At 42.3% G+C, this 230,686-nt stretch carries 210 protein-coding genes, 5 tRNA genes and 2 other RNA genes (2 of these 217 only partly in view); 115 read left to right on the top strand and 102 right to left on the bottom strand.

The window, feature by feature from the left end:
• Positions 1-680, bottom strand: the 5' portion of a protein-coding gene (locus WC222_02640) for a citrate (Si)-synthase (GenBank protein MFA6915268.1). 496 nt of this gene lie to the left of the window's left edge; 680 of the gene's 1,176 nt are visible here — the first part of the coding sequence; the start codon lies at positions 678-680; the stop codon falls past the left edge of the window.
• 17 nt (positions 681-697) lie between these two features.
• Complete coding sequence (locus WC222_02635) at positions 698-1,693, bottom strand: malate dehydrogenase (protein ID MFA6915267.1); 996 nt, start codon at positions 1,691-1,693, stop codon at positions 698-700.
• A 141-nt stretch (positions 1,694-1,834) separates the two neighbouring features.
• On the opposite strand from WC222_02635, the gene WC222_02630 reads away from it, so the two are divergent.
• Together WC222_02630 and queC are read left to right on the top strand one after the other, a co-directional pair.
• A complete protein-coding gene (locus WC222_02630; GenBank protein ID MFA6915266.1) occupies positions 1,835-2,485 on the top strand; it encodes a radical SAM protein in 651 nt (216 codons plus the stop codon).
• Between the two features lie 3 nt (positions 2,486-2,488).
• Entirely contained in the window at positions 2,489-3,124 is a 636-nt protein-coding gene (queC, locus tag WC222_02625) for a 7-cyano-7-deazaguanine synthase QueC (GenBank protein ID MFA6915265.1), read from the top strand.
• Here queC and WC222_02620 read toward each other — a convergent pair.
• Entirely contained in the window at positions 3,114-4,388 is a 1,275-nt protein-coding gene (locus tag WC222_02620; protein MFA6915264.1) for a hypothetical protein, read from the bottom strand. The genes queC and WC222_02620 overlap by 11 nt on opposite strands.
• 193 nt (positions 4,389-4,581) lie before the next feature.
• Entirely contained in the window at positions 4,582-5,358 is a 777-nt protein-coding gene (locus WC222_02615; protein MFA6915263.1) for a caspase family protein, read from the bottom strand.
• 248 nt (positions 5,359-5,606) lie between these two features.
• Here WC222_02615 and WC222_02610 point away from each other — a divergent pair, with 248 nt between their 5' ends.
• Positions 5,607-7,271, top strand: coding sequence for a hypothetical protein (locus tag WC222_02610; protein MFA6915262.1), 1,665 nt, complete (start codon positions 5,607-5,609; stop codon positions 7,269-7,271).
• 10 nt (positions 7,272-7,281) lie between these two features.
• On the opposite strand, the gene WC222_02605 is transcribed toward WC222_02610, so the two are convergent.
• Entirely contained in the window at positions 7,282-8,628 is a 1,347-nt protein-coding gene (locus WC222_02605) for a hypothetical protein (protein MFA6915261.1), read from the bottom strand.
• A gap of 67 nt (positions 8,629-8,695) precedes the next feature.
• Here WC222_02605 and WC222_02600 point away from each other — a divergent pair, with 67 nt between their 5' ends.
• Positions 8,696-9,571 (top strand): hypothetical protein, encoded by an 876-nt coding sequence (locus WC222_02600; GenBank protein ID MFA6915260.1) that lies wholly within the window; start codon positions 8,696-8,698, stop codon positions 9,569-9,571.
• Between the two features lie 195 nt (positions 9,572-9,766).
• Here WC222_02600 and WC222_02595 read toward each other — a convergent pair whose 3' ends face one another.
• The 3 genes from WC222_02595 to WC222_02585 all read right to left on the bottom strand — a co-directional run bounded on the left by WC222_02595 (position 9,767) and on the right by WC222_02585 (position 12,206).
• The gene (locus WC222_02595) at positions 9,767-11,005 is read right to left on the bottom strand and encodes a hypothetical protein (GenBank protein MFA6915259.1); all 1,239 of its coding nucleotides are present in this window, start codon (positions 11,003-11,005) and stop codon (positions 9,767-9,769) included.
• A 125-nt stretch (positions 11,006-11,130) separates the two neighbouring features.
• Positions 11,131-11,874 carry an adenylate kinase gene (locus WC222_02590; protein ID MFA6915258.1) on the bottom strand — a complete coding sequence of 248 codons (744 nt, stop codon included), beginning with the start codon at positions 11,872-11,874 and terminating at the stop codon, positions 11,131-11,133.
• A gap of 47 nt (positions 11,875-11,921) precedes the next feature.
• Positions 11,922-12,206, bottom strand: coding sequence for a hypothetical protein (locus WC222_02585; protein MFA6915257.1), 285 nt, complete (start codon positions 12,204-12,206; stop codon positions 11,922-11,924).
• A 140-nt stretch (positions 12,207-12,346) separates the two neighbouring features.
• On the opposite strand from WC222_02585, the gene WC222_02580 reads away from it, so the two are divergent.
• The 15 genes from WC222_02580 to WC222_02510 all read left to right on the top strand — a co-directional run bounded on the left by WC222_02580 (position 12,347) and on the right by WC222_02510 (position 29,276).
• Positions 12,347-13,015 (top strand): hypothetical protein, encoded by a 669-nt coding sequence (locus WC222_02580; protein ID MFA6915256.1) that lies wholly within the window; start codon positions 12,347-12,349, stop codon positions 13,013-13,015.
• Positions 13,016-13,036: 21 nt separating this feature from the next.
• Positions 13,037-13,777 (top strand): hypothetical protein, encoded by a 741-nt coding sequence (locus WC222_02575; GenBank protein MFA6915255.1) that lies wholly within the window; start codon positions 13,037-13,039, stop codon positions 13,775-13,777.
• Positions 13,764-15,986, top strand: coding sequence for a primosomal protein N' (priA, locus tag WC222_02570; GenBank protein MFA6915254.1), 2,223 nt, complete (start codon positions 13,764-13,766; stop codon positions 15,984-15,986). The genes WC222_02575 and priA overlap by 14 nt, the downstream gene beginning before the upstream one ends.
• Positions 15,987-16,104: 118 nt before the next feature.
• Entirely contained in the window at positions 16,105-17,430 is a 1,326-nt protein-coding gene (locus tag WC222_02565; GenBank protein MFA6915253.1) for a hypothetical protein, read from the top strand.
• 75 nt (positions 17,431-17,505) lie between these two features.
• A complete protein-coding gene (gene rimO, locus WC222_02560; protein ID MFA6915252.1) occupies positions 17,506-18,924 on the top strand; it encodes a 30S ribosomal protein S12 methylthiotransferase RimO in 1,419 nt (472 codons plus the stop codon).
• 32 nt (positions 18,925-18,956) lie between these two features.
• Complete coding sequence (locus tag WC222_02555; protein ID MFA6915251.1) at positions 18,957-19,133, top strand: hypothetical protein; 177 nt, start codon at positions 18,957-18,959, stop codon at positions 19,131-19,133.
• 1 nt (position 19,134) lies between these two features.
• A complete protein-coding gene (gene lysS, locus WC222_02550) occupies positions 19,135-20,754 on the top strand; it encodes a lysine--tRNA ligase (protein ID MFA6915250.1) in 1,620 nt (539 codons plus the stop codon).
• Between the two features lie 4 nt (positions 20,755-20,758).
• Positions 20,759-22,108: an exodeoxyribonuclease VII large subunit gene (gene xseA / locus WC222_02545; protein ID MFA6915249.1), complete on the top strand. Its 1,350-nt coding sequence runs from the start codon at positions 20,759-20,761 to the stop codon at positions 22,106-22,108.
• A 169-nt stretch (positions 22,109-22,277) separates the two neighbouring features.
• The gene (locus WC222_02540) at positions 22,278-24,311 is read left to right on the top strand and encodes a hypothetical protein (GenBank protein ID MFA6915248.1); all 2,034 of its coding nucleotides are present in this window, start codon (positions 22,278-22,280) and stop codon (positions 24,309-24,311) included.
• A gap of 163 nt (positions 24,312-24,474) precedes the next feature.
• A complete protein-coding gene (locus tag WC222_02535) occupies positions 24,475-25,239 on the top strand; it encodes a hypothetical protein (protein ID MFA6915247.1) in 765 nt (254 codons plus the stop codon).
• 291 nt (positions 25,240-25,530) lie between these two features.
• Positions 25,531-25,806 carry an exodeoxyribonuclease VII small subunit gene (xseB, locus tag WC222_02530; GenBank protein ID MFA6915246.1) on the top strand — a complete coding sequence of 92 codons (276 nt, stop codon included), beginning with the start codon at positions 25,531-25,533 and terminating at the stop codon, positions 25,804-25,806.
• Positions 25,807-25,813: 7 nt separating this feature from the next.
• Positions 25,814-27,721 (top strand): 1-deoxy-D-xylulose-5-phosphate synthase, encoded by a 1,908-nt coding sequence (locus WC222_02525; GenBank protein MFA6915245.1) that lies wholly within the window; start codon positions 25,814-25,816, stop codon positions 27,719-27,721.
• Positions 27,718-28,560: an NAD(+)/NADH kinase gene (locus WC222_02520; GenBank protein MFA6915244.1), complete on the top strand. Its 843-nt coding sequence runs from the start codon at positions 27,718-27,720 to the stop codon at positions 28,558-28,560. Before WC222_02525 ends, WC222_02520 begins: the two co-directional genes overlap by 4 nt.
• Before the next feature lie 294 nt (positions 28,561-28,854).
• Positions 28,855-29,046: a hypothetical protein gene (locus WC222_02515; protein ID MFA6915243.1), complete on the top strand. Its 192-nt coding sequence runs from the start codon at positions 28,855-28,857 to the stop codon at positions 29,044-29,046.
• Positions 29,047-29,081: 35 nt separating this feature from the next.
• Positions 29,082-29,276 carry a hypothetical protein gene (locus tag WC222_02510; protein ID MFA6915242.1) on the top strand — a complete coding sequence of 65 codons (195 nt, stop codon included), beginning with the start codon at positions 29,082-29,084 and terminating at the stop codon, positions 29,274-29,276.
• A gap of 222 nt (positions 29,277-29,498) precedes the next feature.
• On the opposite strand, the gene WC222_02505 is transcribed toward WC222_02510, so the two are convergent.
• Positions 29,499-29,843, bottom strand: a complete 345-nt coding sequence (locus WC222_02505; GenBank protein MFA6915241.1) for a hypothetical protein — start codon at positions 29,841-29,843, stop codon at positions 29,499-29,501.
• A gap of 70 nt (positions 29,844-29,913) precedes the next feature.
• On the opposite strand from WC222_02505, the gene WC222_02500 reads away from it, so the two are divergent.
• On the top strand, positions 29,914-31,206 hold the full coding sequence (locus WC222_02500; GenBank protein ID MFA6915240.1) for a hypothetical protein: 1,293 nt from the start codon (positions 29,914-29,916) through the stop codon (positions 31,204-31,206).
• A gap of 274 nt (positions 31,207-31,480) precedes the next feature.
• The gene (locus WC222_02495) at positions 31,481-32,833 is read left to right on the top strand and encodes a hypothetical protein (GenBank protein MFA6915239.1); all 1,353 of its coding nucleotides are present in this window, start codon (positions 31,481-31,483) and stop codon (positions 32,831-32,833) included.
• Between the two features lie 38 nt (positions 32,834-32,871).
• Here WC222_02495 and WC222_02490 read toward each other — a convergent pair whose 3' ends face one another.
• Entirely contained in the window at positions 32,872-33,063 is a 192-nt protein-coding gene (locus WC222_02490; GenBank protein MFA6915238.1) for a DUF2892 domain-containing protein, read from the bottom strand.
• A gap of 76 nt (positions 33,064-33,139) precedes the next feature.
• On the opposite strand from WC222_02490, the gene WC222_02485 reads away from it, so the two are divergent.
• Both WC222_02485 and WC222_02480 read left to right on the top strand, forming a co-directional pair.
• Positions 33,140-33,673 carry a biotin transporter BioY gene (locus tag WC222_02485; GenBank protein ID MFA6915237.1) on the top strand — a complete coding sequence of 178 codons (534 nt, stop codon included), beginning with the start codon at positions 33,140-33,142 and terminating at the stop codon, positions 33,671-33,673.
• 9 nt (positions 33,674-33,682) lie between these two features.
• Positions 33,683-33,838: a hypothetical protein gene (locus WC222_02480; GenBank protein ID MFA6915236.1), complete on the top strand. Its 156-nt coding sequence runs from the start codon at positions 33,683-33,685 to the stop codon at positions 33,836-33,838.
• Between the two features lie 187 nt (positions 33,839-34,025).
• On the opposite strand, the gene WC222_02475 is transcribed toward WC222_02480, so the two are convergent.
• The 3 genes from WC222_02475 to WC222_02465 form a co-directional block, all read right to left on the bottom strand.
• Positions 34,026-35,243, bottom strand: coding sequence for an Lpg1974 family pore-forming outer membrane protein (locus tag WC222_02475; GenBank protein MFA6915235.1), 1,218 nt, complete (start codon positions 35,241-35,243; stop codon positions 34,026-34,028).
• Between the two features lie 376 nt (positions 35,244-35,619).
• Positions 35,620-36,606: a DMT family transporter gene (locus WC222_02470; GenBank protein MFA6915234.1), complete on the bottom strand. Its 987-nt coding sequence runs from the start codon at positions 36,604-36,606 to the stop codon at positions 35,620-35,622.
• A gap of 341 nt (positions 36,607-36,947) precedes the next feature.
• Positions 36,948-37,226, bottom strand: a complete 279-nt coding sequence (locus tag WC222_02465; GenBank protein ID MFA6915233.1) for a hypothetical protein — start codon at positions 37,224-37,226, stop codon at positions 36,948-36,950.
• A 147-nt stretch (positions 37,227-37,373) separates the two neighbouring features.
• Between WC222_02465 and hutH the strand changes: the two genes are divergently transcribed.
• From hutH to WC222_02440, 5 genes are all read left to right on the top strand, one after another.
• The gene (gene hutH, locus WC222_02460; protein ID MFA6915232.1) at positions 37,374-38,912 is read left to right on the top strand and encodes a histidine ammonia-lyase; all 1,539 of its coding nucleotides are present in this window, start codon (positions 37,374-37,376) and stop codon (positions 38,910-38,912) included.
• Positions 38,885-40,579: a urocanate hydratase gene (gene hutU, locus WC222_02455; GenBank protein ID MFA6915231.1), complete on the top strand. Its 1,695-nt coding sequence runs from the start codon at positions 38,885-38,887 to the stop codon at positions 40,577-40,579. The genes hutH and hutU overlap by 28 nt, the downstream gene beginning before the upstream one ends.
• Position 40,580: 1 nt before the next feature.
• Positions 40,581-41,792: an imidazolonepropionase gene (hutI, locus tag WC222_02450; GenBank protein MFA6915230.1), complete on the top strand. Its 1,212-nt coding sequence runs from the start codon at positions 40,581-40,583 to the stop codon at positions 41,790-41,792.
• Positions 41,786-42,748: a formimidoylglutamase gene (gene hutG / locus WC222_02445; GenBank protein ID MFA6915229.1), complete on the top strand. Its 963-nt coding sequence runs from the start codon at positions 41,786-41,788 to the stop codon at positions 42,746-42,748. The genes hutI and hutG overlap by 7 nt, the downstream gene beginning before the upstream one ends.
• Before the next feature lie 121 nt (positions 42,749-42,869).
• Positions 42,870-46,505 carry a hypothetical protein gene (locus WC222_02440; GenBank protein MFA6915228.1) on the top strand — a complete coding sequence of 1,212 codons (3,636 nt, stop codon included), beginning with the start codon at positions 42,870-42,872 and terminating at the stop codon, positions 46,503-46,505.
• 63 nt (positions 46,506-46,568) lie between these two features.
• Here the strand turns inward: WC222_02440 and WC222_02435 are convergent, their stop codons facing one another.
• Genes WC222_02435 through WC222_02425 form a run of 3 tightly spaced genes read right to left on the bottom strand, consistent with a single transcriptional unit; the run spans position 46,569 to position 50,594 of the window.
• Entirely contained in the window at positions 46,569-47,486 is a 918-nt protein-coding gene (locus tag WC222_02435; protein MFA6915227.1) for a class I SAM-dependent methyltransferase, read from the bottom strand.
• A 50-nt stretch (positions 47,487-47,536) separates the two neighbouring features.
• Positions 47,537-50,056, bottom strand: coding sequence for a hypothetical protein (locus WC222_02430; protein ID MFA6915226.1), 2,520 nt, complete (start codon positions 50,054-50,056; stop codon positions 47,537-47,539).
• Between the two features lies 1 nt (position 50,057).
• Positions 50,058-50,594 (bottom strand): DUF308 domain-containing protein, encoded by a 537-nt coding sequence (locus tag WC222_02425; GenBank protein MFA6915225.1) that lies wholly within the window; start codon positions 50,592-50,594, stop codon positions 50,058-50,060.
• 125 nt (positions 50,595-50,719) lie between these two features.
• Between WC222_02425 and WC222_02420 the strand changes: the two genes are divergently transcribed.
• Complete coding sequence (locus WC222_02420; protein MFA6915224.1) at positions 50,720-51,982, top strand: hypothetical protein; 1,263 nt, start codon at positions 50,720-50,722, stop codon at positions 51,980-51,982.
• Positions 51,983-52,170: 188 nt separating this feature from the next.
• Positions 52,171-53,730, top strand: coding sequence for a ribonuclease Y (gene rny / locus WC222_02415; GenBank protein ID MFA6915223.1), 1,560 nt, complete (start codon positions 52,171-52,173; stop codon positions 53,728-53,730).
• Here the strand turns inward: rny and WC222_02410 are convergent.
• Entirely contained in the window at positions 53,725-54,324 is a 600-nt protein-coding gene (locus WC222_02410) for a hypothetical protein (protein MFA6915222.1), read from the bottom strand. The two genes, rny and WC222_02410, sit on opposite strands and share 6 nt — an antisense overlap.
• Before the next feature lie 255 nt (positions 54,325-54,579).
• On the opposite strand from WC222_02410, the gene WC222_02405 reads away from it, so the two are divergent.
• Genes WC222_02405 through WC222_02395 form a run of 3 tightly spaced genes read left to right on the top strand, consistent with a single transcriptional unit; the run spans position 54,580 to position 59,527 of the window.
• Positions 54,580-56,589 (top strand): DUF3604 domain-containing protein, encoded by a 2,010-nt coding sequence (locus WC222_02405; protein ID MFA6915221.1) that lies wholly within the window; start codon positions 54,580-54,582, stop codon positions 56,587-56,589.
• A gap of 12 nt (positions 56,590-56,601) precedes the next feature.
• A complete protein-coding gene (locus tag WC222_02400; GenBank protein MFA6915220.1) occupies positions 56,602-58,518 on the top strand; it encodes an asparagine synthase-related protein in 1,917 nt (638 codons plus the stop codon).
• 19 nt (positions 58,519-58,537) lie between these two features.
• Positions 58,538-59,527 carry a class I SAM-dependent methyltransferase gene (locus WC222_02395; GenBank protein MFA6915219.1) on the top strand — a complete coding sequence of 330 codons (990 nt, stop codon included), beginning with the start codon at positions 58,538-58,540 and terminating at the stop codon, positions 59,525-59,527.
• A 3-nt stretch (positions 59,528-59,530) separates the two neighbouring features.
• Here WC222_02395 and ffs read toward each other — a convergent pair.
• An RNA gene (gene ffs / locus WC222_02390) (signal recognition particle sRNA small type) lies at positions 59,531-59,630 on the bottom strand.
• 115 nt (positions 59,631-59,745) lie between these two features.
• Here ffs and WC222_02385 point away from each other — a divergent pair.
• Entirely contained in the window at positions 59,746-60,222 is a 477-nt protein-coding gene (locus WC222_02385; protein ID MFA6915218.1) for an NUDIX domain-containing protein, read from the top strand.
• On the opposite strand, the gene waaC is transcribed toward WC222_02385, so the two are convergent.
• The 8 genes from waaC to ispH form a co-directional block, all read right to left on the bottom strand.
• Positions 60,161-61,264: a lipopolysaccharide heptosyltransferase I gene (gene waaC / locus WC222_02380; protein ID MFA6915217.1), complete on the bottom strand. Its 1,104-nt coding sequence runs from the start codon at positions 61,262-61,264 to the stop codon at positions 60,161-60,163. The genes WC222_02385 and waaC overlap by 62 nt on opposite strands.
• 210 nt (positions 61,265-61,474) lie before the next feature.
• The gene (locus WC222_02375) at positions 61,475-62,905 is read right to left on the bottom strand and encodes an FAD-binding oxidoreductase (GenBank protein MFA6915216.1); all 1,431 of its coding nucleotides are present in this window, start codon (positions 62,903-62,905) and stop codon (positions 61,475-61,477) included.
• A gap of 128 nt (positions 62,906-63,033) precedes the next feature.
• A complete protein-coding gene (locus WC222_02370) occupies positions 63,034-63,846 on the bottom strand; it encodes an RluA family pseudouridine synthase (GenBank protein ID MFA6915215.1) in 813 nt (270 codons plus the stop codon).
• A gap of 75 nt (positions 63,847-63,921) precedes the next feature.
• Positions 63,922-66,420, bottom strand: a complete 2,499-nt coding sequence (gene gyrA, locus WC222_02365) for a DNA topoisomerase (ATP-hydrolyzing) subunit A (GenBank protein MFA6915214.1) — start codon at positions 66,418-66,420, stop codon at positions 63,922-63,924.
• A 21-nt stretch (positions 66,421-66,441) separates the two neighbouring features.
• Positions 66,442-68,964 (bottom strand): DNA topoisomerase (ATP-hydrolyzing) subunit B, encoded by a 2,523-nt coding sequence (gyrB, locus tag WC222_02360; GenBank protein MFA6915213.1) that lies wholly within the window; start codon positions 68,962-68,964, stop codon positions 66,442-66,444.
• Between the two features lie 33 nt (positions 68,965-68,997).
• Positions 68,998-69,336, bottom strand: a complete 339-nt coding sequence (locus WC222_02355) for a DUF721 domain-containing protein (protein ID MFA6915212.1) — start codon at positions 69,334-69,336, stop codon at positions 68,998-69,000.
• Positions 69,337-69,562: 226 nt separating this feature from the next.
• Positions 69,563-70,534, bottom strand: a complete 972-nt coding sequence (locus WC222_02350; protein ID MFA6915211.1) for a hypothetical protein — start codon at positions 70,532-70,534, stop codon at positions 69,563-69,565.
• Positions 70,535-70,591: 57 nt separating this feature from the next.
• Positions 70,592-71,575, bottom strand: a complete 984-nt coding sequence (ispH, locus tag WC222_02345) for a 4-hydroxy-3-methylbut-2-enyl diphosphate reductase (protein MFA6915210.1) — start codon at positions 71,573-71,575, stop codon at positions 70,592-70,594.
• A gap of 73 nt (positions 71,576-71,648) precedes the next feature.
• Here ispH and WC222_02340 point away from each other — a divergent pair, with 73 nt between their 5' ends.
• A complete protein-coding gene (locus tag WC222_02340) occupies positions 71,649-73,484 on the top strand; it encodes a hypothetical protein (GenBank protein ID MFA6915209.1) in 1,836 nt (611 codons plus the stop codon).
• Between the two features lie 167 nt (positions 73,485-73,651).
• Here the strand turns inward: WC222_02340 and WC222_02335 are convergent, their stop codons facing one another.
• Both WC222_02335 and WC222_02330 read right to left on the bottom strand, forming a co-directional pair.
• The gene (locus WC222_02335; protein MFA6915208.1) at positions 73,652-74,536 is read right to left on the bottom strand and encodes a hypothetical protein; all 885 of its coding nucleotides are present in this window, start codon (positions 74,534-74,536) and stop codon (positions 73,652-73,654) included.
• A 473-nt stretch (positions 74,537-75,009) separates the two neighbouring features.
• Positions 75,010-76,059 carry a hypothetical protein gene (locus WC222_02330; protein MFA6915207.1) on the bottom strand — a complete coding sequence of 350 codons (1,050 nt, stop codon included), beginning with the start codon at positions 76,057-76,059 and terminating at the stop codon, positions 75,010-75,012.
• Positions 76,060-76,279: 220 nt separating this feature from the next.
• Here WC222_02330 and WC222_02325 point away from each other — a divergent pair.
• The 5 genes from WC222_02325 to WC222_02305 all read left to right on the top strand — a co-directional run bounded on the left by WC222_02325 (position 76,280) and on the right by WC222_02305 (position 79,201).
• Positions 76,280-76,352: transfer RNA gene (locus WC222_02325), tRNA-Val, on the top strand.
• Between the two features lie 4 nt (positions 76,353-76,356).
• Positions 76,357-76,430, top strand: a tRNA-Asp gene (locus WC222_02320).
• A gap of 66 nt (positions 76,431-76,496) precedes the next feature.
• The gene (locus tag WC222_02315; protein ID MFA6915206.1) at positions 76,497-77,441 is read left to right on the top strand and encodes a YitT family protein; all 945 of its coding nucleotides are present in this window, start codon (positions 76,497-76,499) and stop codon (positions 77,439-77,441) included.
• The gene (gene queG / locus WC222_02310; protein MFA6915205.1) at positions 77,438-78,358 is read left to right on the top strand and encodes a tRNA epoxyqueuosine(34) reductase QueG; all 921 of its coding nucleotides are present in this window, start codon (positions 77,438-77,440) and stop codon (positions 78,356-78,358) included. Before WC222_02315 ends, queG begins: the two co-directional genes overlap by 4 nt.
• 156 nt (positions 78,359-78,514) lie before the next feature.
• A complete protein-coding gene (locus WC222_02305) occupies positions 78,515-79,201 on the top strand; it encodes a TIGR00730 family Rossman fold protein (GenBank protein ID MFA6915204.1) in 687 nt (228 codons plus the stop codon).
• 50 nt (positions 79,202-79,251) lie between these two features.
• Here the strand turns inward: WC222_02305 and WC222_02300 are convergent, their stop codons facing one another.
• From WC222_02300 to WC222_02265, 8 genes are all read right to left on the bottom strand, one after another.
• Entirely contained in the window at positions 79,252-79,725 is a 474-nt protein-coding gene (locus tag WC222_02300; GenBank protein MFA6915203.1) for a hypothetical protein, read from the bottom strand.
• A gap of 158 nt (positions 79,726-79,883) precedes the next feature.
• Positions 79,884-80,324, bottom strand: coding sequence for a hypothetical protein (locus tag WC222_02295; protein MFA6915202.1), 441 nt, complete (start codon positions 80,322-80,324; stop codon positions 79,884-79,886).
• 42 nt (positions 80,325-80,366) lie between these two features.
• Positions 80,367-80,837: a hypothetical protein gene (locus tag WC222_02290; GenBank protein ID MFA6915201.1), complete on the bottom strand. Its 471-nt coding sequence runs from the start codon at positions 80,835-80,837 to the stop codon at positions 80,367-80,369.
• Positions 80,838-80,976: 139 nt separating this feature from the next.
• Positions 80,977-81,432 (bottom strand): hypothetical protein, encoded by a 456-nt coding sequence (locus WC222_02285; protein ID MFA6915200.1) that lies wholly within the window; start codon positions 81,430-81,432, stop codon positions 80,977-80,979.
• Between the two features lie 297 nt (positions 81,433-81,729).
• Complete coding sequence (locus WC222_02280; protein ID MFA6915199.1) at positions 81,730-82,188, bottom strand: hypothetical protein; 459 nt, start codon at positions 82,186-82,188, stop codon at positions 81,730-81,732.
• A gap of 144 nt (positions 82,189-82,332) precedes the next feature.
• Positions 82,333-82,797 carry a hypothetical protein gene (locus WC222_02275; GenBank protein ID MFA6915198.1) on the bottom strand — a complete coding sequence of 155 codons (465 nt, stop codon included), beginning with the start codon at positions 82,795-82,797 and terminating at the stop codon, positions 82,333-82,335.
• Between the two features lie 24 nt (positions 82,798-82,821).
• On the bottom strand, positions 82,822-83,634 hold the full coding sequence (gene rsmI / locus WC222_02270; GenBank protein MFA6915197.1) for a 16S rRNA (cytidine(1402)-2'-O)-methyltransferase: 813 nt from the start codon (positions 83,632-83,634) through the stop codon (positions 82,822-82,824).
• A gap of 18 nt (positions 83,635-83,652) precedes the next feature.
• Positions 83,653-83,724 (bottom strand) — tRNA-Cys (locus tag WC222_02265).
• Between the two features lie 157 nt (positions 83,725-83,881).
• On the opposite strand from WC222_02265, the gene rpe reads away from it, so the two are divergent.
• From rpe to WC222_02210, 11 genes are all read left to right on the top strand, one after another.
• Positions 83,882-84,628: a ribulose-phosphate 3-epimerase gene (rpe, locus tag WC222_02260; GenBank protein ID MFA6915196.1), complete on the top strand. Its 747-nt coding sequence runs from the start codon at positions 83,882-83,884 to the stop codon at positions 84,626-84,628.
• A gap of 20 nt (positions 84,629-84,648) precedes the next feature.
• Positions 84,649-85,212: an elongation factor P gene (locus WC222_02255; protein MFA6915195.1), complete on the top strand. Its 564-nt coding sequence runs from the start codon at positions 84,649-84,651 to the stop codon at positions 85,210-85,212.
• An 8-nt stretch (positions 85,213-85,220) separates the two neighbouring features.
• A complete protein-coding gene (gene accB / locus WC222_02250; GenBank protein MFA6915194.1) occupies positions 85,221-85,730 on the top strand; it encodes an acetyl-CoA carboxylase biotin carboxyl carrier protein in 510 nt (169 codons plus the stop codon).
• 11 nt (positions 85,731-85,741) lie between these two features.
• Positions 85,742-87,109: an acetyl-CoA carboxylase biotin carboxylase subunit gene (accC, locus tag WC222_02245; GenBank protein MFA6915193.1), complete on the top strand. Its 1,368-nt coding sequence runs from the start codon at positions 85,742-85,744 to the stop codon at positions 87,107-87,109.
• Between the two features lie 150 nt (positions 87,110-87,259).
• Positions 87,260-87,730 carry a hypothetical protein gene (locus WC222_02240; protein ID MFA6915192.1) on the top strand — a complete coding sequence of 157 codons (471 nt, stop codon included), beginning with the start codon at positions 87,260-87,262 and terminating at the stop codon, positions 87,728-87,730.
• 251 nt (positions 87,731-87,981) lie between these two features.
• Positions 87,982-89,271, top strand: coding sequence for an outer membrane protein transport protein (locus tag WC222_02235; GenBank protein MFA6915191.1), 1,290 nt, complete (start codon positions 87,982-87,984; stop codon positions 89,269-89,271).
• Positions 89,272-89,397: 126 nt separating this feature from the next.
• Positions 89,398-90,345: a carboxylating nicotinate-nucleotide diphosphorylase gene (gene nadC / locus WC222_02230; protein ID MFA6915190.1), complete on the top strand. Its 948-nt coding sequence runs from the start codon at positions 89,398-89,400 to the stop codon at positions 90,343-90,345.
• A gap of 12 nt (positions 90,346-90,357) precedes the next feature.
• On the top strand, positions 90,358-91,956 hold the full coding sequence (gene groL, locus WC222_02225; protein ID MFA6915189.1) for a chaperonin GroEL: 1,599 nt from the start codon (positions 90,358-90,360) through the stop codon (positions 91,954-91,956).
• A gap of 63 nt (positions 91,957-92,019) precedes the next feature.
• A complete protein-coding gene (locus tag WC222_02220) occupies positions 92,020-93,294 on the top strand; it encodes an ABC transporter substrate-binding protein (GenBank protein MFA6915188.1) in 1,275 nt (424 codons plus the stop codon).
• Positions 93,249-94,256: an iron ABC transporter permease gene (locus WC222_02215; protein MFA6915187.1), complete on the top strand. Its 1,008-nt coding sequence runs from the start codon at positions 93,249-93,251 to the stop codon at positions 94,254-94,256. Before WC222_02220 ends, WC222_02215 begins: the two co-directional genes overlap by 46 nt.
• Before the next feature lie 7 nt (positions 94,257-94,263).
• Positions 94,264-95,028 (top strand): ABC transporter ATP-binding protein, encoded by a 765-nt coding sequence (locus WC222_02210; protein ID MFA6915186.1) that lies wholly within the window; start codon positions 94,264-94,266, stop codon positions 95,026-95,028.
• Here WC222_02210 and WC222_02205 read toward each other — a convergent pair.
• Complete coding sequence (locus WC222_02205; protein ID MFA6915185.1) at positions 94,996-95,217, bottom strand: hypothetical protein; 222 nt, start codon at positions 95,215-95,217, stop codon at positions 94,996-94,998. The two genes, WC222_02210 and WC222_02205, sit on opposite strands and share 33 nt — an antisense overlap.
• Positions 95,218-95,406: 189 nt before the next feature.
• Here WC222_02205 and WC222_02200 point away from each other — a divergent pair, with 189 nt between their 5' ends.
• From WC222_02200 to WC222_02190, 3 genes are read left to right on the top strand one after another with little or no spacing between them, the layout of a single operon-like run.
• Positions 95,407-95,544: a hypothetical protein gene (locus tag WC222_02200; protein MFA6915184.1), complete on the top strand. Its 138-nt coding sequence runs from the start codon at positions 95,407-95,409 to the stop codon at positions 95,542-95,544.
• The gene (locus WC222_02195) at positions 95,537-96,010 is read left to right on the top strand and encodes a YkgJ family cysteine cluster protein (GenBank protein MFA6915183.1); all 474 of its coding nucleotides are present in this window, start codon (positions 95,537-95,539) and stop codon (positions 96,008-96,010) included. The genes WC222_02200 and WC222_02195 overlap by 8 nt, the downstream gene beginning before the upstream one ends.
• A 6-nt stretch (positions 96,011-96,016) precedes the next feature.
• Positions 96,017-97,771: a phospho-sugar mutase gene (locus tag WC222_02190; protein ID MFA6915182.1), complete on the top strand. Its 1,755-nt coding sequence runs from the start codon at positions 96,017-96,019 to the stop codon at positions 97,769-97,771.
• A gap of 36 nt (positions 97,772-97,807) precedes the next feature.
• Here the strand turns inward: WC222_02190 and WC222_02185 are convergent, their stop codons facing one another.
• The 3 genes from WC222_02185 to WC222_02175 are packed head-to-tail and all read right to left on the bottom strand — an operon-like array spanning position 97,808 to position 101,968.
• On the bottom strand, positions 97,808-99,025 hold the full coding sequence (locus WC222_02185) for a DEAD/DEAH box helicase (GenBank protein ID MFA6915181.1): 1,218 nt from the start codon (positions 99,023-99,025) through the stop codon (positions 97,808-97,810).
• Positions 99,022-99,816 carry an SDR family NAD(P)-dependent oxidoreductase gene (locus WC222_02180; protein MFA6915180.1) on the bottom strand — a complete coding sequence of 265 codons (795 nt, stop codon included), beginning with the start codon at positions 99,814-99,816 and terminating at the stop codon, positions 99,022-99,024. Before WC222_02180 ends, WC222_02185 begins: the two co-directional genes overlap by 4 nt.
• Entirely contained in the window at positions 99,809-101,968 is a 2,160-nt protein-coding gene (locus WC222_02175; GenBank protein ID MFA6915179.1) for an HDIG domain-containing metalloprotein, read from the bottom strand. Before WC222_02175 ends, WC222_02180 begins: the two co-directional genes overlap by 8 nt.
• An 88-nt stretch (positions 101,969-102,056) precedes the next feature.
• On the opposite strand from WC222_02175, the gene galE reads away from it, so the two are divergent.
• From galE to WC222_02160, 3 genes are all read left to right on the top strand, one after another.
• On the top strand, positions 102,057-103,031 hold the full coding sequence (gene galE, locus WC222_02170; protein MFA6915178.1) for a UDP-glucose 4-epimerase GalE: 975 nt from the start codon (positions 102,057-102,059) through the stop codon (positions 103,029-103,031).
• 109 nt (positions 103,032-103,140) lie between these two features.
• Complete coding sequence (dnaX, locus tag WC222_02165) at positions 103,141-104,568, top strand: DNA polymerase III subunit gamma/tau (GenBank protein ID MFA6915177.1); 1,428 nt, start codon at positions 103,141-103,143, stop codon at positions 104,566-104,568.
• Positions 104,569-104,584: 16 nt separating this feature from the next.
• The gene (locus WC222_02160) at positions 104,585-104,932 is read left to right on the top strand and encodes a YbaB/EbfC family nucleoid-associated protein (GenBank protein MFA6915176.1); all 348 of its coding nucleotides are present in this window, start codon (positions 104,585-104,587) and stop codon (positions 104,930-104,932) included.
• A gap of 96 nt (positions 104,933-105,028) precedes the next feature.
• Here WC222_02160 and WC222_02155 read toward each other — a convergent pair whose 3' ends face one another.
• The 7 genes from WC222_02155 to WC222_02125 all read right to left on the bottom strand — a co-directional run bounded on the left by WC222_02155 (position 105,029) and on the right by WC222_02125 (position 113,812).
• The gene (locus WC222_02155; GenBank protein MFA6915175.1) at positions 105,029-106,516 is read right to left on the bottom strand and encodes a hypothetical protein; all 1,488 of its coding nucleotides are present in this window, start codon (positions 106,514-106,516) and stop codon (positions 105,029-105,031) included.
• Positions 106,517-106,604: 88 nt separating this feature from the next.
• Positions 106,605-108,017 carry a RhoGEF domain-containing protein gene (locus tag WC222_02150; GenBank protein ID MFA6915174.1) on the bottom strand — a complete coding sequence of 471 codons (1,413 nt, stop codon included), beginning with the start codon at positions 108,015-108,017 and terminating at the stop codon, positions 106,605-106,607.
• A gap of 97 nt (positions 108,018-108,114) precedes the next feature.
• Complete coding sequence (locus WC222_02145) at positions 108,115-109,521, bottom strand: hypothetical protein (protein MFA6915173.1); 1,407 nt, start codon at positions 109,519-109,521, stop codon at positions 108,115-108,117.
• Between the two features lie 178 nt (positions 109,522-109,699).
• Entirely contained in the window at positions 109,700-111,478 is a 1,779-nt protein-coding gene (gene ptsP / locus WC222_02140; GenBank protein ID MFA6915172.1) for a phosphoenolpyruvate--protein phosphotransferase, read from the bottom strand.
• A complete protein-coding gene (locus WC222_02135) occupies positions 111,479-111,745 on the bottom strand; it encodes an HPr family phosphocarrier protein (protein ID MFA6915171.1) in 267 nt (88 codons plus the stop codon).
• A gap of 62 nt (positions 111,746-111,807) precedes the next feature.
• The gene (hprK, locus tag WC222_02130; GenBank protein ID MFA6915170.1) at positions 111,808-112,791 is read right to left on the bottom strand and encodes an HPr(Ser) kinase/phosphatase; all 984 of its coding nucleotides are present in this window, start codon (positions 112,789-112,791) and stop codon (positions 111,808-111,810) included.
• A gap of 211 nt (positions 112,792-113,002) precedes the next feature.
• Complete coding sequence (locus WC222_02125) at positions 113,003-113,812, bottom strand: SMI1/KNR4 family protein (GenBank protein ID MFA6915169.1); 810 nt, start codon at positions 113,810-113,812, stop codon at positions 113,003-113,005.
• Positions 113,813-113,953: 141 nt separating this feature from the next.
• Here WC222_02125 and WC222_02120 point away from each other — a divergent pair, with 141 nt between their 5' ends.
• Entirely contained in the window at positions 113,954-114,544 is a 591-nt protein-coding gene (locus tag WC222_02120) for a hypothetical protein (protein MFA6915168.1), read from the top strand.
• Positions 114,545-114,568: 24 nt separating this feature from the next.
• On the opposite strand, the gene WC222_02115 is transcribed toward WC222_02120, so the two are convergent.
• A complete protein-coding gene (locus WC222_02115; GenBank protein MFA6915167.1) occupies positions 114,569-115,747 on the bottom strand; it encodes a hypothetical protein in 1,179 nt (392 codons plus the stop codon).
• Between the two features lie 121 nt (positions 115,748-115,868).
• Between WC222_02115 and WC222_02110 the strand changes: the two genes are divergently transcribed.
• The 4 genes from WC222_02110 to WC222_02095 all read left to right on the top strand — a co-directional run bounded on the left by WC222_02110 (position 115,869) and on the right by WC222_02095 (position 120,761).
• Positions 115,869-117,410 (top strand): ComEC/Rec2 family competence protein, encoded by a 1,542-nt coding sequence (locus WC222_02110; GenBank protein MFA6915166.1) that lies wholly within the window; start codon positions 115,869-115,871, stop codon positions 117,408-117,410.
• A gap of 62 nt (positions 117,411-117,472) precedes the next feature.
• Positions 117,473-117,545 (top strand) — tRNA-His (locus WC222_02105).
• Between the two features lie 27 nt (positions 117,546-117,572).
• On the top strand, positions 117,573-118,352 hold the full coding sequence (locus WC222_02100) for an undecaprenyl-diphosphate phosphatase (GenBank protein MFA6915165.1): 780 nt from the start codon (positions 117,573-117,575) through the stop codon (positions 118,350-118,352).
• 27 nt (positions 118,353-118,379) lie between these two features.
• A complete protein-coding gene (locus tag WC222_02095) occupies positions 118,380-120,761 on the top strand; it encodes a DNA translocase FtsK (protein ID MFA6915164.1) in 2,382 nt (793 codons plus the stop codon).
• Positions 120,762-120,763: 2 nt separating this feature from the next.
• On the opposite strand, the gene WC222_02090 is transcribed toward WC222_02095, so the two are convergent.
• Complete coding sequence (locus WC222_02090) at positions 120,764-121,054, bottom strand: hypothetical protein (protein ID MFA6915163.1); 291 nt, start codon at positions 121,052-121,054, stop codon at positions 120,764-120,766.
• A gap of 123 nt (positions 121,055-121,177) precedes the next feature.
• Between WC222_02090 and WC222_02085 the strand changes: the two genes are divergently transcribed.
• Positions 121,178-121,948, top strand: a complete 771-nt coding sequence (locus WC222_02085; protein ID MFA6915162.1) for an MBL fold metallo-hydrolase — start codon at positions 121,178-121,180, stop codon at positions 121,946-121,948.
• Positions 121,949-122,096: 148 nt separating this feature from the next.
• Here the strand turns inward: WC222_02085 and dnaJ are convergent, their stop codons facing one another.
• The 5 genes from dnaJ to WC222_02060 all read right to left on the bottom strand — a co-directional run bounded on the left by dnaJ (position 122,097) and on the right by WC222_02060 (position 127,898).
• On the bottom strand, positions 122,097-123,263 hold the full coding sequence (gene dnaJ / locus WC222_02080; GenBank protein MFA6915161.1) for a molecular chaperone DnaJ: 1,167 nt from the start codon (positions 123,261-123,263) through the stop codon (positions 122,097-122,099).
• A 128-nt stretch (positions 123,264-123,391) separates the two neighbouring features.
• Positions 123,392-123,571 carry a 30S ribosomal protein S21 gene (rpsU, locus tag WC222_02075; protein MFA6915160.1) on the bottom strand — a complete coding sequence of 60 codons (180 nt, stop codon included), beginning with the start codon at positions 123,569-123,571 and terminating at the stop codon, positions 123,392-123,394.
• A gap of 106 nt (positions 123,572-123,677) precedes the next feature.
• On the bottom strand, positions 123,678-124,349 hold the full coding sequence (tsaB, locus tag WC222_02070) for a tRNA (adenosine(37)-N6)-threonylcarbamoyltransferase complex dimerization subunit type 1 TsaB (protein ID MFA6915159.1): 672 nt from the start codon (positions 124,347-124,349) through the stop codon (positions 123,678-123,680).
• Entirely contained in the window at positions 124,340-125,476 is a 1,137-nt protein-coding gene (locus WC222_02065) for an HD domain-containing protein (protein ID MFA6915158.1), read from the bottom strand. The genes tsaB and WC222_02065 overlap by 10 nt, the downstream gene beginning before the upstream one ends.
• A 154-nt stretch (positions 125,477-125,630) precedes the next feature.
• The gene (locus WC222_02060) at positions 125,631-127,898 is read right to left on the bottom strand and encodes a hypothetical protein (protein MFA6915157.1); all 2,268 of its coding nucleotides are present in this window, start codon (positions 127,896-127,898) and stop codon (positions 125,631-125,633) included.
• Between the two features lie 328 nt (positions 127,899-128,226).
• On the opposite strand from WC222_02060, the gene lon reads away from it, so the two are divergent.
• The 9 genes from lon (at position 128,227) to WC222_02015 (ending at position 138,538) form a co-directional block, all read left to right on the top strand.
• On the top strand, positions 128,227-130,650 hold the full coding sequence (gene lon, locus WC222_02055) for an endopeptidase La (GenBank protein ID MFA6915156.1): 2,424 nt from the start codon (positions 128,227-128,229) through the stop codon (positions 130,648-130,650).
• A gap of 5 nt (positions 130,651-130,655) precedes the next feature.
• Entirely contained in the window at positions 130,656-131,180 is a 525-nt protein-coding gene (locus tag WC222_02050) for an adenylyltransferase/cytidyltransferase family protein (GenBank protein MFA6915155.1), read from the top strand.
• A gap of 3 nt (positions 131,181-131,183) precedes the next feature.
• Positions 131,184-132,326, top strand: coding sequence for a rhomboid family intramembrane serine protease (locus WC222_02045; protein ID MFA6915154.1), 1,143 nt, complete (start codon positions 131,184-131,186; stop codon positions 132,324-132,326).
• A gap of 15 nt (positions 132,327-132,341) precedes the next feature.
• The gene (locus WC222_02040; protein MFA6915153.1) at positions 132,342-133,253 is read left to right on the top strand and encodes a ribonuclease Z; all 912 of its coding nucleotides are present in this window, start codon (positions 132,342-132,344) and stop codon (positions 133,251-133,253) included.
• Positions 133,254-133,260: 7 nt separating this feature from the next.
• Complete coding sequence (locus WC222_02035; protein MFA6915152.1) at positions 133,261-134,235, top strand: tyrosine recombinase XerC; 975 nt, start codon at positions 133,261-133,263, stop codon at positions 134,233-134,235.
• A 120-nt stretch (positions 134,236-134,355) separates the two neighbouring features.
• The gene (locus WC222_02030) at positions 134,356-135,951 is read left to right on the top strand and encodes an ABC-F family ATP-binding cassette domain-containing protein (GenBank protein MFA6915151.1); all 1,596 of its coding nucleotides are present in this window, start codon (positions 134,356-134,358) and stop codon (positions 135,949-135,951) included.
• A 2-nt stretch (positions 135,952-135,953) separates the two neighbouring features.
• Positions 135,954-136,697, top strand: a complete 744-nt coding sequence (locus tag WC222_02025) for a TrmH family RNA methyltransferase (protein MFA6915150.1) — start codon at positions 135,954-135,956, stop codon at positions 136,695-136,697.
• A 6-nt stretch (positions 136,698-136,703) separates the two neighbouring features.
• Complete coding sequence (gene folE, locus WC222_02020) at positions 136,704-137,414, top strand: GTP cyclohydrolase I FolE (protein MFA6915149.1); 711 nt, start codon at positions 136,704-136,706, stop codon at positions 137,412-137,414.
• 44 nt (positions 137,415-137,458) lie between these two features.
• A complete protein-coding gene (locus WC222_02015; protein MFA6915148.1) occupies positions 137,459-138,538 on the top strand; it encodes a hypothetical protein in 1,080 nt (359 codons plus the stop codon).
• Between the two features lie 37 nt (positions 138,539-138,575).
• Here the strand turns inward: WC222_02015 and WC222_02010 are convergent, their stop codons facing one another.
• Positions 138,576-140,105, bottom strand: coding sequence for a hypothetical protein (locus tag WC222_02010; protein MFA6915147.1), 1,530 nt, complete (start codon positions 140,103-140,105; stop codon positions 138,576-138,578).
• 93 nt (positions 140,106-140,198) lie between these two features.
• Here WC222_02010 and WC222_02005 point away from each other — a divergent pair, with 93 nt between their 5' ends.
• Positions 140,199-140,708: a hypothetical protein gene (locus WC222_02005; GenBank protein ID MFA6915146.1), complete on the top strand. Its 510-nt coding sequence runs from the start codon at positions 140,199-140,201 to the stop codon at positions 140,706-140,708.
• 79 nt (positions 140,709-140,787) lie between these two features.
• On the opposite strand, the gene rnpB is transcribed toward WC222_02005, so the two are convergent.
• Together rnpB and WC222_01995 are read right to left on the bottom strand one after the other, a co-directional pair.
• Positions 140,788-141,147: RNase P RNA component class A (gene rnpB / locus WC222_02000), an RNA gene on the bottom strand.
• An 11-nt stretch (positions 141,148-141,158) separates the two neighbouring features.
• A complete protein-coding gene (locus WC222_01995) occupies positions 141,159-141,926 on the bottom strand; it encodes a C4-type zinc ribbon domain-containing protein (GenBank protein ID MFA6915145.1) in 768 nt (255 codons plus the stop codon).
• A gap of 193 nt (positions 141,927-142,119) precedes the next feature.
• Between WC222_01995 and WC222_01990 the strand changes: the two genes are divergently transcribed.
• The 5 genes from WC222_01990 (at position 142,120) to WC222_01970 (ending at position 146,876) form a co-directional block, all read left to right on the top strand.
• Positions 142,120-142,521 carry a hypothetical protein gene (locus tag WC222_01990; GenBank protein MFA6915144.1) on the top strand — a complete coding sequence of 134 codons (402 nt, stop codon included), beginning with the start codon at positions 142,120-142,122 and terminating at the stop codon, positions 142,519-142,521.
• Between the two features lie 77 nt (positions 142,522-142,598).
• A complete protein-coding gene (locus WC222_01985; GenBank protein ID MFA6915143.1) occupies positions 142,599-144,083 on the top strand; it encodes a glycine hydroxymethyltransferase in 1,485 nt (494 codons plus the stop codon).
• Positions 144,084-144,127: 44 nt separating this feature from the next.
• On the top strand, positions 144,128-144,724 hold the full coding sequence (locus WC222_01980; GenBank protein MFA6915142.1) for an ATP-dependent Clp protease proteolytic subunit: 597 nt from the start codon (positions 144,128-144,130) through the stop codon (positions 144,722-144,724).
• 22 nt (positions 144,725-144,746) lie between these two features.
• The gene (dapF, locus tag WC222_01975; GenBank protein MFA6915141.1) at positions 144,747-145,637 is read left to right on the top strand and encodes a diaminopimelate epimerase; all 891 of its coding nucleotides are present in this window, start codon (positions 144,747-144,749) and stop codon (positions 145,635-145,637) included.
• Positions 145,638-145,658: 21 nt separating this feature from the next.
• Positions 145,659-146,876, top strand: coding sequence for a UPF0158 family protein (locus WC222_01970; protein MFA6915140.1), 1,218 nt, complete (start codon positions 145,659-145,661; stop codon positions 146,874-146,876).
• A gap of 157 nt (positions 146,877-147,033) precedes the next feature.
• Here the strand turns inward: WC222_01970 and WC222_01965 are convergent, their stop codons facing one another.
• The 3 genes from WC222_01965 to dapA form a co-directional block, all read right to left on the bottom strand.
• The gene (locus tag WC222_01965; GenBank protein MFA6915139.1) at positions 147,034-148,008 is read right to left on the bottom strand and encodes an alpha/beta hydrolase; all 975 of its coding nucleotides are present in this window, start codon (positions 148,006-148,008) and stop codon (positions 147,034-147,036) included.
• 40 nt (positions 148,009-148,048) lie between these two features.
• Positions 148,049-148,486, bottom strand: coding sequence for an ester cyclase (locus WC222_01960; protein MFA6915138.1), 438 nt, complete (start codon positions 148,484-148,486; stop codon positions 148,049-148,051).
• Between the two features lie 69 nt (positions 148,487-148,555).
• Positions 148,556-149,455: a 4-hydroxy-tetrahydrodipicolinate synthase gene (dapA, locus tag WC222_01955; GenBank protein ID MFA6915137.1), complete on the bottom strand. Its 900-nt coding sequence runs from the start codon at positions 149,453-149,455 to the stop codon at positions 148,556-148,558.
• An 81-nt stretch (positions 149,456-149,536) separates the two neighbouring features.
• Here dapA and WC222_01950 point away from each other — a divergent pair, with 81 nt between their 5' ends.
• The 3 genes from WC222_01950 to WC222_01940 all read left to right on the top strand — a co-directional run bounded on the left by WC222_01950 (position 149,537) and on the right by WC222_01940 (position 151,324).
• Positions 149,537-150,082, top strand: coding sequence for a hypothetical protein (locus WC222_01950; protein ID MFA6915136.1), 546 nt, complete (start codon positions 149,537-149,539; stop codon positions 150,080-150,082).
• Between the two features lie 128 nt (positions 150,083-150,210).
• Positions 150,211-150,969: an F-box protein gene (locus WC222_01945; protein ID MFA6915135.1), complete on the top strand. Its 759-nt coding sequence runs from the start codon at positions 150,211-150,213 to the stop codon at positions 150,967-150,969.
• Entirely contained in the window at positions 150,932-151,324 is a 393-nt protein-coding gene (locus WC222_01940) for a Rid family detoxifying hydrolase (protein MFA6915134.1), read from the top strand. Before WC222_01945 ends, WC222_01940 begins: the two co-directional genes overlap by 38 nt.
• A gap of 47 nt (positions 151,325-151,371) precedes the next feature.
• On the opposite strand, the gene WC222_01935 is transcribed toward WC222_01940, so the two are convergent.
• A complete protein-coding gene (locus tag WC222_01935) occupies positions 151,372-151,851 on the bottom strand; it encodes a hypothetical protein (GenBank protein ID MFA6915133.1) in 480 nt (159 codons plus the stop codon).
• Between the two features lie 251 nt (positions 151,852-152,102).
• Positions 152,103-152,612, bottom strand: coding sequence for a hypothetical protein (locus tag WC222_01930; protein ID MFA6915132.1), 510 nt, complete (start codon positions 152,610-152,612; stop codon positions 152,103-152,105).
• A 145-nt stretch (positions 152,613-152,757) separates the two neighbouring features.
• On the opposite strand from WC222_01930, the gene WC222_01925 reads away from it, so the two are divergent.
• The 4 genes from WC222_01925 (at position 152,758) to WC222_01910 (ending at position 155,905) form a co-directional block, all read left to right on the top strand.
• Positions 152,758-152,913 carry a hypothetical protein gene (locus tag WC222_01925; protein MFA6915131.1) on the top strand — a complete coding sequence of 52 codons (156 nt, stop codon included), beginning with the start codon at positions 152,758-152,760 and terminating at the stop codon, positions 152,911-152,913.
• Positions 152,914-152,990: 77 nt separating this feature from the next.
• The gene (locus tag WC222_01920) at positions 152,991-154,196 is read left to right on the top strand and encodes a PP2C family protein-serine/threonine phosphatase (GenBank protein MFA6915130.1); all 1,206 of its coding nucleotides are present in this window, start codon (positions 152,991-152,993) and stop codon (positions 154,194-154,196) included.
• 199 nt (positions 154,197-154,395) lie between these two features.
• The gene (locus tag WC222_01915; protein ID MFA6915129.1) at positions 154,396-154,860 is read left to right on the top strand and encodes a hypothetical protein; all 465 of its coding nucleotides are present in this window, start codon (positions 154,396-154,398) and stop codon (positions 154,858-154,860) included.
• Between the two features lie 91 nt (positions 154,861-154,951).
• Positions 154,952-155,905: a hypothetical protein gene (locus WC222_01910; GenBank protein MFA6915128.1), complete on the top strand. Its 954-nt coding sequence runs from the start codon at positions 154,952-154,954 to the stop codon at positions 155,903-155,905.
• On the opposite strand, the gene WC222_01905 is transcribed toward WC222_01910, so the two are convergent.
• The 7 genes from WC222_01905 to WC222_01875 form a co-directional block, all read right to left on the bottom strand.
• Positions 155,902-156,693, bottom strand: a complete 792-nt coding sequence (locus WC222_01905) for an ABC-2 family transporter protein (GenBank protein MFA6915127.1) — start codon at positions 156,691-156,693, stop codon at positions 155,902-155,904. The two genes, WC222_01910 and WC222_01905, sit on opposite strands and share 4 nt — an antisense overlap.
• A 1-nt stretch (position 156,694) precedes the next feature.
• Positions 156,695-157,486, bottom strand: coding sequence for a hypothetical protein (locus WC222_01900; GenBank protein MFA6915126.1), 792 nt, complete (start codon positions 157,484-157,486; stop codon positions 156,695-156,697).
• Positions 157,483-158,466: an ATP-binding cassette domain-containing protein gene (locus tag WC222_01895; protein ID MFA6915125.1), complete on the bottom strand. Its 984-nt coding sequence runs from the start codon at positions 158,464-158,466 to the stop codon at positions 157,483-157,485. The genes WC222_01900 and WC222_01895 overlap by 4 nt, the downstream gene beginning before the upstream one ends.
• 115 nt (positions 158,467-158,581) lie before the next feature.
• Positions 158,582-158,809, bottom strand: a complete 228-nt coding sequence (locus WC222_01890) for a CsbD family protein (GenBank protein ID MFA6915124.1) — start codon at positions 158,807-158,809, stop codon at positions 158,582-158,584.
• 11 nt (positions 158,810-158,820) lie between these two features.
• Positions 158,821-159,330, bottom strand: a complete 510-nt coding sequence (locus WC222_01885) for a ferritin-like domain-containing protein (protein MFA6915123.1) — start codon at positions 159,328-159,330, stop codon at positions 158,821-158,823.
• 14 nt (positions 159,331-159,344) lie between these two features.
• Positions 159,345-159,488 (bottom strand): BON domain-containing protein, encoded by a 144-nt coding sequence (locus WC222_01880; GenBank protein MFA6915122.1) that lies wholly within the window; start codon positions 159,486-159,488, stop codon positions 159,345-159,347.
• A gap of 236 nt (positions 159,489-159,724) precedes the next feature.
• Positions 159,725-161,545, bottom strand: a complete 1,821-nt coding sequence (locus WC222_01875; protein ID MFA6915121.1) for an MASE1 domain-containing protein — start codon at positions 161,543-161,545, stop codon at positions 159,725-159,727.
• A gap of 112 nt (positions 161,546-161,657) precedes the next feature.
• Here WC222_01875 and WC222_01870 point away from each other — a divergent pair, with 112 nt between their 5' ends.
• The 4 genes from WC222_01870 (at position 161,658) to WC222_01855 (ending at position 165,461) form a co-directional block, all read left to right on the top strand.
• Positions 161,658-162,584: a hypothetical protein gene (locus WC222_01870; GenBank protein ID MFA6915120.1), complete on the top strand. Its 927-nt coding sequence runs from the start codon at positions 161,658-161,660 to the stop codon at positions 162,582-162,584.
• Between the two features lie 97 nt (positions 162,585-162,681).
• Complete coding sequence (locus tag WC222_01865; protein ID MFA6915119.1) at positions 162,682-163,293, top strand: HAD family phosphatase; 612 nt, start codon at positions 162,682-162,684, stop codon at positions 163,291-163,293.
• Between the two features lie 204 nt (positions 163,294-163,497).
• The gene (locus WC222_01860; GenBank protein MFA6915118.1) at positions 163,498-165,138 is read left to right on the top strand and encodes a hypothetical protein; all 1,641 of its coding nucleotides are present in this window, start codon (positions 163,498-163,500) and stop codon (positions 165,136-165,138) included.
• A 44-nt stretch (positions 165,139-165,182) separates the two neighbouring features.
• Positions 165,183-165,461 carry a DUF1653 domain-containing protein gene (locus tag WC222_01855; GenBank protein MFA6915117.1) on the top strand — a complete coding sequence of 93 codons (279 nt, stop codon included), beginning with the start codon at positions 165,183-165,185 and terminating at the stop codon, positions 165,459-165,461.
• Positions 165,462-165,609: 148 nt separating this feature from the next.
• Here the strand turns inward: WC222_01855 and WC222_01850 are convergent, their stop codons facing one another.
• Genes WC222_01850 through WC222_01835 form a run of 4 tightly spaced genes read right to left on the bottom strand, consistent with a single transcriptional unit; the run spans position 165,610 to position 168,558 of the window.
• Positions 165,610-166,476, bottom strand: coding sequence for a hypothetical protein (locus tag WC222_01850; GenBank protein MFA6915116.1), 867 nt, complete (start codon positions 166,474-166,476; stop codon positions 165,610-165,612).
• Positions 166,451-167,257, bottom strand: coding sequence for a hypothetical protein (locus WC222_01845; protein MFA6915115.1), 807 nt, complete (start codon positions 167,255-167,257; stop codon positions 166,451-166,453). The genes WC222_01850 and WC222_01845 overlap by 26 nt, the downstream gene beginning before the upstream one ends.
• A 43-nt stretch (positions 167,258-167,300) precedes the next feature.
• Positions 167,301-167,987, bottom strand: a complete 687-nt coding sequence (locus tag WC222_01840; protein MFA6915114.1) for a hypothetical protein — start codon at positions 167,985-167,987, stop codon at positions 167,301-167,303.
• Between the two features lie 19 nt (positions 167,988-168,006).
• Positions 168,007-168,558 carry an alpha/beta hydrolase gene (locus WC222_01835; GenBank protein MFA6915113.1) on the bottom strand — a complete coding sequence of 184 codons (552 nt, stop codon included), beginning with the start codon at positions 168,556-168,558 and terminating at the stop codon, positions 168,007-168,009.
• Between the two features lie 75 nt (positions 168,559-168,633).
• Between WC222_01835 and WC222_01830 the strand changes: the two genes are divergently transcribed.
• Positions 168,634-169,440, top strand: a complete 807-nt coding sequence (locus tag WC222_01830; GenBank protein ID MFA6915112.1) for a methyltransferase domain-containing protein — start codon at positions 168,634-168,636, stop codon at positions 169,438-169,440.
• On the top strand, positions 169,440-170,330 hold the full coding sequence (locus tag WC222_01825) for an FkbM family methyltransferase (GenBank protein MFA6915111.1): 891 nt from the start codon (positions 169,440-169,442) through the stop codon (positions 170,328-170,330). Before WC222_01830 ends, WC222_01825 begins: the two co-directional genes overlap by 1 nt.
• On the opposite strand, the gene WC222_01820 is transcribed toward WC222_01825, so the two are convergent.
• Positions 170,317-170,781: a hypothetical protein gene (locus tag WC222_01820; GenBank protein MFA6915110.1), complete on the bottom strand. Its 465-nt coding sequence runs from the start codon at positions 170,779-170,781 to the stop codon at positions 170,317-170,319. The two genes, WC222_01825 and WC222_01820, sit on opposite strands and share 14 nt — an antisense overlap.
• A gap of 88 nt (positions 170,782-170,869) precedes the next feature.
• The gene (locus WC222_01815; protein ID MFA6915109.1) at positions 170,870-171,517 is read right to left on the bottom strand and encodes a hypothetical protein; all 648 of its coding nucleotides are present in this window, start codon (positions 171,515-171,517) and stop codon (positions 170,870-170,872) included.
• Positions 171,518-171,643: 126 nt separating this feature from the next.
• On the opposite strand from WC222_01815, the gene WC222_01810 reads away from it, so the two are divergent.
• A complete protein-coding gene (locus tag WC222_01810) occupies positions 171,644-172,276 on the top strand; it encodes a hypothetical protein (GenBank protein ID MFA6915108.1) in 633 nt (210 codons plus the stop codon).
• 32 nt (positions 172,277-172,308) lie between these two features.
• Here WC222_01810 and pelG read toward each other — a convergent pair whose 3' ends face one another.
• The 9 genes from pelG to WC222_01765 all read right to left on the bottom strand — a co-directional run bounded on the left by pelG (position 172,309) and on the right by WC222_01765 (position 186,111).
• Positions 172,309-173,688: an exopolysaccharide Pel transporter PelG gene (pelG, locus tag WC222_01805; GenBank protein ID MFA6915107.1), complete on the bottom strand. Its 1,380-nt coding sequence runs from the start codon at positions 173,686-173,688 to the stop codon at positions 172,309-172,311.
• 11 nt (positions 173,689-173,699) lie between these two features.
• On the bottom strand, positions 173,700-175,199 hold the full coding sequence (gene pelF / locus WC222_01800) for a GT4 family glycosyltransferase PelF (protein ID MFA6915106.1): 1,500 nt from the start codon (positions 175,197-175,199) through the stop codon (positions 173,700-173,702).
• The gene (locus WC222_01795) at positions 175,189-176,247 is read right to left on the bottom strand and encodes a hypothetical protein (protein ID MFA6915105.1); all 1,059 of its coding nucleotides are present in this window, start codon (positions 176,245-176,247) and stop codon (positions 175,189-175,191) included. Before WC222_01795 ends, pelF begins: the two co-directional genes overlap by 11 nt.
• Entirely contained in the window at positions 176,226-177,575 is a 1,350-nt protein-coding gene (locus WC222_01790; protein ID MFA6915104.1) for a hypothetical protein, read from the bottom strand. The genes WC222_01795 and WC222_01790 overlap by 22 nt, the downstream gene beginning before the upstream one ends.
• Before the next feature lie 8 nt (positions 177,576-177,583).
• Positions 177,584-181,915 carry a hypothetical protein gene (locus tag WC222_01785; protein ID MFA6915103.1) on the bottom strand — a complete coding sequence of 1,444 codons (4,332 nt, stop codon included), beginning with the start codon at positions 181,913-181,915 and terminating at the stop codon, positions 177,584-177,586.
• Positions 181,905-184,220, bottom strand: a complete 2,316-nt coding sequence (locus WC222_01780) for a hypothetical protein (GenBank protein ID MFA6915102.1) — start codon at positions 184,218-184,220, stop codon at positions 181,905-181,907. The genes WC222_01785 and WC222_01780 overlap by 11 nt, the downstream gene beginning before the upstream one ends.
• A complete protein-coding gene (locus tag WC222_01775) occupies positions 184,177-184,902 on the bottom strand; it encodes an endo alpha-1,4 polygalactosaminidase (protein MFA6915101.1) in 726 nt (241 codons plus the stop codon). The genes WC222_01780 and WC222_01775 overlap by 44 nt, the downstream gene beginning before the upstream one ends.
• A gap of 113 nt (positions 184,903-185,015) precedes the next feature.
• Positions 185,016-185,426, bottom strand: a complete 411-nt coding sequence (locus WC222_01770) for a response regulator (GenBank protein ID MFA6915100.1) — start codon at positions 185,424-185,426, stop codon at positions 185,016-185,018.
• 7 nt (positions 185,427-185,433) lie between these two features.
• Positions 185,434-186,111 (bottom strand): HAMP domain-containing sensor histidine kinase, encoded by a 678-nt coding sequence (locus WC222_01765; protein MFA6915099.1) that lies wholly within the window; start codon positions 186,109-186,111, stop codon positions 185,434-185,436.
• 85 nt (positions 186,112-186,196) lie between these two features.
• On the opposite strand from WC222_01765, the gene WC222_01760 reads away from it, so the two are divergent.
• The 10 genes from WC222_01760 to thrC all read left to right on the top strand — a co-directional run bounded on the left by WC222_01760 (position 186,197) and on the right by thrC (position 199,307).
• The gene (locus WC222_01760; GenBank protein MFA6915098.1) at positions 186,197-187,870 is read left to right on the top strand and encodes a hypothetical protein; all 1,674 of its coding nucleotides are present in this window, start codon (positions 186,197-186,199) and stop codon (positions 187,868-187,870) included.
• A gap of 81 nt (positions 187,871-187,951) precedes the next feature.
• Positions 187,952-189,238, top strand: coding sequence for a 3-phosphoshikimate 1-carboxyvinyltransferase (gene aroA / locus WC222_01755; protein ID MFA6915097.1), 1,287 nt, complete (start codon positions 187,952-187,954; stop codon positions 189,236-189,238).
• Entirely contained in the window at positions 189,235-189,759 is a 525-nt protein-coding gene (locus WC222_01750) for a shikimate kinase (protein ID MFA6915096.1), read from the top strand. Before aroA ends, WC222_01750 begins: the two co-directional genes overlap by 4 nt.
• Complete coding sequence (gene aroC / locus WC222_01745; GenBank protein ID MFA6915095.1) at positions 189,752-190,843, top strand: chorismate synthase; 1,092 nt, start codon at positions 189,752-189,754, stop codon at positions 190,841-190,843. Before WC222_01750 ends, aroC begins: the two co-directional genes overlap by 8 nt.
• The gene (gene aroB / locus WC222_01740; protein ID MFA6915094.1) at positions 190,840-191,982 is read left to right on the top strand and encodes a 3-dehydroquinate synthase; all 1,143 of its coding nucleotides are present in this window, start codon (positions 190,840-190,842) and stop codon (positions 191,980-191,982) included. The genes aroC and aroB overlap by 4 nt, the downstream gene beginning before the upstream one ends.
• Entirely contained in the window at positions 191,948-193,420 is a 1,473-nt protein-coding gene (gene aroE, locus WC222_01735; protein ID MFA6915093.1) for a shikimate dehydrogenase, read from the top strand. The genes aroB and aroE overlap by 35 nt, the downstream gene beginning before the upstream one ends.
• Positions 193,421-193,555: 135 nt before the next feature.
• Positions 193,556-196,015, top strand: coding sequence for a bifunctional aspartate kinase/homoserine dehydrogenase I (thrA, locus tag WC222_01730; protein ID MFA6915092.1), 2,460 nt, complete (start codon positions 193,556-193,558; stop codon positions 196,013-196,015).
• Positions 196,016-196,027: 12 nt separating this feature from the next.
• Positions 196,028-197,074 (top strand): aspartate-semialdehyde dehydrogenase, encoded by a 1,047-nt coding sequence (gene asd, locus WC222_01725; protein MFA6915091.1) that lies wholly within the window; start codon positions 196,028-196,030, stop codon positions 197,072-197,074.
• On the top strand, positions 197,064-197,993 hold the full coding sequence (locus WC222_01720) for a homoserine kinase (GenBank protein ID MFA6915090.1): 930 nt from the start codon (positions 197,064-197,066) through the stop codon (positions 197,991-197,993). Before asd ends, WC222_01720 begins: the two co-directional genes overlap by 11 nt.
• Before the next feature lie 6 nt (positions 197,994-197,999).
• Positions 198,000-199,307: a threonine synthase gene (gene thrC, locus WC222_01715; protein ID MFA6915089.1), complete on the top strand. Its 1,308-nt coding sequence runs from the start codon at positions 198,000-198,002 to the stop codon at positions 199,305-199,307.
• A gap of 48 nt (positions 199,308-199,355) precedes the next feature.
• Here thrC and WC222_01710 read toward each other — a convergent pair whose 3' ends face one another.
• The gene (locus WC222_01710) at positions 199,356-199,496 is read right to left on the bottom strand and encodes a hypothetical protein (protein MFA6915088.1); all 141 of its coding nucleotides are present in this window, start codon (positions 199,494-199,496) and stop codon (positions 199,356-199,358) included.
• A gap of 157 nt (positions 199,497-199,653) precedes the next feature.
• Between WC222_01710 and WC222_01705 the strand changes: the two genes are divergently transcribed.
• Positions 199,654-200,526, top strand: a complete 873-nt coding sequence (locus tag WC222_01705; protein MFA6915087.1) for a hypothetical protein — start codon at positions 199,654-199,656, stop codon at positions 200,524-200,526.
• A 1-nt stretch (position 200,527) separates the two neighbouring features.
• Here the strand turns inward: WC222_01705 and WC222_01700 are convergent, their stop codons facing one another.
• Complete coding sequence (locus WC222_01700) at positions 200,528-201,229, bottom strand: dienelactone hydrolase family protein (GenBank protein ID MFA6915086.1); 702 nt, start codon at positions 201,227-201,229, stop codon at positions 200,528-200,530.
• A gap of 88 nt (positions 201,230-201,317) precedes the next feature.
• Between WC222_01700 and WC222_01695 the strand changes: the two genes are divergently transcribed.
• Positions 201,318-202,688 carry a hypothetical protein gene (locus tag WC222_01695; protein MFA6915085.1) on the top strand — a complete coding sequence of 457 codons (1,371 nt, stop codon included), beginning with the start codon at positions 201,318-201,320 and terminating at the stop codon, positions 202,686-202,688.
• Positions 202,689-202,948: 260 nt separating this feature from the next.
• Here WC222_01695 and WC222_01690 read toward each other — a convergent pair whose 3' ends face one another.
• The 5 genes from WC222_01690 to WC222_01670 form a co-directional block, all read right to left on the bottom strand.
• The gene (locus WC222_01690; GenBank protein MFA6915084.1) at positions 202,949-203,815 is read right to left on the bottom strand and encodes a GNAT family N-acetyltransferase; all 867 of its coding nucleotides are present in this window, start codon (positions 203,813-203,815) and stop codon (positions 202,949-202,951) included.
• A gap of 91 nt (positions 203,816-203,906) precedes the next feature.
• Positions 203,907-205,169 (bottom strand): extracellular solute-binding protein, encoded by a 1,263-nt coding sequence (locus tag WC222_01685; protein MFA6915083.1) that lies wholly within the window; start codon positions 205,167-205,169, stop codon positions 203,907-203,909.
• 6 nt (positions 205,170-205,175) lie between these two features.
• Positions 205,176-205,580 carry a hypothetical protein gene (locus WC222_01680; GenBank protein ID MFA6915082.1) on the bottom strand — a complete coding sequence of 135 codons (405 nt, stop codon included), beginning with the start codon at positions 205,578-205,580 and terminating at the stop codon, positions 205,176-205,178.
• Positions 205,581-205,650: 70 nt separating this feature from the next.
• Positions 205,651-207,078 (bottom strand): RtcB family protein, encoded by a 1,428-nt coding sequence (locus tag WC222_01675; protein MFA6915081.1) that lies wholly within the window; start codon positions 207,076-207,078, stop codon positions 205,651-205,653.
• Complete coding sequence (locus tag WC222_01670; GenBank protein MFA6915080.1) at positions 207,071-207,865, bottom strand: hypothetical protein; 795 nt, start codon at positions 207,863-207,865, stop codon at positions 207,071-207,073. The genes WC222_01675 and WC222_01670 overlap by 8 nt, the downstream gene beginning before the upstream one ends.
• Before the next feature lie 142 nt (positions 207,866-208,007).
• Between WC222_01670 and corA the strand changes: the two genes are divergently transcribed.
• Entirely contained in the window at positions 208,008-209,078 is a 1,071-nt protein-coding gene (gene corA, locus WC222_01665; GenBank protein ID MFA6915079.1) for a magnesium/cobalt transporter CorA, read from the top strand.
• On the top strand, positions 209,069-210,322 hold the full coding sequence (pepT, locus tag WC222_01660; GenBank protein MFA6915078.1) for a peptidase T: 1,254 nt from the start codon (positions 209,069-209,071) through the stop codon (positions 210,320-210,322). The genes corA and pepT overlap by 10 nt, the downstream gene beginning before the upstream one ends.
• Before the next feature lie 18 nt (positions 210,323-210,340).
• Here the strand turns inward: pepT and WC222_01655 are convergent, their stop codons facing one another.
• Positions 210,341-210,742 (bottom strand): DUF202 domain-containing protein, encoded by a 402-nt coding sequence (locus WC222_01655; protein ID MFA6915077.1) that lies wholly within the window; start codon positions 210,740-210,742, stop codon positions 210,341-210,343.
• Between the two features lie 172 nt (positions 210,743-210,914).
• Between WC222_01655 and WC222_01650 the strand changes: the two genes are divergently transcribed.
• The 3 genes from WC222_01650 (at position 210,915) to WC222_01640 (ending at position 215,424) form a co-directional block, all read left to right on the top strand.
• The gene (locus WC222_01650) at positions 210,915-213,056 is read left to right on the top strand and encodes a hypothetical protein (GenBank protein ID MFA6915076.1); all 2,142 of its coding nucleotides are present in this window, start codon (positions 210,915-210,917) and stop codon (positions 213,054-213,056) included.
• Positions 213,057-213,308: 252 nt separating this feature from the next.
• Positions 213,309-215,036 carry an ankyrin repeat domain-containing protein gene (locus WC222_01645; GenBank protein MFA6915075.1) on the top strand — a complete coding sequence of 576 codons (1,728 nt, stop codon included), beginning with the start codon at positions 213,309-213,311 and terminating at the stop codon, positions 215,034-215,036.
• 22 nt (positions 215,037-215,058) lie between these two features.
• The gene (locus WC222_01640; GenBank protein ID MFA6915074.1) at positions 215,059-215,424 is read left to right on the top strand and encodes a hypothetical protein; all 366 of its coding nucleotides are present in this window, start codon (positions 215,059-215,061) and stop codon (positions 215,422-215,424) included.
• A gap of 81 nt (positions 215,425-215,505) precedes the next feature.
• On the opposite strand, the gene WC222_01635 is transcribed toward WC222_01640, so the two are convergent.
• Positions 215,506-215,982, bottom strand: coding sequence for a hypothetical protein (locus WC222_01635; GenBank protein ID MFA6915073.1), 477 nt, complete (start codon positions 215,980-215,982; stop codon positions 215,506-215,508).
• A 101-nt stretch (positions 215,983-216,083) separates the two neighbouring features.
• Between WC222_01635 and WC222_01630 the strand changes: the two genes are divergently transcribed.
• Positions 216,084-217,031: a hypothetical protein gene (locus tag WC222_01630; GenBank protein MFA6915072.1), complete on the top strand. Its 948-nt coding sequence runs from the start codon at positions 216,084-216,086 to the stop codon at positions 217,029-217,031.
• A gap of 11 nt (positions 217,032-217,042) precedes the next feature.
• Here WC222_01630 and WC222_01625 read toward each other — a convergent pair whose 3' ends face one another.
• Together WC222_01625 and WC222_01620 are read right to left on the bottom strand one after the other, a co-directional pair.
• Positions 217,043-218,359, bottom strand: coding sequence for a hypothetical protein (locus tag WC222_01625; GenBank protein MFA6915071.1), 1,317 nt, complete (start codon positions 218,357-218,359; stop codon positions 217,043-217,045).
• A gap of 276 nt (positions 218,360-218,635) precedes the next feature.
• Entirely contained in the window at positions 218,636-220,333 is a 1,698-nt protein-coding gene (locus WC222_01620; protein MFA6915070.1) for a protein-tyrosine phosphatase family protein, read from the bottom strand.
• Between the two features lie 248 nt (positions 220,334-220,581).
• Between WC222_01620 and WC222_01615 the strand changes: the two genes are divergently transcribed.
• Positions 220,582-222,186: an FAD-dependent monooxygenase gene (locus WC222_01615; GenBank protein MFA6915069.1), complete on the top strand. Its 1,605-nt coding sequence runs from the start codon at positions 220,582-220,584 to the stop codon at positions 222,184-222,186.
• A gap of 82 nt (positions 222,187-222,268) precedes the next feature.
• Here the strand turns inward: WC222_01615 and WC222_01610 are convergent, their stop codons facing one another.
• The 4 genes from WC222_01610 to WC222_01595 form a co-directional block, all read right to left on the bottom strand.
• Positions 222,269-223,015, bottom strand: a complete 747-nt coding sequence (locus WC222_01610) for a zeta toxin family protein (GenBank protein ID MFA6915068.1) — start codon at positions 223,013-223,015, stop codon at positions 222,269-222,271.
• Positions 223,012-223,236, bottom strand: coding sequence for a hypothetical protein (locus WC222_01605; protein ID MFA6915067.1), 225 nt, complete (start codon positions 223,234-223,236; stop codon positions 223,012-223,014). The genes WC222_01610 and WC222_01605 overlap by 4 nt, the downstream gene beginning before the upstream one ends.
• A gap of 596 nt (positions 223,237-223,832) precedes the next feature.
• A complete protein-coding gene (locus WC222_01600) occupies positions 223,833-224,054 on the bottom strand; it encodes a hypothetical protein (protein ID MFA6915066.1) in 222 nt (73 codons plus the stop codon).
• A 254-nt stretch (positions 224,055-224,308) separates the two neighbouring features.
• Positions 224,309-224,638, bottom strand: a complete 330-nt coding sequence (locus WC222_01595; protein ID MFA6915065.1) for a DUF6176 family protein — start codon at positions 224,636-224,638, stop codon at positions 224,309-224,311.
• A 441-nt stretch (positions 224,639-225,079) separates the two neighbouring features.
• Between WC222_01595 and WC222_01590 the strand changes: the two genes are divergently transcribed.
• Positions 225,080-225,376, top strand: a complete 297-nt coding sequence (locus WC222_01590; protein MFA6915064.1) for a nucleotidyltransferase family protein — start codon at positions 225,080-225,082, stop codon at positions 225,374-225,376.
• Entirely contained in the window at positions 225,354-225,704 is a 351-nt protein-coding gene (locus WC222_01585; protein MFA6915063.1) for a DUF86 domain-containing protein, read from the top strand. Before WC222_01590 ends, WC222_01585 begins: the two co-directional genes overlap by 23 nt.
• A gap of 19 nt (positions 225,705-225,723) precedes the next feature.
• Here the strand turns inward: WC222_01585 and WC222_01580 are convergent, their stop codons facing one another.
• Together WC222_01580 and WC222_01575 are read right to left on the bottom strand one after the other, a co-directional pair.
• On the bottom strand, positions 225,724-226,095 hold the full coding sequence (locus WC222_01580; GenBank protein ID MFA6915062.1) for a hypothetical protein: 372 nt from the start codon (positions 226,093-226,095) through the stop codon (positions 225,724-225,726).
• A gap of 435 nt (positions 226,096-226,530) precedes the next feature.
• Positions 226,531-228,339: a protein-tyrosine phosphatase family protein gene (locus tag WC222_01575; protein ID MFA6915061.1), complete on the bottom strand. Its 1,809-nt coding sequence runs from the start codon at positions 228,337-228,339 to the stop codon at positions 226,531-226,533.
• Positions 228,340-228,917: 578 nt separating this feature from the next.
• On the opposite strand from WC222_01575, the gene WC222_01570 reads away from it, so the two are divergent.
• Positions 228,918-229,322, top strand: a complete 405-nt coding sequence (locus tag WC222_01570; GenBank protein ID MFA6915060.1) for a hypothetical protein — start codon at positions 228,918-228,920, stop codon at positions 229,320-229,322.
• Positions 229,323-229,599: 277 nt separating this feature from the next.
• Here the strand turns inward: WC222_01570 and WC222_01565 are convergent.
• Positions 229,600-229,682, bottom strand: a tRNA-Leu gene (locus tag WC222_01565).
• Positions 229,683-230,157: 475 nt separating this feature from the next.
• On the opposite strand from WC222_01565, the gene WC222_01560 reads away from it, so the two are divergent.
• A protein-coding gene (locus tag WC222_01560; protein ID MFA6915059.1) for a hypothetical protein crosses the window boundary here: on the top strand, positions 230,158-230,686 show its 5' portion. 194 nt of this gene lie beyond the right edge of the window; 529 of the gene's 723 nt are visible here — the first part of the coding sequence; the start codon lies at positions 230,158-230,160; its stop codon lies beyond the right edge, outside the window.

The raw sequence follows: 230,686 nt of genomic DNA, 5'->3' as shown, positions 1-230,686 counted from the left end.
GGGCCGGCTAGAGCGCACATAGCAGCAGTTAGCGAGCCGTACATATCTTCCAGTCCGGACGAGACTGCTTTTCCGGTGAAGGCGGAGAGATTGCCGCCGCCGTGGTCGAAGTGGAGGACGTTGAAAAGTTTGAAGGCGTGTGTAAGGGCTTTAGGGTCAGCGTTGGGGGTATTGAGCATATGGGTAAAGTTCTCCATATAACCCAGTTCAGGTTGAGGAGGTTTGGTGCCGCCCCAGCTGCCGTGAAAATTTATGACGGTGGCAGTGAGTTGGGGTAGTTTAGCTATGAGGTTTAGGGCATCTTCGCGGTAGTCATTTTTCCCTTCGAGGGAACCTAGAATGAGGAGGGCCATGCAGAAAATTTTCATGGGGTGCACATGGCGTGGGAGGGCGTGGATGTGTTTGATAACTTCGGGGGAGATATGTGAGCGTTTGATGAGATCTTCTTTAAAAGTTTTAATTTCAGCATCGGAGCCTTCGCGTCCATTAAACAGGAGGAAGATAACATTTTCCGGGTTCCAGAATGCCATATCTGCGAGGGATTTCCCTACATAGAAGAGGCCTTTTTGGGGATCTACCGAAGAGGTTGTGCAGTAGCCCACGGGGTAGCCGCGGAGGCCTGTTTCCAAGTTTTCTTTTGTGATGGTTAGGAGCACATCGTCCTTAGTCATTTCAGCCATGATATATCTCCGGTGAGTTAGCGTACTGCAAGGCGGTCGACCATAGATCGCTCTTCGATGAGCTCTTGCATGGTGGCCTTAAGTTTAGCTTTAACATTTGGGGTGAGTTCAATATTAGGGACGATTTCAAATCTGCCATCACCGAGAGATTTGCAGGGGAAAGAGAAGATGAGGTCTTCATCGATACCGTAGGGGTTGGAGGCAGAGTAGACGCCCATTGAGAACCAGTTGCCGTGGGGGGTAGGTTGGTAGAGGGCTTTGACGTGGTCGATGATGGCATTGGCGGCGGAGGCTGCGGAGGATTTCCCGCGGGCGGCTATGATGGCGGCGCCTCGTTTCTGCACTTGGCTGTAGAAGTCATTTTCTAGCCATTCAGGATCTTTGATGACTTCGTTTGCGGGGGTGTTATGGATGCGGGCGTTATAGGGGTCGGGAACTTGGGTAGCGGAGTGGTTGCCCCAGATGATAACGTTGGAAACATCGGAGAGGGGGACGTTGGCTTTTTTTGCCAGCATACTGACGGCGCGGTTTTGGTCGAGGCGAGTCATGGCGTGAAAGTGGCTGGGGGGGATTTTCTTACATTGCTTAAGTGCGATGAGGCAGTTGGTGTTGCAGGGGTTGCCGACGACGACGACTTGGACTTCGGGTTTAGCGAAGGCTTCTAGAGCTTTGCCTTGTTCGACGAAAATTTTGGCATTTTCTGCAAGAAGTTCGCCTCTTTCCATGCCGGGTCCGCGCGGTTTGGAGCCAATGAGGAGTGCGAGGTCGATATCGCGGAAAGCTACTTTAGGGTCGCTTGTGACGATAATTTCTTGCAAAAGAGGGAAGGCGCAGTCTTCGAGTTCCATGCGGACGCCTTCTAGGGCAGGTAGGGCTTCGGGAAGTTCCAGTAGTTGGAGGGCAACGGGTTGATCTTTGCCGAGCATTTCGCCGCTGGCAATGCGAAAAAGTAGGTTGTAGGCAATTTGGCCTGCGCTTCCGGTAACTGCGATGCGTTTGAGTGGTTTGGCCATGGGAGATATCCTTCTGTTTTTAGCGCATCATAGAATTCGACAAGTTATTCTGCAAATTTTGGAGTGAAAAAACATGAAGAAACATCTGGCCAAGAGGAAGATATATATGATATATTCTCTTGCACTATGAGTATAAATATTGTGAATTCTAAATTAAATCTTATTGAAATATTCCGTAGCGTGCAGGGTGAAACCTCTTATACCGGCTTACCTACAACATTTATAAGATTGGCGGCTTGTAATTTACGTTGCACTTGGTGTGATACCACCTATTCTTTTGGAAGAGGAGAGCCTTGGGAAGTCGAAGTTATTATCGACAAAGTCAAAGAGTTCGGATGTAAATACGTGTGCGTCACCGGCGGCGAGCCTTTGCTACAAAAAGACGTTCATACTCTTATGAACCGATTGTGTGAAGCGGGGTATAAACTTAGCTTGGAGACCGGTGGATCTTTACCTATTGCGCATGTGCATCCGGACGTTAAAATTATCTTAGACCTGAAATGTCCCGGCAGTGGTATGAGCGCTAAAAATTACTGGGGAAATATTCCTATTCTCAAGGGAAGTGATGAGGTCAAATTTGTCCTGTTAGATCGAGTTGACTATGAGTGGGCGCGCGATGTGTGCCATAAACATGGTCTAACCCATCTAGTGGAAGAAGTGCTCCTTTCTCCTGTACATGGAAAATTAGATCCTAAAGACCTTATTCAATGGATGCTTGAAGACGCATTAGACGTCAGATTGAATTTGCAGGTTCACAAGTTCATTTGGGATCCGGAAACAAAAGGTGTTTGATAAATGAAAGCTATCATTTTATTAAGCGGCGGAGTGGACTCTGCTGTAGCCTTGGCCTATGCACTGAGTGAAGGGCGAGAGTGCATTGCTCTCAGCTTTGACTATGGACAAAGACACAGAACGGAATTAGACAGTGCCGCCAAAATCTCGCAATTCTACAATATTCCGCATATCGTCCTGCAGCTTCCGAGCTGGGGTGCTGAAGCCGTATCGCTCTTATTGTCCAATCAACCAGTACCAACAAATAGAACGAAAGAAGAAATAGAACAAAGCGGTGTCGCCCCCACTTATGTTCCTGCCCGCAATACTATTTTCCTCTCCTATGGAATCGCCGTCGCTGAAGTCCACGGAGCCTATGAGATCTATATAGGTTCTAATGCAGATGACCATTTCCCCTATCCGGACTGTCGCCCTGCCTACTTTGAGGCCTTTCAACAGGTAGCTAACCTTGCGACAAAACAAGGTATTGAAGGCCGTCCTTCAAAAATTATCGCTCCTTTCGTCGGATTAAAAAAACATGAAGTGATAGCTTTGGGAAAGCGGTTAGGATCGCCTTTGGAATTAACATTCAGTTGCTATGCTCCTACGGCTGAAAATGCTCCGTGCGGAGTCTGTGATGCATGCCGTCTTAGGCGCTGAAATTAAGCTTATAGAATAAGCCTGAGGTTGTTCTGTAGGAAGACAAGGTTGAGGTATAGGACAATAACTTAGCAATCCCCTCTTGTGAGCACTCTACCCATTCCTTGGCAAGCTCGCGTGTCAGCCATGAAGACAGCTCATTGCACTTATAGGCACATTCAGAGGAATAGAAATACGATCTGCAAAGTTCCAATAAGCGAGCGATGAAAATTCCTTTTTCAGGATTTACAGCAAAAAGATTCTCTTCCACTTGCACTAGGTCATTAGCAAAGGCGGAGGTGTCCCCGGTCAGTTCGGAAAGTAATTTTAATACTTTTCCCACATGCTCAGGCTCATTGGATATGCATTCCAATCTTTCCATTAAATCTTCTACCGAAGCAAAACCTTCTCGATAATACATCCAAGGTATTACCAAAGCTTGAAGAATATAGCTCCAACGCGCTTTCACATCTCCAAGCTTGGAGTTTCTTAATGCCTCTAAAGACTGGTTGAAAAGGGTGTTTTTTTCTTCTTTTGAAGCACGGCGTAATTCCATAGCGATATGTGCCGGCACTGCAATACTTGTACCTAAACCAAAATGATCTAAAAATACTTTAGCTTCTTTTATAGACAGTTGCGACGTCATACTTCTAAGCCATGCAGGCCAATCTACACTTCTGCTCTTATGGCAGGGACGCCCTGCAATATATTTACGCAGTTTAGTTTCTAGTTCGTCGATGTGCCCTTGTCCAAAGCCTTTGATATGGACAAGTGACGAAAGGTCTACGCTGATAAGGTCATCCACAGTTTGTTTGTTTAATCCGAGCAAAAGCTTTTCTGTTTGGCTGGAGAGTCCAAGAACATGCAAAGGCTCTAATAGAAAACAAGGGGTAATCCAATGCCTATACGCAGGACCAAAATCAAACTCTACTTGTGCTTCTAGTTCAGTTAGCGGACATAATGTTTTAGAAGGAACTTGAGCTTTCTCTGCCCCGCTACCCATCACACGGATGGACTTCGGATCGACGGATTCAAGCGAATAGATTTTTTCAAGTCCATGCGAGTATGCTGTGCGACCTGTAGAGGGCTCGCGTGCGCCCTTAACTTTATTGATAACAGTCTTATGAGCGGCTGTGGGATAAGTAAAGGTGGTGGAAGAAGCAGGGGTCACAGTTCCAGAGGGTGAGACATACGCTTGCCTTCTTACAGCCCCGCCTTGAGCTGCTTCGATAGGCAGATCGATGATCGCCGTAAGCTGTTTTTTAAACTGGTCCCAAAAAGTCATAGTGGTCGCATGGAGATTTTGTCATTTGCGCCTCATCATGAGCAATCTACGAAAAAAATCCTAGAGAATTATGCGATAAAAAAAACAAAAATCAATAAAAGGCGCAAAAAACCTTGCATTTATTTTTGAAAAAAGAGGTGTAGCAGCTTTAAAAGTGTGAAAACCTAATATTTGAGGATAAAGATTTTGGCTGTTACTGCTCAAAATGAAAATCCGGGATAGGCTTATTTGCTTGGATCATCTTTTCACGTACATGCAGCATCACATTCGTCCAATTTAAGGCTTCTGCCTCCAATACTTTTTGACGAATAACAGAGAGTAAAGTCTCCGTATATAAACCGCCTTCATCTGTCGCTTCTGCATATCCCCCTTCCGTTACAGCCGTTCCAATCAAAAGGCCTTTGGATTGAAGGAAAAGTTTTTTGTAACCGTTCAGTTTCCTTAGAGTTGTCACAGGGTTCACCAGTAAGGATTTGTGAAACACTATATTTCCTAGGAGTTCATTATCCAGATAGTTATTGCAGCTATCGGCAAAGACTATGGCTAAACGTGGTTTTTTTGCGGTGATCTCATCTAAAACTTCCTGCAAAGGAACCATTTTACCTACTAGACTAAAATACAGATAAGGCCAACGACTACCCTGCTTATCTTCGGGATGGTACCCATGCCCGCTAAAATAAAACACAAAGGTGTCTTTGGATTTGACATCGATTTTCTTAAGGGTCTGGAATAACTTACGTGGAGTAGCCTCTTTTCCGGTCAATTTGACAATATTAGTCTTCATTCCTGAAAAGTGAGCAGCTCTTTCCAGTTCAGCATTCATCTTTTCACAGTCGCGTTGGGCTGAAATTCCTGCTAAATACTCGGTGGTATCACACACGAGCAAAGCGTGAATAGTTTTAGCTTCTGCAGCGCCGAGGGGTAAGATGTGCAAACTTAAAAGAATTACACAAAGAAATAATCGTTGCATTAGTGATATTAAGTTAATAATTTGTAGTATCCACACTATAACTATAATATTGACTTTATATCAATAAAAATTTTAGAATATTACATCTATCTATTTCATTAGAGTCCTTTGACTGCCCAACTTAAGACTGCTTGTAGGAAACTGCCGGGTGAAAAGGGAATGTTGCTTAATTGTTGCACTGATTAGAGATACCTATAATGCTAAGAAGCAAGAATTAAATAATAAATAAAAATAGACTATGGCTCAAGATGTCAACAATTAATCAATATTCAGGACTATTAGATTTAGAACCTTTTAAAAGGGATACCTATTGGAGTGGATTATTTAAATGTGAAGATAAATTCTACCAAAAAGAATTGTTCTTCAAGTCTGTTTCCACGTCCCTATTAGCTACCGGGCTAGCAGCAGTAGCCTGGGGCGGGTTTTACTTATCTGCAGTCCCCCTTACCGCAGGCGCTATTGCAATTACTGCAGGTTATTATTTTGCCCGAAAAATGGAATTTCCTGAGGACTCTACATTTCAGATCAATAAAGCTAAAACTGAGATTTCTTCCCGCTTTGATGCAGAAGTTTATAAGAAGCATAAAAATGAAGAAGCCGCTCTTAGCCTTTTTAATTTCCACTTTCAGCGTAATTCCAATTCATTGGAAAATCTGATCACTTTTTTTCAGGATTGTTTTGAAATTTTCTCTCAAGATGCCCAAACCATGCTTAAAACCCATCTTAAGGATCTTGCCTCTTTATCCTCTACCTCCTTTGATGGAAAACAAGAAAAGATTTTCCAAGTGAAGTTCAAATTTACTGAATGCGAAATGACAGATATTTGGAGTGCCCGTTTTAGTGCCCACACATTTTCCGAAATGGTACAGAATTGTCGTACTTTAATACCTTCCACCGCTCTTAAAGGAGCGTTATGTTTGAAATTAGAAAATAATTATTCCTTAATCCATTGTTCGATAGCAATTTTTGAATCAGACATTCCTCTAAAGTCTATTGCAGAAATTTTTAACAATCTGAAAAATTTCAACCATGTTGTCGATTTCCTAAATAGCAATAATACAGACCGTACTATAAACACTGTTGTTGAAAATATTAATCTAGATGTTTTTTCAGGGCCGCTTGTAGAGATATTAAGAGATATTGATAGACAAACGCCTGAAGGCATTGCAAATTTCAAACAAAAAATAGCTGACTACTGTGCATGGCAGATGCAGCTTGATGCAGGAAAAAAACAAGCTTCAAAAATCGAAAGGGAAATGGATGCTATTAAGGACTCACACCGAACGAAAGCAACAGAGATGTATATGTCAGATTCGACGCGAACGCAGCATCCAGTGTCTTGGCTCGATGAACTTAATAGATTGAAAAATGCTGAAGAACAACACTCTGCTTATAGGGCCTCCGGAAGAGAGCTTAAATCAATAGCTAATAAAAAAAGTTTAGTCAATGAGGCTTTAACAGCTGTGCAAAGTAAAAATTTAGTAGTTATTAAGGATCTTTGCATTAAAGTTAACCGTAGTTGCAGTACCGAGCTGAATATAGCTAGTAAACAAGGTCTGTTTGTATCGAGTTATATGTGGGATACTTCACCGAAATGGGATGATCTCGAAAAGATACTAAATACAATCCTAGCATCGATTGAAGAAGAAGAAGCTGCGGAAAAAAGTCAGTTTGCCGGTCTAGAAGAGGAATATTTAAAAGATGAAAAACCTTATAGGGATGCTGCTGCTTCGTACCAGGCCCAATTTAGAAAATACAAAAAAGATTTAAGTAATTTTATTGAAGAAACTCTGAATGATAACCTTCCTAAAAACCTCGCCTATACTGAAAAGTTGATTCAATTAGAAGCTGCAAAAACTATAGTTACGAGATTGGAAGCGTCCTTCGGCCAACCTATTGTGTTTGAATCCTGAGGATACCGGCTTAAGAGGTAACTATCATAGCAGTCAGTTGTGACGGAAATTCCGCGGGATGTGCATTCCCTCTTTCGTCTACTGTGAATGCAGGTAAGAGATGGGCCATACTAGCCGGAAGGTCGGTATGTACCCTTGCATTATTATGTTGCATGCCAATAAATTTATGTGAGAGTTCTTCCAAAGTTGAGTAGAAGGCTTCCTGCAAATACACTAGTCCCACTATTCCCTTGGAAAGATCGCCTTGAGGATGGTCTTTTATTTTCTGAATCCAGGTGGAGGCATCGTTGATTCCCCTATGTTCTATGATATCATTCCAATGCTGCTTCAATTCATTCCATTGAAGGATCATGTGGTAATGTGCACTGCCGCTGATCTGTTCTTTCGTAGTACCCGAGGCAGTGAAAAATCCAAACAGAACATCAGCCAGACCGGGCTGATCAGTCCCTAGTACGATAGGTATAAACTTTAAGCGCATGGAAACAGACTGCCATAGCAGAGCTTTTGCGTCCCATTCTAAAGGAATATCCTCTTTAGGACGTGTCGCAGAACTATTTATCTCTTCTAACATAAGTTTTGCTAGCAAATAACCGGTATGGGCAATGGATTTTAGGACCTTATCCTCTATATTCAATCGATATATCGCGTCGATGATACCACCTAAGGATAGCAGCTGATTAATAAGCCCACTTCTAAGTTCATTCCACGCAGGATTTGTTAAAATTCCCTGTATAGTCTGTGACGCCTCTAAGGGACTAGCCCAGAATGTATCTATGGTTTTTAATGATTCCTCTGTCAATAAGGAATAGACCTCACGCGTGAATGTTTCTACAGCCGCAGTTAAATGATAAGCATCCGGTTCTGTATAGCGCACATCGGATAAAATTTTACGACAAAGAAACGAGTATTGCTGAGTATAGAAAGAAAGTGCCATAAAGTTAAATTTTGCGAGGGCTTGCCGCTGGGAGATAGGATCAATGATTTGAGAAGATTTGCCTATCGCTGCAGGATCTTTCCAAGGAAAGGCCAAAGCGACAGTAATACATCGATTTTCTTTGTGCGATTTGCTGCATCTGCGATAAGAATTGAATAAAATCTGTGTAGGAGTTGAAGTGCCTAGCGGAATAAATAACGGGTGTATCCCTTTAAGGTTACTGATCCATTCATTGACAAGGCGCTCTTCACCCGATGTTGTGGGCATGGAAATACGGAGTATTAAAGGGCCGTATTTTTTCAAACGTGCATAGAAAGCATTGGAAGGAGCCCATAGCTCTTCGTTTCCCGTCAGAGTTGAAGCTGAAACGATAGAAATGTCATTAGCAGCAGGACTAATGCCGGAGCTTTGTTTAAAAATCACGACTAACCTTTGTTCCTATTTCATATTTACGGTATATACAATGTTAAACAATTTTTGAGACATGATAATGGGATTGGACATTCACGGCTACACTTTGGAACAAATTCAAGCCTTATTAGCGCTGCAAGAAGAGACTGTTTCCAAAGAATTAGAGAAACTAGGGAACCTGTTAAGTCTAGAAAACGTCATACAGGTGTTGGAACGTCAAAAGAAAGTTTCATCGCGTAACTTGTCAGCGTTTCTTCTAGGAATGACAGAAGAAACATTCAGTGGGTTACTGATAAATCTTACAGATCCCATTCTATTGCTATTATATCAATCCATCCATGAAGAACCCTTGCTGCATCAGTTAACGGTTTTTGGCCACTCAGCCGAGAAATCATTGTCTGAATTATCAGTAAAAACAGAGCGCTGCTTAATAGAAATAAGTACTTTAAATGATACTGCATCAGGGATTGAGCCTCTTTATCAGAATATTTCCTCATTGGAAAACGAAATGGCAAACCTTACGACAGCCTTACAGAACGCCTTGAAGTTAGCGTGGCAAAGCGATAGACAACAGCTGGTAGCATTATTAAGTCCCATCAAAGAGGCGGCTGAAAGACTACGGCTGCAAAGCCTGGGAAAAAAGAAGAATGATCTCACTCAGGCTACCGGCCTTCATTTGAAGATTGAAGAACGCTTAGGGGCTATCTATGATCGATTATTAATGGATTCTGACCCTTCCATCGAAGCATTGGCTGTCTTGGGTATAGTCTATCTAGAGGATTTCCAAGCCTTAGGTTTGGCGGAACCCGATCGGAAAAATACTTTGCAAGATGTCCAACATATATTGAATACCTTAGGGTTGCGTACCGTAGCAGATGTAAAAGCCAACCGCATCTATTCACGTGGAGCCTTGCAGGATTACGTTAAGCATGCGTATAAATTCATGCGTCTTTGATGTAAAAGTGTATCCTATATTAGGACAAGGTCTCGCTGATGCTTCAGGATTTTACGAAGCGAGCTTTTCCTAGTAGAGGGCCCTTAGTCTTTTAAAAAACATTGTGTAAAGATGCCCTCGACAAGTCAAAGGCTGGGAAAGCGGCGACAAGTCTCGCCGCACTCCCATCCCATACTAGGACAAGGTTGCTGAGGATTAATATCCGCCTACATCCTCTTGGCTGTTAATGATAGTGCCTTTTCCCTTACGGATTTGTTTGACAATACGTGCGTCCACCCGATCCCTTACAGGAAGAGTAGCGCCGGCGTTAGCCAAAACCACATTCGGAACTTGCGTTGCTGGGATAGGATTTACTGAAGAAGTAAATAAAGGCGCAGCGGCATAAATATTATTTTCTTCTTCTGTAGTGATATCAGAAGCTACTAGTTTCCATTCATCATCTGTAATGTTTTGCCGAATCGGACTTAAGTTATCGTGTAGGTAAAGTTTTGGATTGAAAATAGTATTAGCATCTTCCGGGTTTGCATACAACAAATGGATGGCTTTTGAATTTTGTTTAAATGTATTGGGTTGTTGGAAATAGTTACCAATCAATTGCAGATAGGTTGTCGTATTTTGAAGAGTAAATCTCATCCCGGAGCTTTCATAAGCAAATACATAGTTATTAACGGCCTCCTTAAAGCTGTTATCATAATTGCTGCTTAATTGGGGACCGCGGATGCGAAAATACGCAATTAAATTTTTATGATAGGAGACATTTTTCGCACTGACAAGAGCGCAGTAGGGGTGGGATATTTGTATTCCATTCTCAATATGCAGCTTAGGATTAGCCAATGGCTCAGTAATAAAGCACCATTGCACAGTGACATTCTCACTTAATCCCACAACGGAAACAACTTCGTCAGAGCCCCAAGAAGCGGAGCAATGGTCGATGATCACATAGGTAGAATTGTTTACGGTAATGGCATCTTCAGGAAAGTTCTTACGTTTTTTCTTTTTCCAAGGCCCCTTACCTAAGGCTGCCTGGTCACCGGGTCGTACACGCAGATAACGGATAATCACATCTTGCGTGTCATTAACGATCAACGATCCATCTTTCAGGGTAACGCCTTCCCCCGGCGCGGTGGATCCGTCAATTGTTAAGAACGGGTTTTTAATAACCAAGTTATCCTTTAGGACGATGATCCCTTCTACTTTGAATTGAATTATGCGGGGGTAGTCTTGCGATACTGCCCAGCGCAAACTGCCTTTTTTATCTGTGTCCTCAAGAGTCGTTACATCTAGAATTTTGCCTCCTTTGCCGCCTTGAGTGTATTCGCCAAAACCCTCTGCTTCAGCAAATGCTTTTTCAGTTCGCGGGACGGATATGAATGCTTGGAGGTTCAAGGCGAAGCACGAAAGTAATATCGCCATATAAAGGATTGATTTTCTCATAGAATTCCTCATTGAAGTTTTTAGAACATTTATTGAAGAGGTGCGCCGGGTACAACAGGTCTAAGGACGGCCTGATTTGTACAGATACGTCGAAGATAATGACGTATCTGTACTACTTGACTGCGTCAAGGTCTTATATTTGCATGCTTATTAGAAATAGCATCCAAAAGATTTTTGTAAACGATGTCAGGAGATTGATTTCCGTTCAAAGTTATTAACAGGCCTTTTTTCTTATAGTAGTCCAGAACGGGCGAGGTTTGCGTATGATATACTTTAAGACGCTCTGCAACAATCTCAGGACGGTCATCGTTCCGCTGTGTTAGGGCTTCGCCGTCGATATCGCATTTACCCGGTTCTTTAGGTGGGTTAAAGTAGATGTTATAGACGTGTCCATTTTTACATTGGACTCTTCCGGAAACTCTTTTCACGATAATTTCATCAGGGACATCAAGATTTACTACGGTGACATTTGCTTTACCTGCGAGCTTATTCTCTAAAGATTCCGCCTGTGCAAGAGTGCGCGGAAAGCCGTCTAATAAGTAGCCTTTTTTAGCATCGGGCTGGGCTATGCGGTCGAACAACATATCATATATCAGCTCATCGGGAACATATTTCCCCGCTTCCATATATTGTTTGGCTTGTTTTCCCAGCTCTGTATTGTTGCGTGTGTTTTCACGCAAAATATCTCCCGTAGAAATTTGGGGAATACCTAGTTCTTTACTTAGTTGTATCGCCTGTGTTCCTTTGCCGGATCCAGGCGGTCCCATCAAAATGATGACTTGGGGTTGATTATTTGTCTCTAGTGCTGTCACAGCTGCTCCGCCGAATGTTGTTGCGAAAAGACACATGCTAAATAGTAAATTTTTCATGAATACTTTCCTTTAGGATTGAAGTACTTACATCCTACAGAGTCTATTTATTTTTGCCCAGAGAGAGACGTTAATTGTTTCATTATTTCAGTCATAATTTTTAATTGATGAACGCTCGCTTCTTTAAATTCTTCGTTATCTTCTTCTAGTTTTGACACACGATCGTCTACGTTATCCAACCTGCTTTCGCAATGGGGGCAAAACTCGGGAATCCTGTTTTCCAGCCTTTTAATTCTTTCATCCAGTGCAATACAAAGTTTCCACATCCGGGGGACTGCATCTATAGGCATGGAGACTGTTCCTCCATAAGGGGGCACCATTGGATTAGCCATACTTCCTCCTTTGTGTTTTTTTTTGTATTCAATTTCAAAACTAATTAATTTTCAAGGAGTTCCCTACTAGAGACTCTAATTTTTTTCTTGCATTTTGAATTTATTTTGATAAATTGCAGACAAATCCCCGGACTCCCTAAATGACCCATTTATGTCAAAATACATTGCATCTCGGATACGATTTGCCTGCAGCGCCGCGAGGTTATTGTCTGCTGGGACAGATTATATTTAATGATATTTTGCGCATCCAAAACTGCATCCAATCTTTAGGGCAAACACCGCACGAGTTAAAGCAGGGCCTTTTAGAATTGCTCGATGAAGAGAAAGCTGCTCTCCCCTACCATTCATGGAGCAGTCAGGAAACAGTGCTTAGACGCTTGAAAAGATATCTTCAGCTTGCTTCGCTACAGCATTCATTTTCCGGCGACACTGCCCCCCTTACATCACTAAAACATTATGTCGAGAGTTTAGAAAGACAAATACGAGACATCTATTTCACCAGCCACGAAGAATGTTCAACTAAAGTATGCAAAGAAAAAACTCAAAGGCTGGCGACGACTTCTATTAATATAGCACGGCATTACTCTGCTTGGATTACTTCATTTAATGAAGACGAAAACATCGTTTTATTCCTGATTCAAAAGAAAGACGAAATCGTTCAATGCTTCTCACACGAATTTTTTGAGGAGATGGTCTATGGAGGATTCGGCACTCCCGGAGAAATAGGCGATATGCTCCTTCAGAAATTTAATGCACGCGGCTTTACCAATCTCTTGCCTTCTCTCCGCAATTTACTGGCATCGCTTTAGTTTCTTAAGTATACTGCATCCATGGAAAACTTATTGCAGCATGAGATTGGTCTATTAGCTAAAGACCTGCGTAAATATCTTCTGGAAAATTACCTTCCGGAAGATAAACTACATTTTTCGCCTGAAAATGGCGCATACCTGCGCACATCTTCCCAAGCCAAAGACTCCACCCCCCTCCCCGCACCCCCTGCTGCTGCTCAATCCGTCCCCGCACCTTCGCTGCCGAAAACAACAGCTCCACCTACATATACACCTACGGCTGTAACCCCCAAAAGGAAGCCGCTCCCCTTCACCCAAAATGAAGCTGCACCTGCTTCCCCCAAGGAGGAAAGGCGGGAAATCCGCCTTGCCGCAACACAAGAAAAAACTCATACGTCAGATCATAACGAGATGCTTCAAAACATCCGCACCCTTTTTCCTGATATGCGCGTTGTTGAACCGCCAAAACCCGATCTTGCCCCTATCATCGCCATTTTGAAGCAAGGCGAATCCGGAGCTGAACTGCGCTTCCTTTACCACATTGCAGAAGCAATACAAAGCTGTTTCAACATTCCTTGTAAAGTTATTGCCCGCACTAACAATGCATTTGATCCCGCTATTACCAAGCTGATGATAGCGGCAGAACATCGCCTATCCACCCCTCTGCCGAATATCCCTCTGTTGCCATTGCCTGATTTATCCCTGCATATGCAAAACCCTTCCCTTAAAGCTAGCTTATGGTCAACCATCTGTCAAAACGTCAGAAAATATGTCCATCGCTAGTGTTATCCTTGACAATGCCCTCGACAAGAGGCTCGACTACTCTATACCGGAAAATCTACAAGGAAAAATAACACCCGGCATGCGCATTGAAGTGTCTGTGCGTGGCAGAACTTGCTATGGCACAGTCAGCGAACTTAAAAATGAAAGCTCATTTGGTCATTTAAAACCCATTTTAAGTATTGTCGGCGAAGGCGACTCACTCCCCCCTGACCTTTTCGAGCTTGCCCAATGGATGTCCAACTATTACGCAGCTCCCTTGCGCAATGTCATCCGCTCCCTCCTGCCTGCCAGCGTGCGCAAAGACGCCGGACACCAAGAACAGCTTTTCGTCATGCGTGTTAAAACGCGTGAAGAGATTATAGAAGCCATCCCCGCAATCAGAACAAAAGCCCCTTCCCAAGCTAAAATCCTTGAAACTATCCTTCCCGCTGTTAAAGGAATGTTTCTGTCTGTCCTCTTAGAGAAAGCGGAATCTACCCGCTCTGCCGTGGACGCCCTCGTTAAAAAGGGGTTTCTAGAAATGCAGATGGTACGCATCGACCGCTCCCCTTTGGAAGACGAAGAATATTTCCTCACCCCCCCACGGAAACTCACTCCAGAACAGACGGTAGCGCTGCAAAATATCACCTCCAGCATCGACAAACAGTCTTTCCAAACTCACCTTTTATACGGTGTGACAGGCAGTGGAAAAACGGAAGTCTACCTGCAAGCCATCGAACATACTCTTGCAGTAGGAAAAAGCGCTATCATGATGGTTCCTGAGATTGCGTTGACAATACAGACCATTGAAAGGTTCCGCTGCCGCTTCAACGAAAAAATGGCTATTCTCCACTACCGGTTAAGCGATGGAGAACGGTATGATGCCTGGCAAGATATCCATAAAGGTAAAATCAGTATCGTCATCGGAGCCCGCTCTGTCGTTTTCAGTCCTCTGCCTAACCTTGGATTAATTATTGTCGACGAAGAGCACGAACAATCGTATAAACAGACCGACCAAATGCCCTGTTACAACGCCCGGGACATTGCCGTCATGCGCGGTAAGCTTAGCAATGCCACCGTTGTACTGGGGAGTGCGACACCCAGCTTAGAGACTTATCAAAATGCCATCAAAGGCAAATATGGGCTCTCCAAACTTACCATGCGCCCCGACAATGCTAAATTGCCTTCTGTAACTATTGTGGATATGAAAAGAGAATACGAAAAAGCGCAAGGACCCACTACCTTCTCAGAAAAACTGCTCGATGGCATCAGCCAACGCATGAAAAAAGGCGAGCAAACTATCCTATTCCTCAACCGCCGCGGCTACCATACCATGCAGATGTGCAAAGCGTGCGGTGGGACTATCAAATGCAATGACTGCGACACCTCCCTCACTTTCCACCGCGGCGACAACTGCCTAAGCTGCCATCTATGCGGGTTTACATTATCCCCGCCCCCACGCCAATGCCCTGCATGTAAAAGCGAGGACACCTTGAAATTCCGCGGCGTCGGCACCGAACTTGTAGAACGCTCGCTGCAGGCTATTTTCCCCGAGGTCCGCACCCTGCGTATCGACGCAGATACAACCAAACATAAAGGCAGCCATCAGAAACTCTTACGCGACTTCGGCACCGGCAAAGCCGATGTACTCGTAGGGACGCAGATGATTGCCAAAGGGCTCCATTTCCCTGAAGTCACCCTTGTAGGTGTCCTCAACTGTGATAGCAGCCTGAATATCCCTGACTTCCGGTCTTCCGAGCACACCTTCCAGCTCTTATCCCAAGTAGCAGGGCGTGCAGGCAGGGGCGTCGCCCTTGGTGAAGTGATCATCCAAACCTGCGTGCCTGAGAATTCCGTCATTCAACATGCCGCGCGGCAAGATTTCGAAAGTTTCTTTGCGGAAGAACTCTCCACGCGTGAGATCTTTGGCTATCCTCCTTTTACCCAGCTTGCAAAAATCGCTTTTAGCGGAAAAGATGCCCAGGCTGTAAGCCATATCGCAGAAGTGTTTAGGGCCGGCGTAGAACGAAAGCTCCCTCAAACTTATTTGGTGATGGCACTATTACCGGCAGGACATTCCAAAGTTAAAGGGAATTTTAAGTATCAATTCCTGATTCGCGGACCTGCTGTTTATCCTATGGTACAAGCTTATCTATCAGAAGAACAAAGGCACAAAAGCAAGAACGTTAAAATATCCATTGATGTGAATCCATACTCTACATTTTTCTAATTTTGTAATATTTCACAATTTCTAAATTCGATTAATAACTATCCATTATAAAAAATATTGAAAAAAATACAAAGCAACTGTTACTATTAGTAAAATTTTTTTATTACAGGATAATTTTATGCCTTCTATTTCTTGTCTACCACTCTCTACAATACAGTATATCCATGCGAAAACGTATTACCTTCAAGTAAATCTTTCTAAGCTTTTCCAATTTGTAAAAGACAAGTTCTTTAATTTTTTCTATTCTATCCACGGCAGCTATACAGCAGCCTTCCTTCTATGCAAAGAAATCAACTCGGAAACTCTTCAGTATACGGCTCGCATTATTGATTATGCTCCTTCTTTCTTACGGAATAAACTCAGCCTGCGTATTTTAGATAAGTTGAAGAACGCACAGGATTCTAGCGACTTTTACCAGACAAATAAAGTAGCTATAAATTCTATTTACCCTCACATCAAAGCGGCGGCCGCCCAAGACCCTTCAAGAGAAGAAGCATTGCAGAGGATAAATGCATTAGCATATGACGAACGGGTAACAAATCAGATTGCAGACTTACAAACAAAACCCGAGCTAAACCACCTGAATAACCACCTCACATTGGTACCTAGAGATATTATAGGCGCGGTATTAGAAAGCTTGCCTGATCAAGCTTTCCAACAGATCGAATTTTCAGACTACCAATTATCCCGTTTGCCAGCCCAAGCGCTGGCGGTTGCTTTCAGTAGAAAACTAAATACCTCGTTCTCTACAGATTTTATTTACAATAAAATTTCGCTCGCATTGACATCACTTATCGATTTTTCGGATTTCAAAACGACCTTAAACCCGTGCTTGGAAACTATTAAGGATGACACCTATAAAATGTGGGCCCTCTATCAATACCTATATCTGGAAGATGTATCCGAAGAACCCTCTGACTTTTACTCCAGCTCGGTCCGTGACTGCTTTAATGACTATTGTTCAGATAATGCATCCAAGAGCCCAGCGTGTCAGTTATTCGCTGAGCTCTTCAAATATGAAAACAGCGATAAAAATACTAAGGATGTTGAATCGCTTTTTCTGGAAACTTCGAACGCATTTAAAGATCATGAAATTCCCCTAAATTCTATCAAAATGTGGTCAGATATGGATATTTTGCTATGTCTAACAGAGGACCGATATACAAGCGCACTTCAGCACTGCCTCTTAGATGAGCAACACGACCTAGAAATAGATCTAGAAGAGGTAAAGAATAAACCTATAAACGATAAACAAAAGGTTTGGGATAAAAGCGACCTCCAAGACAATTATCAACTTTTGCTTTCCTTAAGAAAATTAGATAAACCCGTAAGAGATCGAGTACAAAATCATCTCCAATATATTGTTACACTTTATAACGCCTCAGCAGAGAAATACGGGCTTCCTCTAAAGAACACTTCAGTTATTCCTTTAGGAAGCCAATAGTATTTTGAAGCGTAAACCATTGAAAGTTTTTAGAGATCGGGGTATACTATCCCCATTAATTTATGGATAAGTAAAATGCTGCCAGTAATCAAAGAGAAAAATAATCTACCTCAACCTGAACAAGAAACTGCATTGCCGCCAGATGGCAAGCTAAAATGGATAGAGCCTGGAAATAAAATTCATTTTATCAGCTTAGGCTGCCCACGTAACCTTGTCGACAGTGAAGTTATGTTAGGCATCCTCTTGCGTGCTGGCTACGAAGCTACTGAAGTACTGGCTGAAGCCGACTATATCGTTATCAACACATGCGGTTTTCTTGAAGCTTCGCGTAACGAGTCTTCTCAAACAATCAAAATGACATTGGATGAGCGCAAAGAATCCGCAAAACTCATCGTTACCGGCTGCATGGTCCAAACTCACCATCCTGAATTGAAAGACCGCTTTCCTACTGTAGACTATTACCTTGGTTCCGGCGATGTGGAAAAAATTCTGGAAGCTGTACGCTCCACAGAAAAAGGCATGCAGATTACTTCCGCCCGCAGTTATATCGAAGCAGGTGAAGTTCCCCGCCAACTTTCCACACCTAAGCATTTTGCCTACCTTAAAATAGCCGAAGGCTGCCGCAAAAAATGCTCTTACTGCATCATCCCTAATATTAAGGGCCCTCTAAAGAGCAAGAGCAAAGAACAGATCAAAAAAGAATTTGAACTTTTACTCAATCAGGGCGTCCAAGAAATCATCCTCATTGCGCAAGATCTAGGCGACTACGGTAAAGACCACGGCTATAAACGCGCCGACGGTCTCGTTGACCTGCTTAAAGATCTACTAAAAAATGAAAATGACTACTGGATCAGACTTCTCTACCTCTATCCGGATGAAATCACCGACGAGCTTATCGAATTGATGAAGAACGACAAACGCATCTGCCGTTATGTTGACATCCCTATCCAGCACGTCAACGACCGCGTACTCAAAAAGATGCGTCGCACTACTTCACGTGAACAAATCCTATCTGTCATCGAGAAGCTGCGTAAAGAAATTCCTGACATTATCATCCGCACAAGCCTCATCGTCGGCTTCCCTGGCGAGTCCGAAGAAGAATTTAAAGAACTGGGCACCTTCCTAGAAAAATACCAGTTAGACAATGTCGGTATCTTCAAGTACTCCCGTGAAAAAGGCTCCCATGCCGACACACTGGAAGACCACCATCCCGAAAATGTGAAAAATCGCCGTTATCATGCGTTGATGAAAACACAGAAGAAGACTTTGAAAAAAGTCCTCGCTAAGATGGTAGGTAAAACAGTTCCTGTCGTCGTCGAAGGCTACCATCCTGAATCCAAAATGTTGATGGTTGGGCGCCACTACGGCCAATGTCCCGACATCGATGGCCAGGTTATCATCAACGACGGCAGAAAGGTCGATGCCTTCGGCAAAAGATATAAAGTTAAAATTACTGGACATACTGATTACGACCTAATTGGAAGTGTGGTATAAGAATTTTCGGAATACTTTCCGGAGATATCGACATGGCACAACAGAAACAATCCTTTTTTAGAGCGACCGGCCAAACCAAAGTTTTTGTCATTAATTGGGCGATTTATATGTTTTTAATCATCGCTACAACCATTTACGCTTATGCCAGGTTGGACTTTGTCCGCTCCGGACCTCCAACGGAACAAGCGTCCGCAACCCCTAAGGAATAGAATGTCTTCCCCTACACACACAACATCATCAAATACTCCTGAATATTTAACTCATGAAGAGTACCAAAACCGCAGCAGAAAACTCGCTGAACTGCGCAGCCTAGGGATCGAGCCCTACCCCAATCAATTCAATCCTACCCTCACGCTCGAAGAAGTCCGCAAGCAATACGAATCACAGCCGCTCGGGCACAGCGAAGAAGCTGCCGCCGGCACCACGCCTACAGTAAAGATCGCAGGAAGGTTGATCCTATTTCGCTCTATGGGGAAAAATGCCTTCGCCCATATCCAAGATGACCACACACGCATCCAGATCATGTTCAACAATGAACATACACATCTCGAAGGATATACACCCCAGACCGCACCTGACGGACAAAATGTCGTCTCCGCCTACAAAGTCATCGAGAAGAAAATTGACCTTGGCGATATCATCGGCATCGAAGGCAACCTCTTCTTCACCAATAAAGGCGAACTCACCCTCTACGCAAAAAAAGTCACCCTCCTCTGCAAAACCCTCCTTCCTCTTGCCGATAAACACTCCGGCTTGACCGATAAAGAGCTGCGCTACCGCAAACGCTGGTTAGACCTCATCACAAATCCTGAAATTCACCAAGTTTTCCGCGTTCGCAGCCAGATCCTTTCGCTTATCCGCCAATACATGTCGGACCAACGTTTCATGGAAGTGGAAACACCGGTGTTGCAAAGCACCTACGGCGGCGCGGAAGCTCGTCCTTTTACGACTAAGCTTAATGCCCTCAACCAAGAAATGTTCCTACGTATCTCCTTGGAAATCCCCCTAAAAAAACTCCTTATCGGCGGCATCGAACGTGTTTTCGAAATGGGTAAAGTTTTCCGTAATGAAGGCATAGACCGCAGCCACAACCCTGAATTCACCCTATTGGAAGCTTATGCAGCCTATTGGGATTACAATGACATGATGGCATTTGTTGAAAACCTTTATCAAATGCTCGCTTTGAAGCTTTTTGGTACAACAGAACTGCAAGTGCCCCTTCCCGGTAAAGACGAATTTGTGACTATTGATGTCAAAGCACCTTGGAAGAGAATGTCGATGAAGGAAAGCCTGCGCCATTATGCTCAACTGGATGTAGATTCCCTATCTGATGAAGCATTGCACCGCCTCCTTGCCGATAGCGGTGAAATTGATCCGAAGAAAATCAACAGCCTCTCACGCGGTCTGATGATTGCTGCTCTGTTTGAGATCCATGTCGAAAAACACCTCATCCAGCCTCACCACATCACCGATCACCCTATCGAGACAACGCCGCTCTGCAAACTTCACCGCGACCCTGAACAGCGTATGCAAGGTATCGTTGAGCGTTTCGAAAGCTTTATCCTCTGTGGAGAAGCCTGCAACTCCTACACCGAATTAAATGATCCGGAATTGCAGCGCAGCCTCTTCGACGAACAAACACGCAGACGTGATAAAGGCGATGAAGAAGCAGCTCCTTCTGACGAAGAGTTTCTAGAAGCTATCTGCCAAGGTATGCCGCCCGCCGGTGGTGTAGGAATTGGTATCGACCGCCTCGTCATGCTTTTCACACAAGCACACTCTATCCGTGATGTCCTCTTCTTCCCTTGGATGAAACCTCAAACGGAATAGTGGTATGGCTAATACCCTGGATGTATCCTCCGCATTGACTGTCTCGGCTTTATCGGCTGCGATAAAAAACAATTTGGAGGGTGCGTTTTCACAAGTTGTGCTCCAGGGAGAAGTTAGCAATTGCAAACTGCAGCAATCGGGCCATTGGTACCTTACATTAAAAGACTCCCAAGCCCAGATTGCTGCGGTCATGTTCCGCGGCGAGGCTTCGTCGCTTTCTTTCGAGCCAAAAAATGGTGACAAAGTTCTTATTGAAGGCTCCCTCAATGTGTATCCCGCCGGAGGACGCTACCAAATCGTCATTCGCAAAATGCAGAAAGAAGGTCTGGGGGATCTTTTACTTAAATTAGAAGCCCTCAAAAAGAAGGTCCACCAACTCGGCTGGTTTCGCAAAGAACATAAGAAAAAGCTCCCTTTCCTTCCCCATACCATCGGCATCATCACCAGTCCCACCGGCGCTGCGATCCAAGATATCCTCAATATCCTTAACCGGCGCGGGGCAAACTTCCACGTTATACTCAATCCAGTAAAAGTCCAGGGCGACGGCGCCGCAGAAGAAATTGCACGCGCTATCCGTTTTTTCAATGATAAACTTCCTGTCGATGTCATGATCGTCGGTCGCGGCGGAGGCAGTTTTGAAGACTTATGGTGCTTCAACGAAGAAATTGTGGCGGAAGCGATATTCCTCAGCCGTATTCCCATCATCTGTGCCGTCGGACATGAAACAGACCATACCATTGCAGAATATGTTGCCGATGTGCGCGCCCCCACACCCTCGGCATGTGCTGAAATAGTCATGGCTGAACAACTGGAACTGCAGAAACATCTAGATCAACTGAAACGCCAGTGCTGTCAGGCCTTGCTGCATCACCTGCGTAAACATAAACAAGAACTCAGCGGGATTCTGCGCCATCCCCTCTTCATGACTCCATATTACCTTTTAGGACGTTGGATGCAAAAAATTGACGATATCCGTCAACAAAGTGATCGGCTTCTGCCTACGAAAATGAACCAATGGAAAGTCAAACTTAGTCATGCAGCCAAGCTCCTGCAGTCACTAGACCCGCGCAAAAAACTGCAACAGCGCAGGCAACAACTCCTTAGCTGGCAGCAAGCCCTCGACCGCGCAGCACAAACTACTCTCACCCTCCAAGCACAAAAGTTGCAGGGGTTAAGCCAAACGTTACAGGCTTTAGATCCGCGTGTACTTTTAAGCAAGGGTTTCAGTGTGCTTTTCAATGAAAAGGACGGCTCTCTTATAACAGACGCTTCGCAAATGAAACCCGGAGATAAATTTAACGCTCGTCTTGCCAAAGGCACTCTTGAAGCTACCATCGATAAAATCACACCTTAATTTTCCACCTTCGGATCATACTACTACAAACGCAATCTAATCTCGATATTACTATTTACTTTATGCAATAAACAGTTATTTCATAATAACAATCAATACAAATCATTGACTAAAATTAAAATTAAGTGTACAATATATTTTATTAAATTTTTTTTATTTAGGAATACTGATGACATCACCTGGCATTTTAGCTTCCCACCCATTTAATACCAGTTCCTATTGGGAGGCGGAGAAATTCAAAAGTTCAGATAGATTCTTTGAAAGAGAAAGCTTCGTTAAACCCTTTGCCAAAGTCGTTTTAGCCACCAGTCTGACAGCCGCTGCCATCGGCGTATATTACGTTTCTGCTGTTCCTATTGCCGCTGCCTCCCTTACCTTTATATTTGGTGCTGCTCTTTACATGAAGGACGAGTTTCCGAATGACACACAACATAACGTAAAAATTGAAAAAGATAGTCTCTCCTCAAATATATTAAATCTTGACCTGATTACTAAACATGGTGAACCCTTAGTCCAATATCATTTAAATCTTTGCAATACTCTTATTTCTTTTGTGAAGTTTAATATATGTTTCCACGTCTTATCCGAAAAATCGCAGCAAGAGGTATCCGCTAAGTTTGTTTCAATGGCAAAGAACGCAGCTTACAATGACATCTCCACTACTATCGGAGAGCTAACTAACACATTGAGGATATCAAAAGAAGGTGTAGAAAGCATATTAGCAGAACAGTTAAAAAAATGTTCTGTCTATGAATATCAGCAGCTTTCCGCACGTTCCCGCGTTAAAGACTTAAACCATCCAACAAAAGAGATTGTAAAAAAACTCATTGCTGCAGATGTTTTGGAGATGAGAGATTATAAAGCAGCTCTTGAATGTAACCTCAGTGCAAAAAATATAGCTGATGTTTTCAACGCTCGCAAAGACTTTTCACAACTCAAACACTTTATGATTCATGGAAACCTTAATGATGACTTTAAAACAGAGTTATTAGAACACATTGATAAGGCAATAATGAAGGCATCCTTTCTAAAGGACGCTAAGAAATATATCGATAGAACCAATAGTCTTATTAAACCGGAATTCTATCGCGCAAACCATATAAATGATTCCTTGGACTATCTAATCACCTGGGGCTTGTTTACAGCAGATGAACCTTTGTTTAAGTTTTGGGTCGCAAGTGAAGCCAAATCGATAATGAAAACTCCTTCTCTTTCTCCCAAAAGCTTGGAAGCTCGTACTAATATCCAGAACAATCCTTGGTGGAATACCCATTTCAAAGAGTACGAATACTTGTTTACCTTTTCTCCTGTGGATAAAAGCTCAACAAACCCTGCCCTCAACGCTCTTATTGAAGCCAAACTTCGTGTTGATATGGAATACCAGGCACATTATGAAGAAGTAAGTAATAAAGTCTTCATTAACGCCAAAGCCCCCACGCAAGCTGAAAGAAACTCTGTAAGAATGTTAGAAAAACAAATTAAGGATAAAAAAGGATTACTTCATCTTTGCAATCAAGTAAAAGACAAGGTGGATAATGCTCTTCGCGCTCTTGGAGGGCCTTATATTCCAAAAATAGTTACCGAATTAAAATCTACACTATTTTACATTCAAGTTGCTATGGAAACACTTTTTGGTAAAAACGGTGTTCATCACAACCAATATCTAATTAATCAAAGTAAAGTATATGCACCTGTAATACCCACTTCATTTATCCACGATCAGAATGATTATTTTAAAGGCCTACATCTGGCGCTCATCTCAAAACTTGAGACTCTTAATAAAGAGATAAAGGTTTTAGAAGAGGAGCTTACACCAAAATCTAAGGCTGTTAAGGCACAACAATCTACCTATGATGAAGAGTTCAGAAAAGCTTCAATAGAACGAACAATTGAAGATGTACAGCTTCAAGATTTGGCAGTAAAGCTTAGAAACGCACGTGAGGCAGTTGAGAACTACGTTAGAGATGAAAAATCCAAGTTAGAAAAAGTTATCGAAGATATGATCAATGAGTTCTTTACATTAGAAAAAGTTATCGAAGATATGACCACTGCGGTCTTTGCAGAGTTCCAACATTCTACCATTTATGAAGAGTTGGAAGAGGTTTCAAAAGAAAAAAACGACACGCTTGACGAGGCGAAAAAAATGTCTAATCAGGTAAAGCAGTTGATAACTACGTTAAATCAGGAATTTCCAAGTAAGTAATAGTTATCGAAGATATGACCACTACCTTTACAAACGAGAGACAGGGCTAACACATTCCTTATCAAAGATAGGTCGTCAAAATCAACGATCTTTCTTCTTCCAAGTAGAATGTTTTAAAGATAATCAAATAAATGAATAAATATAATTTCAAAAGGTCTTTTTAATGAGTTATGCAGCTATTTTAAATCTTAAGCCTTTTAATGATCCGACTTATTGGACAAATAAAATATTAGAAAAAGAAAGTTTTATTAGACCTTTTGCAAAAGTTATTTTAGCCACCAGTTTTACAGCAGTAGCCATCAGCGTTTATTATGTTTCTGCTGTTCCGCTAACAGCTGCGACCCTCACATTTCTGTTCGGTGTAGCTCTCTATAATAAATCCCGTTCTAATGCGCTAAATCAAATTCAAATTGCCAAAGATGATCTTTCTCAAAATTTCTCCCTTTCATTGTATAAGCTTCATGGCCTCCCCTTCTTACAGTACCATTTAAAGAATGTTACATTAGACCAGCTCATTTCAAAATTTAACGGCATTGTTCAAGAGCTTACTGAGGCACAGAAAAATATAGTCACAGCCCAATACTATTTCCTATTAAGAACTCACACTTTTGACGACGCTAAAAGCTATCTAACCAGAAATCATTATGAAACTTTTTTAATGGACGATGATTCAAAGTTTGCTATTTTCAAACATTTCATCACTAAAGCAAGCACTGAACGATACGAAGAAATTGTAGGTCATTTTAATAGCAATAACCTATTTCCCTCCAACTTCTCTCAGGATATCATTGAAAAATTGAATGATAAAATGTACATGCTTGCCTGCTGTAATTATATGAAATCATCAAAAAATCTAGAGGATGTCCTTGAAAAATTGCCTCCAGTATTAAAGCAGTTAGATGAACTTAATATTTCTGGAAGGATATAGGCATTCAAGAAGAGAGTACTTAATACTACCGATTGATTATTGAAAAAACCAGCGTCCGAATGATTCTATTCTGCGATATTTAAAAAGAATTATTTTCGAGGGGCGTCATTTTTATGTAAAATTGATTGTTCCCGGATATACTCATCATAAAAATAGCAATTTTAACCATCAAATGGAATTTCGAAAGAAGTCTATTGCTCCCTCATTAAATTTTCATCGCTCTACAGTAGTCCAAAATTGCTTGAAATTGGCAAATCAGTTATAACAAATGCTAAATATCAAGGTCTAACTGTGAACACCTCTTCCAATGAAAGCACTGGACAGGAACAGCTTTCCTTTGAAGCAGCCTTTCACCGTCTGGAAGAACTGCTTGAAAAGTTGAATAATGCTGAGACTCCCCTCGAAGATGCTCTGAAATGCTATGAAGAAGCTGACAAACTCATCAGCCAATGCAATAAGCGCTTGAATACAGCAGAAAAAAAAATCGAGAAATTGATTAAAAACCGCAACGATGAAGTCCAAGTTGATGAACAAGGACGGCCAAAAACAGAACCATTTTCCACCTAGGCCGCCCATGTCAAAGCTACTGCCCACCATTAAAACTCCTGAAGATCTACAAAAATACGACTTTAATCAATTGAATGAGCTGGCTGCTGAGATTCGCCAGCGTATTATAGAAGTCATGTCTGTTAATGGGGGGCACCTGGCATCCAACCTTGGCACAGTTGAATTGACTCTTGCTTTGCATAAGGTCTTTCAATCCCCTAAAGACAAGTTTATTTGGGATGTCAGCCACCAAACGTACACCCACAAAATCCTCACCGGGCGCAACGATAGATTCCCTACGATCCGGCAGTACCAGGGACTTTCAGGCTTTGGCCACCCTAAAGAATCCCCTCACGACCATTTCCACGCAGGCCATGCGGGGACAGCCCTTTCTTTAGCTCTGGGTGTGGCCCAAACGCGCGATTTGATGGATGAAGACAACTATGTCATCCCTGTGATCGGAGATGCAACGTTGACCTGTGGTATGTCATTGGAAGCTTTAAATAACTTACCACGAGACTTGAAAAAGTTTATTATCATCTTAAATGATAATGCAATGTCGATATCCAAGAATGTGGGAGCCATCACCCGAATTCTTAGCCGCATACTAAGCAATCCCCTCACGCATAAGATCCATCAGGAACTTGATTCTCTCGTCTCAAAAATCCCAAGCTACGGACCTGCTCTTTCTCGCCAAGGCCATAAAATATCCAGCTCCTTAAAAAACCTGGTCAGTCCGGCATCTTTTTTCGAACATTACGGCGTCTCTTATATCGGCCCAGTCGATGGACATGATATTAAAGAGCTGACCTCTGTATTGGAAAAGCTCAAAAATTCCTCCTGGCCTGTGATCCTACACATCCTGACCAATAAGGGCCAAGGGATGGAAGCGGCCATTGCCAATCCTACCGGCTACCACGGCGCACGCCCCTTTCATCTTGATACAGGTAAATTCATTGTTGCTCCCTCACCCAAGCCCACTTTCCCTCAAGTTTTTGGAAAGCATATTTTGGAAATGGCTGATAATGACCCTATTTTACAAGTTGTTACCCCTGCCATGTCTTGCGGCTCCTGCTTAGATGCCTTCATGCAAAAATATCCGCAGCGCTGCCTAGACGCAGGCATTGCAGAATCGCATGCTATCACTTTCTGCGGCGGCCTGGCTTATGGCGGCAAAACTCATGTCGTTGCCTCTATTTACTCCACTTTTCTGCAACGCGCCTTCGACAATCTTTTCCACGACATCTGCCTGCAAGAACTTCCCGTCGTATTCGCGATAGACCGTGCAGGCCTGGCCGGCGCCGATGGGGCCACACATAATGGTATTTATGATATCTCCTTCCTTAACGCTATGCCAAATATGGTGATTGCACAGCCACGCAACGGGGATGTGCTAAAAGACTTATTAAGCTCGGCGTTTTCGTGGAATCGTCCCACCGCCATCCGTTATCCGAACTTAGCCACCGAAGTGACCGAAGCGCCTAGAGTCCCCCGTCCTTTAGGCAAGGGAGAAATTCTTGCCCAAGGTTCTAAACTCGCTATCATCGCCTTAGGTCATATGAATAAGGTTGCCCTTGAAGTTAGAGAGCAGCTCAAGCAATGGGGTGTCGAAGCCTCTGTTGTCGATCCTATCTTCGTTAAACCTTTGGACTCTGAATTACTGTGCGATCTTCTAACGACACACCAAACTATTGTGACCATCGAAGAACATTCCGCTATTTGCGGACTAGGCTCCATCTTAAATAACTTCCTTATGACGAACGGATACTCCAACGTCCAAGTTCTTAATTTTGGAGTGCCGGAAGCTTATATTGAACAAGGCACGCATGCAGCTTTACTAAAAGAAATTGGCCTTACGTCTGATAATATCACCAACAAAATCGTTTCCCAGTTCGAACTCTCCAAACAGGCCTCTATCCAGGCGAGCAGCATATGATCATCGCCCTCCTTCCCAATCTTTCTAAAAGCCAGTCAAAATCTATCGCCACAAGCATCAGGGAATTCCTAGTGCAAAACGGGGTGACTGTCACCGCGCGCGACGATGAGGCCGAAACAATAGGCGCCGTTCCCCTTTCTTCCGTGAAATCCGAAGAGATCTCTTTTATTATCACTCTAGGCGGAGATGGGACCATCCTGCGCTTCCTACATACCCATCCCGATTTATCCGCTCCTGTCGTCGGTATTAACCTTGGCGGTTTAGGTTTTATGGCAGACATCCCTCTATCCGACATTTACCCTTGCCTGCATGCTCTGCTTAAAGGAAATTACTCCGTCGATGAACGGATCATGATGACTGGAACAACCCAGGGCGGCCAAAGCACCTTCGCCCTGAATGATATCGTCATTCATAGGGGGCAAATCCCCAGCCTGATCGAATTAGTCATTCATGTAGACGGTAACTATCTAAATACTTTCTCGGCCGACGGCGTCGTCGTCGCCACACCTAATGGCTCTACGGCTTACTCTCTTGCCGCAGGAGGACCTATCCTCACTCCTAAGATGGAAGCCTTTGTCCTAACTCCCATCTGTCCGCATACAATTTCTAACCGCCCTATTGTTTTGCTCCCTAATCAAACAATCCAAATTCAATACATCACAGAAAATGAACCTATCGAGATTATTTTCGACGGTTTGGACTGCTTCCGCATGTCAAATGGAGAAATGTTTTACATTACTCTCTCACAAAAAAAATTCAAATTAGTCAACCTTCCCCAATACGATTATTTCTCTACTTTGAGAAAAAAATTGGGCTGGACAGGCAAGCTCAAAGCGTAATTCCTAGGGTAATTTATCCTTTCTCAATTTACTTACAATCAGCCATCTAGAATAAATATAAAAAAATATTTTGTTAAAAATGCAGATTGTTCTGGAAGAATTATTTGCCAACACTGTATGTACTGGAGGTAAATCCTTTTTTGTAAAGTAACCTTCGCAAGAGCGGCGGATGACGGTACAAGGGACTAATAACAAATCTCACCAAATTTAAGGGGTGTATCATGAAGAATAAACTATTCTCTATCCTAATGTTGTGCGCTGCTACTGTAATGTTAGCTGGCTGCTGCTGCGTCCGTGATCCTTGCTGCAACCCAGCACCACGTCCATGCTGCCCACCTAAGCCAGTTTGCTGTCCAAAACCAGTTTGCTGTCCAAAACCAGTTTGTTGTCCTCCAGCAGAGTGCTGCTACTAAGAGCCGACAGAGCTGCATAGCGAGTTGTTGCACCGGCAGGACTACATTTCCTTGCCGGTTGCAGCACGATTAAGGTAGCAATAGTAACAATGAAACACAGGAGCTCTAATGAAATCTCTTAACACACTTCTCCTCTGCTTAACAGGATTCCTACTCTCAAGCTGCTGTAATAATAGCTACGATCCAAACTGCAATCCCTGCCCAGCGCCTCGGCCCACCTGCCCGCAACCCGTACTAGACTACAATGAATGTTGCGATGACTCCGGCTACAGCGCCCGTCCTTACTTATGGGAGCACTACTAGAAACTTACACCAAAATCGCCGCAGCTGCGCGGCTTAATGTAAAGCAGCGTGTAAACAACTACCACGTGCTTGTGAAAGCTCGAGTAGACCTCAAAACTATAAGGAGTGTTCAATGAGTAACAAACTGCGCTACATCACCGCGTTGCTGCTGTTATGTGCAACGACAGTGCTGTGGGCAGGGTGCAGCAGAAACAGCTGTGAACCTGTTTGTGCCGACCCCTGTCAACCCGTGTGCCCTCCGATTTGCAAGCCCGTTTGTCCTCCACCTTGCAAGCCGGTATGTCCACCACCATGCGAACCAGTATGCAAACCTGTATGCAGACCAGTATGCCCACCTCCATGCGAGCCTGTGTGCAGACCAGTATGCCCTCCAGTATGCAGACCAGTTTGCCCACCACCATGCGAGCCAGTGTGCAGACCTGTATGCCCACCACCATGCGAGCCAGTATGCAAACCTGTATGCAAACCAGTATGCCCACCTCCATGTGAGCCTGTATGCAAACCAGTTTGCCCAGCTCCATGCCCACCACCATGCGAACCAAGCTGCAAAGCTCCTATCCGCTGCAAACATCCTCAGCAAAATGAACTTAAGTGCATCGATGGTATCATCGTTTCTGCACGTAACCCTCAACTCTGCATGCTCGGCGACCAGTATCCTCTGGAATTCGACATCAGAGCTTGCGATGATGTTTGCGACGTAGTTGTGACAACACACCTACCGGAAGGCGTTTCCTTCATTCGCAGTACTCCACCAGCACACGTTGATGGCCGTACAGTGATCTGGGATATCGGTTCCATGCAAAAATGCCAAACTATCCCAGCGAAAGTTTGGTTGCGTTGCGACTGCGAAGGTGAACTTTGCGCTTGCTTCTGCGCTACTGCAACACCCACACGCTTTTGCTCTATCCTCTGCGCTAAGCCTGTTCTGAACTGCCACATCTGCGGTCCAGAAGAAGTTTGCCCAAACGATCCAGTTCATTATTCACTCACAGTTTCCAACCGTGGAAGCTGCGCTGCTGAAGACGTTGTCGCTACAATCAACGTACCTGATGGACTTGAGCACAGCAGCTGCTTGCGTACACTTTGCTTCCGTCTTGGCCGCCTAGAGCCATGCCAGACAAAGCAAATCAATGCATGCTTCACAGCAGTACGCCGCGGCAAAGTCTGCACAACAGCCCTTGTTACTGCTTGCAACGCAGACTCTACGTCCTGCCAAGCTTGCACATGCATCTGCTGCTGCGCTGTTGACTTAGTCAAAACTGGTCCGAAAGAAGTCCAAATCGGCAAAAATGCTGATTATGTGATCACACTTTCTAACCAAGGCGACAAGCCATTAACTGAAGTGATCGTAACAGACATTGCTCCAGCTTCGACATCTATCGTTGCTGCACAAGGTGCTGCGATTAACGGCAACCAAGCTGTATGGAAACTCCGCGAGCTGAAACCAGGTGAAAAAGTCACCTTCAACATCTCGTTGACAACCTGCACACCAGGCTGCTTCACTAACCGCGTTAGCGTTACAAACTGCCAAGGCTGCTGCGCTTCTTCCGAGTTTACTACTCGCTGGAGAGGACGTCCTGCTCTAACAGTTTGCATCTGCGACACTGAAGACCCAGTTTGCATTGGCGAGCCTACAAGCTACTGCATCAGCGTTGTGAACCAAGGTTCCGAAGCTGACGACAATGTATCAGTAATCGTTCATTTCCCTGCGGAAATCGAGCCTATTGATGCTAGTGGCGACACCCCAGGTCAAGTCAATGGCCAAACAGTGACCTTCGCACCATACGACAACTTTAGACCACGTCAAACATTGAACTACCGTGTCAATGCTCGTGCTGCTAAGTCTGGCGATGGCCGCGTAGTTGTTGACGTAACTTCGGCTTCGATTACGACTCCGATTACACAACAAGAAAGCACTATCGTTAACTAAGCGCATAACTTAGTTATTGAGGCTAGGGCCTGTGGAAGAAATTCCACAGGCCCTTTTTTTTTGCATTGTGTGTCCGGAGTAAAACGCTCCTATCTAATGCCTTTATTCACTCAACTCACCTTTTGGAAGACACTAGAAACAGCAGCAAGTGGCGGGGCAGATTTAGTCCAACCTCGTTATGAATTCAACTAAGGGAAATTACAATACTTATCTTAATAAAACATTAACAATTTAAAGCTATAATTATATTTTTATTATAAATAACGGTTTAATTATGACTCTAGATTCTAATTACACAAGTTCACTGCAAAATCGCGAAACTTTTTATCAGGCAATACAGTCAAATCCTGAAGGTACCCAAAAGTTTTGTACTGACTTCCTTGAGCGTGCAAATGGAACTGATCAAAAGCTACTAGAGCTTAAGCCTGGCGAAAAATTCTATTACGATAAAGATACACTAGAATTTCGTTCTGAACCCCTTATAAGGCTAAAAGAACTCAATCCTACAGCCTATGAAAAGGCTATTGAACTTAATCCTGAAGGATATGCAAAAGCGATGAACCGTTCATATGCAAAGGACGATCCTGAAATAGAAACGGTGTATAAAAATAAGATTATTCACAGACATGTATTAAGTGAAGGGATAAGTAATTCTAACCCCCGTTTAACAGGGGAAATTACTCATTTTCTATTTTATAAGGGACGCAAAGGTTGGGATGCATTTATAACCTTCGTTACAAAACTGCAGGAGGGTAGATTTCTATCCATCGAGGATAAGATTGCAAAACATGGTTCTGTTGAAAGCCTCCTTGCAGAACGTTACGATTTCCTCACTTCAAATTTGAACAATATTAAACTGACGACAACTAGAGTGGAAGATGCCCAACAGAAAATATTCCAAATATTAACCACGCTTAAAAATAAATCACCTATTACACAAGATGAAAAAGAATTTTTCCTTAAATTCAAACTCAACAATTATTCTGTTTTAAATATGAGTGAAGATGTGTATGCGGAATTTTCTAGTGTATTTGAAAAACTTCAAAAGTTTGTAAAAATATATTGCATTCCTAGCGACCAGATAGAAACTCTTTCAGAGTTTTCCGCGGAAGAAGTTATTAATGACCATTACACTTTTCTATGTGAAATTGTAGATAAAATCGAGATCCAGTCATTGGAAGGGCGTCTAACAAAAAATAGACTATTAAGGGTCCTGCTGCCCAAATTAAAGAACAATTTAGCATTGACTCCAAGAGATATTCAATTGCTAAATACATTTAAGATTGTTAATTATAAGGTGAATGCTCACGAAAGTGAAATTGCAAAATTCAACGTGTTGTTTGGTAAACTCCGCGACTTACCTTATTCAGCAATATCTCAAGAAGAAAATCACACCGTTCTATCAGCTCTTGTTCAAATTAATAAGGTAGTTGGAACAGCTTCATTAGAAGGAAGAGTTCAACACAACCCTTCTAAACTATCTACAACTGACCGAATAAAAAATCTTTTCTTAAAAACATGGGGGATTTCCCACGTGTATTTTGCTATCTCACGCATTATCTCTACAGTAGCTTCATTTTTTGAAAAGGCAATTCCTAATTTCTTAACTTTTTCAAGTTTAAATTAGTTTTGGCAGTGCAGCACTCTCGTGATTGCACTTGTCTCCTACCTCTTCAAATCGCAGCTGTTTTTTCCGATAAGTTGGAAAAACAAGCACCATCCTGCTATTGCTTCGTAGAGTGTAAATACTGCAAAGGCTAGGAGTATCCAGCTAGCATAGTACCAAGCTAACACAAAAAGGACGATTGCAATGGTAAGGCGTATTAGCCTGTCTGGTGTTCCAATATTTGGTGTCATTCGTTCTCTCCCCTTTATTCTTCACTTTCATTATACTGATGTTTCTTTATGTTTTACTTAATGGAGGAATTTAAAAGTGACTACTATTTTAGAGAAATTGCGTTTTTCCCAAGTTCTGCCAAATAGCTTTTTAGCTAATACCTGCGCTGTTGTATCCGGAGCAGTTGCTCTGTCAGTTCTTTCACAAGTCTCTATCCCGCTTTATCCTGTGTCCATTACTCTACAAACCTTTGGCGTCATGCTTCTCGGTCTTTTCCTTACCCCAAAAAATGCATTTTTTGCGTGCCTAGCTTATCTTTCGGCTGCAACAGCGGGCTTGCCAGTACTTTCTGCTGGACATGTCAATCCCTTATGGATCCTAGAGCCAGCTGCGGGATATCTATTGAGCTTTCCATTTGCTGCATACCTTACATCTGTCTGTGTTAGAAATTCCTATTTGCTTTCAGGAATTGCCATTGGTCAAGCTGTGACCTTTATGATGGGCGTCGCGTGGCTATCAGCGCTAATAGGCGTTGAGAATGCCTTCTGGTATGGTTTTGTTCTATTCATTCCTGGGACACTTTTAAAGTCTGCTGCGGCCTACTGCGTCGGTAAAGCAAAATCACTTTAATCTTGAATTGTGCCTAATCTTAATCCTCAGGCTGATAAACCTATCGGTGTTTACAGCTTGAGGTTATCTGATCTTTCAATGATCCAGCATTATCCCTTGCTCGAACCTGTGACTATGATGGCTTGGTTTACTGCCATTGCTATAGCTCACAGCATATGCGTGTGAATAGAGTACTCTTGTGGATGGAAGGGTGGAAAAACAAAAAGGACAAAATGCTAGTTATCGACTGCTTTATTGCTCGCTGATCTAGATAGATCTTAATCATCTTGAAAATACTACACGACTTATTTAAGCAAAAAAAAAGGGGCAGCTACTGCTACCCCTTCACACACAAAAACTCTACTATCGGATCTTAGTAATCAAAACCGACAGAAGCTGTCAAACCGTATAAGGACAAGTCACCATTTTCAACTGGGAAAATGATGTCGCTTAGTCCTGAAACTGCACCAGGTGCAAGTACTGCACGGTGGAATTGGTTCTGGTTTGTGTACAATTGGTGTTCCCAACCTAACTTGAAGAATACGCGGTAGCTGCAGTCGCAAATCCAACGGCTATATTCTAGGCCAAGTCCCAATGTTGTATTGAGGTTGACATGACGTGGATCTGAACGGCTTCTACTTGTTTCATTGTTGTCATAGTTAAGAGCAGCAATAGGTGACTCTGTCTTAATTTTACCGCGGAATTTGATTTGTGGCTCAGCGTACAACAATGCTGCTGCAGCTTTAGCATATAATCCTAATCCACCGCAAAGAGTGTAATGCAGGTCAAGACCAATTTGTGGACCAACACCAACATAATCTCTTGTCAACTGAACTTGGTCGGTCAGATCGAATGGTGCAAAGCCTACAACTGGAGTTGTAACCGGGAAGCCTGTAAAAGCTGTCTCTGTACGGAAAGTTGCTTTTTGACGTATAGAAGCAACTTTAATATCAAAGTGTGGTCTTACATGGAATTGATCGCAGCAAGCGCCAAAAGAATAGCCTACGCCGATTTCAAAAGCATTGTAGCTTAAGCCCCAGTCGCCTGAGATTCTGCTTCCTAGAATTGGCAATGCACCTGTTGTACTAAATGGAGGTGTTGCACCACTAGCCCAAGCTGGTTCGTTGATTTCTGAATCTAGTAACGCATCATCAGTAAGAGATGCTTTAGACTTTGAATACAACCATGTCCAAGCAAATTTCCAATCCCAGCAGCTGCCTGGATTTTGGTAGCCTAGAGTAAGGCGAGTACCTGGTCTCCATTTTGGATCAAGATATTTTGTGAAATATCTTTGGGATGAGCCATTAGTTACAGAAATTGTACCATCACCTGGAATAGCCACAGTTGTAGGGGCATTGGTGGTGCTTGAGAAAGAACGACCGACGGGTAATTCGTCGACGTAAGTTCTCCAGTATAGAAATTCAGCTTCGAAAGACCAGTCTCCACAGCAGAAGTCATTCGAGGCGTTATTGCAGCAGTTATAGTTATTGTTGTAGTCATAGCAGTCGTTGTAGGCAGCCGACAAGGATGCTGTTGCGACTAGCAAAGTTGATACTCCCGCCAATGCGAGTTTCTTAGCAAAGTTCCACATACTCCCTCAGTGTTGGTATGTTGATTTAGTCATAGCTTTAGCCATGAATTGGTGTCGCAATAATGCTCACTTTGGCAGTTATTGCACTACTCAATGTGCGCATAGTCTTGAGGCTCTCGACGAGGCCCACAACACCGTTTAACGCTAACGTTTATATCTTTACTCTCATGAATATAATTTCTGCAAGTCTTTTCACTAAAAATATGAAAAAAATTATTTTTTTTCGCATTTGAAAATGTAAATTCAGACGAAACAATCGTCCCCTAGAGCAGCCTAGACCGCTAGTTTTAATAAAGTAGAAAAAAGATAGTTCGAGATTTAAAGTATTGATTTTCTAAGATAAAAAGGGCTAGTAATTGTTTTTTTCAAACAATTCCTAAGCACTTTCCATCGCAATAGGTTCAAGGATTGAGGATGATTCCTGCCTTTCCTGCATTTTCTTTTGTTTGACTGTTTTACGTTTTTTATACGCTTTGCTTCCTTCCGCTGCTAGTGTACACAGAGCGGCAAGAGTAATGCAGGCACAAGCACATAAAAGGTACGTCGTAGGCTCAGTCAATCCGGTAAGTACAAGGAAAGTGAGGGCGCCCATAGGGACCATATAAGAGAGAACGTTCAATGTTTGATAGTGGCCTCTTTTAAGGCCATAGTCCCACAAGAGGTAGGCAATGCCGACCAAGCTAATTCCGTAGAAAACCATAAGCATCCACTGCTCAGAAGTAGGGACTACAGTTTTTTCAAAGAGGAAGTGGCCAATTGCTGTGACTAAGGCGGAAACTCCCATATAGCCGCCCATCATGGAGCTTGAAAGGTTGGAATAGCGGCGGGTAAAAAGGGTATAAGCTGTCCAAGCAAGCGAAGCAATAAAAGCGAGGACATAGCCGATAATGTGATTATATTCCCAAGCGATGCTATCGCTGCCAATGATGTCCATGAATAGCAGGGTCATTCCTACCATGGCAATCATCGAAGCAAAAATATGGCTGCGCGTGAAGCGTTCGCCGATCACGATGTTGGAAAGGATAATGACCTCGATGGGCCACAGGTAATAAATCATATCTACGCCAGCAGGGGGAGCGTATTGAAAGGCAGAGGCGTAGCAAGCTTGAACGAGAGTGAAGGAAACAATTCCGACAAGCCAGATTTTTGGGGGTTGTCTAAGGGTATGCCACCTATTAGTGAAGGCAACGCGAGCTAGGGTTGCTAAAAAACCGATGCCACCCACTATAGCGATGAGCTGTAGGGGTGGTATTTCCCCTAAGTACATAACGATGGTAGACTCTGCAGCCCAGAGGGCGAGAGCGATGGCGCCTGCGATGCTAGCCCAGCCGCGTGAAAGGAAGATTTCACCATTATTTTCCATCCAGTTCCTCATGAAAAATACTATGCAAAGAGTTAATAATAAAGAGAACGAAAGCGGGGGCAATTTGATAATTAGATTTAATGGACAATAAAAGGCTGTACGCTATATTCAAGCGTTTTGAAGAGTATTGAAATGACTCATCTAGGGTACTGTGCATCCGCTCCTATAGGGACTTGCAAGGTACACTTATGCTTGATTCGGGTCGCAAGGCACGGTGCCGTGGACTACCAGGCAATTTACTATAATTATATTCCTAACCTCATTTGATTTCAAGATAAATTAACTAATAGTAAAAAAAATAGTATTACTAAGAGCCCGTTTTGAAAGTGAGATCTCAAATTCTAGTTCGCATGCCATACTAAATTGTATTTCGCAGGCCCGGGATGGTCTTGCTTTAAATAGACAACTTCTACGGTGACGGAATGATGAAAGCCCTTAATAAACCAGCCGTTATCGGTTTTTTCTATAGCTAGAATAGCGTCGGCAGAAGTGAGGTGTTCGCTTAATTCCGGAGAATTAAGAATAGCTTTGATTTCATTCGCAGTGGAATACAGTGGAGGCAATACACCTTGAAGCGCAGAAAAAGAAAAAATTAGCAGGGAAAATAGAATTTTATACATAGAATTTCCTTTCATTTATCCATTAGACTGAGTGATGCAGTCTTCAGTTACTAGACAGTTCATTTAGTCTAATCGCACTATTTTCTCATACAAAAAAAATATTAATAGACTAGAATGACCCTAATAAACTTGAACGTTCTGGGGACAATGAATAAAGAATCTGATCTTAAAGTTATAGTTCTGGATGGCGAAACACTGACTATTGAAAATGCGTATAAAATTTCGATGGGAGCTCCTATAGCAATCGATACGAATTGTGCAGAAAAAATTGTACGCAGCCGTACTTTAGTTGAAGAATTGGCGAAAGGGGATAAACCCGTCTATGGGGTAAATACAGGAGTAGGTTGGCTAGCGGGAACAAAAATCCCCCCCAATAAACAAAAGATCCTTTCTAGAAATGTCGTCATCAGCCATGCCGGCGGGATGGGGCCCTCACTGGATATTCACGAGATCCGCCTGGCGATGGCGCTACGCTTAAATGTATTTGTCAAAGGTTATACCGGTGTCAGACCTATCCTGTGCAAAACATTATGCGATATGATCAACGCCCATATCTATCCCTATATACCCGAATATGGGTCGTTGGGTGCTAGTGGAGATTTGATTCCCCTTTCTCATATAGCTCTAGCTATGCTGGGCGAAGGGCTCTCTTTTTATCAAAATGAATTGATCGAGACTAAGATAGCGTTAAAAAAAGCAGGGATCGAACCTATCGTCTTAGAAACAAAAGAAGGTTTAGCTCTGATAAATGGGACGCAAGTGATGCTTTCGGTAGGAGGATTGGCGACACTCGTGGGATATAGCCTCTGCCGCCAAGCAGACCTGGCCGCGGCTTTAACCTATGAGGCTATGGTTGCGCATCTTGACCCCTTGGATCCATTGATACACAGGATCCGAAACCACCGCTATCAAGCACAAACGGCAACAAATATGCTGAATGTACTCAAAGGTTCTTATCTATTCGATGAAGACACTAAGCATTTGCGCGTGCAAGACCCCTACTCACTCCGCTGCGCACCGCAGGTGCATGGTGCTAGCCGCGATATTATTACTTATGCTTTGGACGTTTGTGGATGTGAGCTGAATGCTGCTACAGATAATCCATTGGTCGATGTTGCCAACAAAAAAATCTTAAGCGGAGGCAATTTTCACGGACAGCCTTTAGCTATTGCTTTCGATTCAGCCTGCCTTGGTGTGGCCGAATTGGCTAATATTTCGGAACGACGTATAGAAGTCTTATTGAATCCCCACTTAAGCAATCTCCCCGCCTTTTTAGCCAAAAACGCAGGCATTGATTCCGGGTTAATGTTAACACAGTACTTGGCAGGATCTTTCGTGAATGAGAATAAGGTGTTATCTCATCCTGCATCCACAGATTCTATCCCCGGGAATGTAGGCATAGAAGATCATGTATCGATGGGAATGACATCTGCACGCAAACTGAAGACGGTAGTGCGCAACACACGGCAAGTTCTTGGAATAGAATGCATCGTCGCTGCACAAGCGATCGATATGCGGAACATTACAAAATTGGGTGTCGGAACTAGGAAATTGTACGATATCGTACGCAGCGAAGTCCCCAAATTAGAAAATGACCGCTGTTTCAAAGATGAATTATATTTTGGATCCATCGCTCTAACAAGAGCAACGGAGGAATTATGTACAGCAGGAATGAACCTCCAATGACCTTTGACACTTTTTGGAAAACTTACGCCCACGAGAATTCTTATCGCGCACCGCGGGGGACAGAACTGCATGCAAAAAGTTGGCAGACGGAAGCCCCTTTAAGGATGCTGTTAAATAACCTCGATGCGGAAGTAGCTGAAGATCCTGCCCATCTCGTTGTCTATGGCGGGATCGGGCAGGCCGCCCGCAGTGTGGAAGCATTGAAAGGGATTGTCAAAGCTTTACTGGAACTTAAGGAAGACCAAACGCTGCTTGTTCAATCAGGAAAAGCTGTAGGAGTACTGCCCACGCATGCCGAAGCACCGCGTGTCCTTATCGCCAATAGCAATCTTGTTCCCCATTGGGCTACTTGGGAAAACTTCAATGCTTTACGAGAGCGCGGTTTAATCATGTATGGTCAAATGACAGCCGGCAGCTGGATCTACATTGGAACCCAGGGGATAGTCCAAGGGACATTCGAAACATTCGCAGAAGCTGCACGCCGTCACTTCGGCGGCACCTTGAAAAATCGCTTGGTCGTCAGCGGCGGTTTAGGCGGAATGGGAGGAGCGCAGCCCCTTGCTGTCACTATGAATGACGGAGTTTTCTTAGGAGTTGATGTGGACCCGGCGCGGATTGAACGCCGTATTGCAACACGTTATCTAGACAAGATGACGACCCATTATGATGAAGCCATACGCTGGTCCTTAGAAGCCAAAGAGCAAGGTATTCCCCTTTCCATAGGATTGGTAGGAAATATCGGCCTTGTCTTAGAAAAGATGAACAACGATAACATCGTGCCGGACTTGGCAACAGATCAGACGTCAGCCCACGATCCCCTAAATGGATATGTACCGACAGGATACTCCCTTTCATCTGCTGCAGATCAACGTAAAGCAGATCCTGCGACATATCTGAAACACTCCCTGTCAAGCATGGCAAAACATGTGGAAGCTTTGCTCGAAATGAAGAAGCGGGGGACCATAGTTTTCGATTATGGAAATAACTTGAGGGGATTTGCCAAAGAGGGAGGTGCAGAAAATGCATTTGATATTCCAGGATTTGTCCCGGAATATATCCGCCCCTTATTCTGTGAAGGGAAAGGTCCTTTCCGCTGGGCTGCACTTTCGGGCAATCCTAAAGATATTGCTGTGACAGACCAAGCTTTATTGGAACTTTTTCCCCAGGATAAGAACCTTGCCCGCTGGCTAACTGCAGCAAAAGAAAAGATAGCCTTCCAAGGTCTTCCTGCTCGTATTTGTTGGTTAGGAATGGGTGAAAGAGAAAAAGCCGGCCTCCGTTTTAACGAGCTTGTTAAAACAGGCGCCGTCTCCGCCCCGCTAGTCATCGGACGCGACCACCTGGATTGCGGTTCTGTTGCCTCCCCTTATCGCGAGACGGAAAATATGCTGGATGGTTCCGACGCTATCTCAGACTGGCCCATTCTCAATGCTCTTGTCAACACTGCGTCCGGTGCTACTTGGGTTTCCTTTCACCACGGCGGCGGCGTAGGTATAGGCTTTTCACAGCATGCAGGGATGGTTATCGTTGCAGATGGAACAGAGAGAGCTGCACGCTGTTTAGGACGTGTACTGCATAACGACCCTGCTATGGGAGTAATACGCCACTCCGATGCAGGCTATGAGGAAGCAAAGAAAATGAGCCGCAACTTCGGATTAGACTTATAATATGCTTATAGGCCCCTTCAAACAGATTGTTACATTGCGCAAGCTACCTTTAAAAGGTCCTCTGGCGGATCACGCCCTAGAAATTATTGCCGATGGCGGTATTCTGGTTAAAGACGGTGTCATCGAAGCTGTAGAGCCTTATACACAGCTTTTTTCTCAGGCAGACTCCTTTATGCCAATCGACTTTCCTGCTGTGGTTTTTCCGGGCCTAGTGGATGCACATACACATATATGTTGGGCCGGCGACAGATCAGACGAATACGCAAACCGTCTTGAAGGTATTACATATCAACAGCTTGCAGCAAAAGGCGGCGGCATCCTACGTACTATGCGCGCCACCCGATCAGCGTCTGAAGATGATCTATTGATGGGCTTGCTAGACCGTTTAAAATTACAACAACGCGATGGCATCACCACTTGCGAAGTGAAAAGCGGTTATGGATTGGATCTTCAAAATGAATTGAAGTGTCTACGTACAATCCAACTCGCCTCCCGCAAACAGCCTATTCAAATCGTCGCTACCTGCCTTGCTGCCCACATACTCCCTCCCGAGTTTTCTGATAAGGACGCTTATCTATCCTCTATTAAAGAGGAGTTATGGCCCCTTCTGCAGAAGGAAAATCTAGCGCATAGAATGGATATCTTTATTGAAAATGAAGCTTTTCCCCCCTCTTCCGCACTTAGTTATCTCAAAGATGCACAGAAATGCGGTTTTGCAACTACTGCACATGCGGGACAGTTTAGCACAGAAGGAATCCATGCTGCCATAGAAGCGGGTGTACATAGCGCAGACCATTTGGAATGTGTTGACGAAGCTGCAGCACGCATTCTTGCTAAAACAAATACCGTTGCCACAGTTTTACCGGGGGCAACTCTAGGCTTGGGGCTCCCCTTTCCACCTGCTCGTATGCTCTTAGACACCGGCAACTGTTTAGCTATCGCCAGTGATTGGAACCCGGGATCTGCCCCGATGGGCCGCCTGCTGACCCAAGCCTCTTTATTGGGAGCCGCTCAGAAACTTACGATGACAGAAACATGGGCAGGGATAACATTCCGTGCCGCACAGGCATTAGACCTGCACGATAGAGGAGTCATCGAAATTGGAAAGCGTGCTGATTTAGCTATTTTCCCTTGCCAAAACTGGCAAGAGGTCCTGTATTATCAAGGTTCTTTATTACCCAAGTTTGTCATGATCGGAGGAAGGCTGTGGTAAATTTATACGGATATCAACCTCCAGAAAAATTCCTTTGGCAGGGTAGGCATGACGGTCCTGAGGCTTTACGATTGCACGAAGTTGTCCACTGCACTGACGTACAATTTGGCCTGGCCCTTCCAAAACACGCTATTGTACTCATTGGTTTTGCCAGTGATGAAGGTGTTAAACGCAACCTGGGCAGACCCGGTGCTGCTGATGGCCCTTTAGCTTGGAGGAAAGCCCTAGCCAACCTACCTGTACCTGAGGGATTAACGCGCCCTATTTTTGATGCCGGAGATATTACTTGTTTGGAAAACGATCTTGAACAAGCACAAGCAGCTCTTGGCCTTCTTGTCGCCCTAGTTCTAGAACAGGGTGGATTTCCTTTCGTCTGCGGGGGCGGGCATGAGGTAGCGTGGGGACAGTTTCTTGGTATAGCAGAAAAAGGTTTTGACCGCGGACTGGGCATAGTAAATCTCGATGCCCATTATGATTTACGTCCCGTTCTGGAAGGAAATAAAGGGACTTCCGGCACGACTTTCTCACAGATGCTTGATCATCAAAACGCTAAAGGTTTCCCTTTTTATTATGCGTGCGCAGGAATTCAACCCCAGGGGAATACGATTGCTTTGCACCAAAAAGCGCGTACTTTAGATGTTTTAGTTATCCCAGCCGAAGAAATAGATCACGCCCCCCATTTGTTGGAGCCTTTTATTGATCTTGCCCAACATCTATATTTTACTATCTGCCTTGATGTATTTAATAGCGCCTTTGCCCCCGGGGTTTCTGCTCCCCAAGTTTTGGGCATCACCCCAACGCAAGCTTTACCTTTGATAAGAAAAATGGCCGGCACAGGAAAACTCTTCGCATGCAATATTGCAGAGTTATCTCCCTCCTATGACCGCGATCAGATGACTGCACGCTTAGCTGCCGCGCTGACTTTAGAAATTCTGCGGCTGCTCCCTTCCAATTAGTAATAAATCTTTGTCAACATTAACTAATTAACATACACCATAACTAAACAAATAAATTATCGATAAATTAATAATTCCATGCTAGTATTAATGGATTATTTTTAGAAAATCTCGGCAATCTATGTCTATCACTCCTTTATTAAATGAAGTTGCACCCAAAGTCACTTTTTGGAACAACTATTTCCTGAAAGCAGACACTCTACCCAACGATCTAACTGAAGCCACAGAAAAAGTGAATTTACTTGTTGACATAGCCTTGGATAATCCCAACGCTTATTTAGACAAAGTTTACACTAGATTAAAACAAAGGCAATACCAGTTGCTGCAGTTTAGCGAAAGTTTTTGGGCTGATACAATATTTTTCAGAATATTCTCTCCCTATACTGTCGATGAGATTCTAAAACGTAGACAATTACTGATCGGCGCTATACAGCAAATAAACTATACTGCCGATCAGTGGGGTCCAGACAGCCCCTTATCTGAAGATCCGGAAAATTCCCCTCTAGAATATGCTTGTTCCGAATACTTCGTAGATTCACTTGAAAAGGTTGAAACCCAAGCATCCCTTATTAAAACTCCCCATGGAATTTTTGCTGCGTGGAGTGATGAGTATACTGACCAATTAAGAACGAGACCCGTCTCCGACCTCGCTACTTTTAATAATATTACGGCGGCTATCAACCTTTATCAAGAATTCCATGCCAAAACTGATCCTGCTAAAGGACAGATCGTAGCGCTGGTGGATTCTTTTGAAAATCTGGAAGACCTCACATCTGTTTCTCCCCGTCCTACTTACATTAACATTACTGACAAACTTAAGGTAAATAAAAACAGACTCTTCATAAATTATGAAGGCCAATATTGTTATTTTGGATTAGGAGGCGACTTTGTTATAGGAAGCTTCCTGTCCTATTCAGCAATGACAATGGAAAAAACACTCTCCATCTACGAAAATGTAAATGGCTATAAGACAGTAAGAGAAACTCTAATAAAAAATTTTAATACTTTCCTCGTTCATGAACTCCCCAAAGAGGGTGAAAAGCCAAATGATGCGATGGATATTCGTATATATATTGACGATCATCGACAAGGCAACTTCTCATTTTTAGTTCCAGAAAATGAGAAGTTTAAACATTTCCTTTTTTTCTATGAGAGATTAGAACTATTAGAGTTACGCATTTTAGAACACTATATAGACGTACTGGAAAGTTTAGGCGTAAAAATAGCATCTGAAACTCTTCCTCTGAACACGCAAATCCGGGAAGAATATGACCCTAAACCAACATGTAAGCTATCAAACACCTTTCCTATAGCACTTAGAAAGCATCAGCTCCATTCCACAGGACATGAAATCCTTAGCTATGAAATCCCCTGTGCAAAAACTAGCTTAGCAGACTTAACCGAAATGACGGCAATAAAGGAAATCACCCCTGAGAAAATAGAACTATGGAAAATAAGAAGCTCAGAATTCAAAACACAAGTGCAATCTGCAGGGTTCCTCTATAGTAAAGAAATGGGTTCTACCACTAAGTGTGTAGTAGACTTCGAGGATAATATCTGCCCCGTCCCTTTCATCAGTCTGATTTGGAAGGATAGCCTCAACGGTATTCAAACCACACGCTTAAAAAAAATGGGCCCTAAAGCTCTTACTTATGTAAGAAGCCTGGAAGCCAGATTAACTACAGACTGTCGAATAAATATTAAGCAGCTGAACGCTCTTAAGTTTGAATATTTTGTTTCCTGCTGCGTCGTCCTAGGCGGTACTCATTTAGAAGTGACCTGTGCGGGATTCCTCAAGGACCCTGAATACTACGTGAAGCATACCCTCCCGATTGAAGAAAATGATTCTTATCAAACTATAGAAGCAAAGCTAGAACAACAGCTAAAAATCCATCAGGACATATTACAAAAGACTTTAGATGAGATTGCTCCCGAAACAGGTATCCCAGTTACATTAAATTCAGGCTCCTTTGAATCCATTCAAGTCAATGAAGCGGGCGAACTCCTTTATTTACATCATTGCATCCTATCCTCAAATTACAGCCACTTTGTAGAGAACGTCGCCCGATTAAAACACTCTGTTGCAATTAATAATTTGTTAGGTCTTTTAGGTTTTTATGTTCTTAGTGAGGACGAGGCTAAAGTCTATCTACGCTCCACATTCATCAACAAAATACACAACACAAAAAAAAGGGTCCTAATACACCAGAACCCAACGACTCTGCTTTATCGAACCTATTTCTTAAATCCCCTCTATCCCGAAATGTTGATTCAATGGGATATCAACAAGCTAGAGGATTTATCTGAAATCGACACTGCTATTGAAGAAGTCTTACAGCTAAGAGTAAGTCTGGATAACTTTTTTGAGCGGCTTAGCACTTTCGTCCCTACAACCATTCCTCCAAAGAGAAACGTAGACATCTCGGTTATCAAGAATTATTACTCTACTGCAAATTTTTATGATAAAAGTGCTCCAAACTATGTCAGCCCTTTTCGTGGTGAAATCGATATCTCTGAAACATCCACAACGAATAAACTCATTAAATTCTATCGAGAAATACAACTTCCTCAAAATGCTCATATCTTAAAAATATTGTCTAATATTGTTTTTGAAATTGAAAAAATGCCGCTTCTGAAAGACCGATTGTCAAATGCGATGGAAACTGTAGCAGCCATGTGTTATTGCTCTATCAAACACGAGAGCGTCTTTACAAGCCTTTATTCTCTCATCACAGGTAACATTGCCCTATCAAATTCTGAGATGTACGATTATGTGGAACGGGAACTAGCCTATGGGGATGCACTGAAAAAAGGCGCCGTCATAGAGATGGCTGCAGAAGTTTTAGATCCTTTTAATACACAGGCCACCATCAGTGAAAACAACCAGTCCGTCCATACTGAAAAACGCCTTATCACTCTATTGAGCAATAATGGGATCAAAATCCCTTTTGCAGAAATGAATACTACTGTTGATGATCTTTTCGCATTTATCGGGAATTACCATACAGAGGACGATGTATTTGCAGGGTTTCACAACAAGTTAAACCCCTTTCATATCATTAATTTCTATCATCAGCGTCATAACACAGCCTTCAGGGAAAACGACCTTCATGCAATAAATGCCATGAATGAGCTCTTACTAAGTTATGTCGAACAACATATCATTCCAAATAACGAAAAATATACAGATCACAGCAAACGGCTGCTTGAAGTAAATACTAAGAAATCCTATGCACTGCAAAAAATTAGACAGACAAGATTTGCTCATAGAGAACAGCTCTGCAGGACTTTAAGATCAAAGGCTATACAAAGCGCCCAGACCAATTTGGAAAAATCATTAGTGAATACATCGTGGACAGTAGATGAAGTTCTTGAAGCAATTACAGCTAAGAAAAAATGGGCTATGCAAGGGTTAAAAGAAAAGCATAAGGACTCTGTAAACCAAGAAACACAACCCTGTATTGACGCTCTACTTTTGAGAGCAGTAGATGAAGAGGAGAAAATCCGTCTAGAGAATTTTATAGATACATATATACGTTCGATAAAACCTCTAACACATTATTGGAAATCTATCAAAAAGGAACGGATCAATGCGATAGAAGACCAAGCTATTTTGGAAAGGAATTCCATCCTTAAAGAAGTGCTGTCTGAACAAAACTTTGTCGTCTATGACGAGTATTCTATTCCGACAGGATACACTCGAGAGGGATCTAAAGCTATTCTCTTTGCAATGAATTTTTTAGAACTCGCGCCCTAAGCTTACCCCTTCAGTATGATAAACCTGTCCTAGAAAACGTTTTGTTTCGCAAAGGAGAGTTCATTAATGAATGATACTCACACGAGTCTGTAGCACAATTTTTGCATCCTTTAGCGGGATAGAACTGTCAGTTATTGAATTTACGCCGTCCGGTCCGCAAGTAATGCAACGCCCGCCCAAATTTACACCTTCGGGAACTGCAACAAGCTCTTCACTGGTGACAACCTCATTCACATAGCTTCTTACGCCTGTGCGAATACATGCTGAGCTTAGCATGTCATCAAAGAATTCCCAGGAAGAAATAGTCCTGCCTTGAAAGCTCTTAGCTAAGGCTAGGAAATATCCTTGTTTGTCCAAAGAAAGCATCCCTTGCCAAAGACGTTGCCTCTCTTCTGCATCCAATTTTTGTAGTATTGCATATAAAGGATGCTGCCAAGATCCCTTTGGAATAAAAACGCTATGGCTCCCTTTCTCATTAAAATACGGGATTGCTGTGGGATCCAAGTTAAGGGACTCTTCAATAAACATGTATAGATAAGGTTCGTAATTTAAGGCATGGATCAGTTTACCTTCAGGATGCAGCACCTTCTTTATCGATTCTATTGCAAGGATCAAACTTTCCCCATTCAATGTATCAAGAGCATTGGTCCCTATCACAAAATCAAATGATCCTTCAGGAAAAACTGCATCAAGCTTACGCATATCTGCAGATATGATTTCAGGGAAACTATCCGTTAAAATTGGATTGCAGTCGCAATAGTAAAAATCTTGTCTTAATTCCGTTGAGAAAGAACGTGTAAAAAAAGAGGCCCCATTATCATCTAAGGGACCACAGCCGATTTCTAGGACCTTCGCACCGGGAGGGATGTGTTTATCCGCTATTTTCCTCATGTTGTGCAGACGGAGCTTTAACTGAAGTTCCTCAAGCTGAGCTTGGAATGACCCGGCGGGTGATGCTTGCTCATCACTAAACCTCTGCATAACTTTTCCTGAGGCATTTGCCTCTGCCATATCTTGATAACTTACAAAAGTCACTTTGTATTTCCTTCTAGTAAAAGGGTAGCTTGCTTCCTTACATACTCATTGGGATCATTTAAAAGAGGACGTATCCATACCTGCCAGCCTTGGGGTTTGGATACAGAAAGCCCATTTAAGACTGAGTAACGGATTAGTTCTTGGTCTGACTCCAAAGCATTTTGAATTAATGGCATATTATCCTTATCCGGGGAAAGGGCCAGTATAAATATTGCGATGATTTTGACATAAAGCGCATCATCTTCTTGATAAAGTTTTTTGGCGAATGAAAGCGCTTGTGTACTATCGGTAGAAGCTAAATACAATAGTGCGTATCTGCGCATGATAGGTTCAATAAGGCTTTTAGACTCCAAGTCCTTACTGACAGATTTTACTGCAGTGTTATCCTGTGAATTATAGAAGTACTGTAGTGCATAGATTAATACAGGAGAATAATAGAGTGAAGGATCTCTAAGAACGCTAATGAGATGTTCCGGAAATTGCTTAAGCAACGGACTGTTAAAGTAGTGTGTGAATCTGATGATATCCAAAATTTCCAGTTTGTTGCGGGCTGAAATCAGGCTTGTCGCAAGCATAGAAGGAAGGAATGATACATTAATGGGTGAAATGGCGCCTGTTTCCAGCCAGCCTTTTTCAGGATCATACGCTAGTCCCTCTACCCTTGGGTAGCGAGGTAGGCTACTCAGCCAATCCTCTTTGATCTGACCAGAACCCTTTATGCCTTGGCTATGTCCTTCAACGCCCCAATGATCTTCTTTTCTAAAGGCAGGGAAGACATCTTTCCCGCCTGCGTCAATAAATAGAGCGCTAGGCCATTCTTCCGGACTTTCCGGTAGAACAATATTGGCATTTCCTGTCTTGAAAAAATATTTGTTATCACAGCAGCCATCCAAAAACAATCCCAGAGCTTGGGGTTTGCGGGCTGTGCCAATCCCTTGTTCCAGAACATAGTAATTATCATTTCCTTCCCCATCAATCAACACACCAATGGACATGTCCCCGCCCACACCTTGACTTCCCCACTCAGCTTGGTAAGTGTCGTTGCCTTTTTTATCTAGAAGCAATCCGGCGGCGAGGTGCAAGCCTTGTCCCTGGGAATTGACTTTTGCTTGGTAGACATCATCCCCTGCGTCATCTACTAATATCCCTGCTCCCAAAAAATAGGCTGAACCTTGCGAGAACCAGTTCCCTTTGTAGAGGTCATTCCCTTTAGCGTCATAGAGAAAGGAGAGGCCTCCATATAAACTTGGAGTTGCATTAAAGGGGTTAAACCGCACTCCCACTGACGCTCCTTGCCCAATACCCATGTTTTTTTTCAATTTGTCTTTTTCAACTTCTCCTAAAAGATAACGGTCGTCACCTTCTAAATCTACTAACCATGCAGCTCCGCTTGTTGTGGAGGCTGCTTGTGCAAATCCTAAGGCTGTGTAAGTGTCGTTTCCGCCTTTATCAAAGAGCATCGCAGCACCGAAGGCGGAAGCTCCTTGTCCAAACCAATCTAATTTGTAGCTATCATTGCCGGATTCATCCCACAGAATGCCGCTTCCAAAGAAGGCAGCACCTTGTGATAATTCTACAGCATCATAAGAGTCGTCTCCGCTTAGATCTGCCAATAGACCTAAGCCTAAAACCCCGGCTCCTTGTGCAGCCACCTTCCCTTTGTAGTTATCATCGCCAGAAAAGTCGACTAATAAGGCTACAGGAAAGTGTTTGCCTGTTCCACCGGCATTGTTCAAGTAATCATCGTTACCTCCGGCATCTATCAAGAAATCGACATCCTCACTATGTTTATCGTTGCCGGTCCCTGCGATCAGCATCTTTGCGCCTTCTTCTTCGAATAAGAAATGCAGTGTTGCCGGTAGTTTTTCATATTCTGCTTTGTGTTTGGATAGATATTCTGCAATGTTTGCAAGACGCCTTTCCTGAAAAGCTAAGGCCTTAATGTCAATTTTTCGACTTAAAGTGTAAAATATAAAAGAAGTTAAAGATTCGGTCGTGAAAATATCATACGCGTCGGGGGTTTTTGGATTGAAAAAGAACTGGGAATACTTTTCGAGGATGTATTTCTTTTCGCTTTTATCTAAGGCGCTAAAGATAGAGATAACTTCTTTCCTGATATCTAAGAAACATTTCCAAGCGGAATAAGCTGATGCAGCGGCATCCCCTAATGCTATCTCCCACTCTTTTGGTGGAGCTAACTCCGGGCAGCCGGGAATTACCCCTCCGCCAAATGCGCTATAGCGCCATGCAGCAGCCACAGAATTTACTAAATTAGGGCTTAAATGTTCGGATGCATCTTCAGCAAATCGTGGCAGGAAAAATGGATCTCCTAAAAAGGCGTCGATGGCAGGGTTAAACCCTAAGACGGAGTAGTTGCCTTGGCCATAACTCCATACAGGCCTGGGCGTGGATGCCCATTCGTCCCAGACTTTTTGGGCAGTGTCCCCGTTTTTATAGTAGTATCCTAAAACGGCGACACTGCAAAAGATGATTGCTAATACAATCCATCGGGCCAAACTATTGCCCTACAGGTTTTCCGCTGTGGGCATTCCAAGCTAATGAGAGCAATGCACACCCGGTGAAGAGCATATTGATGCCGAATAGAAGCCCTATTGCCCAAATGGCACTGTCAGGCCATCCAGCGACTAATATCGCAGCCATTGCCAAGGATAGGAGGCCGTTAATCAGCAGCAGCCACCACCCATGCATGCGCGTAATCTGCGTTGACCAGAATATTTGATATAGACCGGCGATAATAAAATAGGTAATCAATATTATTGTCAGAGAGATAATCCCTACAATAGGTTTAGCTAAGAGAAGTACTCCCAGTACTATATTAAGCAGTGCAAAGAATACGGACCAAATAAACCCCGGCTGATGTCTTCCGGACCAAGAGCGAAAAAGCTGATATGCGCCGCCTATAATCAATAGCCAGCCTAAAACAAGCTCAATACTTAAAGTAAAAAAACCGGGCACTGCGATAGCGGCAATACCAATGAGCAAGAATAGGATGCCTTCAAAGATGAATAGCTTCCTGTTTTGTGAAATATCCATAAATATCCTTAATTTAATGATCTATAGCTAAAAATCATCATCCACAAGAATGAATTAGTTGAAAATAATTATTTTATTTTGTTTGATAAGAATTTACTTGGAATCAGGATAACCAAAGAAGCGCCATGCAATCATTACGCCAGACAATCATCCTTCTATTAGCTTTTTGTACATCGAGCATTTTCGCACAAAACCGCTATGAAGATGACTACACAAATTATCATACACACACTATAGTCTTTGAGGAGTCTAACTCCAACGCTTCTGCAAAGACTAATGCTGATACTTCCACCCCTGTAGGCTACCCCGGAGCACCCTCTCATGATAAGCTCCTCATAAAAAATTATGACTTTTCCTTTGTGACAGATCCCTCCGCTCAAGAGGAAGTCACTTGCTCAGTGCTACCTTCAGAGTTCTGTCCTAAACCTGTCACTAAGATTGTTTACGTCCCTTATCCTGTTTATTCTAATTGCCAGCCGCCACCGCCGCCATCCGCTCCATGCACCCAGGTTTGCGCTACCCCTTGCCGTCCCGCTCCTCCTTGCTCACCCTGTAGCAGATCCAGAATAAGATTTAATTTTCCTCGCCTCCCTTCTATCTGTCTCCCTTCTTTCTGCTTACCTTCTCTAAATTTTCCTGACTTTTGTTGCAGCGCTCCCTGTAATCATTATTCCCAATTTTATGTTGGCATTGATACATTTTCCACAAAGATTAAAATCAGCCGCCATAGCAGAGGCGTCAAGGATTATTTTGGGACAAGAAGATTTGAACGTGAATATAAAAATACCGTTGTAGGAACTGTGATAGGGTACACTTATCGTAAACCTTGCAGCCTCTATTTTAATGCCGAATTTGATTGGGCATCAGGAAAACTTCACCGGAGGGAACACCGCCCTTCGCGCTTTTCCCATTACTACTTGGGCCAAGGCCGTATTGGATATAATTTTATGTGGCAATGCCTACTGTTAACGCCTTATGCAGGTTTGGGATACGATAATGTCAATAGCCATATCCTTAAAACAGACTTGAATATGCGCTATCGCAACTATTATGGAATCTTAGGCGGCAGAACAGATATACCTCTCTGGGACGGCTTTTCCATAGGTTTTGATGGACAGTGGCAACTTCAATTAGACTCCTCCGCACGTCTTAGCAGCTTCTCCAATATTCGTTACAAGCTTGAAAATAAGAATGGCTATCTAATAGAACTGCCACTCTGCTACAGACTATGTAATGATACGTTTATCTTAACGATAGCTCCTTTTACACGCCGCTATAAAGACGGTAAGTCCAAAACCATCCGTTTTAATGAAGATATTCGTGTCCGATTACCAGAACAAGTCAACCAAAATTGGGGCGGTAAAGTCAATATTGGCGTCCTCTTTTAGAAATATCCCCTCTTTCATGGACCCAAGGTTTAGTCTTGGGTCCTCTGCTTCCATTAGCCTTTTTACAGTAAGTAATTTACATCTATAAACTTGTATTCTTTGACCTATCCCCTGCTATTTCAGTCTTTATGTCTTTTTTTTGCTGCGTCTGTTAGAATCCAATCGAATTAGTGCAGGACAATATTCGGATGGATGCAAATACTATAGCTTTAATACTCGTCATATTTATCTTCGGAATCATCCTTGGGATTACATTATGGGGGCTCAATTACCGTTTCCGCAAAGGAGGCTTCCAGCGCCTGGCCAACGACATCCTTACGAAAGCAAATCAAGAAGCGGAATCTCTCCGCAAAAGCAATGAACTTACCATCAAACAATCGCATCTAGACCAACAAAAAGAAGTTGAGCAGGTTTGGCAGCAAGAAAGAAAAAAACTAACACGCGAAGAGGAAAGGCTGAAGCAGCGTGAAGATAAACTTGAGGGAAGACTTAACACGGTAGAAAAAAAGCTGATCGACCTTGAAAAACGAGAGATCACCCTAGCAGCACAACGTGAGCAAATTTTGGAAGACCAGAAGCTGCTGCAAACACAAAAAGAAAATCTATTAATAGAGTTAGAAAAGGCTGCGGGACTTAGCGCCACGGAAGCGCGTGAACTGCTCCTTGAGAAAATCAATAATGATGTCCGTACTGAGACAGCGCATATGATCCGCCGTGCGACAAAAGAAGCGGAAGAAAATGCTGAAGATCTTGCACGAAAGATCATTGTCACCTCAATCAACCGCCTCGCTGTTTCTACAGTATCAGACGCTACAGTAAACATTGTTTCCATTCCGTCTGAAGAGATGAAAGGACGTATCATCGGGCGTGAAGGAAGGAATATACGCACACTGGAGAGAGCTACCGGTGTCAACTTCATCATTGACGATACCCCTAACGCCGTCGTGATTTCAGGCTTCGATCCCCTACGATTGCATATTGCTAAGCAATGTTTAGCAGAGCTAGTTGCAGATGGGCGCATCCATCCTACACGGATTGAAGAGATCGTCGAGAAAGTACAGAAGGATGTCCAGAAAAAACTGCGCCAACATGGCGAAGATGCCGCCTTAAGGGCAGGAGCCATCAACCTCCATCCCGAAATCATCCTGTTATTAGGCAAACTCAAGCTGCGCTATAGCTTTGGACAGAACATCCTCGACCATTCCATAGAAGTTGCCCATATTATGGGACTGTTTGCAGGGGAACTTGGGTTGGATATTAAACTTGCCAAACGGATAGGCCTACTACATGATATCGGCAAAGCGGTCTCCCATGAAGTTGAAGGCTCGCACGCACTTATCGGTCACGATATAGTCTTAAAATACGGGGAATCAATAGACGTGGCTACAGGTGTAGGCTGCCACCATTTTGAAATGCCGGCCAATACGATTGAAGGCAGCCTATGCAGTGCGGCAGATGCTCTCTCTGCCTCGCGTCCGGGCGGTAGAATTGAAGCTGTCGAAGAGTATATCAAACGTCTAAAACGTTTAGAAGAAATTGCTGAAGCCCATCCTTGTGTAGAGAAAGCCTATGCATTGCAAGCGGGAAGAGAAATACGCGTGATTGTCCAGCCCGATGCGATAGATGACGATGGGGTTATCACACTTGCGCGCGATCTGACTAAACAGATAGAGAGAGAACTCACCTATCCCGGGAAAATTAAAGTCACAGTGATTAGGGAAAGGCGCGCAGTCGAGTACGCTTTATAACCCGGAGGCTCTTTCAGTTGCCACAGCATCGGCTACTAAACTAGGATCCACCAGAGGAGCTGCAGCACCAAGCAGCATCCACCTGCAAACTTTATTCAGTAGAAAATTACTGACTGTGTTTTGTCCGTTTCCTACACCCACAGCTGCCGCAACCCCTTCTGCCCCACGAATAATGCGAGTGGTGTTATTGACTAAGTTGTTTGCTCCTTTTTTAACAGCACCGGAAATGAATCCCCCTACTGTGTTTAATACCCCTGGAGTTTTTTCCGCCTGTTGTTCTTTATTTTGTTCTGCCCTTTGCCTTGCAAGTTCTGCTTGATATTCCATTGCAATCAAGGCATTCCGCGCATCAAATTGTAAATTTGTATTTTCAGTACTACATAGTTTGCATATCAAGGTAACAAAAAAAAGTGGAAAAATAGCTAGACAAATAACGTTTGCGGCTATCCGCCAGGGTGAGTTATTAAATTCCGTTAAATAAACCTCTGTCTTTAATACGGTGTATTTGTGACTGCCCCAAAGCTTATAGAATCCTTCGTTGCAAAAGTCGATAAAAGATAAGGTATAAGATCTATTACTATCATAAACGTCCATACAACTAAAACTATAAGGCATAACAAACCCAATTTATTTTATTGGCTATAATCATAAATAATTATTGTAAATTTCTTATTAAGAATAGCTATTTTTGTGGATTACTCCAGGGATAGCATGACTTGACCTTCTCCTTAAGCTTGAAAATCTTTCGCAGATTATTGGTTTAACTCTACTGTATTGGATCGCTATTGAAAAAGAATGCAGATTGCAGCACAATGACTTGCCTATTAGACGAGTTAGCGAGGTTATTAAATGAGACGTTCGATTTGTTATTGCGAGCCAACCCATGCATATGCTGGGGAGGTAAATACTTGGAAGTTTATCTATACAACAGGTTCTACCCTTCCAAAAGGAACCAAGTTACGATTTGATATGATGTCCAAAGGACGCAATATTGATTGGGAAACACCTACCCACAACTTAAAAGAGGGAAATAACGTCATTTATGGCGTAATGGAAAATGGTAAAATCCTAAGTCCTAAGCTCATAGATTCTCCTTCCTCAATAGTTCCACAATTCGAATTCGTTCTACCCTCCGAAATCCCTTCCGAACACTCATTTACCATTGTTATCGGTTCTCCTAAACTCGATGGCCCCTCAGCACGCAAAAGCGGATCTCGTGCACAAACTTTAGCGCAGCGTCGTAGAACTTTTGGATTGTTTGTAGACCCCACAGGCAAGGGCCATTTCGATGAACCCGAATTATTTGCTTTGGATGTGCGTGGTGATAAGCTCGACATTATCCGTATTATCGTCCCTTCCTTCGTCAGTAAAAACAAACGTTTCGATGCAGTCGTCCGATTCGAAGATCAGTATTCTAATCTAACGAGCAACGCTCCGGATGAGACGCTGATTGAATTGACCTACGAACATATCCGTGAAAATCTAAACTGGCGCCTCTTTGTACCTGAGACCGGCTTCTTAGCCCTGCCCAACATGTACTTCAATGAGCAAGGCGTCTTTACTATTAAGCTGCATAACAACGCCACTAAAGAAGTGTTCAAAGCCCCTCCGATCAAATGCTTCAACGAAACAGAAAATGCATTGTATTGGGGCCTTTTTCATGGAGAATCTGAACGCTTTGATTCCACCGAAAGTATTGAAAGCTGCTTAAGACACTTCCGTGATGAACATGTATTGGGCTTCTACGGCGTTTCTCCATTTGAAAATGCTGAAGAAACACCGAACGAAGTGTGGAAGCAAATCTCCCAAAATGTCAGCGACTTTGATGAAGCAGACCGCTTTACAACTTTCTTAGGATTCCAATGGCAAGGTGCAGCCGGATCGGAAGGGCTAAGACAAATTGTATTCGCCAAAGAAGGAAAAACGCTTCCTCGTAAAAAAGAAGGCAAATATCCTAATCTCTCTAAACTCTACAAAAGTTATTCTCCCAAAGAGATTATTGCCATTCCGACTTTCACAATGGGTGACGGCTATCACTATAACTTCAAAGAATATGATCCCGATTATGAGCGTGTAGCGGAAATCTATAACGCGTGGGGCAGCTCTGAATGCACTGAGAAAGAAGGGAACGCAATCCCTATCACGATAGAAGGCAAAAAAGGTGTTAAACCTAATCCGGAAGGCTCACTCCAAAAAGCCCTGTTGCGCAACTGCCGTTTCGGCTTTGTTTCAGGTGGATTGGATGATCGCGGCGTCTACGGTCATTTTTATGATAGTGATCAAAAGCAATATTCCCCCGGTTTGACGGCTGTTATCTGCAAAGAACACACACGCCAAGCGATTTTTGATGCTTTATGGAACCGCCATTGCTATGCGACATCAGGACCCCGTATTATCGTGGGTATCTCTATCGCAGGTGCAACCATGGGATCAGAGATCACGACAGCTGACAAGCCCGGCTTACGTGTAAACCGCCATATTGCTGCTTACGCAGTGGGTACAGAGAAACTCAGTAAAGTAGAAATTATACGTAACGGTGTTGTCGTCCATACAGTCAAACCTACAGATTACCATGTCGATTTCACCTATGATGACATGGATCCTTGGAATAAATTGCTGATCGACGCCAAAGATAAAAAGCCTTCTTTCGTGTATTACTATCTAAGAGTAACTCAAGAAGATGGAAATATGGCATGGAGTTCTCCTATCTGGATCGATGAAGAACCCACACTGCCCGGCAAAGGCCGCCGCCTCATTAAAGCTTCCACTAAAGCTGCTCCTGCAATTGTAAAGATAAAACCGGAAGAAGATGAAGTGGAAGAATTTGACGATGTGGAAGAGGACGAAGATCTAGAATAGGAATATATTCGCATGAGTGGGATCGCCGGAGTCCTTTATCCCGATGTTTTCCAAGTGAACAACTTGGTTTCTCCTATGTTAGATACACTGGGGCATCGGGGTAAAAGTCCTAGAGACCTTTATACTTTCCGCAATGTGCAGCTAGGCATTTGCGGCCAAAAAATGGCCGCAAATGCTCATAAAACTATTTATTGCGCCCTTGATGGGTCTATCAGCAATAGAAAGCAAATCCTCTCAGACTTAGTATCCCTGGGCATCGACCCCCTTACTGAAAATACCGATGCCCATCTTATTATTGCAGCTTATGAAACATGGGGCACAGAATTTTTAGAACAACTAAATGGCGATTTTGCCATTGCGCTGTTTGATCAGAAAAGCGAGCTTCTTCTGCTTGCAAGAGACCGCGTCGGAGTAAAACCTCTCTACTGGTATCACTCGCATAATACTTTCATCTTTGGCAGCGAACTTAAAGCCCTTCTCGCTACCGGCGCTATCCCGCAAACTCTAGCTGAAGACGCGATCAGCTCCTACTTATACTTTGGCTTCATCCCTCAGGATTTGACGCCTATCCAAGGGGTGAGCAAACTCCTCCCCGGATACACACTGATCTTCAAACTAGACCAAAGTATGAGCATCACCCCCTACTGGTCGCTTAGTGCATTTTTCCAGAATACACATAAAGATTCACCTCAGCAGCTTGTCAAACAACTTGATCACCTGATCACTGATTCAATTCGGATACGCCTGCCTGGAGAAGGACCCATAGGTTCATTTGTGTCCGGCGGCATCGGCTCCGCATGCACTGCTTACTATCTGCAAAAAGAAACAAAAAATCAGCCCTTGGAAATCTTCACTGCAGGATTTGTAGGACATAATGATTCTGATATTACAGCTGCGCGCGAAGTGGCTGCAACCCTCTCGATACAGCAGCAAGTTATCACCATCTCTCCCAAACAGATGGTGGACAAATTACCTTCCGTTGTTTGGTATCTGGACGAACCTGTTGCCGATCCTAACGTTATTGCCACATGGAATCTTACCAAATCGGCGTCGCTATTCACAAAAAATGTATTCTCAGGGATGGGCAGTGACGAATTCCTAGCAGGGCACAGCCGCTATACGGCAGGAGAGCAGCAAGTCAGCCCATGGGAGACCTATGTCAGCTCCTTGATGACCCACTCCAAAAAATTTATTATTCCTCTTTTGAAATTGATTTGGGAGCCGTTAGCATTTAGCTACCTCAAGCAAACACGTACTGATCCCTGGCAATTCTCTTACATGCAAAGGAATGCCGCCTTTGACCTCAAAACTTTGAAAGCAGCTTCCCCCTATCTCTCAAAGCTGTTTGATCCGGAAGTTTTTTTGCATAAATTCCATCACATGCAGAGGATAAACAATACAGTAGGGGCTTTACAATATCTAGACATCAAAACCCGTCTTGTCGACTGCTATATCCACCAGTATGAACGGTTAAGTACTGCCCACGGTGTAACATGGCAATCCCCCTTTCTAGATCGCGATCTGATCGAGTTTGCAGCAGGTCTGCCGGAGCCTAATAATCTAGAAGAAATAAACACAGCAAGCATATTGAAAGAATTACTCAAACATACCTTCTCAAAGCAGCTGCTCAATAGACCCAAGCGTACCCGCCAAAATTTCTTAGGCGACTGGGCACCCCTGCCTCCTATCCTTGAGTTATTTCATCGTTTGCCTTATGGTTCGCTCGTAGAGACAGGGATGATAAGCAGCACATGGCTTAAGGAAAGACTTAAAGAGGTCCATAGTTCCGCTCAGGTGTTCCGCTATCTTTGGTCCATTCTTATGCTTGAACTTTGGGTACAAATTTATGTTAACCGAAGAATCGAGACGGGCCCCCCTGAGCAATCTGCAGTCGAATTATTGAAGCATTCGCTACAAGCTAAAGAATAGAAGACCTACAGGGGAAAAAATGTCCAATTTACCAATCATTACTCCCGAAGAAAAACCGCAGAAAAAAGCGAGCTCTCCTAGTTCAGACTGGAAAGAACGTAAAATAGAGCGAACAGCCTACTACGAAAAAACATGGAGAAATACCCCTGAACGTTTTGACAATAGCCAATGCAGTATCCATCGCAATCGTTTTAAGCGCTTAACTGGCCTAATAGAAGATTTGGGAGATATTTCCCAAAAGAAAGCCGTCGACTTAGGCTGCGGTAGCGGAGAAATATCTTTATGGCTTTGTAAAAAAGGGATGCAAGTAGATGCAGTGGATATTGCAAGCATTCCCTTAGAAAAACTACGCGCTGTCAAACCGGACAACCTCAACCTCCTACAAGACTATGTTCCTTTTACAAAATTAGATGACGATACATACGATCTGGTGATTTGCAATGATCTGATTGGAGACTTGCATCCTAATGAATACAGGATGTTGATTTCGGAATTGGCCCGCATCGTAAAATCTACCGGCCGCGTTATTTGCTCTACTCCGCTCGATCTTAATTCGGAAGATCCTTTAGACCGGTTTGTGCAATTAATTGATACGGAGTTTGAGGTCGAAAATGAAAGCTACGCAAACGATTCCCTGTATATCCACTGGCTGGATTTCCTAGCTTACCCGCGCCGCTTAGCCCGCGCAACGTCATCGCCGCAAGAGAGGAAAATCGCCTTAGATAAGCGTCGTGGCTTAAGCTATGGACTCTTTAAAGTCCTAAGTCAGCCCTGGCTGCACTTCCTCTGGAAAGCCACGGCATGGGTGGTGAACCCCCTTAGTAATTTATCACGGAATAGCGACTCGCTGCGTGCAGGCATGGAGAAAATTTCACGCTTTTTCAGGCAAGAATCCGGCATCACACATGCCATCTTCCTCACTAAAAGACGATCACTATTAAATACAAATTCTCTGGAAACGCCGCATGACATTCAGCCTGCAAAACAAAAACGCACTGTTTGGGAATAAAAAAAAGCCGGAGATTATCTCAAGGCATAAATCGACATTCTTAAGGCTGCTACATTCCTGTCCTGACCTGGTTCGAACTGACCTATTCCATGAGGTCCCCGGCAAAAGGGGTGTTAAGAACTTACAAAGTGATGTGTCTTGATAAGTATAATGACGTGTACTTGGCTCTAGACTATATATAAGATAAGATTTTTTGCAAAGAAAAAAGAAAAAAAATAATGAAAAAACAATTTACAGCTACGGTTTATATTCTTGATCAAGGGCAAGTGCTCCTCATTTACCATAAGAAATTGGGAAAATGGCTCCCTCCCGGTGGACACTTAGAACTTAATGAACTCCCTCATGAAGGCGCAATCCGCGAGGCAAAAGAGGAAACAGGCCTTGATGTTGAACTTATTTTACAAGAAAACCTCTGGGTAGATCGTTGGAACGCAAAAAGTATTCCACGCCCCTACTTCTGCATGATTGAAGAAATTGCTGCAAGAGCGGATGAGCCTGCACACCAACACATAGACCTGCTTTATATCGCAAAACCACTTCACAAGGAACTTGTGCATAATCATGCTGAAACAAGCGGTCTGCGTTGGTTTAATGCTGCAGAAATTGCAGTACTAAAAGGCGATGAAGAAATCTTTATTGAGACGCAAGAGACAATAAGGCATTTGCTCGCGGAATTCTCTCCCACCAAGCTTTAAAGCTCTCAAATACCGTTGCTACATCTATCTCGCGTAAACATTTTCCCGTGGCGCAGGTTCTCAGCTGAGAGCAGCGCCGCGTGAAGGTGACACCATAAGGACATTTGCCTCGATAATAGCTGTGGATCTTCCCTTGGGGAGCGTATTTCTGCCCATCGGAAGGACCGAAAAAACTGTAGGTAGGCACTTGTGCAGAACCGGCCAAATGGAGCGGGAGTGAGTCCATCGTCACTACAACATTGCAGTTTGACATGAGATTTTGCAGCTGAGGTAAAGGTAAACGATCGATGACACGCGCATTTATTAATCTGCAGCTCAGACGATTGGCCAGAGCATGTTCTTCAGGACTGCCCCACGCCAAAAGTATACCCATCCCCATATTGCGTTCGCACATTTGCAAAAAGGCTGCTAAATCGTTTTCAGAGAGCTGTTTATTTTTCCATGCAGCGCCGGCAAAAACAAGCATCTTCTTTTCAAATACGTCTGGTAGGCCTTTTAGAAATTGGACATTAGATAACGCTTGTTCCGGAGTCACTTTCAATACGACAGGATCTATCTCCGTCGAACTGACAAAAGGACCCATAATCGCTTGTTGAGCTAAGAAAAGGTAATCGTCGCGGATGTTCTGATTTCCTGGAGGGATGAAGCGTTTATGCGTAGTCCACGTGCTCGGTCTTTCCGCAACATAAGGCTTATCAAAACCTATCTTCTGAGTTGCTTTAGCCATCGCAGTCACAATAGCTGATTTGACGTTGCCTTGGAAATCTATCAATAGATCATAGGTGCTATCGCGCAGTTCACCCCGAAATTTACCTAACTCTCTCCAAGTGTCGCGAGAGAAAAACTTTTTGCGCCACCTTTTACTTTCAATTGTATAAACCCTATCCACGTCAGGATGTGCACGCACTAGTTCTGAAAAAGGTTTTTCCACCACCCAGCCAATATAAACTTCCGGTATGCATTGCTTTAGATAACGGGCGATATGGAAACAATGGACTATATCCCCTAGGGCAGAGGTTTTTACTATTAAGATACGCATCATACAACTCGTTGAAAGATAACGAGATTACCATAACGTAGACTTATAGATCAAAACGAAGCTTCATAATTCTATTTTATGAGCGAAACGTTCCCTAGTATAGAGTGCACTGCGACTTGTCGAAGACCCTTAATCTGAATGAAACGGTCTTATAAAACATTTGGTAAGGTGCCCTCGACAAGTCGAAGGCTATGAAGAGGATACTATGACAAGTTAAAGTTTGAAATATTGCTCAGCAAATTGTGAAAAAAAGATATTGCCAGGATCATATTCCGACTTCTTTTCGATGATATGCTTTCTTTCAGGATAAGCGCCATCCAATTGCTCAAGAGTATGAAAGCGGTGGTAAGGCAGGTAATATGTCCCCCCATATTTAATGGAAAGGTCGATTGCTTTGCGGGTGAAGTCCTGAATATTCTCTAACCCATTAGCTTCCAGATTGTTATAATAGTACAGCACAATCGCAAACACATCCGTTTTAGCGTAAGGCATTGCCGTTAAAGTATCCTTTTTCACATGACGTATCGTTGCATTAAAAAGATTAACACCATGTTTCTCTATTAAGACTTTAAGCTCCTTCAAAAAAGGCACTAAATTCTCTTTAGGTACAAAATACTCCTGGAGCATATCCCCATTTTTTGTATCTGCACTGAGGATAAAGTTAATAGCTGGGCGCATTGCTTCGTTCCGGGTCATTACTGATTCACGGGTTTGAAAACTTTCCTCATATTTTCTTTTCAGGAGGATCAACCTAGGATATTTACGCAATATGGTGATTGCAAGCCGATCTGTAAAATGTCCTTTTTCAGGCTCGTCCACCAGAATAGCCTTACGGGGGTACATTTCTTGTGTCTCAGTAAAATTTATAGCAGTAACATTTCCAAACAGATCATAGGGATCTAGGGATATAGCAGCATAGTGCAATTTCATGGAGGAATCAGGTTCCACCGCAGTGCTATAGTAACTATTATACTCTTCGATCGGCATAGCGTTGAGCTGCCTTATTAACGTGACATCATCCGCCAACTCAATCTCTGCCTCTACAATAATACCAAACATTCCATAGCCGCCTACAACTAATCCAAAAAGCTCGTCATTCGGTTTTAGTTTTACGATGTTTCCATTAGCATCCACGATAGTAACGGTACGAAGAGTCTCTGAAAGAGATCCTTCAATATGATCCCACCCGTGAATATTTGTAGAAATTGATCCTCCCACAGAAAATATATTGGAAGCTTGCATGACTTTAACAGCCAATCCAAAAGGATAGGCCTTATTTTGAATGTCTTTCCACGTAGCACCCGGACCTACACGGGCAATTTTCTCTTCGGGAAGGATTTGGACTATATTCATTTTTTTTGAACTAATAAAAAAACCCTCTGGCTCCCCGGGTAAGGTATGCCCTCCTTGAGACATCTGTGCTCCTGCCACGCCGATTTTTCTGTTGTCCTGAAGAGCTTTTATCACGATAGCTTGAACCTCTTCCGTCGATGTAGGCTCAAAAGTGGAAGAAGCCTGGGCTGAATAGATCTTACCAAAATCACTAACGCTTGTTGTATGAGCGATGCTATTTTCAGCAATAACATTCGATTGCAAGGAAGCCAAAGCTAAAGCAAAGCACATTATATACTTAATTACATTCATACGCTCACCTAATAATTAATATAATACTTATTATAATAGGTGTTATTAAAGATTTTATTAATAAACTATATTTAAATAAAAAAATAATACTAGAGCGAGGACTAATGCTTGGCCCTTGAAATGCTACTTCATGTTGCTGTGAAAAAAGATTCGTGACTTTCGATTATTATACCTAGTGGTACGATCTCAAGCTTTTGTGCGTGTAGCATCATACGGGGAGAAATACCCCCCTTCTTATTATAAAGAACATCCCCGACGATGGGACAGCCTATTTCTTTCAGATGAACCCGGAGTTGATGGGTGCGCCCTGTAATCGGCCTGCATTCTATCAAAGTATCATTCCCCACTTTTTTTAGAACTTTCCAATGCGTCTCAGCGTATTGTCCAGGACCGTCAAGCGTTCCTTTATAGAGAGTTTGCCCTTTGAATTCCCCTTGTTTGGTCAGAAAATTCTTGATACTGCCACTGTTTTTTGAAGGATATCCTGAGCATAAGGCCAGATACTGTTTAAGGATTTTCCCTTCGCGGAATAGTTCGATGAAACGCTTTTTTACAGGTTCACTTTTAGCGATAAGCAATACGCCGGTTGTTTCTTTGTCCAGACGGTGAATAAGAAACGTTCCGGGAAAAAATTTCCTAACGGCAGTATCTTCACAAATCAATCCCGCCCACTTGTCAATGGCAAAGAACTCTTCATTTTCAAAGAGAATTTGAACTTTCTGTGTGTTTTTTTTATCAAACTGAATAGAAATGCTATCATTAACTAAAAGTTTAATGCTGCCGAATCTTTCCATGCGACCATTGACAACACATTTGCCATCTTCAATGGCTTTCTTTATCTGCTTGCCGCTTTGAAGCTCTTTTAATTTATCAGTCAGAAAACGATGTAGAGTGAAATCTTTAAACTCATCAGAGATGGTGAAAGTATAAATTTGGGACATAAAGGACTCACGACAATTCCTAGACAACAGAGGACATAGCGGGGGTCTCTCCGCTATGTCCGACTGAATACAATTTTATTCTGTAAGAACGGGAGCTTCTTCAACAACTGCGTCAGCTACGACATCGGGAGTCTCTTCCCCTGCTAGTTTCTGCATAGCGACTAAGACATCGCTCTCTTTAGTGAGGTTTACGAGTTTTACGCCCTGAGTATTACGTCCCATGACGCGCACTTCATTCATACGGATACGCATCGTCTGCCCTGCCGAGGACATCATAACAATGCTGTCGTTGTCTGTTACGCACACAGCTCCCACAACGTTACCATTACGGTCATTGGTGATAATGGAACGTACTCCGACGCCGCCGCGTTTAGTTTGGCGGAATTCATCCACGTTCGAGCGTTTACCAAAGCCATTTTCACAAACGACTAAGATCGTTTCATTGCCGTTGACAACTTCCGCACCGGTGATGTAGTCGTTTTCGTCGCGCAGAGTAGCCCCTTTGACACCACGAGCGGTACGTCCCATAGGGCGTACATCCGCTTCATCAAAGCGTACAGCCATCCCTTTATAGGTAAAGAGCATCACTTGCTGGTTAGGCACTGTGAGGCGAGCGCTGACAAGTTGGTCGCCCTCATCGATCGCAAGTGCCCAGACACCTTTGCGGCGTGGGTTGCTGAACTCTGAAAGGTTTGTCTTTTTCACAACGCCTTTATAGGTAGCCATTAAGATATTTGAGGTATCTTCAAAGGAAGAGACCCGTAGGATCGTCGCTATTTTCTCATCCGGTCTGATATCTTCCAAAAGGTTAACGAGCGGTTTGCCTTTAGACTTACGGCCGATTTCAGGGATTTGCCATACTTTAAGCCAGTAGACGCGTCCTAGGTTTGTGAAGATGAGCAGGTAATCGTGCGCGTTTGCAACATAGATACCCTTAATTGCGTCGTCTTCTTTTCTTAGGTTAGCCCCTGAAACACCTTGACCACCTCGGCGCTGTTCGCGGAAGGTATCGATCGGCATACGTTTGATATAGTCATCTTCAGAAATTGTGATGATGGCCAGCTCATTAGGGATAAGGTCTTCCATTTCCATTTCACCTTCCGCAGCGACGATTTGAGTACGTCTTTTGCTTGGATGTGATTTGGCAACTTCAGCCAATTCGTCCTTAATGATGCCTCTAACGAGACCTTCATCAGCTAGAACAGCTCTGAAGTATTCGATCTTTTTTAGAAGCTCTTCATACTCTTGGGTGATCTTATCTCTTTCTAGGCCTGTTAATTGATAGAGGCGCAGATCTAAGACAGCGTTTGCTTGGCGGTCTGTAAACTCAAAACGAGCGATAATGTTGACTTTTGCTTCGTCACGGTTATTGCTATTTTTGATGATCTTGACGACTTCGTCCATATTATCGATAGCTTTGAGGTAGCCTTCCAAAATATGTGCGCGCGCTTCGGCTTTATTCAATTCGAATTGTGTTCTGCGGCGGACGACTTCGATACGGTGGTCGATCCAGGCGACGATCATCTGCTTAAGATTGAGGATTTTCGGCATCCCTTTATCTAAAGCTAGCGTGTTACAGCCGAAGGTGATCTGAAGATCGGTGTATTTATAAAGTTGGTTAATGACAACTTCAGGCATTGCATCGCGTTTAAGTTCGATGACAATACGCATACCGTCTTTGTCGGACTCATCGCGCAGGTCAGAGATCCCTGTGATCGTTTTTTGGTTGATCAAGTCAGCAATTGTTTCAATAAGGCGGGACTTGTTGACGTTGTAAGGAATTTCGTCAATCACAAGGCGGCTTCTATCGGTATTTTCATCCGTTTCGGTACGGATCAATCCACGTAAAAGGATTTTCCCGCGGCCGGTATGGTAAGCTTCTTTAATGCCACGGTAACCGCAGATAATACCCCCTGTAGGGAAGTCAGGACCTGGGATCGCATGCATCAGCTCATCCATGGATGTATTGGAGTCATCAATGAGCAGGCGTGTACCGTTGATCAATTCTTGCAAATTGTGGGGGGGGATATTTGTTGCCATACCCACCGCAATACCGGAAGATCCATTGCAGAGAAGATTCGGAAACATGGATGGGAACACGGTCGGTTCTTTTTTAGTTTCGTCGTAGTTCGGAACCATATCGACAGTGTCTTTTTCCAGATCGTCCATCATCTGCATAGAGGCGGAAGTCAGGCGCGCTTCAGTATATCGCATCGCAGCTGGCGGGTCTCCGTCCACAGAACCGAAGTTACCTTGTCCTTGGATAAGGTTGTAACGCATCAGCCAGGTTTGGGCCATACGGACAAGGGTAGGGTAGATAACTTGCTCACCGTGGGGGTGGTAGTCACCGGATGTATCACCGGAAATTTTAGCGCATTTACGGAACTTGGCGTTTGGGCCTAAGTTCAGTTTAAGCATAGCGTAAAGGATACGGCGCTGCGAGGGTTTTAGTCCGTCGCGCACGTCGGGGAGGGCGCGCGAGATAATGACAGACATAGAGTAGCGCAAATAGCTGTCCTTCATCTCATCTTCTACGGGGCGGACGACAATCTTTTCGTCTTTAGTATAGCTCATATTTACTCCTTGATCGTCCGTTTATACATCCAAATCTTTTACTGATAGGGCATGGTGTTCAATAAATGCCCGGCGTGGAGGGACATCCTCGCCCATTAGCATAGTAAACATTTGGTCTGCGGCGACCACATCATTTAAAGACACTTTTACGAGAGTGCGGATTGCAGGATCCATCGTTGTTTCCCACAATTGGTCAGCGTTCATTTCACCCAAGCCCTTATAACGTTGGATATCGATACCTTTGCGTCCGTTGAGACGGATGAAATCGATCACCTGTTGGAGAGTATGGAAGACATGGGTCGTGCTGTTATCTTCTTTTAGGTCGAAGAGCGGTTTGACGGGTTTATGATAGGTGTCAAGCGTTAAACCGTAGCTTTGGAGCCTTTGAGTTAAATCTTCTAGCGCTTCCTCTTCGTACAATTCCACGTAGTGGAGGCGTGCAAGGCGGAAGTTGCGCATTTCGGGGGTGATCTCACGTTCAGGGATAGAAGCTAAGGTAGCGTCATGGCGTGCTCTTTGAGCTTCTTCGTCACTTGCGCGCAGCTCTTCGAATTCGTCTATAGAATAGACAAAACGTGAGCCATTGACGAGTTGGACGTAGAAGCGGGGAAGGCGTCCCTCTGCATTTCTGGCACCGAGGAAGAGGTTAAAAGAAACCCCTTTCTTTTCCAATTTACGGATAAGGTTTTCCACATCGAGGGTTGTCGTAATCACTTTCTTGATATCTTCCTGAGAAAGGACACGGTCATCATTGTGGCGTTTGATTTCAATATCGCTCATCCCTAGTTCTAGCAGGTAATCATCCATTTCCTTTTCAGAGTGGATATAGCGCTGAGTCTTTTTACGAGAGACTTTAAATAAAGGAGGCTGAGCGATGTAGATGAAGCTATTTTCCACCAAAGCTGGCATATGACGGTAGAAAAAGGTAAGCAGCAGCGTACGAATGTGGGAGCCGTCGACGTCGGCGTCCGTCATAATGATGATTTTATGGTAACGCAGTTTTTCGAGGTTAAAGCCATCCTTGCCGATACCGCAGCCTAATGCAGCAATCATGGTGCCGACTTCGGTGTTTTGCAGGATCTTTTCTAGACGGGCTTTTTCCACGTTAAGGATTTTACCGCGGATAGGGAGAATAGCTTGGAAGCGTCTGTCGCGTCCGGATTTTGCCGAACCGCCCGCAGAATCACCCTCTACTATATATATTTCGCAATGTTCCGGGTTTTTCTCTTGGCAGTCGGTTAATTTACCAGGCAAACGTGCGCTATCCAGGGCTGATTTACGCAGGGTAAGTTCGCGTGCTTTACGGGCAGCTTCGCGTGCTTGTGCTGCGATGATCGCTTTGTCACCGATGGAGCGGGCTATTTGGGGCTGCTCGTTAAGGTAGATTGTTAGTTCTTCACCTACAATCTGCTGAACGACGGAGGCGACATCGCTGTTGCCTAGGCGTTGTTTAGTTTGTCCTTCGAACTGCGGGTTAGGGACTTTAACAGAAATAACGGCAGTGAGGCCTTCACGCATATCTTCGCCGGTGATGGCGATTTTATCGTTCTTAAGAAGGTTATTATTTTTGATGTAGGTGTTAAGAACGCGGGTCAGGGCTGTAGAGAATCCGGTAAGATGCGTACCGCCTTGACGTGTAGGGATGTTATTGACGAAGGAGAAAATTGTTTCGGTAAAACCGCCATTCCATTGGAGGGCCACTTCGAATTCGATGATGCCGTCATCGCCTTCACGGGTGCCATAGATATAGACAGGTGCAGGGAAGAGGGGGTCTTTGTGTTCGTTTAGGTATTCTACAAAAGAGACGATACCGCCGGTGTAGCAAAAGTTGACATCGTCTTTATCAGCATTTCTTTCTTCATGAAAGTAGATGTTAATCCCTTTATTAAGGAAAGCGAGTTCGCGGAGTCTTTTTGCGAGGACGTCGTAATCGAATTCGGTCACCTGCATGATTTCAGTATCAGGCCAGAAAGTGATTTTGGTACCGCGTTTTCTTGTTTCGCCGGTCCGTGTCAGAGGTTTTAAGACTTGGCCTTTAGAGAAGATGATCTCGTAGGAGAAGCCTTCTTTAAACACTTGGACGATCATTTTTTCGGAAAGTGCGCAGACGCACGAAACGCCGACGCCGTGAAGGCCGCCGGAGACTTTATAGCTATCTTTATCGAATTTACCGCCTGCATGGAGTACGGTCATTACGACTTCCACTGCTGAAACGTCGCGTCCTCTTTTAATCGATTCTTTTTCGTGTTTTTCAACCGGAATACCGCGGCCGTTGTCTTCGATGGATACGGAGCCGTCTTTGTTCAAAGAAACGTTGATGGCGCTGCAATAGCCTGCCATGGCCTCGTCGATACAGTTATCGACAACCTCATAAACTAGATGGTGCAAACCATCTTTGCCTATATCACCGATGTACATACCCGGCCGTTCGCGAACAGCCTGTAGTCCTTCTAGAACAGTGATCGAGCTTGCGTTGTACTCTTTGGCGGGTTTAGAGCCATTAGGTACGGGGTGGTTTTCTGATGTTTCTGACTGATTAGACATGTCACTCCATTAATGCGGCATACAATATTGGCCTTATCCTAACTTGAAAATCACGTTATAGATGGGCACTGAGGGAAAACGATGACGCAGCCTATCGAGGATGCGTTTTTTTTCGTGTTGGACGAGGAGGCTATGAAGCGTCGAATTGCTGACCTTGACTGTAATCACCCCTTCAAAAAAAGAGAGGGCTCTTGTCATGGGGGCCAATTTAGGGCCTACAATATCTGCCCAAGAGGCTAGAACTAGGTCGGGCCTATCTTGAAATCGTTCCCCAATCTTTTGAAGGGCAAAAGGAAGAAGGTCTCCAACTCTTTGGAAGGTTGGCGATGTCCCATCATAGCCCTTAGGTAAGCGGCGGCGTGATCTGCTCACAGTATCCTCAAGACCAAAATATTAAAGAACATCATACCTGATTTAACACAGAATCGCAAGCCTTTTTGAAAGGATAAAAAGATGTTCAATAAAGGAGGGCAAATGGAAGGAAAAAGTGTCGTTTAGGTATTAGACTTCTTTCGAAATTCCACAATTAGCAACGAAGACCAGGGATATTTCCTTGGTCTTCGTTCAAGTACGATTAGATAGCGAGTGAGATTCAAGCTCAGTAGCGATATTCGATACAGAGCATTGCTCCGTAGGACCACCATTGCGCTTCGTGGAAAGGAGTTGAAAGACGGACTGACTGCAAAACATTTCCGCCTAAAGCCGGATCGAACACAGGGACCAGTACTCTAGTATAGTCTACTCCACCCTTCGCTTCCCAACGCTGCCCCATTAAATTAAGCATGAAAAGCCAGTCGCCGCTAAAAGCGTAGGAAAGACCCAATTTACCGACCAGGCCATGGCCTTTAGATTTTTGGTAGAATTGGCCATCAAGATCTTCTCTTAGGTTCCAGTCACCCCTGCCTCTGTAGCGTGCGCGGTGGTATTCGAACACACCATTCAACACCCATTCCGGACATATCTGCCATACCGCATCGATCCCGCCCCATCCGCTGTACCAGCGGGCGTGATATTTGCTATCTAGACCATGGATTAATCCTACAGCGGCTGGATTGAGGGTACTAATTAAAATGTCGCCGTGAAAAAAATGCAGGCTTTGATCGTGAGTCGACACGCCGCCTAGTGCAGCGATAAGCAGGCCGTCATCGCAGAAGGAAAACTGCCAGCCCAATCCGCCGATTGCATCAAAAGTACGGCCCCTATCCCCTTTTCCTTTGATCTTAGACCAGATGCCGGTGCGATTGTCGCCGGAATAGTCGGTATCGGTCACTTTGCCATGCAAAATCGTACCGAAGCTTGCGCCAAACCTGTAGTAGAGCCCGCAGGGAAAAGCATTCCAAACGGAGCAGCTGGTTTCGATAATGCCTAATTTTTCCCATTCCAGTTCAGATAGAATATCCGGAGTGCCGGAGGGGCCGGAAATACTCCAGCGGAAATGGTCCTGCCTATAGCCTAGCCCAACCCACGCATCCCCATTCCATCCGCAGTCATCGCAGCATTCTAGCTGATTTCCATAGCAACCGTAACATCCATAGCATCCCCCGGGATAAGCCTGTAGAGATGAGGTCATGAGCGAAATCAAAAACAGAAGCAAGAGCGTTGGCCGCAGCATGTAGAACTCCGAACTTTAATTAGAGACCATTCCAAATTTAGCATTAAAGAGTGGCTTAGGAAGCTGGAAAACAACATCTTCCTGAGTAAACACCACATCTTCTACTTTATCGACACCTAGCGATTTAAGACGTTCAATACATTTTTGTACAATAGATTCTGGTGTAGAAGCGCCGGCTGTTAGTCCGATAGTGGAGATTTCCTCGAGCCATTCCAGTTTTATTTCGGTCTCGTCATTAATAAGATAAGCGGGAACATTCCTTCTTTCTGCTACTTCACGCAAACGATTTGAATTAGAGCTCTTCGGGTCGCCTACAACGAGGACGAGGTCCGTTTCATCGGTGATCTCCCTTAGCGCCATCTGTCTATTAGTCGTGGCATAACAAATGGAAGAGCTGGGCAAGGTTTGTATATCAGGATATTTAACAGTTAGAGCATCAGTAATTTCCTTAACGTCATCCAAACTCAGAGTTGTTTGCGTTATGTAGAAAAGCTTGGTTTCTTTAGGGAAAGTCAGGCTCTCCACATCTTTCGGGGATTCTACTATCGTGGTAACATCCGGAGCTTCACCCGCAGTTCCAATGATTTCGACGTGATTGCGGTGTCCTATAAGAATAATCTGGTAACCTTGGTCCGCAAAACGTTTTACAGCAGAGTGGACACGTGTCACTAAGCCGCAGGTGGCATCGATCTCGAATAATTGCCGACGCTTTGCATGCTCCCTTACAGCAGGAGAAACACCGTGGGCAGAATAGATCAAGCGTGCGCCCATAGGGACTTCATCCAAATCCTCTATAAAGATAGCGCCTAAAGCTTTAAGTCGGTCGACAACATGTCTGTTATGGACGATTTCGTGCTTAACATAGATGGGTGCGCCCCACATTTCGATCGCTTTTTCTACAGATTCAATAGCGCGGTCTACTCCGGCACAAAACCCTCTAGGCTTAGACAAAAGCAGCTTCATTCCTTTCCTGATATTTTTTACTGCTGTTGCTGTCATAAATTACTCCTCTTTTCAATAAGAAATAGCTATCATAAGGTGAAAATATATTTTCTACCACGGTTTTGCGATAATGGTTGATCCTTTACTCTTTGCGCTACACTATGAGAACGTGTGGATTGTCCCTGTCATCCATTACAACATGGAAACAGCAGCGCATGTCTGCAAACTATTCCACCAATTGAAGCCTGACGCCGTAGCGGTAGAACTTGCTGAAACTTTGCAAGAACCATTAGTCAAGGCAGCGGAACGTTTACCTGACATCAGCATTATCCTTTCCTATAGCCAAAAGACACAACTCATCTGCTATTTGGCTGAACCTACTGATCCTGCCTTTGAAGGCTTGCGCTGCGCTTTAGAAAATGGCGCCGCTGCTTACTGCATAGACTTGGATGTAGATTTTTATCCCGATGTCCATGAGCTCCTGCCTGACCCTTACGCTATCTCACGTATTGGCCTCGAAAGTTATTGGCACGCATATAACTCCTTAGCAATCAATCCTCCCAGCGCCGTACGCCATGATGAAATGCGCGAAACACACATGGCTCGCCGTCTGAAAGAGCTTTCCCTCCGCCATGACAAAGTGCTGTGCGTCTGCGGAATGGCCCATGCTGCACGCATCCTAGGCAAACTACGGTCGGCTGTATTTGCGGAGACAGTGCATGCCAAACGAGAAATCTTCGAACTATGCACCTTGACCGAAGAATCTTGCCGCGAGATCCTCCCCGAAGGAGGATACATCAGCCGCTCGTATGAAGAAGCCCGGCAAAAATACCTACAGAATAATACCGCAACATTTCCGCTCGACCGCAGGCTTCTCCTGCTAAACCTGTATAAAACAAGCGCAGAAAACTATATCTCACAGCAGAAAGGTTCCTTCCAAGGGTATCACCTACGCAACCTTATGAAGTTTTCACGCAACTATGCCCTCATCCGCAACCGCCTTACCCCAACCCTTTTCCAAATTATCACAGCCTCCAAAAGCTGCGTCGATAATAACTACGCTTATGAAACATGGAAAGAAGCTACAGCCTATCCCTACCTTAAAAATATCGATAACCTGCCCGAAATAGACCTTACACCTGAAGATGTCTGGGGAAACAGCCAGCTGATAAAATTCCGCCTTCTACAAAAAAGCGAAAAAGGATCTTTTTTCCAACGCCTGCGCAAAGATAAAAAACGTTACAAAATACAACCAGGCTTCTCAGGTTTCTGCTCCTTCCCACCGGAAGACCTCTCCATTGAAAACTTTGGCGAGTTCCTAAAGAAAAAAGGCACCCAGCTTCTGACTGAGGAAGCAGCGCAAACAAAACCCTTCTCCTCCAGTATAGAAGACGGTATCGACATGCGCGAAACGATCCGCCACTGGGCAGAGAAAAAGCTTTACGTTAAGTCTCAAGGTAAACCGCCAGGTGGTGTAGGCTCTGTCGTCATGATTTTTGATGAAGACTCGCCTAAAGAAAACGAATCCTTCAAAGAGAAATATCCCTGGTGCGTCACCTGGCATGGAGAACATGCCCAAGAATCCGATATGGCGTTTTACGCCACCCCCTTCGGACAGGAAATCATCGGCCCCGGAATCTATCGCTGCGAATATGGTGGGTTCATGCTCACATATCCCCCGAGGCGTATGATGGACATCTGGACAGATCCGGACTACGCACCCTGCCGTAGCAAAGCCGAAGTCCTGTTAGCGGCTGCTATTGACTACTCCCTCTCCCCTACCATCGTATATGTCGCTTCCTCACCGCCGAGACCACTCCTGAAAAGTTTTGCTAGCCGTTTCGGGAAAAAGGTAGTTTACATTCCTATAGGACAGCTATCTCCCGTCACGTTGAATAAACTGCGGAAATTCCACGTGTTGGATGGACATGATAAGCGAGCAATAGCAGACGAATACATCTTTTAGCCAGCGTGTGAGTAACGTGAATTTATTCGCAGAGAAGCTTTGTCCATCAAGAAGTTATCTGTAGTACTGTTTGTAAAGCGTTTTTATGAACGTTTGAGTAGGGGCGGAGATTAACCTGCCTCTACTCAAACGTTTAAATTAATGCACAATCCGTGCTCCCCAAGACTTTATATCGTCCCTTCCACTTCCTCTACTAATTTATTATATGCCTCAATCGTTGCACCCATACATTTTGTGATTTTGGTTAAATCAAAATCTTTAGCTTTAACTTTAATGTCTCTACGAGATATTTCAGCATCAAATCTTGCTATAATCGACTGTCTTGTCGGAAGAAAAAATTCGAATCTTTCTTCTCCTTCAGGTGTCAACCAAAATTGATCCCTCTCATAAGCCTCTTTATACTTCTGTACAAAATACGATTGTATATTTCTTCCTGCAATAAGCTCTTTGTCAGTGCTTTTTTCAATCGCGTACTTTATTTCATTAGTTTTGGTAATAGAATTCACTACTTTGTTCGCAATGTATGCAACAGTACAACAAACTAAAAAGGCAGGAAGAGAGGTCATCACTGAAGAACATAAAATAAATGAGGCTATGGATATAATGCTTACAACTGTAGGATTAACTACATAGCTATTTGCCCTAATACGATAAGCACATTCCTTTATCATATACGTAGCAGTAGCAGGCGAATCTTTAACAAAAATGCTGCTAATCCAAATGGCTGCATAACCACTGGTGAAATAGTTTGTTCCAAGTGAAGAAGCGCCTATCACCGGTCTTTCTTCTATTACTATGTCCTTACGAAACCCCTCAGTCTCAAAAAATGACTTCATTTTCTCGTTTAACTTCACTTCCGGAGTAAAAGCATCTTTAAGGTTTCCTAATAGCGTTGACTTCTTCTCAAAGGCTCTTTGCATCTCTGGATTCACAGCAGACGGACTCTGCGTCGATTGCTTATATGCATCGTAAACATATCCAATGGGGGTCAGATCAATTAGATCCTTCGCAATATACATTGACAATTCCGTTAGGTTACTTAGCGAGCTCATAATCTTCCTATTTTTGTTATAAATAATAATTAACGATAGATGTTATATAATTCTGAAATTAAAGTCACTATTATAACAATAAAACAATAAGGATATTGGTATATTAGATTCAGTAGACTATCTTATAGAGGAGTCTAGGAACAAAACAGTGTTTGTTTAGTGATATATTGCGTCAGCGAGCATGTCACTGTCAGCGTCACGGTCCCGCAAGGGAGCGCAACGCTGTGAGATAATGCTCGTAACAATTTAGTGTGGAGCAAAGCTTCTCTGCGTCCTTACGTCTAAATTAACCGCTATGAAACTTGAGAGTTTAGTGTTCGCGTATCAAAGTATGATAATCTCATTTTCCAACACGCTGTCTAATAGCGTTAAGATCACAGTCTATAAATAAATTAACTGGTTAGTTAAGTTAACTAGATAAGCTGCTTTCATTTGGATTTATTATGGTTGACTTGAATAATGAACGTGCGTTCTTACCTGATTTGCTTTTTGATTTCTTTCAGCCGCTCTAATACATCCTCTGCTCTAGAAATAACATCCCCATCCAAGCGCAAATCTAGCAGCATTGTATGCGCTTCATCTTCCAGTGCATTGATATGCGACAGCAAACGCTTCACTATAGTTAGCTGCTTCAAATCACTTTCTGCAACTTCATCTGCTATTTCCTGTACTTCTGACTCTAATATCACTGTTTCTAACAGGGAATCCTGTAAATGATCGCTGTATTCTTTATTGCTTGCCTCGGGAAATTCTTCTTCTATCTGGACATCTACGGCATGAAGCGTCATGTCAAAATAGGTTTGCCGGCACTGGTCTATCTGGCTCTTCCAGTAACCTATCCCTTCAAAAGTTATCTTCGAAGGTCTTTTTTTGAGGAGGTTCAAGTTCTCTATATGTACTTCCACACTAGAATCAATCCTTTGTTTCAAGTATCTTTTTCTCTCATCATCTACAGGCAGCGACTGCACTTGATGGTTGATATACTCTCGAATGACCTCTACATCGCGGTCTATCCTTTGCAGCGCTTCTCCTACAAGGTAATGGACTACCGCATCCACCAATTCTTTCTTCGTTCTTTTCTTTTCAAAATAGTCGACCCAATGCTCTGATCTATCAATCCATAGGTTGAACCTTTTGAAGATTTTCGCTTGTCCTGCCACGGAAGATGAATGCAAGGTTTGCCTTAACATATCGGCTTCTTTGAGCAACGGGTCTATAATTGCTTCGAGGAATATTCCCAATTCAGGGTCGTCCTCTCCAATAGCATACTGTCCAGCAGGATCGAAATAACTTTTAATCCGTTGCAGTGAAATCATAAGTACTTCAGCATCAGCATCTAACTCATGAATACGTCCCGTAAGGTTAATCTCCTTCTTGGTTTTCAAGAAGGTAAAGAGTCCCCGGACTCTTTTAATGAACTTATGGAATGGTGTTTTTGGAACTGCAGAGGGCATCGCTACTGCAGGAACTGCAATAGCTTTTAACTTCTTTGAAGAAGTATTCTCTTTTTTATAAATCGGCATGAATTAGTTCGCCTATAGTTATAATCTAATCTTACACACTTTTAATATATATGCGTACATTTAAAATAATCAATTGTCATCTAGAAATACAATACAACTAAAAAACACTGTCAATTTTCCCTCACACAATTCCTTTACCCCCAATTATTTATGAAATATTAATCTAAGATACTTGCAAAGAAATGCACGCTCAACGTATATTATGCGCATGTTGCTACAAGGGCGTGTAGCTCAGTTGGTAGAGCGCCTGTCTTACACACAGGTGGTCATAGGTTCGAGTCCTTTCGCGCCCAAGTTGCGGGAGTAGTTCAATTGGTTAGAGCACCGGCCTGTCACGCCGGAAGTTGCGGGTTCAAATCCCGTCTCCCGCGTTTTGTTTTTCGTAAACCAAACGCCTATCTATGTTCCTTAGCTGCTCCTAATCAAAGGGAGAATTCATGCAAGCAGCTCTTACACCCCAACATAAATCCTGGTTTCTAAATCTATATACTTATGCTGTAATCGCATTAGGCGCTTTTCTTGCCGCTTTTGCCATCGAAGTTTTCTTTTTTCCAAATCAACTTATCGACGGCGGCATAGTCGGCATTGCGATGATCGGAGCTAATATATTTGGCAAATCCTACTTCTCCCCACTGCTCTTTGTCCTGAACTTGCCTTTTATTATCTTAGCATACAAAACGATCGGTAAGACCTTCGTCTTTCATATGCTCTACGCTATTATCTCATTTAGTGCCTTCAGCTGGTTAATGCACCACTTCGCCCCCACCTGGGAATTCCATGGCGACACTATAGAAGTTGTTGTCATTGGCGGCGCCATACTAGGTATCGGCCTGGGATTGATCATCCGTTACGGCGGCTGCACTGACGGTACTGAAATCCTCGGTATTATCATCAATAAACGTACCGGCATTACTGTTGGGCAAGTCATCCTCGTCTGCAATGTCTTCATTTTTGGAGCTGCAGGACTAGCTTTCCAGGATTGGCACCCCCCGTTGCTATCCTTGATCACGTACATTGTCGTCATCAAAATTATGGATTCTGTCATCGTGGGATTGGACGAAACAAAATCAGTACTGATCATCTCACAGAAATCGAGCGAAATTGCAAAAGCAATTATACATGAATTAGGCTTAGGGCTCACTATTATGTATGGTCGTGGAGGATTTTCCGGCGACGCTAGAGAAATCATCTATGTTATCGCTGAACGTCTGCAACTTGCCGACCTTAAAGAGCTTATCTATTCACATGACCCACAGGCGTTCATCGCTATTGAAAATCTGCATGAAGTTGCTAATGGCAATCAAGGGCATAGCGATAAAGGCAAACGCTGGATCAAGCTTTTCACCAGTATTTTTGGAATATCCTCAAATAAAACTCCATGAGCTCTTCATTAACAGTTGAAGATGTACGACTTAAAGCTCTTGAATTGGGTTGGGATGATGTCGGAGTCACTACACCGGCAATACCGGATGAAGATATTGCTGCTTATAGAAAATGGCTTGAAAATGGGCGCCAAGCTGATCTAACATATATGGAGAATGATCTAAGAACGGCTCCTGATAGACTCCTACCAGGAGCAAAAACAGCTTTTCTCTTTGTCACCAATTATAAACAACCCCAACATCCCTTGAAAGGACCGGACGAAGGACTGATCGCCTCTTATGCCCGCCACCGCGATTATCATAATGTGCATAGAAGACGCCTAAAGAAACTCATCCGCTGGCTAGAGTCCCAAACCCAACAGACAAATATTGCCATAGGCTTTAGCGATTCCAAACCAATTATGGAAAAATCCCTTTTCGTAAAGGCCGGCTTGGGTTGGTTTGGAAAAAACACCCTCCTGATTCATCGACGCTTCGGAACATTTATTCTACTTTCCGGATTATTGACCACGCTCGAATTTCCAGATCTACCTTGCCTACCTACACATATACCCAAATGCGGCGTTTGCACCAAATGTCTAGATGCATGCCCCACCCAAGCGCTTGTTGCACCTTACCTATTAGATGCTAATCGCTGCTTATCCTACCATCTCATTGAAAAAGACGGGCCCATTGATCCTGAGATAGCACGCCTTAATCCCGGCTACGCTTTCGGTTGCGATATCTGTCAAAATATCTGCCCCCATAATGTACGTTCACCCTTATCCACCAATGCTGATTTTCTCCCTGTGGCTGAAAATAAGATCTACTTATCTCTAGAGAAATTAGCTCATCTCGACACCCTAGATGGCTCCCCTCTTAAACGAAGAGGTATTGAAGGACTAAAGCTTACATTAGAACAGCTCAAAGAAAAATAATTGCCTTCCATTTTGCCCTTCAACGCCAATTTTCATCCAGTGCAACTGCCTCTAAAAGTTATTCATAAGTGCAAAATGCATTACCATCATTTGCTTATTCAAAAAAAAATTACACTCTGCGACACTGACGAAAGCTTACATTTTTTAGGAATTATCATGGAAACACCGCGCACATTCAATGACCCTTCATCAATGCTTACAACAGATTCATGGCGTGTGTTCCGTATTGTTTCAGAATTCGTTGAAGGATTCGAGACAATGACCAACATCGGGCCTTCCGTTTCTATATTCGGCTCAGCACGCCTAAAAGAAGGAACACCCTACTATTCACTCGCTATCGATGTTTCGCAAGAGGTTGCAAAAAGGGGTTTTGCCATCATTACAGGGGGCGGACCAGGAATTATGGAAGCTGCCAACAAGGGCGCTCAAGAGATTCAAGGGAAATCCTGCGGCTTAGCTGTCGATCTACCTTTTGAAACAGAACCCAATAAGTTTATCGACCCTAAATATTGCCTAACTTTCCGCTACTTTTTTGTAAGAAAAGTTATGTTTATCCGCTATGCACAAGGTTATGTATTTCTACCGGGGGGATATGGCACTCTGGATGAGCTTTTTGAAGCGTTAACATTAATCCAAACGAAAAAAATCCATCCATTTCCAATCTATCTAATGGGAAAAAGCTACTGGCAAGGTTTAATTGAATGGATCAAATCTACAATGCTCCAAAACGGATGTGTCAATGAGAATGACCTTTCGCTCATACAAATTACAGATGATCCAGGAGAAGTTGCTAACGGAATTGAAAGGCATTATCAACGTCATCAATCCCTAAGAAATTTTTAATGTCAATTGGATCAAATGAAAAATACGCCTTTTGCCGCGCTTCTAACAGGCTAATCTACGGGCGTGCCCCAATGATCGGATGCGCCGGATGCATAGAAAATACTCAATACACAGGCTGCTGCTGATATTAAAGTACTTGCAAGTGTAACACCCTTAAATGGATTTGAAATTAACAGATGCACACCCCCTCCGAGGTTCACAATGTTACTTGCAAGAAAAAGGCTTAAATATATTTTACTAGAAAAGTCCCTCAATTTTTTATTGGCAAAATAATCTGCATAACTGAAGGCAGCGAAAGAAAATGCCCCGCCCAGTGTAAAGGCAGAAAATACTGCGCAGCCTGCTCCCCCAGTTCCTAAAATAGAAAGTCCAACCAAACCGGCAATGACCATTGAAGGGTAAAATGAAGCCAGTATCAAACTTTCTCTCTCCGGGTTTGATATTGCAATAGTTGAATACACTCCAGCATTCAATAAATTTGGAAGCATTAAACTACTTAAACTAACAGATGGAAAATAACTCATCGAAATTTTTTGTCCATTTTACGAGCCATAGACATGGTTTCCTGAGTACCCCATATCTATGTCGAATATTACGGTTTTTTTTAGATTTCTAAGCGCTACCGACAGCAATACTAGCACCCAACATATTCTATTGAAGTCTCCAAAGATAACGCTTAGAGTTACAAATCAGAGTAAATATACACTGAAATAGCAGCAGAAAGAGTTCCAGCCAAATTCATATATCTAAATGGCAAAGCTATAAGAGAATGTACTCCACCACATAAGTTTACGATTGAACTGACAACCCCTATATTTTTCTCATAGTCCTTTGCATAATCACGCCACGTATTTAAAAACTGATTGTCGCCCTCATAAACTTTTCCGAGGGTAATAACACCTGCAGTTGCAAAAGCACCGAATACAGCATAGCCTACAGGACCAGAACCTATGACTGCAAGAGCCGTACAACCAGCAAGAATAGAATTACTGAAAGTAAAGACTCTATCTACAAGGTCATGAACTCTATATTGTTTGGTTTGCTCACTAGCTATTGATCCCAAAGTTAAAAATGCAAAATTTGCTCCCACTAAAGGAACCACAGTACTTAATTGAAGGGACATAAAAACCTCTGTTATTTATTTTATAGTTTATCTAAGAGTTTATTATTCCTGACACTGGGATCTAACAAACATATACGTAACAAAAGCAGCAGACAAAGTTCCACCTAAATTCATAAAACTAAAAGGTAGAGCTATTAAAGAGTACACTCCGCCACTTAAGTTTACAATAGAACTGACACACGATATCCCATCCTCATATTTTTTTGCCAAATCGCTCCAGTTCTTGAGTAAGAAATTATCACCCTCATATATTTTTCCAAGGGTAAGGGCGCCGGCAGCGGTAAAAAGACCGAAAGCAGCGTAACCGGCACCGCCCGAACCTATGACAGCAAGAGCGGTACAACCAGCCAAAACAGCATTACAACAAATAAAAATTCTTTCAATAACATCCTGGGTGACGTCTTTTAAATCACTATCTTCAAAACATTCTAAGGCTATCAGTGGAAGTGCAAAAGTTGCTAAATTTGCTCCCACTAAAGGAACCACTCTGCTTATTTCAGGAACGAATGACATAAATTACCTTTTTTTAAAGCCCTCAAAGATTCGAGAGCATTAGTTATACTTAGTTAAAATAAGAGTTAGAATGAGCTACAAAAATAAGAGCGTTTAATCCAACACTTGCAACATTCAAGGGACTAAAAGGAAATGCTATTTAAGAGTTAGAATGAACTACAAAAATAAGAGCGTTTAATCCAACACTTGCAACATTCAAAGGACTAAAAGGAAATGCTATTATAGAATAAATTCCCCCGCTCAAATTTACAATTGTACATATTGTCATCAAAGGATTTTCAATTTTGTCGGATAAATTCTTCCATTGGCAAAGAAATTTATTTTTTCCCTCATAAAATGTACCCAAGAAAAATGCACCGGCTCCCACAAAAGCCCCTACAGCTGCATAACCTGCAACACCAGGACCTAGCATTGCAAGGCTCATACACCCTGCTAAAAATGCAGAAGTAGCTATGATAACTTTTCCTATAGTTTTATTAGTTTGTTTATAATTATCCTCATTAACTTCCTTGTTTATGATTACGGCAATAAGAGAACAAGATATGTTAAAACCCGTAAACTTCACAGCTGCACTTAAACTTGGAACGAAGGACATATGAAAACCTTAATTATTAGTGATTCATCAATAATACATCAAAATATAAATTAATACAATACATATTTTTAATTATAAAAAAAACAGTCTATCTAGTTACTCAATTGTATAATTTATTAATATTAAATAATTTTAAAAAATATTAATGACGGCATATACTTTAAGGACCTAAAGGCATAGTTCACACTTTTCTGCTAGTAATGAGTTTCCAAGTTGTTTCCGGGGATAACAAAGATAGTGCGGCCTTTCAGGGGGCAGTGGTGACAAGTCGGACTTGTCACCACTGCTTCGTGGACTCTATTTAGTAATTGCGGCAAAGCTAACAACGCTAAGAAGCCCTGCTAGAGTTGAAGCACCTAAATTTAAGTAACTAAATGGCAGGGAAATAAGAAGGTGTATTCCTCCTGCTGCAGCAACAATATTCCCTGCTACAAAAAGATATGCTAGTGTTTTTTCTGAGATATCTTTTACAAGGGGGTTTTTCATCCTGTTTGCTAGACAGTATCCTAGAGAAGACAGGGTGCCACCACCAATAAAAGCTGCAAAAGCAGCACAGCCTGCACCTCCGGTACCTAGTACAGAAAGACTAATCAAAGCAGCAATAATTGTTGTGGGATAGTAACTAACTATATATCCTAGATCATTTAATGTATGGCTACTTTTTATATTCATGTTGCTGGCTGCAATCACAGCACAGCTATTTACTACGCTCGGCCACATTAAACTGTGCAAGCCTAGGCTAGGTAAGAAACTCATATTAACTTCTCCTTTAATATTTTATGCTAGAAGCGCCCTACGAAGAACCCTAATTTGTTTACAATTACCATAATACTAACAATTATTTTAAACAAAAGGTAAAAGGTTTGGGTGTTTAAAACTGTATATATTTAACTGATCTACTTATCTGGAAGCTATCATCAAATGAACTGCAGAGAAAAATGTGCTCGCTACATTGTAGGAATTATAGGGAAGGGAGATCAACGAATATACTCCACCAGCTAAATTTACTATTAAACTTAGATGATAGATAGGATTGGTGATTTGAAGGGACAGATCCCTCCATTTGCGAAACAAAAAAGAATTACTCGTAAATAAGGGACCGAGCGACACCACACTGTTACCAGCAAAAGCATAAAAAGTACCATAGCCTACGGATGTGGGTCCAATAATAGAGAATGCCACCACGCCTGCAACTGCAATAGTTGAAGCTTGTAAGAGAATTGCTAATTTTCGTTCTTGGGATTTTGTTGTTTCAAAAAAACTACAGAGAACTGCAATCCCTCCCATTGCAAGAAAATGAGCTCCGGTCAATTTTACAGCAGAGGCTAGCCTCATTGAGGAGAGAAGCGAAGCGGCGGCTTTCATACTAATTTACCTAAAATGTACAGTTTATTCTTTATCCATCAGAAGTCGATAAAGCAAATTTCTTGAAACGCCTAAGCTTTTCGCTGCAGCCTGTAGTGCATCGCGTTTGGAAAGCCCTTCTTCTAAAAGCCATGCAATAAGTTTTTCAGGAGGAAAAGAAAACTTTTTTTCTATCTTATAGTGACCAATGATAAGCACAATCTCTCCTTTAGGAGGATGGCGGGTAAAATGCTCCACTTGATCAGTTGCTTTCTTATAAATTATTTCCTCGTGCAGCTTAGTGAGTTCGCGGCAAACAGCGACAGGTACGTCAGGAGATAGGTCGTTCAAAGCTTGCAGAGTTTTTAGCAAGCGCTGGGGTGATTCATAACAGACAGTACTACCGTCATACTCAATAGCCTCTTCAAGAGCTTCAGAGAGAGCTCCGGGTTGTTTTGGCAGAAACCCAATGAATTGAAAACGATCGGTGGGCAAAGGGGAAGCCGACAAAGCGGTTATAACTGCACAAGCGCCTGGAATGGGGACTACTCTAATATTTTCTGCATAGCACTGCTCAATAAGAACATGGCCGGGGTCTGAGATTCCCGGTGTTCCTGCATCACTGATAAGCCCAATTGAAAGATCATCCTTTAGGTCAGCAATGACTTTTTCAGACCTATAAGCTTCATTATGTTGATGGTAGCTGTAAAGTGGTTTTTTAATGTCAAATTTATCTAAAAGAGGGCGTGAATGACGCGTATCTTCACATAAAACATACTCGCAAGCATTTAGTGTACTAATTGCACGAGCTGATATATCTTGGAGATTGCCAATAGGCGTGGAGATTACAAATAACACGATATCAAAAAAGTTAAAAGGTGGCACCCAGATTTGAACTGGGGAGTGGAAGCTTTGCAGGCTTCTGCCTTACCACTTGGCTATGCCACCGAATATGCCATTTGTTATAGAGAGAATTACCATATCGCGTCAAGGGAAATTCACAATAAAAATTGAAACACCCTTCACGCATAATTCAAGATAGGCTATCTTGACTTTAACACCCAGCAAAGTGTATGAATTTAGGGATTAATTAATAAGAGGTCCAATGTCAGAGAAACATGAACCCGGCCATATTTACGTAGGGCCATCCATTTTAGCCTGCGACTTTGCTCATTTAGCCGCTGAAGTGAAGCGTACTGCTGATGCCGGAGCTGATTATTTACACGTCGATATTATGGACGGCCATTTTGTCCCTAATTTGACAATGGGTCCGCAGATCGTTTCTGCCATCAACCGTTCCAGCGACATCTTTCTTGATGTCCATTTAATGATTTACAATCCTTTTGAATATGTGGAAAGGTTTGTGGAAGCAGGAGCTGACCGTATCACTATCCATTTTGAAGCGACAGAGGATGTTGCCGACACCTTAGCCTATATACGCAAATGCAATGTAGAAGCAGGATTGGCATTTTGTCCCGAAACTTCCGAATCAATGGTTGTTAAATACCTCGATAAATGCGATCTTATTCTTTTGATGACAGTACACCCCGGTTTTGGCGGTCAGTCCTTTATGAGCGATGTCGTCAGTAAAATCAGCTTTACGCGCAATATGTGCCGTAAACTGGGCATCGGCGCAAATGGCAAGACTTATGTTAAAGAAGGCGAATCGCTGCCTTCCTCCTCCTATCCGCCTATGGCTATCCAAGTGGATGGAGGCATTACACAAGAGACTGCAGCGGAATGCATAGCCGCAGGGGCCAACCATCTCATCGCCGGAACATATTTGTTCAAGGACGATCGGATGGCCGAGAAAATTAACGACCTGCGCCGTGCGCATGCGTTCCAACCTTAGAACTATTTTTGGAGTTACTTATGGCTGCTAGCAGCAACACAGCGATAACGGCAGGGATGACAATCTCTCTTAATGGAAAACTTTACCGGATCGAGTCTTCAGTAAAGGTTAACGTTCCTAAAGGGACGCCCTTCATTAAAACCAAGTTACGTGATCTGCATACCAACGAACTTGTAGAACGTAATTTCAAGCCAAACCAGACAGTCAAAGAAGTTAACCTAAGCGAAAGAAATTTAGAGTTTTTGTACATGGAAGGAAAAGATTTTCTTTTCTTAGACATTGATAGCTTAGACCAAGTCTTAATCCCTTCTGCTGTGATCGGTGGTAAAACGAATTACTTGAAAGAGGGTATTGATGTCAAAGCACAGTTTTATGGCGATGTCATTTATAACGTTGAACTCCCCCAATTTTTGGAGTTGATGGTCGCAAAAGCTGATGAAGTTAACGAGAAAAAGATGATGACGAATGCCACTAAGACCGCTGTTCTAGAAACCGGCGCAACAGTTGAAGTCCCCCTCTTTATTGAAGTGGGCGATATTGTTAAAGTGGATACCCGTACTGACGAATACATTCAACGTGTTTAGGAAATACCGTGGAAATTAAAGATCTCAAACAACATATCAAAGAACTGATGGCCGCTATGGGCCGCACAGGGATGAAGCGTTTAACAATAAAGCATGACGACTTTGAACTTGAGCTGGAACGCTCGGAAACTCCCTGTGAGATGCCCCGTGCGATGGAACCTGCGGAGAAACATGTCATCACCCATGACGGGCCCGGAAAACCCCTCCCCCATTCCACCTCCCCCATACCTCATGAACACTCCAGCCCTACCCATCATCAAGAAAAATCCCATCCTAGTGATGGAAGCACTTTTATCACTTCCCCAATGGTCGGAACATTCTACAGCTCAGCCTCTCCTGAAGCTCCCACTTTCGTCAAAGTAGGCGACACAGTAGCGAAAGACGATGTAGTCTGCATCATCGAAGCGATGAAAGTCATGAATGAAATCAAGGCCGGCGCGTCTGGCTCGATAGTGGAAATCCTCGTCTCTAATGGCGATCCGGTCGAGTTTGGCACTAAACTATTCCGTGTCCGCTAGGGGTTAAATTCATGCAAAAAGTACTTATTGCCAACCGCGGAGAAATTGCGGTACGTATCATCCGCGCTTGCCATGACCTAGGCTTGCAGACTGTAGCGGTTTACTCGACAGCAGATGCAGAAGCTTTACATGTCCTGCATGCCGATGAGGCGATCTGCATCGGTGAAGCGCCCTCTTCCAAATCTTACCTCAAAATTGCCAATATTTTATCCGCTTGCGAAATTACAGGCGCGGATGCAGTCCATCCAGGGTATGGCTTTTTAAGCGAGAACGCAAACTTTGCTTCCATTTGCGAAAGTTGCGGACTGACCTTCATCGGTCCCTCCCCTGAATCCATTAGTCTTTTAGGGGATAAAGCAGAAGCTAAAGCTACGGCCAAACGATCCGGCTGCCCCGTTATTCCCGGTTCCGACGGTGTCGTCCGGGATTTAGACCACGCCCTCGAAGTTGTCCGTACACTTGGCTACCCTATTTTTATTAAAGCGGTAGCCGGCGGCGGCGGAAAAGGGATACGTGTTGCCCATAACCGTGAAGAGTTCTGTAAATATTTTGTAGCTGCACGCACAGAAGCCGAAGCAAGCTTTGGCAATCCTGATGTCTATCTAGAAAAAATGATCATGCAGCCGCGCCATATTGAAGTTCAGGTCATCGGCGATAAATATGGAAATTATGTCCATCTAGGAGAAAGGGACTGTACTATACAGCGCCGCAGGCAAAAACTGATCGAAGAAGCGCCAAGCCCTCTTTTAGATGCGAAACTGCGCGAGAAGATCGGTAAAGCTGCCGTCAATGTCGTCAAAGCCGCCGGATACTATTCTGTCGGTACCGTAGAGTTTCTATTAGACGCATCGATGAATTTCTATTTTATGGAAGTCAACACACGCATCCAGGTGGAACATACTGTTACAGAAGAACTTACCGGTATTGACCTTGTTGCAGAACAGCTTAATATTGCTATGGGTGGAAGGCTCAGTTTTACTCAGCGAAATATAAATTTAAACGGACACGTTGTCCAGTTCCGTATCAACGCTGAAAATCCTGCCAATAATTTTTCCCCCTCTCCCGGAAAATTGGAATACTATTTACCTCCAGGCGGACCACACGTACGGGTGGATAGCGCCTGCTATTCCGGCTATAAAATCCCTCCCCATTACGACTCGATGATCGCAAAATTGATCGTAAAAGGAAGCACCCGCGAAGAAGCTCTAAAAAGGGCTCGCAGGGCATTAAGAGAGTTCCATATTGGCGGCGTGCATTCGACGATACCCTTTCATCTATTCATGTTGGATGATCAAGCGTTCCTCGATAGCAATTATGACCTTGGTTATATTGACCGTCTGATTGCAGAGGGATGCCGTTTCAGCAACGACGAACAATAGCAGCAATAACACATTCTATAATTCAATTTATACAAGCGTCTTTTATATGGCGCTTGTATAAAAACACCAATTACAATTCACACTACTTATTGACTTTAACAATAATTATTATTATAATTCTTGCATTATTACACCTTATAAAGGTCCTTTATGTCATTTGCAAGTTTAGTTCATCCTTTATCGACTTTAGCACCCACTGCTTTAGGTCTGGCCGGTGCTCAATTAGCTGCAAAATTAAATCTCTCTCGGCATAGCTATGTCACTTCCGCCCTCGATTATGCGCAAACTATCACCGCGGGTTTAGTGGCCATTTCTATTTTAGGGGCAGGTGGTGCAGGATGTGCGACGTTTGTTATTCTGACAGGTGCTCATGCAGCGTGTAAATGGGCATTGCATAGAGAGCTTTCTAGTAAGTGTCCATGGATGGAAAAGCGCGAATTTCTTATGAAAATGGATGCCAGGATTTCTTTTGCCGCAGCCTTAATTAACTCAATGGGCTGTTTGGGAGCTGCCTTTGGATCCTATCCTATCGGCTCCTTAGCGCATCAGCTTTCTCCGTGTTATATCTATCTTGGCGCTATCCTTACTTTAGGAAAGTCAATGCCTCTACTTCCGAACTAACAAGCGAAACATTCCCTAGTATAAGAATGCTGCGTTTGTCTATGGCAATGCGGGCGCTTTTGCACAAAAATTTGCCCTCGTCCCGGTAATTATGGTCGGCGGAATCATAAAACCATTAAAGCATCTTGCTTTTTCGAACTAGAATGTTGAACAGCTATTAATTACTCTTTAAATTAAAACAATTACTTGATTTCTCGTATCAAATCATATATGAGTAAATGGAACTCTCATTTCGCAATACGAGGAACAAAATGTTAAAAGGATCATTACGCTGTTTATATACAACTTTAGCTGCCTTGACATGCATACTTATCCCCTCACAAAATACCGAAGCTTTAATTGCTAGCGTTAAGGCTACCGGTATGGGGGCTGTGGGTGTAGCAAAACCACAGGATGCTCTTGCTGCTGCCTATAACCCTGCAGGTATCACCGATGTGGGCGACCGTATCGATGCAGGTATCGTCTGGGGCCATGACCAAGGCGACGGTATTGCATCCGGCAACCGCAGCCCTGCAGCACCTTTAGTTAACGGAAAATTTAATGCGTTTACAACGCACGACTTCTACGCTCCTGATTTTGGTATCAACAAGCACTTCTGTGTTTATGACTGGGATATCGCGGTCGGTTTGTGCGTTTACAACAGAAACGCATCTAAAACAACTTATGGACAGGCTTTCCCGTTGTTCGGAACTTCCAACTTAGGTATGGAATACATCCATCAAACAATTTCCATTCCGGTTGCTGTTAAAATTTGCGACCATAGCTTCGGCGTATCTTTGAACTATATGGTACAGCGACTAAAGGTTAACGGCCTGCAAAGATTCGACACTCCTGCATTTACTGCACACCCCGGCTTCCTTACAAACAAAGGATATGCTTATTCCAATGGCGTAGGCTTCACTTTAGGATGGAAGTGGGATATTCTTCCTTGCTTAAGCGTAGGCGCTACATTCCAGCCTAGAACAAGCATGAACCATTTCGGCAAGTATAAAGGCTTCTTAGCGCAAGACGGTTTGTTGAACATACCACCTCTAGTGTCTGCCGGTATTTCATACCGTTTTATCCCACAATCCAGCATCAACTTCGACGTTCAGTATGTGGGTTGGAGATATTGCCGCTCTATCCATAATCGCCTCCAACCAGCATTCGGCAACATTTTGCTAGGTCAGGCTGATTACCGCTTAGGTGGTAAAAATGGTCTTGGCTTCGGCTGGAGATCTCAGTGGATCTATCGTATGGGTATCGACTATGACTTAAGCTGCGAATGGACCGTACGTGCCGGTGCGCGTTTTGCCAAGAGCACTATTCCTGCTTCGCAAACTGCTGTTAACCTCTTAACAGATGATCCTTGCGGTAACTTCATCATGGCGGGTTTTTCTTACCGTCCTACCTGCGCTCTGGAACTCAGCGGTTATTATGCCAATGGATTTAACCGCGTGACTAAAGGATTCAACACTATTCCTGCGCAATTGGGCGGAGGTAATACATCCTTGAAGCAAGCTAAAACTGCTGTCGGTTTATCTGCCGGTTACAACTACTAAACCTTAGGGTGAATAGTTGACTCCTGCGTAGGGGTTTAGCAAACAGAATGTCTGATTGCTAAACCCCTTGCTTTTTTCCGCCTTTTCATATAAGATTCACTCTCTTCAATATGAGAAGGTATAATTATGCAGTCGGATCTATACTTCGACCAGCTTCTTTCTATCGCGGTCGCTGAGGACCTAGGCGATGGTGGGGATATCACCACCAACACCTCTATCCCGCCTGATCTTATGGTGTCAGGAACGTTCCATATCAAGCAAAAAGGGATCATTGCTGGACTGGCTTTATTAGGTCCTTTATTCCGCAAAATCGACCCTAGAATCTCTATTAAGCTTCTGGTTGAAGAAGGTTCTTTCCAGAAGGCTGGGGCAGCAATAGCTGAGATCTCCGGACCGGCCAGGGGAATCCTGACAGGAGAAAGAAGTGCTTTGAATATATTGCAGCACCTTTCAGGCATTGCTACTGCCACCTCTGAATATGTAAAGATCGTATCGGGTCACGCATGTGCCATCCTCGATACACGCAAGACATTGCCGGGCCTGCGCGCCGCAGAAAAATACGCCGTGAGGCTGGGAGGCGGACACAACCATCGTTTTGGATTGGACGACCGCTTTATCATTAAGTCCAACCATTTAGTTTTTACCGGCTTGGCGCCGGAACTGGCGATCCGACAGATTGTCGCAGCGGCAAAACGATCCTATCCCCATCTTCCATTGGAGATAGAGGTCCACCGACACGAGCTTTTTGATGCAGCTTTGGAAGCACCCGTTGATGCGATCATCATCTTCGGCATGACACCGGCCGAAACAACGGAATGCGTACAAAAAGCACATCGCAAAGGGAAGAAAGTTTACTTCGACGCTTCTGTCGATTTAACACCGGATGCTGTCCTAGCTTACGCCAAGGCAGGTATTGATGGAATTTGCTTGGGGGCCATCACCTCATCGACCCACGCTCTCGATATCGGACTGCGTATGCATCCGATAAAATTGGACGAGCCTAAGCAAATAGTTGAGCCTATCGCACAGCCTTCTAAAAAAGGGCTAATGTCAAAGTTATTTTCAAAACGTTAAAGGAGTATTACCATGTCAGCAGACAGTCCAAAAGAGCTTATTTTCGAAGAAGACTCCAGAGTACTATTATTAAAAGGCATTACTAAGCTAGCCGATGTCGTTGCATGCACACTAGGTCCCAAAGGCCGCAATATCGGTTTAGAAAAAAGCTGGGGTGCGCCTTCCATCACTAACGATGGCAGTACTATCGTAAAAGAGATCAGCTTGCTTAACCAGTATGAAAATATGGGCGTAAGCATTGCTAAAGAAGTTGTCCAGAAAACAAAAGAAAGCTGCGGCGACGGAACCACGCGCGCTACCCTCTTGTTAGCAGCTATGGTCTCTAACGGTATTAAGCAAATTTCTTCAGGCATCAATCCTACCCAACTTAAAAGAGGGATGGACAAAGCCGTAGAAGCGATCATTAAAACACTGGAAAAAACCGCAATCGCTATCAAAAGCCCGACAGAAATACAAAACATCGCAACAGTGTCGGCTTCCGGCAATGCTGAAATTGGTAAGATCATCGCTGAAGCAGTGGCAAAAGCAGGACCTAATGGCGTCATCACGATAGAAGAAGCTAAAGGGACAACGACGATCATTGAGAAGACTGAAGGTATGGAATTTGACCGTGGCTATTTGAGCGCTTATTTCTGCACAAATTCAGACAAAATGACAGTAGAGCTTGAAAATCCTCAAATTCTCCTTGTCGATCGTAAAATCAGCAACGTACACGATATTCTTCCCATTCTACAAGCGTCTGCCTCCACAGCGCGTGCTTTGCTTATCATTGCTGAAGACATCGAAGGCGATGCACTGTCCACTTTAGTCGTCAACAAACTGCGCGGTACTTTAAAAGTCGCTGCAATTAAAGCCCCCGGCTTTGGCGACAGAAGAAAAGCGATGATGGAAGACTTAGCAGTCTTAACCGGTGCTATTGTGATCAGCGAAGATGCAGGTATCGCACTGAAAGAAGCGGATACACACCACTTAGGTTCAGCTGAACGTATAAGCATTACGAAAGAAAATACAACGATTGTGAATGGAAGCGGACAGCATGACAGGATTGCAGCACGCATTAAGCAAATCGAACATGAAATCACGAACACTACAAATGACTACGACAAAAAGAAATTGGAAGAGCGCAAAGCCAAGCTAAGCGGCGGTGTAGCTGTTATCCGCGTCGGAGCATTGACAGAGAGCGAGTTGAAGCAGCAGAAGTCCATGTATGAGGATAGCTTGAACTCCACACGCGCTGCTTTGCAGGAAGGCGTTGTTCCCGGTGGCGGTATAGCGCTGCTGCAAGCACGTAAAGAGATTGAAAAACTCAACTTAAAAGGCGACGAGCTCTTAGGTGCAAAAATTGTTTATCAGGCTTGTGAAGCTCCTTTTAAACAAATTGTTGCCAACTCAGGCCATGACGGCTCCGTCCTTATTTACGAACTTGAATCTAAGCCTGCAAACTTTGGTTTTAACGTTCTGACCGAAAAGGTAGAAAACCTTATTGAATCCGGTGTGATTGACCCTGCTAAGGTTGTGAAACGCAGTCTTATCCATGCGGCCTCTTCTGCCGGCATTATTCTTCTGACTGAAGTCTTAATCGGCAAAGCGCCGGAAGACGATGAAGAGTAAATTCGGTTTTGAATAATCCTTGTGCGCTTGCTTTAACCGGCAAGCGCCTTTTTGGAAATGCTTATGCGCTTTGGATATGTACTGGCCTTTTTATTTATCGCCGGCTGGTGGTCATGGGCCTTCATGCCTAAAGCGAGTCTTCATACTGTTCCTTCTGCACATTACGATCCTGCCTCATTGACTGCTACAGCTCAGCCTGCTTTGTCTCCCCTTGTACGAGAGGATATCTCGCGCGCACTAAGCGGAGATTTTGATCTTATCTCACGGTTGCTGATCGAATGGGACATGGATGCACAGCTACTGCAGTTCCGCGGTTTGGAAGGGATCGAAAGGCTTTCAACTGAACGTTTGCTGACCGCTTTGGACCTTGTCTATCGGCTGCAGCAAAATAATAGGGACGAAATTGCTTCGCTCCGCTCTTTTTATCGTAAATCTTCTGTTATCGACGATGCGAGCGTTGTTTTCCCCTGTCAAAAACAGACCCCTAAAGTTATTCCACACACTATTGCATCGGCTTCATTCGTCTTGGCTTTGAATGGAACGGATAATGTGGTAGCTATCCCTAAAGCCATCAGAAATTGGCAGTCATTTTTCCCCTTGCAGTCTATGCAAGAGATTCCTTACGACTGCGACAGGGTTTTAGGAGAGGTTCTATCCGCCGCCCATCCCGATATCGCTTTTGTCGCCAGCTATTCCAACCCCGCCTCTATTGAGGCTTTACGCCGTCAAGGGGTGGATATTTTTACTCTTTCAGATCTGAATACTAAAGATGAGATTACTTCAGCTATTGAACGGATCGGGGAAGCGATCAACCGGTCATTAGAAGCACAAATCCTATGCGCTTTCATCGATGCAGCTTTTCTTTGCATAGACAACAGGGTCGCTGCGATGCGCAATGACTTCCAACCTTTTGTCAAGCCGCTTGTCACCTATTATTATGGGCAGTGGTATTTCCCTACTTACAAAACGCTGACATCGCGCTTGGCCGAAAGGGCCGGCATCCCTTATCCGCAGGAAAATCTCTTCGACCATCCCCATTCCATTATGTGGCTGCAGCCGGTATCTAACGAACAAATTGTCTTTTATAATCCTTCCCAATTGATCATCGCTGCTGATAAGCGCGCACCTTTGCATGTGCATACGCTTGTCAATCAACCTTTTTTCTCCGAGATAGACGCTTGCCGCAATTCCAATATCCAAATCATCGATGCAGAAATACAGCAAAGCGTATCGCAACATATTGTGTTAGCCTATTTTGACCTTTACCATGCACTCATCAGATTAGCAAAACCATGTCCACCAAAATTAAATACGCTTACATCTGCCTTGGCCTACTAATCGTCGCTTTTTCTGCGACGTTATTGGCTACAGGACAAATTGCTTGGGCCGAGGTTTGGCGTGGCGCTTTAGCACGCATCAGCGGAGAGACGGGCGCTTGGAACGCTCTTTTGGATGAAAGGATTCCTCGCCTCATCGTCCTGCTATGTACGGGGGCATCCCTTGCCGCTTCGGGTGCTATTATGCAATCGCTGCTGCAGAATCCTCTGGCAGCTCCTACCATTCTGGGTTTGACAGCAGGAAGCAGCTTAATGGTCGTGCTCGTCTTTATTACCGGGTGGCATGTAGTTTACAGCTGGTCTGTCCCTTTTGCTGCCATCTTGGGTTCTTTGCTTGTCTTGGGAATTTTATCCTTAATGAGCCGCCATCAGGAAAGACGCCCTTTCTCTGAGCTAATCCTGCTAGGCATCGCCATCGCGACGCTTCTTTTAGCTATCCAGCAGACGGTTTTGTATGCTTTCAGGGATAACTGGCAGCTTATCCAGGTTGTCACTGAATGGGAAGCCGGCTCATCGTTTGACCGTAGTTGGGAGCATGTCCACATGCAGCTGCCGCTTACACTCATAGGATTAGCTGTCTGTTTTTTCTATCGTAACGAGATGAATATTTTATCCTTAGGTGATGAGGAAGCGCGTACTCTAGGGGTGGATGTCCGCAAGGTGCGCTGGCGGTTGATCCTTAGTGTTAGTTTGCTCTCCGGCGGTGCCACTGCAGCCTTAGGCAGTGTCCCTTTCTTTGGCCTTATCCTCCCCCACTTACTGCGGCGTCTATTCTCCTCTAACCACCGCGTCCTGATCCCTTTATGTATTTTTGGCGGTGCGGCAACGTTGGTTGCTTTCGACCTTCTCTTAAGACAAACCCAGCTGCATTTCCTAACGATTGGAAATCTCTCTGCTATTTTCGGGGGAATCTTCTTTTTATTTTTATTGCGCCGTAAAACCCTTATCTCTTCCTTCGGATAGCTATATTATGCTGAAAATTCGCCACCTTAGCTGTGTATCCGGCAAGAAAACACTCATTAGCGGTGTCAGCCTTGATTTGTCTCATGGTTCGCTTTGGGGCGTAGTGGGGCCTAACGGAGCCGGAAAAACCTCTCTTCTTCGCGCTATCGCCGGTTTAATTCCTGTCGTTTCGGGAGAAATCATCTGGGACGATACGTCCTTGCATGCTAAATCACGACAGGAGATTAGCAAGATCGTCACTTTTGTTCCTCAGCAGCCTCCATTACAATTTGACTTTCAAGTGAAGGAAGTTGTGGCAATGGGAAGATATTCTCATACACGCAACTATCACAATGAATGGGACAATATTATGGAAGCTTTAGAAGCTGTGGATATGATCCATCACGCCGATAGCTTAATTAATGAGCTTTCCAGCGGGGAAAGGCAGCGGGTTTATATCGCTAGGGCACTGGTAAGCTGTGCTCCCATTGTATTATTGGATGAGCCAACGGCCTCTTTAGATATCCGGCACCAATTGGAAATATGGGATTTGCTACTGCAGCTAAGGGATCAACAAAGAACAGTTATCGTGACGCATCATGATTTGGCGGCAGCTTATAAATACTGCCGCCAAATCGTTGTCATGCACAATGGGCAATGTGTTGCTCAAGGGCCGACAAATATGACTTTAACTCCTTCTTTAGTCGAAGAAGTCTTTGGGGTTACGCCGATCGGAAACAGCAACCAGTCCTCCTTCCGTTTAGCGGATAAATCCTGCTCTATGGGGCGGTAGCACTCGCGCTGCGCGATGTGCCCGGTCAAACTTGGTATCGATATCCTCTTCTGTCGAGGACAGATATGTTTCCTTTACCATCTCATTTTGTACTGCAGCCGAGGTTAAGTCTTCACGCAAGGTAAGCCTCCTGTTTTCTTGTAAGACTTTTTTTTGAACTTGTCTGAGATGGTGGCTGGCATCTTTCATAAAGCCCTCCTGGGAATTCCCAAGTATTTTTGAATTTATCAACAAAATGGACTGTTAGTAACAGAAACTAACTATCCCTTATACTAATTATAATATTTAATATTAATTTGAACTACAACAAATCAAACATTGACATTTACAAGAGACCTTTGATAGCATGTATTAAAATCATAAACCCCCTGCCTGCTTATGACATCGTTTATCCCCGCTTCTTTTGTCGCCGCCAGCCTTGAATTTGAAGCCGCTGTCGTCGGCGTTATTTGTGCTGTATTTTTAGTTCTTTTCGTCGTAGCAGGCATACGTCAAATATTAAAAGATCGTGAATAATTCAAGTTTACCAGTTATCAATTCATTGCCAAAAGCTGAAGAGCCTTGGTATAAAGACGGACTACGGTTCGAATGCACAGGTTGCGGCCAGTGCTGCACCGGCGCGCCAGGATTTGTCTGGGTATCCGAAGAAGATATTAAGGCAATGGCAGCCCATTTAAACCTTTCTATTAAGGAATTCCGCCGCGGATATCTAAGACGCGTAGGTAAAAGATACTCACTTCTTGAGAATCCTAAAACCTTCGATTGTATTTTCCTCGATGGCAAAAAGTGCGAGATCTACCAGCTCCGCCCTACGCAATGCCGTACTTTCCCCTGGTGGCCCACTCAGGTAAAATCTCAGGAAGAATGGGATGCAGCAGCCTCCTATTGCGAAGGAATTTCCCCTAAGGCACCTCTTATCCCTAGAGAAAAAATTGAAGAACAATTAAAGCTGTATGAAGAGAAACATCCTAAAGAAGAGTGACTGACTATGATCCTAAAGACTGCCTTCAAGTTTGATACTACGACAGAAAACAATATTCAATCTTGGCTGCAGGGCGATTATGATGATGAGATCAAAGACACTATCCACGCCATGCTCAATAACGCTCCGGAGAAATTGGTCGATGCCTTTTATACTTATTTAAGCTTCGGTACCGGCGGCATGCGCGGCCTAATGGGAATCGGTACGAATAGGATGAATGTTTATACTATTCGCGCTGCCACCCAAGGTTTGGCCAACTATATTTTAAAGCAGCCTGTCCCTCACGGCCAGAAACTTCACCGCGTCATGATAGGGTTTGATTCCCGCACCAACTCCACAGAGTTTGCTCAAGAAGCAGCAAAAGTTTTAGCAGCCAATGGGATTGAAGCACATATTTTTAAGGTCCTACATCCTACTCCCCTTGTATCTTTTGGCTGCCGTTACCGCAATTGCACTGCTGCTATCATGATTACGGCATCACATAACCCCTCTTCCTATAACGGCTACAAAGTCTATTGGAACGATGGAGCGCAAGTCCTGCCTCCGCATGATGAGGGTATCATTGCTGAAGTACAAAAAGTGACAAGTCCCGATCAAGTAAAAAAAACTGATTCTGTTGAGCATCCGCTTATCCTTGAAGAGGGCGCCGATATAGACATTGCGTACCTCGCGGCTATCACTCCTTTGCAGCTTTATCCTGAAACTAACCGCAATCATGGCTCTTCCTTAAATATTATCTACAGCCCTTTGCATGGTACAGGTATCACGACTGTTCCGGAAACATTGAAAAGATGGGGATTTACCCATGTAGAACTTGTCAAAGAACAGGCACTACCCAATGGATTGTTCCCCACAGTGCAGTCGCCCAATCCGGAAGAACCTGCTGCAATGCAGCTAGGTGTGGCTAAGTTGTTAGAGCAAAAAGCCGATATTTTCTTAGCGACAGACCCCGATGCCGACCGCGTAGGCTTAGCTGTCAATCATCGCGGCCAAGCAAAGCTGTTGACCGGAAATCAGATCGCTTGTATTTGCCTCTATCATGTGCTGGAAGCATTGCATGAGCAGAAAAGAATTCCTTCCAATGCAGCCTGCGTCAAAACACTTCCAACGACTGAACTCTTTACAGCCATCTGCCAAAGCTACAATGTTGCCTGTTTTGATGTTCTCACAGGATTTAAATATATCGCACAAAAAATACGCGAATGGGAAAGCGATCCACAACAAGGCTACCAATTCATATTTGGCGGTGAAGATTCCTATGGCTATCTTTTAGGAACGCATGCGCGAGATAAAGATGCAGCCATTATCTGCGCCCTGATAGCTGAAGCAGCCTTGCATGCTAAGCGGCAAAAGAAAACCCTTATTGACATGCTCGATGATATCTATGAAAAATACGGCCCCTACGAAGATGAGATGCTTTCCATCGGTTTCCCTGAGACCAAAGAAGGACGCGAGAAGATGATCAATGCCATGGGGAAGCTAAGATCTAATCCACCTACTACTCTGCATGGCCATAAAGTTCTTGTACTGGAAGACTATACGACCGGGAAAAAGAAAACTTTTGCTTCAGGTAATGAGGAAATATTGACATTACCTAAATCCGATGTGCTGATATTCAGACTGGAAAATAACGGAAAACTTATCGTCCGTCCTTCCGGGACAGAGCCGAAAATCAAGATTTACGTCTCGCTAAAAGACGTCCCCAAGCAAGAAGTAGAAAGCCTGCTGAAGGAGTTTGAAACGCTGGTCCGTAAAGAGTAAAGCGAGGGGCTCGAAAGCCCTAATCGATCGTCTGCATTACGCAGGATTTCTGGGAGGACGAGAGGGCGGACGTCTTCCACCACGGGGAGGCCCACCACGTCCACTGCCGCCACGGCTTGCGCCCGGTTGCGGAGGAAATGCCGGAGGAGGATCACCGATCCACTCTACATCACGCTGCACCAATTTAAGCAGTTTCACCACGGTACCTAGATCGCGCGGCGTCACTAAGGCTACCGCCATGCCTTGCTTACCATTACGTCCTGCACGGCCGGAGCGGTGCACGTATACTTCCGGATCGGAGGCAAGATGATGCATGAATACGTGGCTGATATTGCTGAAATCTAATCCGCGTGCCGCAACATCTGTCGCTACTAGGCAAGAGATCCTGCCGTTTCTGAATTTATTTGTGACAATCGAGCGGATATCTTGGGTCAGTCCTGCGTGTAGGAAATCAACTTTGTCAAAATGCCGTTGCAAAAGACGGCACACACTTTCGCATTCTATCCTGGAATGGCAAAAAACCAATGATTGGTGCGGCTGCAAGTCTTTCAGCAGCTTCATAAGCTGTGCATCCCTATCATGAGAGTGGCAATAGACAAAACGGTGTTCCAGAGTTTGGGGGCTGGCATCCTCTTTCGTCAACGTCACTTCCAAAGGATCTTTCATGTGGGCATGGGCAATTTTCCTTATCTGGCCAGGCATTGTCGCGGAAAACAGCAATGTTTGGTGCTTTTGCACTAGGCAGTTGATAATGAATTCCAAGTCATCTTGGAAGCCCATACTTAACATCTCATCCGCTTCATCCAGAATAAGTGTTTCAACATGGGAAAGGTCAATGAGGCGGTTATAAATAAAGTCGATAAGGCGGCCTGGCGTCGCGATAAGGACATGTACCCCTGCACGCAATTTAGATTTCTGTAGGTCCATCTGCTCGCCGCCGTATAGAGCAAAGGCTTTCACCCCTTTGATCTGCCCAATTTTTTGTGTTTCCGTCGCGTATTGCAAAGCTAGTTCACGCGTGGGGACGACGATAAGTGCTTGGATATGAGGAAAATCGATCCTTACATTATGGGAAACAGGTATAGCGCAGGCAGCCGTTTTCCCTGACCCTGTCTGGGCTAGGGCTATCACATCGCGTTGTTCTAAGATGAGCGGAATCGCCCGCGCTTGTATTGCGGAGGGCTCCTTATAATTCATCTTTTCAAGTGCCTGCAAGATCAACGGATCTAGGCCAAAATCAATAAAAGTTGTCATTCATCCTCTGTATGGCCATTAAGAGCTTGAACGACTTGATGCAGCAGGCCCGCTATGATTGCGTTGGGCAGAATTCTTGTCATCCAAACTAAAAAACGATAACGCCAATTAAATATATGTAATTTTTTTTTCTTTTTTATCTGCCACCAAATTTGTTGGGCAGCATATTCGGGGGTCATCACGCCGGGGGATTGTGCGGTTGTGGGAGCACCGCCGGCGCGTTCCCTAAACTTACTGTGGACTACTCCTGGACAGGCCACCAGAACGCGGATGTCTTTGCTTCTGACTTCATAGTCAAGGCAAAGGGAAAAATGATTGACAAACTGCTTTGAAGCTGAGTATGCGGCAAATCCCGGAAACGGTGGGAATGCTGCCATCGAAGAGATGTTCATGATAACCCCTTCTTTCTCACGCTCCAGAAGTGTTTTAACGGCAACGGCCGAAAGTTCGAAGGTAGCGGAAACATTCACGTCAATGATCGCTTGCTGTTTTTCAAGGTCGAGCAGCGCCACATCGCCATAGAGGCCAAAGCCTGCATTATTGATCACCAGATCGGGTGCATGCGTACGGATAGACTCTTGGGCACTATGAATGCCTTCTTTTGTCGCCAGATCGGCAGCAAAGAATTCTACTGAGGGTGCGCCCAGGCTTTTAGCTTCCTCAGCCAGATGACTAAGTTCTGTTTCATTACGGCCTGTCAAGATTAAAGCGATTTTCTGTGCTGCGATCAAACGGACAAGAGCTGCTCCGATACCGGAGGAAGCGCCTGTGATAAAGACCAGATCATGCATCTTCCGCCCCTTTAACAAAGCGGGTAGGATATTTCACGCGGGTGTGCCCGGAGGCTAATAAGTTTTTCACTAAAGTTTCCTTAACAATAGACAGCTCTTCAAAGGTCAATAGACATTCGTCTAGTTGCCCATCATCTGCTTTTTCTTTTACTAAACGGTTTGCCAAGGCCGTCAATGTATCTGCGTTGACGACATCTAAAGAGCGGGAAGCCGCTTCTAGGGTATCGGCCAACATAATAATGGCGGATTCCCTACTTTTCGGCTTGGGCCCGCCATAACGGAATTCTTTTTCATCGACTAAAGAGGGATCGCCATCATTTTTTTCTACTTCCTTATTGAAGAAGTAGAAAACCAATTGCGTGCCATGATGTTGTTTGATGATATCAATAAATTGTTCAGGAAGTCCCGCTTTACGCGCCATGGCCACACCTTCACTGACGTGTGCGATGATCACCTGGGCAGACTCTTTGGGGGTGAGCAATTGATGGATATTAAAACCGCCTTGTTGATTCTCAGTAAAGTATAGCGGAGTCGTCATTTTACCGATATCATGATATAGGGTGGAAACACGGCAAAAAAGACCATTAGCCCCGATGGCCAAAGCAGCCGCTTCAGCTAGGTTCCCCACGAGAACAGAGTGTTGGTATGTTCCAGGGGCTTCCAAACTTAAGCGACGCAGAAGGTCTGAGTTGGGGTCCATATATTCCATTAATGACACATCGGTCATGATGTGGAATCCGCTTTCCAATAGCGGCAATAAGCCTACAACCATCACTCCGGTAATCAACATGCACAAGCCGGAGCTTGCGATATCGGTAAGAAGAGTAAAACCGACAGAGGTGTGCTGGTAGAAATAGAATGCGGTCAGCACTAGCACACATACAAGCCAAGCCTTGCCGCAGACAATAAAAATCTCTTTCCTGCGATGCAGCGACCTAGTACACATGATTGCCACTAGTGCTGCGGCTAAGTTCAGCAGCATGAATCCTTGTCTATCAAAGGCTAAAGCCAAAGAAAAGACTACTGTCAGAAATCCTGCGGCATAGGTTGCGATTCCGCCATTCATCAAGCTTGCCAGCATGATAGCTGCAAAAGGAACCAAAATAGGATAGCGCATCAATTCGATCAAATTAGACTTGCTGTTAAGCAGCAGGAATTCCGTCGCTTTGGAAATCAGCAGAGTAATCAATAAGATAGTGATAACAAGGCATAATTTGGTGTTGGAAGCAATCACTTGGGGATAATTCATCTGGAAAAAAGCTGCGGAAACCCCAAGCAATAAGAACGTCAAAAGAGCGCTTGCAAAAAGTGTGGCAGGGTGCCAGAGGTTTCTGCTGTCGTTCATCGATTTCTTCATTGCTTGCAGCATTGCATTATGTCTTGCTGTTACCTTCTCACCTTGATTGATGATCTTAGTACCGGCAGCAACATGGGTATATTTATCTTTCACCTTGCTTTGGGCATTCGCACGCAGATTTTTAAAGGTGGATAAGTCCTCATCCAAGGTCCATTCCTTGGATTTAAAAAAATCAACGGCAAATAGGAGGGTATCAGAGGGAAGGTTAGATAGAGTAGCGCTATGCTCTTTTACATAAGCCCACACGGATCCGGGAAGAATGACAGGTTTTTTGGGATCGGATGGGCTGAAAACAAGAAAATCGTCCGCATTAAATCCCGCGCTTCTCATCTTACGTATCGTGCGCGGATCTGTCAGATGGAGCTGCTTCAAAATTTTTTCGACTGTCTCTGCAGCCTGGTACATATCTTCATATGTCGCCTTGGGCAACTGGGTCCGCCACTGCTGGTCGTGCAATAAGATATTCTCTAATTCTGACCGGCGACTATTGATCTCTTTTTCGGAGATCAGATAAATCTTGCCAATGTCCCGCACAGCTTCTTCTTTCAGGATAACTGTGGCATCCTGGTCTAAGAAATCAAAATCTACTTGGGAAACAGTAAATCCAGGGGCTATGCTATCGAGTTCCAACACCTCGACCCTCACCTCCCGAAAATGGACAAACAGAAATAAAGCAACGGCAAATATGACTCCAATCAGAATCTTTACACCGGTACTGCGGTCGAAGTAACCCTGTTCTTTCGTTATGTTCCATCCCCTATCGCTAGGGAATTCACTCGTCGTATGTTCTTGCATTCGGCAGACAACCTAAGCATAGTCTATATTGACGGTATTGTTACTGAACCTACTAATTCTGACAACTAGAACCTCGAAGGGGATGCGGATGACTAAGGGAGAAATACTCATTATTGGCGGAGCGGGATTCATCGGATCCCATGTAAATAAAAGGCTGAATGAGGCCGGTTACTCTACGGTAGTCTTTGATAATCTGAGTCGCGGCAACCGTTCCGCTGTAATAAAAGGTACCTTTATTCAAGGCGATTTAGCCGACCGTTCAGCCATAAAAAAAATTTTGGATGAGCACAATTTTGATGCAGTTATGCATTTTGCTGCGTTGACGGATGTGGGCGAATCTGTAGCAAACCCTCTAAAATATTATCGCGAAAATGTCATAAATACCATTCATCTGCTGGAAGAATTGACTGTTTCGCGCCCCTGCCCTTTGATTTTCTCATCATCTGCCGCTGTTTATGGTATCCCCGAATACATTCCGCTCAACGAATCCCATCCCTGCAAACCCATCAATCCCTACGGGGAAACAAAGAAAACGATGGAAGATCTCCTTATCGACTGCGGACAATCCTCTAAAAAATTCACATTCTGTGCCCTGCGCTATTTCAATGCTGCGGGGGGCGATCCGGACGGTCAAATTAAAATTATCCGTCAGACCGAAAATAACCTTATCCCTCTTGTACTAAAAAACTTAAGAAATAACACCCCCAAAGCAACCCTCTTCGGTAGCAACTACGACACTCCTGACGGCACCTGCATTCGCGACTACATTCACGTGATGGACCTTGCTGACGCACACCTGCTCGCGATGGAAAAACTGCTCAATGGCAGCCCTTCCATGATTTATAACCTGGGCAATGGCAATGGCTTCTCTGTTTTGGAAGTTTTAAACTCCATCCAAAAGGTGACGAAGATTCCACTAGACATTACTTGGGGACCTAGACGTGCCGGAGATCCCCCAATCTTGCTGGCCGATGCCTCCAAAGCACGCGCAGCGCTAAGCTGGGAACCAAAATATCCCGCGTTGGATGTCATGGTCAAGCATGCTTGGAAGGCTCTAACTTAAGGCGGTCGCCGCAAGTTCCTTATTTGTATTCGTAATTCAGGGATTGTCCTTTTCGTCTTTTGTCCTTTTATAGTAAAATTTGGGGAGCCACCCCGGGAAATGCAGAACAATGCCTGAATATCAAGTTATCGCACGCCGCTTCAGACCGCAGACTTTTGCTGAAGTCCTCGGACAAACAGCGATTGTCACCACGCTTAAAAACGCTATCTCCAAAGAAAGATTGGCCTCCGCCTACCTCTTCTGCGGATCACGCGGTACAGGAAAAACCACCCTTGCGCGCGTTTTTGCTAAAGCATTGAACTGCGCCCATCCTACATCCGACTTTGAGCCCTGCAATGAGTGCCCCTCTTGCCGCGAAATCGCCAACAGCACCAGCATCGACGTGCTTGAGATCGACGGCGCATCCCACCGCGGCATCGACGATGTCCGCCAAATCAACGAAACCGTCGGCTATGCTCCCGCCACCGGAAAATACAAGATCTATATTATCGACGAAGTGCATATGCTGACGAAGGAAGCATTTAACGCTCTGCTTAAAACATTGGAAGAGCCGCCGCCAAAAGTCAAATTCCTCTTTGCAACGACCGAACCGCATAAAGTCCTTCCTACTATCCTCAGCCGCTGCCAGCGCTTCAACCTCAACCGTATCCCCCTCGACACAATCCTTGGAAAGCTGCAGCACATCTGCACCCTCCTAAACGTCCAAGCAGACTCGGAAGCTCTGCGCCTTATCGCCAAAAGGGCTGAAGGCGGCCTCCGCGATGCTGAATCGCTTCTCGACCAAATCATTGCCTTCCAGCAAGGTTCACTCACCACCCATGCCGTCACAAACATCCTGGGTATTATGCCGCGCGAAACACTTTTTGCCTTGGACCGCGCAGGTAAAGCAGGCGACTACGCCGCCGTCTTCCGCGTCACCGAGCAGCTATTTAACGAAGGCAAAGACTTCGTCCATTTTATCGAAATGCTTTGTGAACACGTCCGCACCATCTTGCTGATCAAGCTCAACACTGCTATACCAGCCTCTATCTCGCTTCCTGATGCCGAAAGGGAAGCTTACAATGAAACGGCAAAACTCTATTCCGTAGAACAGTGCATGTCGCTGCTGGAAGAACTTACTACCGCCCAGAATGATATCCGGTTCGCCCCTTCCCCACGCTTTGCACTAGAAGCGCTGCTACTTAAATTTCTCCGTTCACACCACCGCGTTCCGGTCGATGCTCTCATCCGTCGTTTGGCAGAGCTAGAATCCCGCTTAGGCACTCCGCAGCAGCAGCAACAGCAGCTTACACAACACTCCCCTTTACCGACGCCAGCCCCCATAGCGCCACCACAGCCTCCTGCTATGCCTACACCCGCCCCTGTAGCACAAGAAGCTGCACCCCTACGCGAACCGGAAACCAAAGTTGTGCCTATCCGCCAAGACACAACGCCCGAAATGCCTCAGCACCGTTATGACACGCTATTACAATTCACTGCCGTCGAATTAGAAGGCACAGTACAAATTAAAAAAATCAACCGGCAGACATCGCCTTAACCTAGGAAGATTCATTATGGGATCAGGATTTTCAAAAAAGAAAAAACAAGCCCGCCTGCTGCAAGAACAGTTCAGCGAAATGCAAAAAGACATGGTATCAAAAGAAGTGCGCGGCCAAGCCGGTAACGGCTTGGTAGAAGTGATACTTACAGGCAGCCATAAGATTAAATCTTTAAAGATCAACCCGCAGTGTGTCGATCCTGAAGATATCGAGGGATTAGAAGACTTGATTAAAGCTGCTTTCAATGATGCAACGGAAAAACTGGATAAAGATATTCCGAAAGATCTGGGCAGTATTCCCGGACTCCCGAATATTCCAGGCATGCCTGACTTGGGAAGCTTGCTGAAAGGACTTGGCGGATAGAGATTTCGAAGTAAAAAAAAAGCATATCCCTAGCTTGGGACTGTAACGGTAAAGCCGCTTCAATCCCAAGCTAGGGATATGCTTAAATAAGACAGGTTATCTTCTTCCTAGGATCTTATCACGCGTAATCTCTGCTTCATTTAAGATCTTCATTTCTGCTGCTGATAATGACGGATTATTCGTTTTGATAAAATTAACTTGGTGATTAACCGAAGCTTCGAAATTTTTTCTATCCGACTTGAATATACCGTGTGTAGCACGCATCGCAATCAAACCAAGCCTGCCAAAGAAACCACTATTTTCTTTTTTGCCTAAGATTTTAAGATTTGCGAGAAAGCCCTTAGAAATGTCCTTTTTCACATCGTTAGGCAGATTGTTAATATTTCCTTTCTCGTACAACTTATCCAGATTATCTTTGAAACTTTCCCAGGTTTTCTTGCCCATACCCTTGCTTTCAAGCTCAACCGCACTCTTTTTAAGATCTGCTTCAACAGATTTACCTGTATCTGGCTTGGGTGTATCGTTTACCGTGGGTGTACCTTCTTCAAAGGATAATATTGTTTTAAAGTCGAAAGGGGTATTGTCATCAGTGTCGTCTAATTCAGGTATATCGGGAAGGGTGATGGGTCTGCTTAACAAATCCTCAATAGTCTTTCCTTCAGATCTTGCAGAGTCAAGCTTATCTTTTTGAGTATTAATTTTGTCGTTATACTGATTTAGCTTACTTTCCCGTTCAGTCTTAGCATCATCCAATTCTCCCAGTTCCTTGCTCATATCATTAGCTGCTAACTTTAATATTGCAGCGTCATTTCCTTCAGAAACGGAACTTAAATGGTTAAGAGTTTTAACATGAGATTCTAAATGAGCTCTGGGAGCTCTTAACATTGTTCCAGCGGGCGGTAAAGAGTTTTTCGAAACAAACTCCCCTACTCGTTTTCTTTCATTTAAGAATTCCATCATCACATTGGAACGTTCCTTCGAAAGTTCAGCGCCATGCAATATGCCATTATAAGCTGTCGTTTCTCTATCGCGTAAAACTAGTACTTTATCTTGTGGAGTTTTGGCATTCTCCAGCTTACTACTTAATTCTTTAGAAAGGGTTGCTGCAGCCGCAAAGTTGCTTCCTACCATTCTAAATTCTTGACTTGTAAAGGGTTTGAAATTAGGGTTTTTAGCTATTTGACGTTTATTGAAGTCTGCCAGTTTATTTTTCATTCCATCTTTATTTTTTTCCACATCGTTAGCACAAAGGTTAAGAATCTTTGTCATCCCATCCATCGATTTTCCAAAAAATTCTTCATTGCGTACGGCAACATTGACAGACTCTTCAATCGCTTTACCCCGTGGTGTCAATGGAGAAGCAACATGAGCGATTCTTTCGGTCTGTGGGTCGGAGGTTTGTTGAGTGACTTTTCCGGATGTGGGACGAGGAGTAGCCAGCTGATAAAAATTATCTATAGCTTGATCTAAAATCCTACTCATTCTCGGATCTTCGGTCTGCTTGGATTCTGTTGTTTCGGAATTTATGTTAGAACCCCAAAGGTGCTGGGTGCTTTCGGTTGAACTTCTTTGAGTCTCTCCCATAATAACCTCTTTAATAACAATTCCTATTATTAGGTTACAACTAAATCATTAAACAGTAAATAATTAATTTAATAATTAATTAAATTTATCAAGAAAGCAATTTTTCGGTTTCTTCTCTAGCCTTTCTAAATAGTTCAGAATCAGTGTTACCTGTAATACCTGATTTTTGTATAAAATTAATTTGATATTCCACATTATCTTTAAATTCTTGTTTCGTTAATGAACCAAAAGCTAATTCTAACTTTAAGGCTATCCTATGGAAAAAACCGCCTTTAGAAAGATTCTCTAAATTATGTCGATAAACCATATTTACTTGAGAATTAATTTTATTTTTAAAGTCCGCATTTTCTTTATACAACTTACTTTGACCCAGTTGGGTGAGGGCTGTAGTAAATTTGGTCCATACATTTTCTTTAGCGCCACCTTTTGTAATTCCTTCAGCGGAACTTTGTAAATCCTTTACCGAATTAACAACATTAAGCTGATCTACGACACTTTCGATATCGCCAATACGACTTTTAATGATAGCACTGTTCTCTGGGCTATTTTTAGCCATCTCTCTCGCAAGTAGTTGATATTTAGTCATCCTTTGGATAGGTTGGTGTGTTATCGCTGTTGGTTCTTTTGTTAAAGCTTTTCGCCCTCCATCAGTCGCTTCTGTCTGATTAGCAGCTTGTCTTTCTGCCTCTATACCTTTGATATGCGACTGTACTGAAGGTTGAGATCTTAAAAATGAACCGATATGAATATGCTTGGTCTCGTATCCCAAGACAACCTGGCCAGCCCCCGTTTGAGCCATGGAGGAAAAAGTCTGCATAAATTCTTTACCGGTAATAAAGCTGGTGTCGCTCATATTTTCTTTTGGCATAAGAGCCTGCATCGCTTGGGAAGTTTCTCTCGCTTCTTGATAGTTCTGTTTTGCTCCTGAAATATCTTCACGGGTAAGAGGCTTGGCTTCAGGATCTATATTTTTCAATTCGGCATTAAATTTTGCTAAGTCTGCATCAAATTGAGGGTCATTGAGGCTCACATCAAAATATCCTAGGAGATCATCCAAATCGTTACGGTAACTTTGTTCGCTAGCTACAGTCTCTTTAACAACCCTTTGAAGTTGCACTTGATTGCTTGCTTGCTTTTGTTGGAACTTTTCTGTCCGTTGGGCTCCCATAGCAATTTTGGCGTGAGGTGTCGTTGTGTGAGTTCTTGCCTCAGTCCACGCAGCAGCATTAGGGACTTTAGCATCTGTTTCCGGACGTGCAGAACCTTCGGATAGATGATGCCTCTCTGTTAAGGGGGCTGAATTATTACTGGAATCTTGTATATTATGTTTCAATGCGTCTTGCACAGATGGAGGCGTTGTTCCACTTTGAACTGTGGCGTTTCTACCAATGAAAGAACCCTTTTCACCGGGTGATGAAGAAGAAGGTTTTGCCGTTGACCATGAAGTAATATTAGACGTGTTGTAGATGCTTTGAGATTGAGATATATTAGTTTCAGACATATTAACACCATTTAAGCATTAGTATAACTTTATTATATATCACTAATATTAATACTAAAAGTCATAGTATTAAATAATGCAAGGTTAACAAATTTAACTATTTAAATATCTTATTAAACAAAGATTTATTACCAAGTATGTAATCTTTATTGCTAAGAGCTTCGCTTACAATTTTAAATTCATCTTCATCTAATGCACCGCGCGTATTAACAATAAAATGTACTTGTTGTTCCACAGAGCTTTTAAATGCTTCCCTTTTAGACTCTGTTAAACCATGAAGCAGCTTCATTCTTAACAAACCAAAAAATCCCCCACCTTCTCCTACTTTTTTATGGCCTAAGTTCTTCAAATTCTCCAGGTAACCGTCTGCAATAGTGTTTCTGGTTTGCTCAGGTACAGCGAATTTGAATTCTTTAGAGGATGTAAAAAGATTTTTTACGCCACTATAAAACTTATTCCAAGTGGATTTAGATAATCCCTCTTTTTTGATCGTTGCCACTGCATCAGAAACATTTAATGTTTCCTTATGAATTACCGCTCCTTGCTCAGGTGTTAGTAAAGAAACATCTTCCAAGAGCTCTGCAAACTCCTCATTGGATGGATCAGTCTCTTCTAAAGAAAAAGAAGATAGCTCGGTCTCAAAATCATCTTCCGTCCATTTGTTCTCCTCTATTGACTGTTTATCCTGTTCGAGCATCGTCTTCAAACTATTAGATGTATCTTTATAATTAGCTCTCGTAAATTTATTATTTGTAATTTCTTCAAGATATTTTATGGAATTAAGATGCGATTCGAAGAACGTGCGGGGAGTATTAAATAATTCTTTAAGGGGTGGAAAATTATGCAAAGCACACATTTTTTTTATTGCCGGCCTGTCTTTTAGAAATTCAGCGGCCTTATCGCGAATCATTGAATTGGGTTTGAGAGAAGATGGGCTAAAGCCGGTTGAATACACCGAGTGAAGATGCCCTATTTGTTCATCCATACTGCGGGCTGTATTAAATCTATTGAAACTCGACAATTGTCCTTCAAGTTTTTGAGGAAAATTCGAAAGGGTATTTAAGTCATCTATAGTTAACGGAACGTAATTTGGATCCCGAGCTGTCTTGCGTTCATTAAATTCTTTTAGATCTTGAATAATAGCATTTGGATCGGTGCGGCATTCTGTTTCAAAGGCTATTAAAACTGCAGATGACTTTAAGCTATTATCCTCGCACTCTTTATTGTTTCTAGCTACGGAATTAAGAAATTGCTTTTGATTAGCTAATTTAGGGGATAACTCAGCCGCAGCTGAAGAAACTCTAGGATTACTCGCTTTATTCAGGGACACATTCACTTGCTTCAAAGTGCGGGGTAATTCTGTGGGAGCATGCGCACTAAAATCAAATTGCAGAGCTACGCGGCTGTAATCTTGAGAGTTCTCCTCCCGCTGGATAGCCTCTTCATTAGAAGGACCCCATGTTTGTTGAGAGGGTGTAGGCAAATGTGAATAGTCGCCACTCATAAATCGACCTTTAATTATTACTAGTTCTTATTTTAATAATAATTAGTAATCAACTTTTTACACAAATATATTATTACTAATTTTACAAGTTAATAGTTTAAATTAAATTCATCACTTATTATTAGTAGATTTATTGAGTTGTATTGGACTACAAATCTGCGCCAGTTAAGGCGTTACGCTAAAAATTGTAAAAACAGTCCTCAGGGACTGCATCGCGATAAGCTTCCGCAATGAGATCCTGCACCTCAGCGGAGGTAGATAAGGCTAGGGCTTGACGCGCTAATTCTACGGAAAAGACCGCGCTGGTACAACGAATAGCATTCTTGACTAAGGGTAAATAACGGCAGGCCACGGAAAGTTCATGTACGCCTAAACCTAATAATAGAGGTGTAAAACGAGGGTCGGAGGCAATTTCGCCACATATAGTCACAGGAATGCCTTGAAGATTTGCTTCCACAACAACCATTTTAATTAGTCGCAGCAGACTGGGGTGACACAAAGAACTGAGTGTAGAAGCCGCATGATTTCCTCTATCTACCGCCAAGCTATAGTGGACTAAGTCGTTTGTTCCGATAGATAGAAAATCACATTCACGAGCTAATAGATCTGCTATAACAGCTGCCGAAGGAACTTCGATCATACAGCCAATGCGAATGTCTACTTTCTCAATAATACCTTCATTGATCAGTTCTGACTTCGCTTCTTCCAATAATATTTTTGCTTCTCTCAGTTCTGGTAAAGATGTGATCATCGGAAATAATATGCTGACATTGCCGACAGCTGCTGCGCGTAGGATGGCACGAAGCTGCCTTTTGAAAATGTTTCGTTCTTGAAGGAGAAACTGGATGGCACGGCAGCCGACAAAGAAAGGTTCATCACTTCCTTCAATACGTCCGATAAAGCTTTTATCCCCCCCGATATCGAACGTGCGAATGACTGTTGGAAGGCCCTTCATCCGCTCTACAAAAGTTCGATAATGAGTGAATTGCTCTTCTTCGTTCGGAAAGGTATCCTTAAACATAAATGCATTTTCTGAGCGGAGAAGACCTATTCCGTTTGCCCCATATTGATGCAGTAGATCGATTTCTTCCACAGCTTCCACATTAGCGCAAAGATTCATCCTCAACCCATCGAAGGTCTCGGCATGGCATTGAGCGGTATGTTGTAGTTTCTCGATATGCAAAGAGAGCTGTTTTTGAATGTAAGAATAAATGGTTAAAGTATCCGGGTGAGGATCAAGGATCACCTCTCCAGTTCTACCATCTACGATAATGATGGAGTTTTCTGAAAGGGGTATCCCGCGTAACGGTAAACGGGCGATATAAGGGATGCCTTTTGCTTTTGCGATAATAGCGGCATGGGTTGTCATTCCTCCTGCCTCTGTCACAAAAGCTAGGACTTTAGAGGGATCTGCTTCAGCTGCTTCAGATGCGGAAAGTTCGTTAGCGATGATGATCACACCTGCGGGGGCTTCTGCTAAAGAAATGCGTACAGAATGACGCAAGTGTCCCATGATGCGTCGGGCAACGTCCTGGATATCATTGAACCTTTCCCTGAAAAAGGGATCGCGCATGGCCTCAAATCGCTGCTGAAATGTATTCATAGCCCTAAGAAATGCCACCTCAGCGTTTTTTCCCATTTCGACGATGAGGGATTCGATATCGCTTGTTAAAAGCGGATCATCGAGGATTTGCAGATGGGCTTCCAATATTGCAGCACCTTCGGTTACTTGCTCATGGTCCATTTGACGGCGCAGACGTTCAATGTCAAGCCTGCTTCGTTCTAGTGCTCTTCGGTAGCGGGCAATTTCAGTTTCTACTTCGCTGACGTTCACAGAGAATTCGGGAGTGGCGGTATCATCAAAGGCATAGAAAAAAGGCTTGCCAATGGCAACGCCGCGGCACACGGGAGTTCCTTGTAATCGAAGTTCCCCTTGACGCGTAGCGGTTTTGGTCATTTATTCACCAAATTTGTTGTCAAAAGCTGAAACCAGCTTCTCCATCGTTTCAGGCGCATCCGAGCCGCGCACAGTGATTGTAATCGTAGTATTGCGCCTTGCTGCCAGCATCAAAATGCTCAAAATGCTTTTTGCATTGATCGTCTCTTTCTTGTAGGTAAAGGAGACATCGCTTTGGCAGGACTGCAACAACTTTACGATTGCTGTGGCGGGCCGAGTATGGAGGCCCATTGTATTTTTGACACGTACTTTGCGGACGAGTTCCAAAATAGCAACCCTTTATTTTTAGAATGGTAATATGTAAAAAAACTATGATTAAGAAAGAATATTCAATTGACATTAGCCACTTCCCCGTAAGGATTCATGGGAGGAGTTTTAATCCGTGGACCGGTTGTCATCTCTATAAGCTTATTACGGAATTCTCTGGCAGAATTATATCCCATGCCTTTCAATCGATGATTGAGGGCAATCGTTTCGAGCAGCAAGACCACATCCCGTCCCGGTTTAACAGGCAGGACGTGAAACGGAACTTTAACATTAAGAAGATCACAGTAGTGTTCTTCCAGGCCAACCCTGTCATAGAAATGGTTGTCATCCCAGACTTCCATCTTAACGACAAGATCAATATTTTTACTTGCACGTACACAAACAGCTCCGTACAAGTGCGCGACATTGATGATACCGATGCCGCGAATCTCCATATGGTATTGGGTGAGGCCAGCTCCGAATCCTTCGAGCTGCATCCCTTCCCGTTTTTTAATACGGACGACATCATCGGAGATAAGACGGTGCCCTCTTTCCACTAGACCTAAAGCTGCTTCGCTTTTTCCGACAGAAGAGTCGCCTTGGATCATAACACCGACGCCAAAGACTTCGACTAAGGAACCGTGGCAGGTGGTGGAGGGTGAAAATTCTTCTGTCAGCAATTGAGTCAGCTTACTTAATAAGTTCATCGTACTCATTCCCGCGCGAAAAAGGGGGACATCGTGTTTTTCGCACAAATGGACAAGCTCTTTGGGGGGGCGGTAACGGCGGGTAACGATGACTGCGGGAGTGGGAGTAGAAAGCAATATATCCAGCCGTTCAACGCGAAGATTCGAAGGTAGGTGGCGTAGGAACTCTATTTCTACCTTGCCAAAAATCAGGACACGCTTCTCAGCATGGTTTTTCATATACCCCGCAAGGGGAAGTCCGGGGCGATGCACTTCAGGAACACGGATTTTACGGCGGAGCCCCTTCTTTCCGGCAAGAAGCTCAAGCCCTAAACGTTGTCCATGCTGTGCAAAAAGGTCTTCTACATAGTAACTAGGCATCTATATTAGTTTCGCGTGGTATTGAACCAAAAACATTACTTTATGTTCTTTTAGGCTGCAAGATTTTATTTTCTCAAGTTGAACGGCCAGAGAGGCCGCAAGTAAATGATGATAGACGCATACCTGATTTAATCCTAACTTATCCCTAATCTTGCTGCTGCATATTGCAGCAGACTGGGACGCAAGTTGACTAAATCTAGTTTTTATACGCTTAACTGATTCTTTCAAGATAGAAGATAAGCCAGTCGGCAAAAGTAGGAAAAGCCATCTGCTCTTCCCTTCCGGTATTCGACGAAGGATCGTTGACTGTATGGGCCAGGCCTGAGTAATAGACGTTCCCCATTTCCGATTCAGGATGCCATTCGCCCCAAAAACATTGGTAGAAGGGCATGCCGAAAGATTCATAGAAAGGAATAAGCGTCCTGGCTTCCACCACTTTACCTGCAGTAGTCTTAAGGGTATCCTGCTGCAATAGATAGGATTGGAATCTCTCATAGCTTAGGGTAAGTTTCTTCGACATCGTCAATCCGGTGCAGTCGGTCGTTTTGGCGAATCCGTCATGTACTTGAAGGAAAGCTACATAATCGGAAGGGAGCACCCATTCTGAAAAGTAATCTTGTATTTCAATCAGTCTATCTTCAGTGATGGGGGGCTTGCCGCGAAAAAAACCTGCTTCGTTAGGTAGGCTGTAAACCATATGACATTCTAAAGGGTCATCAAAGCGGCTTTGGGTTACATAGATGCCAATGTCATTCAGGGTGTCAAAAAAGGAGACTAGAAAGGCTGAAAGGCGCGGATGATCTTTTAATTTTCCCAGCCAGAATTCGCGCACTAATTCGATGCGGTCTGAAGTGGGCAGCTGAGCAAGTTCAAGCCAACCTTGACATTCAGGTGGCAGATTGCGGGCTAACTGATCAAAATCTCCATCGGGTGCATCATGTAACACAATGACCTTATGGAATTGGCCTTGAGGCGTTTTTTCCGAAAACTGGCAGAAATAATCTTTTACGTGCTGGTCCATGCCTTCATCTCGTGTATTAAAAAAACAATATATAACAAATGCTTTATTTTTTAAGTACCGTTGTAAAGATTCGATAAAGATTTCACTGGACTTATTATCAAAAAATCTATAACATTCAGTTAAAAAAGCGTATATTTTCTTATGGTTGAAATAATTAGACTCCCTAAAGTTGCAGTGTTTAGCGTCTACCGGAAAGACAAACCCGGCTCATATGAGTCTATCCACGCATTTTCGGAATTAGTCTTACTTGACCGTACCCATTCCCCGTACCACCCTTTACTCTATAAGCTTCACTTAGACATGCTCGATATCGAGAATACCAATCAAATCTGTGCGGCTAATCCTCCCTCGCTCCAACAAAATGCTGAACTTATTTCCTGTGAAGTATCCTATATCGACCGTCAGAAAAAAGAGATCACCCTTTCCGATATGAGCACCATCCGCTATAAGTACTTGATTGTTCTTCACGGTAACAGCAACTTATCTTCCTATGAAAAGGATGAGGCACTTGCTGCCGGTATTCCTACACTAAGCGGCGCATTGCGTATAAAAAATCAGACCGAACGTTTGACTGTAGATACACATAGCACCTCAACCCAGGGCAAAAGAACTGCTATCAAAGCTATTTCCTCAGAACAGAACCACCTTTTGGAAATGATGCTGCAGTATCAAGTACAAAAAAATCCAAAAACCAATCTGCATGCCCGTCACGTTTTAGAATTCCAAACGTAAGCCTTTGCAGGATTTTGCTCTATATTATCCCCCTAAATCAGTCCCCTTCATCCACTTTTCAGTAGCGCTTATCCGTGAATAGATCATTTTCGATGCTTCGCGAGGAACCTTTCCGTCTTGAAAGCGGTCCCAACGACAGACGCACGAAGTTAACGCCTCCCTGATTTTATCTTTTAACGCCTCTACATCTGTAACTTTTGAGGCCCAAGCTTGTTCAATGGCTAATGAGGTATACTTCATTTCCGGGGTATGGACATAAATGACAGGTTTACCTAAGAAGGAGGCTTGTACACCCACCGTGGAGTTGACAGTCAATACAACATCCGCAATGGCCACTAGATGCGACGTTAAGATTTCGCTGCCAACAAAATGGATTTTGTCTGCGTGAGGGCCAAACATTGCTCTCTCAAAACTGCCGTTTGTTTTAGGATGTAGAGCGAACACTATGTGCAAATTCAACATAGCTTCAATCCCTGCCACAAACAGAGGAAACGCCGCCTCATATTCCATCCCATATCCTCCCACGAATAGCAGAATGGATTTATCGTCTGTTAGGAACAGCTTTTCCTTGATCATATTAAAATTCTGTCCGTTCAATGAATCCAGCCAATATTCTAATGTAGGCTGGCCTACCACATGAACATCGCAATTAGGGTAATACTCGCGAACGCTCTCGCCTATCCCCTTGGCTGGAACAAGAACTTGTGTAGCGATATCCATGAATTTAGCTTGAATGCTATTAGGGTCTATAGGAGAAAAAGCATCATAGAAAGCTAGGATCTCCGCGCCTTGTTCTTTGAATAATTCGCACAGCTGAAGTTGGAAGGCTGAAACCATCCCCGTGATGAAAATATCGGGATGGCAATGTAATTTTATCCTTTTGAAAACTTTGTCAGGAATTTTGAGGTTCCGGTCCCAAGATAACAACTCGTGATCATGCGACCAGTGGAATTTTTCATAGATATCCAGTACATGAGGTTCATCCTTCATTAAGGACCAAGAGGTTCCTAATGCGATAATTTTATAGGGTATTCCCTCATATTTCATCTCTTCAATGACGGATTTAAGAGCAAATGTTTCACCGGCATCAAATAAACAAAATAATATTGAAGGTGTTTTTGATGTTTCGTCTGTTTTATGTAGATAATAACCTGTTTCTAAAACAAAATGATTAAATATTTGAGATAGATTTTTATTATCCATAAAACCTTGATAAGTAAAAACATTATCATTTACTATTATAACCAAATTAATATTTTAGTTAATTTACACTCCTCTATTTTGTTCTTTAATTAAAGTATTTATTGGGGTAAATTCCTTTGCTATGTTGAATAGCTTAACAATTTTCTGGGGACGTTACCCGGCTCTCCTGTATGGGATATCATTTCTCTTGGGAGTCAGCACAAAACTTTGGCCCTCGCTTTCTCTGATCTTTCCTCTGATTTTCCTTTGGATACCGTTATTAAGCGGAATTTGCACTCGCTACCGCAAGCTTCTTACACGTCTATTACTTTCAGCTCTTGTTTTTTTCAGCGGCTATTTCTATGCAGGAATGCATAAAATAGATTTAACGATCCCCTCATCAGGTATTTATGGGACTGCAGTCCTCGAATTGCAGGAAGCATCCTATAAAAAAACTGCGATTGGACCCCGTTGGTTTGTTAAAGGGACTTTGTTAGAGATTTCCACTCAGGAAGGAACTTTTACCCCTGCTATTCCGGTGAAACTAGTATTCAATGGCAAAGAGAATGCCTTTGTTCCCTCATTAAGGACTGTATGGAAAGTGGAGGGCACCCTTAAGCTTTCCAATGCACAAGGGACCTTTCAGTTTAAAAGTGATCCCAAATCTCCATGGGTTCCTTTAAGTCAATCCTGGAAAGGTCTCTTTTACGAAAAACGCCAGGAAATTAAAGACGGCATTAAAGAGTACATTCAAATTCATCTGAATAATCGCAGCGGCCCGTTTTTAGGTGGGATGATTGTAGGAGAATTTGATGATATTGTATTAAGGCACCAATTTGGGAAATTTGGCCTGCAACATATTTTAGCAATTTCAGGTTTTCATTTTTCTCTTCTTGCGCTTGCGTTAGGGATATTTTTTAGGCTTTTCCTGCCTTTTCACTATGTGAATATAGCCCTAATCGTAGTTTTGACAGGGTATTTTATACTGCTAGGATTAACTCCTTCCGTCATAAGGGCCTGGGCTGCAATTGTCCTCGCATTAAGCGCCTATTTCATTTCGCGTCGTCCCTCAGGCCTTAACCTGTTAGGAGCGGGATTGCTTGCTGTTCTGTTGATAGATCCCCTATATGCAGCACATATGGGATTTCAGTTCAGTTTTGGGATCACGGCAGCAATACTCCTTTTTTGCAGCCGTTTTGAGAGATCCTTAAATCGACTGGTCCCTACCCGGCCCTTGAATATTGCTTCCGCATGGAATACTGCCGCTCAACATTGTTATATTGCTGCGTATAGCTTGAAAGGCACTTTAGCACTTTCTTCGGCTGTCAATATAGCGGCTATTCCCCTAGTCCTCTATCATTTCCATTCTTTTCCACTTTTCAGCCTAATCTACAATCTGTTTTTTCCATTCTTTATCGGTATTTCCCTGCTTTTACTTTTATTGGGTGTATTCGCGCATGCGGTATTGGGTGACCTAGGGACGGTTGTACACTGGCTGAACGCTAAATATACACATTTTGTCATGGGGATGGCATTGGATGCTCCGCCTTCGATGGATATTCAATGGTATATTCCTGAGATACCTGTAAGCATGATTTTACTTGTTATGTCTTTAATTTTCGCTGCAGGCTGCTGGCTTAAAATGCGTGAAGACTCTTGCAATGACACTGACATTATATTCTAAAGTCATATTCTATTTAGATTTGACATAAAAACATCAAAACATGCAATATTTGTGCCGTTATGGCGATCGTAGCTCAGTCGGTAGAGCGTCGGATTGTGGTTCCGAAAGTCGCGGGTTCGAGTCCCGTCGTTCGCCCATCTTTTTTCTTACCGCAACACTCCCATGTCCATTATTGAAGCGCTGTTCCTTGGTGTCATCCAAGGCTTGACCGAATTCCTGCCTATTAGTTCTTCCGGTCATCTTATGCTTATGCAAGGACTGCTCGGAATGCAAAACCTGCGCGGCCTGATGCTTTTTGATCTTGTCTGTCATTTAGGAACTCTGGGCGCCCTCTTTGTTTATTTCCGCGACAATATCAAACATCTTTTTGCCGAGCATGGCCGCCTTTTCTTTTTAATCTGCTTGGGAACACTTCCCCTCTTCTTTATCGTCCCTTTTAAATCATGGGTAGATAAAGCTTTTGAAACGCCTACATGGCTTTGGCTCGCTTTCCTCACCACAGGGATTATCCTTTACTTTGGTGAATACTTCGGCAGAGATAAAGGAGACGACATCCGCCCCCTACAAGCTTTCTCTGTCGGCGCAGCACAAGCCTTTGCTGTTATTCCAGGAATTTCTCGCAGTGGCACGACAATTTCTGCTTCCAGGATCGTCGGCATTCCCAGGCGTAAAGCCGTGGTTTTTTCTTTTCTCCTAGCAATCCCTGCAATTTTAGGAGGAACTGTTCTAGAGGCAGCTCATATTTTTTTCAAACCCCACGCTGTAGTTGCCGCGAATGTAGGCTTGCTTCAATATGCCGTAGGGTTTATTTTCTCGTTTATTGCCGGCATCGCCTCCCTAGGTGTGGTGATGCGCATCGTACTAAACGATGCGCTAAAATACTTTGCGTGGTACTGTTTTGCCATCAGCGCATTTTGCTTGTTCTATTTTGTTATTCTCTAACAGCGTGCTTACTTACCAAGTGTTATTATGACGAGAAAAAGGCATCACTCACATCAGCAGCATCCATTGCCTGCAGCGGCGCCCGTAAAAACGACGCAGCCATTACCCCAAGAAGTTAAGGGGTTGATCGTCCTTGCCATCACACTTATTTTTCTCGTTAGCACCCTTAGTTTTGCTTATGCTTCCCACTCCTCCAATTGGCTAGGAGCATTGGGTCATACTATCGGCAAGATTATTTTTGCCGCTTTCGGCTTGGGTTCCTATTTTCTCTTTTTGCTGATGGCTTGGGTCGGATGGAGAATCCTTTTAAACAAACCGCTGCATAACCTGAAAAAAAATATCCTCTGCTCTCTCCTTTGTATCGCAGCGGTTAACCTAATTTTCTGCATAGTAGAAGACACACTACCGGATCTGCGTACCTGGCTGGGTCAAACTTTCATCCCTCAGATGTGGATTAAAAAACTAAAGTTCCATCTTGGCGGCGCCCCTTTTTACTTTATCTATCACGATATTCCCAAGGCCAACCTTTTAGGAATGCTTAACACCTTAGGTGTGACCCTCTTAGCCTTAAGCATGCTCGGATTAGGACTGTTATATCTCTGCAAATCCGACCTGCAGCGCCTCATGCTCAAGACTGCTGAATATTACACACACTGCGTGGCTTGGGTGCGCGTAAAACTGTCAACGCCCCCTAAAGAAGAGCCAGCCCAAAATATCTCGATTGAAGAAATCGATCCCCCTCCTATCACCTTACCCGCTAAGCTGCCTTCCAAGCGTCGTCCCCAGCGTGTGTTGATGGCGTTACCACCACAAAATAGCGAACCTTTCATCGAAGACCAAACCCATCCTCCGCTTGAAGAAGAAGAAACTTCTCCGGAAGATAGACGTGAAAAAGCCTTGCGCGCGCAACGCGCCTATAACGGCGACTTCCAAGCCTACGATCTGCCTAGCGCAGCCCGGCTCACGCCTGCAAAACCTATTGACTCAGCACAACTGGACGAAATCCTAAGGCACCAGGCAGATATTTTGGAAGAAACCCTCCTCAATTTTGGCATTGTCGCAAAAGTGGGCAATATCAACTGCGGACCCACCATCACATCCTTTGAGGTTCATCCCTCCGTTGGAGTTAAAGTTCAGAGAATTAAAGCTTTAGAGGACGACATTGCCCTTAACTTAGAAGCAAGGTCGATCCGTATTATCGCCCCTATACCCGGTAAAGCCGCTGTAGGAGTAGAAGTTCCTAGTCCTTTTCCCCAAGAAGTCGGATTCCAAGATATCCTTCTTGCCTATCAGCGCGGCAATAAACGCTTCCATATTCCTATCTTGCTCGGCAAAGCTGTCAATGGCGAATACGTCATGAGCGATCTGGCAAAGATGCCGCACTTGATTATAGCAGGTGCGACAGGATCCGGTAAATCTGTCTGTATCAACACTATCGTAATGTCTATCGTCCTGAATGCACGTCCGGATGAAGTACGCCTAGTAATGGTCGATCCCAAGAAGGTGGAATTGACGCCTTACAGTCCCCTTCCCCATATGCTTGCACCAGTAATCACAGAACCTTCCGGAGCTTGCGCTGCTTTACAATGGCTGGTCAAAGAAATGGAAAGCCGCTACGAATTATTGAAGTTGCTAGGCTACCGCAATATCGACTCTTTCAATACACGTACGCCCGACGCAGAAAAAGAAGCCTCTTTAAATAGGGATGTCCCTGAAAAACTTTTCTATATTGTAGGCATCATCGACGAGCTTGCAGACCTAATGATGGTATCAAGCCATGATATTGAAACCTATATTGCACGCATTGCACAAATGGCCCGTGCCGTCGGCATCCACCTCATCCTCGCCACCCAACGCCCATCCAGAGAAGTCATCACCGGTCTGATCAAAGCCAACTTCCCTGCGCGCATTAGCTTTAAAGTCGCCAGCCGTGTGAATAGCCAGATTATCCTGGATGAGACAGGGGCTGAAACTTTGCTAGGCAATGGTGATATGCTGTTCCTCCCTCCGGGAACATCCACCTTAATGCGTGCCCAAGGCGCTTATATTCGCGACGAAGACATCAACCGCGTCATCCAAAAGATCTGCGAACAGTCCCCTCCCCGCTATATTATCAACTCTTTTGATGATATGCATATTTCAGGATTTGGGAACGAGTTGGAAAGTGAAGATGGACCGCTAGATCCACTCTATGAGCAAGCCAAGGAAGTAATTCTCAGCACAGGAAATGCTTCTACCACATTCTTGCAACGCAAACTTAAGATGGGCTATGCCCGTGCTGCCGGTGTAATGGACCAATTGGAGCGCCAAGGGATCATCGGACCGGCGGAAGGGAGCAAACCTAGAAAAATCTTAGGCAAGGTTCATCGTCAACCTGAGGACGACGAAGATTTCGATAATGAACTTTAAACTCAAGTTGAGTTTAAATCGTGTTTATCTTTAGTGGGGAGTTGAATGACTCCCCAGGAACGGGCTAAATTCTCAATATACCTACGATTTAGCTGCACAAAGAGCTCTAACTTTTCGCTGATTTCGTCATAACCTTCAAGTTTGCTCTGCAGCGCCTCCAACTCATTCAATAGCTGCTCCTGAACTTGTTGCAAATGAATAAGCTCAGTTTCTGATGGATCATGCGCTGAGAGGTCTACTAAAGCTTCTGCATTTTTAAGAAGCTTATCTAAAATTTCTTGTGATTTTTCCATAGATATTACATGTACCAAGAACTGTTTTAATTTTACAATAATTTAGAATCGCGTCCTTTTTCTTAGCTGTTATTAATCAAATATGCTAAAAATGCTGTTTTCTATCACACTTATGGTTTTAATATGGGATACTGCCCACTCGGTTCGGGTTCTAAAGGTAATTGTATTTATGTCGCGTCTAAAACTACGAAGATACTTATTGATGCAGGACTTAGTGCTAAAGCTACATTAGAACGTCTGCAGTCAATTAACGTAGATATTGGGGATATCGATGCCATAGTGATCTCGCATGAACACAGCGACCATATCCATGGAATTAAGGCTATCGTTAATAAGTATTCCATCCCTCTCTTGGCGAATACCGAAACAGCCAAAGGAATCGTCGGAGTATTGGGTTTTTGTCCTAAGTTCAAAATCTTTTCTACCGGAGAACCTTTCACCTTCGGTGATATACATATCCACTCATTTTCCGTTCCGCATGACACTCTTGATCCGGTCATGTTTACCCTTACAATTGACACTGTCAAATTAGGCATTTGTACTGATCTGGGCTTTGCAACGACGTTGGTTCAGCATCAGCTTCAAGGTTGCGACTATCTTCTTTTAGAGTCAAATCACGAACCTTCGATGGTAGACGCTTCCCCACGCCCGGAGTTCCTCAAACAACGGATCAAAGGACGCAGCGGTCACCTTTCTAATGCCGATTGCGCTAAGCTCCTCTGCACTATCGCCCACGATAAACTAAAACATGTGCACCTAGCGCACCTATCGCGTGAGTGCAATTCACCCGAAAAAGCAATGCATGTTGTGACATCGCTATTGAAAGAACAAGGGATTGAATTGAATGTGGAAGTGGCCCCTCAAGAAACATTGGGTAGGGCTGTCTTTTTTTAAGCGAAACGTTTCCAAGGTGGAGTGCGCGACTTATAGAGGACACTTAATCTTGATAAAACTATCTTTTAAAATCATTGTGTAAGATGCCCTCGACAAGTCGAGGGCTATGAAAGCGGCGTAAGTCCCCTACTCCTATACTAGGATAGGTTTAACTGCTGAACAAGCTTTTGATTTTGTCTAAAAAGCCTTTACGCTGAGGAGTGTTCGTAGGGCTCTCCAGCGCTTCAAACTCTTTCATCAACTGCTTCTGTCTTTCGGTCAGCTTGGTAGGAGTCTCTACCACAACTTTAACAAGCAAATCCCCCTTAGCTTGACGTCCAAACGCTCCGCCATTGCTATGTACATCAGGGAAGCCTGAACCTTTCACACGGAAGATCTTACCACTCTGCGTGCCTTCAGGAATGGTCACACGCACAGTCTGACCGCCTAATGTAGGAACATCTTTCTTACAGCCTAATGCAGCTTCGCTAAAGCTAATCGGAAGAGTTAAGAGGATATCGTTGCCCTCTCGCTCAAAAATACCGTGCGGTTCAACATTGATGAATACATAAAGGTCCCCTGGCGGGCCACCTCCGGCTCCGGCATCGCCGTAACCGCTCATCTTTAGACGCATGCCATTGTCAACGCCAGCAGGAATATGCACTTTGACGTGTTGCTTTTCTTTAACAACGCCCTCACCGCGGCAGGATTTGCAAGGATCGGTAATGACTTGTCCACGGCCGCCGCATTTTGGGCACGTCATAGACATGCTGAAAAAGCCGCGTTGTTCAAAGACTTGTCCGTGGCCGCTACAGGTAGAACAGGTGGAGATCCCTTTGGGATTGCTGGTGCCGCGCCCTGTACATTCTTTACAGCGGACGTAATTGCTGATAGCTAACTCTTTATCAACGCCTTTGGCTGCTTCTTCAAAACTTAGGGTGATTGTCACACGTTTGCTAGCACCTTGGCGGGCTGAATTACCGCCGTGTGCTTGGCCGCCGCCCATGCCGCCGAAAATACTATCGAACATGGAATCGCCGCCAAAAGCTCCCATAAAAGTACGCAAGGCTTCATCCATAGAGGAAAACCCACCCGGATGGCCGCCGCTCATGCCGGCATTGACACCGTCTTTACCGAAACGGTCGTACATTTCGCGTTTTTTATCATTGCTTAGAACTTCGTATGCTTCGGAGATCTCTTTAAAGCGCTTTTCAGCTTCGGCATCACCGGGATTCTTATCGGGATGGAATTTAACCGCTTGCTTGCGATACGCCTTTTTGATCTCCTCGGCTGTGGCATTTTTTTGGATTTCTAAAACTTCGTAATAATCTGCCATAGGTATATCGAGAGAGTAAAGGGTTTATAAATTCTTAATAAGGAAGCACTTAAAATATATCTAAAAGGGAGTTTTTTTTGCAAGGAGGCAAAATAAAGGCGCACAATTGAAATGTGCGCCTAAAAGTACTAGCGTTGACGCTTATATTTAAGAGCTGCTTTAGATTTCGCGCGTTTTTTGATAGAGGGCTTAGCGTAAAAACGGTGAGCTTTAACGGATTTCATTACACCTTCTTTATCGAGGCGTTTTTTCAATGCTCTTAGGGCTTTGTCGATGGACTCACCGACGCGAACTTTAACGGCTGTCATTTAATAGCTACCTTTACTTAAATCTGATTTGTTTTTTTTTGGGATTATACCCACTATTCATACTACTTAATCTAGCGCAAATGAAACTAAAATACAAGGCTTAATCTCATTTTTCCCTTTCTATTTCCGCTTGTGTTCGCCGCAAATAGAGAATTTCCACTTCGGCATTTAGAGAGTACTCCCCTTTCAACCAGCGCTTTTTTACTGCTTCTGCCATAAGAACAGGTGATGGGAGAGCTTCATGCCAGTCTTTTCCACGTAAAAAAGCTGTTTTATCTTGGAGACGGTTGGCGTGGGGTGAAACAACAACGTGTATACCTTCTAATTTTTCAGCAACCTTATCCAGCGGCAATAAAAAAGGCGGGGCATATTCTATGCGGCCTTGCTGAATGGAACCGATAGCGCCGTAGACGCCGCCCATGCGCGCATCCAACAATACTGAAAACTTCCCTTCAGTCATTCCGAGCGGCGCGTAGGCTTCCACGCTGGGCACACCGACCAAGGGTTTCTTTAGGGCATACGCTAAACATTTGGCGGAGATAATTCCTAAGCGCATTCCCGTATAGGATCCTGGACCGGCGGTGACGCCGATGAGATCTACTTCATTCAGCGAGAGGCTATTTTTCTGAAGAGCAGCATGCAGGGTGGGAATGAGAGCTTGAGCGCTATCGAAAGAGCTGCCAAGAAAAGATTGGAATTTGAGGACTCCTCCAGAAAACACAGCTGTGAAACCTGTTTCGGTGCAGGTATCTATAAGTAAAGTCGTGTCTACCACCATTCGATCCTCATCGGAACGAGCAATTTCTCTAGGACTTTGACGAAATACTTGTCTGTCATCCCCGATATGTAATCTATCACCATAACCGGATTGTTGGTTTCTTTTTTGTAGGCATCGGATTTATTCTCAGCAAAGTGTTTCCATACGTGACTATCCGGACCACGGTTTTCCATATCTTCAAGCAGATGGTGGAAGAGAATGGAATAGGCACGCTCGATCTTCTTCGATTCCACTTTAAGTTTAGGGTGGAGGTAGATGTTGTGGAAGTTAAAGTCGCGTAAAGTATGCAGAGCTTTGTAGGCTTCTTCCGACATGGCGATATAGTCTTGTTCGTAGCTCTGCTGTATAACGTCGGCAGCTAGGTTGCTTAATATCACGCGGTTGGCATTGCCCAAATATGTTTTGGGGACATCTTCGCGCTGGATGATACCTAACTGGATGGCATCTTCAATATCGCGTCCGACATAACTCATCGTATCACATAACTTGACTAAGCATCCCTCTAATGTCATGGGGATAATGGTTTTATCTACATCCTTCATCTTCTCTGCTAAATCGTTTTGATGGTCTTCCCAGGTCTTATCAAAACGGGGATTCAGGACTAGCTCCCGCATGCCCCCGTCGTGGCAAAGGAAACCGTCGTAAACAGCTAAGCCAAGATTCAGGGGTTCGATCGAGGTAAATAGGCGGCACGATTGCCAGGGATGAGCAAAAGGTTTTCCGGTAAACTCTTCCGATAACTTAGAAAGATAACCTTCGCCTTCGTGTCCAAACGGTGGATGGCCGACATCATGACCTAGTGCGATAGCTTCCACTAGGTTGCAGTTCAGGCGTAGGATTTCGGCTATGCCCCGCGAAAACTGGCTGACAAGCTGCACGTGCAGGCTGCGGTGAGTGATATGATCATTATCGACTAGATAGACCACTTGCGTTTTATCTACATAGCGCGAATAGGCTTTAGAATGGACAATACGGTCTACATCGCGCTTATACGGTAGGCGATGATCGTCATCTGCCCCGCCGAGACGTTGGTGATCTTTGGAAAGGGCGGCTTTAGGATGAAAATGCTGCGCCTCATGAGCTTCCGCCACGTCGCGATAAGTTGTTAAGGGTGATTCTTTTGACATGAGGCACCTCGTCACTTTAATTTTTGGACGAGGTTAACATAAATAGGAGATATAGAACTAGTCCGCGCAGTATTCGGGGTTGCGAAAAAGGACGGCAGGAATAACTTTTCAATTACCTTGCCGTCGAATAGTATATTATGCCCCTGCTAGTATATTATGCCCCTGCTGTGCCTGAATGTTTCTGGATATCGGCCAATGTGAAATTGTTGTTCTTCCACGCTTTCGCATTGGGGTAAAGCATTGCATCTTCAGTGACTTTATAGCCGCCGGTTCCGGTATTGATCTCGGTAACTTCTTCACCACCGTATTCTTTAAGCATCTGTATGTAGATCTCCACAAAACGTTCTTGATTCTCAGGCCGTTTCATTTCTTCTGTCGTGGGGTAATGTCCCATCTCATTTCGCATCTGCTCAAATGTGAAAGCGACAGCGACCTCAATACCTGTCCTATCTTTGGCGCTCATGCAGTTTACCAAGGCCGTAATTCCATCGACCTTAACATGCGGCTTTTTAGGATCGGATGGTTTAACATCGTCAGGGTATTTCTTGATAACATCTGCTAACCTGTTGGATAAGACTTCTATTTTAGCGGCCAATTCGTATTGGTTACCGTTTCCTAAATAAGAGAGAGGCGTTCTGGTTAACCGATTAATGTCTTTTTGCAGCGATCTGATTTCATTTAAATCCTCCCTATCCGATTCACTCTCAGGTTTTTTTGCTTCTCCACCCGTAGAGAGACGTGCCTCTAACCGCCGCGCTATAGAATCTGTTGTCAAGTTGATATTTTTTATAGAATCTCTTGCTTTCCACCACTGTTCCAAAGTACCTAAAGCGTATTTATTCGCACCTGCATTCACGCCGGTATTAAAGGAGGAAATATTGTATTTAACGAATATGTTCACTCCCCCCAGACTCAGTGATTGAGGTGGCTGGTTGTGGAAAGATTGTAAAGCATTGAATTGCGAACGCCACATTTTCTCTTCTGAAGAATGAAGCTTTTTATCTTTATCTTTACCCAGATTTTTTAAGTCCTCTATCAGACCCCTAATCATATCGGGAGTAACAAGGCTCGTGGATACAATCGACTGATTCCAAGGATTTTCTGCTGTGGAATTTGCGGCAACTTCTTCTAAGCTTTTTCCTGATTCAGCGATGCTGATCAATACAGATGCAGTCATTAATTCTTGGGTCATCTGTGTAGCGACTCTTAACCTTTCTGCGGGATTTGTCTCAAAACGGAAGGCATTGACAGCATGCCTGAGTACCTGGTGAACTCGGCGTGCTTCCACTTTAATTTCCGTTCCTTTTCCAGATGTTTCAATCACCGACAATTCATTAAGATATCCGTTGATCACATGCTCAGTTTCTCTGTTTGCAGAACTTGCCCCCGCATTTCCGAAAATCCCCCCAAATTTACCCACCTTAACTACTGCTTCACCCGCTTTACGATTGGCATTCAAACTGCTTGTTACATGCTGATCAAACTCTATATTCAACGGTATGAACTTACTATTTACAGTGGTGTTACCTCCGGCAGGGCTTCCTGTCAGCGTGAACTCTTTATCAAAAGTTGTACGTACCCTTAGGTCTGCCTGTTGGGCGATATAAGATTTGATTTGTTTCGCCCCTTGCTTTGGAGTAAATACCTGGCCCACAGTATAAATTGCATTTGTGCCGACAACATTACTGTTTCGAGCCAAGGCTTTTGCGCGATTATTATTGATTTTAAGATAAATGTTTCCCTGTGCAACAGTCGTTGTCTTTCCAACATTTTCTTTTGTACGAGCCTCAATGTCAGCCTCTGCTGCCTTCTCAAAATTTTCTATGGCTTCATCGAATGATTTGACGACACGGTTTGCCAGACTCAATTTCTCGCTAATCGTAAGTTTTCTTGCAGTATTTTCAGGAACTAGAGATTGATTCTCGGGAGCTGCTGAAGTAAAGACTTTTTTAAACCAAGGTTTTTCGAACAAACCTGCTGCCAAGCGCAACACCTTTCCTTTTTTGCTATTGGTGGATAAATCACGAATCATTCCCTTCAGTTCTTTTTTCTCGCTCTTTGTAAAATTTTGATGCTCGATTGTTTTATTAATAAGATTAATATTATAGTCCGCTAAAGCTTGACCTAATTCTTTTACAGTTTCATTCTTTATTCTTTTAACTTCTTTATTGTAATCCGATTTTTCAATTTTCGGATCTAAACTAGCGATTTTGTCATTGGCATCTCTTTTAATGCTATCTAGTTTAGCCAGGGTATTTTGATAAAGAATGCTGATGCTAGTTTTGAGTTCAGAAGAACCCCCGATAACAACAGCCTGGTGCTGACTTTTATTAGTATTAAGAAGATCTACCGCACCTTGGTAAGATTCATCAATACGGTTTAGTGCTGGGGTTCTATCAGGAATACTATTATTTGTTGCCATATTTACACCTAATTTATCTTCTTTATAATTTTATTATCGCTCTTTTAATATTAAGATCGAGTAAATTATTTATTATAATTAAAATAAATTAGTTACGCTCAGTAAAAAATATATTAAAACAATCAATTAATCATTGCAGAGAAAGAGTGGAACTCCCCAAGTAACTTTTATGTGGAACCAAGAGCTCTTCCGTAGTGATACTAAAAGTAAAGGTACGGGCAAAAGTGCTGAGGAGAGGGATTAAGATGCCCCCACGGGTTTAAACTTGAAAGCTTTCCCGGTAATCCATATGATGTTGGGTAATTTTTACAGTTTATGAGGCAATCCCTTGTCCACAGAAGATTCTACCCTTCCCGATTTAGAAGCATTAATCCTTGAAGCGATCGATGCAGCAAAGACATCCTTCGCTCAAATCAAAGGTGTTCCCCAGGAAATTTACATTTATCCTGTGACACGCCGCCCCTTTTTTCCGGGCATGGCAGCTCCTATTGTCATCGAACCGGGCCCCCTCTATGAATCACTCAAAATTATTGCCCAAAGCGAAACAAAATATGTAGGGCTTTTGCTGAGCAAAAAAGAAGTCGAAGATATCTATAAAGTAAAATTCGACGAGCTTTACGACGTAGGCGTCCTTGCGCGCATTTTACGTATCGTCCCGATGGAAAAAGGCGGAGCGCAAGTTGTCTTAGGAATGGAAAACCGTTTTAAAATCATTACTCCTCTAGAAGATTCCAACCAATTGAAAGCTCTTGTTGAAGTCTGCGAAGAAGAACGGGTAGATAATGAAATTACGAAAGCCTATTCCATCAGTATAATCTCCACTATTAAAGACCTGCTGAAGCTTAATCCCCTTTATAAAGAAGAGCTTCAAATTTTCTTAGGCCATTCCGACTTTACAGAACCCGGAAAACTTGCTGACTTTGCTGTTGCATTAACGACTGCTTCACGTGAGGAATTGCAATCTGTCCTTGAGACGCTGGATATACAAAAACGTCTAGAGAAAACCTTAGAGCTTCTTAAGAAAGAGCATGACATTAGCGTGCTGCAGCACAGCATCAGCCAAAAAATTGACGCAACAGTAGCAAAAACTCAAAAAGAATTCTTTTTAAGGGAACAGCTGAAAGCGATCAAAAAAGAACTCGGTCTTGAAAAAGACGATAAGTCACTCGATAAGGAAAAATTCGAAGCCCGCATTAAAGAGCGCAAAATTCCCGATGATATTATGACTGTCATCCAGGAAGAGCTGCATAAACTTAGTGTCATCGAAGTACACTCCTCTGAATACGGCGTCATCCGAAACTACCTAGACTGGCTTACCATAATGCCTTGGGGCATTTTTAGTGAAGATTGCCTCGATGTCAATCATGCCGAAAAAATACTGAACGAAGACCATTACGGCCTCGAAGATATCAAAGAACGCATCCTCGAATTCATCAGCGTCGGCAAACTTGCAGGCGGCATCAAGGGCAATATCATCTGCCTCGTCGGCCCCCCGGGCGTTGGTAAAACCAGTATCGGAAAAAGCATCGCCCACGCCTTAAATCGAAAGTTCTACCGTTTCTCCGTCGGTGGCATGCGTGACGAAGCTGAAATCAAAGGACACCGCCGCACTTACGTAGGTGCTATGCCCGGTAAGCTGCTGCAAGCACTGAAATTCTGCAAAACGATGAACCCCGTCATCATGCTGGACGAAGTCGATAAGATGGGCAACAGCTACCAAGGCGATCCTGCATCCGCATTGTTGGAAGTCCTTGATCCCGAACAAAACCGCGAATTCTTAGACCACTATCTGGATGTACGCACAGACCTTTCTAACGTGCTGTTTATTGTCACAGCCAATATCCTTGATACCATACCTCCCCCATTGCGCGACAGGATGGAGATCCTAAGGCTATCCGGCTATATCCAGGATGAGAAAGTCGAAATCGCCAATAAATACCTTATTCCACGCAACCGTAAAGCAATGGGACTTAAAACATCCTCTGCGACCTTTAGTAAAGGGGCCATCCGCGCCATTATTAACGGCTACGCACGTGAAGCCGGTGTACGTAATCTTGAAAATCAGATCAAGAAAATCATGCGTAAAATCGCAATGCGTATTGTCAAAGATGGATCCGGCAACAAGCATCCCATCAACGAGAAGAATTTATTCGAGTATCTCGGAAAACCGATGCACACAACGGACCGTTTCTATGAGCATACACCCATCGGGGTTTGCACAGGCTTAGCATGGACAGCAATGGGCGGTGCAACGCTCTATATCGAGTCAACCAAGGTCCCTTCCGAAAAAACCGAAATGAAGCTGACAGGCCAAGCAGGCTCCGTCATGAAGGAATCTTCAGAAATTGCTTGGACATACCTAAACAGCTCACTGCATAAATATGCCCCTGGAAGAAACTTCTTCGAGAAATCCCAGGTGCACATCCATATTCCCGAGGGCGCAACACCAAAAGACGGTCCTTCTGCCGGAATAACAATGGTAACTGCACTCATTTCCCTCTTGAATGAAACTCCCGTTTTAGAAAATCTAGGGATGACAGGCGAACTGACACTCACCGGCCGCGTCCTTGCCATCGGTGGAGTCAAAGAGAAACTCGTCGCAGCCAGACGGTCAGGATTGAAAACTATCATCATGCCAAAAGATAACCTGCGCGACTTTGAAGAATTACCGAACTACCTGAAAAAAGGCCTGACCGTGCACTTCATCGAACACTACGACGAAGTCTTTAAAATTGCCTTTCCAGAGGATTAATAGAAATGAAACCTACAGAATTAGACCCTATCTGGGAAGAGGCCTGGAAAAGCAAGCTTATTCTGCCCGATCAATGGATGGAATCAGCGGAAAGTATTCGTGCTCAAGGACTTACCATAGCCACACTCAATGGCTCCTTCGACCTCATGCATGCGGGACATCTTTACATCCTCTATGAAGCTACGAAAGTCGCCGACTGCCTTATCGTCGCCCTAAATAGCGACTCCTCCATACAGCAATACAAAAGTCCTGACCGCCCCTTCATCCCTCTTGAATATAGATTGCAGATGATGGCAGCCATCGGCTGGATCGACTACGTCACTTGGTTCGATGAGATAGATCCCTGCGTTCTGCTAGAGAAAATCAGGCCCGATGTCCATGTCAATGGTGTTGAATACGGCAATGAATGCATCGAAGCTGAAACTGTTAAGAAAATTGGCGCCCAACTGCATCTCGTCGACCGCATTCCAGGCCTTGCGACAACAGATATTTTAACAAAAATTTTACAAGTGCATTCAATAAGGCAATAAGCCATGCGTCTAATAGCAACCTTCCATGATCCAGAGCGTGCAAAGCGCATCAGCGCCTTGCTATCACAACAACATATACACAACCAGGTCGATACCGAGATCAATGGCGACTGGGGCAATGATGCGTATGGAACAGCCAACTCTAATCTCTGGATTATCGATGAAGACCATTGGTCCGAAGCTCTTGATACTGTTGAAAAATATAAGGATGGTCCTCTTCCCCCAGAAGTAGCGCCCCCCGAAGTCAAAACAGAAATTCCTACGCCTAAAGCATCCACTCCCCCTACTTACCCCGCACCCATACAACAGCCTTTAGGATACACAACTTTCTATCTGCTCCTCACCTGCATCTTTATCTTCTTTGTTTCGGAATGGACAGCCCCCCCTTACCAAGCTCCCGCACCTAAACTCCCCCCTACACCGGTCTACAGCTCCCCCACAAAAAAAGCCCTCCTCTACGACTACCCTTACCAATTCGAGCTTGTGGACCAGCTAGTAGAGCAATACGGAATCCCCGCATTGCGCGAACCTAGCTCCCTCCCACTCCCCGGACAAGAGCTCTTCGCTAAAGTTTACACCACTCCAGTCTGGGCTGGTCTCTACCCTATTGCCCTCAACACCTTAGAGTCAAAACCTATCGACCCCAAAACGACAGGCCCCCTTTTTGAAAAGGTACAGGAAGGCGAATTCTGGCGTCTCATCACTCCTATATTCCTCCACAACGACATATTCCATATTCTCTTCAATATGCTTTGGCTTATCGTCTTGGGCCGCCAGATGGAATTCCGTCTAGGTCCGGGACGCCTCCTCGCCTTCATTGCTCTAAGCGCAATCTTCTCGAATACTGCCCAATACCTCATGAGCGGCGCAAACTTCATCGGCTTCTCCGGTGTTCTCTGCGCCATGCTTGCCTTCATCTGGCAAAGGCAAAAAATTGCTCCCTGGGAAGGATATCAGATCCCGCAATCCACACTGAAATTTATGTTCTGGTTTATCGGCGGCATGGCCTCACTCCAAGCGATTTCCTTCCTCTCCGAAATATACCTTGGCAGCGGATTCTCCCCAGGAATAGCCAACACTGCCCACATCAGCGGCCTTATCATCGGGTATTTCATGAGCCGCTGGCCCCTCTTCATCCTAGAATAAGGACTATTAAATAACATGAGCGTGAGAGACCTAACAATTCTTGGATGTTCAAGCCAACAACCTACTCGCTTCCGTAACCACGGCGCCTACCTCGTGCGTTGGAATGACGAAGGCCTCCTCTTCGATCCAGGCGAAGGAACCCAACGACAATTCATTTTCGCTAACATTGCACCCCCCGTGGTAACACGCATCTTTATCTCGCATTTTCACGGCGACCATTGCCTAGGCTTTGGCTCCATGCTGATGCGCCTCAACCTAGATAAAGTCACCCACCCCATCCATTGCTACTACCCTGCAAGCGGGAAAAAATACTTCGACCGCCTACGTTACGGTACTGTCTACCACGAAAACATCCACGTCGTTGAACACCCCGTCTATAGCGACGGCATCGTCCATGACGACGGAAAATTCCTCATTGAAGCCCGTTTCCTAGAACATGGACTGGATAATGTGGGCTGGAGAATCACCGAACCCGATACCCGAAAATACGACGACTCAAAACTCTCCCTCTACGGTATCCGTGGACCAAACGTCAAAACCCTCATTCAAAACGGCAGTATCGACATCAACGGTAAAACCATCACCCTAGATGACGTCAGCTCTATCCGCAAAGGCGATGTTTTTGCTGTTGTCATCGACACGCGAATATGCCAGAATGCGCTTGAACTCGCCCGCAATGCCCGCATGCTTTTATGCGAAAGCACTTACCTGGATGAACAAAAACAAATGGCCTATAAACACTTCCACCTCACCGCTTCACAAGCTGCCCAACTCGCTCTTGATGCGAATGTGGAAGAACTTATCCTCACACATTTCTCCGCCCGCTACATGAACTCCAAAGACTTCGAAGAAGAAGCACAACTTATCTTCCCCCACTCCTTCGCAGCTTCCGACCTGAAAGTCTTCACGTTCCCAAAAAACAAGTGACACTGCAATGCTTATCCTCACCTGCTATAAATTCTTAAAGCATCTGAGGATCGTTAAAAACGCTTCAGATCATACCCTAAGGAACTATTCAATAGACCTCAATGCCTTCAAAGCCTTCCTCGAAGAAGATATCCCTCAAGAAAGACGCTCAGAAAAAATCTCCCACCTCTGCGAACCGACCTCTTTTCCCGAATCGCTTATCTCTCTCCCCTCAATCGACAGAAAACAAATCCGCCACTTCATCTCCTCCGTCACCACGAAAACTCCCAACAAACGGACCATCGCCCGACGCGTCTCTTCCCTCCGCAGTTTCTTTAAATTCGCTTCCTCATCCAAACTAATCGAACAAAACCCGATGGATGAAATCGACAGCCCAAAACTGGATAAAAAAATCCCTATCACACTCTCCTACTCTCAAGTACAACAAATCCTTGACCAACCCGATCTCGACTGCTACCTAGGCTTCCGCGACCGCGCCATCATGGAACTATTCTACAGCTCCGGCCTTCGCGTCAGTGAACTTACCTCCCTCAACCGCGATGAATTCGATCCCGAAAACCTACTCATCCGTCTTCTAGGTAAAGGGCGCAAAGAACGCATCATCCCCATCACAAAAAATGCTGCTTCCTGGATCCAAAACTACCTCGACCACCCCCAACGGCTCCTCTCGTCAAAAAACCACCAACCTCAAAAAGACCCCCAAGCCATCTTCCTCAATAAATGGGGCTCGCGCATCACCACCCGCTCTATCGACCGTAACTTCGACCTATACCTCAAAAATACCGGCCTCGCGGGCAAAGCCACACCCCACACCATCAGGCACACCATCGCCACCCACTGGCTCGAAAACGGCATGGACCTCAAAACCATCCAAGAACTCCTCGGACATTCCTCTCTATCCACTACAACCATCTACACCCAAGTCTCCCCTAAGCTTAAACAAAAAGTCTACAACGCCGCCCACCCACGCCAAGGCACCTAGACAGACAGGCAAGCAGGACTTTGTCCTGCTAGGTAAGGACGGAGTCTTGCAAGTCCTGCTGGGTTTAAAATTGAAAGTCTGGTACTATATTCATAATTTTCAAACCTTTAGATTAATATAATGATTACACTAAATAAAATTTCTAAGAGCTTTGGCTCTCGCATACTTTTTGAGAACGTGACGATAACATTTAACGAGGGCAACCGCTACGGTCTTACAGGGCCTAACGGAGCGGGCAAGTCTACGTTATTGAAAATCCTTATGGGGCTAGAGGAAGCTACAACAGGCAATGTGACCTTGCCGGATCATGTCGGTATCCTGCGTCAGAATATTGGCGATTTTGTGGATTATCCGGTGATGGATGTTGTCATTATGGGTAATAAGCGCTTGTGGAATGCCTTGAAAGAAAGGGACGAACTTTACGAACACGAAATTGACGATGCCATAGGGATGCGTTTAGGAGATCTGGAAGGTATCATAGCGGAAGAAGATGGCTATAGTGCCGAATCAAGCGCGGAAGAACTTTTAAGCGGTATGGGTGTTCCATCAAAATATTTCAACCAGAAGATGGGATCTATTCCAACAGATATGCAGTTCCGCGTCCTGCTTTGCCAAACTCTCTTTGGACGTCCCCAGGCATTGCTGTTGGACGAACCGACGAACCACTTGGACTTGGAGTCTATCGGCTGGTTGGAGAAATTCCTGTTCAACTACAAGGGTGCGCTTATTGTGGTCAGCCATGACCGCCACTTCCTCAATGCTGTTACAACGCATATTGCCGATATCGACTACGAAACTGTCATCATCTACCCCGGCAACTATGACTCAATGGTTGTGGCCAAAACATCCGTACGCGACCGCGAAGAACTGGATGCAAAGAGCAAGGAAAAGAAGATCGCGCAGCTAAAAGACTTTGTCGCCCGTTTTGGCGCAGGAACACGTGCAAGCCAGGTGCAGTCGCGTATCCGTGAGATGAAACGCCTGCAGCCGCAGGATTTAAAGAAATCCAACATCCAGCGTCCCTATATCCGTTTCATTCCGACAGAGAAAGCACCGGGCAAGATTGTTTTGAAAGTACAAAATATCTACAAAGGATATGGCGGACAGGATGTCATCAAAAATTTAAGTATGGAAATAGTGCGCGGAGATAAAATTGGCGTGATCGGGAATAACGGTAGAGGAAAATCGACTCTACTGAAAACTCTTGCAGGCGTCCTTCAGGCCGATAAAGGCACCAGGGAAGTAGGACATGGTGTTGTTATCAGCTATTTTCCGCAAGAGCACCACACTGTAGTCGATAAGAACACTGAGGATAATGCGTTTGAGTATCTCAAAACATTGCACCCCGGAGTTTACGATCAGGATGCACGCAGCGCGCTAGGAAAGATGCTATTCTCCGGTGATGAAGCATTCAAGTCTGTCAGCAAACTTTCAGGAGGCGAAACGGCACGTCTTATTATAGCCAATATGATGCTATCAGACCACAATGTGATCATCTTGGATGAGCCTAACAACCACCTTGACTTGGAAGCAGTATCCGCTTTGGGCTGGGGCTTATCCGAATATCAGGGGACGGTAGTTGTTGCGAGCCATGACCGCGACCTGATCGACACCGTGGCTACAAAACTAATTGCCTTTGAAGAGGATGGAGTGCATTTTTACGAGGGCAATTTAGAGGAATATATGGCTCATAAAGCGGAGATTGCGCAGCCGTAACAATGGATATAAGCGAGAAGTCATTTAAGCAACTTACTAACCTCCAGCAGCATAAGCGTTGCGCGCTTTTGTTAAAGAATCTTTACGCTGAATTGCTTGAGGGCAGGGAAAATGGAGAGCTTCTCGCTTTATACAATAATTTGAATGCTTGGCTTGAACATCCTTTTATTATTGCAGATGCATGGACGTTAAAGACAGTCTCGGATCAATATCATCTCCATTTAGATGCGGCAGGGATTTCGCATAAGGAGCATAACCTACTTTCCCTTGCTAGTCAGGGAGACTTTAATCCTTCTGAGGCCATTTGGCCAATAGATATCTATTTAGATAACCTCCGTTCAGCCCATAATGTGGGAAGTATTATCCGTACAACGGAGGCTTTCGCTTTAGGGACTTTATATTTTTCCGAGAAAACACCCTTTATAGATAATCCCAAGGTCATCAAAACTGCAATGGGCTGCCATACCAGAGTAAACTGCCAGCGTAGCTTAGAATTGAAAAATTTGAAGCAACCCCTTATTGCAATCGAAACCTCTGCGCAGGCCAAACCATTATTTAACTTCAACTTTCCGGAAGCATTTACCCTTGCCGTAGGTAATGAAGAATATGGATGTTCTGAACAAACATTAAATTTAGCAACGCATATCGTTGCCATTCCTCTAAGAGGAAGAAAAAATTCACTCAATGTTGCCAACGCATTCTCCTGCGTGGCGGCAGAAATCGCGAGACAAAAATCGCAAGGATAATTTTTTATGGAAAATAACTATTTTATACCATTTCGCACATCAAACTTTAAGCAGTTGAAGAAAGGGAACACCCCGCTCCCCTGCGTGACCCATTTTCCTACACCGATAGCAGAAAATGCCCCTGATATGGAAGATGAAGAGAAAATCACCTATATAGCTGAGCGTTTCCGCGAGATCATGATATGCTTAGGACTAGATTTAGAAGACTCCTCTTTAGCACGCACACCGGAACGTGTTGCTAAAATGTACGTGACAGAGGTTTTTTCGGGTTTGAAAGAGGAAACATTTCCCCCTATCTCGGTCGTTGACAATCAATTTCAGCATAGCAAACGTGGCAACCTTGTATTTCTCAAAGTTAATTTCCATAGTTTTTGCGAGCATCACTTTGTTCCCATGAATGGGACGGCCTTCATCGCCTACATTCCGGGTAGTAAAATTATAGGACTATCCAAGATACCGCGTATTGTCAGATATTTCGCCCGTCGTCCTCAGCTTCAAGAAAGGTTGACCGCACAGATAGCGGATGCTTTATCTATGTTGCTAGAGACAGAGCATGTCGCTGTATCCCTCACTGCACAGCATTTTTGTGTAATGGCCCGGGGAATTGAAGATGATAATAGCCATACAACCACGAACGTCTTGCGTGGCGATTTTGAAATAATTCCAGGCGTCCAGAATCAATTCTTCGAGAGTATTAATCGGGGAAATGCTAAATAAAACTTATTTGTATGTGATATTCAGATTTAAGTTTTAGGTGATTTATGGGTAGTATTAGTGATTTTAATTCTGAGATACTTCCTGAGCTAACTCGTCTATTAAATGATAAGACACCCGGGAATAAGAAGAACGAAATCATTAATGCCTATCAACGAATCCGGGCTATAGTTAAGACTATCAAGGAAAACGTTAACACTGGATCCCTCTCTGAAGTCAGCAGCCAAATTCTTGCTCTAGAGGCTATGCAGCAAACCCTGATACAATTTCACCAATGTGCCAGAGATAAAAAGATCTTGCCCAAGCAAGGCTGGCTCTCTTTTCTCAAGCCCATCGATGATTTTACCCATCTTCAGGCCGAAATCCAAAACGAGATCAGAGGCGTGATAAAACATCTAAGTTCACAAAGCAAAAAAACTGTCGTCACGCATTCCAGACAGCACCCTAGCGATGATATAAAAAAACAAAGTTTATCCCCCCTCATCAAAGCTTTCTATGAAAATATTGAGAAAGAACCTTTAACTGATCGTAAACAATTACAGAATCTAGTGGACGATTTCGGCTTCAAAAGTGTTCTTTTTGGCTTTATTGATGCCAAGCTTTGGAATGATTACTTATTGGATTTATTAAATGCATTAGATCAGCATTGTTCTTTCTTCGAGCGGATCTTTCTTATCCGCAAAAGTGAGTATGATAAAGTTGCTCTCAAGTCAGCTCAAAACTTCAAAGTGGTGACGCTCAATGAAGTCTTAAAGGGATTGAAGGATGCTCAGAATCATGAGAAAATCCATGGTGTTTCACAACGGGATGAACAGACGATCTTACTTTGCAGAAACTTGCTTAAAGTTATTCTAAATAGCGACCGCTTAAGCATACATTCTAAGGATACTATTAAGGAATGGATAGATTTGAGGAATACAGCTAAAACTGTTTCTTTTGAAATATTTGAGTTAGAACGCATGGAAAACCGCAACTTGAAGGTTGTAGATAAATTAGAATCTTTTTTATTCCATCTACCTAAAAAAGATCTATCAGAACTGATCCAAAACACCTCTCAAGTGGACATCCAGGGACTACTAGCTTCCGAAGACCCCAAAGTCGTCCAGCTAATACAACAAATAAGATAAGCAGCTATGAAGATTTTCTAGAGACTAGCTGTGACTATTAAGGATTATATTTCACAAAAATTTTACCCTCTTTCGATTCTATCTGTCCTTTCTGAAGATGGCTATTAAAGTTACAATGATATCCGGCAATCTGTAGTTTTTGAAATGGCTGTACAAAATTTTGACTGGATATCTCAATCGCCGTAAGTTTCTTTCCGTCTAAGGTAAATTCTGTTTCAGGCTCAACCTTTAACTTTAAAGTCCCGTCATTTTTTTTAATGACCATGGGTGTCCCTTCCAACTGGACAGACCATGACTTATCCAATGTATTGACTTTAGAGGTATCTGCTAAAGATAGGGTAGATCCGTCAGACATATAATAGACGTAAAGTGCGCTTCCTACACCCTCTGTAGTTTCTGAGCCGGGCTTGGAAAAGTTGATTTCTACACCTTTCAGCTCATCAAATTCCTCAGCAAGATCGGCAACCTCATCCTGATATTGCTTCAATGCAATAGCCACTTGATGCTTCACATTATCGTAACCGTAACGCTTCTTGATTTTTTCCATGCGTTCAGTGATCTCATTATCATCTAGAAGTATTTGTTCTCTCAGAATATCCATAGGATTTTCTTCATGGACAACTCTTTCTTTCCAATAAGGGACTTCCAACGAATCTAATGCATAACCAAGCGCTGCGCCCACACCATAATGACGCCATTTGACCATTCTTTCGAGTACTTCTTCATTGACGGTGGAGGCTTGAAGCAAGGTTAGCAAATATTGTGTTCCACTGAAACCCTTGACAAAAGGAAATTGATCTATGCTTTTCACCGCAACGTAATCTGCCATACCGCCTGTACGCTGTTGAAAAAGCTCCCATTCAATGGAGGAGGGGAAAAGCAGTTTCCTACGCAGAGTATTTACAGCCAAGAAATCTCTAAGCGCCGCGGCTTTATGGAAGGCAGATTTTTCAGGATCGAGCTGACCGTTCATGAAATCTGCCAAAATCATATCTTCGATCTGCATAAGGATGATGTTTTCGAAGTTGAAATGATCAAGATACTCGACAGGTGTTGCCTGATGTGTGATGAATGTTTCTTTTTGATAATTGCGGAAATGTTCGTGGATGAGTTTGATAAAAGGAGCTAAAATATCATCTTTTACAAGATCTAGGTGGAACACAAAGGAAGATATGCCATCAATATTGTAATCGAACTCTGACTGAATACGGGTAGTTCCCCAAACATCTTCGGCAGTGAATTGTACGGGTGTTCCCAAAACGTTAATATTTTCCCATACGGGATTGTGGCTATTAAGGTTGAAGGCATAAATATGCGTATTATCAAAAGTGACGACGATAGGATGTTGATTAAGATTATACTCAGGCCATATAGCTTTGGATTGGTCAGTGGAGAAGAAGGCTAAGGAGCCTGCGATAACACGCAAAGCTTGTTCTTCTTCCATTTCGCCTGCAACATGGTAAGAGCTGAGGTCATGCTTCCAAAGGGATGTACAGGTATAGACGGCTGCCACTGTACATATGGCTATCAGCACACTGCAAAATATAATTGCAAACCACCTGCGCATCTTCCTCATCAAATATGATATTAAAATAGAATATCTTAACATTTTTTTGTATAATAGGCAAACTCTAACAGAATTTGAAACGGATTGAAAACAATGTGCGGAATCGGAACTACTATTTCTAAAACAGCCTATGCATGTGCAAACGGAGTGGGCTCATTTTTCTCTACAGTGGGGTCTTATTCTAAGCCTTACACTAAAACCATTGCTGTAACGGCACTTGGAGCTGGATTATATTTTCGGGCATTCACAGCGACTTATGGTCCTGAGCTATTAGCTGAATGGTGTATCCAGGCAACTATTCGGGCTGTAGGCAATGTAACCATAGGCAAGGCTCTGGGTATTGCAGTCGTTGCGCCAGCAGTTGTACCACAACTTATGCCTTTCGTCAGCTTTGCTGTCGGCCTAGTTGCCGGTTATCTTGTCATGCTGGCATTGAATGTCATTGCAAAGAAAATATTTGGCATTCAACCGATAGAACATGATATGGAAGCATTTATTGAACAAAATAAACAGCAGCAACTATTACAGAAAGAGCTAATCGAGAAGCAATTGGAACAAACTGAGCAATTGGAACAAACTGAGTTAGAAATTGTGCCAACATAAAACTCATCTTTAAAAGAGGTAGCCGGCAAGTGCCGTCTATCTACTTTTAGTCAAAACCTTCAATGAGTAATTCTTGAAAAGAGCCGGGAAGAAATAAGCCGGATTCTGTAGCAAATGCTTGCGCATTTGTGATGGCCATTCCTCTAGGGTAAATGTCGCCATTTACCTCAAGCGACAACTTAAGAGCTTAGGGGACTCTATTACGCTCTATCTCGTCTTGCATCGGGTAGGGTTTGCCTCCTCCTGAGTTTCCTTAGGTAGGCCCGCGGTCCTGAACCGGGGATTTCACCCTATCTGCTACCGAAGCAGCAGCGGAATGTTTTCTGTTGCACTTTCCGTAGCCTTACGGCCCCCAGTCTTTCACTGGTACCCTGTCCTCTGATGTCCAGACTTTCCTCCTGCCTTGAATTTCAAGGCAGGCGGCCATCTCTCTTCCCGGCAAAAGGAAGATTAGGTTTTGACTGCTCTACGGCGGCGTTGCTTGACAGCGCCTACATTACTTTCAGCAGCTTCGCTTTCGGGCCAGTAGTGGATGCGAGAGCAATGCTCACAGAAGATAAGTCTTTCGCCTTTACGGACCAGGTTTTCATCTTGAGCTGTGATAGTGATATGGCATCCGCTGCAGCAGCGGTTTTCGATAGGAACAATAACGCGATCTCTTTTGTTATGGAGAAGTCTTTCGTAGACACGGAGAATTTCGAAGTCAACTTCTGCAGCCAGAACTTCACGTTCTTTCTGAAGCATTAAGCCTTCGGTGTTGATATGTGTGATGCGTTCGCGGATCTCGTCCTCCAGTTGGTGACTGCTTTGCGAGGTGGATTCTAGAGTGCTTTTCAGACTATGAAGCATGTCTTCTAGAATAGCGAGTTTATCGTACATATCGCTAAGGCGTTGCTCTTTCGTGCTACGCTCTCTTTCAGCTGTGGCAATTTCTTGGCTGAGGGCGTTGAATTCCTCGACTTTTTTCACTGCGTTTTGCTGTGACTCAAGTTTTTTAAGTTTGACGACCACGTCACTTACTTCGCCTTCATTAAGGCGGATAGCTTTTTTCAATTCTTCGATTTCGCTTTGCTTAACGGCGACTTGATTATCAAGATCACCTTTGATTAAGCGCAAATTAGTCAACTCGTCAGCTCTATCGGTCTTAAGCTTGGCGAGCTGCATTAATTGCATATCGAGTTCTTGGATCTTCAAAAAAGGTTCAAGGGATTGTTGCATGCTGAATCCTGACTAAATAATAAGATAAGTCTAGTTAATACATTACCTCTCAACGGCATAATTCTCAAGCATGAATTTTTCTATTGACAATGAGAGTGTGGATAAGGAATAGCTTTAATAGATTGAGAAGACATCTTGAAAGTCTGTTAGACCTCAAAAAAGATAGGATAAATTATTTTTATGGAGAAAAGTTATGTTCACAAAAAAAAATTCTTCGGAACCAGGCACTATGCATAAACCGCAGCTTCATCAAAATGCAGAGCCCCTAGGAGGAAAAGAAAACCAAGCACAAAAAGTTTCCCATCCTCTCTCCCCTTCACAATCCACGACGCAAAAAAGAAGCGCAACGAGTGTGACCATTAAAGTCGATTGCGGCTTTGGAAATGAACTTTATATCCGGGGAGACGGCGCAGGCCTTTCTTGGTCCCGTGGAGTTAAATTGCGAAATATAGATGCAAACACTTGGGTTTGGGAGAGTGACCGTCCCTTTACACAAAGCTATTTCAAAGTACTTATTAATGATGAAGCTTATGAAAATGGCGAAAACCACTTCATCAAACATGGTTCGCAAATAGTTTATACTCCTTCATTTTAACGCAAGATTGCGTTTTATGCGCCCGTCACGCAAAATAGACTTCCTGTTACCAAATCTATTTTGCGGAGGGCGAGCTTATGTCACGGTTAGAATCTTATTTAAAAAAGAACCCCCCAGAAAAAAACAATAAAGCAGCGATTGCCTATATTGCTGCGCTCGACCATCTTGAAGAAAGGTCCCCTATTGTGGCCAATGCTATCTTGAAAGAGCTTGCCGATGAGAGATCCCACCTAAAGCTGATTGCATCCGAAAACTTTTCCTCCTTGGCTGTGCAGTTGGCTATGGGAAATCTGATGACTGACAAGTATGCAGAAGGCCATCCAGGGCATCGTTTTTATGCAGGATGCGAAAATGTAGACACCCTGGAAACATTAGCCCAGGATCAGTTAAAAGCAATTTTTGATTGCGAGCATGCTTATGTCCAGCCCCATTCCGGAGCAGATGCCAACCTAGTAGCTTTTTGGTCGATATTAGTACAGCGAGTGCAGAACAAGTCGATAGAAAAGCTTACAGCTAAGTCTATCGACACCTTAAGCCCGGATGAATACGAAACAATCCGCCAAGAGATGTTGAATCAGAAAGTGCTAGGCATGTCTTTGAATTCAGGAGGGCACTTGACTCATGGTTACAGACATAATGTTTCCTCTAAAATGATGAAGGCTCTTCATTACGATGTCGATCCTGCAACAGAACAATTAAATTATGCGCAAATCAGGGAAATAGCCCAGAGGGAAAAACCTCTTATCTTGCTTGCCGGCTACTCGGCACACACACGACGCATCAATTTTGCTACGATGAGAACAATTGCGGATGAGATCGGAGCGGTCCTTATGGTCGATATGGCCCACTTTTCAGGACTTGTCGCAGGGAAAGTTTTCACTGGGGATGAAAACCCTATTCCTTATGCACATATCGTCACCTCTACGACACATAAAACTTTACGGGGTCCCCGGGGAGGATTTGTCTTATGTAAAGAGGAATTCAGAGATACTGTCAACAAGGGGTGTCCCTTGGTTCTTGGCGGACCGTTACCTCATGTCATTGCAGCTAAAGCTGTTGCATTCCAAGAGGCCAATACGCCGGACTTCCGCTTTTATGCTCAGAGAATCGTTGAAAATGCACGCGCACTAGCTCAATCCCTTCAAAGTAAAGGAGTTAGGATTGTTTCTGGGGGCACCGACAACCACCAGGTCATTCTAGACCTTTCAAAATTCGGCCTTACCGGACGCCAAGCAGAGCAAGCTATGCGCGCAGCACATATTACAGTGAACCGCAATACGATCCCGTTTGATAAAAACGGCCCCTGGTACACATCAGGATTACGTATTGGTACACCCGCGATGACGACATTGGGGATGGGCCCGCGCGAAATGGAAATTATCGGAGAACTTATTTATAAAGTCCTTGCCAATACCAAGCCCGCCCTTGCAAAAGATGGCAGTGTAAGCAAAGCGCAATTTATTCTTGATCAAGGAATCCTAGAGGAAGTTAGCAGTGAAGTGAAGTCGTTGTTAAGAAAATTCCCGCTGTATCCTGAAATCGAACTTGAAAATTGCGTTTAGTATCATCATAATGAAGACTTAAGATTTATTAGCGAGAAAAGACTATGGCACAACAAACAAATTCAAATGGTTCCTTCTTAACTTTAGAAGACAACATAGATTCTACCCTGCTGGATTCCAGACGCATATTTCTCTGTGACGCTGTAGATAGCAACTCCGCACAGTCCATCATCCGTAAATTGTGGTATTTGGAGATGAAAGATCCGGGTAAACCGATCCTCTTCATTATTAATAGTCCAGGCGGCTCAGTAGACTCAGGCTTCGCCATCTGGGATCAGATCCATATGCTTTCCTCCCCCGTGACAACCCTTGTCACAGGACTAGCGGCTTCCTTCGGCTCCGTACTCAGCCTTGCTGCAGCCCCTAAAAAACGTTTTGCAACACCTAATGCCCGCTTCATGATCCACCAACCCCACGTTGCGGGAGTGATTCAAGGACAAGCATCCGACCTTGAGATTCAAGCACTGGAAATCTTGCGCACGCGCAAGGCATTGGTAAAGCTATATATGGAACAGTCCGGAAAAGACGAAGCTACGATTGAACGCGCGCTAGATCGCGACTCTTGGCTTTCACCTGAAGAAGCGATTGAATTCGGTCTTTTAGATGGCATTGTCCGCACATATAAAGAGCTAAATTTCTAACCTAAACAGTCAGGAAAAAGGAATGCCCTCTAACCACTACCCTCTTTCCTTCTACAAATATACAGGATGCGGCAATGACTTCATCATCATAGATGACAGACAAGGCCGCATTCCCGCTACCCTCAAATCCCGTATTTCCGAACTGTGCAATCGGCACAAAGGCATCGGGGCTGATGGCGTCATTTTATTACAAGACGGAGGTCCTCAAGCGGAAGCCGCATTGATAATCTACAATGCTGACAGTTCTGAAGCGGCTTTATGTGGAAATGGTCTGCGCTGTGTGATCCGGTGCCTTTATGAAGACTTGAACATCCATAAAGACACCTATACTGTGACCACAACCTCCGGCAGTTATTCAGCAAAAATATTAGGTGATGAGGTAGAAGTCTCATTAGGAAACTCTACACCTATTCAAGGGCCGTTCAGACTGGAAGAGTTGCCTCAATTCCCGGCATTCTCGCTAGTGGTTGGCGTACCCCATGTAGTCATCTTCTGTGATGATATTGAGGAGGTCCTAGTCCGCAAAATAGGCAGATCGATTCGCCACAATACCCATCTGCATCCTGAAGGGTCCAATGTTAATTTTATCCAGGTACTAGACTCCGCCACCATTGCAATAAGAACGTATGAACGGGGTGTTGAGGATGAAACACTTGCCTGTGGGACAGGTGCTGCCGCTGCAGCCATCGCTGCAGCTTCATATCGACGACTAATCACACCTATAGAAGTGAACACACGCGGCGGATCCTCCCTCAGATATCATTTCAAACTCGATAACAATGAAGCTAAAAATATTGTAATGCGCGGAGAAGCACAGCGCTGTTTCCAAGGCCTTTACAGGCTACCTTTAGATGCTGTGTATGTTCGAGAAACTGAAACACTTAGAGAAGCAGCGCTTTATGCGCTATCTTAATGAATAAATCTAGGACAATGAATGAGTAATAAATTAAAGCAAGAAGCTCAAAATCCATTAATTCTACGCTGCCACCGCTTGATGGAAGCCTTTGCAAAAGCGGATGATGAACGGGATTTCTTTTTGGACAGGGCTGAAGGATACCTGATTTTTGTCGATTTAGACAAAACTGAAGACGAACTTAACGCACTCTATGATGATATCGAACAAAATGCCAACCGCTATTGCCAAATTCCTAAACTTACTTTCTATGAGACAAAGAAAATTATGGAAGGTTTTGTCAATGAGAAGGTCTACGATATCGATACAAAAGAAAAACTTCTCGATATCATACAATCTAAAGAAGCGCGTGAAAACTTCTTAGAGTATGTATACGACCACCACTCCGAATTTGAAAAATGGCAGCAATATTATCAGGAACGTTCACGCATACGTATCATAGAGTGGTTACGAAATAATAACTTTCACTTCGTCTTTGAAGAAGATCTAGACTTAGCTAAAACATTGGTTGAGAAATTAAAACTTAATTTATTCGAAACTAAAGTTGGCAAAGATATTCTTACAGCAAGAAAAGCCCTCTTTGCAAAAGCTAAGACTTACTATTCGAACGAAGCGCTCAATCCCCGTCCGAAACGCGGCCGTCCACCTAAACAAGCTATTAAACAAGAGATTGAGCCACAGTTCACGGGGGATTTCTATATTTCAGTTTCTCCTTCTGCCAGACCTTTCCTTTATATTCCAGAACATCACGGCGGTTCTGCTGCGTTCACATTCTCCTCTAAATTCGAGAGTGAAGAAGCCCTTCTTGCAAGCAGAAAGCATCAGTCTGGAGAAAAAGCTGTCAGTATAGAAGAGTTTAAAAACAAATTAGCCTCACTCAAAAACCTATCCTCCGGTTGGACTGGTTCGGATGAAAACGCACCTCCTCCTGCCAAAGAAAAACGCAGTCACAAGCTTGTTATAGAAGATTGGGATGATGAGGATGACAATGATGATGACGATGAAGTGGTCCATAAAAAGCCAATGCGCAATGGCGAAAAAAAGGAACCTCCAAAAAAACCTGTAACGGCCAAAAAAGCTGCTCCAGTAGCCTCTAAAAAAGCGCCTGCTGCGCTTGCCAAGAAAGGCGCCGCAGCTAAAAAAGCTGCCCCATCTAAAGGCAAAGAGGCGACTCCCCCTCCTAAAGGCAGACCGGTAGGGAGCACTAAGAAGAAGCGTATCATTCCCCGTCGCAGCTAATTTTATTATGCTCCGAAAGCATTCCAAATAGGGGTCTCAGAATATCACGGCTGAAGAGCAATCTTTAGCCGTTTTCATTAGACTTCTTTAGAAATGCCATTTGGTTGTTAAGCGTCAAGATATTAACTTTCGGATGGGTCTTTTCTGCAAACTGTTGCTAGGATTTCAAGGCAAGTTGAGTTTTAAGCTTTCCTAACCATTTACGTATATCCTGTAAAGCTTGAGAGGCCTGTAAACGGCAAACAGGCATATCTATGAATCCGTGAATTGTACCGGAATAGGTAATATCCTCTACTGAAACACCTGCTGCTTTTAATTTTGCTGCAAAAAGTTCTGAATGAGTTCTCAATGGGTCATATTGGGCAGATAGTATTAACGTAGAGGGCAAGCTAATAAAATTCTCTGCTTTAAGGGGTGAAGCGTACTGATTGGATCCATCTTCAGATTGATAAAGATACTGCTGCCAAAACCATTGGATATTTTCTATGGTCATCAGACATTTATCAGGGCAAAGATCGTAAGTACTCACATCGAAACTGTTATCTAAGAGCGGGCAGATTAGGATCTGGCCACTGACTTGAAGACCTCCATTATCTCTTGCCATAAGCGCTGCCGCTGCTGCTAGATTCCCCCCGGCGCTTTCTCCCGATAGAATGATCATATGAGGATCTCCGCCAAACTCTTCAGCGTGGTTGAAAATCCATTTAATCGCATTATAGCACTCGTCGACAGCCCGTGGATACTTATTTTCCGGAGCTAGAGGGTACTCTACTGAGGCTACAGCGCAGTCCGTAGCGTTTACTAGCTCTCTGCAAAGGGCTTCACACTCATCATTGCTTCCATACACCCATCCACCTCGGTGGAAAAAAATTATGACGGGAAAAGGAGGTCTTGCATTCGGAAGAAAAATACGCACCGGAATATTTCCATAACTTCCCGGAATACATGTATCTACAACGCCTTTCACTTCCATCAACCCATCTCTATGGGTTGTCCACCACTGCTTTGAGGCCTTTCTTTGCTCCTCCAAGGTCAGGGTCATATTCTGATGACGTAGCTCAATAAATTTCTCTAAGAAGGTTATAATCGCCGGGTCTAAAGCAGTATGCGGTACCTGAATTTCTGTTGTCATTGTTACCTGAACTTGTGATTTTACCCAGCTATCTTAAAGGTTATAAGGGAGCAATATGAACACCATAATTCACTTCCTTGCCCTGAAGCTGTAGTGCTAGGTTGTGTAAATTAATGTAAGCCCAATACTCTACAATACGATCTTTCTCCAAACGGTACATTGATACTCCCCCGCAGTGTATAGGCTGCATTGTAGCGGGAATACCTAAAAATGGTCCTTTGTGCGTTCCTTTTGCACTCCATTGCACTGCAACTTTGTTTCCATTCTCAAATACTTCCATGATCATTAGTCTTATGTCAGGAAAAGCCTCATGCCACTGACGTACGGCATCATCCAAGGATTTTGGACCTCTAGCCTCTCCCATCGGACTGTGTATTAATGCATCTTCCGAAAAAGCTTCATAAATTATCGAACGATTTTTCTTATTCCAAACTTCGGTCATATACCGATCGATTATTTGCTGGCTTTGCGTAAACATATAAATCCTTTCTGACGCGAATGTTCTCCTAAAGAATATTCTAGATACTCTTCAGGTCTTTATAGCAAGTTACAGCGCTGATTGCAAGTTTGTATGATAGTTTTTTAGGACTGCCTTGATTTTTTTAAGGCTTTCAGGTCTTAGTTCGCATAAAGGCAACCTGCAGTGCCCTGCAGGATAGCCGGCCTCTTCCATCATAGCTTTTATTGGCATGGGGTTGGTTTCAATGAATGCTGCCTGAAAAACCCTAAGCATATGATTATGGATCTCAAGCGCACTTCTAAAATCCCCTTGTAATGCGGCTTTAACCATACTGACAACTTCTTCGGGAAAGAGGTTGCTCACCACCGAAATGACACCATGTGCTCCTAGCGCCATCATAGGTAATGTCAATACATCATCTCCGCTCAACACTTTAATTTGGGGATATTTCTTCAAAAGGGAGACGGTCGATTGAATTAGTTCCATATCTCCCGTCGCTTCTTTGATAGCAATGATTTTGGGTTCTTCTGCTAAAAGGTCTAAAGTCTCTATGTTAAGTGCCCTTCCACATCTTTTAGGAATATTATAAAGGATAATTGGCAGGCTAGTCTCTTTAAAAATCGCCCTAAAATGTTTTAATATGCCCTCTTGCGTGGGGCAATTATAGTAAGGTGTTACTATAAGCGCAGCATCAGCCCCTAATTTTTCCGCCCGGTTTATATTTGCGATAGTAACTTTAGTTGCATAGGTCCCGCAACCCACAATAATCGGAACAGCTTTCTGCACAGTTTCAATTGTTGTTTTGATCACCTGAGCCTGCTCTTCCGAGCTTAACGTGGGTGCTTCTCCTGTTGTGCCTAATACAATCATGGCAGCTATACCTGCCTGAAGCTGGCGCGAGATATTAACAGTTAAACCTGAATAGTCTACTTCTTCATTTTCCAACATAGGTGTAATTAAAGCTGTCATCGCGCCTGTCCAAACCATGCTGCCCTCTCAAAATTATTTGAGTTAAACTTATACACTGTAATATATTTATGAAGTTATTTTATTTAACACAAAGAACTTATGACAACTCCACCCTCTCCTAACAGGTATTGCTATTACAAGTTTAATACCCCCAATCATCTTCTTTTACCGGGGCTCAAAACACGCCTTTTTATGGATGACTGCGCTTTAGGCAAACTCTATTTTGGGGATAAGGAATATACAGTCCGCTTTTATGATAAGTTACTCAAGAGTGAGTTGGATTATGAGGTGATGGTAGGCTATAATGAGCGTCACGAAAGATTTGCAGGGTTCTTAAGCTATAAAATCATAGAAAAACAGGAAACCGCCGAAAAAAAAAGAATATTATATGTCCCCTGTTTACATGCGGAAGGTATGCTACAACAAAATTCTATCGAACTTTTAAAAGAAGCGTTCAAGCTTGCAAACCGTAACTCGATACATGAGATAAAAATCAAAGTCCCTACAGCCAGAAGAACGGAGTTGTTAAATCTCTTTAACTCTTACATTTTTGTTGGACTTCACCCTGTTTTTAACTGTAAATCATCTGAAGAAAATTGCGAAGTAAATCTGCAAAGAGGTATTCTGTATTTTGTACGTGTTTAAGAGGGACTTTAACTTAGTTACTTAAACCAAAGGTAGGTATTCCAACTAAAAAAACGCGTGCAGCAAAATTAATCATTCCTTAATATATTCCCAGTATCTTCTTAGTAAATAAAAATAAAAATAAAAGTATGCCAGGAATAAATATAAAAACAAGCAGCGATGCTTCCGGAATAGCTGAAGGCTATCCCTTATCTCTTTACACGAAAAGAGACATTCCTCCAGCGATCCCCCCCGACAACGCGCTTCAACTACCCTCAAGAATTTTCCAAAAGATTTTCTGTTTATTACCCTACGAAGATGTTGCCGCCTGCAATGTCACTTGTAGATATTTCCATGATATTATTGTCAAAGATAAAAAACAAAAAATAGGCTTTGACCTTGTCACTTCTATCTGCAGACCTCTTAAATGCTATGAAATACGCATAGAGCCGCATGATCCCCATCTTAGAAAATTTACAAAGTTCTTTGCCATCAGCTTGCAAAGTCCTGTTATCTTTAAAGAAGATAACAAACGAAATGCTGATTGCATTAACTCACAAGCCCATTTTATCGACGCTTTAATTTCGATGTCATTCGGTTTCCTCTCTGTACAAGAGAGGCAAGGAGTCTATGTAAGAACTGATGTTACGATTCATCTCAGTAATGCAAAATCTTTCACAAGAGCCCAAAAGAAAGTATTAAATGCTGTAGGAGAATATATCGTTCGTCTAAACAACCTGTCTAGACCAAAGCCTACAGCGCTCGACTATAAAGCTGCTTATCAAGTGGCCCCTCGTAGTATCAGAGAATGGTTTAGCGATATGTTTTTTTCAGATGTGAAACCTATTACACCGACAACAGTAGATGATTATGACAAAAAAAGGCGTAGATACTCCCAAGGCACCTAAAGCTATTGGACCCTACTCACAAGCAATTGCTATAAATGCTCCTCATTTATTAATGGTCTCTGGGCAAATCCCGGTGGATCCCTCCACGGGGGAATTAGTCAAAGACGACATCAAATCTGCCACACGACGCGTATTAAGCAATATTAAAGCGATCTTAAATGAAGCCGGCACTGATTTTGAACATGTTGTCAAAGTGCAAATATTCGTGATAGACATGGATGACTTTCAAGCTGTAAATAGCGTCTACGCTGAATTCTTTGATAAGCAGCCTTATCCGGCGCGTGAAACAGTAGAGGTTTCACGTCTTCCTTTAGGGGCTTGTATTGAAATATCTTGCATTGCTGCCATACCGTAATGATCATGCAGTGGCTTTCCTAATGGAAAGCCACTGTCAACACATTTTTAGTGTGCTTTAGCTTTTGCAATAGTGGAAGTGATATCTCTCAGGCCTTCTTTTTTAAATAGGTCTTGAGCTTTATCTAATTTCTCTGTGTTGTCAGATTGTACAGCAATTAGGAATTGTCCAGCTTTTTGGTTTTCTTCAAATTTTTTCATATCTTGTGAAGGGATATTCAAACTTTTTAAAGAAATATTGCTGTTTGGCAAGTTTGCAGAGGCTTTCTGCGCTGGCTGTTGATTGTAATTCTGGCCATGTTGAGGATGGGTTTGATCGGTATGTGCTTTTTCGTTTGGATTGGTAGGCTTCTTAGGATTTTGTCCTAAATTTTGACCTGCAGCTGGCTGACTATAAGCTGATGGGTTGGATTGTGGTGCAGAAGGTTGAACAACAGAAATATCGGAAATTCCGATTTGTTTTAAATGATCAATCACTAGGTGTGCTTGATCAGAGTTTCTTGCCCAGCCGAAAATTGAATTCTTCATAATATTCTCCCTTGAGATTTAGATTGGTTGATACAATTAATTCTCCAAGTCAGAGGATAGCAAGCATTTCAAGTATTTAGAATGTGATAAGAGATGAAACCTTTGGAGCCCTAGTTAAGGCGTGGTTTCTAGTCATATGTTCATTACATTTTTCAACATAGTTTTTTTATTGAATATATGTAAAGAAGGATTTAGATATTTTCACATTACAGAGGGGTAATGACGATTGTCATTAACCACCCTCTCTAAAGCTACTTTATTAGAACTATCTGTCTATTTGTTGTTAAGACTGTGGCATCAGGATATTCATGGCGCATTACTACTGCACCGGAAGGAAGAGTATCCAATATACACAACCTATTAACCATTGTTACCAGTCCATTGGGCGCAACAGTTGTTTGAAGCCCAAAATATGGCCCTTTTAGTACCGTAATGATCGAACGGCCGGGATAATGTCCTATGTGGGATAATACGCCATTGATAATGACAATTCCCTCTGTCATAGGAGTAATAAGAATCGCTTTATGAAATGTTTGTTTTCCTGACACGTCCCCTTTGGCTTTGATCTTGTCCAGAAGTGTAGAGGGTTCTTCTGTCTGGCTATAGAGTTCTTCAAAGTTAACTTTAGGCAAGTTTATTTCGTTTATTGTAATTTTTTCCTGACATACAATTTCATCAATAGAAGTGAAATCAATGGATGAAGCGGATAGGCAGCTTATCGACAACAGGCAGCTTAAAATAATTACTTTAATTAATTTCATATTATTTCCAAATTAATTGGTTTTCGCTTACATTATCTCTTAATATCTGGGGATGGTCAATAAAAATTAATGCTTTTTAATTTAGCAGATAATATAAGTATGGCACAAAAATCGTGAATTCAAATAGTAACTTAGGTGTTTAATAATGGCATTAGGATTTACTACTTCAACAAGCACAACAAATTCATCCGCTCAGGCAATATTAAATTTAGAAATACCCCTGAGATTAATTCAAATCCAAAATCAAGTAGATTCCGCATCCAAGAAAAGCGAGAAAATTGGCACTAAAATCCCCCTTTAAAGAGCCCTAGCATAAGGCGCTTTAACATTTCATATAAAATTACAATTCACATAAAGTTCAAATAAAGGAACCTAAATATGTCCTCTGTTACATCTCCCACTTCCTCAGCATCATTCAATAGTCCCCCTGCATCACCTGATATAGCTAAATACGAAGATTCTTCCACGCCGCCGACTCCTCCCACACCGTTGATCAGCTATTCTCCTTCTGAAACCCCTGAAAATTATGTCCACCCCTTTTTAAGAAACACTAAAAGGGCTTGCTTGACTAAAGTTAGCCTCGACCAAAGACCTATGTTCCAGGTTAACTTTTCTGCAGAAGATATTGCTTCAATGGTAAAAAATACGGGCAAAGCTTTAAAGGAGCATAAAGAAGCGCTAATAAAAAAGAATGAATTGGGGTCGCAAAAAAATAATCCAGAAAAGGATTGTTATTATGATGTGAGTGATATCCCTACCAAAGAGCTTTTAGTAAACCCTCCTCTTCTCTTATCCCCAATGAAAATCCAGTGTGTAGAGAAAACAGACATTGGAGTGGGCAGGAAAGAAAATGAAGATGCTTCATTACACATTGAGACAGAGGATTACATTTTAGGATGCATCTTCGACGGCTTTGGAGGGTCTGCAGCATCATTTTATGTACAGCAATATTTCAAATCCTATTTTAAAACAGCGTTAGATGAAGCCCAAGGGGACCCAAAAAAGGCGATTCAGAATCTATTCTATGAAATACAAACTGAGTTAAAAGAATCCCGTCTTGGTGCTTGTTATATGGCGGGCACAACAGCCTGTGTAAGCCTAATTGATAAAAAAACGGGTTTACATATTGTAGGAACTTTAGCAGATAGCGAATCTTATACCTATAGGGATGGCAAGTGCATACCGGATTCGAATGTAAGAAATTGGACCAGCAACAAGGATTATAATAGAGCCATAAATAACCATTACGTAGAACAATCAGGTGTTTGGGCTGATAGGGAATCCGAACCGAAGAGATATCGTATCGAATTAACCAACGTTCCCAGAGCTCTAGGAATGGTCAGATCGGATAAACGACTTCAAAAAGCAAAATTCTTGTTAAACTTGGTGAAACCGGGAGATGTTGTCTTAGTTGCCTGTGATGGATTATGGGACTATCTTTCACAAGAAAAGATCCTTGAAACCCTGGCAATGTTTAAAGATGATTTAGAGGGCGCCGTTGATTCACTCATTGTAAAAGCAAAGTTGAGTATGGCTTCTGCGGGTGGGGACAACATTACTATTATCGCTTATAAGATTTCTTAACTCACACTATTATAATTTAAAGAGTTGTTCTCAAAGTCAAGATCGGATGAAAACCTCCCATCAGCACTTTGCGAACACTCTTGCAATTTTCAGGAGACACTGAGAAATTTTTCTGGATAATAATTGATCTATCCAAAAATATTTGGAATAAGATATTATTTATTTCATCTAATTTATAACTAATTACTTATGAGCTAACATGTTATTTAACCCTCAATTAAATACAATTATCCCTCTTGTGGGAGCAAATTTTGTAGCTTATGGCTTGATCTTATCTACTGACCTTGAGTCTAATGGACTTACTGAGAAAAATCTGAAAAAAATTAAAGAGCAGATCGAGCTTATTGCAGAAAAGATTTACTACTGTGCAAATACTGTTTTGGCTGGTTGTACGGCTCTTGCTGTTATAGGTTCTGGTGGGGCGGGATATGCTGCATTCGGTGTTTTTGTAGCTGCCGGGGTCTTCACTCTTGGGAATAATTATAAAGGTAATAATCCATTGTTAAAAAAATGGAATCATTATGCAGAAAATTATTCTCCAGGGATTGGAAAGATTAGCACGCTAATAAACTTAGGAGGAGGAATATACTCTATAATAAGTTTACCATTTAGTTTTATGAACCTAGGCGGAACGTTCTTTGCAGCTTGTGGCTTATATATTTAAGCCCTGTGAAGTTTAATCCCTATACAGACGCGGCAATTTTCCGTTTTATAATATTGCAATATCATCAAAATAACTTGTTACGATTGCAGCCATGCAAATAAAAAGCTTTAGAGATTTATTATATTACTGTACTGAAGTAATTATTTCTCCTCATTTCCAAATAAACATAAGTGAGGAAGAAAAAGTTACCCTTACAGCTTTAGAAGCAATAAGACAGTGTGAGCCCCGTCCTTTAACTCTTATTAGAGGAATAAAAATTCTAAAATATGCCCCCTCTCTCGCTATTTTCACTCTAGGAGCCCTACCTTTCAGTTTTACAGGTGTTATTTATTACTCCGGCAAACTCATCTACCTCCAAACAAGAAATTTATTTGGAAGAATCTCCGAAGAAGAATCAACCAAAATTAATAATCTACAGATTTTTAGAATAAACGAAGGAATCTTCTTTATTTTTTCCACTTGCGCCTTTATTACAAAGGACTTTTTGAAGGTTTTCAGCATAGAGTATTTATTCTATAAACATGCTATTACTATTTTTTCTTATATGTTTGGATCCTATTCTCCTACACTCTCTTCTTATGGACTTAATCATTCCCCTGATGAAAAAATTCAACTTTTGAAGCGAGAGATCGGTCTAGATAGTTGCCTATCCGAGGCAGAATCCAGTAAATTGCTTAAATTGATTGAAGGGGTGTGGACTATCAATGACGAGGTAAATATAAAGCTTCGACTTCCGAAAACAATTCACGCAACGAAATACTCCGCCTGTACAGCACTTACAACTGAACTGACGAAAATTAAAACCGATTCCCCTCTCTCACTTTTGGATGAAGTATTTAAATTCAGTGGACGAATCCACCACGAAGCCTTTGATAAGACAACTCAAAAGGTACTTTTACGTTGGAAATTACTTTATATGATTTACAGGCAAAACCCCCGCTACAAACTATTTAAGGCCTCGAATTCAGCAGAAGATATATTTAATAAGCATCTCTTTCTATTGAACCGCCCTCATCACAGCTTCAACATAAAATCTACACTTTAGCTACCTACAGAAGTATAATGGCGGACCCCCACCTTCCACAATTGGGTTGCAGCAAAAAGAAAAGCAACCCCCGCTAAAGGAGAAATGACTCCTAGCCAAAGCGGAATGTTGCTATGTTCAAGCAAGGAGGCTATGGGAAAGTAAATCACACAACCGAAAGGAAGTATGTAGGTGAAAATAAACCTGAATCCTTCAGAATAGATATCCAAAGGATACTGAGCCGTCTGCACTCCCCCATAAGTGGTAATGTTCATCAATTCTAATGACTCTGTCATCCAAAAGGTAAGGGTTGCTTGAATGATATAAAGGGCATAAAAGAGGCAGAATGTTCCTATGAAAGCCATGCATATTACTAACCAATGGTATGAATAGAAACCTAAACCTAATGTCGTATAACCCCATATCAAAACAATTAAGCCTTGGAGAAAGCGTCCGATTCGCATTAGCTGTAAGGCGCTTGTGGCAATCTGCAGAAGCGTCCCGCGCGGCCTTAGCAACACCCTATCGAAATCACCTTGCTTCACCATAATGCTGAATGTATCGAATCCCCTTGCCAAAGCTTCTGCTGCGGAAAAGGCCATATGGATCGTCCCATAAAGCAGGGCTACTTCAGGTAGGCTCCACCCCTTAATCAGTTTAAAGCGGTCGAAGAGAATCCAAATCCCTAGGATCTCTACAAAAGTAGACAGAAAAAAAGCCAGCGTAAGCATAATAGATGAGGCTTTATGTTGCATTTGTGAGCGTAAAGAAACACCTGCTAAACGGAAAAACAAACGGACTGTATCCATATTATCCGCCTTGGATCACGAGTTTTTTCAAAGCTACTTTTATGAGCATCTTTCCAAAAAGGACAATGCCAACAGCCCAAGCTAGTTGGAAGAGTATGTAAAAAGGGGCATCGGATGTAGGAATAACTCCTGAATAGATACGGCTAGGGATATCAATGATACCACGAAAAGGCTGCCAGCTAACCATAGGCTGAAGCCAATCAGGGAACAAAGGCAGCGGAACAACTAAACCGCAGAGTATCACCGCAACATGCGGTAGCAGTCGCACAATACCTTCTCCGGAAATAGTCCAAAATAGAGTTAAAGCAACCAAAGTGGTGATAGCTGAACTAAGAAACATTGCCCCGCCTACAGAGACAATAAATGCAACGCCTGCAGTCATGGAAATTGGCGCCGGGAGATCTAGAAAAAGCCATGCGCAAATAAACAGCGGTAAGGCACGCAAAATTGTAGGCGTTACCCGCATTGCTGCAGCACGTGAAAACCACAGCCAGTAAAGGTCTATTGGGCGAACAAGCTCGTAAGCGACACTTCCATTTTTAATCATCGCCTCAACTTCCTTATCAATGTCCCAAGGAACTAGCCTAAGCAAAGCCTGACCTATCCACACAAAAGTGATCGCTTGAGTAAGGGTTATAGGGGTATCGGCATTGCTATTTTGATAGAAGGCAGTGAAGACCATGACATTGATCATGCCCCAAAACACCTGAGCGCAAAAACCGGCAAAGGCAGCGCTCCTATATTGTACAAGTGTACTGAAGCGCGCTTTGAAAAGTGCGAGATAAGCCCTCATAAGTTGGCTTCTCGGTAGAGGCGTGCAATGATTTCTTCTATCGATGGATTTTCGACAAAAAGATCACTGACGGCATACTGTGAAGTAACACGAGAAATCAATTCAGGAGTTGAAACTTCTTCAGGATTGAAGCTTAGCCATACTCTAGGCCCTTCCCTACGGGTTATTTTTGCTGCGTGATCATGCACGGTACAGGACGGGTCTATCAAGTCGATGATTAGATACCTCTCCGGCTGCATAAGCTTCCTTAAATCACCCAACGTACCGTCGGAAAAAATTTTCCCCTCGTTAAGAATGATTACACGGGAACATAAAGTTTCGATATCATCCATATCGTGCGTAGTCAAGAGAACTGTGAGATCACGTGTTTTATTTAGATGGCGTACAAAATCCCGCACTGCGAGCTTGCTTACAGCATCTAAACCTATCGTGGGCTCGTCCAGAAAAAGGATTTTGGGGTTATGCAACAATGCGGCAGCAATATCGCAACGCATACGCTGACCTAAGCTCAACTGCCGAACTGGAACATCTAATAGCCTAGAAATCTCTAATACAGCCACAAGTTCATCTAAACTTTTGTTATATGCAGAGTCAGGAATGCTATAGATATCTTTAAGCAACTGGAAAGATTCAACGACGGGCAGATCCCACCAAAGCTGGGTCCGCTGCCCGAAGACAACTCCAATTTTACTGACTACATCCAAACGACTTTTCCAAGGAGTCTTGCCAAAAAGCTCCACTTGTCCTTGATCGGGAACTAAAATTCCGGAGAGGATTTTTACCGTTGTACTTTTCCCTGCACCATTGGGGCCAATATAACCAACCAATTCCCCTTCATCCACATGAAATGAAATTCCATCTAATGCTGTTTTGGTAATATGCTCACGATTAACAAGCGACGTTAACGCTCCCCAAAACCCGGTTTTTCTTTTAGTGATACGGAAGGTCTTCTGTAGTTGCTCTACAGTAATCAAAGGCATGAATACACCTAAGTAAGAAATCGGTTAATACTATATTAGGAGAAGTATTTGTACAAGAATTTTAGAAAAGGGAAGTGAAAATTATACTATTCCACTTCCCTTAATAAGTATCTAATTAGAAATTGCGGTCTTGTTGATGTTTTTCGAATGCGCTTTCCAACTCTTTGAGTTGTTTTTCAGCTTGTTCTTTCTGAATACCATATCTTTCTTGTAGCTTACCAAGCAGCATATCTCTTTTACCATTGATTTGGGTTAAATCATCCTCTGTTAATTTTCCCCATTTCTCTTTGAGCTTACCCTTCACTTGCAACCACTGACCTTTGAGTGTTTCTGTATTAGTCATAAAAAACCTCCTTAAGATTTCATAGCCTTTTGATTGACGCCGGCAGTAAAAAAGCCCCCTTCCGCTATGGAGGTCAAGGTTTTGTCTGCATGACCTTCTTCATCTTGGGAAGCCTGTAAAAGATCTACCGCTTTATCATATTCCAGAATTTTAGCGAATGCCTTAGCAACGCCATATCCGGCAATCTCGTAATGCTCAATACGTTGAGCTGCGCCTATTATCGCTGCATCTCTTACGATAGCAGGGAAGTTTGACTTAAGCACTCCTTGAGCTTCTTCAATCAACCCTTCCATTGCTTTGCACTTTTTACCCTGTGGGTTTTCTTTAAAAATTGAAAAGATTTGATCTAGTCTGCTGACTTGGTTTTTTGTTTCTTTAAAATGCTTCTCTAAGGCCTCTTTCAACTCGGGTGTGCTTACTGCACTAATCATGGCAGGCATTGCCTGAATGATTTGGTTCTCTGCACTATATAAATCTTGCAGCTCTTCAATAAATAAAGCATAAAATGCATTCTGAGGCATAATTTACTCCTATATTAACGGACGATGGAAGGAACAACTTCTAGTTGGTTATCGACATTGCGTACACCGCTGACGGTGGTAACTTTTTGAAGGATTGTATCTTTTTCTAGGACTGAATTGACAGGCTCTCTTAAGGTAACAATTCCATCGATAGTCATAACTTTGATATTTCACTCTTATTATTTATTCAAAAAAAATTCTGAGATAAAACTGAACGTTTAGCTAGGAGAGGCTGAAATTAGGAGTTAGGCGGAGTATAGAGAACAATGTAAGTATATTATGGCGTAAAACAGATATTACCCTTTTATTTGAAGCTATGCCTATTATTTTTTATTGTAAACCCCCGAAAGAGTAAGTTTTATTTAAGTTATTAACAATTAAATACTTAAACACTCTAATGTTGCAGTCTGCTTTTTGGAATTCGCAAAGTAATCTGAAAATATTCCCCTTTCAAAGCATCTAATATTATTTCCCCGTGATGGACCCTTACAAATACTTCATGGGAAAGTTGAATCCCTAGGGCCAATGCTTTTTCAGGCTCTTTCAAAGTCACATTATTCAGAAATTCCTCTAAACCTAAACCATTGTCTCGGATAATAATTTCAATCGCATCTAGGCGTGATAATGTGGATACCTCTAACACGGGGGAATAACTATCTAAAAGCTGATCCTTTTTTTGTTTCATCGAGTCTATTGCAATGTTAAAAATTTGCACTAACGCATGGGAAAGATCTTCCGGTAAAGTGGAAAGTACCTTCACATTCTTATCAAACTTTTTGACGATATTGAAACTGAAGGAGGGAAAGTGCATTTTCTTTACGCTCATTGCCCTGCTTAAAGACAAATCGAGTAATGCATGTAAATTCACCGTGCTGATTTTAATATTCTCAGAAGATGTTTTTGTGGATTGTTCATGAATATAATCCACTATCCAATTCGCTTCTGCTTCATAGTCGGCAATGCTACGTAAATGGTGGTTTAAAGCTCCCAGATGATTTTGTATTACGGTAGCTTCGTTTTCCCCTATCTTCGCTATTTGTGAGCCTATCAACCCCTCAATTTTCCCTACCGATTCCAGGCAGCCTTGCGTCAATTCAATGATTCTATAGAAGGGTTCCCTGATTTTTTTAGCGATATCTAATGTATTTAAACCGATGGACGCCAGTTTTCCTGTAATGAATACTTCACTGCTTAGGTCTTTTAACTCTTCCTCTTGGCTATTCACAGCAGACTGCAGATTAACATTTTCTGATTCTATCAGCCGCCTGCCTGCCTCTCTTTCATTTAATGCAGCCCCCAGGATTAAGCTTGTTGTCACAGTAATCTCTAGAAAACTCACTAATATCAAAAGAGGGTCCGCTCCCCCCATATCATTGTATGGTCCAAAGCCCATAGATTGGGGAATCACTGCAGCCAGGGAAATAAGAAAAATCGCGGCTGTAGCGCCAAACATATGGAAGCGATAGGTAGCCCAAATGGCCAAGGGTATAATTAGATGAAATACGGGGAGTTTTTTCACATATGTTAATTCAGTAAGCAAAATCAGTGTGGCAATCATAAACATTGCTTCCACCAGATGACTTGTACGCCAATTGGAGGGGATTTGTTTAGTCAACCATACCACAAGTAAAGGAGTGAAGATATAGACCCCTAACGAATCCCCTAGCCAAAAAGTCATCCAGGTTAGAAAGAAGCTAAAATTCATGTCATTAGAATAAAAGAAAAGGGCTGTCGTGCCGATGGTGCTTGCAATCATACAAGTAATTAATCCGGCAGGCAAAAGAAAGATAAATACATCTAAGAGCGTATTAAAATAACCTTTTGAGGAAAACTGCCTCAGAATGTAACCGCCCATGAGTGATTGAAAGGTAGAGCCTATCGCAATTGTAAATGCCATGATCATAAGGAAAGTATGCGAATGGCCTACTAAAGAAGACGCGATATAATTATAAAAAAAGTTTCCTAGTAATATTCCTGGCCACATTTCGAAACCGAACAATAATATTGCAGCTAACGAAAACCCTGTAGCGGGCCAAACACCGGACACAGCTAACGGCAAATTTACTCCTTGAATGGAAAAATAGCTTCCCAGCTTTGCATTAAGAAAAATAATTAATGCTAACGCTACATTCATAGCTATTAGTTGAGCCGTGCTGAAAGTTTTACTTTCGAATAGTGAAATTGTCGTCATAGTATCAGTCTTTAGATAATTCATTTCCCCTATATAGTTTATCGAAATGAATAGGTAAAATAAAAAAAGTCTTTGTTTGAGCTTATTTTGACCTGCTGATACATTGATTTCTTCAAATTAAATGGAAGATTGAAAAATGCACAGGTCAAAATGTTATTGCCTATTTCTAATGATGCTGAGCTTTGCAGCATTATCTTTCGCTCCTGCCTTTGCTGTTAAAATTGATGCAGAGCTTGACGTTTATGGCGGCTATCGTTGGGATAAAATATCGACAACAATACATGCCTATTCCCCGCCCGGTAGATTAATACTTGAAGACATCCTAACCGCGAAAAATGTACGTCTCTGGACTGTGGGGGTTGCAGGAAAACAACTTTTCTATCAATGCCTTTTAGTTAAAGGAAGCGCAGAATGGGGAAGAGTCTGCGGAGGTGATTATATCAATTACGGAGTCGTGCCTGATGTGCCAACTTCAAAGACAACTGCGGATATCCATTCAGGCAATACCCAGGATTTTTCATTAGGCGGAGGAATCATGCTCCCCGTATTTTGTAATGAGTTAAACCTTGGCGTTTTAGGCGGATGGTCTTTTAACTCGCAGCGCATCAAGATGAGAAATGCCCAAACGAACGGCATCTCCTCCCCTATACTAAACAACCTGACATACAAGACTACTTGGGAAGGTCCTTGGGTTGGAGTGGAAGGAGCACTGAGCTACTGCAGCTATTATCTTAACCTAGGCTATGAATACCACTTCGCCCGTTGGAGAGCTTCATGGCAGCTAGATGGCCCAGATATTTTCGGCGGGGCCTATTCAGATAAAAGATGGTCCAATGGCAATCATGGCCAAGTGTTTTTCATGAATACATCTTACCCGCTTTTACATTGCCTAGAAGTAGGACTCGCCTTTAAATATCAATATTGGAAAGCCGGCAATGGTAGAGAGAAGCCCAAAGGAGGCAGCTTTGCTGCTGTAGGCTTGCCGGGAAATGAAATAGACAAGATCCCTAATGCTTCTTGGCAATCGTATGGCCTGAATCTTGTTCTGGAATACAGCTTCTAAGTTATTTTGTGAACGCTGAGAATCACTTAGCGTTCACTATCTACTCCCAAAAATAATCGAGGGGCTTTATACTTCTCTGAAAAAAGATGTTTCCACTATGAATTCCAAGTATAAAAATATTGTGTTCGATATTGGCGGTGTATTATTTGAATGGCGCCCTGTCGAAGTAATGAAAAATTTGAAACGTATCGATAAAGACATCCCCCATAACATTGTGGATATTACACGCTCCCAAGTCTGGCGTGATTTTGATAAAGGATTTGCTACCATAGAAGATATTGCCCATACATTTTCAGATAGCTTCCGCAAGCAACATATTGACATGTTCATCCAAGCAGCATTGGATAGCATCATCCCTATGGAACATGGCCTCAATCTATGGTATGCAGCCAAAAAGCATAATTATAAAATCTTCATTCTTTCTAACCTTCCCTTTGTAATACAAAAAAACATCTTCGCAACCTATCCATTCATCCTAGAAAATGACGGTGCAATTTTTTCTTGCGATGTGGGAATGATCAAACCTGAAAAAGGTATTTACGATAGATTGTTACAAGATTTTAACCTTATTCCCCATGAAACCATTTTTATTGATGATATGGAAGAAAATATCCATGCTGCCAAAGAAGCCGGAATTCATGGGATTCTCTGCGATACACATCACAATGTAACAACTACTCTTAAAGATTTAAATATAATACACTTATAAAAAATACTTAAGACCCTTGCTGAAGACTATTCTGATAGGTCTGGAATAAAAAAATAGAATAGCGGGGATATTTAGATATGAAACATTTGCTTAATCAAATGGCCAAAAATAAATAGAACAATTATAAAAACTGTACTAAGCGAGGCCTGCATAAATTATCCTTATGGTTTGCAGTCATGCCTCACACACCCTAAGCGAGAGTATATGGGAAAGTCAGTTTGTAAATTTATCTTTTTGTTTTGCGCTATTACTCTTTCGAATGTCGGTGCTGATCATTTCCCCTTTGAACCCCCTGAAAATTTTATTTTAGATCCTTCCCTTATTAAAGTACGCCATCCGGTAACCACGAAAAACGTAACGGCACAACTTTATTTTGATCAAGGTCTTACCCTCCTTTATGCCTTTAATCACGATGCTTCCTATTGGTCCTTTTTGCGTGCTACCCAAACAGACCCTGACCTTGCAATGGGTTACTGGGGCATGGCACTAGCTTTAGGCCAAAATATTAATTTGGACATTACAAATGTCCGGCAGAAAAAAGCTTTTGAGCTAGCACACAAAGCGCTTGCATTAACAAAAAACACATCTCTTGCAGAGAAAGACTACATCCAAGCACTTGCACAACGCTACACTGATAACGATAAACCTGACCTTGAAAAGTTAGCCAAGGCCTATTATTCCGCGATGGGAAAAATCGTGGAAAAATACCCCGACGATGTCGACGCCTCTGTTCTTTACTCTGAAAGCGTACTGGACTTATCTCCCTGGAAACAGTGGACAAATGATGGAAAAGCGCTTCCTGAAACGGAAGCAGCTGTTGCCTTACTAGAGAAAGTCCTTAAACGCGATCCGCAGCATTTGGGTGCAAACCATTATTATATTCATATAATAGAAGCCTCAAAACATCCTGAATGGGCATTAGCTTCTGCTGAACGTTTGAGAACCATGATGCCTGCTTCAGGCCATATATTGCACATGCCCGCACATATATATTTACTCCTTGGCGACTACCATCTTGCGGCAAAAAGTAATGAAGATGCCGTTGCAGCAGACCGTGCTTACGTCGCAAAATACGGAATGGTCGGTGTCTACCCCATGCACTACATGACACATAATCTGTATTTTTTATCCCGCGCGTATGGTATGGAAGGGCGCTATGAAGATGCAAAACATGCGGCAACAGAATTATCAGAAATGTATGTCCCTCATTTCTCCTACATGCCTTCGCTAGAATACTATGTGACAACCCCTTATTTTATTAGCTTAAGGTTCCATGCATGGGACGATGTGCTCACAATTCCTGAACCGCCTAAGGAGCTTACTGTTGCTCACGCCCTTTGGCATTTTTCTCGCGCATATGCCTTTTACAATATGGCCAACACTGAAAGGGGTAGGCATGAGCAAAATCTTTTTGCTGAAGAGTCCGCTCTAATACCTCCGAATGCTGAATTCGGAATGAATAAAGCCCAAAAGGTACTGAAAATAGCGGATCTTTTACTTTCTGCACGCATTGCGATTATCAATAATCATACTGAAGATGCTCTTAAAGCGTATGAAAATGCCGTTGCTGAGCAGGACTCAATGAGCTATAACGAACCACCTGATTGGTTTTTCCCCATCCGTGAAGCTTATGGCGCTTACCTTCTGCAATTAGGTAAAGTCAAAAATGCCGAAGAAATTTTCCGTGAAGATTTAAATAGTCACCCGCGCAACGGACGCTCATTATTCGGTCTGCAAGAAAGCTTAAAAAAACAAAACCGTACACACGACTTATATTGGGTTTCTCAAGAGTTTGATAAAGCCTGGTTTTATAGCGACACAAAACTTACCATTCAATCACTTTAAGGCGCTGCATAAATAGCAAAGCGCACACAAAATGGAGACGCAACATGATTGCCACAATTGAAGAACAAGCACAGATCAATCAACTGCCTATAGGTTGTACAGTACAACATTATAAGGGAAATAAAATGAAAGTCCTTGCCATTGCCCGCCATACCGAAGACCACACTTTGTATGTTGTTTATCAAAAGCTTTATAAATGCGATAAGTTTGGTGATAAGGCTATCGTTATCCGACCTTTGAAAATGTTTCTAGAAAATGTCAACCTAAACGGCCAATCTGTGCCACGTTTTAAGATTGTTGACGAACAGCTGGCATACAACTAATTCGGGAAATTACTTCTTATTATTTAAGTCTTTCAGACTGCATATATGTGTTTAACGATACCTAGGGAGATTCCCTAGATAACAGGATGCCTCTATATGCAGTCAGAAGAGTTGCTGTAAGCAGATCACTTTGAAATCTATTTTGAGGCTATTGCTCCGAGATATACTTCCAATAGGCTCTGTTTCCGGAGGAGAGAGCTTTATTTAGACGATGAAAGGGTACTTTACCCTTGCCATGTGTCTGTGTATCTATGAAGGCAATCTTGCCATCTTTTGACACCGGAATATTGTCTATTTTAGCGCAGTCGCTTAATCCAACTTCACTCAGTACCAAATAGACAGCATTCAAAAGGGAAGGAGTGACTTTCTCACTGCTCCAATAGGTCCTATTCTCTGTATTGCTTACCAGCTCCATATCTTCTTCAATCAGAATATAATGACGAGGATAATATCCATCCGGAATTTTAGCTTGGTCCGGCAGAAAATAGATCCACTTTTTTGGTACTTTAAGGAAGCTGTCCAAATGATGTTCAGCAATTACATGACGGACTTTTTCCGCTCCTTCCACGCGTAACAGCCAAAGATAAAGCTCTGATGTTCTGTGATGATAGCGTTGGACATCCAGATATAGCTTAAAAATACACCCGGGATAATTAGGATGCGTGGTCACTATAAGGCTTGTAAACTGACGTGGGGTCGTGTTGGCAAACCCTGCATCTTCAAGGGTTTTGCGATTGAAGATAACCCTCTTCTTTGAAAAAAAACTGTCTAAACTAGCTTTAATAGGATGGTCGTTAGGTAAGAGATAGGGAAGTATCTCATCATGATTTGGTAGGGTCGTTTTCCCATAAAGACCGGCTGAAAAAAAACATACCAGAATAATTACAATAGACTTCTTTCGAAATTCGCTTTGGTAGAAAAATTTGCCGAAAAAGATGCTAAAAATAGCAATTTTAACTATCAAATGGAATTTTGAAAGAAGTCTAATGCTAGAAAGTAATCCACGCACCGCCATACCCCCCTCCTCCTGTTCCGACGTTTCTTCCCCAAATATTTTGAAAGATGCCTAGAATAATCCAGGATTGGCTAAAGACTTCCCAACGTAATTCCGCTTGACCTTGTGCCAAACGATACCCTCTATTATAGGCTAAATAGTTATCCTTAAAGCTTTTCCGTTTTGCGTTCATACCATAATCCAACTTCCCTTCCGCCAGAATGACTAAATTAGGCAGCAACAGATAACCTATTGCAGCCTCCCCCCGAATGATATCTGAAGGCGATCCAAAATAATACCGATACCCTGCCGAGAGGTCATACCAGCCGGAGCTATACCAGAAATTAAAAAGTGAGGAATAGATAATAGTTGCTTCTGCTCCTGCACATCCATAGCGGATGGAGGGCTTCTGCCTATTGTAAGGAAGAATAGCTGTGATCTGCCCAGTCAAGGCAGTATCTCGGCAAAGATAAAATTGGTGCTTCCAGCCTAATTCAGGATCTCCAAAAGCCTGTCCTTCATGGTTTAGAGCTTCATGAACCCTTTCATATTTTCCTTGTACCCATAGGCTATTATGCTGGTTAACCGCATACTCAAGATAAAGCTGGGCGTTTTCTTTACGGAAATTCTCGTATGCCGGTAACCTGCGCCCTTTGCTATTCCAAAAGCTATGGGCTGAATAATATGACACGCTAGGTACTATCTCCACTTGTCCTGGAGCACCCAGAAAAGCTGTCGTATGATGGGGGGCAGCAGAACATAACACACCCACCAAAAAAACCCACAAAAGACAACGTAGCATCTATTCACCGGAATAAAATAACTACTGTACACTGCTGAAATAATTATTTGCTAATCAGGTTATCTAAAAAATGGATAATCTTGGCATTCATCATATTAAAATCTGTCGATAATATTTCCTGCTCTGATTGTACATAGAGGCCCGGAGATAAATCCGCTTTACAATGGTGTATCATCGCTTCAATATCCCCTTTCTTAGGTTCAGGGTGGCACTGAAACCCATAGACTTTCTCTTTGAAGCGTATGATCTGACGGGGGCAGCCTTCGCTAGAAGCAAGAACAACAGCCCCTGCAGGAACTCCCGGCATATCATTATGCCAATGCATTACGGAAAATACTTTTGGAAGTTCTTTGAAGAAGGGGTCGCTCACACCTTCATCATTCAAGGTAACTGGATAAAACCCCACTTCTTTATTTGGACTTTTCTGGGCTTTTGCACCCAGAGCCTCGCCAATAATCTGGGCCCCTAGACAAAATCCAATAACATATTTCCCATCCGCAATAGCCTCTGATGCTAAATTTATTTCATCATGTAGGTAGGGATATTTTTCAATCTCCAGAGGTGACTGCGGCCCTCCCATTAATATCAAAATATCAAAGGAGTCTTTCTCAGGAGTTTTATCTTTAGCAAACGGACGATAAAAAACTTGGGTATGGTTATGCTGTATAGCCCAATCTATTATTGCGCCCGGCATTTCAAAGTCTGCGTGGATAACGTATAGGATGCGCATGTATGTCTCGGTGTAAGGTTTAAAGTTTGCTTTTAATATATTCTACCAATTCGGGAAAGGTGGGCTTATAGTAGTCGCCGCCAAAATGACCTCTATCAGTATATTCAAAATAATCTACATCCAATTCTTCGTGGAGCCGACGAGGTTCTTCAATGGGTATCCAAGGATCGTCTATTGAAGCAAAGACCCCTATCCATTTTTGGTTATCCTTAATGCTCTTCCAATTCCAAGGCCGGTCAAAGTAGCCGCTCGCTTTTTCAGAATCCATTCCTAAATCGGAATGATAAGTCCCTACTAACACAGACCCTAATATTTTGTTCTTTTCAGCAAAACGCATTGCTGCAATAGCCCCGGATGAATGTCCGATTAAAATGGTATTTTCATCTGCAAGCAGTTCATCTTTTATAAATGGTATCCAAAAGGATTCACGCGCAAAAAAACTATCAGGAAACTCCACGTTTGAGACTTCTATGTCCAGCTTTGCCAGCTCCGCTTCCACGTAAGGAAACCAGTTGTCAGAGGGTTTTCCCCCCCCATTTCCAGGTATGATAATAGCTTTGATATTCATCATATATTTGACTTACCTATTTGTAAAAAAATTTGTTTCATAATATATTCTAACATTAAATTTTGTGTAGATATTACTATGAATCCTGTCGAATATAAAAGTTGGATTAAAGGGATCTTCAACCGTGCTGCACCTGCATATGGGGGCAAAAACAATATTTATTTTTCTCATTTTGCCGATAAGTTAGTTGATCTGGCTAAGATCAAAGGGCCTGAGAATATTCTAGATGTTGCCACAGGCCGCGGTGCAGTCTTAAAAAAAGCCCTCACTAAAATTGATGCAAGAGGGTCCCTTACAGCGGTAGATATTAGTCCGGAGATGATACAGCAGCTGACAGAAGAACTTGACTGCCAGAGTAAGCAAGTCCATCTCTACTGTATGGATGCCGAACACCTGGAGTTTGAAGATAACTCTTTCGACATTATCTTCTGTGCTTTTGGTGTCTTCTTTTTTCCAAACATACATTCTGTTTTAACGGATTTCCGCCGGCTACTAAAACCGAATGGGAAATTATTGCTGTCTACTTGGGGAAAAAAAGATTTTTGCCATGAGTTATATAAAATCGAATTAACAAAACTTGATTCCGTTCCGCCCGTCACACTACATGAATTTGAAAAGGTGGAATTCATCCGCAATATATTAGTAGACTCAGGTTTTCAAAACCTCCATTGCAAGCTAGAGTCGTTGGATTACGTCTATCCATCTATTGAAAATTGGATTGACTCGTTATGGAATTTGGGTTCTAGAGGCCGGCTTGAAACTTTGTCCGAAGAACAATTATCCCGGCTAAAAGAAGTTTTGCGTTTTAAACTCACACCTTGTCTGCAGTTTGATGGCCTGCATGAAACATTGGAAGTAATCTATACTCAAGCCACCAAGGAATAATGGGTATCACAGATAAAACTGTACGCTTCTTATGCCGCCATTACCCTTTCTATAGTGGATGCGGCAAGATGGCTAACAGCAAATGGCTTACACCCTTTCTTTCCAAACAAGAACAGCTCCTGTCTACCCTACGAAGCGGAGAAGCTATCTGGATAAACCCGCAAGACCATATTGGCCGTGCAATCGATCTCTTCGGTGACCTTGACCCAAAAATCACTTGGCTTTTTAGAAAAATACTTATGCCAGGGGATATATGTATTGATATCGGGGCTAATTTCGGCCTGTTGACTATTCTTGCAGCAAGTTTAGTAGGCCATTCCGGCCGTGTGATAGCCGTAGAACCCCAAAAGAAATTAAGTAAAATGATTCAGGCTTCAGCATTAGAAAACCACTTTGACAATATCGCTGCCTATCCGATCGCCTTATCAGATAGATCCGGCACAATGGATATTTACATCCCCGCGCATAACCTGGGTGCGGCCTCCATTGAACATACACCTAAAGGTACTTACCAGACAGAGACTATCCAAGTAGTTAAGGTATCCGAGTTCTTAAATGACATCCACACGCCTGTTAAACTGATAAAAATTGATGTTGAAAACCACGAAGACCATGTCATTCAAGGTGCTAAAGACTATTTAGCCCGTACTCCTGCAGAAGCAATTATCATTGAAGTGCACCCTTCGAATAATATTTGGACAGATAGTCTCTCCTTAAAAATACTCCATGAGCTCGGTTACGAAATTTTCGCCATCCCTAAAACAGTGTTCAAAGTTGACCTTGTCCGTCTAGATACTGCCAATCCCGGAGCATTAATAGCTAATGACTACCTGGCATTGCACACGCAGAGCCCTACCTACCATAAATTCTTAGGGATTATTGCAAAGTAATATCCCACTCAGTATGGGGAATTGCTTTTTGTATGAGCTGGGAAAGAAGGGATACGAAAGTTTTATCTGTCGTAAAGTCAACATTTGTTCCGGCAGTACTCTCGAATGTAAAATGAATTTGACCTTGATCGTTGGTACCTATTTTGACCTGCATAAGGAGCAAAGGATCAGTACCTAAAGGATTACGGGAGACCTGCATTCCATATTTACTCGCCTCTTTTTGCACTTGCTCTTGCTGTACATGCTGCTTAGCTTTTTCAACTTCATGTTCTTGTTCGATACCACTTTTATGGAGGGTGTTTTGAAGTTGCTGCAAGGCATTCCAAAGTTTTCGCACTAATCTACGCGTAATCCAAAAACGGAATTCAGAAAAATCTTTGGTGAAAAATATCAATACGAGTCGATCTTGGACGGGATCAAAAGATAGTTTGAGCTGTTCTAAATTAGACATAAATCAAGCTTATCCCTTTTTATGCCTATGGTAAAAGGTACCCTAGGCAAGTTCAACATATTTTGTCCTTAATATTAGAACAAGCCTTTTATGAATCTGAGGGAATAAACTCAGCCTCGCAATGCTCGACTATTAGACTAAAAACCATAAGTTCTGTGGATAGTTTTTTCCGTTTAACATTAATTACTACCCATTTCTCAAAAGATGGATCCAATGCAGAAACCAGGATTTTATCGTCGATCTTCCATCTACTCACATCTGAATTTTTAGCCGCTTTCCACATAGTATTATCAGAAAGGTAAATATAGTAATCATATTCGTTTGAAGTGAACCACCCGCCTTCTTGGACCAATACTTTTTCAATTTTAGTGATGGATTGAAGTTTATTGCAGCTAGAGTCCATCACCCATGCTGGAATAGCTTTCTTGTTTCCTTCCTCATCCAGGAAGCGTATTGTAAAATCATCCAGTCCACCCAATGACGGTTTTAGGTTAGGATAAATAAACAGTTCAGTATCAACTTCAAAAGGCTTTTGGCCCGTAAAGCGGCTTTTGTGATCAATAATCCATTTTGTTCCATTGGAAAGGGTAAATTGGGTAATAGGAGTTTTTCCAGTAGTTAGTTGGATGTTAAAGACGTCAATAGCAGTGATCGTGTGGTGATAATCATCCGCATAAATGTGCGAAATAAAAAGAAAAGTGAATATTACAATTAGCATATTGAATATGAATTTCATTTACATTCTCCGTAAAAATCATATCACTATAACTAATAGTAATAAATAATTCAATATATTCCATTGCTAACTATCAACTATATCCAGTATATTTCATTGCAAAAATATAGACATGAGAAGGAATAAATGAACAAAATCCACTGCTTTATTATTATGCTCATACTACCTCTAATGACTCTTTTTGGAGGTGCCTTTACTACATACACAGAAAAGGATGTCTTACCTTTTCAACATAAAATTATAGGTTTTTTCCCTTACGACGGAGACACTGGCACGCAAGAATTCGCTGGGGATCTTGCCGCTGAATTAGAAAATGGTTCACAGTGGAAATTCCACATAAAAGATACCGAACTCGTTTCCCATTGGACAAGCGGCGATGTCATTACAATTGATTTCAGAGACACCTGGTATTGGTTTAAAAGAGAGCATAAATTTCTGATGCGCAACATCACTCGCAATGAATCCGCACGTTCAATGTTACTAAAATCGCCTTTAACAATTACCGCATGTACAAAAGAGCCTTATCATACAACCGTTACTTTAACTAATACTGGAATTAATCATTCAGATTATCGTGTCAATGTAACCCTTAGCGACAAGTCAAATTGGGAAGTTCTTACAAATGAACATATAAAGGTTGGAACGCAGGTTTTCATTGGATATCGAGGTGAAAAGAAAAAGATTTTCTTTTTTGCACACGGAGAAGGAAAGAATGCAAAAAAATCCGATGCCCGCAAAGGTAATTATAGATGGTTTTAGCGTTTACAATCTTATCCTACCCCACTGCAAAATCAGGTTACAGAAGGATTAGTCGACAGGAACGTATGGTAGGGAAGATTTTGCAAGTGGCGTTCGAAAACAAAGGACGCCAATAAGAAAGACACTAAAGTAGAGGCAAAGTACCCTAGGCCATAGTAAGGAAAACCCATAGTCAATGTCACCAATGTAAAACAAGCATTTGTGAAAAAAAACATGAAGGTGATGAACAATACTCCCTTGCGATAGTCAAAGTACGAAAGAAGTATTGAAAAGAAGATAAAGAATATCTGAAATGTCGCTCCTAAGACTCCGAAACGAAAAATCCCCAACTTCGCATAGCTCAACCCCACTAGATTAAATAGATAAGGTGCAGAAAACAATGTCGCAACGCATATGCAGATCTGCAGCAAAAAAATATTTTTCCCAATGTTAATCACAGTATCAATGATACCGTCAAAGTTAGAACGGATCTGGCGCAGGTTTTTATGCTCTTGAATTGAGCGGAAATACATAACATACTTTTCAAAAAATGCAGTCTCCAAAGAAAGTAAGAACATTGCTAGGCCGGGTATGATCGTCAAATAGGCCCCAAACATAGCAGTATCGTAATCAGGATACATGATCAAGCCATTGTTCAGTGTTTCAGCTTCCGGGGCAAACCACATAATCCACTTATCTACCCATATTGCCAAATTATAGAAAAGACCTGAGAGCGGCAACTCCCAATATTTTTTGAAATATTTAAGATACTTAAAAAGATTCTGAGACTTCTTAGGATATTCGGCGAATACTAATGCACATAAAATGGCTAGAATAAATCCAAGGCCTACATTGAAGCCCGCAAGCATTCCTGAACTAGAGAAATAACTTCCCAACGAGATAGCTGCGATCACAGCGATGATCATTCCTGCCAAAAAAGAGAAAGTCACCGATTTATAATACTTCACTGCTGAGATATAAACTGATAGAAGCCAAATTCCTGTGACGATCATAAAGTTGGCAATAGCATTTAAAGCAAGCCAGATAGATATTTTTACATAGAATAAGTAGAAAATTGCGACGATAGGGAAAGAGACGGCAAAGAGCATTATTAAACTTCCTAAAAGTAATCCAGGGGCATCTTCTAATCTTTTGAGATAGATCAAATCCGCTAAATATCTGGTGGAGGTTGCAACAATAGGCCCTGAGATAACAAGAGAAAAGGAAAAGTTATACAAAATAACAGCACGGAAATCTTCTACTGCTTTAATATAAGTCCAATCTTTGAAGATTAAAAAGAAGCTCCCTAACGCAGCGACAGTAAATAACCAAGGGCCGCATGATGCTAAAGTAGCATGAAAGTATGCCAAGGCAACCGTTGAAAGTTCCCTTTTCTTCATAAGCTTTCTAAGGACAAACCCTATCCCTGCCATATTATCTGCCTTTATTCGGTAATTGCCGGTTTAATCATTGACTCATACAACTGCTTATACTTTGTCTGCATTTCACGTTCGTCATAATATTTATGTACGCGCAGCCTTATTGTCCTGCTGCATTCGTCGTAGAATTTCTTATCCAAAAGTAGTCTTAAAATATTTTTTGATACTGAAAGTGGATTGGCAAGCTGACTCACCAGCCCGCCTACTCCTAGAGGGGGGTTCTCATTCATTTTTCCATTCAATATCTCTTCACAAGCACCCACATTTGTAGTGACAGCAGGTATTCCTACAGCACCTGCTTCCAACAGTACCAAAGGTTGCGCTTCACTTATGCTTGTAAGGACTATCAGATCTATCGTTGGTAAGATCTCCTCAATTTTGAGCTTCCCTGTGAATGTTATGATCGATTGTAGTTCCTGCGACTCCACAAGGTCCAAACACTCCTGATAATAATCAGGATCTTCATCTGTAGGCCCTATGATCAACCCTTCAAGATGGGGTACTTTGTCTTGCAATAATCCAATAGCTCGGATGAAGGTTTTAACATCTTTGATTGAAACGACGCGTCCAATGAAAGCGATGCGGTTTTTTTCATGGGGAACTCGAACTATCTGTGAAAATTTCTCAACGTCGATGCCATTGGGGATAACTGTGAGCTTGCTAGGATCTGCTCCGTCTGCTATTTGCATTATGAGGTTACCCTCATACAGGGTTATGATCTTCTCACAGGCCTCATAACATAACGTTGAATAGGCTAAAAATGTATCTATCCAATAGCTTTTTAAATCCCTGTCAAAACGTTTTTTTTCAATATTCAAATTCATCGACTTATAGTCTTCCAACCAGTCTGCGGATGTTATCTCTATCTTCCGTTCATTCATATAGATTCCATGCTCTGTCACCAGGCAGGGTTTGGACGTTTCAACAAAAGCACGGGCTGTGAAAAGTCCTGCGTATCCTGTGCACAATGTATGGTAAACATTTGCAGCAGGTATAGGGGCTAGGAGCGCACTATAAAAGCTCCCCAGAAGACACCGCCATGACCAGAAGTAATTAAGAAAACTGCTTTCGCCCATTGTCGAAAGGTACATTCTCTGGGTCATTTTCCAGGCCTCGACTGAATTAAGCAGGGTCTCATTATCCAAATACTTTTTTTTATCATTTAAAAGAGAAATAATTTTCTGAAGTCCTTTCAAAGTTGCCTTATGCTGAAGGTTAAGGATGGGTACTTCCAATTCTTCAAACAATTTTTCTTTCTCTTTACGGCTTAAACTTCCTTGCTTTTCCGGCAGTCTCTGAAGAAATACATTTTGTATGCTGATGACGTTGGATGGAACATCAAAACGCATTTTCAATTTGTCATCCGGAGGCAGGATGCACACTAAGGCAAAAGAAAGGTCTTTCTGCGCCTTGATAAGTTCATGCGCCCAATTTGACACACCCCCTGAAACGTAAGGGTATGTTCCCTCTAACACAAGACAAACATCAGCAGGGTTAGCTTGCATGAAACCCCGACCACAGTTCTAACATTTCTACCTCCTTATCCTTACCTTTTCTGCTGAAATAAGGCATTTCTTTGACAGCAAAATTACGCAAGGAAGAATACTCCTTCAGCTCATATAGAGCTTGCATCCATAAACTACAAGCGAAGAGGGTTTTGGGCTGCTTCTCATTAAAATACTTTTCCAAGCATTCCTTAGCGGTAACCGGATCATTGTTTTGCAAGTGCAGCTTAGCAAAAGATAAATAAACCGGAAAATTCAAAGGCTTGAGCTGGATATATTCCATGTAGGCCATGAGCGCAGTGAAAAGAATTTTTTTGCGTCGGTCTTCATCAAACATGCCGGATTCTAGACAGAACTCACAGTGATGGGCAAGAGATAGCAAAACATCTGTATTTTTTGGAAATTGCAAGGTTTTAGCTTCTAATTCTAAAAATTTTTCGTAATATTGACGGTCCAATCGAGTGATCGCCGTCGCGGCATGAACCCGCACACTGTTGTTCTTATCATTCAATAGCTCCTTAAGGATAGGGAAAAATGGAGGAATAAAGTAGACCAACATTTTTTCTATGGCGGCCCGCTTTTGTTTCTCAGTGCCAAAAGTCATGATGTCTTTGAATGAAACAATCCTTTGCTTTGGTGTTAAATCTTCTAATCCATGGACAATGCGCTCGTAAAGCACATAATCATGGTCTGAATCGTCGAAGATATCATCCAGCCAATCAGAGCCTTGCGATTGAGAGTAAAACCAGTAAACCGACAAAGTAAATGCGGCGATGCCAGCCCCCCAAGGACCGGCGGGGATGAATAAAGCGCTTATGAAAATGGGGAAGCGTAAATCATCCCATCTCCATCGAGGGACAAGGTAGATAACGCCTAGAGTTAGGAGAGATAACCCTATATGCCCCAAAAGCAGTACCGGGCCGGTAATAACCTGAAGCTGATACATGCGGATGCATAGGGCCTCTACAACCAGCAGACCTAATGCATAGCTCACAAAAGTAAATAGCTTTTCGTCAGGATAATATCCTATTGTGGGACTGTAGGGCATAGGTTCTCTGTTTTATAAGTAATATTTTTTTTGGATAATGTTCCGTTACTTTGGATTTTATTTAGAATATTGAAGAATAACGTATTAGCTTCTTCATTTGTCAAGTGGGGTAAAAGGACTAATAATTCGACTTTCTTGCGTTTTCCCTGAAAAACTTGTGCTGAGGATGGAAGGCAGTCTTTAAGGATAACTTTTAAAATTTCAAAATCCATTTGACTAAAGTTTTCTTTGTCAGCCTCTATCAAGGATGCCTGGGCTAAGGGGAGCTTTTCCTGTGTACAGAAATCTACAAGAAAGTGCTTCTGAATCTTATAAAAATTGAAGGTATAAAGCTCCGTATCAAAGTGATAAATAGTGTTAGCTTCTAATTTACGATATTGCCTTGCATTTGCATATGCCATTCCGACAAGGTCACAGATGATGTTAAACAACTCTAAATTGCTGAAATTCAACTCGTAATAATCTATCTCTTCAATTTTCAACATGCCAAAGATCTCGCCGCTTTCGTGGTCTATCATGGGTGCAGCTAAAATGCCCTCTCCGGCTAATATCTTCTCATCATCTTGATTGGCAATACAAACTTGACGCTGCTTCCCCGCAATCTCTTTGTAAAGTGGATCGCTGGGAGTAAAGCGGCGTTGATATTTCTCTGTCTCGCTCCATCCTACGCATAGGGTGGACTCGAACCCTGATGGACCAAAAGAATAGACGGAGAATTTTTTGGGATTCAAAATCGGTTGGACAATCTTATCTAAATTAAGCAAAATCATGCCGGGATTTAATGTGCCTAGGGATTTAAAAGTTTCATAGATAGTATTGGATGTCTTAAGCTGGCTCCCGAGCTGTGATTCAATCGATTCTTTTATTCTTCTCAAATCGTCATAGGCATCCGTAATAGCGGTCAGTTCTTTTTTGGCAGTACGATTAATCTCCACCTGTTTTTCCAGATCCACAATATCACGCATACGGAGTTCCCCTAATACAAAGGCAGATATAAACCAAAGCAAAGGGAGTAAAGCGAGCTTAAATTGGTAGTCGAAAAGTGATTCTTGCGCTTTTTGGGGGGGGATATTCCAAAGATATAGACTCAAAGTGCAAAGGATAACACATACTATACCCGCTGAAGTCCCATACTGGACCGTAATCAATAAGACTATGATCCAAAATGGATTGGGGTGGAAATCAATATAGCGCGTCCTATCCAAAAAAAAGAAGTCTATACCTAAGAGAATGCCTAAAAATAGCGTCATCTCCAATAGTGCTGAAATTGGGATTCCCAATATTTTTTTTCTCGACCACGCATCATATACTTCTACTGCCGCTGTCATAACTTTCCTTATTCAAAAGGGTATAATAAGTTAAAAAAGTATCTGTCTACTGTTCCGCCGCCTACTTCAGTACTGACTGAATGGTTATATTCAACACGCATCTGGAATGATCCCGGTACGCCCAATAAGAAGAATCCTCCATACAGCGGAGCAAGCTTCCTTCCTGCAAGCCTGTTATAGAGATACCCTCCATAAGCTTCGACAATTAAATTATCCCTGAATTTCCGACGTACATTTAAGCTTAAAGCATGGTTTTCACGGCTGACAAAAGGCAATGGAAAATAGGAAATCCCTTCTTCATTCGTTCTCTCCACATTATTCAATCCATATTCGGCATCTAGATTATAGTTTAAGATGACAGTATCATCTTCGCACACAAGCTGGCCGACAGGGGTATAATTCGCGAAACGATAGGAAAGGTTGCCCCCGGCTTGAACTGTAGATGCTGCACGCGAAAGGCCATGCAAATTGTATTTATTGTAAGCAAGTAAAGAGAAGCCCTCCCAACGAGGTAACAGCCGAGGTTTATACGATACTTCAATAGTGTCCTGCGATCCGTACTCTATCGTCGATTGAACAAACTCCCAGCAAGGCTTGTTATACATTGCTTTAAGCCCCCAAATACCATAGTAGTTAGGGGAAGTCCATTTAGCTCCCAGGCCTGCAAGACCGTCTCCCAGATAGACATATCCTCTGAATGTTTGTCCATCAGGTAAAAATTGAAGGAACCCTAAATCTAGCCTTGTTCTGTAGCCTTTAAACGATTTTGTAACCCCATTAAGATTTAAATAGGAGTCAAGGGTGAGAAAATCATTTTCAACATACAAATTGAATCTAGTATTTTCATTCATAAAACCCTCGTACCAGAGTCGGATGAACTTCTCTTTTTGTATGACGTTTGTCTCTCTATATTCACCCTCCAACGCTCCAAAGTCTTGGTAGGCAATATAAATATCCCTCCAAGCCTTTACGAAACCCTCATTGAGAGTGTTGTATTCCTGAGCTAAAGTTAAATAATCTTGAGCATTTTGCCAGCTGCCCAAAGACAGTTCTAATTCAGCCTTTGCAGCTAATAAAGGTGGGTAAGTATTGTTTTCTGCCAAAGCCACGTCCATCACTTGAATTGCTCTGCAAGGTTGCACAGTATCCCTTAGATAGCGCACCTGGGTGATGGTAAAGTTAAGTACATCATTTTCGTCCCCATCAAAAACCAAAAACTCCACGGTGGGGTCAAACAGGACACATTTTGCGGTAGCCCATAGCTCAAGGTCGATCAGCATATTGCCGAAGTCCGACCGAATGTTGATATTATTGGGAGCTTTCTGAAGAATATCATAATAAAGTGAGATAGCCATATTGTGATTTCTTAAGCGGTAATATAGCTGTGCTTGTGTGGATTGAAGATAGATCGAATGTTCTTTTTCCTTTTGACTAAGGAGCAAAGCGTGCCTGAAATAAGGATAGGAACATGCATAGTGTTTGTGAGTAAAGAATATCTCTCCTAGATAATAGAAGGACATATAGTCGCCGGCAGGATTTAAAAATAGATATTGTTCTAAATAATACTGTGAGATACTTAGGGCGCCTTTACCAAAGTATAATGCCCCTAAAGCTCTATGGGCATTAATATGTTTATGATCTATACCTATGAGCTTGTTAAATATATCGATTGCAAGATCGAGCAAATTAGCATCCTGCGCCACTTTACCTAAGTGATTTAAACGTTTAGGACGGAACTCCCAAAGGTATATTTCGCTCAGGATGGCTAGCAAACAATCCTGTTTTTTCAATGTGCTCAGCGCATCTAAATAGATGTCTAAGATAGCAGTGTATGTATAGTCTTCAGGTGTAACTAAAGCTGTTACACTTTCTGGATGCTTGATATCCAAAAGATATTTTAACCAATATGCCTTTTCTTTGCCTTTAGAGCCCCTACCCCGCATTTCCATCCAAACAATCGCATCCTGAGGTGGCTTTTCTCCCCACAGAGAGAGGAGATTCTGCACATCATCGCTTTTGTAACGTTTATGTTCTGCTAAAGCAAAAAAGATTGGAATTGCATCTTTCTTATAGCCTGCATCACTTAATGCAAAAGCCCATTCGCGCTGCTTTGCTTTAGGAACGCTCTTAAGTGCCAACCCTTTAAGAATCCAATCCCGTAATTCGCTTTTTAATGACGGATTTTTCTTGGAGGCTTTTGACAACTCATAGATCATCGCATCGATCGCCTTCAAATAGGTCTTTTGATAGTTTTGCGATTTCAAGTCGTCTTCAGTGATGAACGCAATAGCATTTGCAGGGTTCTGTATGTCTATAAGGTAATTTATCCATTGGATCTTTTCTTCAGTAGATGCCCCTTCCGTCCGTTTGAGTATCCACGCCATAGCTTCACTATTTGGATGTTGTCCAAATAAACCCAGAAGGGTTTGTACATCTTCGCTTTTATAAAGCTTTTCTTGGGCTAGCTCCAAAAACACCGGAAGAGCTTTGTCATTCATTTTGAACTCAATATAGATGTATCCTAGCTCTTCTTTTCTCTTTTCTGTGAGAGATCCTTCCTTCAGCCTATCTTCGACAAGGGAGAGCAGCCTAGATTGATACTCCGGATCTTTTTTTGCAGCTAGAAACAGAATATCAATGTAGTGATCCAAAAATTGAGGGTTTTCCTTATTCAGCACCTCAAACAAAGCTACACCGCGCGCTATATCGCCATTTAAAATATACGCTTCCGCCAGCATCTCGCGGTATTTGATTTTGGAAGATAAACTGACAATCTTCTCCGCAACCAGTACCGACAACGGCCCATTTTTATTCTTGTAGGCTGTATAAAAAAGGTCTTTTAAAAGTCTTCCCCCAATCTTATTTCCGGTATTCAAATATTTTAATACCTCTTCCGTATGATTTGTAGCAGTTGCAAGCAGCAACCAGGGCTCCAAGTAATTCTCTAGTCCATTTTCTTCCCTTACCTTCTCGATAAGCTGAAAACCCCTCTCCTGTTCTCCTAACTCAAGATACAGCTGACCTAGCTCAGTCACTTCAGGGGCAGTAAACCCTGTAAAACTTTCTATTGAAGTTAATTGTTTTTTTGCTAGGGTATGATACTTTTTGGAGAATAATATCCGCGTCAAAAGATATTTCTGATAGTTATTTAAAGCTTTATATGAGGGTACAGTTGAATCATTTTCAGGGTCTTCAGCATCTGGAATAGAGCTAATATCGATAAGTGAAGCTAGGAAGTTCGTATCGTTGAAATGTGTAGTTTTCAGATTGTGTTTCAACATTACAATAAGGTCAGGATAGCGATGATCCATAGCTTTGACAATAAGGTTTACTAGAACATCTTCTGAAAAATCTTTGAGTGGATAATTTTGCAAAATCTGCCGAAGAATATCATAGTTGTCCTTCTCGAGAGCTGAAGCTAAAAAGTCATTGGTGTATGCTTCAGGGAGAATCCCTTGATCAAAATAGTGTTTCAATAGGATATACGTCTTTTTATTATCCCCTCTATACATTGTGATGTTTATCCTTGCCGTCACAACTTGCAAACTATCCCTTGCATCAGGCTGTAGCTGATCTAAAATGAGCAGACTTTCTTGAGACATCCCCTCTTGGAGCAATGCATATGCCATTTCAATCGTATTGCTTAACGGTAATCCAAGCTGCATCTGGCTGTTTATCAAGGCCATTACTTTTTGTGGTTCTTTATTACGAGCATAAAGACTGACAGCGATATTGAGATTATCGATACTCCATTTTTTTCCTTTTTCTTTGATACTCAACTTATCGATTGTCTCGAGTGCAAGATCCATTTTTTGAGTAGAAGCATAGAGGTAAGCCAGTTGTGTATATTGGTCCGGGCTTGCTGTATACTTATCTATTAATTCCTGTGAGGCCCAAATGAGATTAGGCATATCTTGATCTGTTAAATACCCTGAAAGTAGATCTTCGAGAGCATTTTTTGATGGAAGCTCTTGATAGATATCTCTTAATAATATCTGTGCCAACACAGGCTTACCCGTCTCTTTATACAAGGAATATAGGTAAATTTTCGCATCCATATTCTGCGGATTCTCATTGACATAATCCTCTACGGACTGTAGCGCTTGCTGCGTCTCAGCGAATTTCAGAAAGGTCCACGATAAAGGAATGGCTACTGACAGGGGGGTATTTCCTCCGGTTTTTGCTTTAGTTTCCTCGTAACGTTCTAAAGCCTTCTCGTACTGCTTATTGTAATAGAACATCAAAGAAACTTGATCGTAAGTTGGAAAAAAGAATAACCCAAAGATTACTCCAAAGGCTGCTACCATCAAAATAGTAATGTAATAGAGTCTACAATCCACTATTCCTGCTGATTGTCATCGTTATAGGTTCAATCGCATCTGCATCTACAAAAAACTGAATTACGCCCCTGGCAGCAACACTTGTTATGGCTTTATCTAAGCTTGATACCTTAATGGTATATTCGCCATCTACAGGCACTTTCCAAACCATATCCCCTTTTCCAAATCCCTGTGACTGCATTTTCAATACTTTTTCATCCCTCTTCAAATCCCAAATGCGCCAATGGCTGTGGATCAGATAAGCCTCGGGCTCTACAGGCTCTTCGTAACTAACTTGTATGTCTTTTATGTAAATTTTTGGCTCTTCAATAGCCTCATCTAAATAGATGTATAAACTTCCTTGATAATGTCTTTGACCAATCACTCCGGTAGACTTTTGCAAATCAACCCCTAAAAAGGTGGCATAATCCAACCGTACTGTCTGTAATGATTTTCTATCTTTTACACTCCATCCACCGTCCTCCTCTTGAAATATTCTACCTGAATAAAATCCATCTACAATGGAGGAGAAATTGCTGGTGTGAAGCGGGATAATCTCTTGTGCGCGAATATACTTTAAATTTTCATGCAACGCTGACAAGCTTGGCTGCTTCTCAGCGCTATAGATATGGTAATAATGATTCATCGGTTTTACACGGATAGGACTTTCTGTCCGGGCAAATGTTTTAGGAAGAAGATTAAATCCGTAAAAATTCTTGGACCACATATCTGTATAGATATTTTCATTAGCATTGGAAGAGTAAACCTGTAAAAGGCCATTTCTATATAAACCTAAGGGTTTTACCCAACCATACGAATCAGCATACGCATCAAAGCGCGTGTCACCGCCATTAATATTTCTAACATGTGTACTATCAACTAACCTTATCGCTTCATCAAATGGCTGACAGTTACCTGACCATTGATAGATCATTACCTTTTTCCCGGCCGGAGCAAGTGTCTGTATTTCTTTGATTGCTCCTACAGTCTCCAATTCAACATTAAAAGGTTTCAATGCATAAGCCCTAGGTATCACATACCCGGGATCTAGAACATGAGGGAGCTTTTTAAACCCTTCTTCTTCATTGACCAAAGGAATTTCATCATAATATTTCTTTTTGGTCCTGAATAGAGAGTCTTTGATTACATCTACAACATCTCTATTCTGAAAGACTTTTGTCGTATAATTATTTAGATAAGGAACTTCATATTGCGGTAAATAATCCCTAAAAAAACTCCAATCAAAGGGGTGTGTAAAAGTATGGCAGCCTATCTCCACATGCGGCAATTCAAACATCCTTTTTGCCATGTTGCGCGCCTCGGGTGTGCCAAACCACTTCAAACTCATATCAGCTGCAATAGGAGCTATTGTAATAGGAAGATCGGGATATCCCAGCAGGATCTCTTTATAGAAAACTTCTGAGGAAAAAACTTTATCTTTCCGATACTTCTCCACTTCTGTCATGTTATTCCACCCATCACCATCAATATGACTATAGTAGATGCGTCTTCCCGCCAATGTCGTAGCATCCAATTTAGGTAAGGCAGCTGTAATAAAACCTTTCTCAAAAAACTTAAAGGGATTTACATACCATTTACGGATTGTGTCTCCCTGCTCTACTAAATTTTGTTTGAAGGCTAAATAATTGCTAGCTGCATACGCACCATTCGGGGAAGTGACAACAAGCTCGGACGTACTTTGATGAGAATCATTTTTCTTTATTGTCAGATGAGTTTGGGCATCACCCGAGCCTATCATCTTCATTACAGAATAAGGTGGACGTAATGTGTCAAAATTACGCTCAAAATTGAACCAGACCGGATCGCTATAGCTTATTGATGTATCATAGGTGTCAGTAAAGGAAATATCTTTATCTTCCAGGCCTAATTTTTCCCAAAATACATTCGTTAACCTTTTGGATGTGATACTCCCCTTTCTATCAAATCCCGGATTCCCCATGACAACATATTTCAATCCAGCATCGATCACCTTCACCGACCAATTAATAAATGCTTCAGGATCGCTGGTGGTGGCTGAATAAGGAAACCAAGTTAATATCCCTATAACATCACTTCTTTCAGCGATGTCCGGGAGACCTTTATGGATATCAACATACTCTACCCTCAAACCTAGATGGTTTAGGGGCATTTCGGCCATCTGATGAATATTTAAGAAAATCAGCCTGTCTTGAAATTGGCTATCATATAAAGCAAGGACTGTTCTTGGGATTTCTTTTGAAGTAATAAAGTGTGGGAAAGAGATGAGGCAGGCTAGAAAATAACTAAGGTTCCGTAATAACGGTGTCCAGCGACAAAGTCGAAACATAAGGTGTAAATCCATTATCACGCTGTAATTTATAAATATTTTTATACATCTCTTTATCCTTTGGGTTCCAGTAATCTAATGTAAATACTTGCAAATTCTTAAAATCTTTTTTAGCTTTCTGCAAAATCTCTACCTGAAGTTGGTAATCCTCGGTCGAAACGAATTCATATTCTTTAGTTTTAAAGTTATAGGTTGTGTAAACAGACTCTCCTAATTCCATATTGATGATATCTCCTATGACCGGTAATAGGTAATAAGCTCTGTTCACCATAATTTTAATGCCCGGATAATGATAACGGATGGTTTTAATAAGATTACCCGCTGCCTCTTTCATACCTTTGAATTTTTCAGGGTCTGTTTGCTCAAGAAATTCCGCATTATCCAAAGTGTCTATAAAAATGCCATCAAAACCTGCAAAAAGTGTTTGAGGGATCAATTCCTCAATTACAAGCTTGACCCACGCCTTATGGCGGAGATCTACAAAATAACTTCCTTTCCAGTGAGGGTTCTCCTGCAGGAGAAATTGCTTGATCAGAGGATCTTTAAAAATATGCTGGCGTTCTTCAATTTCTCCTAAATTGATGTATCCCAAAATAGTCATATTATTTTCACGAAAGCCTTCCAATGGAATGTGATGTTGGGTATCCATCACAACCAGCTGAAAAGGAAAAAATTCTTTCACCGGTAAGCGGTCGCCATAATATACAACCCACTTTCGGATAGGTTTTTCTTGGGATAATAAGGGGGCGGAAAAAACGAGAAGAATCGTAAATATATATTTTAACAAGCAGTTCACTAGGGTTTTGAGTTCAAGTTGAATATTTCTAAAACCTTATTTCTCAACTGTTTGATCTCTATCGGCTTACTGATATAACCGTCCATACCGCTCTCAATACATTTTTCCCTATCACCCGCTTGTGCATTAGCCGTTAGTGCTAATATCAACGTACGTTTTGACAGGTTTTTCTCTTGTTCTCTTATGTATTTGGTTACTTCATAACCATTTTTGACCGGCATTTGGATATCCATAAAAATTATGTCGTAGGTGTTCTCCTGCCATAACTGAATGGCTTCCCCCCCATCATCGGCGGTGTCGACACTAAAACCCAGTAACTGCAGCATTTCTTCCATCATTTCCTGGTTTACCAAAAAATCATCTGCAATCAGGGCTTTTTTGCCTTGAAATTCGTTATTTACAAATATCATTTGTACCTCAAGCTAACTTTTGAACAATAGGATAGATACAGGTCAATAATGACCCCTTTTCTGTATTTTTAAAGGTAATTTTCCCTTTCAATAGTTCTAAGATCTTATACGCTATTGCTAATTCAAATCCTGTACAATCATTTGATCTAACATTGGGTATATCTGTAGGTGAAATCTTTTCGAAGATTAAACCCAGCTTCTCATCCGGTATTATCGCTTCAGCAGTCAGTACTTCTAAAATCAATGATTCCTCTACTCTCACACGAAATCTTATTTCTTTGTGCTGATCCATCAAAATGAAAAATTTCAATATTTTAATGACTACAGTATGAATTTTTGATTCATCCAGATGGGCTGAAAAGTTTGACGGTATAGCCTGTTCCCATATCAAATTCTTACCTTTGGAATTTGCATAAGCATCCATGCTTTCGTGGATCGTGCTAAATAGGTTGCCCACATCAATCAACTGCAAATTCATTTGGGTTTGATCGTTGGATAACGTGTCGAATAATAATGTATCATCAATCAAAGCAAGTAGGTTCTCACCTGACCTATGAATTTTTTCTACCTGCTTTTGCTGGTTTTCGTTAAGCTCTGTAAACTCCAGTAATGAAGAATAGCCTAGAATTCCGTTTAAATAGGTATGGATCTCGTGCGAAGCGCTTAAAAGCACTTTCTTATACATAGGCTGCTCTAAAATCAACATTAATTAATATTTACTTAAAATTGTAACTAGTTTACAATTAATTTTTAAATATTTTAAGTAAATAATGAGTTATAATTCAGTTAATAACAACTACTCTTCTTGGATTTGCTATTTTCAATTAAGGCGGTTTGAAAGTAATGCTTCATCCGCCCTTAATGCAGGTAATACTTATCTTGCCAAAATTTGGGAAGATAAACTTGCTGATTACAAAACAAAAATTTCTGGTTACACTGCAACTCAATTGCTAAAAATTCAAGTCACCCGAATTATCAAAGCTTTCGGCATTCTGAATTTAATACGCACTATCGCAGTAAAATGCATCCATCCTGCCAGTTTTTTTCATAGAAATAGCGTGGATTCTCTGTACGGAAACATCAAACCAGAATCCGACATGCCCATTCACGCTAATTGGCAAGAGAGACTATTTGCATCCAAATTCTTAAAATCATTTAAGAAACACCGCGATATAGATCCTGACCCCCTTATTGCTTTTTTTGATGGTCATCTTCATTTTCAATCTTCTCTAGGTGTTTATTTTCAATTACAACACCTCCTCAACAATAGAATAAAATTTCTTAAATCAATTGCTCAAATACCTAAAGGAAGCCTTCAAGATACTCATAAAGCCCTAGTGGACCAAAGCGACTATTCAGATTATCTTGATGAATTAAATTATGGCCTTAAATACTTATCAGAGCTGATTTTCAATGCTAGACAAAGTGGCATCGCTACCATAGAAGACTTCAGACAGGAATTCAAGAATACACATCCTATGGAAAGCACTAGAAATAAAAACCCCTATGATTCTTATTCATTCAGAAATAATTTTATTCGCAAACTTACTGAGACGGGACGTGCTCAAAGGATAAATTTCCATACCCCTCTTTTAGACCCTCTAGATGGTATCGTCATTTACCCACAAGGTTTACCCCCCGAAAATAATAGGAAAACTATCCTTTTCTGTTCTGGAAATGCTTCCTGCTATGAAAATGAATTCATTTTGGCAGAGCGTCTTGCTGATAGATTCCAAGTGAATGTTGTCCTATATAATGGACCGGAAATTATGTTGAGCCAGGGCACTGAAATAAACTTTTCTGATGCTGTAGAGGCTTTTAAATGCGTCATAACCCATATCAAAAAGAATTGGGTGGAAAATGATCCGGATAAAATCGGTGTTATAGGTTTTTCCTTCGGTGGAGCAGTCTCAGCAATAGGATTAGCTGAACTTGCAAAAGACAATGAACTCAATACGACCTCAACCAAAGGCATCGGACGGTATATAAACATCCATTCATTTTCTGCTCTTTCCAACATTGATATAAAACCCTTGAGAGGATTTTCATGGATAAGTTCTCTAATTAAAAAAATTATCGCCCTCATTCGAATGGACGACTTGAACGCTGCAGAAGCTTTATCCAAAGAAAGAGTCGCAAAAAGCACATGGGTCACTCATACCCCCTGGGATCATATTATACGAAAAGATTTTAGACTGGATAAAACATTGAAACAGACACTTTCAACCGATGAGCAAAAATCTCTAAATATCTCTTTTTTCGAATCCCATCCCAAAGTGGATAAATTTTGGAGGAACACATTTGGTGCCGATCCAGAGTTATCTTATTATGAGAAGCGTATACGTTGTGATTTACAACGTCATGTAAACACTTCTTTCCTTTTCAAAATCAATCCCCTTACTCAAGACTTACTCCACTGGGTAAATGATATTCCTACAGAATAAAATCTACGGGCATCGCTAATCACCCTAGTTTATTAAGTAATCCATCTTCTGGTATATTATCGCTCTTTTAGGGGAGGAAGTATGAGCACTTTCAGAATCCAAAAATCTAAGTTAAAGGGTGAACTGACTATTCCCCCTTCCAAATCCCATACTGTACGCGCTATTTTATTCGCTGCCTTTGCGGATGGCTGTAGCACCATCTATAACTACTTAGCTTCTCCCGATACAGAAGCGATGGTGAATGCCTGCCGCCTTTTCGGAGCTACCCTGCACATTTTTCCTGACCGTATTGAGGTTGTGGGAACCAATGGGAAAATTAAACATGCTGAAGATGTCATCCACGCCGGCAATTCCGGACTCACCTTCCGCTTTGCCACGGCACTGGGCGCCTTAGCCTCCTCTCCGGTTGTGGTCACAGGGGACTATTCCATCCGTCATTATCGCCCTATCCTTCCCCTATTAGAAGGACTATCCCAATTAGGTGTTAAGACAGCGTCCATGCGTGGTGACAACCACGCTCCTGTAATTGTCCAGGGACCTATCCGTCCAGGCGCTGCAAACATTGAAAGTGAAGACGCTCAGTATGCCTCCTCCCTTATTATCGCTTCTGCATTTGCAGAGGGGCCTATCGAAATTTTTGTCAGCAAAGCGGGAGAAAAGCCTTGGATCGATGTCACCCTGTCCTGGCTGGACAGGCTGGGTATTCCCTATGAAAGGAAGGGCTATGACTATTATAGGCTGGAAGGAAAAGCGCGTTATAAAGGGTTTGAGTACACAGTACCAGGCGATTTCAGTACAGCAGCTTTCCCTATCGCAGCCGCCCTAATCACGCAGTCAGAACTTCGCCTGAATAACTTGGACATGTCGGATTCTCAAGGAGACAAAGAACTGATACATCAGTTCTGCAAAATGGGGGCTGCCATTGAAATCGATACTACGAACCATACCATTTGGGTAAGAAAAGGACCCACACTCAAAGGAATGGAAATTGACATCAACGATTTTGTCGACGCAGTAACCATCCTTGCTGTAGTGGGTTGCTTTGCCGAGGGTGAGACACTTATCCATAACGCTGCTGTTGTTAAACATAAAGAATGCAACCGACTAGCGTGTATATCTTCCGAATTAAAGAAAATGGGAGCAGATATCACTCCTACCGACGATGGCCTTCTAATAAGAAAGTCCGCCTTGAAGGGCAGCCACCTCCACTCTTATCACGATCACCGTATGGCATTATCGCTAGCAGTGGCAGCTATGACAGCTGAAGAGCCTTCTACAATCACACCTATTGATTGCGTCGCTAAAACCTTCCCCACTTTTGTGCAGGATTTCACTACTCTAGGTGCAAAAATCGAGATCGTGTCATGAACATTATCCTTTGCGGACTGCATCAAAGCGGTAAAACTACGGTTGGTAATGCCTTAGCAAAGGAACTCGGCTATCATTTCATCGATACAGACCATCTTATCGAGGAAGAGTATGCCCGAACAAAAGGGCATAAATCTAACTGCCGTACTATCAGCCTGAAAGAAGGGGAAGATTTCTTCAGGCAACTAGAGTCCCGCTGTATTTTGCAGCTTAATACGGTGAATCAAAGTGTGATTGCGCTGGGAGGAGGAAGCTTGATTTCCCCCGACAATCAAAAGATAATAAGCTCTTTAGGAACTGTTTATTATCTAAAAACTCCTCCTGATATTCTTTGGGAAAGAATTCAAGTAAATGGTCTTCCTTCCTTCTTAGATCCTGAGCAGCCTAAAATCTCTTTCCTTGCAATGATCGAAAAGCGTATACCCATTTACGAACAGTCTGCCCACTTTGTAATAGAGAATAACCTGCCCACAGTCGGGGACGTTGTAGCTGAAATCATAAGGACACTCCACAATGGCTAGCAATTCTTTCGGTACAGTTTTCAAAATTACTACCTGGGGCGAATCCCACGGCAAAGCTATTGGCGTCGTTATCGACGGATGCCCTGCCGGTCTTGAAATTTGCGAGGATGATATCAATGAAGCCCTTGCCCTACGTGCACCGGGTAAATCTTCCTACACTTCTCCCAGAAAAGAGAGCGATAAAGCAGAAATCCTTTCAGGTACCTTCGAAGGAAAAACAACCGGCACCCCGCTATCCATCATTATTCCTAATCACGATGCAGACCCCAGTAAATACGAACCTATCAAAGACATGCTGCGGCCAGGTCACGCTAATTTCACCTATCTTGAAAAATACGGAATTTTCGACCACCTGGGCGGTGGAAGGGCCTCCGCCCGAGAAACAGCTTGCCGCGTTGCTGCAGGCGCTGTAGCAAAAAAGCTCCTCCAACACTACAACATCCACATTGCTGCTTACGTTAAACAAATCGGCGAAATAGAGACAGCAACCTATCAAGGATGCACTCAAGCCCTCATTAAAGCTACCTACCAAAGCCCCATTTACTGTTATGACAGTCAAGCAGTCGAAGCAATGACTGCAGCTCTTGAAAAGGCCAAAGAAGAGGGAGATTCCCTGGGAGGTATTGTAGAATTTATAGTACATCCACTCCCTGCAGGTTTAGGAGACCCCATCTATCAGAAGCTTGAAGCCAACCTTGCCCATGCTTTGATGTCCCTACCAGCTTCTAAGGGGTTTGAAATAGGCTCCGGATTTAGCGCTGCCGCCATGAACGGATCGGATCATAACGACCACTATGCAATAGAAAATGATAAGGTGATCACAACATCAAATCATGCAGGCGGAACTCTGGGTGGGATCTCTACAGGCATGCCCCTCATTGGAAAAGTCGCTTTTAAGCCCACCTCCAGCATAAAAATACCACAGCCCACTCTGACAAAATCTAATGAAAATGCCTCCTTTCAGCTTCCGCCCGGTTCACGCCATGATCCTTGCGTTGCCATCCGCGCAGTACCTATAGTAGAAGCTATGGTCGCTATTGTCCTTGCGGATGCTATCCTATTAAACAGGTGTTCACGTTTATGATGCAGAACCTCCAACTCTCCTTAGCAGTTAACTCTCCCACCTATGAGATCAATATTTGCTGCGGCTTACTGTTTGACCATAAGGCCCTGCTTCATACTTTAAAGCCTTTGGCCCATCGTTTCGCACTGATCACACACCCGACCATAGCATCCTTATATGGAAATGAATTGACTAAACTCCTCAATGCTCAGGGAATGGATACTGTCCAGTTGACTTTCCCCAGTGGGGAAGAAAACAAAAACCGCGAAACGAAAGAGAAAATTGAAAACCAACTTTTTGAACAGGGCTTCGGCGCCGATTCTTGCATCATCGCCCTAGGTGGTGGAGTCGTTACCGACCTTTCCGGCTTTATTGCTGCTACCTACTGCCGTGGCATTCCCCACGTCCTAATTCCAACCTCACTATTAGCGATGGTCGACGCAAGCATAGGCGGTAAAACAGGCGTCAACGTACCCTACGGAAAAAACATGTTAGGGTGCATATACCAACCGCGTAAAATCCTAATTGACCCTACAGTACTCTCCAGCTTACCTCAATCGGAAGTACGCAACGGCGTCGCAGAAATGATCAAACACGCCTTGATTGCTGACAAAGGCTATTTCGATTTTTTGAAACAAAATCCTCGCCAGCTCCTAACAATAGATTTCAATGCAACTCAAACAGCAATATACGGAAGTTGTAAGATAAAAAAAGAGATTGTAGAAAAAGACCCGCATTCCAAAGGAATAAGGAATCTGCTCAATTTAGGACATACTGTAGGCCACGCCATCGAATCCGTCACCCATTATTCCATCCCGCACGGAGAGGCGGTAGCCATTGGTATCATGACAGAATGCTATTTGGCTCATCTGATGGGAATCTTGTCCATGGATACTGTCGAAAAAATCCACCAAATATTCTTGGACTATGCATTGCCTTTCAAGCTACCTTCACACATATCTTTTGATGCATTATTCAAAGCCATGACCTTGGATAAAAAGGCCATTAAAAATACACCCCGTTTTGCATTGATCGAAGAAATCGGCAAGCCCTACTCTTCACAAGGTGACTTCTGCATTACTGTCGACCTGCTTCACATCAATAAAGCCTTACATTGGATGATCCATGATTTGTGTAGCCATCAAAGGGCCCACGTTTAGCGACGCACGCCATCAAATATCCCTAGCACTGCAGTATGCTGACATTATTGAACTGCGTCTTGATCTTTTTAACACTCTGGATCTGCAAGCTTTGGAAGCTCTAAGAAATGAACACTCCATTCCTATGATATTTACCCTAAGAAACTTAGATCAAGGCGGTCACTACCTACACTCCGAAACAAACCGACTACAAGATATCGAGCGCATAGCACAACTCAAGCCGGAATACTTGGATATCGAATATAATGTTTCCCCCTCCTTTATTGAAAAAATTGCTACGCAATACCCGGACACCAAACTCATCCTCTCGTACCACAACACAAAATCAACACCCGACAATCTTGATGCGATTTGGGAAATAATGCGCAGTATCCGTGCACATTGGTACAAAATTGCTGTCATGGCTAATAGTCCCCTTGATGCCTTAAGATTAGCTATCTGGTCTAAAGAGCACTCTAACATCATCGCAATTAGTATGGGCAGCCATGGCCAATTCACCCGTATCATAGCTCCCTTTTTAAACGCACCCCTTACATATGCGTGCGTTGAAGAAAGCAAAGATTCCGCCACTGCACCCGGCCAGCTCTGCGGCCCTCTGCTCATAGAACGCTATAACTACCGCAAATTAAACAGCCAATCACAGATATACTGCTTAATAGGTAATCCTGTAGATAAAAGCCTAAGTGACCTAACACACAATCACTTGTTCAAACAACTCGATATCAACGCCGTTTACGTTAAAATCGCTTTAACTCCTGAAGAACTACCAAAGTTTTTACACCTTGCAAAACAACTTCCTATACAAGGCCTAAGTGTCACAATGCCCCTTAAGGAACACATTGTCCCTTTATTAGATGAAGTAGATCATGAAGCTTCTGCTATCGGTGCCGTAAATACGCTTGTTCTTGAGAATGGAAAATATAAGGGATATAATACTGACTGCAGGGGAGCACTCAATGCTATTGAAAGCCAGATTCCTGTTAGGAATAAAAAGCTTGTCGTCATCGGAGCCGGAGGAGCAGCCAAATCCATTGTTTATGAAGCCTTACAACGTGGCGCTCATGTCACTGTGGCCAATCGCACTGTCGAAAAAGCAGAGAAAATATCAAAAAAATTCCATTGCAATTATTGCTCCCTAGAAAACTTAAGCTCTGTCGCACTCACAGGATACGACATTATCATTAATACCACTCCGGAATCCCTACCCATAAAAGAAAAAGACCTACTCTATAAAACCGTAGCTATGGATATTAAAACACGCCCCCAATACACCGATTTTCTAAATCTTGCTCATAGCAAACAATGCAAACTAGTCTTCGGCTATCAAATGTTCATCGAACAAGCTCTAGGGCAATATAAGCTGTGGTTTGGAAATATTCTTAATATAGAAGAATGCCGAAGAATTTTGCTGAAAAAGACGCAAAAGATCCTAGCATAGGCTAAATCCAGCGTTACAAATGAATTAAGTTTGTTTTGCAACGAAAATACTTGATAGACCATTCATGAATTCCTTATAACAAATATAATTATTCAATAAACTTCTTTTATATTTTTTATTGCTTTGGTAACTCACATGCGAAAAATCCTTAAATTTGGTGGCTCTTCTGTTGGCTCTATCGATAGAATCAAACGTGTCATTGATATTGTCAAAGCAGCTCAACTTGAATGTTCATTTGTAGCAATTGTCGTTTCAGCTTTTGGGGGAGTTACCGACCATCTTGTCTCTGCCAGTAAACAGGCTGCAAGCGGTAAGGAAGAATATAAAAACTCATTGCTTGAGTTAGTAGAGCGCCATCTGACGGCAGCCCACGCCCTTATAGCACCCGCTTATTTAACGGAGGCGCTTAAAGTCTTGGAAACGAAATTCCATGAACTAAGTAATGTTCTGGAAGGCATATACCTGATCCATGAACTCTCTCCCAAAACAATGGATCTTATCATGAGTTTTGGGGAACGCCTATGCGCTTTCATCATCTACAATGCCGCCCTCCCGGATATCCCTCAAGCACAATACCTAGATGCACGGGATCTCATTAAAACGGACCGCTCGTTCAATGCGGGCCAAGTAGACTTCGAAAAAACAAACCATAATATCAGACAATACTTCGAAGCATCAAACTCCCTCAACATTATCACGGGCTTCATCGCATCCTCCAAGGAAAACGAAACAACAACGCTTGGACGTGGGGGGTCTGATTATACTGCTGCCATTTTTGGCGCCGCATTGGGTGTAAATGTCATAGAAATATGGACGGATGTGGATGGAGTAATGACCGCTGATCCAAGGAAAGAGCCTTTTGCCTTTACTATCCCGGAAATGAGCTATAAAGAAGCCATGGAAATGTCCTATTTCGGCGCTAAAGTTATCCACCCCCCGACCATTGTGCCTGCATTAGAGAAGAACATTCCATTGCTCATAAAAAACAGCCTCACCCCTACCTCTTCCGGCACATTCATCAGCAGCACAGCATCGAAAAATAACGCGGCCATCTGCGGGATCTCCTCAATCGATAATGTCGTTCTCCTTTCTGTTCAAGGCGGGGGAATGGTCGGCGTTTGCGGTATTGCAAAACGCCTTTTTGGCGCCCTTGCCGAAAAGAACATCAACATTATCCTCATCTCACAAGGTTCATCTGAACATTCTATTTGCTTCGCTGTTTCGGCAGCCTATGGCGATTCAGCTAAAGAAGCTATTGAGAAAGAATTCTCGCTCGAAATGCGGGCCCATATGATCGAAGATGTCATCATGGAGAAAAACCTTTCCGTCATCGCCATCGTAGGCGAAAACATGCGAATGTCTACCGGTACAGCAGGGAAACTGTTCAGCGCTCTAGGAAAAAACGGCATCAACATCATTGCCATTGCACAGGGATCCTCCGAACTGAACATCACAGTCGTAGTAAAAAAGGAAGATGAAGTCAAAGCCATCCGAGCTATTCATGAAGGTTTTTTCTTATCTAAAAAAGCTACGGTCAATGTCTTCCTTATCGGGACAGGACTTATCGGAAAAGCTCTCTTGGAAAATATTCACAATCATTCCAGAATCGATTACGAAGAGCGCAATCTCGATATCCACCTTATCGGCATAGCCAATAGCTCCCATATGGTCTTTAATACCCAAGGCATCCCCTTAGATAACTGGAATGATCTTCTCGACCACTCTACGGAGAAAATGCACATTAAGCATTTCATCGAGAAAATGCAGCACCAAAATACCGTCAATGCTGTCTTTGTGGACTGTACATCCAGTCAAGATATTACCGATCATTATGAGGATATATTGGATACCAATATATCCATCGTCACACCCAATAAAAAAGCCAATTCAGGATCTTACGAAAACTATAAGAAGTTAAATAAACTCTCTTCAAAAAAAGGTGTCGACTTCTCCTACGGCTCCAATGTGGGCGCCGGCCTACCGATTATCAGCACCATCGATGAACTAGTGCGGAGCGGAGATAAAGTCACTAAAATAGAAGCTATCCTATCCGGTACTTTAAGCTTTCTATTTAATACCTTCACTACAGAAACACATTTTTCAGAAACTCTTAAGAACGCCCAAGAGCAGGGATTCACAGAACCTGATCCGAGAGATGACCTTAACGGCATGGATGTCGCCCGTAAGCTGCTTATCCTAGCCAGAGAATGCGGCTACCCTCTTGAAATAAGTGATATCCTTATCGAAAAAATCGTTCCGGAAGAATATTTACAAGCTCCTTCCGTCGCAGAATTCTATTCGAAACTCAAAAGCTACGACCACAAAATGTCAGAGAAATTGCTCCAAGCAAAACAAGCAGGCAAAGTACTGCGCTATGTGGCCAAATTCGAAAATGGAAAAGGCAAAGTCTCCCTCGAAGAGTTAGGAGTCGACCACCCGTTTTACCACCTATCTAAAAATGACAATATCATTGCCATCACTTCCAATTTTTATAAAGATACCCCCCTTGTTATAAAAGGGCAGGGTGCAGGAGCCACAGTAACCGCGGGCAAAATTTTCGGTGATATTGTACGTATAGGTTTAGAACAAATATAGGATCTACCCGTTATGAAAAAAATCCCCGTAGGCATTCTCGGCGCAACAGGAATGGTTGGACAAAAGTTTGTCGAAATGCTTTCGTCACATCCCTGGTTTGAAATCTCCTCCCTCGCCGCTTCCGACCGTTCTGCGACAAAGCTCTACAAAAACGCTATGAAATGGTCTATGACAACGCCCCTCCAAAAAAATATCGGAGAGATGGAGGTCCTTCCCTGCGAACCTAACCTTCCTTGTAAAATCGTTTTTTCGGGCCTTGACTCTAGCGTCGCGGGTGAAATCGAAGAGTCTTTCGCAAAAGCAGGCTACACCGTCATCTCGAATTCACGCAACCACAGAATGGATCCTGCTGTCCCCCTGATCATCCCCGAGATTAACGCAGACCATTTACAGCTTATCTTTCAACAAGACTTCGGTAAAGGCGCCATTGTCACCAATCCAAATTGTTCCGTCATTGGCTTAGCAATGGCTCTTAAACCTTTGATAGACCATTGGGGCATCGAAGCGGCACATGTTGTAACCCTCCAAGCTCTTTCTGGCGCAGGATATCCCGGTGTTCCTAGCATAGACATACTAGACAACGTCATTCCTTTTATCGGGGGGGAAGAAGACAAAGTTGAAACAGAACCCCTAAAAATTCTGGGGACATTCCATAAAAACAAGATTGTACCCTACCCCATCAAACTTAGTGCTCAATGCACACGTGTTTCTGTCTCCGACGGACATTTGGCTTGCGTTTCAGTCAAACTAAAGAAAAAAGCGCACTTTAATGATATCCTTAAAGCTTGGGACTCTTTCAAAAGCGAACCGCAAATATTGAAGCTTCCCACGGCCCCCCCACAACCTGTTGTTTACTTGGAGGACGAAAGACATCCCCAACCCAAACTACACCGTAACACCTTCAACGGAATGGCGGTCTCTGTCGGCCGCTTGCGTGAATGCCCGCTGTATGATTGGAAGTTTGTCGTCCTTTCCCACAATACCATCAGAGGAGCTGCAGGATGCGCCATCCTCATCGCCGAATTAATGTATAAACAAGGCTATTTTGATGGTAAATAAGATCAAGGTCTTTGCTCCAGCCACGGTAGCCAATGTAGCCTGCGGGTTTGACATCTTCGGATTTGCTCTGGATTTTCCCGGTGATATTGTCACAGCCACATTGACTTCAAAACCTGGTGTGACCATTTCATCGATCTCGGGAGACGGTTCCACCCTCTCTCATGACCCTCAAAAAAATACCGCAGGTGTAGGTGTGATCAAGCTCTTAGCCTCTCTGCAGTCATCCCAAGGTATAGACTTGGCACTCCAAAAAAAAATGCCTTTAGGCAGTGGCCTAGGCTCCAGTGCAGCCAGCGCTGCAGCAAGCCTTTTTGCTGCAAATACTCTTTTAGGATCACCCTTAAAACTGCATGAATTGGTCCCCTTTGCAATGGAGGCTGAAAAAGCAGCCTGTGGCGCAGCCCACGCAGACAACGTAGCCCCTTCCCTTTTAGGGGGCTTTGTCCTCATACGCAGCTATAACCCCCTCGACTTAATACAGATCCCCATTAATACTCCCCTCTTTTGCTGTGTTCTCCACCCTAAAATTGAAATACATACTGAAACTGCCAGAGGAATTTTAAAAAAAGAAGTTTCTTTAGCTCAACTTGTCGAACAATCGGGCAATGCTGCCGGACTTATCACCGGACTGATCCTCGGCGACCCCCGCCTCATCAGCCGGAGCCTGCAAGATGTTGTCGTCGAACCAGTCCGGGCCTCACTCATTCCCGGTTTTCATACCATCAAATCCGCCGCTCTTTCTGCCGGCGCTTTAGGATGCAGCATCTCCGGTTCAGGCCCTTCTATTTTTGCTTTAGCATCTGACAAAAGGGATTTAGAAGTTATCGGGAACGCCATGCAAAAGGCTTGCCACGCAGAGGGTATTGAAAACGAACTATTCCTTTCTTCTATCAATATGCAAGGCCCAAAGATTCTATGAGGCAATATGTTACATTTTTATAGCACACAAGGACAATGTCCGCCCGCTACGCTTGAAGAAGCTGTAATGAATGGCTTAGCTCCCGACGGCGGTCTATACATGCCGGAGCGAATTCCACGCCTTCCTGACAGTTTCATAAAACAACTCCCCGCACTTTCTTTTCATGAACTATCCTATGAAATTGCAAAAACACTTTTAGGCGAATCACTGACTGAAAACACGCTTTTAGAGATCATCAAAAAATCTTCACATTTTGATGCCCCCCTAAAGAAAATATCTCCGGGAATTCATTCCCTAGAGCTTTTTCATGGCCCCACCCTTTCGTTCAAAGATTTTGGAGCTCAATTCATGGCCCAGCTGATGGGTTATTTCATGCAAAAGAAGGATAATCCCCTCCATATCCTTGTTGCAACCTCCGGCGATACGGGCAGTGCTATCGCGCAAGCTTTTTTGGATGTCCCTTCCATAAAAGTATGGATCCTCTATCCTCAAGGAAAAGTGAGCTGGACGCAAGAGCTTCAGCTTACAACAATGGGAAAAAACATCACAGCCCTAGAGGTCCAAGGAACTTTTGACGACTGCCAACGCCTAGTCAAAACTGCCTTTTCAGACCAGGATCTCCGCTCTAAACGTTCTCTGACCTCAGCAAACTCCATTAACATCGCGCGTCTCATCCCTCAAAGCTTTTACTATTTCCGAGGGTTTGCTCAGCTAGAAGACCCTTACCTGCCTACTGTATTTTCAGTTCCATCCGGAAACTTCGGCAACCTAGCCGCAGGCATTATTGCGCAACGCATGGGACTGCCTATCCACCATTTCATCGCCGCCACGAATATCAACGATAGCGTTCCCTCCTATCTGAAAAGTGGAATTTTCACCCCTAAACCCTCTAAGCATACCATTTCCAATGCAATGGATGTAGGCAATCCCAGCAATTTCGCACGTTTATTAGACCTCTATGGAAACGATTGGACTAAGATACGCCATGCCCTTTTTGGGGTAAGCTATACTGACATAGAAACTGAGAATGCCATCCACCAAGTATTCACACATAATCACTATATCTTAGATCCCCACGGAGCTGTAGCGTACTTAGGACTTCAATCTTATTTAAAATCCAAAGCTGAAAACATAAATGGAATATTTTTAGAGACAGCCCACCCGGCCAAATTCGCTGCGGATGTGGAGAAATGCATCCATCAAAAGATAGACATCCCCCCAAACCTCCAGGAAACTCTGCTAAAGACAAAATATGCAACTCTGATTGGAACTGACTACAGCGAACTAAAAAGTTTATTGGAAGGCTGTGAATGACGTACGCAGGACAAGGAAGCTAAGCTTTCTTGTCCTGCAAGAGCTTAACTATTCATCTAAAGATCTATCCATTGGTAAATGATAGTCTGTTGATTTATGTTGTTTTTTCTCTTTCTTTTTTGCTCTCTTTTCTTTGATGGATAAAGAAGGTTTTTTTTCTTCTTTCCGATGGTGCTTTTCCTTAGACATATTTTCTCCTTTAACGCCTGACGGCATTAATAATATGTTATACAAGCTCCACTCCTCATTTTATCGGATAAGCCGAATTATTACAAATTCCCTCAAGAAAAAATTGTTATTTTTCTTCATCTCCTCTAAAATTTTCCTTATTTACCTAGGCTAAAGCATGAAAAATCTATTCACTATCGCGCTATTTTTGCTTTATTTGACAACAGCGCATGCCATAGAATTTTCGAAACTGCAGCAAACCCTGAACACCCACTCCCCTTATCTAAGCTATCCTATTAATATTAAGGCTTTTAAAGGTAAGACCTCCCATGAAAATATTCTAGTCTGCTGCCACGGCTACGCCAGCAATTATTCCCTAGGCAAAATCATTCACGATAGCAATGTCTCAAATAACCACATCGTCTCCTTCAATTTTCCCGATTACGACATTCATGAAAGAGGATTCAACTACTCCACCGTCTGCTACGGCACCCCCTATGAAATTCTCCCAGCGCTTGTGCTTCTAAAAACTATTGTGGTGGATGCCGGTGCTGAAAATGTCTCTCTATATGGCTTTTCTTCCGGCGGCGGCGCAGTAGTCAATATTATTGCAGCACTCAACACCCCAAAATTCGACACTCTACTCCAAAAGTGGGGCATCGACTGCAGTGATAAAACGAAAATCCTTGCAGCTCTGCAAAGAGGTATTATTCTTCTCGACGCCCCTCTGAAATCAAGAGAGGAGATAAGCGAGGTTAATGGTTTCTCTGATAAGGAATTTGACTTTGTAACAGAACGTTATAAAGCTAACGAAATGCGCCCCATAGACTCTCTTGCCTCTTTTGAAGGTGCGCCCTTGAATGTTGTTCTCTTCTTCCAAAACCCAGATCCTAGCTTAACTAATCGAGATGACGAACTCTTTGCTCAAAGACTGCGCTTTTATAACGCTAAAGGGATCAATAAGGTTATTATTGCCGATGAAGGCGGACACTGTGGTTTTCATACTTCCCTATGGAAGGCCTACCAACAGCTAGCATCCTCTAAAAAATAATCTACATATTTTGATCGAAGAATATTTTAGCATCCCTCCACACTGCATCGGCTGATGTTCCGTTGTAACACAGCCCCTGCTCCGGCAAATTCACTTGTGGGTTCATAAAAGCATGCATCGTCCCTCCATAAAGGTGCGCTGTCCACTCCACTTCTAACTTATTCATTTCTATTGAAAACTCTCGGAGCTTTTCTATAGGTTCTATTTTATCATTCATCCCATGCAAGATGAGTGTTTTTGGCGGGTGTAGAAGGCTGGTTTTCCATCCCGGTGGTGAAAAATGACCATAAACAGAAACCACAGCATTTAACCTGACACCGCACCTCATTAAATCCAACGCGCATAATCCTCCAAAACCAAAGCCCATCACACCAATTTTCGCAGTGGGTTTTAATCTTTGTGCTTGCGCATAGGATTCTACTAACCGCTTTTTAAGGAGCTCTCGATCGTTCAAAAGAACATTTTTCAATCGGGTATTTTCTTCCGGGGACTTACCCACAATTCCCTCTCCATACAAATCCCATGCAAAGCCAATATATCCCCATGACGCTATCTTTTTTGCAGCTTCGCAAATAAAATCATCTCTTCCAGCCCAAGCATGTGCTAAAATAATGATTTTATCGCCCTCTTCTTTGGGATAGGCTATAAAGCCTTCAAATTCTTTATTATCACAATCGTATTTAGTAAGATTACCTGACAACATAACAATACTCTTTTTAATAATTAATTAACATTTGACTAAAGAATTACTTTCAAATAACATAGTTACTTTTAGTTAATAGGAAGTTTTTATGTCTATTCTAATACGTTCCAATTCCGATACTTCTTCCATTCCATGCTCTTACTTTACCGCCACATGGGATGAAATAGGACCAATCCTAGCTTACGAACCTAATATTACATCTGCCCAAGCTATTCAAACTATCCAATACGCAAAACTAAAGCTTAAAGATGGAATCATATTTCCCATTTATGTGCCGCTAAAAGATATTCTTCCTAACTATAATTCTTCAGAATATCTCCCTGGTATTATTCTCAGCAATAGCGAAGATCCTACTTTCTATTTTGTCTCTGGATCTGGTTCAGTTCAAGAAAGAGGCCGTACATTGCATAAAGCGGTTGAGATAACCTCCAAAAATGTGCAAAAAGTGATAGTCATTGTTGGAAAAATGGGCCTGAATAAACAAAATGCGCTTTCTTTTGAATTTGATTCTCTTTTTGTTCAGAAGCCTTTCCGCTTCTTTATGGAATACCAAGACTATACTTACGCTGTTCAAGATATGTTCGTTTCACGTGCTGACTACTTTCTGTCTGCAAACCATTCCCAAATTTCAATGCTAGAGAAAATCGTCTTTTTGATGGACATTGCAGCTGGTATGAAAGAAATACATCATAATGGCTATTATCATATTAATTTGAATTTCAGAAGTATCTATATATATCAAACAGAATCACGTCATAAATGTATGATCGGAAGGTTAGATGAAATAAATCTATTTTCAGATCTTCCTTCATCCGAGACTGCTTTTTTACCTCCTCTTGTGTATTTAAGAGCATTTCAGCCCCCCTATGATAGTTTGCAAGAAGCTTTTATCGCGCATTGGGCCCCCTATAATTTTGCCATTCTTGCTGCAAACCTACTTTGCAATACTAATTTTGAAAATCTATTGTGTAATCCAGATATATCTACAAAGGAAGAATACGAAGCTATTCGCTCTCAGATTCTCAGTTCTTGTGCATCCATCCCTACAGAAAGCTCTTCAGAGAAGTTTATAAAAAATATTGTCCTCTCATTCTTACGTAATATTTTAATGTGTAATTCCCCAGTCAATGATTCCTCTATTTATAGCATCATAGGTTTCCTTCACACACTAATAGAACTAATGAATTTATCTTTTAATGAAATCATAGATTTCTTTAGTTACACTTGTTTGAATCGTTTTACTTCTGAGGAACTTCTTTTCCAGGTACAAAACTGTCCTGATATTGATTTGGATGAACAAGATATGTCTAATATCGACAGCATAATAAATTCTCATGATAATCCCGGAATCGCAAAAACCATGAAATTTTTTATGGATAACCCCGAATCTCTACTGACATCCTTTTCACGTTGGAAAAATCACATCAAGCAATCGCAAAGCAGCTATATCAGAGTGTAGTACAAGACCTTTTGCCTTGTGCCATGACAGACTAAACTTGTCCTAGTATGGTACTGTAAGGACAAGTCGCCGCACTCCAATACTAGGGAACGTTCGCTTCGAAAAAAAAAATTATCGCCATACAAGCAATTAGACCCTAAACCTTACTTTAATTTACGTAAGACTTCTAAAACTGTATTACGGGATTCATCCACTTCAGCACTAACTAATTCAACAGCGCTATTATCTGTTCTTGAATAGGGATATGACTCATGTTTCACCTAAGAACGTAAACTTAAATTCAATTTTCCTTCGGAGGAAATTTTAGCTTTAAGCAAATGTGAAATTACTTTCAATATTCGACGAGTAATAGGACCTTTGCAATAGATATCCATACGTGAGGAAACAGAATTAAAGCCGATGGCTTGTTTAGCTTCATCGGCCGTAAGGCCAATATCGATTTCCTGATACTTATGGGATTCAATAGCCATTCGGATTATCTCATAATTTAACCAAGAATATGCGTAACACTTCGAAGAGTGGTTATAATCAAATCCACAGCATATTGAATGGAGCGTAGGTTCTTCCACCTGCAGTATACACATGGCTATGATTTTTCCATCATATCTGCAGCAGAGTAATTTGTAATCGGTCCGGTTTGAGATCTCTTCAAAAAATGTTAAATCATATAAGCGGTTACCATGTTTTACAGCAACATTACAATATAGGTCGTATACGTGCTGCACTTCCGTCGTCCAATCCTCCTCAATATAAACAGGCTGTACGCCATATTCAGTGAATTTCCGCTTGGCTTTTGCATAGACATTACGGTGCCAGCGTATTAATGAAGCAATATAGTCGTCAAATGATGAATAGGAAGAAATATCTATTCTCCAACGTTTAAATCGAGAAATAGTATAACAGCACTCATCAAAAGAAGATGCTTTCTCCTCATCAATAGTATGAAAAACGAGATAGGCCTTAGGATCTATTATTAGAGGAGTATGGAGATTAAAAACGAATTGCACGTAAAAATATTTTTGCGGCCAAGAGTACTTCCACCCCAATAATCCCATTAAGGAGAGTTTATGGAGGGAAGAATACTTTTCCAAGGGTATCGCTGTAAGCCAGCCTTTTGAAGAATCCATAGCATCCTTTATAAAATGATATGGCTTTATTTTTAAAGAGGATAACTTACAACGAATCCTAGCTATATTTAAGACTATGTTATTATGGCGCTTATGGAGAAATTAAGGTTTTATGCATCTCATCAAACTCCTTTAACCTTTCCCCTATTATTTTACCAACCTCATCCTCCGAGCCTTCAAGAGTGATTAATGCGCGAATAAGAGGATAGATTTCCTGACGGACTTTAGCGTAGTTCTCTTTTTTGATTCCGTATGAATTTTCACATAAATCAGCATCTAGAGTTTGGCTTAGAACAGCTTGGATTATAGGGTTTTCTTTACTTATTTCAGCGCAGGATAATTTGACTGAATTGCTTACAGGAACATAGCCGGTACTCACATGCCAATGGCGCTGCACAGCTTGACTGGCAAGATAATTTAGGAAGCAACGCACATTTTCAACCATATACTCATGCAAGTCTTCCTTGCTTTTATCTTTGGTATTTAACGCCCAGATTGCCCCTCCTCCTAAAGGAAAAGCATATTTCACTTTTTGATTCAATGTAAGGGTGGGTAAAGGTGCAAAATTTAGAGACATCTTAATATTTTTTGCATCCTTACATATTAATGTGAAGTTCCCTGACCCCTGCATGTACATGGCCACATCCCCATCAATAAAAAAATCTTTCGTATGATTATAATTACCGGTATTGGGGGGAAGGAAGACCCCTTCTCTGACGAGTTTATTTAAAAGTATCAAATGGTCTTTGAATTGATGTAAGTTGTAGTTTCCTTCTTCATCAAATAGGGATTTGTTTGTTTGGGCAAGGGGAGCCTCCAGCAGATAGGCCTCAGGCCAAGCACAAGTAAACCCTTTTTTTCCTGTGACTGAATGGATCTTCTGCGAGGCCTCAATTAGCTCTTCAAACGTACTTGGCTTCCAACTTGCGTCATAGCCCGCGTCCACCAACATTTTTGTATTTATATAAAGAATACCGCAGGCTGGATTGAATGGTAAGCAATCTTCACCAAAAGTCTTCCTTACAATTTCGGCAATGTCCTCTTTCCGTTCTTTAGAGAGCAAGTCTTTGACGGAAATGACTATACCTTCTTTTAACGCCTTGTTCATGGTACCCGTCATATATTCCGGGGCCAATACTAGTTGGGGACGCTCTGATGGCTCCTTTGACAAGGCTTCTAATGCTGCAGCTTGATAAAGATTCGGATTAATCTCTTTTAATTCTACAGAAAACCCACTATGAGTATTGTTGTAAGCATCCACAATTGTATTTAATGTTTCAGCGGGTACGCCTGTGAAGCTGTGATAAAAAACTATAGGAATAATTAGTACTGATTTAAGTTGTTTCTTCTTCAATTTTTTTTAACTAGGTAGTCCTGTTTGGACAAACACTTTAATTTTTTTTGAGTGCCAATAGGAAATTTTTGTGAGAGAATCCTGAGGAAAAATTAAATGCGGATTCTTGATGGCATATCTGGTAACTAGAATATCTAAAACCCCCAATTCTTTTGGAGTTTTGCCCATTTCTAATTCTACTTTATCGGGATCCTTGCCAAGACTAAGCAGTAATCTAATAGCTTTCTTTAAACCAATTTTAAATTCGGTTTTAAGACTTTCGTTTTCTGTTATGTAATTTGCATACCAATCGGAAATTCTATCCGATACAATTTCAATAACTGCTTGTTCTTCGTGGAAATTGTTGATATTAATTTCTATATCACAATTCTTAAGCACTGAGGGTAAAAATCGTTCGGCAATAGATGACATAAATAATCTTTTAATCTGTTGAACAATTAAACTTATAACATTTGGTTTATTATGTCAAAGTAACATAATACTAACCTTTTACAACCAAGCTCGGTTTCAAACGCGCAACCATTTGGGCTAATCCAGCCTCTTGAACCGCTGCAACCACAACATCCACATCCTTGTAGGCATCCGGCATTTCCTCCACAATCGTTCGTGTAGAGTTCGCTTTGACCATAACACCCATACTCTGCATGTGTTTAATAGGGTCTTTATGCTGCCAAGCCTTTGTCGACTGATGGCGGCTTCTTGCTCTCCCCGCACCGTGGCAAGAACTACACCACGTTAAAGGATTGCCTAACCCCACCATCAAATAACTAGCTCTACCCATATCACCCGGAACTAATACCGGTTGACCGGTACTTTGATAGAGCGGTGTTAACTCTCTAGCTCCCTTTCCAAATGCACGTGTGGCCCCTTTACGGTGTACGCATAACTTACGGGGCTTGCCATTCACTGTGTGCGTTTCGAATTTGGCAATATTATGGCATACGTCGTATAACAGCGGAATATGCTCTGGCCTTATTCCCAACACGCTTTTAAACGACTCCCTTACCCAGTGAAGTATCTGCTGCCGATTATTAAAGGCAAAATTAGCTGCTGCAGCCATTGCCTCCAAATAAGTTTTACCTTCATGGCTTGATATAGGTGCACAAACCAGTTGCTTGTCCGGCAATCTACTGTCGAAGCCTTTTTTGATAAATGCATTCAGGGTATCCTGGCATACCTGATGTCCAAAGCCCCTAGATCCGGAATGGATTAAAATATACGTCTGGCCTTGTTCTACTCCCCAAGCTGAAGCAACTTCAGGAAGCAAGATCTTTTCAATTTCACCGATCTCCACAAAATGATTACCTGACCCTATCGTCCCCAACTGCCCTCTGCCTCGCACCCGTGCTTCCTCTGAAACAGATTCCATGTTTGCCCCCGGAATCAAGCCGTGGCTTTCCGTGTGCTCAAGGTCTTCTTTAAAACCAAATCCATGTTCTATGGACCATCCTGCTCCCCTTTGTGCAATTTGTGCATAATCCTTATCTGTAAGGACATGCGCATCTTTATGTACGTTTCCAACACCGGAGGGAACGTTTTTAAATATTGTCCCTAAAATTTGTTCACGCTGAGAAGGACTGATATTTTTAAATAGCTCCGGAACAATAGCTAAACGCACCCCACAGTTAATATCATAGCCTACACCCCCAGGGCTGATAATACCCTTCTCGGCATCAAAAGCTGCAACCCCACCGATGGGAAATCCATACCCCCAATGCATATCCGGCATGGCAATACTATGTCCCACAATCCCCGGAAGATGGGCAACATTACGTAGCTGTCCCATTGCCTCATCCAGTCCACCTTCCTCAAGCATTACTTGAGAAGCGATGACTAAGCCGGGCACGCGCATATTCCCCTCTTTCTCCAATTCGTAAGTTGCAGGCGCTAGTTTGCGTAGATCAGACATCGACGATCATCTCCCATGTATAGATTCCCTTTTCTAATTTGATATCCCCATGAAAACTTACCGCTTTCAAAGGACAACCGCCATCACTATCGGCTAAAGTTACAAGACGATTTAGGGCTATGACGATATCTTCCAATTCAGTCTTTAACTGTAGGGTATTGTTATAACGTAAAAACTCTGGAAACATAAAAGCTAACGCCACGTAAGCATGCAGATGAAGTTGCTCTAATGTTTCGGCCCTCACTAAGAAAGCCACATCAGCGGTATGGTCTATCTCTGTAAAAGGTGCTGTAATAGGATAAGTACGGATTGGTGTGTAAACTAAATTCCCTACACTTTCATAGAGATGTATTTGGCTGACAATAAAAGGTAATGGAATAAATTTTTTCTGCCATTCTACCGGATCTAACGGACTCCTTGCAATGCTGACATGGGGTAAGAATTCTCTTTGATCAATAGAATACCCCTCACTACGCAGCCAATCCGCCAAACATTTTTGATATTCACCGATTTTTTGCTCTTCCAACCACCTCGCATGCCAGGCAACTACCCGTGGATCTTTGGGCGGCAGCATCAAACACTTATCAAAGAAGCCTACAGGGCCAACTTTAAAGGGGAGGGAAGGAATGCCACCCAAAACTTTTTCCAAAGCTTCAAAATCCACATTCCCCAAAAATGCTAAAGTAAGGTGGCGCGACGCCGGAAGGATGAAGCGTCCTGTAAAATATTCTAATGGCCAAGGAGCTAAAACTTCGCATCCAAAGAATAACCGGCGTAACTTATGCATACTCTTTGCCTCTAAGCCGTGATTGCGTCCTCATCCTAGTATAAAACTGTATAGTAATCTATGGAAACGCAACAGAATTTATAAATTGGCAAGATATTTATTAAAGCTTATTTTACTCCTAAAATTTTATATAGCCACTAGTATGCAAAAACGTTCACTTGTCAACAGAGCAAAGAAACAGGGTATGCCTCCCGGGACACTCATTAATCTGGGAGAACAAAATACAGCAGACCAGCGTATCGATCTTATCGATTACACCCAAGACGAACTGTTGATCCTCGAAGACATCACTTTTGAAGAATCCATGAAGTACCTGAATCAATCCTCCTGTACTTGGTTGCATATTCGCGGACTTAGCGACCCCCACCTCATCGAAAAATTAGGCGCCACTTTAGACCTCCACCCCCTTATCCTTGAAGATGTCCTTAACCCCAGCCAACGCTCCAAACTAGACGAATACCAACATCACCTATTTCTAGTGTTAAGGCTGCTGCGCTATGACGAGAACGTCAAGCAGCTGCAAGACGAGCAGATAAATATCATTTTCACAAAGAACTATGTCGTCACCATCAGTGAAAAAGAACACCCTCTTTTTGAACCTATCAAGCAACGTATCCGCTCTCCCACAAGCCGCCTACGCAGAAATGGTACCGATTACCTATGCTATGCCCTTATTGACGCTATTGTAGATTACTATTTCATCCTCCTAGTGCAAATCGATGACCAACTGAATGCCCTAGAGGACTCGCTCGGAAATAACACAGACGAACAACAGGGCATTGAAGCCATACAGAAACTAAAAAAAGAAATCTCTTATCTTCAAAAAGCCATCTGGCCAGTAAGAGAGCTTATCAACCAGCTCATCCGTAACGACAATACACTCTTTAAAAATACGACTAAAACTTATCTGCATGACGTCTATGATCACATCATCCAAGCTGTCGATACCATCGATAACTTTAGAGAGCAAACTTTAAGCCTTGTCGACATGCACATGTCCCTCTCCTCTAAACGCCTTAACGAAACAATGAAAGTGTTGACCGTGGTCTCAACTATATTCGTTCCCCTCACTTTCCTAGCCAGCATCTATGGCATGAACTTCTTAAAAGTCCCCGGAATAGATTACGAATGGGGCTTCCATATTCTTATCATAAGCATGGTCATTGTCGGCATCATTATGGTAAGCTATTTCAAAAGCAAAAAATGGATATAATCCCCATGAACAATCTTTTAAAACGCTTCCTACGCTATGTCAAAATAGATACCCAAGCCAATGAACATAGCACATCCTCCCCGAGCACAGCCAAACAACTTAACCTTAGCAAGATGCTAGAAGAAGAATGCCGCGCCCTAAAACTCGCAGATGTCTCCATCAGTGAAAATGGCATTGTCATAGCCACTATACCTGCCACAGGAAAACATTCAGCCCCAGTCATCGTCTGGAATTCTCATGTAGATACTTCACCCGAATATTCAGGAACTAATGTCAATCCTATCCTTCACGAAAATTATGATGGAAAAGACATTACTCTTCCCTGCAGCCCCTCTAAAACACTATTTGTCAATGACAACCCTGACCTTGCACACTTAATCAATACAACCATCATCACCACAGACGGCACCACCTTGCTCGGAGCAGACGACAAGGCCGGCATTGCCATTATTATGACTGCAGCCGAACATCTGCAGGCCCACCCTGAGATCCCTCACGGCCCCATACGCGTTTGCTTTACTGTCGACGAAGAAATCGGCCGCGGCACTGTAGGGTTAGATATGGAAAAATTAGGCGGCGTCTGCGGATATACTTTAGATGCCTCCGGAGCAGGTAAAATCGACGTAGAAACCTTCTCCGCTAACCTCGCCGTAGTCACTGTTAAAGGAATCAACTCCCACCCCTCAGAAGCTAAAGCGAAAGGAATGGTTAATGCCGTAAGGATCCTTTCCCAATTCATTGCAAAGCTTCCCTCCCAAACCCTTTCCCCCGAACATACCGAAGGACGCGACGGCTTTATCCACCCCTATGCAATCGAAGGCGGAGTCGCAGAGGCACGTGCCAGACTTATCTTGCGTGACTTCGACACCGCCAAATTGGACGAACAAGCGCATCTATTAGATGCGATCGCCAAAGAATTGAATGCAGAACATCCCAAAGCCTCAATCAATGTTTCCATTACGAAACAATATCGCAATATGGGCGAAGGTCTTAAAAAAGAGCCCCGGGCTGTAAAATATGCATTGCAAGCTATGCAGGCCGCAGGACTTAAACCTATTGCTGATATCATCCGTGGCGGAACCGATGGAGCTGTGATGACAGAAAAAGGCCTTCCCTGTCCTAACCTTTCCAGCGGCCAGCATAACCCGCATTCTCCCCTGGAATGGGCAAGCTTATGGGAAATGGAAAAAGCAGTAGAGGTTTTGGTACACTTAGCAGAAATCTGGGGAAAAGAGAAAACCTAACGCCTGATCACGTAACAATCACATTGTCACATTGTACAATGCATAGAGACCTATCAGCGCGACAAGTATCGCTACAATGGATGCGTAGCTCCACGGGTGAAGTCCATCTAGCCGATTCAGCATCTTCAATGCTTTTCTTTGCTCTACATATCCGGGAATCAAAATCAAAATTCCCATCAATATTAAAAAAGAACCCAGAGAAGAAATATGTTCCAAATGGGGATGAGAATAGGTATTTGGAAGGGCTTTAAAAAACTCGAAAAATTTAATAATCCCAAAACCGAACGTTATCATAGCAATCGCAGTTCTTATCCAAGATAGGAGGGTCCTGTCGGCAGCAAGTCGCGTACGTGTGACAGCAAGTTCAGTATTTATATCTAAAGGATTTGTGATGCCTGGCTTAGCCGAAGGAATATTCATCTTACCATCCGCATTTAAAATTACCTCTAAACATCGAAAAATAATCTTATATTCTTTATAGAGTTAATAAATAATTCAATCAATAATCTAATAGATATACAATGGAAATAATCTCCCTACATGCCGTATATTTTAATGCATAAAAAAAACATAACCAAGATTTTGAATTAAAATGACACTTATAAAATCCATTTGTACTGCAGTGCAAACCACTATAACTCATATATCAGCTGTAATGCCCACAGGCACTCAGGTAAAGGCTTTTCTTTTTATGGCTTTAGTTGCTAGTGCCCGGGCAACTAACCCATCCTTAAACTTTCAGCAAACCACCACAAGACTAACCACTGGAAACAATCCTACTGCTGACGCTGTTGCACAAGCTTCCAAAACAGTATTCAGTCCTATAAATCAAGTGATAGAAAACACTATTCTTAACAAACAAATAACTACTCCTTCTGCCTTAATTCGTACTGACATTCATATTTTACTGAGTGAAATCCCTTTTCCATTACAGCAGAGAATCGAAGAAACGAATACGCACACGCACCTCGTAAGTTTTTTATACGACTTGTTTAATAGACTAAATAATAATCATGAATTTACTGATTCAGACATTGACTACGACAGAGATCCGCAAATTACAATACTTAGAAATAAGGGTCTAGAATTACCTGAAATCGGAGCAATTATCGAATCCATCATAAATGGTCAACAACTGGATATAGACCCAAGAGACCTCAATTTCCATAGAAAAACTGTATTGAAAAGGCTAACCACAAACGTTTGTGAACTTCCCAGAAGCGAAGCCTATCCGGCAGTTATTGAAACACTCGAAAATTATTATGAGAATGTAGGAGTCTTTTTTGAGCATAAACCGCATTGGAATAAAGAAAGCCAGGGCGCTGAAAAACTATTAACGTCTCTCCGACTCACCCAAGACTACACCACCTTCACTCAAATCATTTTTAACACTCTTGATAGCCATGCAAAATCAGCTGCTATGACGTCTCAAACCAAAGAAAGCCCATTTACTCACTTATCACAATTTAAAGACAAATTCACTTACGTCCTAGATTACTTTCAACATCATACAGGCCCTTTTCTACAACCTGAAATTTATGCCAATACTATCATGACCCTTTTGGATGTCTACCAGGAAAGCTTATTAGATTATATTCTACTTTTTGAAGCTCATGGCGCCAAAGATTTAGTTAAGGATGTAAAAACGCTTAGATCAATCATCAAAAAACTGTCAATTAATATTTTTATACATACCTACAAGGCCTGCGATAATAATAAAGACAACGTCAAAGAGGTCTTGCAAAGGGATATCCATGCATATAATGAAAAAATACGTAACTTCTATCATTCTTTTGAAAAGTTAGATCTCCTTTTCAAACAAATTACAGAGGAACAGAAAGCTGCAAAGGACTCTAAGAAAAAGGAAGAGACCCCATCTCCCACATCAGAGACGATGATCCTCTCCACAGAATACAAGGTGGGCGTCGGAATTCTTATATCAATCATGGCCATCTCTCTGACTTGCATCTGTAATAAAGCTAAAAAAGTGGGTTTAGATGTTCAACGACAAGCTCCTGTTAAGACTTCACCTCCGGTACATCCAAAGCCTAGGGATCCTACCACTTCCGCAGCGCAAACACCTTCACATCAAACCTTCATCTATATCCCCCTGGAAAAGAAGTTAGAAAACATTCAAAACGAAGTCCACACACTCTTCGAAGTAAGCCAAAATCTAACTTTAAGGGAATTTAGACGTAAGGTCTCCCATCTTATAAACAATACGCATAAGTCCTATCTAGATGATCCGGATTTCAATGCATATATACGCACCACTTACACAGCACGTTGGAAATATATTAATCAATTGTGTGAAGGTGAAATATTAAAATCTATTCGCAGTAGTATTAATTCAACAGTAGAAGCTAACTCGAAAAAAACATCCGAATTAATACACCCCTTGGCTATACAAGAGCTAGGAAAACTAGAAGGGATGCTAACGTACTTCGATTGCAAACTCTTCAATGACTATATCCGATGTAAAAAACTTAAGTTTTCTGAGTTCATTGCTCAAGTTATTCTTGAACAATTTACCTGCATCTTTAAGAAATCTGTTGATAGTATATTGAAGAATGCCGGATCTACTACAGTGGATAAACTATCCGCTTTAGTCATCAAAAGGATGGAGAAAAACCATTCTACACTATTGCAATTGCCACTATTAGAAGAATGCCTACAAAAGAGAAATATGAACCTGAATACCTTTATTCAATTACTTATTCTTAAAAAGTATTAGACCCAACTTTTACCATATCGGAGCGGAGTTTAAAATACATCAAGAAGCCCTTAGGTAGAAAAGATTGTCCTAGTATAGGAGTGCTGTGACTTGTCCGACTGTAAGGACAAGTCACAGCACTCCTATACTAGGAAACGCTTCGCTTCGCAAAATAGAATTATCGCCATGCTCATAAATAGTCCTCTTGGCAATAAAGACCGACTTCATTACCTTAGTTGAAATTTTCCCCTCGTGATTATGTTCAAATGTTACTTGGCTATATTTTTTTTATTATTCCTGAACATTTCGACTTTCCAGGCAAGCCCCTACAACTTTCTTGAAACTCAAAAAACAACCCCATTACACAAAGCAATCGCTGAAAATAATCCGCATTTATTAAACCAACTCCTGGATCAAGGCACACAAATAGATCTTCCCGATAGCAATGAAGTTTCTCCCCTTGAATATGCTATCGAAATGGAATATATCGAATGTATCAAGCTTTTATTAGAACGCAACGCTTCCCTTCAAAATCAGAAGGATGGCAAAGAACTACTCCTAGCATACATTGAATTTTGCAACTATGAAATCGCCCGCCTATTAATCGATGCCGGTGCAGATATCCATGCAAGAGATTTTAATAACAGAACACCGCTTCATTGCGCCCTAAGAAGTTATTATTGGGAACCCAAAAAGAAAGCTATTTATCTATTAGAAAAAGGGGCCGACGTTAATTCCAAAGATGGGGAAGGTAATACTCCGCTTCATTATGCAGCCAAATGCGGCGATATTCCTCTAATCCAATTGCTCCTTAGATATGGCGCTGACAAATCTTCTAAAAATTTAAATGGAGAGACTCCCTACGATGTGGCACATTTTTGCACCCATTATTCTTCTGCCCTGAGAGTCTTAATGCCTACTCTAGACTTTCCCGGCAGGAAAACACCTCCACGCTTACCTGCAAAAAAGTCAGATAAATTTTGCCTCAATCCAAGAATTGCTGAGGAACTTGTCACCTGGATGAGCGATAAAGATGATCAAATCATTGGAATTAACACCTCTCAAAACAACAGCCAATATTTTGTCAAAGACTTAAACACAAACCATATTGACTACTATTATGAAGGGAACTTCCCCTACTTCTTTGTCTATGAACATGTGGGTAAAACAGATAATGGTGTGGATGTCGTCTTAACTTTTGAACGTACGGGTGGTAGCGGTTTATTCGAACACCTTCTACTTCTTGTCTTTGAAAAGGATTACTCTACAGAAGTTGACTGGAAAAACCACTCCATCAAACCAGGAAAGGTACGTAGACAGGCAATAAAACTAGGTGAAATAGGTTTGGGCGATCGCTGGCATGGAGAAGTTACAATTAAAAATAATACCCTACAGATAAGCGAAGATGAAGGACATTATCACCAAAACGACGCCTACGAATTGGAACTTACACCTTGGTCTAATGCACATACCCTCCCCTTAATGCCTCAAAAACAAATGAGTTTCGTAAATAAAACTCCTTATATAAACCCTCGGATAATACAAGACCTATGCACCTGGCCTATGGATAAAAGTGACGCTATCACGAAAATTTATTTAGATGATTCTGTAAGTCCCAACAGATTCTATTGCCATACTTTTGATACTAAGGACCCTACCTATGTCCAGTTTGAAAAAAACGGAACATATCCAGAATGCTTCAGATATACCTATGTGGGTAAAACAAGCGCCGGCATACACGCTATACTCACACAAGAACAAATGGCCAGCCCTGTAATTTATACGAATCTTTTGCTCATCAATTTTACCGAAGCAATCCAACTCCGACATAACCTGCACACGCAGATCCTTTCACCTCAAAAAAGAATTGCAATCAATAAGGTCGGACAAGTACGTTTGGATAACAACTGGAAAGGTGAGGTAAAAATCATAGGCAATACTCTTTATTTTACTCAGGCAAACAATCGCCCTATAGACTTCCTCACCATCAATGTCCCTTAACACAACTCAATTCAAAACAGATATGTTCACCGGATCAATACGCTACATTACCCCTCCACAAGCTCAATCTGAAGGATACATTTGCCGAATTGAAGTAAAGCATTCCTCCGAAGTAACTAATAGCGCCGCACACATACGCCTACAAAAAATTTTTGAACAATTCGACCTTGTTGTAACACAAGAAGATAATACTGAAGGAACGTGGAAACTCCTCCGCGCCGGCTACAGAACTGTCTCGTATAAATATGTACCTGAGGTATGGTTAAGAAAATACACTATTACAATGTCATCTACTCATCAATGCCAAGGACTTCTTGCAGCCATCAATAAGATTTTTTACTTGAAGCCTTCACCTGTCGGCAATGACAGTCAGTCCACCGCCTCATAGGTCACAAACCTTGCGGACAGTTAATGACAACTTATTTTTATAAAATGAAAACGACGCACCCCCTAAATAACTTTCAAAAAACTATCCGCGGGTAAATAGATCGTGTGTTACGACTTCAATACTCTGTTTTATTCTTATATTTTGAATTGAATATTTCTGTCTTAGAGCATCCAAATTTAGATTAAATATTATTTTTTTGTATTTTCCGACATCTCCAAGTTTCAGGCAAACTTTACCCTTAGTTATATCAGATTTGTAAGAATGCAAATTGTAATTTAAATGATTTATTAGGAAATCACTGAGATAATTTATACAAATATCCGTTCCACTGAAATTTTCAATCTTCTTATTATTATACGTCTTAAATAATCCTACAACTCGTATTTTGGTTACTAACTCGAGGGCGACCCCTACCGAAATAAGCTCCATAAAATTAGTATCTACGTTAAATGAAGATGATTGTTTTCTGACCTGCATAATTGATTCACGTATTTGACAACTTGCAGCACCAAACATTTCTAATGGCAATAGTGTTGTATTCGTATTGATCTCAGTCATAAGAGCTTTTCCATCTTTCCTTCTCGATATATTTATCAAGTACCACTATTCCTTGCCCACTATTATTCACTTTGTTAAAAGCAGCATTAGGGGGTAAGTTTATGAGCATATGCACTGAACAGCAACCACGTACGACTTCTGTTTCAGTTCCCACTAGTATTATCCACACACATAAAGTAATCTCTCGGAAATTTCAAATCATAACATGTTGGGGTCCACCCGAAGAAAATAACATTGTCAAATTGACATTTGCAAAAATAAAACCCCCATCACAGTACTCTCAAAGTAGCTCTAAAGTTAAAATGAAAGCTGTATTCTATAATAAAAAGGAAAAAAAATTAGTCTTAGCTTATGGAAATAGACAAATTAAATGGTGTATTCAAGAAGTATCCTTATCAAAATTCTTCGAACTTACCTTGGGATTACAATCCAGAATCCTTATCAGAGTTGATTCCAAAAATGCTCAAAAACTTAAGGTATGTGTTTTTCTAGAAACGACCATACCAGAGCCTTTATTTTCTTCTTATTCTGATTTTGATAGAAAACTTGCAGACAACATTAAATTAGAAGTCTATCGACAGTATAATGAAAAAATGAACTCTGTCTGTCTTCCACTAATACTAAACAAATATTTTGAATTTGCACTCAAGACAGCAAAATACGTAAAACTTTGCTGTCCTACTCGTGACGCCTCTACTGAAGATTATAAATCGTTCAAAAAATGTGCAGCCCAACGTATTGAGCAGTATAAAAACGAAGTTGAGCACATAAAATCCCGTTTGTTAAGCGACCCAAAAAATAAAAAAGAATTATATCTCATAGAGAGGCAAGAGAATAAGATCATTTCCGCAAGAAAAGTCCCTAGAAAACTCTTCAAAAACTTTTTTAGTAATGATGCAGACTTTGAAAGCATGCGTAGAGCCTCTTTCATTGGAAATACTGGTAAGGATAGAGTCGGATATATACAGAAGAAGGCGCATGTACATCTCATGGGCATTAATGATATCGAAGAAGAAAAAATCAAAATCCAAAAGCGTTTAGGGATTTAACCCTATAAGGCCTACATTATTTTCTCAGCGGCAAATACATACATAACAGATTTCAATGCAAATTTACCTCTACCTATCTCCGGAACCACTTTATATTGAAATAAGTCGGCCGTTCTCAGATCAGCAGATGCAAAATTTACAGATTTCGTTCCAACCTTGCTGGCAATGATCCCCCAATCGACAACCGATTTTTCATAGTAGCCGTTGCTAAGTACCTTAAATTCTTTATGTGTTTTGAAAGCGTCCCACAGATCTATCATAAATGAAGTTCTGTGCTGAATCTTCTCATAACTTTCCAGAGGGCAGATAGTATTTAGAATCGAGAAAAGGTCCTGATTTTCTACGGAAGAGCCGATCAAATACTTAAACCTGTCTTTCGGAGAAAGTGCTTCTAAAGATACTATGAATTGAAAAAATGCTGCTGATAGACTGTGTGCCCTTTCTTTTAGTAAATTGAAAGGAAGTGTTTTAATTCCTAGCTCATCCCCTTCTTGATATGGAAACGCTAACTTGCCTCCCTCAGAGTGTTTTTCAAGCAGCGGCCCTTCATCAAAAAGAATATCAGATATGATCACTACCCTTCCTCTTACCCTTAGCGAATGGTTTAGCCCTTCTACGAACTTAGGTAAATCTCTTCTTGAGATGGCGTCCACGACACATAATGCAACAATGTTATATTGGCTATCTTTTCCAACACTTTTGGCTAATTGTGTTGCATCGACTTGTATGTAAGGTAAGCTCTGCTTACCTTTACCTTCCTTTGCTGGGACCACTAAGTCAGAATAAATAAAGCGCGACCTATAATTTTTAGGTCCCGTTTTAGCTAGATAACTAATGGAACCGGACTGCTGAATCCCTGCTCCGAGTTCAAGGATAGGGCCTTCTTGCATGTATTCATCAAAAATAACTTTCAGATTGGCTGTAACGGCAGGTTTAATCATTTTCATTTTCACCCTCATCCCCATGAAACTAGCTGACATCAGAGAACAATCTTGTGAGCTTTTTGGCAATCCCGCCTGAATCTGAACATACTTCTCTAAATCACTTGCCCAGTTAGCAACATGCCTTTCGACAAATGACCGCCGCCTTTTCTCACCTATTTTACTTAAAATATGTTCAATAAACGCCAAAGAGTATTCTCGCACAGGCGCCAAGTGTCGTCTTAGATCTACTCTCTCTATTACTTGTGCACCTACCAGTACCGCACTTAAACCTAGGGAAAGAAAGGCAAGACGCTCAACCGTACTCATTTCTATGGGAGATTGGATGGTATCTTCGCGTGCAAAAACGATAGCTTGAATCCCTGCGATGGTATGGTCAAAAGGCATATTTAAAACACTTTTAAGTTTTAGAAATATCTATAATGCCCGCTATTTTGGTTTAGCTCCACATTTTTATTTAGAAAATGATGATCAGAAATCTTAGAAAAAGAAATAATAAAGGGGCTTAAATCATTGCTGACTTAAGCCCCTTTAAGAAAGAGGTAACTAAGTCTTTTGCAAGACTCACCTCTTGACGGTTTGGCAAAATAATAATAGCAGGAAGACTAATAAAAGTTTAGATAAATCTTATCTTCCGGAGCGGCACATTATTGGTTTATGAGACTACTGCAATCCCAAGAGAGTCTTAGTAGAGTCTAAAAGCATTTTTACCTGATCTTCAGTTTGCACTGTCATTGATCCCCGTTGGGTGCGAACGTCTTTGATGATTTCCAAAAGTTTGTCACCATAATTATCTTTAGTAATCACCCCGCTATCGACCAAGTGCTTTACAGTTCTCAATACGGTAAAAGTCCCGGAACGTCCTACTCCGGCTCGGCAATGTACGCACATTTTATCTGAATTTGCATTATCTACAGTATTAATCAAATCGAGGACTTTATTCCCCTCAGCTCCCCCAAAATCTTTCCACCCTGTATAATGCATGCGGGTAATTTCCTTTGGTTCTTTGCCATCGTGGTTATCAATGAAAAGCTTGTAGGTAATCACTCCGTCTTTTTCAATAGGTTTTTCTCTAAGTTCTACTGTAGTCTTTCCTCCAGTATGGTCCTGAAAGGTCATTTTCCCGGGAGTTTGTGGATGATAAGCAGAAGTATGAGAGTCGCCCGGTTGTGAAAGGTCTATAACCATTGTCACATTCTCTTGACCCGCCATCTTCCAAAAATATGCTGCATTATTTCCACCCGCTTCATCCGGAAAGCCAGGATGCTGTGATAAAATATATTGAGAGTTATCCTGCATTTTGACATGGCTAGCATGTACCCAAAGGGCCGGCTGCTGATTTCCGATGGAGAATTTGACAGCACTGTTGGCCGGTAACTTAACATCGGTAAAGGAAGGCCTTAACATACCGGAAGGGACATATGGACCTTTAAGATTTCCATTGAAACTTTGAAGTTTACTCCACATTTCACTTGAAGAAACTTTTGGGGCAATGGATGAACTAAAATCGCCCCAGGTTTTGTTATTTGCAGCCAAATCACAAATAATGTTGTCGCTCTCCATTTGCGACAATCCTGTAAAGTGATTCATTACATCTGGATGTTTGTTAAATTCACTCATCAATTTTGAAATATTGCTTTCGAACTTTTGAATAGTTATAGCCCCTGAATTTAAATTATTTAATATCAAACTACTGTTTTGAGAACTGGGGTTTAATCGCAGCTGCCTTAAGGAATTTGATAAGGGCATACTAAAATCAGAAGCGCTTTTAGCAGCACTTTGCTGTGTCATTTTAGGTTTTGGCCTACTATTTCTTAATAAATTTTCTATGCCTGTTCTTACTGTAGATATTTTTTGGAATTGATTGTCTGTGATAAATTTACTTAAGTCATCTTTAACATCAGCGAAAGTAACATTGTTATCTGCCATGATATTAAGCATTTCATGCAGATCCGAATCCCTAGGAAAATAAAATTTCAAAGAGTTGTGTATCTCAGGACTATTCTTCATTTCCTGATTTAAGGATGTCACTTTTGCTAGACTAGCCTCACGTTTTTGCTGCAAAGGATTTCCATGAGTCAGCTGGAAATTATTCATTTCTCTTTGCAGTTTTTGTTTTTCTGAAGGCCTGCCAAATAATTTATTAAATATACTACTAGGAAGTTTTTGCTGGCTCTTTATATTAAGAGCATTCTGCATATTTTTTATAATAACAGTTTTCTTTTCAGGGGGAGCGCTAGTTAAAGCTTTATTGAAAACACTGGCTAATTGATTAACTGAGGCTTTTTCAACTATAGATTTAAACTGACTTGTTTCAGTCATCGAGCTTAACGACGTTCTTAGATTATTCTCTAATCCCATAGAAAAACCTCTATTGTACAGAATCATCTCTCAGATATTAATATTATTATAAAATATTATCCATTTTAAATAACAATCAATAATATATTTTAAACACAATTTTATTAAATAGACACTAACAGTAATACACATACAATTAAGATAATATACATTTTGATAAAATCAGCCGAAAGTTCACCATTCTCAGCCAAGTACTCTTGAAAAGAAATCTTTACATACACTATGGATGAAAGCTAAAAAGGCATCTAGTGCAACATATCCCCGTATTAATTGTAGGTGCCGGTCCTTCCGGATTAGCAGTAGCTTTGGAATTAACCCGATTTGGTATACCTGTTCGAATTATCGATCGCAAAGCTACCCAGACTTTAACCACCAATGCAGCAGGAATTCAAACTAGAACCATTGAAATACTAGAGCATATAGGTATTGTCAAAGAATTCTTAGATAGAGGTGTAGTCACCAAATCACTTGAAATTCATAGTCAGAAAAGAAGACTCGCCAAAGTTCCCCTAGATGTTGTGGACTCTTTTCATAAATTCATACTCATGCTGCCCCAGTCAGATACAGAACACATATTAAATCATGAATTAGAAAAATTGAATGTGCGAGTCGAAAGAAATGTTGAATTTATCGAGTTAAGACAAGAGAACAATAAGGTTATTTCCTCGCTAAAATATTTAGATGGAAAGACGGAAATAGTTGAAAGCGATTGGCTAGTAGGTTGCGACGGCTATAATAGTGCGGTGCGTAACCATGCTAATATCAAAATGGTAGGAAAAGACTTCGATCAAGAGTTTTTTGTCGCAGATGTACGCCTTAAATCGAAATTTGATCGTTCCTCAGTAAATATGATCATCAATAAAGGAACCCTTATAGGTATATTTTCTCTTCCCAATGATCAAAATGATAAGTTTCGTATTGTAGGCAACGTAGGAAAGGATCAAAACAAGGATAAGTTTACAGAAAATGAGATAAAACAAATTGTGGAGGGCTATACAGAAGGAGAATGTGAAGTTATCGAAGTGATCTGGTCATCACCTTTTTGGATCCATAGCAAAGTTGCATCCAAGTTACGCAATCAATCCGTATTCATTGCAGGAGATGCTGCTCATGTACATTCTCCGGCAGGAGCTCAGGGAATGAATACAGGCCTGCAAGATGCCTTTAATCTTAGCTGGAAACTAGCATTGGTTATCAACAATAAAGCCCAACCGACAATTCTAGATAGCTACCAGGAAGAACGCTACCCCATCATTAAAAACGTCATCAAATTCACTGAAGCATTAGCGTTTCTTGGACTCACTAATAATTCATTTTTGCAAGGCATTAGAAATTTCATTTTTAGAAATGTCACGGATAAGGTCAGGTTTATCCAACGTAAAATGGTCGGTCTTATTACACAAACCGCATTGAAATATAAAAATAGTCATATCATCATTAAGCAATCTAATGGACATTCTTCCGGTCCACAGCCCGGGGAACGTGCACCCGATCTAGTATTATCGGAAAACAGAAGGCTTTATGACTATTTACGCAATAACCAGCACAATTTATTGCTCTTCACAGGGCCTGCACCTACCACAGAATCGATTGAATCCATCCAAGATGCATATCATAAAATATCCGATCAATTGGGTAGTTTGATAAAACCCTACATCGTCTCTGATAAGAAAATAAACGTACCCAATCTAATCCAAGATAATGATTTAGCCCTTCACACACGCTACGCAGTCAGCAAACCAAGTATGTGCTTAATCCGCCCCGACCAATATATTGGTCTGTTTATGGGCGAAGTGAATCCAAGTTTGCTGGGTGAATTATTACAGAAGGTAGGATTTCAACCGATACAATAAGAATTGGGAATCTTTAGGCTATGTCAGGTCTGAAATACAAGAAATCAGTCCTATAAGATCCTTAACACTTTCTAGCTAATAGTTATGGTTTTTTTAGAAATTTGTCCCATAGAGAGTTTTTAAACCACATAGGCATCGAATCAACTTTCATTTCCAGGATTTTGCCTTCTGTAACCTCAGCAAGCCATACGTGCTCATGTCCTGAATTATCAAAAATATAAGCGCGATCAGACAACTTCACTGCCTCTATTAATAACTCAAGTGATCTGCCATAACGGCTAATTATCTTATCTTCAGGAACAGGATGACCACCCATCTTTACACGATGTTTTACACGGGAGATATTGATTTCTGGATCTTCTGTAGCTACATAATAAAGGTAAGTTCTGTATCCTTTTAACTTTGCGTATTGCAAGAGCTCAATTTTATCTTCTGAAGACATCACCGTTTCAAAAGTGAATGGACTATTATTTTCTATGAGTTTTTGACGAATAAAATCCGCTGCAACAGAGGCAAAATAGGCATTTATTTCAATATTTTTGAAATGCAAACAACTCCCCTCAAATTCAAGAGAGGAAACTTTATCAGAAAGACTAGCTTTTTTTAAAAGAGTAGAATTAGAAAAAAAAGCTAATACTTCTTTGTGTGTTGTTTGGATGGAAAAAGGATGAAAATCTAAAAATCCTTGACGGCGGATTTCTGCCTCCATCTCATCAGGATTAATATAAAAACCTAAAAGCTGAGTGCCTACTACAGATTTTATCGTGCTTTTACCGGAACCATTTGGGCCAGCAAACATCCTTAGGCGTGGACTTAAAGCAGAGTTCATCTTTCTATACGCTGACCGATGGAAATTTTAAACGAAGGGGTTAATTTGCGGATGACTCTATGGGAACCATCTGGGAAAATTTCAATGAGAACACCATCACGACATTCAATGACACTGCTGCCGACTGCAAGAGCTTCCCAATAAGCTTTAACAATAGCAGCTTGCGCAAGCTCAGGAATGTGCTCCTCCTGAAATTGTATAGCTTTTTCTGACAAACTCATAGCTCACCTAAGTGAAATAAAACATTAGATTACACAATGTGAGTTGCATTTGCAAGACAGCCCCTAAACTGTATATGAACTTGCCTATTCTCTTTGTCAAAACCCTATAACATATGAGAAAGAGACTCCCACCTGCTTTATCTATATCGCAGACCTACTAGTCTGCAGTTTTTGCTTTGTTATAGTTGAAAAGGATTGGACCATCTACAGGTACAGCAGAAGCAACCCTGTTTTTTTACCACGAAACGGCTATTTCCTTCGTGATGACGAGGGCTGGCATCTACTGGATCCCCAGTAGACCACATAATTTTTAAATACAATGAACAAAAGCCAAACACGCAAATTGACGAGGTTATCCTTGGCTTATGAGTAATCAAAAAAAATTTAAAAGCTTCTAAAAACATAGTTTGAAGAGAGAAATAGATGGTATAAAAAAAGACAAGTCCTAGATCTCTCTAGCTTCTTGGATATCCAAAAGCAATTAAGTCGAAAAAGTTCAACCTGGAGTTACCTATGGAAATTTTCATGCTAGAAAGCTCCAGCAATCTGTTTTTCTTGATTCAAAAAGTGGCCTATCCAGACTGCATTATATGCTTCTAGCTCTTGGCAAATATAGTTATCGACAAAACAACAAAGAAGTCTCCATCATCTTTTAACGTAAAGCCCAAATTTTCTAGCGAATTAGTTAAATATGAAATTTCAGAGCAACTAAAGTTTTGTATAACAGCTACTTTAGGCTCTAGATTATTTGACAACAGATTTGTATCATGCCAAAAAGCAACTGCATTTTGAGATAAATCATGATTATGGGTTACCATAAATCCTTTTTCTTAAACCTTAAAAAGGCTCCTTGAATACTTTCAGGAGAATATTTTTCAGATAAACGATCTAATACCGCAATTTCAACTTGTGGACCCCTCTGAAATATAGTTGCAATTTCAATATACAAGCGACCATTTAGTAAGTGATGCTGGTCTTCTGAAAATAAAAGAATGCGTTCAGTCTAGAATCTCAATGATAAAATTTGATCGAAAGGCAATTCGACAGGCTTCTTGCAAAGTCTTATCAATGTTCATAAATCAATTCGATCAATATCCAGGAGTTCTTCTAACACTTCTCTGCCTTCGCAAAATTTATACCAACATTTCTTATAATAATCGTCTATAGCCAGTGTGGATGTGTTGAAAACTTCATATGCGTTGGCAATATCTTTAGCCTTCATGTAATAGATTAAAAACAAGTCATCGCCATGTTTTTCGAGAAAAGCAGATTCCATTATAACTCCCTCATTTTCAAGTGATTCCAAAACTTCCTTTTTTCGATCTTTTAGTGTTTGAAACCACTCACGCACCTCATTTATAGAGTCTTTTTTTAACTTTGTTCTTATACAAATAGTCTTCATGTCTCTCCATAAACATTATACGAATACTCTCATGAATTTTTCGGAACTTTTTTATTAACCAGAAAAAGATTTTTTCGTGAATCTTACAAAAAAATTGAAATTGTAGACTATTGCAAATCTTTTTGACAAACGACAGGAATTGGACAATCGGCTTGCACAAAAAAGAGCTTAAGCCAATGAGCTTAAACCCTTGTAATTAAAGATGCTCGGAAAAGGACTCGAACCTTCACGGGCAAAAGCCCAAGGGATTTTAAGTCTCTTGAGATATACTGACGAGCACAAACCAGAAAACACAGGAGCAATACCTTGAACGAGTTAAGGAAGCTGCCACTGTGCTGAGTTGTGTTGTTTTCTTCCAGTCTTTTCAGTCTAGAGCGTAATTTTTGCGTAAATTTCGTAAATGTCTTGACTTGACAGCACTCAAGATCGCAAAATGGAAATATGAATACACGATTTGATAAAGCTAAGACAGTTCTAGAATCTCATCGTAAGCACCTATCTCAATTAGGCACGCGACACCTTGCAATTTTTGGTTCTACCGCTAGAAATGAGGCGACTAAAACGAGCGACATTGACATTCTTGTCGATTTCGATGCAAAAAAAGGACTTTTCGTTTTTGTTGATCTCAAATTTTACTTGGAAGATATCCTAAAATGCGAAGTGGATCTTGTCAGCACACGAGCACTCCATCCTGCACTAAAAAAGAGAATTCTCAGTGAAGCCAAGCAAATCTTCTAGAGAGTGGCCTTTCCGTATCAAAGACATTCTACACTCTATCGACAAGATTGAGCAGTATACTAAGAACATGACCATCTCCGAATTTAAGAAAAATGAACTTGTAATAGACGCTGTAATTCGAAATTTTGAAATTATCGGAGAAGCGAGCAATAATATACCACTTGCCATTCAAACTACCCATGCGCATATTCCCTGGAGGCAGATGATCGGGTTAAGAAATGTTCTCATACATGAATATTCTGGAGTGGATGTGAGTGCTGTATGGGAAACAATACATATTCATCTTTCATCTCTTAAGCAGCAGTTGTTAGCCTTGACTAATGATTGAGAAGTGTATCTGAGGTTCTTCAAACAGCGTTATCTGTTTGATTGCTGGAAGCGCATTTTCTTGCCAATAACAATGACCACTTGGGCGCAAAGATACAGCCAGAAGGCAAAATATTGACTAGGAAAAATAGAGTTCCAAACGAAAGTCCCCATAAGTTATGCAATTCAAAAACAAACAGAGTACTTGCTGAAACTAAAAAAGACCAACTGCGTACAATCGTATCACCAGCAATGATGACAGGACCGAGCGCTGAAGGCGGCGTGAAAGCTTGACCGAGTGTCATTCCCGACAATCGAAAACAATAAGTCCCAACACCCAACATGCAGGCGCTTATCAGAACATGAAAATGTATCTTTCCATTTTTATCTTTACGTTCTTTAATTGATCCCATTCGCATTTCTCCTAAATAGGCGAAGACGAGAGCGCTGCGGATTCATAATCCCTTGCTTTTCCAACAATTTACACTCGAGAAAATCAAATTTTTACATAGCAAAGATACGTTTTTTTTCCACTTTTACCCAGTAAAATACAAACTTGATAAGAGCGCTAAATTGTCGAAACTCGCCTTATTGATTATCCTTTATTGTTATGTGTTGTGGACAAGTGGGGAAAAACTGGGGAAAATCCAATTAAAATAAAAAAAAAGAGACTTAAACTATTGCTAGCTTAAGTCTCTTTAAAAGTGAGTAACTAAGCCTTGTTCAAGGACTTACTCACTTGCGGTTTGGCATGCTCGGAAAAGGACTCGAATATACAACAAAAGTCCAACGAATACCTGAGACATACTATAGTCAAGTAAACATACGTAGAGGCTTTACCCCATTGTTTAATCCTCTTCATTCAATGCGGCGACTACTACAGCTAATTGCTCGTCATTTGCTCCATGTCGTACGCGATTAAATTCCAAATGAGCTTCAATGACATCCGATAAGAAACTATTAAAATCAATAAAATCAGAATTATGTTTATGATCAACATTATATTTTATTTCATGATACATTAAGAAAGTTGCAGCTCGACCAGTACCGTTATTACTAGTTATAGCTAGGTGGCCCTTTTTATCTCCATCATAGAATCCGCCTTCTCCATATAAGTTGACAGCCCAACTGAATTTTCTTAATGCTTCGACGTCTACAGTAGCAGTTTCCTCATCCCAGTTATTAAGTTTGAAGGCAGTATAATAGAACTCTTTACCATCCTTTATTACTTGAATATTTGATTGCGTAATAGTATGAATATCACTGTCAATGGAAAAGTTTATTTTATTTAACAATGTAATCTCCACATTGTCATGACGCACAGTTTCGCCCACTTCGTCGGGAAATAAAATAAAATTATTCATTCCTTTTTCATAATCTTCATGAAGAGTTACAATCGTACGTACATTGTTTTTTTCCAAATTTGTGAAATAAGCCTTTACTTCAGAGCTTTTTTTAGGAGCAGCTGACACTACACTATTATTTTTTCCTATGGTAACTGTATGCGCATCAATTCCATCAGCATGGGGAGTTTCTACGTATCCATTTAAAGCCGTTTGTGAAGCCTGAGTATATGAATAATTTTTTAAATTTTCTCTTGTTGTATCATTATCAAATATATTTGTTTGCAAACCGGCAATAAATTTTCTTAATAAACGAAAAGCTTTTTGAGTATTATTATAAATGACCATAAAAAAATCTTGCTGGCCAGATTCATTCTTAATCTGTTTTAATATGTCTTTTATTTGTCTTTCGTCTTGCCTAAGTAAAGCAACTTCTAATTTAGTGTATGCTTCTTTTAATGATGGAGATTTTTGACAAACATCTTTAATGTTATCTAGCTGAGCCAATGTTTTAGCTATTTCAGGACTATGGTGTAGCTTAAAATTGCCAGAATTAAGCAATTCCCTTACATTAATTTTCCCGCATATAAACCCTAAAATTTTTTCATGCGCTTTTAAACCCGAGTCTCTATCATCTGTAAAAATGCAGTTTATGTGGTCATTGCTATCTATAGGTGTAGCAAGTTCTGAATACAACTCTTCACAAAGTTTTAATGTAGTTTCTACTGTAGAGTCTTTAGTGAAAGTCTGTGGATCCCTTGCTAGGTCAAGTTGGGCCTTGAGTTGTATCCATATATTTTGAGCTTTAGGGCTAAATTCCTTTATATAAGTGTCAATCCTCTCCCCATTTTGAGCAACAATTGCTAATAATTCATCCCCATTTTGAATTTCTTTTTGCGCCTTACGGCTATGAGTAGCTTGTAAATAACTATCAAAGTTACTTTTAAACAATTTTTGGCTTTCTTTAACCATGCGTGCATGTTCTCGGAGTTCATTAGTGCCAAATATTTTTCTCCACCACGTGTCAGCTTTAGGGGAAGCTCCTATTTTTTTTGAAGTCAGAATAGAATAAGCCCTAACCAGTATTTCCATGGCTTTTTGATCATCTGAATTATTTTTGAGATGAATCTTAGAATCTACAAAAGCCTCTTTTGCGGCTCTATAGAGTTTGGATTTAGTATCTTGATCAAGATCGCTCTTTAAAGCATTTTCCAGAGTAATACTTTTACCATCACGATGTATATTACCCACAAAAAGCAATATTTCTGCACTTGTTTGACTGAGATGAATGGTAGATGAAGAAGGTAGTGCCATAAATTACACCTTGTTGTGCATTTAATTTAATTTTATCTAACAATCCCTGTTACAAACATCTATTATTTATAGTAACAGTAATGCATATTTATATTAACAGTAATACAAAAAATATTTTAATAAAATAACAATAAATTCAATTAATCAATCTAATCTACTGCAACTTATATGCCATTAAAATTAAATTCACAAAAAACATGATGGATAAAATTTTATAATAAGATTGTTATAACTATTCTTATATCTAAGAGTTCTATTAACATCTCCTAATGATCTGTATCGGCAGCTTCTGAACGACTGAAAAATTTAGTTTATCAGCCAATAACCTTCATTTCATCTTACTTGCCTCCTTAAAACCTTTAAGTAAATCGATTCTACCCACCTTTCATTTGGTTTTTACAAAGGACTGGATTCGAAAAGGTAAATATAGCCATAGGAAAACATGAAAATGTTCCCATTCTCTATTTCCGTGGGTAATTAATTAAGTACTTGATAAATTAATTATTTTTGCTTTTTATTTAAAATCGTGATAATTATTTTTTATTTTAAATCTAGAATATTATTAATACATTAATTAGTTGCATGCATTCTCCATCTTTGCAGTCACAAAGATCATTAACAATAAAGAGTTAGAAAAGGAAGCCGAAGCAGTGCTTCCCACACCTTCATGGGAAGTCAAACAAGACAGCTCATTAAGAGATCTAAAAGTCATTCCTATTACTATGTGCACTTTATGGTATTTAAGTACTAGTTATGCCTCACCCTATATTACAACAGCTTTAGGTGTATGTGGTGTAGCCATCACATTTTTTTGCATATGTAACTATCTCTATCATAAATTTATTCCGGGTAAGCGGATAGAAATGCTTAATGAACTTGAGAGACTAACTACTGTACACACAACTATTGAACATTCCACCATCCTAAAATTTGAACGCTATCGCGCTATTGTGAACGATTTATTAATGATGCAACCCTACTAAAAACCTTTGATATTGATTTACATGAGAGAATTAGAGATTTGTATAAAGGAATATTACTTCATCCATCATGGAGAAACTCCACAAGTCATGCTCTTAACGGAGTTCAGTTCGCCCCAGAATTTTTTAAGATTATTCGTGAACAAAAAGATAGATTAAAGACTAATTAGAATATCTTCTTTGTTAGCTTGACGTTCTGAAAAAACGGGAAAAAAAGGAAATCTCATTGAAACAAAAAAGCCACTTACACGACTTACGCATAAGTGGCTTATCTATAAGATGCTCGGAAAAGGACTCGAACCTTCACGGGCAAAAGCCCAAGGGATTTTAAGTCCCTAGTGTCTACCATTCCACCATCCGAGCGTAGATGGACAACAGATTAGCGAGGTTATGAATTCAGGTCAACTGGAAATTCAAAACATGTAGATAAAGCGTTCTAAAGCATGTTAAATGCCATATTATGAGATGACAATACAGAAATTAAAGGCAGAATTTCGTATGAAATTTTTTGTTAGTTTTTCACATTCTTTACGGGAATATATTCTTAGGCATCTTATGCAGAAAATGATCGCTGTAGATCTTACTGAAATTAGAAGTTGAAAATTGATCTGCAGGCATACTAACCCTGTAATTAAAATTAGAAAAAAATTATTCTGCTATAGAATACAAAATAAAAAATTTAATCCTACAAAATGCCACACTTCTATTACTTACTCAGCTTTGGATTAGCAACCATTTACCACATAGATTTTTGTAATCAAAGCGAAGTTGTCTGAAAGAGTGACAGATAAAGTCCTCTCCTGTAGCGTAAATGGCATGATATACGGAAGGTAATGAGATGCTACGAAGATTTTGTTTAGTACTATTAGTATTTTTGTCATTTGCGATGGACCTTAAAGGGGAATATATCCTACGCGAAAACATGCAGAAAGTACTGCCGGGCGATTTTATCGTGGCCTTTCAAAACAAAGCCTACACTCTATTTATGATCTATGCCAAAGAGAACGAGACATTGACAATAGAAGAAGCATCCGTTCCACAGAGCATGATGGGTGGCAATGTACCTTCATGGAGAGAATGGTTTGCAAGTGGAGCTCCAGGAAGCACCTGTTGGATTCGGTACAAATTAAACTTGCAAACCAGCCAAATCCAAGATGCCTATTCCTTTACACAGCACAGTTGGGTTACATTAAGCGGTGCTAACAACATCCTCGCAAAGCTCATCAACCTCAATTTTGCCTGGATTCCAACTGAAGAGCGTAAAAAAGCAGGGTCACAGCCGGCAATGGGCTTGTTAGATAGAAGACCCATCTGGCAGCCTAGATTGATTGTGAATGGAAGCCAAATTCCAGGTATTCCTTTTGATG

Source organism: Parachlamydiales bacterium, from assembly GCA_041671045.1.
Lineage (GTDB): Bacteria > Chlamydiota > Chlamydiia > Chlamydiales > JABDDJ01 > JABDDJ01.
The sequence above is the reverse complement of the archived record's forward strand: the minus strand, read 5'-3'. Positions and strand labels throughout refer to the sequence as shown.

Coding starts and splice junctions, on each gene's coding strand:
- WC222_02050 (MFA6915155.1), top strand. CDS start 130,656: ATGAAACCTACAGAATTAGACCCTATCTGGGAAGAGGCCTGGAAAAGC.
- WC222_01720 (MFA6915090.1), top strand. CDS start 197,064: ATGGTAAATAAGATCAAGGTCTTTGCTCCAGCCACGGTAGCCAATGTA.
- WC222_02175 (MFA6915179.1), bottom strand. CDS start 101,968: ATGCAAGAACATACGACGAGTGAATTCCCTAGCGATAGGGGATGGAAC.
- WC222_02565 (MFA6915253.1), top strand. CDS start 16,105: ATGCCTTCTATTTCTTGTCTACCACTCTCTACAATACAGTATATCCAT.
- aroC (MFA6915095.1), top strand. CDS start 189,752: ATGGCTAGCAATTCTTTCGGTACAGTTTTCAAAATTACTACCTGGGGC.
- WC222_01810 (MFA6915108.1), top strand. CDS start 171,644: ATGAACAAAATCCACTGCTTTATTATTATGCTCATACTACCTCTAATG.
- WC222_01990 (MFA6915144.1), top strand. CDS start 142,120: ATGTTCACAAAAAAAAATTCTTCGGAACCAGGCACTATGCATAAACCG.
- WC222_02240 (MFA6915192.1), top strand. CDS start 87,260: ATGTCATTTGCAAGTTTAGTTCATCCTTTATCGACTTTAGCACCCACT.
- WC222_01770 (MFA6915100.1), bottom strand. CDS start 185,426: ATGATATTTGTAAATAACGAATTTCAAGGCAAAAAAGCCCTGATTGCA.
- WC222_01590 (MFA6915064.1), top strand. CDS start 225,080: ATGAATACACGATTTGATAAAGCTAAGACAGTTCTAGAATCTCATCGT.
- WC222_01860 (MFA6915118.1), top strand. CDS start 163,498: ATGGGAAAGTCAGTTTGTAAATTTATCTTTTTGTTTTGCGCTATTACT.
- WC222_01895 (MFA6915125.1), bottom strand. CDS start 158,466: ATGCCTTTGATTACTGTAGAGCAACTACAGAAGACCTTCCGTATCACT.
- WC222_02495 (MFA6915239.1), top strand. CDS start 31,481: ATGACTCTAGATTCTAATTACACAAGTTCACTGCAAAATCGCGAAACT.
- WC222_01890 (MFA6915124.1), bottom strand. CDS start 158,809: ATGACTAATACAGAAACACTCAAAGGTCAGTGGTTGCAAGTGAAGGGT.
- WC222_02475 (MFA6915235.1), bottom strand. CDS start 35,243: ATGTGGAACTTTGCTAAGAAACTCGCATTGGCGGGAGTATCAACTTTG.
- WC222_01870 (MFA6915120.1), top strand. CDS start 161,658: ATGCACAGGTCAAAATGTTATTGCCTATTTCTAATGATGCTGAGCTTT.
- rpsU (MFA6915160.1), bottom strand. CDS start 123,571: ATGACAGCCGTTAAAGTTCGCGTCGGTGAGTCCATCGACAAAGCCCTA.
- WC222_02045 (MFA6915154.1), top strand. CDS start 131,184: ATGCGTCTAATAGCAACCTTCCATGATCCAGAGCGTGCAAAGCGCATC.
- WC222_01825 (MFA6915111.1), top strand. CDS start 169,440: ATGGGTATCACAGATAAAACTGTACGCTTCTTATGCCGCCATTACCCT.
- WC222_01875 (MFA6915121.1), bottom strand. CDS start 161,545: ATGAATTATCTAAAGACTGATACTATGACGACAATTTCACTATTCGAA.
- WC222_01640 (MFA6915074.1), top strand. CDS start 215,059: ATGTTCACCGGATCAATACGCTACATTACCCCTCCACAAGCTCAATCT.
- dapA (MFA6915137.1), bottom strand. CDS start 149,455: ATGGTTTGGACAGGCGCGATGACAGCTTTAATTACACCTATGTTGGAA.
- WC222_02060 (MFA6915157.1), bottom strand. CDS start 127,898: ATGGCAACAAATAATAGTATTCCTGATAGAACCCCAGCACTAAACCGT.
- WC222_02150 (MFA6915174.1), bottom strand. CDS start 108,017: ATGTCTGAAACTAATATATCTCAATCTCAAAGCATCTACAACACGTCT.
- WC222_02420 (MFA6915224.1), top strand. CDS start 50,720: ATGCAATCATTACGCCAGACAATCATCCTTCTATTAGCTTTTTGTACA.
- WC222_02435 (MFA6915227.1), bottom strand. CDS start 47,486: ATGCAGAGGTTTAGTGATGAGCAAGCATCACCCGCCGGGTCATTCCAA.
- WC222_02065 (MFA6915158.1), bottom strand. CDS start 125,476: ATGTCAAAAGAATCACCCTTAACAACTTATCGCGACGTGGCGGAAGCT.
- WC222_01885 (MFA6915123.1), bottom strand. CDS start 159,330: ATGCCTCAGAATGCATTTTATGCTTTATTTATTGAAGAGCTGCAAGAT.
- WC222_01930 (MFA6915132.1), bottom strand. CDS start 152,612: ATGAAATTAATTAAAGTAATTATTTTAAGCTGCCTGTTGTCGATAAGC.
- WC222_01850 (MFA6915116.1), bottom strand. CDS start 166,476: ATGGCGGTGCGTGGATTACTTTCTAGCATTAGACTTCTTTCAAAATTC.
- WC222_02145 (MFA6915173.1), bottom strand. CDS start 109,521: ATGAGTGGCGACTATTCACATTTGCCTACACCCTCTCAACAAACATGG.
- WC222_02190 (MFA6915182.1), top strand. CDS start 96,017: ATGATCCTAAAGACTGCCTTCAAGTTTGATACTACGACAGAAAACAAT.
- WC222_02285 (MFA6915200.1), bottom strand. CDS start 81,432: ATGTCCTTCGTTCCAAGTTTAAGTGCAGCTGTGAAGTTTACGGGTTTT.
- WC222_01595 (MFA6915065.1), bottom strand. CDS start 224,638: ATGAAGACTATTTGTATAAGAACAAAGTTAAAAAAAGACTCTATAAAT.
- WC222_02220 (MFA6915188.1), top strand. CDS start 92,020: ATGCGCTTTGGATATGTACTGGCCTTTTTATTTATCGCCGGCTGGTGG.
- WC222_01705 (MFA6915087.1), top strand. CDS start 199,654: ATGAAAAATCTATTCACTATCGCGCTATTTTTGCTTTATTTGACAACA.
- WC222_02535 (MFA6915247.1), top strand. CDS start 24,475: ATGAGTTATGCAGCTATTTTAAATCTTAAGCCTTTTAATGATCCGACT.
- WC222_02010 (MFA6915147.1), bottom strand. CDS start 140,105: ATGCGCAGGTGGTTTGCAATTATATTTTGCAGTGTGCTGATAGCCATA.
- WC222_01820 (MFA6915110.1), bottom strand. CDS start 170,781: ATGTCTAATTTAGAACAGCTCAAACTATCTTTTGATCCCGTCCAAGAT.
- WC222_01845 (MFA6915115.1), bottom strand. CDS start 167,257: ATGCTACGTTGTCTTTTGTGGGTTTTTTTGGTGGGTGTGTTATGTTCT.
- WC222_01605 (MFA6915067.1), bottom strand. CDS start 223,236: ATGAGTTTGTCAGAAAAAGCTATACAATTTCAGGAGGAGCACATTCCT.
- ptsP (MFA6915172.1), bottom strand. CDS start 111,478: ATGACCAAAACCGCTACGCGTCAAGGGGAACTTCGATTACAAGGAACT.
- waaC (MFA6915217.1), bottom strand. CDS start 61,264: ATGATGCGTATCTTAATAGTAAAAACCTCTGCCCTAGGGGATATAGTC.
- WC222_01635 (MFA6915073.1), bottom strand. CDS start 215,982: ATGACTGAGATCAATACGAATACAACACTATTGCCATTAGAAATGTTT.
- WC222_01695 (MFA6915085.1), top strand. CDS start 201,318: ATGTCTATTCTAATACGTTCCAATTCCGATACTTCTTCCATTCCATGC.
- WC222_01690 (MFA6915084.1), bottom strand. CDS start 203,815: ATGGATTCTTCAAAAGGCTGGCTTACAGCGATACCCTTGGAAAAGTAT.
- folE (MFA6915149.1), top strand. CDS start 136,704: ATGGAAAATAACTATTTTATACCATTTCGCACATCAAACTTTAAGCAG.
- WC222_02155 (MFA6915175.1), bottom strand. CDS start 106,516: ATGGGAGAGACTCAAAGAAGTTCAACCGAAAGCACCCAGCACCTTTGG.
- WC222_02410 (MFA6915222.1), bottom strand. CDS start 54,324: ATGGACGTTTATGATAGTAATAGATCTTATACCTTATCTTTTATCGAC.
- WC222_02235 (MFA6915191.1), top strand. CDS start 87,982: ATGTTAAAAGGATCATTACGCTGTTTATATACAACTTTAGCTGCCTTG.
- WC222_01650 (MFA6915076.1), top strand. CDS start 210,915: ATGACACTTATAAAATCCATTTGTACTGCAGTGCAAACCACTATAACT.
- WC222_01835 (MFA6915113.1), bottom strand. CDS start 168,558: ATGATGAATATCAAAGCTATTATCATACCTGGAAATGGGGGGGGAAAA.
- WC222_02615 (MFA6915263.1), bottom strand. CDS start 5,358: ATGCAACGATTATTTCTTTGTGTAATTCTTTTAAGTTTGCACATCTTA.
- WC222_02200 (MFA6915184.1), top strand. CDS start 95,407: ATGACATCGTTTATCCCCGCTTCTTTTGTCGCCGCCAGCCTTGAATTT.
- corA (MFA6915079.1), top strand. CDS start 208,008: ATGCAAAAACGTTCACTTGTCAACAGAGCAAAGAAACAGGGTATGCCT.
- dapF (MFA6915141.1), top strand. CDS start 144,747: ATGCCCTCTAACCACTACCCTCTTTCCTTCTACAAATATACAGGATGC.
- rimO (MFA6915252.1), top strand. CDS start 17,506: ATGCTGCCAGTAATCAAAGAGAAAAATAATCTACCTCAACCTGAACAA.
- WC222_02215 (MFA6915187.1), top strand. CDS start 93,249: ATGTCCACCAAAATTAAATACGCTTACATCTGCCTTGGCCTACTAATC.
- WC222_02025 (MFA6915150.1), top strand. CDS start 135,954: ATGGATATAAGCGAGAAGTCATTTAAGCAACTTACTAACCTCCAGCAG.
- WC222_01815 (MFA6915109.1), bottom strand. CDS start 171,517: ATGAAATTCATATTCAATATGCTAATTGTAATATTCACTTTTCTTTTT.
- WC222_02255 (MFA6915195.1), top strand. CDS start 84,649: ATGGCTGCTAGCAGCAACACAGCGATAACGGCAGGGATGACAATCTCT.
- WC222_01780 (MFA6915102.1), bottom strand. CDS start 184,220: ATGTTTCGACTTTGTCGCTGGACACCGTTATTACGGAACCTTAGTTAT.
- rny (MFA6915223.1), top strand. CDS start 52,171: ATGGATGCAAATACTATAGCTTTAATACTCGTCATATTTATCTTCGGA.
- dnaJ (MFA6915161.1), bottom strand. CDS start 123,263: ATGGCAGATTATTACGAAGTTTTAGAAATCCAAAAAAATGCCACAGCC.
- WC222_01680 (MFA6915082.1), bottom strand. CDS start 205,580: ATGTCATCTATTGCCGAACGATTTTTACCCTCAGTGCTTAAGAATTGT.
- WC222_02015 (MFA6915148.1), top strand. CDS start 137,459: ATGGGTAGTATTAGTGATTTTAATTCTGAGATACTTCCTGAGCTAACT.
- WC222_01855 (MFA6915117.1), top strand. CDS start 165,183: ATGATTGCCACAATTGAAGAACAAGCACAGATCAATCAACTGCCTATA.
- WC222_02600 (MFA6915260.1), top strand. CDS start 8,696: ATGGGATTGGACATTCACGGCTACACTTTGGAACAAATTCAAGCCTTA.
- WC222_01960 (MFA6915138.1), bottom strand. CDS start 148,486: ATGTTTACGCAAAGCCAGCAAATAATCGATCGGTATATGACCGAAGTT.
- WC222_02540 (MFA6915248.1), top strand. CDS start 22,278: ATGACATCACCTGGCATTTTAGCTTCCCACCCATTTAATACCAGTTCC.
- WC222_02335 (MFA6915208.1), bottom strand. CDS start 74,536: ATGAGCTCGCTAAGTAACCTAACGGAATTGTCAATGTATATTGCGAAG.
- WC222_02490 (MFA6915238.1), bottom strand. CDS start 33,063: ATGACACCAAATATTGGAACACCAGACAGGCTAATACGCCTTACCATT.
- WC222_02005 (MFA6915146.1), top strand. CDS start 140,199: ATGTGCGGAATCGGAACTACTATTTCTAAAACAGCCTATGCATGTGCA.
- WC222_02595 (MFA6915259.1), bottom strand. CDS start 11,005: ATGAGAAAATCAATCCTTTATATGGCGATATTACTTTCGTGCTTCGCC.
- thrA (MFA6915092.1), top strand. CDS start 193,556: ATGCGAAAAATCCTTAAATTTGGTGGCTCTTCTGTTGGCTCTATCGAT.
- WC222_01670 (MFA6915080.1), bottom strand. CDS start 207,865: ATGCATAAGTTACGCCGGTTATTCTTTGGATGCGAAGTTTTAGCTCCT.
- WC222_02275 (MFA6915198.1), bottom strand. CDS start 82,797: ATGAAAGCCGCCGCTTCGCTTCTCTCCTCAATGAGGCTAGCCTCTGCT.
- WC222_02185 (MFA6915181.1), bottom strand. CDS start 99,025: ATGACAACTTTTATTGATTTTGGCCTAGATCCGTTGATCTTGCAGGCA.
- WC222_01965 (MFA6915139.1), bottom strand. CDS start 148,008: ATGACAACAGAAATTCAGGTACCGCATACTGCTTTAGACCCGGCGATT.
- WC222_01580 (MFA6915062.1), bottom strand. CDS start 226,095: ATGGGATCAATTAAAGAACGTAAAGATAAAAATGGAAAGATACATTTT.
- WC222_02425 (MFA6915225.1), bottom strand. CDS start 50,594: ATGGATATTTCACAAAACAGGAAGCTATTCATCTTTGAAGGCATCCTA.
- WC222_01925 (MFA6915131.1), top strand. CDS start 152,758: ATGGCATTAGGATTTACTACTTCAACAAGCACAACAAATTCATCCGCT.
- WC222_02300 (MFA6915203.1), bottom strand. CDS start 79,725: ATGAGTTATTTTCCATCTGTTAGTTTAAGTAGTTTAATGCTTCCAAAT.
- WC222_02580 (MFA6915256.1), top strand. CDS start 12,347: ATGACCCATTTATGTCAAAATACATTGCATCTCGGATACGATTTGCCT.
- queG (MFA6915205.1), top strand. CDS start 77,438: ATGAGCTCTTCATTAACAGTTGAAGATGTACGACTTAAAGCTCTTGAA.
- WC222_01985 (MFA6915143.1), top strand. CDS start 142,599: ATGTCACGGTTAGAATCTTATTTAAAAAAGAACCCCCCAGAAAAAAAC.
- tsaB (MFA6915159.1), bottom strand. CDS start 124,349: ATGGTGGTAGACACGACTTTACTTATAGATACCTGCACCGAAACAGGT.
- accC (MFA6915193.1), top strand. CDS start 85,742: ATGCAAAAAGTACTTATTGCCAACCGCGGAGAAATTGCGGTACGTATC.
- WC222_02585 (MFA6915257.1), bottom strand. CDS start 12,206: ATGGCTAATCCAATGGTGCCCCCTTATGGAGGAACAGTCTCCATGCCT.
- WC222_01750 (MFA6915096.1), top strand. CDS start 189,235: ATGAACATTATCCTTTGCGGACTGCATCAAAGCGGTAAAACTACGGTT.
- WC222_01795 (MFA6915105.1), bottom strand. CDS start 176,247: ATGCCCTACAGTCCCACAATAGGATATTATCCTGACGAAAAGCTATTT.
- WC222_02465 (MFA6915233.1), bottom strand. CDS start 37,226: ATGTATAAAATTCTATTTTCCCTGCTAATTTTTTCTTTTTCTGCGCTT.
- pelG (MFA6915107.1), bottom strand. CDS start 173,688: ATGGCAGGGATAGGGTTTGTCCTTAGAAAGCTTATGAAGAAAAGGGAA.
- gyrB (MFA6915213.1), bottom strand. CDS start 68,964: ATGTCTAATCAGTCAGAAACATCAGAAAACCACCCCGTACCTAATGGC.
- WC222_02370 (MFA6915215.1), bottom strand. CDS start 63,846: ATGTCCCAAATTTATACTTTCACCATCTCTGATGAGTTTAAAGATTTC.
- WC222_02330 (MFA6915207.1), bottom strand. CDS start 76,059: ATGCCGATTTATAAAAAAGAGAATACTTCTTCAAAGAAGTTAAAAGCT.
- hutI (MFA6915230.1), top strand. CDS start 40,581: ATGCTTATAGGCCCCTTCAAACAGATTGTTACATTGCGCAAGCTACCT.
- aroA (MFA6915097.1), top strand. CDS start 187,952: ATGAGCACTTTCAGAATCCAAAAATCTAAGTTAAAGGGTGAACTGACT.
- WC222_01915 (MFA6915129.1), top strand. CDS start 154,396: ATGTTATTTAACCCTCAATTAAATACAATTATCCCTCTTGTGGGAGCA.
- WC222_02210 (MFA6915186.1), top strand. CDS start 94,264: ATGCTGAAAATTCGCCACCTTAGCTGTGTATCCGGCAAGAAAACACTC.
- WC222_02375 (MFA6915216.1), bottom strand. CDS start 62,905: ATGAATGTAATTAAGTATATAATGTGCTTTGCTTTAGCTTTGGCTTCC.
- WC222_01765 (MFA6915099.1), bottom strand. CDS start 186,111: ATGTATAAGAAAGTGCTTTTAAGCGCTTCGCACGAGATCCATACCTAT.
- WC222_01900 (MFA6915126.1), bottom strand. CDS start 157,486: ATGAGGGCTTATCTCGCACTTTTCAAAGCGCGCTTCAGTACACTTGTA.
- WC222_02575 (MFA6915255.1), top strand. CDS start 13,037: ATGGAAAACTTATTGCAGCATGAGATTGGTCTATTAGCTAAAGACCTG.
- WC222_01675 (MFA6915081.1), bottom strand. CDS start 207,078: ATGTCTGATCTACGCAAACTAGCGCCTGCAACTTACGAATTGGAGAAA.
- WC222_02520 (MFA6915244.1), top strand. CDS start 27,718: ATGATCATCGCCCTCCTTCCCAATCTTTCTAAAAGCCAGTCAAAATCT.
- WC222_02280 (MFA6915199.1), bottom strand. CDS start 82,188: ATGAGTTTCTTACCTAGCCTAGGCTTGCACAGTTTAATGTGGCCGAGC.
- lysS (MFA6915250.1), top strand. CDS start 19,135: ATGTCTTCCCCTACACACACAACATCATCAAATACTCCTGAATATTTA.
- WC222_02030 (MFA6915151.1), top strand. CDS start 134,356: ATGATTACACTAAATAAAATTTCTAAGAGCTTTGGCTCTCGCATACTT.
- WC222_01995 (MFA6915145.1), bottom strand. CDS start 141,926: ATGCAACAATCCCTTGAACCTTTTTTGAAGATCCAAGAACTCGATATG.
- WC222_02305 (MFA6915204.1), top strand. CDS start 78,515: ATGGAAACACCGCGCACATTCAATGACCCTTCATCAATGCTTACAACA.
- WC222_02095 (MFA6915164.1), top strand. CDS start 118,380: ATGACGAGAAAAAGGCATCACTCACATCAGCAGCATCCATTGCCTGCA.
- WC222_02400 (MFA6915220.1), top strand. CDS start 56,602: ATGAGTGGGATCGCCGGAGTCCTTTATCCCGATGTTTTCCAAGTGAAC.
- pepT (MFA6915078.1), top strand. CDS start 209,069: ATGGATATAATCCCCATGAACAATCTTTTAAAACGCTTCCTACGCTAT.
- WC222_01830 (MFA6915112.1), top strand. CDS start 168,634: ATGAATCCTGTCGAATATAAAAGTTGGATTAAAGGGATCTTCAACCGT.
- WC222_01630 (MFA6915072.1), top strand. CDS start 216,084: ATGAGCATATGCACTGAACAGCAACCACGTACGACTTCTGTTTCAGTT.
- queC (MFA6915265.1), top strand. CDS start 2,489: ATGAAAGCTATCATTTTATTAAGCGGCGGAGTGGACTCTGCTGTAGCC.
- WC222_02340 (MFA6915209.1), top strand. CDS start 71,649: ATGGTTGATCCTTTACTCTTTGCGCTACACTATGAGAACGTGTGGATT.
- hprK (MFA6915170.1), bottom strand. CDS start 112,791: ATGCCTAGTTACTATGTAGAAGACCTTTTTGCACAGCATGGACAACGT.
- asd (MFA6915091.1), top strand. CDS start 196,028: ATGAAAAAAATCCCCGTAGGCATTCTCGGCGCAACAGGAATGGTTGGA.
- WC222_02160 (MFA6915176.1), top strand. CDS start 104,585: ATGGGATCAGGATTTTCAAAAAAGAAAAAACAAGCCCGCCTGCTGCAA.
- WC222_02085 (MFA6915162.1), top strand. CDS start 121,178: ATGGGATACTGCCCACTCGGTTCGGGTTCTAAAGGTAATTGTATTTAT.
- xseA (MFA6915249.1), top strand. CDS start 20,759: ATGGCTAATACCCTGGATGTATCCTCCGCATTGACTGTCTCGGCTTTA.
- WC222_02035 (MFA6915152.1), top strand. CDS start 133,261: ATGCTTATCCTCACCTGCTATAAATTCTTAAAGCATCTGAGGATCGTT.
- WC222_02500 (MFA6915240.1), top strand. CDS start 29,914: ATGCTCGGCGACCAGTATCCTCTGGAATTCGACATCAGAGCTTGCGAT.
- WC222_02180 (MFA6915180.1), bottom strand. CDS start 99,816: ATGCATGATCTGGTCTTTATCACAGGCGCTTCCTCCGGTATCGGAGCA.
- aroB (MFA6915094.1), top strand. CDS start 190,840: ATGATGCAGAACCTCCAACTCTCCTTAGCAGTTAACTCTCCCACCTAT.
- WC222_01935 (MFA6915133.1), bottom strand. CDS start 151,851: ATGAAGAATTCAATTTTCGGCTGGGCAAGAAACTCTGATCAAGCACAC.
- hutH (MFA6915232.1), top strand. CDS start 37,374: ATGAATAAAGAATCTGATCTTAAAGTTATAGTTCTGGATGGCGAAACA.
- WC222_02090 (MFA6915163.1), bottom strand. CDS start 121,054: ATGGAAAAATCACAAGAAATTTTAGATAAGCTTCTTAAAAATGCAGAA.
- WC222_02635 (MFA6915267.1), bottom strand. CDS start 1,693: ATGGCCAAACCACTCAAACGCATCGCAGTTACCGGAAGCGCAGGCCAA.
- WC222_02315 (MFA6915206.1), top strand. CDS start 76,497: ATGCAAGCAGCTCTTACACCCCAACATAAATCCTGGTTTCTAAATCTA.
- galE (MFA6915178.1), top strand. CDS start 102,057: ATGACTAAGGGAGAAATACTCATTATTGGCGGAGCGGGATTCATCGGA.
- pelF (MFA6915106.1), bottom strand. CDS start 175,199: ATGCAAGCTAACCCTGCTGATGTTTGTCTTGTGTTAGAGGGAACATAC.
- WC222_01840 (MFA6915114.1), bottom strand. CDS start 167,987: ATGCGCATCCTATACGTTATCCACGCAGACTTTGAAATGCCGGGCGCA.
- WC222_01700 (MFA6915086.1), bottom strand. CDS start 201,229: ATGTTGTCAGGTAATCTTACTAAATACGATTGTGATAATAAAGAATTT.
- WC222_01710 (MFA6915088.1), bottom strand. CDS start 199,496: ATGTCTAAGGAAAAGCACCATCGGAAAGAAGAAAAAAAACCTTCTTTA.
- WC222_02590 (MFA6915258.1), bottom strand. CDS start 11,874: ATGAAAAATTTACTATTTAGCATGTGTCTTTTCGCAACAACATTCGGC.
- WC222_01760 (MFA6915098.1), top strand. CDS start 186,197: ATGAGTTATAATTCAGTTAATAACAACTACTCTTCTTGGATTTGCTAT.
- WC222_02120 (MFA6915168.1), top strand. CDS start 113,954: ATGGTTGAAATAATTAGACTCCCTAAAGTTGCAGTGTTTAGCGTCTAC.
- WC222_01940 (MFA6915134.1), top strand. CDS start 150,932: ATGACAAAAAAAGGCGTAGATACTCCCAAGGCACCTAAAGCTATTGGA.
- WC222_02555 (MFA6915251.1), top strand. CDS start 18,957: ATGGCACAACAGAAACAATCCTTTTTTAGAGCGACCGGCCAAACCAAA.
- aroE (MFA6915093.1), top strand. CDS start 191,948: ATGATTTGTGTAGCCATCAAAGGGCCCACGTTTAGCGACGCACGCCAT.
- groL (MFA6915189.1), top strand. CDS start 90,358: ATGTCAGCAGACAGTCCAAAAGAGCTTATTTTCGAAGAAGACTCCAGA.
- WC222_02115 (MFA6915167.1), bottom strand. CDS start 115,747: ATGGATAATAAAAATCTATCTCAAATATTTAATCATTTTGTTTTAGAA.
- WC222_01880 (MFA6915122.1), bottom strand. CDS start 159,488: ATGACTATCGATGGAATTGTTACCTTAAGAGAGCCTGTCAATTCAGTC.
- WC222_02040 (MFA6915153.1), top strand. CDS start 132,342: ATGAGCGTGAGAGACCTAACAATTCTTGGATGTTCAAGCCAACAACCT.
- WC222_02470 (MFA6915234.1), bottom strand. CDS start 36,606: ATGGAAAATAATGGTGAAATCTTCCTTTCACGCGGCTGGGCTAGCATC.
- WC222_02610 (MFA6915262.1), top strand. CDS start 5,607: ATGTCAACAATTAATCAATATTCAGGACTATTAGATTTAGAACCTTTT.
- WC222_02110 (MFA6915166.1), top strand. CDS start 115,869: ATGTTGAATAGCTTAACAATTTTCTGGGGACGTTACCCGGCTCTCCTG.
- WC222_01575 (MFA6915061.1), bottom strand. CDS start 228,339: ATGGCACTACCTTCTTCATCTACCATTCATCTCAGTCAAACAAGTGCA.
- WC222_01910 (MFA6915128.1), top strand. CDS start 154,952: ATGCAAATAAAAAGCTTTAGAGATTTATTATATTACTGTACTGAAGTA.
- WC222_02295 (MFA6915202.1), bottom strand. CDS start 80,324: ATGTCCCTTCAATTAAGTACTGTGGTTCCTTTAGTGGGAGCAAATTTT.
- WC222_01620 (MFA6915070.1), bottom strand. CDS start 220,333: ATGGGATTAGAGAATAATCTAAGAACGTCGTTAAGCTCGATGACTGAA.
- WC222_02100 (MFA6915165.1), top strand. CDS start 117,573: ATGTCCATTATTGAAGCGCTGTTCCTTGGTGTCATCCAAGGCTTGACC.
- WC222_02525 (MFA6915245.1), top strand. CDS start 25,814: ATGTCAAAGCTACTGCCCACCATTAAAACTCCTGAAGATCTACAAAAA.
- WC222_02385 (MFA6915218.1), top strand. CDS start 59,746: ATGAAAAAACAATTTACAGCTACGGTTTATATTCTTGATCAAGGGCAA.
- WC222_01945 (MFA6915135.1), top strand. CDS start 150,211: ATGCCAGGAATAAATATAAAAACAAGCAGCGATGCTTCCGGAATAGCT.
- thrC (MFA6915089.1), top strand. CDS start 198,000: ATGTTACATTTTTATAGCACACAAGGACAATGTCCGCCCGCTACGCTT.
- nadC (MFA6915190.1), top strand. CDS start 89,398: ATGCAGTCGGATCTATACTTCGACCAGCTTCTTTCTATCGCGGTCGCT.
- WC222_01905 (MFA6915127.1), bottom strand. CDS start 156,693: ATGGATACAGTCCGTTTGTTTTTCCGTTTAGCAGGTGTTTCTTTACGC.
- WC222_02125 (MFA6915169.1), bottom strand. CDS start 113,812: ATGGACCAGCACGTAAAAGATTATTTCTGCCAGTTTTCGGAAAAAACG.
- WC222_01655 (MFA6915077.1), bottom strand. CDS start 210,742: ATGAATATTCCTTCGGCTAAGCCAGGCATCACAAATCCTTTAGATATA.
- rpe (MFA6915196.1), top strand. CDS start 83,882: ATGTCAGAGAAACATGAACCCGGCCATATTTACGTAGGGCCATCCATT.
- WC222_01600 (MFA6915066.1), bottom strand. CDS start 224,054: ATGGTAACCCATAATCATGATTTATCTCAAAATGCAGTTGCTTTTTGG.
- ispH (MFA6915210.1), bottom strand. CDS start 71,575: ATGACAGCAACAGCAGTAAAAAATATCAGGAAAGGAATGAAGCTGCTT.
- WC222_01790 (MFA6915104.1), bottom strand. CDS start 177,575: ATGACAGCGGCAGTAGAAGTATATGATGCGTGGTCGAGAAAAAAAATA.
- WC222_02350 (MFA6915211.1), bottom strand. CDS start 70,534: ATGACCTCATCTCTACAGGCTTATCCCGGGGGATGCTATGGATGTTAC.
- WC222_02205 (MFA6915185.1), bottom strand. CDS start 95,217: ATGAAAGATGCCAGCCACCATCTCAGACAAGTTCAAAAAAAAGTCTTA.
- dnaX (MFA6915177.1), top strand. CDS start 103,141: ATGCCTGAATATCAAGTTATCGCACGCCGCTTCAGACCGCAGACTTTT.
- priA (MFA6915254.1), top strand. CDS start 13,764: ATGTCCATCGCTAGTGTTATCCTTGACAATGCCCTCGACAAGAGGCTC.
- WC222_02440 (MFA6915228.1), top strand. CDS start 42,870: ATGTCTATCACTCCTTTATTAAATGAAGTTGCACCCAAAGTCACTTTT.
- WC222_01610 (MFA6915068.1), bottom strand. CDS start 223,015: ATGAACTCTGCTTTAAGTCCACGCCTAAGGATGTTTGCTGGCCCAAAT.
- WC222_02405 (MFA6915221.1), top strand. CDS start 54,580: ATGAGACGTTCGATTTGTTATTGCGAGCCAACCCATGCATATGCTGGG.
- WC222_02620 (MFA6915264.1), bottom strand. CDS start 4,388: ATGACTTTTTGGGACCAGTTTAAAAAACAGCTTACGGCGATCATCGAT.
- hutU (MFA6915231.1), top strand. CDS start 38,885: ATGTACAGCAGGAATGAACCTCCAATGACCTTTGACACTTTTTGGAAA.
- gyrA (MFA6915214.1), bottom strand. CDS start 66,420: ATGAGCTATACTAAAGACGAAAAGATTGTCGTCCGCCCCGTAGAAGAT.
- WC222_01980 (MFA6915142.1), top strand. CDS start 144,128: ATGGCACAACAAACAAATTCAAATGGTTCCTTCTTAACTTTAGAAGAC.
- WC222_01625 (MFA6915071.1), bottom strand. CDS start 218,359: ATGCCTTTTGACCATACCATCGCAGGGATTCAAGCTATCGTTTTTGCA.
- WC222_02395 (MFA6915219.1), top strand. CDS start 58,538: ATGTCCAATTTACCAATCATTACTCCCGAAGAAAAACCGCAGAAAAAA.
- WC222_01970 (MFA6915140.1), top strand. CDS start 145,659: ATGAGTAATAAATTAAAGCAAGAAGCTCAAAATCCATTAATTCTACGC.
- WC222_02290 (MFA6915201.1), bottom strand. CDS start 80,837: ATGTCATTCGTTCCTGAAATAAGCAGAGTGGTTCCTTTAGTGGGAGCA.
- WC222_01920 (MFA6915130.1), top strand. CDS start 152,991: ATGTCCTCTGTTACATCTCCCACTTCCTCAGCATCATTCAATAGTCCC.
- WC222_01865 (MFA6915119.1), top strand. CDS start 162,682: ATGAATTCCAAGTATAAAAATATTGTGTTCGATATTGGCGGTGTATTA.
- WC222_02510 (MFA6915242.1), top strand. CDS start 29,082: ATGAAATCTCTTAACACACTTCTCCTCTGCTTAACAGGATTCCTACTC.
- WC222_01950 (MFA6915136.1), top strand. CDS start 149,537: ATGACAACTCCACCCTCTCCTAACAGGTATTGCTATTACAAGTTTAAT.